Source organism: Rhizobium sp. FG113 (genome assembly GCF_057809895.1).
Map to the genome: position 1 here is coordinate 56582 of NZ_JBMDKV010000004.1, position 223043 is coordinate 279624.

The 223043-nt window shown below is 60.9% G+C and carries 236 protein-coding genes, 6 tRNA genes and 1 pseudogene (2 of these 243 running past the window's edge); 117 read left to right on the forward strand and 126 right to left on the reverse strand.

Annotation, left to right across the window (positions count from 1 at the left end; all coding sequences use genetic code 11):
• A protein-coding gene (gene argC, locus ACODTZ_RS13210; RefSeq protein WP_489026276.1) for an N-acetyl-gamma-glutamyl-phosphate reductase crosses the window boundary here: on the forward strand, positions 1–339 show its 3' portion. 594 nt of this gene lie to the left of the window's left edge; the window shows 339 of its 933 coding nt (coding positions 595–933); the start codon falls outside the window, past its left edge; it ends in the stop codon at positions 337–339.
• A 16-nt stretch (positions 340–355) separates the two neighbouring features.
• Positions 356–1147: a sulfite exporter TauE/SafE family protein gene (locus ACODTZ_RS13215; RefSeq protein WP_489026277.1), complete on the forward strand. Its 792-nt coding sequence runs from the start codon at positions 356–358 to the stop codon at positions 1145–1147.
• On the opposite strand, the gene ACODTZ_RS13220 is transcribed toward ACODTZ_RS13215, so the two are convergent.
• The gene (locus ACODTZ_RS13220; protein WP_489026279.1) at positions 1136–1555 is read right to left on the reverse strand and encodes a DoxX family protein; all 420 of its coding nucleotides are present in this window, start codon (positions 1553–1555) and stop codon (positions 1136–1138) included. The genes ACODTZ_RS13215 and ACODTZ_RS13220 overlap by 12 nt on opposite strands.
• Positions 1556–2047: 492 nt before the next feature.
• Here ACODTZ_RS13220 and dapA (ACODTZ_RS13225) point away from each other — a divergent pair, with 492 nt between their 5' ends.
• From dapA (ACODTZ_RS13225) to ACODTZ_RS13235, 3 genes are all read left to right on the forward strand, one after another.
• Positions 2048–2953: a 4-hydroxy-tetrahydrodipicolinate synthase gene (gene dapA / locus ACODTZ_RS13225; RefSeq protein ID WP_489026281.1), complete on the forward strand. Its 906-nt coding sequence runs from the start codon at positions 2048–2050 to the stop codon at positions 2951–2953.
• A 51-nt stretch (positions 2954–3004) separates the two neighbouring features.
• A complete protein-coding gene (locus tag ACODTZ_RS13230) occupies positions 3005–3265 on the forward strand; it encodes a hypothetical protein (RefSeq protein WP_113238541.1) in 261 nt (86 codons plus the stop codon).
• A 115-nt stretch (positions 3266–3380) separates the two neighbouring features.
• Complete coding sequence (locus ACODTZ_RS13235) at positions 3381–3689, forward strand: DUF1883 domain-containing protein (RefSeq protein ID WP_209189836.1); 309 nt, start codon at positions 3381–3383, stop codon at positions 3687–3689.
• Here ACODTZ_RS13235 and ACODTZ_RS13240 read toward each other — a convergent pair whose 3' ends face one another.
• Together ACODTZ_RS13240 and ACODTZ_RS13245 are read right to left on the reverse strand one after the other, a co-directional pair.
• Entirely contained in the window at positions 3690–5006 is a 1317-nt protein-coding gene (locus ACODTZ_RS13240) for a replication-associated recombination protein A (RefSeq protein WP_489026283.1), read from the reverse strand.
• Positions 5003–6421 carry a DegQ family serine endoprotease gene (locus ACODTZ_RS13245; protein WP_489026285.1) on the reverse strand — a complete coding sequence of 473 codons (1419 nt, stop codon included), beginning with the start codon at positions 6419–6421 and terminating at the stop codon, positions 5003–5005. The genes ACODTZ_RS13240 and ACODTZ_RS13245 overlap by 4 nt, the downstream gene beginning before the upstream one ends.
• A gap of 139 nt (positions 6422–6560) precedes the next feature.
• Here ACODTZ_RS13245 and ACODTZ_RS13250 point away from each other — a divergent pair, with 139 nt between their 5' ends.
• Together ACODTZ_RS13250 and ACODTZ_RS13255 are read left to right on the forward strand one after the other, a co-directional pair.
• Entirely contained in the window at positions 6561–6941 is a 381-nt protein-coding gene (locus ACODTZ_RS13250; protein WP_489026287.1) for a YkvA family protein, read from the forward strand.
• A 19-nt stretch (positions 6942–6960) separates the two neighbouring features.
• A complete protein-coding gene (locus tag ACODTZ_RS13255) occupies positions 6961–7314 on the forward strand; it encodes a lysozyme inhibitor LprI family protein (RefSeq protein ID WP_489026289.1) in 354 nt (117 codons plus the stop codon).
• 107 nt (positions 7315–7421) lie between these two features.
• Here ACODTZ_RS13255 and ACODTZ_RS13260 read toward each other — a convergent pair whose 3' ends face one another.
• Together ACODTZ_RS13260 and ilvD are read right to left on the reverse strand one after the other, a co-directional pair.
• Positions 7422–7997: a hypothetical protein gene (locus ACODTZ_RS13260; protein ID WP_489026291.1), complete on the reverse strand. Its 576-nt coding sequence runs from the start codon at positions 7995–7997 to the stop codon at positions 7422–7424.
• Positions 7998–8081: 84 nt separating this feature from the next.
• Complete coding sequence (gene ilvD / locus ACODTZ_RS13265; RefSeq protein ID WP_489026293.1) at positions 8082–9920, reverse strand: dihydroxy-acid dehydratase; 1839 nt, start codon at positions 9918–9920, stop codon at positions 8082–8084.
• Between the two features lie 331 nt (positions 9921–10251).
• Between ilvD and msrP the strand changes: the two genes are divergently transcribed.
• The 3 genes from msrP to ACODTZ_RS13280 are packed head-to-tail and all read left to right on the forward strand — an operon-like array spanning position 10252 to position 12239.
• Entirely contained in the window at positions 10252–11199 is a 948-nt protein-coding gene (msrP, locus tag ACODTZ_RS13270) for a protein-methionine-sulfoxide reductase catalytic subunit MsrP (protein ID WP_489026295.1), read from the forward strand.
• Positions 11199–11861 carry a protein-methionine-sulfoxide reductase heme-binding subunit MsrQ gene (gene msrQ / locus ACODTZ_RS13275; protein ID WP_489026297.1) on the forward strand — a complete coding sequence of 221 codons (663 nt, stop codon included), beginning with the start codon at positions 11199–11201 and terminating at the stop codon, positions 11859–11861. The genes msrP and msrQ overlap by 1 nt, the downstream gene beginning before the upstream one ends.
• Positions 11862–11900: 39 nt before the next feature.
• Positions 11901–12239: a hypothetical protein gene (locus ACODTZ_RS13280; RefSeq protein WP_489026298.1), complete on the forward strand. Its 339-nt coding sequence runs from the start codon at positions 11901–11903 to the stop codon at positions 12237–12239.
• Positions 12240–12312: 73 nt separating this feature from the next.
• Here ACODTZ_RS13280 and rplQ read toward each other — a convergent pair whose 3' ends face one another.
• The 31 genes from rplQ to rpsL all read right to left on the reverse strand — a co-directional run bounded on the left by rplQ (position 12313) and on the right by rpsL (position 31534).
• Entirely contained in the window at positions 12313–12738 is a 426-nt protein-coding gene (gene rplQ, locus ACODTZ_RS13285; RefSeq protein WP_018900257.1) for a 50S ribosomal protein L17, read from the reverse strand.
• A gap of 45 nt (positions 12739–12783) precedes the next feature.
• On the reverse strand, positions 12784–13794 hold the full coding sequence (locus ACODTZ_RS13290) for a DNA-directed RNA polymerase subunit alpha (protein WP_007787729.1): 1011 nt from the start codon (positions 13792–13794) through the stop codon (positions 12784–12786).
• A 100-nt stretch (positions 13795–13894) separates the two neighbouring features.
• Positions 13895–14284, reverse strand: coding sequence for a 30S ribosomal protein S11 (gene rpsK / locus ACODTZ_RS13295; RefSeq protein WP_003547577.1), 390 nt, complete (start codon positions 14282–14284; stop codon positions 13895–13897).
• Positions 14285–14418: 134 nt separating this feature from the next.
• Entirely contained in the window at positions 14419–14787 is a 369-nt protein-coding gene (rpsM, locus tag ACODTZ_RS13300) for a 30S ribosomal protein S13 (RefSeq protein ID WP_018900258.1), read from the reverse strand.
• 225 nt (positions 14788–15012) lie between these two features.
• The gene (locus tag ACODTZ_RS13305; protein WP_489026300.1) at positions 15013–15663 is read right to left on the reverse strand and encodes an adenylate kinase; all 651 of its coding nucleotides are present in this window, start codon (positions 15661–15663) and stop codon (positions 15013–15015) included.
• Positions 15660–17000, reverse strand: a complete 1341-nt coding sequence (secY, locus tag ACODTZ_RS13310; protein WP_018900260.1) for a preprotein translocase subunit SecY — start codon at positions 16998–17000, stop codon at positions 15660–15662. The genes ACODTZ_RS13305 and secY overlap by 4 nt, the downstream gene beginning before the upstream one ends.
• Positions 17001–17239: 239 nt before the next feature.
• A complete protein-coding gene (gene rplO, locus ACODTZ_RS13315; RefSeq protein ID WP_489026302.1) occupies positions 17240–17713 on the reverse strand; it encodes a 50S ribosomal protein L15 in 474 nt (157 codons plus the stop codon).
• Between the two features lie 16 nt (positions 17714–17729).
• Complete coding sequence (gene rpmD / locus ACODTZ_RS13320) at positions 17730–17939, reverse strand: 50S ribosomal protein L30 (protein ID WP_016553562.1); 210 nt, start codon at positions 17937–17939, stop codon at positions 17730–17732.
• A gap of 13 nt (positions 17940–17952) precedes the next feature.
• On the reverse strand, positions 17953–18522 hold the full coding sequence (gene rpsE / locus ACODTZ_RS13325) for a 30S ribosomal protein S5 (protein ID WP_018900261.1): 570 nt from the start codon (positions 18520–18522) through the stop codon (positions 17953–17955).
• A gap of 130 nt (positions 18523–18652) precedes the next feature.
• A complete protein-coding gene (rplR, locus tag ACODTZ_RS13330; RefSeq protein ID WP_018900262.1) occupies positions 18653–19015 on the reverse strand; it encodes a 50S ribosomal protein L18 in 363 nt (120 codons plus the stop codon).
• 12 nt (positions 19016–19027) lie between these two features.
• Complete coding sequence (gene rplF, locus ACODTZ_RS13335; protein WP_018900263.1) at positions 19028–19561, reverse strand: 50S ribosomal protein L6; 534 nt, start codon at positions 19559–19561, stop codon at positions 19028–19030.
• Between the two features lie 42 nt (positions 19562–19603).
• Positions 19604–20002, reverse strand: a complete 399-nt coding sequence (gene rpsH, locus ACODTZ_RS13340) for a 30S ribosomal protein S8 (RefSeq protein WP_018900264.1) — start codon at positions 20000–20002, stop codon at positions 19604–19606.
• Positions 20003–20014: 12 nt separating this feature from the next.
• Positions 20015–20320 carry a 30S ribosomal protein S14 gene (gene rpsN, locus ACODTZ_RS13345; RefSeq protein ID WP_018900265.1) on the reverse strand — a complete coding sequence of 102 codons (306 nt, stop codon included), beginning with the start codon at positions 20318–20320 and terminating at the stop codon, positions 20015–20017.
• A 32-nt stretch (positions 20321–20352) separates the two neighbouring features.
• Positions 20353–20910 carry a 50S ribosomal protein L5 gene (gene rplE, locus ACODTZ_RS13350; RefSeq protein ID WP_018900266.1) on the reverse strand — a complete coding sequence of 186 codons (558 nt, stop codon included), beginning with the start codon at positions 20908–20910 and terminating at the stop codon, positions 20353–20355.
• A complete protein-coding gene (rplX, locus tag ACODTZ_RS13355; protein WP_018900267.1) occupies positions 20910–21212 on the reverse strand; it encodes a 50S ribosomal protein L24 in 303 nt (100 codons plus the stop codon). The genes rplE and rplX overlap by 1 nt, the downstream gene beginning before the upstream one ends.
• 12 nt (positions 21213–21224) lie before the next feature.
• The gene (rplN, locus tag ACODTZ_RS13360) at positions 21225–21593 is read right to left on the reverse strand and encodes a 50S ribosomal protein L14 (RefSeq protein WP_018900268.1); all 369 of its coding nucleotides are present in this window, start codon (positions 21591–21593) and stop codon (positions 21225–21227) included.
• Between the two features lie 262 nt (positions 21594–21855).
• Positions 21856–22095 (reverse strand): 30S ribosomal protein S17, encoded by a 240-nt coding sequence (gene rpsQ / locus ACODTZ_RS13365; RefSeq protein ID WP_018900269.1) that lies wholly within the window; start codon positions 22093–22095, stop codon positions 21856–21858.
• 4 nt (positions 22096–22099) lie between these two features.
• On the reverse strand, positions 22100–22300 hold the full coding sequence (gene rpmC, locus ACODTZ_RS13370; protein WP_016553554.1) for a 50S ribosomal protein L29: 201 nt from the start codon (positions 22298–22300) through the stop codon (positions 22100–22102).
• 12 nt (positions 22301–22312) lie between these two features.
• Positions 22313–22726, reverse strand: coding sequence for a 50S ribosomal protein L16 (gene rplP, locus ACODTZ_RS13375; RefSeq protein ID WP_003573792.1), 414 nt, complete (start codon positions 22724–22726; stop codon positions 22313–22315).
• Positions 22727–22762: 36 nt separating this feature from the next.
• Complete coding sequence (rpsC, locus tag ACODTZ_RS13380; protein ID WP_018900270.1) at positions 22763–23482, reverse strand: 30S ribosomal protein S3; 720 nt, start codon at positions 23480–23482, stop codon at positions 22763–22765.
• Positions 23482–23874: a 50S ribosomal protein L22 gene (gene rplV / locus ACODTZ_RS13385; protein ID WP_018900271.1), complete on the reverse strand. Its 393-nt coding sequence runs from the start codon at positions 23872–23874 to the stop codon at positions 23482–23484. Before rplV ends, rpsC begins: the two co-directional genes overlap by 1 nt.
• A 2-nt stretch (positions 23875–23876) precedes the next feature.
• Positions 23877–24155, reverse strand: coding sequence for a 30S ribosomal protein S19 (gene rpsS, locus ACODTZ_RS13390; protein ID WP_018900272.1), 279 nt, complete (start codon positions 24153–24155; stop codon positions 23877–23879).
• A 15-nt stretch (positions 24156–24170) separates the two neighbouring features.
• Positions 24171–25007, reverse strand: a complete 837-nt coding sequence (gene rplB, locus ACODTZ_RS13395) for a 50S ribosomal protein L2 (RefSeq protein WP_018900273.1) — start codon at positions 25005–25007, stop codon at positions 24171–24173.
• A gap of 11 nt (positions 25008–25018) precedes the next feature.
• The gene (locus ACODTZ_RS13400) at positions 25019–25312 is read right to left on the reverse strand and encodes a 50S ribosomal protein L23 (RefSeq protein ID WP_018900274.1); all 294 of its coding nucleotides are present in this window, start codon (positions 25310–25312) and stop codon (positions 25019–25021) included.
• A complete protein-coding gene (gene rplD / locus ACODTZ_RS13405; protein WP_018900275.1) occupies positions 25309–25929 on the reverse strand; it encodes a 50S ribosomal protein L4 in 621 nt (206 codons plus the stop codon). The genes ACODTZ_RS13400 and rplD overlap by 4 nt, the downstream gene beginning before the upstream one ends.
• Before the next feature lie 13 nt (positions 25930–25942).
• Entirely contained in the window at positions 25943–26584 is a 642-nt protein-coding gene (gene rplC, locus ACODTZ_RS13410; protein ID WP_047509915.1) for a 50S ribosomal protein L3, read from the reverse strand.
• A gap of 34 nt (positions 26585–26618) precedes the next feature.
• Entirely contained in the window at positions 26619–26927 is a 309-nt protein-coding gene (gene rpsJ, locus ACODTZ_RS13415) for a 30S ribosomal protein S10 (RefSeq protein ID WP_003547547.1), read from the reverse strand.
• Positions 26928–27240: 313 nt separating this feature from the next.
• Entirely contained in the window at positions 27241–28416 is a 1176-nt protein-coding gene (gene tuf / locus ACODTZ_RS13420; RefSeq protein ID WP_111561256.1) for an elongation factor Tu, read from the reverse strand.
• Between the two features lie 67 nt (positions 28417–28483).
• Positions 28484–30583: an elongation factor G gene (gene fusA / locus ACODTZ_RS13425; RefSeq protein ID WP_112945139.1), complete on the reverse strand. Its 2100-nt coding sequence runs from the start codon at positions 30581–30583 to the stop codon at positions 28484–28486.
• A 30-nt stretch (positions 30584–30613) separates the two neighbouring features.
• Entirely contained in the window at positions 30614–31084 is a 471-nt protein-coding gene (gene rpsG / locus ACODTZ_RS13430; RefSeq protein WP_018902682.1) for a 30S ribosomal protein S7, read from the reverse strand.
• A 78-nt stretch (positions 31085–31162) separates the two neighbouring features.
• Positions 31163–31534 (reverse strand): 30S ribosomal protein S12, encoded by a 372-nt coding sequence (rpsL, locus tag ACODTZ_RS13435; protein WP_018902683.1) that lies wholly within the window; start codon positions 31532–31534, stop codon positions 31163–31165.
• 484 nt (positions 31535–32018) lie between these two features.
• Here rpsL and ACODTZ_RS13440 point away from each other — a divergent pair, with 484 nt between their 5' ends.
• Both ACODTZ_RS13440 and ACODTZ_RS13445 read left to right on the forward strand, forming a co-directional pair.
• Complete coding sequence (locus ACODTZ_RS13440) at positions 32019–32312, forward strand: hypothetical protein (protein ID WP_018902684.1); 294 nt, start codon at positions 32019–32021, stop codon at positions 32310–32312.
• A 9-nt stretch (positions 32313–32321) separates the two neighbouring features.
• Complete coding sequence (locus tag ACODTZ_RS13445; protein ID WP_489026597.1) at positions 32322–32753, forward strand: NUDIX hydrolase; 432 nt, start codon at positions 32322–32324, stop codon at positions 32751–32753.
• Between the two features lie 111 nt (positions 32754–32864).
• On the opposite strand, the gene rpoC is transcribed toward ACODTZ_RS13445, so the two are convergent.
• The 13 genes from rpoC to tuf (ACODTZ_RS13510) all read right to left on the reverse strand — a co-directional run bounded on the left by rpoC (position 32865) and on the right by tuf (ACODTZ_RS13510) (position 48278).
• Complete coding sequence (gene rpoC / locus ACODTZ_RS13450) at positions 32865–37076, reverse strand: DNA-directed RNA polymerase subunit beta' (protein WP_413390887.1); 4212 nt, start codon at positions 37074–37076, stop codon at positions 32865–32867.
• A gap of 189 nt (positions 37077–37265) precedes the next feature.
• The gene (gene rpoB / locus ACODTZ_RS13455; protein ID WP_018902687.1) at positions 37266–41402 is read right to left on the reverse strand and encodes a DNA-directed RNA polymerase subunit beta; all 4137 of its coding nucleotides are present in this window, start codon (positions 41400–41402) and stop codon (positions 37266–37268) included.
• A gap of 258 nt (positions 41403–41660) precedes the next feature.
• Positions 41661–42038: a 50S ribosomal protein L7/L12 gene (gene rplL / locus ACODTZ_RS13460; protein WP_018902688.1), complete on the reverse strand. Its 378-nt coding sequence runs from the start codon at positions 42036–42038 to the stop codon at positions 41661–41663.
• 58 nt (positions 42039–42096) lie between these two features.
• The gene (rplJ, locus tag ACODTZ_RS13465; protein ID WP_018902689.1) at positions 42097–42615 is read right to left on the reverse strand and encodes a 50S ribosomal protein L10; all 519 of its coding nucleotides are present in this window, start codon (positions 42613–42615) and stop codon (positions 42097–42099) included.
• Between the two features lie 326 nt (positions 42616–42941).
• On the reverse strand, positions 42942–43634 hold the full coding sequence (gene rplA / locus ACODTZ_RS13470; protein ID WP_018902690.1) for a 50S ribosomal protein L1: 693 nt from the start codon (positions 43632–43634) through the stop codon (positions 42942–42944).
• Between the two features lie 4 nt (positions 43635–43638).
• On the reverse strand, positions 43639–44070 hold the full coding sequence (gene rplK / locus ACODTZ_RS13475; protein WP_018902691.1) for a 50S ribosomal protein L11: 432 nt from the start codon (positions 44068–44070) through the stop codon (positions 43639–43641).
• Between the two features lie 171 nt (positions 44071–44241).
• The gene (gene nusG / locus ACODTZ_RS13480; RefSeq protein WP_018902692.1) at positions 44242–44772 is read right to left on the reverse strand and encodes a transcription termination/antitermination protein NusG; all 531 of its coding nucleotides are present in this window, start codon (positions 44770–44772) and stop codon (positions 44242–44244) included.
• A gap of 17 nt (positions 44773–44789) precedes the next feature.
• A complete protein-coding gene (gene secE, locus ACODTZ_RS13485) occupies positions 44790–44990 on the reverse strand; it encodes a preprotein translocase subunit SecE (RefSeq protein ID WP_026283763.1) in 201 nt (66 codons plus the stop codon).
• 187 nt (positions 44991–45177) lie between these two features.
• Positions 45178–45253, reverse strand: a tRNA-Trp gene (locus tag ACODTZ_RS13490).
• 139 nt (positions 45254–45392) lie between these two features.
• Positions 45393–46286, reverse strand: coding sequence for an NAD-dependent epimerase/dehydratase family protein (locus ACODTZ_RS13495; RefSeq protein WP_489026315.1), 894 nt, complete (start codon positions 46284–46286; stop codon positions 45393–45395).
• Positions 46287–46373: 87 nt separating this feature from the next.
• A complete protein-coding gene (locus tag ACODTZ_RS13500) occupies positions 46374–46688 on the reverse strand; it encodes a HigA family addiction module antitoxin (protein WP_489026316.1) in 315 nt (104 codons plus the stop codon).
• Between the two features lie 8 nt (positions 46689–46696).
• On the reverse strand, positions 46697–46978 hold the full coding sequence (locus ACODTZ_RS13505) for a type II toxin-antitoxin system RelE/ParE family toxin (RefSeq protein WP_018902698.1): 282 nt from the start codon (positions 46976–46978) through the stop codon (positions 46697–46699).
• Positions 46979–47102: 124 nt separating this feature from the next.
• Complete coding sequence (gene tuf, locus ACODTZ_RS13510; RefSeq protein ID WP_111561256.1) at positions 47103–48278, reverse strand: elongation factor Tu; 1176 nt, start codon at positions 48276–48278, stop codon at positions 47103–47105.
• Positions 48279–48625: 347 nt separating this feature from the next.
• On the opposite strand from tuf (ACODTZ_RS13510), the gene ACODTZ_RS13515 reads away from it, so the two are divergent.
• From ACODTZ_RS13515 to ACODTZ_RS13525, 3 genes are all read left to right on the forward strand, one after another.
• A complete protein-coding gene (locus ACODTZ_RS13515) occupies positions 48626–51586 on the forward strand; it encodes a DEAD/DEAH box helicase (RefSeq protein ID WP_489026318.1) in 2961 nt (986 codons plus the stop codon).
• Positions 51570–52085: a phospholipase D-like domain-containing protein gene (locus ACODTZ_RS13520; protein WP_489026319.1), complete on the forward strand. Its 516-nt coding sequence runs from the start codon at positions 51570–51572 to the stop codon at positions 52083–52085. Before ACODTZ_RS13515 ends, ACODTZ_RS13520 begins: the two co-directional genes overlap by 17 nt.
• Before the next feature lie 105 nt (positions 52086–52190).
• Positions 52191–52700: a hypothetical protein gene (locus tag ACODTZ_RS13525; protein WP_018898652.1), complete on the forward strand. Its 510-nt coding sequence runs from the start codon at positions 52191–52193 to the stop codon at positions 52698–52700.
• 85 nt (positions 52701–52785) lie between these two features.
• On the opposite strand, the gene ACODTZ_RS13530 is transcribed toward ACODTZ_RS13525, so the two are convergent.
• Both ACODTZ_RS13530 and ACODTZ_RS13535 read right to left on the reverse strand, forming a co-directional pair.
• Positions 52786–52859: transfer RNA gene (locus ACODTZ_RS13530), tRNA-Gly, on the reverse strand.
• A 26-nt stretch (positions 52860–52885) separates the two neighbouring features.
• A tRNA-Tyr gene (locus tag ACODTZ_RS13535) sits at positions 52886–52970 on the reverse strand.
• 204 nt (positions 52971–53174) lie between these two features.
• On the opposite strand from ACODTZ_RS13535, the gene rlmB reads away from it, so the two are divergent.
• The 7 genes from rlmB to ACODTZ_RS13570 all read left to right on the forward strand — a co-directional run bounded on the left by rlmB (position 53175) and on the right by ACODTZ_RS13570 (position 56689).
• Entirely contained in the window at positions 53175–54065 is an 891-nt protein-coding gene (rlmB, locus tag ACODTZ_RS13540) for a 23S rRNA (guanosine(2251)-2'-O)-methyltransferase RlmB (protein WP_113008528.1), read from the forward strand.
• A gap of 122 nt (positions 54066–54187) precedes the next feature.
• Complete coding sequence (locus tag ACODTZ_RS13545; protein WP_165936948.1) at positions 54188–54358, forward strand: hypothetical protein; 171 nt, start codon at positions 54188–54190, stop codon at positions 54356–54358.
• A 68-nt stretch (positions 54359–54426) separates the two neighbouring features.
• Positions 54427–54564, forward strand: coding sequence for a hypothetical protein (locus ACODTZ_RS13550; RefSeq protein ID WP_181459189.1), 138 nt, complete (start codon positions 54427–54429; stop codon positions 54562–54564).
• A gap of 92 nt (positions 54565–54656) precedes the next feature.
• A tRNA-Thr gene (locus tag ACODTZ_RS13555) sits at positions 54657–54732 on the forward strand.
• 151 nt (positions 54733–54883) lie between these two features.
• Positions 54884–55171 (forward strand): hypothetical protein, encoded by a 288-nt coding sequence (locus ACODTZ_RS13560; protein WP_018898656.1) that lies wholly within the window; start codon positions 54884–54886, stop codon positions 55169–55171.
• A gap of 212 nt (positions 55172–55383) precedes the next feature.
• Complete coding sequence (locus ACODTZ_RS13565; protein WP_112941261.1) at positions 55384–56157, forward strand: NAD kinase; 774 nt, start codon at positions 55384–55386, stop codon at positions 56155–56157.
• Between the two features lie 4 nt (positions 56158–56161).
• Positions 56162–56689 (forward strand): hypothetical protein, encoded by a 528-nt coding sequence (locus ACODTZ_RS13570; RefSeq protein WP_489026322.1) that lies wholly within the window; start codon positions 56162–56164, stop codon positions 56687–56689.
• Between the two features lie 85 nt (positions 56690–56774).
• On the opposite strand, the gene prfB is transcribed toward ACODTZ_RS13570, so the two are convergent.
• The 3 genes from prfB to ACODTZ_RS13585 form a co-directional block, all read right to left on the reverse strand.
• Positions 56775–57906, reverse strand: a protein-coding gene (gene prfB, locus ACODTZ_RS13575) for a peptide chain release factor 2 (protein WP_111561177.1) whose coding sequence is annotated in 2 segments (ribosomal slippage) — positions 56775–57836 and positions 57838–57906 — 1131 coding nt in all. Because the reading frame shifts where the segments join, the coding sequence is not laid out codon by codon here.
• A gap of 100 nt (positions 57907–58006) precedes the next feature.
• Complete coding sequence (locus ACODTZ_RS13580; protein ID WP_489026324.1) at positions 58007–60454, reverse strand: penicillin-binding protein 1A; 2448 nt, start codon at positions 60452–60454, stop codon at positions 58007–58009.
• Between the two features lie 243 nt (positions 60455–60697).
• On the reverse strand, positions 60698–61879 hold the full coding sequence (locus ACODTZ_RS13585) for an N-acetylmuramoyl-L-alanine amidase (RefSeq protein WP_489026599.1): 1182 nt from the start codon (positions 61877–61879) through the stop codon (positions 60698–60700).
• 711 nt (positions 61880–62590) lie between these two features.
• On the opposite strand from ACODTZ_RS13585, the gene ACODTZ_RS13590 reads away from it, so the two are divergent.
• The gene (locus ACODTZ_RS13590; RefSeq protein ID WP_489026326.1) at positions 62591–65488 is read left to right on the forward strand and encodes an Rne/Rng family ribonuclease; all 2898 of its coding nucleotides are present in this window, start codon (positions 62591–62593) and stop codon (positions 65486–65488) included.
• A 456-nt stretch (positions 65489–65944) separates the two neighbouring features.
• On the opposite strand, the gene ACODTZ_RS13595 is transcribed toward ACODTZ_RS13590, so the two are convergent.
• Positions 65945–67048, reverse strand: a complete 1104-nt coding sequence (locus tag ACODTZ_RS13595; protein ID WP_489026327.1) for a COX15/CtaA family protein — start codon at positions 67046–67048, stop codon at positions 65945–65947.
• Positions 67049–67168: 120 nt separating this feature from the next.
• On the opposite strand from ACODTZ_RS13595, the gene ACODTZ_RS13600 reads away from it, so the two are divergent.
• The gene (locus ACODTZ_RS13600; protein ID WP_018898664.1) at positions 67169–67378 is read left to right on the forward strand and encodes a DUF2842 domain-containing protein; all 210 of its coding nucleotides are present in this window, start codon (positions 67169–67171) and stop codon (positions 67376–67378) included.
• A gap of 117 nt (positions 67379–67495) precedes the next feature.
• Positions 67496–68746, forward strand: a complete 1251-nt coding sequence (locus ACODTZ_RS13605) for a GNAT family N-acetyltransferase (RefSeq protein ID WP_489026329.1) — start codon at positions 67496–67498, stop codon at positions 68744–68746.
• On the opposite strand, the gene ACODTZ_RS13610 is transcribed toward ACODTZ_RS13605, so the two are convergent.
• Positions 68747–70909, reverse strand: a complete 2163-nt coding sequence (locus ACODTZ_RS13610) for a GumC family protein (protein WP_489026331.1) — start codon at positions 70907–70909, stop codon at positions 68747–68749. It lies immediately after the preceding gene.
• Positions 70910–71098: 189 nt separating this feature from the next.
• Between ACODTZ_RS13610 and ACODTZ_RS13615 the strand changes: the two genes are divergently transcribed.
• From ACODTZ_RS13615 to ACODTZ_RS13645, 7 genes and pseudogenes are all read left to right on the forward strand, one after another.
• Positions 71099–71674 (forward strand): polysaccharide biosynthesis/export family protein, encoded by a 576-nt coding sequence (locus ACODTZ_RS13615; RefSeq protein ID WP_489026332.1) that lies wholly within the window; start codon positions 71099–71101, stop codon positions 71672–71674.
• 6 nt (positions 71675–71680) lie between these two features.
• The gene (locus tag ACODTZ_RS13620) at positions 71681–72850 is read left to right on the forward strand and encodes a glycosyltransferase family 4 protein (protein ID WP_047513156.1); all 1170 of its coding nucleotides are present in this window, start codon (positions 71681–71683) and stop codon (positions 72848–72850) included.
• 57 nt (positions 72851–72907) lie between these two features.
• A pseudogene (locus tag ACODTZ_RS13625) lies at positions 72908–73136 on the forward strand (undecaprenyl-phosphate glucose phosphotransferase); the annotation flags it as partial.
• A gap of 41 nt (positions 73137–73177) precedes the next feature.
• A complete protein-coding gene (locus ACODTZ_RS13630) occupies positions 73178–74464 on the forward strand; it encodes an undecaprenyl-phosphate glucose phosphotransferase (RefSeq protein WP_489026601.1) in 1287 nt (428 codons plus the stop codon).
• A complete protein-coding gene (locus ACODTZ_RS13635; protein ID WP_489026333.1) occupies positions 74461–75705 on the forward strand; it encodes an O-antigen ligase family protein in 1245 nt (414 codons plus the stop codon). Before ACODTZ_RS13630 ends, ACODTZ_RS13635 begins: the two co-directional genes overlap by 4 nt.
• 38 nt (positions 75706–75743) lie before the next feature.
• Positions 75744–76037, forward strand: a complete 294-nt coding sequence (locus ACODTZ_RS13640) for a helix-turn-helix domain-containing protein (RefSeq protein WP_047513165.1) — start codon at positions 75744–75746, stop codon at positions 76035–76037.
• A 66-nt stretch (positions 76038–76103) separates the two neighbouring features.
• Positions 76104–76253: a hypothetical protein gene (locus tag ACODTZ_RS13645; RefSeq protein ID WP_018898672.1), complete on the forward strand. Its 150-nt coding sequence runs from the start codon at positions 76104–76106 to the stop codon at positions 76251–76253.
• Positions 76254–76286: 33 nt separating this feature from the next.
• Here the strand turns inward: ACODTZ_RS13645 and ACODTZ_RS13650 are convergent, their stop codons facing one another.
• Both ACODTZ_RS13650 and ACODTZ_RS13655 read right to left on the reverse strand, forming a co-directional pair.
• Positions 76287–76460: a hypothetical protein gene (locus ACODTZ_RS13650; protein WP_313760326.1), complete on the reverse strand. Its 174-nt coding sequence runs from the start codon at positions 76458–76460 to the stop codon at positions 76287–76289.
• Between the two features lie 291 nt (positions 76461–76751).
• Positions 76752–76828, reverse strand: a tRNA-Pro gene (locus ACODTZ_RS13655).
• Between the two features lie 232 nt (positions 76829–77060).
• Here ACODTZ_RS13655 and ACODTZ_RS13660 point away from each other — a divergent pair.
• Positions 77061–77210: a hypothetical protein gene (locus ACODTZ_RS13660; protein ID WP_018898674.1), complete on the forward strand. Its 150-nt coding sequence runs from the start codon at positions 77061–77063 to the stop codon at positions 77208–77210.
• A 3-nt stretch (positions 77211–77213) separates the two neighbouring features.
• Here ACODTZ_RS13660 and ACODTZ_RS13665 read toward each other — a convergent pair whose 3' ends face one another.
• The 7 genes from ACODTZ_RS13665 to ACODTZ_RS13695 form a co-directional block, all read right to left on the reverse strand.
• A complete protein-coding gene (locus ACODTZ_RS13665; RefSeq protein WP_489026603.1) occupies positions 77214–77852 on the reverse strand; it encodes an HAD family hydrolase in 639 nt (212 codons plus the stop codon).
• 71 nt (positions 77853–77923) lie between these two features.
• Positions 77924–78457: a MerR family transcriptional regulator gene (locus ACODTZ_RS13670; protein WP_047513173.1), complete on the reverse strand. Its 534-nt coding sequence runs from the start codon at positions 78455–78457 to the stop codon at positions 77924–77926.
• 230 nt (positions 78458–78687) lie between these two features.
• Entirely contained in the window at positions 78688–79026 is a 339-nt protein-coding gene (locus ACODTZ_RS13675) for an integration host factor subunit alpha (RefSeq protein ID WP_018898677.1), read from the reverse strand.
• A 109-nt stretch (positions 79027–79135) separates the two neighbouring features.
• On the reverse strand, positions 79136–80107 hold the full coding sequence (locus ACODTZ_RS13680; RefSeq protein WP_489026336.1) for a beta-ketoacyl-ACP synthase III: 972 nt from the start codon (positions 80105–80107) through the stop codon (positions 79136–79138).
• Between the two features lie 19 nt (positions 80108–80126).
• Positions 80127–81173, reverse strand: a complete 1047-nt coding sequence (gene plsX, locus ACODTZ_RS13685) for a phosphate acyltransferase PlsX (RefSeq protein ID WP_047513181.1) — start codon at positions 81171–81173, stop codon at positions 80127–80129.
• A gap of 103 nt (positions 81174–81276) precedes the next feature.
• Entirely contained in the window at positions 81277–81831 is a 555-nt protein-coding gene (locus ACODTZ_RS13690; RefSeq protein WP_111561167.1) for a YceD family protein, read from the reverse strand.
• Between the two features lie 10 nt (positions 81832–81841).
• Positions 81842–82432, reverse strand: coding sequence for a ubiquinol-cytochrome C chaperone family protein (locus tag ACODTZ_RS13695; RefSeq protein WP_489026338.1), 591 nt, complete (start codon positions 82430–82432; stop codon positions 81842–81844).
• A 187-nt stretch (positions 82433–82619) separates the two neighbouring features.
• Between ACODTZ_RS13695 and ACODTZ_RS13700 the strand changes: the two genes are divergently transcribed.
• A complete protein-coding gene (locus tag ACODTZ_RS13700) occupies positions 82620–83150 on the forward strand; it encodes an outer membrane protein assembly factor BamE (protein ID WP_111561165.1) in 531 nt (176 codons plus the stop codon).
• A gap of 77 nt (positions 83151–83227) precedes the next feature.
• Here the strand turns inward: ACODTZ_RS13700 and ACODTZ_RS13705 are convergent, their stop codons facing one another.
• From ACODTZ_RS13705 to ribH, 3 genes are all read right to left on the reverse strand, one after another.
• Positions 83228–85366, reverse strand: coding sequence for a sodium-translocating pyrophosphatase (locus ACODTZ_RS13705; RefSeq protein WP_489026339.1), 2139 nt, complete (start codon positions 85364–85366; stop codon positions 83228–83230).
• Between the two features lie 215 nt (positions 85367–85581).
• Positions 85582–86064 carry a transcription antitermination factor NusB gene (nusB, locus tag ACODTZ_RS13710; RefSeq protein ID WP_018898684.1) on the reverse strand — a complete coding sequence of 161 codons (483 nt, stop codon included), beginning with the start codon at positions 86062–86064 and terminating at the stop codon, positions 85582–85584.
• A 3-nt stretch (positions 86065–86067) separates the two neighbouring features.
• On the reverse strand, positions 86068–86523 hold the full coding sequence (ribH, locus tag ACODTZ_RS13715) for a 6,7-dimethyl-8-ribityllumazine synthase (RefSeq protein ID WP_018898685.1): 456 nt from the start codon (positions 86521–86523) through the stop codon (positions 86068–86070).
• Between the two features lie 230 nt (positions 86524–86753).
• On the opposite strand from ribH, the gene ACODTZ_RS13720 reads away from it, so the two are divergent.
• Together ACODTZ_RS13720 and ACODTZ_RS13725 are read left to right on the forward strand one after the other, a co-directional pair.
• Entirely contained in the window at positions 86754–87257 is a 504-nt protein-coding gene (locus ACODTZ_RS13720; RefSeq protein WP_489026341.1) for a cupin domain-containing protein, read from the forward strand.
• A gap of 17 nt (positions 87258–87274) precedes the next feature.
• The gene (locus ACODTZ_RS13725) at positions 87275–87811 is read left to right on the forward strand and encodes a GNAT family N-acetyltransferase (protein WP_489026343.1); all 537 of its coding nucleotides are present in this window, start codon (positions 87275–87277) and stop codon (positions 87809–87811) included.
• Here ACODTZ_RS13725 and ACODTZ_RS13730 read toward each other — a convergent pair.
• The 7 genes from ACODTZ_RS13730 to ACODTZ_RS13760 all read right to left on the reverse strand — a co-directional run bounded on the left by ACODTZ_RS13730 (position 87774) and on the right by ACODTZ_RS13760 (position 94481).
• On the reverse strand, positions 87774–88394 hold the full coding sequence (locus ACODTZ_RS13730) for a riboflavin synthase (RefSeq protein WP_111561161.1): 621 nt from the start codon (positions 88392–88394) through the stop codon (positions 87774–87776). The genes ACODTZ_RS13725 and ACODTZ_RS13730 overlap by 38 nt on opposite strands.
• On the reverse strand, positions 88394–89692 hold the full coding sequence (gene ribD, locus ACODTZ_RS13735) for a bifunctional diaminohydroxyphosphoribosylaminopyrimidine deaminase/5-amino-6-(5-phosphoribosylamino)uracil reductase RibD (RefSeq protein WP_489026345.1): 1299 nt from the start codon (positions 89690–89692) through the stop codon (positions 88394–88396). The genes ACODTZ_RS13730 and ribD overlap by 1 nt, the downstream gene beginning before the upstream one ends.
• Positions 89693–89695: 3 nt before the next feature.
• Complete coding sequence (nrdR, locus tag ACODTZ_RS13740) at positions 89696–90172, reverse strand: transcriptional regulator NrdR (RefSeq protein WP_047513200.1); 477 nt, start codon at positions 90170–90172, stop codon at positions 89696–89698.
• Between the two features lie 9 nt (positions 90173–90181).
• Positions 90182–91480, reverse strand: coding sequence for a serine hydroxymethyltransferase (gene glyA / locus ACODTZ_RS13745; protein ID WP_489026347.1), 1299 nt, complete (start codon positions 91478–91480; stop codon positions 90182–90184).
• Positions 91481–91634: 154 nt separating this feature from the next.
• Positions 91635–92939: a L,D-transpeptidase family protein gene (locus ACODTZ_RS13750; protein ID WP_112973538.1), complete on the reverse strand. Its 1305-nt coding sequence runs from the start codon at positions 92937–92939 to the stop codon at positions 91635–91637.
• A gap of 458 nt (positions 92940–93397) precedes the next feature.
• Complete coding sequence (ldtR, locus tag ACODTZ_RS13755; RefSeq protein WP_018898693.1) at positions 93398–93913, reverse strand: transcriptional regulator LdtR; 516 nt, start codon at positions 93911–93913, stop codon at positions 93398–93400.
• A 130-nt stretch (positions 93914–94043) separates the two neighbouring features.
• On the reverse strand, positions 94044–94481 hold the full coding sequence (locus ACODTZ_RS13760) for a DUF6163 family protein (RefSeq protein WP_018898694.1): 438 nt from the start codon (positions 94479–94481) through the stop codon (positions 94044–94046).
• Between the two features lie 148 nt (positions 94482–94629).
• On the opposite strand from ACODTZ_RS13760, the gene hemB reads away from it, so the two are divergent.
• The 4 genes from hemB to ACODTZ_RS13780 all read left to right on the forward strand — a co-directional run bounded on the left by hemB (position 94630) and on the right by ACODTZ_RS13780 (position 98023).
• Complete coding sequence (hemB, locus tag ACODTZ_RS13765) at positions 94630–95643, forward strand: porphobilinogen synthase (RefSeq protein WP_489026349.1); 1014 nt, start codon at positions 94630–94632, stop codon at positions 95641–95643.
• Between the two features lie 77 nt (positions 95644–95720).
• Complete coding sequence (locus ACODTZ_RS13770; protein WP_112941282.1) at positions 95721–96179, forward strand: RDD family protein; 459 nt, start codon at positions 95721–95723, stop codon at positions 96177–96179.
• A gap of 176 nt (positions 96180–96355) precedes the next feature.
• Positions 96356–97132 carry an arginyltransferase gene (locus ACODTZ_RS13775; RefSeq protein ID WP_111561156.1) on the forward strand — a complete coding sequence of 259 codons (777 nt, stop codon included), beginning with the start codon at positions 96356–96358 and terminating at the stop codon, positions 97130–97132.
• Positions 97133–98023 carry a DMT family transporter gene (locus ACODTZ_RS13780; RefSeq protein ID WP_489026352.1) on the forward strand — a complete coding sequence of 297 codons (891 nt, stop codon included), beginning with the start codon at positions 97133–97135 and terminating at the stop codon, positions 98021–98023. It abuts the gene before it with no gap.
• Here the strand turns inward: ACODTZ_RS13780 and ACODTZ_RS13785 are convergent.
• Both ACODTZ_RS13785 and parC read right to left on the reverse strand, forming a co-directional pair.
• Positions 97959–98471, reverse strand: a complete 513-nt coding sequence (locus ACODTZ_RS13785) for an SRPBCC family protein (protein WP_047513216.1) — start codon at positions 98469–98471, stop codon at positions 97959–97961. The genes ACODTZ_RS13780 and ACODTZ_RS13785 overlap by 65 nt on opposite strands.
• A gap of 167 nt (positions 98472–98638) precedes the next feature.
• On the reverse strand, positions 98639–100897 hold the full coding sequence (gene parC, locus ACODTZ_RS13790) for a DNA topoisomerase IV subunit A (protein ID WP_489026353.1): 2259 nt from the start codon (positions 100895–100897) through the stop codon (positions 98639–98641).
• Positions 100898–101121: 224 nt separating this feature from the next.
• Here parC and ACODTZ_RS13795 point away from each other — a divergent pair, with 224 nt between their 5' ends.
• A complete protein-coding gene (locus ACODTZ_RS13795) occupies positions 101122–102309 on the forward strand; it encodes a hypothetical protein (RefSeq protein ID WP_489026355.1) in 1188 nt (395 codons plus the stop codon).
• A 133-nt stretch (positions 102310–102442) separates the two neighbouring features.
• On the opposite strand, the gene aspS is transcribed toward ACODTZ_RS13795, so the two are convergent.
• Positions 102443–104233, reverse strand: coding sequence for an aspartate--tRNA ligase (gene aspS / locus ACODTZ_RS13800; RefSeq protein ID WP_047513643.1), 1791 nt, complete (start codon positions 104231–104233; stop codon positions 102443–102445).
• A 268-nt stretch (positions 104234–104501) separates the two neighbouring features.
• On the opposite strand from aspS, the gene ACODTZ_RS13805 reads away from it, so the two are divergent.
• The 4 genes from ACODTZ_RS13805 to ACODTZ_RS13820 all read left to right on the forward strand — a co-directional run bounded on the left by ACODTZ_RS13805 (position 104502) and on the right by ACODTZ_RS13820 (position 109759).
• A complete protein-coding gene (locus tag ACODTZ_RS13805; RefSeq protein ID WP_489026357.1) occupies positions 104502–105893 on the forward strand; it encodes a multicopper oxidase family protein in 1392 nt (463 codons plus the stop codon).
• A gap of 83 nt (positions 105894–105976) precedes the next feature.
• Positions 105977–107122 (forward strand): ribonuclease D, encoded by a 1146-nt coding sequence (rnd, locus tag ACODTZ_RS13810; protein ID WP_489026358.1) that lies wholly within the window; start codon positions 105977–105979, stop codon positions 107120–107122.
• A gap of 162 nt (positions 107123–107284) precedes the next feature.
• Positions 107285–108355: an adenylate/guanylate cyclase domain-containing protein gene (locus ACODTZ_RS13815; RefSeq protein WP_489026360.1), complete on the forward strand. Its 1071-nt coding sequence runs from the start codon at positions 107285–107287 to the stop codon at positions 108353–108355.
• Positions 108356–108400: 45 nt separating this feature from the next.
• Positions 108401–109759: an esterase-like activity of phytase family protein gene (locus tag ACODTZ_RS13820; RefSeq protein ID WP_489026362.1), complete on the forward strand. Its 1359-nt coding sequence runs from the start codon at positions 108401–108403 to the stop codon at positions 109757–109759.
• Between the two features lie 79 nt (positions 109760–109838).
• Here the strand turns inward: ACODTZ_RS13820 and ppx are convergent, their stop codons facing one another.
• The 4 genes from ppx to ACODTZ_RS13840 all read right to left on the reverse strand — a co-directional run bounded on the left by ppx (position 109839) and on the right by ACODTZ_RS13840 (position 115477).
• On the reverse strand, positions 109839–111362 hold the full coding sequence (gene ppx, locus ACODTZ_RS13825) for an exopolyphosphatase (RefSeq protein WP_111561149.1): 1524 nt from the start codon (positions 111360–111362) through the stop codon (positions 109839–109841).
• Positions 111363–111374: 12 nt separating this feature from the next.
• A complete protein-coding gene (locus tag ACODTZ_RS13830) occupies positions 111375–113579 on the reverse strand; it encodes an RNA degradosome polyphosphate kinase (protein ID WP_047513236.1) in 2205 nt (734 codons plus the stop codon).
• A 66-nt stretch (positions 113580–113645) separates the two neighbouring features.
• The gene (gene hdaA, locus ACODTZ_RS13835) at positions 113646–114359 is read right to left on the reverse strand and encodes a DnaA regulatory inactivator HdaA (RefSeq protein ID WP_489026364.1); all 714 of its coding nucleotides are present in this window, start codon (positions 114357–114359) and stop codon (positions 113646–113648) included.
• Positions 114356–115477, reverse strand: coding sequence for an AI-2E family transporter (locus tag ACODTZ_RS13840; RefSeq protein ID WP_112941290.1), 1122 nt, complete (start codon positions 115475–115477; stop codon positions 114356–114358). Before ACODTZ_RS13840 ends, hdaA begins: the two co-directional genes overlap by 4 nt.
• 245 nt (positions 115478–115722) lie before the next feature.
• On the opposite strand from ACODTZ_RS13840, the gene purM reads away from it, so the two are divergent.
• From purM to ACODTZ_RS13855, 3 genes are read left to right on the forward strand one after another with little or no spacing between them, the layout of a single operon-like run.
• Positions 115723–116796: a phosphoribosylformylglycinamidine cyclo-ligase gene (gene purM, locus ACODTZ_RS13845; protein WP_047513244.1), complete on the forward strand. Its 1074-nt coding sequence runs from the start codon at positions 115723–115725 to the stop codon at positions 116794–116796.
• Positions 116793–117452 carry a phosphoribosylglycinamide formyltransferase gene (purN, locus tag ACODTZ_RS13850; RefSeq protein WP_489026366.1) on the forward strand — a complete coding sequence of 220 codons (660 nt, stop codon included), beginning with the start codon at positions 116793–116795 and terminating at the stop codon, positions 117450–117452. The genes purM and purN overlap by 4 nt, the downstream gene beginning before the upstream one ends.
• A gap of 53 nt (positions 117453–117505) precedes the next feature.
• Positions 117506–117742, forward strand: a complete 237-nt coding sequence (locus ACODTZ_RS13855) for a type II toxin-antitoxin system Phd/YefM family antitoxin (RefSeq protein WP_489026368.1) — start codon at positions 117506–117508, stop codon at positions 117740–117742.
• Between the two features lie 117 nt (positions 117743–117859).
• Here ACODTZ_RS13855 and ACODTZ_RS13860 read toward each other — a convergent pair whose 3' ends face one another.
• From ACODTZ_RS13860 to ACODTZ_RS13870, 3 genes are all read right to left on the reverse strand, one after another.
• On the reverse strand, positions 117860–119023 hold the full coding sequence (locus ACODTZ_RS13860) for an alpha-D-ribose 1-methylphosphonate 5-triphosphate diphosphatase (RefSeq protein WP_489026370.1): 1164 nt from the start codon (positions 119021–119023) through the stop codon (positions 117860–117862).
• Between the two features lie 76 nt (positions 119024–119099).
• Complete coding sequence (locus tag ACODTZ_RS13865; RefSeq protein WP_489026372.1) at positions 119100–119699, reverse strand: NUDIX domain-containing protein; 600 nt, start codon at positions 119697–119699, stop codon at positions 119100–119102.
• On the reverse strand, positions 119696–121900 hold the full coding sequence (locus tag ACODTZ_RS13870) for a molybdopterin-containing oxidoreductase family protein (protein ID WP_489026374.1): 2205 nt from the start codon (positions 121898–121900) through the stop codon (positions 119696–119698). The genes ACODTZ_RS13865 and ACODTZ_RS13870 overlap by 4 nt, the downstream gene beginning before the upstream one ends.
• 16 nt (positions 121901–121916) lie before the next feature.
• Here ACODTZ_RS13870 and ACODTZ_RS13875 point away from each other — a divergent pair, with 16 nt between their 5' ends.
• Both ACODTZ_RS13875 and ACODTZ_RS13880 read left to right on the forward strand, forming a co-directional pair.
• Positions 121917–122789, forward strand: a complete 873-nt coding sequence (locus ACODTZ_RS13875; RefSeq protein WP_489026376.1) for a 23S rRNA (adenine(2030)-N(6))-methyltransferase RlmJ — start codon at positions 121917–121919, stop codon at positions 122787–122789.
• A gap of 73 nt (positions 122790–122862) precedes the next feature.
• The gene (locus ACODTZ_RS13880; protein WP_018898719.1) at positions 122863–123459 is read left to right on the forward strand and encodes a glutathione S-transferase family protein; all 597 of its coding nucleotides are present in this window, start codon (positions 122863–122865) and stop codon (positions 123457–123459) included.
• Here the strand turns inward: ACODTZ_RS13880 and ACODTZ_RS13885 are convergent.
• Complete coding sequence (locus ACODTZ_RS13885) at positions 123450–124355, reverse strand: LysR family transcriptional regulator (protein WP_489026378.1); 906 nt, start codon at positions 124353–124355, stop codon at positions 123450–123452. The genes ACODTZ_RS13880 and ACODTZ_RS13885 overlap by 10 nt on opposite strands.
• 107 nt (positions 124356–124462) lie before the next feature.
• Here ACODTZ_RS13885 and ACODTZ_RS13890 point away from each other — a divergent pair, with 107 nt between their 5' ends.
• Entirely contained in the window at positions 124463–125302 is an 840-nt protein-coding gene (locus ACODTZ_RS13890) for an oxidoreductase (protein ID WP_489026380.1), read from the forward strand.
• Positions 125303–125377: 75 nt separating this feature from the next.
• On the opposite strand, the gene ACODTZ_RS13895 is transcribed toward ACODTZ_RS13890, so the two are convergent.
• Positions 125378–126010, reverse strand: a complete 633-nt coding sequence (locus tag ACODTZ_RS13895) for an outer membrane protein (protein WP_026283045.1) — start codon at positions 126008–126010, stop codon at positions 125378–125380.
• A gap of 363 nt (positions 126011–126373) precedes the next feature.
• Between ACODTZ_RS13895 and ACODTZ_RS13900 the strand changes: the two genes are divergently transcribed.
• From ACODTZ_RS13900 to ACODTZ_RS13920, 5 genes are all read left to right on the forward strand, one after another.
• Positions 126374–127141, forward strand: coding sequence for an SDR family oxidoreductase (locus ACODTZ_RS13900; RefSeq protein WP_489026382.1), 768 nt, complete (start codon positions 126374–126376; stop codon positions 127139–127141).
• Positions 127138–129189, forward strand: a complete 2052-nt coding sequence (gene uvrC / locus ACODTZ_RS13905) for an excinuclease ABC subunit UvrC (RefSeq protein ID WP_489026384.1) — start codon at positions 127138–127140, stop codon at positions 129187–129189. The genes ACODTZ_RS13900 and uvrC overlap by 4 nt, the downstream gene beginning before the upstream one ends.
• A 110-nt stretch (positions 129190–129299) precedes the next feature.
• Positions 129300–129890, forward strand: a complete 591-nt coding sequence (gene pgsA / locus ACODTZ_RS13910) for a CDP-diacylglycerol--glycerol-3-phosphate 3-phosphatidyltransferase (RefSeq protein ID WP_018898724.1) — start codon at positions 129300–129302, stop codon at positions 129888–129890.
• Positions 129887–130141, forward strand: a complete 255-nt coding sequence (gene moaD / locus ACODTZ_RS13915; RefSeq protein WP_489026386.1) for a molybdopterin converting factor subunit 1 — start codon at positions 129887–129889, stop codon at positions 130139–130141. Before pgsA ends, moaD begins: the two co-directional genes overlap by 4 nt.
• Positions 130142–130378: 237 nt before the next feature.
• A complete protein-coding gene (locus ACODTZ_RS13920; protein ID WP_489026388.1) occupies positions 130379–130840 on the forward strand; it encodes a molybdenum cofactor biosynthesis protein MoaE in 462 nt (153 codons plus the stop codon).
• Here ACODTZ_RS13920 and ACODTZ_RS13925 read toward each other — a convergent pair whose 3' ends face one another.
• Positions 130841–131737, reverse strand: a complete 897-nt coding sequence (locus ACODTZ_RS13925; protein ID WP_489026390.1) for a branched-chain amino acid ABC transporter permease — start codon at positions 131735–131737, stop codon at positions 130841–130843.
• 64 nt (positions 131738–131801) lie between these two features.
• Between ACODTZ_RS13925 and ACODTZ_RS13930 the strand changes: the two genes are divergently transcribed.
• Both ACODTZ_RS13930 and ACODTZ_RS13935 read left to right on the forward strand, forming a co-directional pair.
• Positions 131802–132353, forward strand: a complete 552-nt coding sequence (locus tag ACODTZ_RS13930; protein ID WP_489026392.1) for a CGNR zinc finger domain-containing protein — start codon at positions 131802–131804, stop codon at positions 132351–132353.
• A complete protein-coding gene (locus ACODTZ_RS13935) occupies positions 132350–132853 on the forward strand; it encodes a hypothetical protein (protein WP_489026394.1) in 504 nt (167 codons plus the stop codon). The genes ACODTZ_RS13930 and ACODTZ_RS13935 overlap by 4 nt, the downstream gene beginning before the upstream one ends.
• 71 nt (positions 132854–132924) lie before the next feature.
• Here the strand turns inward: ACODTZ_RS13935 and ndk are convergent, their stop codons facing one another.
• Positions 132925–133347, reverse strand: coding sequence for a nucleoside-diphosphate kinase (gene ndk / locus ACODTZ_RS13940; RefSeq protein WP_018898730.1), 423 nt, complete (start codon positions 133345–133347; stop codon positions 132925–132927).
• A gap of 203 nt (positions 133348–133550) precedes the next feature.
• Between ndk and ACODTZ_RS13945 the strand changes: the two genes are divergently transcribed.
• From ACODTZ_RS13945 to ACODTZ_RS13970, 6 genes are all read left to right on the forward strand, one after another.
• On the forward strand, positions 133551–134066 hold the full coding sequence (locus tag ACODTZ_RS13945; RefSeq protein WP_489026396.1) for a DinB family protein: 516 nt from the start codon (positions 133551–133553) through the stop codon (positions 134064–134066).
• 141 nt (positions 134067–134207) lie between these two features.
• Positions 134208–135257 carry a GGDEF domain-containing protein gene (locus ACODTZ_RS13950; RefSeq protein WP_181459185.1) on the forward strand — a complete coding sequence of 350 codons (1050 nt, stop codon included), beginning with the start codon at positions 134208–134210 and terminating at the stop codon, positions 135255–135257.
• A 53-nt stretch (positions 135258–135310) separates the two neighbouring features.
• On the forward strand, positions 135311–137194 hold the full coding sequence (abc-f, locus tag ACODTZ_RS13955; RefSeq protein ID WP_018898733.1) for a ribosomal protection-like ABC-F family protein: 1884 nt from the start codon (positions 135311–135313) through the stop codon (positions 137192–137194).
• 129 nt (positions 137195–137323) lie between these two features.
• Positions 137324–138163 carry a polysaccharide deacetylase family protein gene (locus ACODTZ_RS13960; protein ID WP_489026398.1) on the forward strand — a complete coding sequence of 280 codons (840 nt, stop codon included), beginning with the start codon at positions 137324–137326 and terminating at the stop codon, positions 138161–138163.
• Positions 138164–138282: 119 nt separating this feature from the next.
• A complete protein-coding gene (locus ACODTZ_RS13965; protein WP_111561130.1) occupies positions 138283–139209 on the forward strand; it encodes a Gfo/Idh/MocA family protein in 927 nt (308 codons plus the stop codon).
• 60 nt (positions 139210–139269) lie between these two features.
• Positions 139270–139815, forward strand: coding sequence for a GrpB family protein (locus ACODTZ_RS13970; RefSeq protein WP_489026400.1), 546 nt, complete (start codon positions 139270–139272; stop codon positions 139813–139815).
• A gap of 36 nt (positions 139816–139851) precedes the next feature.
• Here the strand turns inward: ACODTZ_RS13970 and ACODTZ_RS13975 are convergent, their stop codons facing one another.
• Positions 139852–140301 (reverse strand): DNA polymerase III subunit chi, encoded by a 450-nt coding sequence (locus tag ACODTZ_RS13975; protein WP_489026402.1) that lies wholly within the window; start codon positions 140299–140301, stop codon positions 139852–139854.
• Positions 140298–141797, reverse strand: a complete 1500-nt coding sequence (locus ACODTZ_RS13980) for a leucyl aminopeptidase (protein ID WP_489026404.1) — start codon at positions 141795–141797, stop codon at positions 140298–140300. Before ACODTZ_RS13980 ends, ACODTZ_RS13975 begins: the two co-directional genes overlap by 4 nt.
• Before the next feature lie 153 nt (positions 141798–141950).
• Between ACODTZ_RS13980 and ACODTZ_RS13985 the strand changes: the two genes are divergently transcribed.
• From ACODTZ_RS13985 to pstB, 11 genes are all read left to right on the forward strand, one after another.
• Complete coding sequence (locus ACODTZ_RS13985) at positions 141951–142745, forward strand: phosphatase PAP2 family protein (protein WP_489026605.1); 795 nt, start codon at positions 141951–141953, stop codon at positions 142743–142745.
• A gap of 97 nt (positions 142746–142842) precedes the next feature.
• Positions 142843–144009, forward strand: a complete 1167-nt coding sequence (locus ACODTZ_RS13990) for an LptF/LptG family permease (protein WP_489026406.1) — start codon at positions 142843–142845, stop codon at positions 144007–144009.
• Complete coding sequence (gene lptG, locus ACODTZ_RS13995) at positions 144006–145094, forward strand: LPS export ABC transporter permease LptG (RefSeq protein WP_489026408.1); 1089 nt, start codon at positions 144006–144008, stop codon at positions 145092–145094. Before ACODTZ_RS13990 ends, lptG begins: the two co-directional genes overlap by 4 nt.
• Complete coding sequence (locus ACODTZ_RS14000; RefSeq protein ID WP_489026410.1) at positions 145094–147439, forward strand: LPS-assembly protein LptD; 2346 nt, start codon at positions 145094–145096, stop codon at positions 147437–147439. Before lptG ends, ACODTZ_RS14000 begins: the two co-directional genes overlap by 1 nt.
• A 184-nt stretch (positions 147440–147623) precedes the next feature.
• Entirely contained in the window at positions 147624–148574 is a 951-nt protein-coding gene (locus ACODTZ_RS14005; RefSeq protein WP_112941318.1) for a SurA N-terminal domain-containing protein, read from the forward strand.
• Between the two features lie 5 nt (positions 148575–148579).
• Positions 148580–149605, forward strand: a complete 1026-nt coding sequence (gene pdxA / locus ACODTZ_RS14010; RefSeq protein ID WP_489026607.1) for a 4-hydroxythreonine-4-phosphate dehydrogenase PdxA — start codon at positions 148580–148582, stop codon at positions 149603–149605.
• Positions 149605–150432: a 16S rRNA (adenine(1518)-N(6)/adenine(1519)-N(6))-dimethyltransferase RsmA gene (gene rsmA, locus ACODTZ_RS14015; RefSeq protein WP_489026412.1), complete on the forward strand. Its 828-nt coding sequence runs from the start codon at positions 149605–149607 to the stop codon at positions 150430–150432. The genes pdxA and rsmA overlap by 1 nt, the downstream gene beginning before the upstream one ends.
• 302 nt (positions 150433–150734) lie before the next feature.
• Entirely contained in the window at positions 150735–151757 is a 1023-nt protein-coding gene (gene pstS / locus ACODTZ_RS14020) for a phosphate ABC transporter substrate-binding protein PstS (RefSeq protein WP_489026414.1), read from the forward strand.
• A gap of 84 nt (positions 151758–151841) precedes the next feature.
• Positions 151842–152819, forward strand: coding sequence for a phosphate ABC transporter permease subunit PstC (gene pstC / locus ACODTZ_RS14025; protein WP_489026416.1), 978 nt, complete (start codon positions 151842–151844; stop codon positions 152817–152819).
• A gap of 2 nt (positions 152820–152821) precedes the next feature.
• Positions 152822–153670, forward strand: coding sequence for a phosphate ABC transporter permease PstA (gene pstA / locus ACODTZ_RS14030; RefSeq protein WP_209233115.1), 849 nt, complete (start codon positions 152822–152824; stop codon positions 153668–153670).
• A gap of 47 nt (positions 153671–153717) precedes the next feature.
• The gene (gene pstB, locus ACODTZ_RS14035) at positions 153718–154476 is read left to right on the forward strand and encodes a phosphate ABC transporter ATP-binding protein PstB (RefSeq protein WP_489026609.1); all 759 of its coding nucleotides are present in this window, start codon (positions 153718–153720) and stop codon (positions 154474–154476) included.
• A 45-nt stretch (positions 154477–154521) separates the two neighbouring features.
• On the opposite strand, the gene gmk is transcribed toward pstB, so the two are convergent.
• From gmk to fabD, 7 genes are all read right to left on the reverse strand, one after another.
• The gene (gene gmk / locus ACODTZ_RS14040; RefSeq protein WP_111561115.1) at positions 154522–155187 is read right to left on the reverse strand and encodes a guanylate kinase; all 666 of its coding nucleotides are present in this window, start codon (positions 155185–155187) and stop codon (positions 154522–154524) included.
• Between the two features lie 3 nt (positions 155188–155190).
• The gene (locus tag ACODTZ_RS14045) at positions 155191–156078 is read right to left on the reverse strand and encodes a YicC/YloC family endoribonuclease (RefSeq protein ID WP_113236581.1); all 888 of its coding nucleotides are present in this window, start codon (positions 156076–156078) and stop codon (positions 155191–155193) included.
• Between the two features lie 17 nt (positions 156079–156095).
• On the reverse strand, positions 156096–157331 hold the full coding sequence (gene mltG, locus ACODTZ_RS14050) for an endolytic transglycosylase MltG (RefSeq protein ID WP_047513340.1): 1236 nt from the start codon (positions 157329–157331) through the stop codon (positions 156096–156098).
• Positions 157332–157448: 117 nt separating this feature from the next.
• The gene (gene fabF / locus ACODTZ_RS14055; protein WP_112941326.1) at positions 157449–158711 is read right to left on the reverse strand and encodes a beta-ketoacyl-ACP synthase II; all 1263 of its coding nucleotides are present in this window, start codon (positions 158709–158711) and stop codon (positions 157449–157451) included.
• A gap of 93 nt (positions 158712–158804) precedes the next feature.
• On the reverse strand, positions 158805–159041 hold the full coding sequence (locus tag ACODTZ_RS14060) for an acyl carrier protein (RefSeq protein WP_003502080.1): 237 nt from the start codon (positions 159039–159041) through the stop codon (positions 158805–158807).
• A gap of 291 nt (positions 159042–159332) precedes the next feature.
• On the reverse strand, positions 159333–160070 hold the full coding sequence (gene fabG / locus ACODTZ_RS14065; protein WP_489026420.1) for a 3-oxoacyl-[acyl-carrier-protein] reductase: 738 nt from the start codon (positions 160068–160070) through the stop codon (positions 159333–159335).
• Between the two features lie 29 nt (positions 160071–160099).
• Positions 160100–161044, reverse strand: a complete 945-nt coding sequence (gene fabD / locus ACODTZ_RS14070) for an ACP S-malonyltransferase (protein ID WP_489026421.1) — start codon at positions 161042–161044, stop codon at positions 160100–160102.
• Between the two features lie 207 nt (positions 161045–161251).
• Between fabD and ACODTZ_RS14075 the strand changes: the two genes are divergently transcribed.
• Positions 161252–162295 (forward strand): aldo/keto reductase, encoded by a 1044-nt coding sequence (locus tag ACODTZ_RS14075; protein WP_489026423.1) that lies wholly within the window; start codon positions 161252–161254, stop codon positions 162293–162295.
• 45 nt (positions 162296–162340) lie between these two features.
• On the opposite strand, the gene ACODTZ_RS14080 is transcribed toward ACODTZ_RS14075, so the two are convergent.
• The gene (locus tag ACODTZ_RS14080) at positions 162341–162610 is read right to left on the reverse strand and encodes a hypothetical protein (RefSeq protein ID WP_489026425.1); all 270 of its coding nucleotides are present in this window, start codon (positions 162608–162610) and stop codon (positions 162341–162343) included.
• A 357-nt stretch (positions 162611–162967) separates the two neighbouring features.
• Here ACODTZ_RS14080 and rpsF point away from each other — a divergent pair, with 357 nt between their 5' ends.
• From rpsF to rplI, 4 genes are all read left to right on the forward strand, one after another.
• A complete protein-coding gene (rpsF, locus tag ACODTZ_RS14085; RefSeq protein ID WP_018898759.1) occupies positions 162968–163426 on the forward strand; it encodes a 30S ribosomal protein S6 in 459 nt (152 codons plus the stop codon).
• A gap of 12 nt (positions 163427–163438) precedes the next feature.
• Entirely contained in the window at positions 163439–163687 is a 249-nt protein-coding gene (gene rpsR / locus ACODTZ_RS14090) for a 30S ribosomal protein S18 (protein ID WP_007531286.1), read from the forward strand.
• A 156-nt stretch (positions 163688–163843) separates the two neighbouring features.
• A complete protein-coding gene (locus tag ACODTZ_RS14095) occupies positions 163844–164830 on the forward strand; it encodes a YybS family protein (protein ID WP_112941330.1) in 987 nt (328 codons plus the stop codon).
• Positions 164831–164851: 21 nt separating this feature from the next.
• The gene (gene rplI / locus ACODTZ_RS14100; protein ID WP_489026428.1) at positions 164852–165427 is read left to right on the forward strand and encodes a 50S ribosomal protein L9; all 576 of its coding nucleotides are present in this window, start codon (positions 164852–164854) and stop codon (positions 165425–165427) included.
• A 77-nt stretch (positions 165428–165504) separates the two neighbouring features.
• Here rplI and ACODTZ_RS14105 read toward each other — a convergent pair whose 3' ends face one another.
• Genes ACODTZ_RS14105 through ACODTZ_RS14115 form a run of 3 tightly spaced genes read right to left on the reverse strand, consistent with a single transcriptional unit; the run spans position 165505 to position 168715 of the window.
• On the reverse strand, positions 165505–166569 hold the full coding sequence (locus tag ACODTZ_RS14105; RefSeq protein ID WP_489026430.1) for an HlyD family secretion protein: 1065 nt from the start codon (positions 166567–166569) through the stop codon (positions 165505–165507).
• A gap of 15 nt (positions 166570–166584) precedes the next feature.
• The gene (locus ACODTZ_RS14110) at positions 166585–168261 is read right to left on the reverse strand and encodes an MFS transporter (protein WP_489026432.1); all 1677 of its coding nucleotides are present in this window, start codon (positions 168259–168261) and stop codon (positions 166585–166587) included.
• A 10-nt stretch (positions 168262–168271) separates the two neighbouring features.
• Positions 168272–168715: a MarR family winged helix-turn-helix transcriptional regulator gene (locus ACODTZ_RS14115; RefSeq protein ID WP_047513361.1), complete on the reverse strand. Its 444-nt coding sequence runs from the start codon at positions 168713–168715 to the stop codon at positions 168272–168274.
• A 329-nt stretch (positions 168716–169044) separates the two neighbouring features.
• On the opposite strand from ACODTZ_RS14115, the gene ACODTZ_RS14120 reads away from it, so the two are divergent.
• The 10 genes from ACODTZ_RS14120 to ACODTZ_RS14165 all read left to right on the forward strand — a co-directional run bounded on the left by ACODTZ_RS14120 (position 169045) and on the right by ACODTZ_RS14165 (position 177710).
• On the forward strand, positions 169045–170538 hold the full coding sequence (locus tag ACODTZ_RS14120) for a replicative DNA helicase (protein ID WP_018898765.1): 1494 nt from the start codon (positions 169045–169047) through the stop codon (positions 170536–170538).
• Between the two features lie 14 nt (positions 170539–170552).
• Positions 170553–170879, forward strand: a complete 327-nt coding sequence (locus tag ACODTZ_RS14125; RefSeq protein ID WP_489026435.1) for a toxin-antitoxin system TumE family protein — start codon at positions 170553–170555, stop codon at positions 170877–170879.
• Positions 170876–171238, forward strand: coding sequence for an HVO_A0114 family putative DNA-binding protein (locus ACODTZ_RS14130; RefSeq protein ID WP_489026437.1), 363 nt, complete (start codon positions 170876–170878; stop codon positions 171236–171238). Before ACODTZ_RS14125 ends, ACODTZ_RS14130 begins: the two co-directional genes overlap by 4 nt.
• An 83-nt stretch (positions 171239–171321) precedes the next feature.
• Positions 171322–172491: an alanine racemase gene (gene alr / locus ACODTZ_RS14135; RefSeq protein ID WP_489026439.1), complete on the forward strand. Its 1170-nt coding sequence runs from the start codon at positions 171322–171324 to the stop codon at positions 172489–172491.
• 73 nt (positions 172492–172564) lie between these two features.
• A complete protein-coding gene (locus ACODTZ_RS14140; protein WP_489026441.1) occupies positions 172565–172879 on the forward strand; it encodes a type II toxin-antitoxin system ParD family antitoxin in 315 nt (104 codons plus the stop codon).
• The gene (locus ACODTZ_RS14145; RefSeq protein ID WP_489026443.1) at positions 172872–173132 is read left to right on the forward strand and encodes a type II toxin-antitoxin system RelE/ParE family toxin; all 261 of its coding nucleotides are present in this window, start codon (positions 172872–172874) and stop codon (positions 173130–173132) included. Before ACODTZ_RS14140 ends, ACODTZ_RS14145 begins: the two co-directional genes overlap by 8 nt.
• 9 nt (positions 173133–173141) lie before the next feature.
• On the forward strand, positions 173142–174545 hold the full coding sequence (radA, locus tag ACODTZ_RS14150; protein ID WP_018898771.1) for a DNA repair protein RadA: 1404 nt from the start codon (positions 173142–173144) through the stop codon (positions 174543–174545).
• Positions 174546–174638: 93 nt separating this feature from the next.
• Positions 174639–175262 (forward strand): CvpA family protein, encoded by a 624-nt coding sequence (locus ACODTZ_RS14155; RefSeq protein WP_047513382.1) that lies wholly within the window; start codon positions 174639–174641, stop codon positions 175260–175262.
• A gap of 146 nt (positions 175263–175408) precedes the next feature.
• A complete protein-coding gene (gene purF / locus ACODTZ_RS14160; protein ID WP_111561102.1) occupies positions 175409–176899 on the forward strand; it encodes an amidophosphoribosyltransferase in 1491 nt (496 codons plus the stop codon).
• A gap of 70 nt (positions 176900–176969) precedes the next feature.
• A complete protein-coding gene (locus tag ACODTZ_RS14165; protein WP_209233101.1) occupies positions 176970–177710 on the forward strand; it encodes an SDR family NAD(P)-dependent oxidoreductase in 741 nt (246 codons plus the stop codon).
• A gap of 10 nt (positions 177711–177720) precedes the next feature.
• Here ACODTZ_RS14165 and ACODTZ_RS14170 read toward each other — a convergent pair whose 3' ends face one another.
• Entirely contained in the window at positions 177721–178392 is a 672-nt protein-coding gene (locus ACODTZ_RS14170) for a glycoside hydrolase family 25 protein (protein ID WP_489026610.1), read from the reverse strand.
• A gap of 432 nt (positions 178393–178824) precedes the next feature.
• Between ACODTZ_RS14170 and cysS the strand changes: the two genes are divergently transcribed.
• From cysS to cimA, 7 genes are all read left to right on the forward strand, one after another.
• Positions 178825–180231 (forward strand): cysteine--tRNA ligase, encoded by a 1407-nt coding sequence (cysS, locus tag ACODTZ_RS14175; protein WP_413393493.1) that lies wholly within the window; start codon positions 178825–178827, stop codon positions 180229–180231.
• Between the two features lie 434 nt (positions 180232–180665).
• On the forward strand, positions 180666–181034 hold the full coding sequence (locus ACODTZ_RS14180) for an endonuclease domain-containing protein (RefSeq protein ID WP_489026447.1): 369 nt from the start codon (positions 180666–180668) through the stop codon (positions 181032–181034).
• Positions 181031–181510, forward strand: coding sequence for a GFA family protein (locus ACODTZ_RS14185; RefSeq protein WP_489026449.1), 480 nt, complete (start codon positions 181031–181033; stop codon positions 181508–181510). The genes ACODTZ_RS14180 and ACODTZ_RS14185 overlap by 4 nt, the downstream gene beginning before the upstream one ends.
• Positions 181511–181524: 14 nt before the next feature.
• A complete protein-coding gene (locus tag ACODTZ_RS14190; protein ID WP_489026612.1) occupies positions 181525–181995 on the forward strand; it encodes a GFA family protein in 471 nt (156 codons plus the stop codon).
• Positions 181992–182468 carry a GFA family protein gene (locus ACODTZ_RS14195; protein ID WP_489026451.1) on the forward strand — a complete coding sequence of 159 codons (477 nt, stop codon included), beginning with the start codon at positions 181992–181994 and terminating at the stop codon, positions 182466–182468. Before ACODTZ_RS14190 ends, ACODTZ_RS14195 begins: the two co-directional genes overlap by 4 nt.
• Positions 182465–183421 carry a prolyl aminopeptidase gene (pip, locus tag ACODTZ_RS14200; protein ID WP_489026453.1) on the forward strand — a complete coding sequence of 319 codons (957 nt, stop codon included), beginning with the start codon at positions 182465–182467 and terminating at the stop codon, positions 183419–183421. The genes ACODTZ_RS14195 and pip overlap by 4 nt, the downstream gene beginning before the upstream one ends.
• Positions 183422–183619: 198 nt before the next feature.
• Positions 183620–185233 (forward strand): citramalate synthase, encoded by a 1614-nt coding sequence (gene cimA / locus ACODTZ_RS14205; RefSeq protein ID WP_489026455.1) that lies wholly within the window; start codon positions 183620–183622, stop codon positions 185231–185233.
• A gap of 6 nt (positions 185234–185239) precedes the next feature.
• Here the strand turns inward: cimA and ACODTZ_RS14210 are convergent, their stop codons facing one another.
• Positions 185240–186115, reverse strand: a complete 876-nt coding sequence (locus ACODTZ_RS14210) for a protein-L-isoaspartate O-methyltransferase family protein (protein ID WP_489026457.1) — start codon at positions 186113–186115, stop codon at positions 185240–185242.
• A gap of 114 nt (positions 186116–186229) precedes the next feature.
• Between ACODTZ_RS14210 and rarD the strand changes: the two genes are divergently transcribed.
• Positions 186230–187144 (forward strand): EamA family transporter RarD, encoded by a 915-nt coding sequence (gene rarD / locus ACODTZ_RS14215; protein ID WP_112437445.1) that lies wholly within the window; start codon positions 186230–186232, stop codon positions 187142–187144.
• Between the two features lie 11 nt (positions 187145–187155).
• On the opposite strand, the gene ACODTZ_RS14220 is transcribed toward rarD, so the two are convergent.
• Positions 187156–187779, reverse strand: a complete 624-nt coding sequence (locus ACODTZ_RS14220; protein ID WP_026283057.1) for an LOG family protein — start codon at positions 187777–187779, stop codon at positions 187156–187158.
• A 155-nt stretch (positions 187780–187934) separates the two neighbouring features.
• On the opposite strand from ACODTZ_RS14220, the gene ACODTZ_RS14225 reads away from it, so the two are divergent.
• From ACODTZ_RS14225 to ACODTZ_RS14245, 5 genes are all read left to right on the forward strand, one after another.
• The gene (locus ACODTZ_RS14225) at positions 187935–189917 is read left to right on the forward strand and encodes an Ig-like domain-containing protein (RefSeq protein ID WP_489026459.1); all 1983 of its coding nucleotides are present in this window, start codon (positions 187935–187937) and stop codon (positions 189915–189917) included.
• A gap of 211 nt (positions 189918–190128) precedes the next feature.
• On the forward strand, positions 190129–192006 hold the full coding sequence (locus ACODTZ_RS14230; protein WP_111561090.1) for an ABCB family ABC transporter ATP-binding protein/permease: 1878 nt from the start codon (positions 190129–190131) through the stop codon (positions 192004–192006).
• Between the two features lie 41 nt (positions 192007–192047).
• Positions 192048–192824 (forward strand): phosphatidylserine decarboxylase, encoded by a 777-nt coding sequence (locus tag ACODTZ_RS14235; protein ID WP_489026613.1) that lies wholly within the window; start codon positions 192048–192050, stop codon positions 192822–192824.
• Positions 192825–192844: 20 nt separating this feature from the next.
• A complete protein-coding gene (gene pssA / locus ACODTZ_RS14240; protein WP_209189737.1) occupies positions 192845–193693 on the forward strand; it encodes a CDP-diacylglycerol--serine O-phosphatidyltransferase in 849 nt (282 codons plus the stop codon).
• Positions 193694–193852: 159 nt separating this feature from the next.
• On the forward strand, positions 193853–193990 hold the full coding sequence (locus ACODTZ_RS14245) for a hypothetical protein (RefSeq protein ID WP_018898789.1): 138 nt from the start codon (positions 193853–193855) through the stop codon (positions 193988–193990).
• On the opposite strand, the gene ACODTZ_RS14250 is transcribed toward ACODTZ_RS14245, so the two are convergent.
• From ACODTZ_RS14250 to ACODTZ_RS14260, 3 genes are all read right to left on the reverse strand, one after another.
• Positions 193991–194611: a LysE/ArgO family amino acid transporter gene (locus ACODTZ_RS14250; RefSeq protein ID WP_047513429.1), complete on the reverse strand. Its 621-nt coding sequence runs from the start codon at positions 194609–194611 to the stop codon at positions 193991–193993.
• Between the two features lie 37 nt (positions 194612–194648).
• Positions 194649–195413, reverse strand: a complete 765-nt coding sequence (locus ACODTZ_RS14255) for an SOS response-associated peptidase (protein WP_489026463.1) — start codon at positions 195411–195413, stop codon at positions 194649–194651.
• Positions 195414–195477: 64 nt separating this feature from the next.
• Positions 195478–195798, reverse strand: coding sequence for a YnfA family protein (locus ACODTZ_RS14260; RefSeq protein ID WP_489026465.1), 321 nt, complete (start codon positions 195796–195798; stop codon positions 195478–195480).
• Positions 195799–195893: 95 nt separating this feature from the next.
• Between ACODTZ_RS14260 and ACODTZ_RS14265 the strand changes: the two genes are divergently transcribed.
• The 8 genes from ACODTZ_RS14265 to ACODTZ_RS14300 all read left to right on the forward strand — a co-directional run bounded on the left by ACODTZ_RS14265 (position 195894) and on the right by ACODTZ_RS14300 (position 200833).
• On the forward strand, positions 195894–196313 hold the full coding sequence (locus ACODTZ_RS14265) for an NUDIX hydrolase (protein WP_489026467.1): 420 nt from the start codon (positions 195894–195896) through the stop codon (positions 196311–196313).
• A 73-nt stretch (positions 196314–196386) separates the two neighbouring features.
• On the forward strand, positions 196387–196818 hold the full coding sequence (locus ACODTZ_RS14270) for a TIGR02301 family protein (RefSeq protein WP_047513656.1): 432 nt from the start codon (positions 196387–196389) through the stop codon (positions 196816–196818).
• Between the two features lie 100 nt (positions 196819–196918).
• Entirely contained in the window at positions 196919–197176 is a 258-nt protein-coding gene (locus ACODTZ_RS14275) for a hypothetical protein (RefSeq protein ID WP_018898795.1), read from the forward strand.
• A 13-nt stretch (positions 197177–197189) separates the two neighbouring features.
• Positions 197190–197927, forward strand: coding sequence for a hypothetical protein (locus ACODTZ_RS14280; protein WP_113237355.1), 738 nt, complete (start codon positions 197190–197192; stop codon positions 197925–197927).
• Between the two features lie 60 nt (positions 197928–197987).
• Complete coding sequence (gene ygfZ / locus ACODTZ_RS14285; RefSeq protein ID WP_489026469.1) at positions 197988–198824, forward strand: CAF17-like 4Fe-4S cluster assembly/insertion protein YgfZ; 837 nt, start codon at positions 197988–197990, stop codon at positions 198822–198824.
• The gene (locus ACODTZ_RS14290; protein WP_489026471.1) at positions 198776–199423 is read left to right on the forward strand and encodes a YfbR-like 5'-deoxynucleotidase; all 648 of its coding nucleotides are present in this window, start codon (positions 198776–198778) and stop codon (positions 199421–199423) included. Before ygfZ ends, ACODTZ_RS14290 begins: the two co-directional genes overlap by 49 nt.
• Positions 199420–199941, forward strand: coding sequence for a tyrosine phosphatase family protein (locus ACODTZ_RS14295; RefSeq protein ID WP_489026473.1), 522 nt, complete (start codon positions 199420–199422; stop codon positions 199939–199941). Before ACODTZ_RS14290 ends, ACODTZ_RS14295 begins: the two co-directional genes overlap by 4 nt.
• An 82-nt stretch (positions 199942–200023) precedes the next feature.
• The gene (locus tag ACODTZ_RS14300) at positions 200024–200833 is read left to right on the forward strand and encodes a mechanosensitive ion channel family protein (protein ID WP_112941358.1); all 810 of its coding nucleotides are present in this window, start codon (positions 200024–200026) and stop codon (positions 200831–200833) included.
• Positions 200834–200887: 54 nt separating this feature from the next.
• Here ACODTZ_RS14300 and ACODTZ_RS14305 read toward each other — a convergent pair whose 3' ends face one another.
• Together ACODTZ_RS14305 and ACODTZ_RS14310 are read right to left on the reverse strand one after the other, a co-directional pair.
• Positions 200888–201403: a superoxide dismutase family protein gene (locus tag ACODTZ_RS14305; RefSeq protein ID WP_489026475.1), complete on the reverse strand. Its 516-nt coding sequence runs from the start codon at positions 201401–201403 to the stop codon at positions 200888–200890.
• 125 nt (positions 201404–201528) lie between these two features.
• Entirely contained in the window at positions 201529–201840 is a 312-nt protein-coding gene (locus ACODTZ_RS14310; RefSeq protein ID WP_489026477.1) for a hypothetical protein, read from the reverse strand.
• 441 nt (positions 201841–202281) lie between these two features.
• On the opposite strand from ACODTZ_RS14310, the gene ACODTZ_RS14315 reads away from it, so the two are divergent.
• From ACODTZ_RS14315 to ACODTZ_RS14325, 3 genes are all read left to right on the forward strand, one after another.
• Positions 202282–204156 carry a putative bifunctional diguanylate cyclase/phosphodiesterase gene (locus ACODTZ_RS14315; protein WP_489026479.1) on the forward strand — a complete coding sequence of 625 codons (1875 nt, stop codon included), beginning with the start codon at positions 202282–202284 and terminating at the stop codon, positions 204154–204156.
• Positions 204157–204221: 65 nt separating this feature from the next.
• Complete coding sequence (locus tag ACODTZ_RS14320; protein WP_489026481.1) at positions 204222–204866, forward strand: HD domain-containing protein; 645 nt, start codon at positions 204222–204224, stop codon at positions 204864–204866.
• Between the two features lie 10 nt (positions 204867–204876).
• Positions 204877–205731: an MOSC domain-containing protein gene (locus ACODTZ_RS14325; RefSeq protein ID WP_489026483.1), complete on the forward strand. Its 855-nt coding sequence runs from the start codon at positions 204877–204879 to the stop codon at positions 205729–205731.
• A 7-nt stretch (positions 205732–205738) separates the two neighbouring features.
• Here ACODTZ_RS14325 and recO read toward each other — a convergent pair whose 3' ends face one another.
• From recO to rpoZ, 11 genes are all read right to left on the reverse strand, one after another.
• Positions 205739–206479, reverse strand: a complete 741-nt coding sequence (gene recO, locus ACODTZ_RS14330) for a DNA repair protein RecO (RefSeq protein ID WP_112941364.1) — start codon at positions 206477–206479, stop codon at positions 205739–205741.
• A gap of 65 nt (positions 206480–206544) precedes the next feature.
• Positions 206545–206907 (reverse strand): response regulator, encoded by a 363-nt coding sequence (locus ACODTZ_RS14335; RefSeq protein WP_489026485.1) that lies wholly within the window; start codon positions 206905–206907, stop codon positions 206545–206547.
• Between the two features lie 231 nt (positions 206908–207138).
• Positions 207139–207891 (reverse strand): Crp/Fnr family transcriptional regulator, encoded by a 753-nt coding sequence (locus tag ACODTZ_RS14340; protein ID WP_489026487.1) that lies wholly within the window; start codon positions 207889–207891, stop codon positions 207139–207141.
• 137 nt (positions 207892–208028) lie between these two features.
• Positions 208029–208970: a GTPase Era gene (gene era, locus ACODTZ_RS14345; RefSeq protein WP_018898809.1), complete on the reverse strand. Its 942-nt coding sequence runs from the start codon at positions 208968–208970 to the stop codon at positions 208029–208031.
• An 8-nt stretch (positions 208971–208978) separates the two neighbouring features.
• Complete coding sequence (rnc, locus tag ACODTZ_RS14350; protein ID WP_111561073.1) at positions 208979–209698, reverse strand: ribonuclease III; 720 nt, start codon at positions 209696–209698, stop codon at positions 208979–208981.
• Positions 209695–210438 (reverse strand): signal peptidase I, encoded by a 744-nt coding sequence (gene lepB / locus ACODTZ_RS14355; RefSeq protein WP_047513477.1) that lies wholly within the window; start codon positions 210436–210438, stop codon positions 209695–209697. The genes rnc and lepB overlap by 4 nt, the downstream gene beginning before the upstream one ends.
• Before the next feature lie 128 nt (positions 210439–210566).
• Positions 210567–210971: a holo-ACP synthase gene (gene acpS / locus ACODTZ_RS14360; protein WP_047513480.1), complete on the reverse strand. Its 405-nt coding sequence runs from the start codon at positions 210969–210971 to the stop codon at positions 210567–210569.
• Positions 210968–211558 carry a DUF2062 domain-containing protein gene (locus tag ACODTZ_RS14365; RefSeq protein WP_026283062.1) on the reverse strand — a complete coding sequence of 197 codons (591 nt, stop codon included), beginning with the start codon at positions 211556–211558 and terminating at the stop codon, positions 210968–210970. The genes acpS and ACODTZ_RS14365 overlap by 4 nt, the downstream gene beginning before the upstream one ends.
• 136 nt (positions 211559–211694) lie before the next feature.
• On the reverse strand, positions 211695–211844 hold the full coding sequence (locus ACODTZ_RS14370; RefSeq protein WP_018898814.1) for a DUF3563 family protein: 150 nt from the start codon (positions 211842–211844) through the stop codon (positions 211695–211697).
• A 181-nt stretch (positions 211845–212025) separates the two neighbouring features.
• Positions 212026–214272, reverse strand: a complete 2247-nt coding sequence (locus tag ACODTZ_RS14375) for a RelA/SpoT family protein (RefSeq protein ID WP_018898815.1) — start codon at positions 214270–214272, stop codon at positions 212026–212028.
• Between the two features lie 100 nt (positions 214273–214372).
• Positions 214373–214771, reverse strand: a complete 399-nt coding sequence (gene rpoZ, locus ACODTZ_RS14380) for a DNA-directed RNA polymerase subunit omega (RefSeq protein ID WP_018898816.1) — start codon at positions 214769–214771, stop codon at positions 214373–214375.
• A gap of 281 nt (positions 214772–215052) precedes the next feature.
• Between rpoZ and ACODTZ_RS14385 the strand changes: the two genes are divergently transcribed.
• Positions 215053–215634 (forward strand): LabA-like NYN domain-containing protein, encoded by a 582-nt coding sequence (locus ACODTZ_RS14385; protein ID WP_047513486.1) that lies wholly within the window; start codon positions 215053–215055, stop codon positions 215632–215634.
• A gap of 69 nt (positions 215635–215703) precedes the next feature.
• On the opposite strand, the gene smpB is transcribed toward ACODTZ_RS14385, so the two are convergent.
• Together smpB and dapA (ACODTZ_RS14395) are read right to left on the reverse strand one after the other, a co-directional pair.
• Positions 215704–216183, reverse strand: a complete 480-nt coding sequence (gene smpB / locus ACODTZ_RS14390; RefSeq protein WP_018898818.1) for an SsrA-binding protein SmpB — start codon at positions 216181–216183, stop codon at positions 215704–215706.
• A 112-nt stretch (positions 216184–216295) separates the two neighbouring features.
• Entirely contained in the window at positions 216296–217180 is an 885-nt protein-coding gene (dapA, locus tag ACODTZ_RS14395) for a 4-hydroxy-tetrahydrodipicolinate synthase (protein WP_489026491.1), read from the reverse strand.
• Between the two features lie 216 nt (positions 217181–217396).
• On the opposite strand from dapA (ACODTZ_RS14395), the gene ACODTZ_RS14400 reads away from it, so the two are divergent.
• Both ACODTZ_RS14400 and ACODTZ_RS14405 read left to right on the forward strand, forming a co-directional pair.
• Positions 217397–219472: a lytic transglycosylase domain-containing protein gene (locus ACODTZ_RS14400; protein WP_489026493.1), complete on the forward strand. Its 2076-nt coding sequence runs from the start codon at positions 217397–217399 to the stop codon at positions 219470–219472.
• 62 nt (positions 219473–219534) lie between these two features.
• Positions 219535–220428 carry an alpha/beta fold hydrolase gene (locus tag ACODTZ_RS14405; RefSeq protein ID WP_489026495.1) on the forward strand — a complete coding sequence of 298 codons (894 nt, stop codon included), beginning with the start codon at positions 219535–219537 and terminating at the stop codon, positions 220426–220428.
• A gap of 119 nt (positions 220429–220547) precedes the next feature.
• Here the strand turns inward: ACODTZ_RS14405 and ACODTZ_RS14410 are convergent, their stop codons facing one another.
• From ACODTZ_RS14410 to ACODTZ_RS14420, 3 genes are all read right to left on the reverse strand, one after another.
• Positions 220548–221594 (reverse strand): porin, encoded by a 1047-nt coding sequence (locus ACODTZ_RS14410; RefSeq protein WP_489026496.1) that lies wholly within the window; start codon positions 221592–221594, stop codon positions 220548–220550.
• Between the two features lie 628 nt (positions 221595–222222).
• Positions 222223–222312, reverse strand: a tRNA-Ser gene (locus ACODTZ_RS14415).
• Positions 222313–222394: 82 nt separating this feature from the next.
• A protein-coding gene (locus ACODTZ_RS14420) for an NAD(P)/FAD-dependent oxidoreductase (protein WP_489026497.1) crosses the window boundary here: on the reverse strand, positions 222395–223043 show its 3' portion. 569 nt of this gene lie beyond the right edge of the window; 649 of the gene's 1218 nt are visible here — the last part of the coding sequence; its start codon lies beyond the right edge, outside the window; its stop codon occupies positions 222395–222397.

The window sequence follows — 223043 nt, forward strand, 5'->3', positions numbered from 1 at the left end:
ATCTTCGCGCCATCGGTCGGCAAGTTCGCGCAGGGCATGATCGTCCAGGTTCCGCTGCATCTCGACATGCTGGCCGCTGGCACGACGCTGGAAAGCATTCACGCGGCGCTGACCGCCCATTATGCCGGCCAGGATATCGTCACGGTCGTGCCGCTCGCCGACAGCAGCAAGATGGCACGCGTCGATGCCGTCGAGCTCGCCGGCAAGGACACGATGAAGCTGTTCGTCTTCGGCACGCCGGGTGGTTCGCAGGTCAATCTCGTCGCCCTGCTCGACAATCTCGGCAAGGGCGCCTCGGGTGCCGCCGTGCAGAACATGGACCTGATGCTGGCCTCCTGAGCGAGGCCGGGGTTCCATGTCGTTTTCCGGTAGCATGGCCGATATCGGTGCGTGGCTTTCCGCCGCGCTGCCGGATCATGGGCTGTATACGCTGATCGCCATCGCCTGCATTGCCGGGATGGCTCGCGGCTTTTCCGGCTTCGGCGCGGCGCTGATCTTCATTCCGCTTGGCGGCGCCATCATCGGGCCGAAGCTGATTTCGCCGGTGCTGCTGGTCATCGACGGGCTGGCGACGCTGGGGATGATCCCGCCTGCTTGGAAGCGGGCGAACCGGCGCGAGGTGTTCACCATGGCCGCCGGTGCGATGCTCGGCGTTCCCGCTGGAACCGCGGTGCTGACGCTGATGGACCCGCTGCTTCTGCGCTGGTCGATCACCGTCATCGCGCTGCTGCTGCTTGCGCTGCTGGTCTCCGGCTGGCGCTATCATGGCGAGCCGCATTCCTATCTGAGTGCTGCGGTCGGGCTGGTGGCGGGATTGTTCAGCGGTGCTGCCCAACTCGGCGGGCCGCCCGTTGTTGCCTACTGGCTGGGCGGCAAGACGGAGTTCACCAAGGTCCGCTCCAACATCATCATCTATTTCGCGATCTCCACCTGCTTCAGCGTCGCCAGCTATTATGCCGGCGGGCTGTTCATCGATACCGTCTTCGCGCTGACACTGGTCATCCTGCCGAGCTATACGATCGGCCTGTTTCTCGGCTCCAAGCTTTTTGGCTTCGCCAAGGAAAGCACCTTCCGGATCATCTGCTACGGGCTGATCGGCGCCTCGGCCTTCCTCGGCATGCCGGCTCTCGACGGCCTACTGCGCTAGGGCAGACGGCGGGCGGGCTTGGCCGGCCTTGACGACCAGCGCCTCACCTGGGCCGTGGACCGCCGCGAAGAGCAGACCAGCCAGGAAGGTGAAGTGATCGATGAAGAAGCCGAACTCCGCCTGATTGCCGGCCCAGCGCCCGGGTCCGTGGAATGCCACGGCAAGGAAAATCACATAGATCCCCGCCAGCAGGGCTGCGGGTGAAAAGAAGATGCCGGTCAGGAAGGCAAGCGCCAGCCCCAGTTCGAAGAAGGCCGCGACCCAGGCGAGAAAGAGCGGGAACGGAAAGCCCGCGGCAGCGATGTAGCCGGCCGTGGCCGTGATATCCATGAACTTGAAGCTCAACGCCATGATGAACACGCCGGCGAAGATCAGTCTTGCGATCAGAATTGCGATTGTCCTACCCATATCTCTCTCCCTGTGCCGATAGCGGCCTGATACGTGAACGCTCCGCAGCGCGATTGCGCCACCTTATGATGCAAGGACGAACGGCATGACGCGCTCCCGACATGCCCTTGCACAATCTCTTCCCGCGCCTTGCCATTCTGATTCAAGTGCTTCGCAAGTCGAGTCCGAAACGCGCCGCAAGTCCATGATTTCGGATTCGATTTAGCGATCGCTGTCCGCCGCCAGCCAACGCCACCTTTATGAGATTTCTATTTCCCATCGAAGACCCGCGAATGGATTTCATACGCCGCGCGGCGTTAGCCTTTGGTCGAAATTCAGAGGTAGACGTCATGCGAGACTTCCTATTTCCCCACCCTTCAACCGACCGGCCCCGACAGCCGATGGTCAAGCGACAGATGCGCGAGAAGCGCACGGCGCACCTGCTGATCATCTTCGGCCTCGTGCTGGCCGCCGTCGAGATCTGCGTCATCTGGGGCAGTATCTGACACGGCCATGCGGATCGACACGCGACTACGACTGGGAACGGTGATCACGGCGCTGGTCACGCCATTCAGGAACGACCGGCTCGACCTTGCGATGCTCGAGCGGCTGGCGGAGCGGCAGATCAATTCCGGCATCGACGGACTGGCCGTCTGCACCGTCACCGGCGAAGGGCCGACATTGTCGCCCACCGAGCGAGCGGCCGTCATCCGCACCTGCGTCAGGGTCGCCGCCGGGCGGGTGCCCATCATCGCCGCGACCGGTACCAATGCCACATCGACCACGATCGCGCTGACGCTGGAGGCGGGAAAGCTCGGCGCCGACGCAGCGCTCGTCACGGTGCCCTATTATTCGAAACCGGGGCTGAAGGGTATCGTCCACCATTTCGAACAGGTGGCGGCGGCGAGCGATCTGCCGGTCATCATCGATGACAACCCCTCGCGTTGCGCCAGCAGCCTGGCGCCGGAAAGCCTCAAGGCGTTGGCGCCTATCGAGAGCATCCTCGGCGTCGTCCATTCGAGCGGTGCGGCGACCCGGCTCTCGCCGCGTCTGCGCCGACGCTTCGTCTCCCTGTCATCCGACGACGGCAGCGCACTTTCGTTTCTCGCTTGCGGCGGCGATGGCATGCTGTCGTCTGGTGCAAATGTCGAGCCGCGCCTGTTTGCTTCGCTTCATCGCTCAGCGAAAGCGGGCAACGTGGCGGCGGCCATGGCGCTGCAGGACCGTCTGCAACCGCTCATAAGGGCGCTTGCGGAAGATGGCTCGCCGGCTCCCGTCAAATACGCGTTGCATGTGCTGCTTGGCACTCTCCCTGATGTCCGCCTGCCTATGGTCGGACTCGATGCCGCCGAGAAGGCTGCGGTTTTCGCCGCGCTGACGGGGCTTGCCGAGAGCCGTCGCCAAGCGCGCGCGGTCTGAGCCTGACAATTCCAATCACAGCCTCGATCATCCAACCTGAAAGGAAAGATCATGCCCTCCTCCAACGCGCGCGCCCTCGCCGCGACCATCCAGCCTAACCCACTGCCGCGCTTCACCATCGGCCGGAGCAAGGGCGGCGGATGGGTGGTTCAGGATCGCGAGGGGCGCGTCGGCGGTCTGTTTATCAGCGAGAGCGCCGCGTTGCACTTCGCCTCCGACGAGTGCGATCACGATGCCACGCAGATCGCAATCATCCGCACCCGCACGCTGCTGCCGTTCAATCGGCCCGATAGCCGCGGACATGTGCACTGACGGGACATGGTCCACCTCCGCGGGAGCGCGCAACGGCGTTCCCGCAGGCGTTGGCGAACGCTTCCTTAACCGCCGTTTCGTATCATCTGCCCCTACCCCACGCCGAGCAGACACGATGTCGAACAAGCCGAATTTCCGCTTCACTCATTATGATCTCAAGGAGCAGCGCGCCGGAACGGTGATCGAGGTGACCTTGAACGCGGTCGCCAATGTTCGACTGATGACATCGCCGAACTACCAGCGCTTTACCGAAGTGCTCGACTTCAAATATGTAGGCGGCGTTGCGCGCAAATCTCCGATCCGGGTGCCGATCCCCGACAGCGGCCACTGGCATCTCGTGGTCGACATGGAAGGCCATCACGGCCTTGCGGAATCATCCGTCAAGATCATCACCGCTCCATCCGGCCAGAAGCGGGCGTCTTGATCAGCGCGGATTGCGCTCTTTCCTGAGTTTCGACCACCATTCAAGCCGCTTGCGGATGTCGCGCTCGAAGCCGCGCTCGGGCGGATCGTAGAAGGTCTGGCGACCCATCTTCTCCGGGAAATAATCCTGGCCGGAAAAGGCATCCGGCTCGTCGTGGTCGTAGCGATAGCCTTCATTGTAGCCCTCATCCTTCATCAGCTTGGTCGGCGCGTTCAGGATGTGCTTGGGCGGCAGCAGCGAGCCGTTCTGCTTGGCGGCCACGGTGGCGGCCTTGAAGGCGGTGTAGACGGCGTTGGATTTCGGCGCGGTGGCGAGATAGACGCAGGCCTGCGCCAGCGCCAGCTCACCCTCCGGCGAGCCGAGATAGTCGTAGGCGTCCTTGGCGGCGTTGCAGATGACAAGCGCCTGGGGATCGGCAAGGCCGATATCCTCAACCGCCATGCGCACCAGCCGGCGGCCGAGATAGAGCGGGTCCTCTCCGGCATCGAACATGCGCGCTAGATAATAGAGCGCTGCATCGGGATCGGAGCCGCGCACGGACTTGTGCAGGGCTGAGATCAGATTGTAGTGACCGTCCTGGGCCTTGTCGTAGACGGGCGCGCGGCGCTGGACGATCTTGGTCAGTCCCTCGGTATCGAAGATTTCGTCGCGGCGGGCGGCGCGCCAGACTTCCTCGGCGAGCGTCAGCACGGCGCGGCCATCGCCATCAGCCATGCGCAACAGGCTGACGCGGGCTTCCGGCGTGAGCGGCAACTCCCTGCCCTCGATCGCCTCAGCGCGGTTCAGAAGCTCGGCCAGGCTCTGATCGTCATGCGACTTGAAGGTCAGCACGCGGGCGCGCGACAAAAGAGCGGCGTTGAGCTCGAAGGACGGGTTCTCGGTGGTGGCGCCGACGAGGATGACGGTGCCGTCTTCCATCACGGGCAGGAAGCTATCCTGCTGGGCGCGGTTGAAGCGATGGATCTCATCGACGAAGAGCAGCGTCTGGCGCCCGTCCATGCGGCGCAGGCGGGCGGCCTCGAAGACTTTCTTGAGATCGGCGACGCCTGAGAAGATCGCCGAAATCTGTTCGAAGGCAAGACCCGCCTCGCCCGACAGCAGGCGCGCGACGGTGGTCTTGCCGGTTCCGGGTGGTCCCCAGAAGATCATCGATCCCAACGAGCCGCTTTCGATCATCCGCCTCAGAACACCGTCCTCGCCGGTCAGGTGATCCTGACCAGTGACGTCGGCGATGGTCTGCGGGCGAAGCCGATCCGCGAGCGGCCGCCTGTTAGCGACCTCCGGCGGAATGCGCGGCGCGAAGAGATCATTGCTCATCGGAAGAACTGCCGGATGCGCTGACCGTTGCGCTCAATCTCGACGCGCCAGAAGCTCGGGTTCTGCGCAGCCAGCGTGGCCAGATCCTTGGTGGTCTTCACATCGGCGCTGTTGACGGAGACGATGATGTCCTTCGGCTCGAAGCCGAGTTGCTGGGCAACGGAGCCATCCTTCACTTCCGAAACGACGACACCGGTGCTCTCGCTTGCCATGCGCAGCTCATCGGCCACGCGCGGCGACAGGTTTTCGACGACGGTGCCTGTGAACGGCGAGCGGCCGCCGATCGTGCGCTGGTCGCGCGGCGTCGTCTCGGGCGCTTGGCCGAGCGTCATCTTCACGTGCTCTTCCTTGCCGTTGTCGATGATGGCGAGATCGACAGGCTTGCCGAGACCGGCCGTGGTCAGGCGGTAATACAGTGCGTCGGGATGCTCCACCGAGATGCCATCGACGGCGGTGATAACTTCACCCGCCTTCAGGCCGGCCTTCGCGGCCGGGCCGCCTTCCGTGACCTTGACGACGATGGCGCCGCGCGCTTTCTCGAGGCCGAGTGCATCGGCAACGTCGGAGGTGACCGCATCGAAGGTCGCGCCCACATAAGGACGCTCGAAGGTCTTCACGCCCGCGTCGGCGGAAGCGACGAAGACTTTCACGAGATTGGCGGGGATGGCGAAGCCGATGCCGTTGGAGCCGCCGCCGCGCGAGAAGATGGCTGTGTTGATACCAATCAGCTCGCCCTTCATGTTCATCAGCGCGCCGCCGGAATTGCCGGGGTTGATCGATGCGTCGGTCTGGATGAAGAAGCCGAACTCATCCTTGACGACCTGGTTACGCGCCAGCGCCGAGACGATGCCCGACGTGACGGTCTGGCCGACACCGAACGGGTTACCGATGGCAAGTACGAGATCGCCGACTTCAACAGCGTCGGAATTGCCGATCGGAAGCGCCGGGAATGTCGCCTTGGTATCGACCTTGAGCACGGCGAGATCCAGGCGATCGTCCTTCAGAATGACCTTGCAGGGAAACTCGCGACCATCCGAGAGCGCGATCTTGATTTCGTCGGCGCCTTCGATGACGTGGTTGTTGGTCACGATCGTGCCGTTCGCCTCGACGATGACGCCGGAGCCGAGCGAGGACTGCTTCTGCGTGCGGTTCGGCATCTGCTGGCCGAAGAATTGCTCGAAGAAGGGATCGCCGGCAAACGGCGACTGGCGGCGGACGGTCTTTTCGGCGTAAACGTTCACCACCGCACCCGCCGTCTGCTTGACGAGCGGCGCGAAGGACAGCTGCATCTCCATCTGGCTCTGCGGCACGGTCTTGCCCGTCTCGCTATTTGCCGTTTGGGCATGAGCATTGATCGGCAGTGCAAGCACCAGAGCAAGCAGCGGCAGAGAGGCGCGCTTCAACAGGTCGTGCATAATAATCCCTTCTTGAAATCGTCTTGAGAGAACGTTGTAGTGCCGGACGCTAGAAAGGAAAGAGGGCGGAAGCATGGAAGAACAGGACGGGTGAACCGATGCGCGACAGACTTACCAAACTGAATCAGGAACGACAGGCATGCAACTGATATCAAAGGCCAAACTCTGGGCAAAGTCACTGAAGCGTGACGTCGTAGCCCTGTGGCTCGCCGCACGCGACACGCGCGTGCCCTGGTACGCCAAGGCGGCCGCGGGAGGAGTTGCCGCCTACGCGTTGTCGCCAATCGACCTGATCCCCGATTTCATCCCCGTGCTTGGTTATCTCGACGATCTCCTCATCGTGCCCTTGGGCATCATGCTCGCCGTGAGGCTCATTCCTTCCGATGTCATGGCGGAGCTGCGTGCCGACGCCGCCGCGCGTCTGGAGCGGCCCACAAGTCGCGCCGGGCTGATCGTCATCCTTGCCATCTGGCTTTGCTGCATCATCTTCGTCGGCATGGCATTCTTGAGAGCCAGCTAGACCAGACAGGAACCACTGCATGACGCGATATCGCCAGCCCCTTCTCTTCACCGCCGCCGCGCTGCTGCTTTCATCCGGCGGGATTAGCCACGCGGCGAGCTTCGATTGCGAGGCAAAGGAGCTGAAGCCGGACGAGAAGGCGATCTGCGACAACCGCGCGCTCAACGACGCCGACGTCAAGATGGTGACCACCTTCGACCTGTTGTCCGGCCTGCTTGCCATGGGCTCGCGCGGCACGATGCAGGACGAGCAGACGGCGTGGCTGAAGAAGCGCCAGGAGTGCACCGCCGACGTTGCCTGCATCCAGGCCGCCTATGACGAGCGGCTGAAGCAGCTGGCAGAAACCTACAAAAACATAAACCGGCCGCTTTGAGGCGACCGGTTTAATAGAGCGACTGACTTCTACCCCCGCAAGATTTGGACACCCAAATCTTGCGGGGGCAGCGTGATGATCGGCTCCCAAAGTAGGTTTACTGTTTTTTACGATGGCCAACGCGATTTCATCGCAGCAAGAATCTCGTCGAGAACCTGCGCCGCCTCGGCCTCATACTCGTCAATCATCTGCTTTAGATCGAAGGTGGGATGTGTCCTCTCCCTACTTTGTGCGTCGTACATTTCGTATTTAATGGAATTGTATGTGCCGAATCTGCGACTCATGAATGTTCGCTTCGGAGCTGGCAAACCAAACTTTAGCTTCGCAGGATGGCCTGCTAAGAGGTGCCTTTTGTCGCGGAGACGGCTCCAGGCGGACGCTTTGGTCGGTGAAGGATAGGCGTTGCCAACAACGGCAACGTGAAGTTCAGCGATCGCGTCCTGCTGAATTTGGATCGCTTGCATCACTCCCCAGAATTCGATGTAAGCGAACATTGCATCTGATGAGAATCCACGAGCCATGTGCGTATGCACCGCCTCAGCGGTGTCTTGTATCAGATACATGGCGGTATAGTAGGCGCCGTACGCATTCGCGTTTTCTGGCTTAAAGAAATACTGCGGTCCAGCCGATGAACTGTGAAACCGATTGTGGATATCGGTTCTGCCGGCCTGGAGTCTATTCACGCCGGCATCCTCCGGAAGTTGGCGAACTCGCTATCGAGTCCGCCATTTTCTGCCAAAACGTCAAGCCATCAGCTTCAAACAGTCTCAGCGATCGCCGAGATCGCGAACGGCGCCGCGGTCGGCGCTGGTTGCGAAGGCGGCGTAGGCCTTTAGCGCGGTCGTGACGTTGCGCTTGCGCTTTTCGGCCGGCTGCCAGCCCTTGGCATCCTGTTCGGCGCGGCGGGTTGCCAGTTCCTTGTCGTCGACGCGCAGGCTGATCGTGCGGTTCGGGATGTCGATATCGATCATGTCGCCTTCGCGCACGAGGCCGATGGTGCCGCCATTGGCCGCTTCCGGAGAGGCATGGCCGATCGACAGGCCCGAGGTGCCGCCGGAGAAGCGGCCGTCGGTGATCAGCGCGCAGGCCTTTCCGAGGCCCTTCGACTTCAGGTAGCTCGTCGGATAGAGCATTTCCTGCATGCCCGGGCCGCCCTTCGGGCCTTCGTAGCGGATGACCACCACGTCGCCGGCGACGACTTCGTTGGACAAGATCGCCTTCACCGCTGCATCCTGGCTTTCATAGACCTTGGCCGGGCCGGAGAACTTCAGGATCGATTCGTCGACACCCGCCGTCTTCACGATGCAGCCGTCGAGCGCCAGGTTGCCCTTCAGGACGGCCAGACCGCCATCCTTGGAGAACGGATGCTGGGCATCGCGGATGACGCCGGTTTCGCGGTCGAGGTCGAGTTCTTCCCAACGCGAGCTCTGGCTGAAGGCGACCTGTGTCGGAACACCGCCGGGAGCGGCGCTGAAGAGATCGAAGGCGGCCTTGTTGTCGGTGACGGCCACATCCCACTGCGCCAGCGCTTCACGCATGGTCGGAGAGTGGACCGTCGGAAGATCGACGTTCAAGAGGCCGGCACGGTCGAGTTCGCCGAGAATGGCCATGATGCCGCCAGCGCGGTGAACGTCTTCCATGTGAACGTCGGCCTTGGCGGGCGCGACCTTCGACAGGCAGGGAACGCGACGCGACAGGCGATCGATATCGTCCATGGTGAAGTCGATCTCGCCCTCGTGGGCTGCCGCCAGGATGTGCAGGACGGTATTGGTCGAGCCGCCCATGGCAATGTCGAGCGCCATGGCATTTTCGAACGCGCCCTTGCTGGCGATCGTGCGCGGCAGAGCGGTCAGATCGTCCTGTTCGTAATAACGACGGGCAAGCTCGACGACGCGACGACCAGCTTCAAGGAAGAGTTCCTTGCGGTCGGAATGGGTTGCGAGTGTCGAGCCGTTTCCGGGTAATGACAGGCCTAGGGCTTCCGTCAGACAGTTCATCGAGTTTGCCGTGAACATGCCGGAGCAGGAACCGCAAGTCGGGCAAGCGGAGCGCTCGATGACGGCGACGTCTTCATCGCTGATCTTGTCGTCGGCGGCTGCGACCATGGCATCGACGAGGTCGAGCGCGACCTTCTTGCCGTTCAGCACCACCTTGCCGGCTTCCATCGGGCCGCCGGAGACGAAGACCGTGGGAATGTTGAGGCGCAGCGAGGCCATCAGCATGCCGGGGGTGATCTTGTCGCAGTTGGAGATGCAGACCATGGCGTCGGCGCAGTGGGCGTTGACCATGTATTCGACGCTGTCGGCGATCAGTTCGCGCGAAGGCAGCGAATAGAGCATGCCGTCATGGCCCATCGCGATACCGTCGTCGACAGCGATCGTGTTGAACTCCTTGGCGACACCGCCGGCCGCTTCGATCTCGCGCGCAACGAGCTGCCCGAGGTCCTTCAGGTGGACGTGACCCGGCACGAACTGGGTGAAGGAGTTGACCACCGCGATAATCGGCTTGCCGAAATCCGAATCCTTCATGCCCGTGGCGCGCCAAAGGCCGCGCGCACCCGCCATGTTGCGGCCGTGGGTCGTGGTTCTCGAACGATAAGCTGGCATTGGTGTTTCCTCACAACATCGGAAGTCTTGCGCGATACCGGGCGGATCTTGACGACACGCTCCTACTATCGCTGCTTTTTGGAATTGTCCTAATCCAAAGAGTATATGCTGTCACTACCGGGAAAGGCAAAAGCGGTACTCCTCGGTACGCCTCAGGCGCCCATCGACCATATACGTGGGCAGAACGCTGTTTGTTACAGGCGGAACCTATGTTTTCGCTACACGATAAGTTGGCTTCCCGGCCGGCCGCTTCAAGGCGTAAACAGTGATCCGAAACGAACCTGAATGCGTTGAAGGTTCAATGCCGAGCTAGGTTGCTCAGGAGGATACCATGCCCGTCTATCGTCCACCCAGGATCGCCTCTTCGGAGATCACGCCGCGCCAGACCTATCTCGATCGCCGCCAGTTTCTTGGGGCCGCCGCCATCGGCGCCGTCGGCCTATTGGGTGCCGGCACGGCCAGTGCGGCCGCGCTCTCGGCGGTCGACAGCAAGTACAAGGTCGACGAGAAGCTGACGCCGATCAAGGATGTGACCACCTACAATAACTTCTACGAGTTCGGCCTCGACAAGGGTGATCCCGCGGCGCTGTCCGGCGATTTCAAGCCCATGCCTTGGACGATCAAGGTCGACGGCATGGTCAACAAGCCGGGCACCTTCGATCTCGACGCGCTGATGAAGGAATTCCCGATCGAGAGCCGCACCTATCGCATGCGGTGCGTCGAGGCCTGGTCGATGGTGATTCCTTGGGATGGCTTTCCGCTGGCCTCGCTGCTCAGCAAGGTCGAGCCGCTCGGGAGCGCCAAGTATGTCGCCTTCGAGACCGTCGTGCGCCCGGAAGAGATGCCGGGGCAGAAGGGGATCTTCCAATCGCTTGACTGGCCCTATGTGGAAGGTTTGCGGCTCGACGAGGCCAACCACCCGCTGACGCTGCTTGCCGTCGGGCTTTATGGCGAGACGCTGCCCAACCAGAACGGCGCGCCGATCCGGCTGGTCGTTCCCTGGAAATATGGCTTCAAGGGCATCAAGTCGATCGTGCGGATCACGCTGACGGACAAGGAGCCCAAGAACACCTGGCAGGTCACCAATTCGCAGGAGTACGGCTTCTATGCCAACGTCAATCCAGCCGTCGATCATCCGCGCTGGAGCCAGGCGACCGAGCGGCGGATCGGCGAGAGCGGCTTCTTCGGCGCCAGCCGCCATCCGACGCTGCCGTTCAACGGCTATGGCGATGAGGTGGCGAGCCTCTATGCGGGCATGGACCTGAAGGCGAACTTCTGATGGCAACGCTCTCGTTCAGCCTGCCGAAGCGATGGCATTCGGCCTCCGTCTGGCTGCTCTACGTCGTCGGACTGCTGCCGGCCGCCTGGACCTTCTATCTCGGCGCCACCGACCAGCTGGGCGCCGATCCGGTCAAGACGTTCGAGCTGTTCCTCGGGCTGTGGGCCATCCGCTTCCTGGTGCTGACGCTCGCCGTCTCCCCTGCCCGCGATCTGCTCGGCTGGAACTATCTGCGCTATCGCCGCGCGCTGGGACTTCTCGCTTTTTACTACGTGGCCATGCACTTCGCCGTCTACATGCTGCTCGATCAGGCGCTCGACGTGTCTGCTGTCCTCGACGATGTGATGAAGCGGCCCTTCATCATGTTCGGCATGGCTGGCCTTGTGCTGCTCGTGCCGCTGGCTGTCACTTCCAACAACCTGTCGATCCGAAAGCTCGGATCGAAGTGGATCTGGCTGCACAAGCTGATCTACATCATCGCAGCCTGTGGCGCGGTGCACTTCGCGCTGTCGACGAAGCTTCTGGATCTCGAGCAGTATATCTATGTCGGCCTGATTATCCTGATGATCCTCTACCGGTCATGGCGACCGATCGCGCGGAGCAGGAAGCGTAGCCGAAACGGGCAAGGCGGCAGAACGCGTCCTGCCCAAGCTGCAGGCTGAGCTCTTGTTAGAAACCGTGAGGGCTGACAGACTGCCCGCATGGAAGCCGCGTCGCCACTATACATCTACCGTGACCCACATTTCGCCCCGGCAGGGGACACAGTCGTTGCCGCAGCGCCGCTTGACGTCGTCGTAGACGCCTACGGCGGCGGCGGGCTCGTTGGTGAGGCTGGCCTAAGCGCGGTCTTTGGCAGCGCGATCGTCCTCAAGGACGACATCACCGGGGCCCGTTTTCTCGGAGTATGGGGAAAGCGCAATGCCGCGCGTTTCAAGGCGGCGCTAGAGGCGCAGGGTGATGTTGAGGTCATAGACGGCGCACCAGCGGCGCGGCTTCAGCATTTCAGCAAGACTGGCGAGCGGCCGAAGCGCACCCGGTGACAAATCAATACCACAAACGAAAACAGCCGGGCTTTTCAGCCCGGCTGTTCTGCTTCCGGCGAACCGGAAAATATTAAGCGGCTTCAGCAGCAGCTGCTTCGGCTTCAACGCGAGCCTTGTCGGCTGCGCCCTTGGCGAAGGTGTCGCGGTCAACGAATTCGATGACCGCGAGAGCGGCGTTGTCGCCCTGGCGGAAGCCAGCCTTCATGATACGCAGGTAACCGCCGTTGCGGGTTGCGTAGCGCGAAGCGATCGTGTCGAAGAGCTTCGAAACGACAGCGGCGTCGCGGATCTGCGAGATCGCCTGACGACGAGCGTGCAGGTCGCCGCGCTTGCCGAGGGTTACGAGCTTTTCAACGATCGGACGGATTTCCTTTGCCTTCGGCAGGGTGGTCACGATCTGCTCATGGGTGATGAGCGAAGCCGCCATGTTGGCAAACATTGCCTTGCGGTGGCTAGCGGTTCTATTCAGCTTGCGGCCGGCTTTACCGTGGCGCATTGCTATTCTCCTTCACATGCAGGCATCTCGCCCGCCGTTTGATGGTTAGTATTGGTCTTCGTAACGCTTGGCGAGATCTTCGATGTTCTCAGGCGGCCATGCCGGCACTTCCATGCCGAGGTGCAGGCCCATGGAAGCGAGAACTTCCTTGATTTCGTTCAGCGACTTGCGACCAAAATTCGGCGTGCGGAGCATTTCTGCTTCGGTCTTCTGAATGAGGTCGCCGATGTAGACGATGTTGTCGTTCTTCAGGCAGTTTGCCGAGCGAACAGACAGTTCGAGTTCGTCCACCTTCTTGAGGAGCGCCGGGTTGAAAGCGAGTTCGGTGACTGCTTCTTCTTCGGTTTCCTTCTGCGGCTCGTCGAAGTTGACGAACACGCCAAGCTGATCCTGCAGGATGCGAGCCGCGAAAGCGACGGCATCTTCGCCGGAGATCGAACCATCGGTTTCGATGGTCATGTTCAGCTTGTCGTAGTCGAGAACCTGTCCTTCGCGGGTATTTTCAACCTTGTAGGACACCTTCTTGACCGGCGAATAAAGGCTGTCGACCGGGATGAGACCGATCGGAGCATCTTCCGCACGATTACGGTCGGCCGGAACGTAGCCCTTGCCGTTGTTGACGGTGAATTCCATACGGATTTCGGCGCCCTCGTCGAGCGTGCAGATCACATGCTCGGGGTTGAGGATTTCGATATCGCCGACCGTCTGGATGTCGCCAGCCGTTACAACGCCCGGACCCTGCTTACGCACGACCATGCGCTTTGCGTCGTCGCCATCCATCTTGATGGCGATTTCCTTGATGTTCAGGACGATGTCGGTGACATCTTCACGAACGCCAGGGATCGACGAGAATTCATGCAGCACGCCATCGATCTGCACGGCCGTCACTGCGGCACCGCGCAGCGAGGACAGCAGAACGCGGCGAAGCGCGTTGCCGAGGGTGAGGCCGAAACCGCGCTCCAGCGGCTCTGCTACGAGCGTCGCCTTGGTGCGCGAGCTCGAAGAGAACTCGACCTTGTTCGGCTTGATCAATTCCTGCCAGTTTTTCTGAATCATATTTTTGCCTTCCGTTCGTTGCCACCATCCAATCGTGACAACCGAGCTTGAGAAGCATCGGGAGCGAGGATCCGCTCACCAATGTTGTGAATGGCGATGATCAGACGCGACGCTTCTTGCGCGGGCGGCAACCATTGTGCGGGATCGGGGTCACGTCGCGGATGGACGTGATCATGAAACCAGCAGCCTGGAGGGCGCGCAGAGCGGATTCACGACCCGAACCCGGACCGCAAACTTCAACTTCCAGCGACTTCATGCCGTGTTCCTGAGCCTTCTTGGCGCAGTCTTCAGCAGCGATCTGAGCAGCGAACGGGGTCGACTTGCGCGAGCCCTTGAAGCCCTTGGCGCCAGCAGACGACCAGGCAATGGCGTTGCCCTGTGCGTCGGTGATCGTGATCATCGTGTTGTTGAAGGTCGAGTTGACGTGAGCGACGCCCGACGAAATGTTTTTACGTTCGCGACGGCGAACGCGTACGGCTTCCTTGGCCATTTTAATCCCTTTCTTGGATCTCTGCACCGCCGTAATACCAGCGGCTACACCGGAACGAGACCTTGCGGCCCTGCCCCAAACTCAAAAGAGGCCGGCGCAGACCGCCAGCCCCCTCACCTCCGGTTTCCCGGAAATTACTTCTTCTTACCAGCGATCGCCTTTGCCGGGCCCTTGCGGGTACGAGCATTGGTGTGCGTGCGCTGACCGCGGACCGGAAGGCCACGGCGATGACGCAGGCCGCGGTAGCAGCCGAGGTCCATCAGACGCTTGATGTTCATCGACGTCTCGCGACGCAGGTCACCTTCGACCTGGTAATCGCGGTCGATGGTTTCGCGGATCTGCAGGACTTCAGCGTCGGTGAGCTGATTCACGCGACGATCAGCAGGAATACCGACCTTCTCGATGATTTCCTGTGCGAATTTCGGACCGATCCCGTGAATGTACGTCAGCGCGATTACAACGCGCTTTGCGGTCGGGATGTTGACGCCAGCGATACGTGCCACGCCTATTCTCCTTGCGTTCCAGTTGCCATCCGGCAAGTGGTGTCTCGTTACACGGCCCTGAAAGGCCGCAATTACAATTCAGGTTCTCAACAAGTCAAAACGATCGAACCCGGAATTCCTATCGGAAGTCCGCGCCGATCGCATCAGATATCGCGAGTTGGCGCGGTGTTTAACGGAATCAGTGCTGAAAAGCAACCGCTCCCGCCAAGTTTTATTTCCAAAGCCTTACAGCTTCGAAAGTATGCCCTCGATCTCGCCGGTGACGTGATCGATGTCTGCCATGCCATCCACCGACTGCAACTTGCCCTTGGCATAGTAGTAGCCGATCAGCGGCGATGTTTCCTTGTAGTAAGCGCCGAGACGCGTCACGACGGTTTCGCGGTTGTCATCTGGACGACGCTTGAAGTGAGTCGAACCACAGCGGTCGCAGACCCCTTCCACCTTCGGCTTGACATTGGTGTCGTGATAGCCGGCACCACAATTCGCGCAGGTGTAGCGGCCCGAAACGCGGTCCGCCAGAATCTTGTCGTCCACCTGGATCTCGACGACCTTCGACAGTTCGAGACCCTTGCCCTTGAGCATGGCTTCCGTTGCATCGGCCTGAACCAGCGTACGCGGGAAACCATCGAGGATGAAGCCATTCTCGCAATCGGGCTGGTCGATACGCTCCGACACGATTGCGATGACGATGTCGTCAGAGACCAGCTTGCCAGCATCCATGACGGCCTTGGCGCGCTTGCCAACTTCGGTACTGGCCTGAACGGCGGCGCGAAGCATGTCACCCGTGGAAAGTTGCGGAATGCCGTACTTTTCCACGATCCGCTGAGCTTGAGTCCCCTTACCCGCGCCCGGCGGCCCCAAAAGTATAAGTCTCATCGACCCCTCTTTCCTCCACGCAACTTCGATTTCTTGATCAGGCCTTCGTACTGCTGCGCGATCAGGTGACCCTGAATCTGCGCGACCGTATCAAGAGTTACGCTAACGACAATCAAAAGCGAAGTGCCACCAAGGGATAATGGAATCCCTGTCTGCGACACGAGGATTTCTGGAAGAATGCAGACGAATACGAGGTAGATCGCGCCGATGACCGTGATGCGGGTCAGCACGTAATCGATGTACTCGGCGGTGCGCTCACCGGGACGGATGCCCGGGATGAAGCCGCCGTGCTTCTTCAGATTGTCGGCCGTGTCCTTCGGATTGAAGACGATGGCCGTATAGAAGAAGGCAAAGAAGGCGATCAGCAGACCGTAGAGGAGCATGTAGAGCGGCTGGCCATGGCCAAGAGCCGCGACGATGGAGGTCACCCAAGTCGGCATGTTGGTGGTGCTGGCGAAGCCCGCAATCGTTGCCGGCAGGAGCAGCAGCGAGGACGAAAAGATCGCCGGGATAACGCCCGAGGTGTTGAGCTTCAGCGGCAGGTGCGAGGTATCGCCCTGGAACATGCGGTTGCCCACCTGGCGCTTCGGATACTGGATCAGAAGGCGGCGCTGGGCGCGTTCAACGAAGACGATGATCGCGATGACGGCGATCGCAACGACGATGACCAGCAGGATAAGGCTCGTCGACAGCGCGCCTGTGCGGCCGAGTTCGAGCGTACCGGCGAGAGCCGAAGGCAGGCCAGCTGCGATGCCGGCGAAGATGATGAGCGAGATGCCGTTACCGATACCGCGCGAGGTGATCTGCTCGCCGAGCCACATCAGGAACATCGTGCCGCCGAGCAGCGTGATGACGGTGGAGACGCGGAAGAAGATGCCCGGATCGACAACGAGCCCCTGCCCGCTCTCAAGACCAATGGCAATGCCATAAGCCTGCAGCGTGCCGAGAAGGACCGTGCCGTAGCGGGTGTACTGGTTGATGATCTTGCGACCCTGCTCGCCTTCCTTCTTCAGGTTTTCGAGCGCAGGCACGACCGAGGTCATCAGCTGCACGATAATCGAAGCGGAAATGTAGGGCATGATGCCGAGCGCGAAGATCGCCATGCGCTGTACGGCGCCACCCGAGAACATGTTGAAGAGGCCGAGAATGCCGCCTGCCTGACCCTGGAAGGCCTGTGCATAGGCCTGCGGGTTGAGGCCGGGAAGCGGAATGTGCGTTCCCAACCGATAGACGAGGAGAGCTGCCAGTGTAAACCACAGGCGCTTCTTGAGATCCTCGGCTTTGGCGAAGGTCGAGAAATTGAGGTTGGAAGCCAACTGTTCCGCTGCAGACGCCATGCGTATCTCCGCGCTACCGGTTTCGGGCTCTGACCAAGCGAAAGGCAGAACGCCGGATCGGCATTTCTGAATTATTCAAAAGCGGGCTTCGGACGGATTGCGGGCGCAACCTATGCCTCACCCTGTTGTTCGTCTAACCTGTCTTGACGCACGTGCATCCGACCGGTTTTTGTGAGGCTCACATATGGGAGCAAAACCGCCCGGTGTGAAGCACCCCGGGCGGTTTATCATAGATTAAATTATTCTGCAGCTGCGGCAGAAAGAAGCGTGACGGAACCGCCAGCCTTTTCGATCTTTTCGACTGCCGGCTTGGAAGCGCTAGCAACTTCGAACTTGACCTTTGCCTTCAGCTCGCCGTCGGCGAGAACGCGAACGCCGTCCTTGACGCGACGGATAACGCCGGCAGCCTTGAGAGCTGCTGCATCAACCGTGGACTTGGCGTCGAGCTTGCCAGCGTCGATAGCAGCCTGAACACGCTCCAGGGACACGACAACGAAGTCGGCCTTGAAGATGTTGTTGAAGCCGCGCTTCGGCAGGCGACGGTAGATTGGCATCTGACCGCCTTCGAAGCCGTTGATGGCTACGCCCGAACGGGACTTCTGACCCTTGACACCGCGACCACCGGTCTTGCCGGAGCCCGAACCGATACCGCGGCCGAGGCGCTTGCGGCTATGGGTCGAACCTTCGTTGTCTTTGATTTCATTGAGTTTCATAGCGAATACTCCCTGCTTACTTCTCGTCGACGATGCGAACGAGATGCTGGACAGCACGGATCATGCCACGAACGGAAGGGGTATCTTCCAGCGTGCGACGACGGTGCATCTTGTTCAGCCCGAGACCGATCAGCGTGCGCTGCTGGACATCCGGACGGCGAATCGGGCTGCCGATCTGCTCGACGGTAACCGTCTTTGCTTCGGTCTTCTTTGTAGCCTTGGCCATGGATCAGCTCCTCTTATTCTTCAGAAGCGTTACCGGAAGCGGCACGGCGAGCCTGGAGCGTTGCATACTTGATGCCGCGCTGTGCTGCGATGTCCTTCGGGTGAACCTGGTGCTTCAGAGCGTCGAAGGTAGCGCGAACCATGTTGTATGGGTTCGAGGAACCGGTCGACTTGGCGACGACGTCGTGAACGCCGAGCGTTTCGAAAACAGCGCGCATCGGACCACCGGCGATGATACCGGTACCGACCTTGGCCGAACGAAGCAGAACCTTGCCGGCGCCGTGGCGGCCGTGAACGTCGTGATGCAGCGTACGGCCGTCACGCAGCGGTACGAAGATCAGTTCGCGCTTGGCAGCTTCAGTTGCCTTGCGGATTGCTTCCGGCACTTCACGTGCCTTGCCGTGACCAAAGCCAACGCGGCCCTTCTGGTCACCGACGACGACGAGGGCTGCGAAACCGAAACGACGGCCGCCCTTGACGACCTTGGCGACGCGGTTGATCGCGACCAGCTTGTCGACGAATTCGCTATCGCGCTCTTCGCGGTTCTGGCGATCGTCGCGCGAACCTTTTCTTTCCTGTGCCATTGTCCTTTTCCTTTTTCTTTTGCGGGTGGAACGGCAGACAACACGAGGACCGCAGCAGCCTCCCCTATCGAGGAGCGTTTGCGGTCCGGTTAAAATCCGGCCGGAGCTTAGAGCTTCGGCCGGAAATTCATTAGAAGGTCAGACCGCCTTCGCGGGCTGCATCTGCTAGGGCCTTGATACGGCCGTGATAGATGAAGGCGCCACGGTCGAATACGACTTCCTTGACACCAGCCTTGGAGGCGCGCTCGGCGACGAGCTTGCCAACGGCGGCAGCTGCCGCGGTGTCAGCACCGGTCTTCAGAGAACCGCGCAGGTCCTTATCGAGCGTCGAGGCAGCCGCGAGGGTCTTGCCGGCAACATCGTCGATAACCTGAACGTAGATGTTCTTCGAGGAGCGATGAACCGACAGGCGCGGACGGCCATTGGCCACCGACTTGAGATGACGGCGCACGCGGTTGGCACGACGTGCAAGTGCTTCTTTCCTGCTAGCCATTTCGCGTGATCCTTACTTCTTCTTGCCTTCTTTGCGAACGATACGTTCGCCGGCATACTTGACGCCCTTGCCCTTGTAAGGCTCAGGACCGCGGTATTCGCGGATTTCAGCGGCAACCTGGCCGACCTGCTGCTTATTGATGCCAGTGACAACAATTTCAGTAGGCTTCGGCACAGCGATCGTGATGCCGACCGGCGGCTCATAAACCACGTCGTGGCTGAAACCGAGAGCGAGCTGCAGGTTCTTACCCTGAAGCGACGCGCGGTAACCGACGCCGTTGATTTCGAGCTTGCGCTCGTAGCCGTCCTTAACACCCGTGAAGATGTTCTCGATCATCGTGCGGGACATGCCCCACTTCGAACGAGCATCCTTCGACTGCGTGAGCGGCGTCACGACAACCGCATTGTTTTCGAGCTTAACGCCGACTTCGTCGTTTGCGACGAAGAACAGCTCGCCCTTCGGGCCCTTTGCAGTAACCTTCTGGCCTTCGACCGTAGCCGTAATCCCAGCAGGAATCTGAACGGGCTTCTTACCGATACGAGACATTTTTATATCCTGTCTGTTCGCTATGGAGATCGATGCTCGGTATTAGAATACCGAGCAAAGAACCTCGCCACCAACGTTCTGTTCGCGAGCCTGGTGATCAGCCATCACACCCTTCGGAGTCGAAAGGATGGTGATGCCGAGACCGTTCGCGACCTGCGGAATGGACTTGACCGAGACATAAACCCGGCGGCCCGGCTTGGACACACGGCCGATCTCACGGATCACCGATGCGCCTTCGTAGTACTTCAGCTCGATGTTGATTTCAGACTTGCCATTGCCGAAATCGACAAGAGCGTAGCCACGGATGTAGCCTTCAGCCTGGAGAACATCGAGAACACGTGCACGGAGCTTCGAAGCAGGCGTCGAGACCGACGACTTGCGGCGGGAAGCGCCGTTACGGATGCGGGTGAGCATATCGCCCAACGGATCAGTCATTGTCATCTAACCTGCTCCTTACCAGCTGGACTTGACGATGCCCGGCACCTTGCCGAGATTGCCGAGTTCACGCAGCGCGATACGCGACATGCGCAGTTTGCGGTAGTATGCGCGCGGACGGCCCGATACTTCACAACGGTTGCGAATACGGGTCTTCGATCCATCGCGCGGCAGGGATGCCAGCTTGATCGAGGCCTTGAACCGGTCTTCGATCGGAAGAGCCTGGTTCATGATGATCGCCTTCAACTCGGCGCGCTTAGCGGCCTGGTTGGCGACCGTAATACGGCGGCGCTTGTTCTTTTCAACTGCGCTGGTCTTCGCCATGTGTGGTTCCTTTTCTACGCTCGTCGTTACGGTTACTGACGGAACGGGAAGTTGAACTCTGTGAGCAGAGCCCGTGCTTCGTCGTCCTTGGTGGCCGTCGTGCAAACGATGATGTCCATGCCCCACATCTGATCAACCTTATCGTAGTTGATCTCAGGGAACACAATGTGCTCCTTGATGCCCATGGCGAAGTTGCCACGGCCGTCAAAGCTCTTCGGGTTCAGGCCGCGGAAGTCGCGAACGCGCGGAAGCGCGATGTTCACGAGACGGTCCAGGAACTCGTACATGCGAGCGCCGCGCAGGGTAACCTTTGCGCCGATCGGCATATCTTCGCGGACCTTGAAGCCAGCGATGGAGTTGCGTGCACGGGTGATGACCGGCTTCTGACCAGCGATAGCGGCCAGGTCAGCTGCAGCAACAGTCGGCTTCTTCGAATCAGCCGTTGCTTCACCAACACCCATGTTGATTACGATCTTGTCGAGCTTCGGAATCATCATCTCGTTGGCGTAGGAGAACTTCTCCTGCATCGCCGCACGGATGCGCTCGACATATTCCTTCTTGAGCCGCGGCTCGTACTTTGCCTGAGCCATCAGATCACCTCACCGGAACGCTTGGCCACACGGACCTTCTTGCCGTCAACAACCTTGAAACCAACGCGGGTCGGCTTGCCGTCCTTGTCGATGATCGAGACGTTGGACAAGTGAACCGAGGCTTCCTTGCTGATGATGCCGGCTTCCTGGGTCTGCGTCTGGCGCTGGTGGCGCTTCACGACGTTGACGCCACGGACTACGGCGCGATCTTCCTTGGGCAGAACCTGAAGGACTTCGCCAGTGCGGCCCTTGTCCTTGCCTGCGAGCATGACGACCGTGTCGCCCTTACGAATCTTTTGCATCGTTCGTGCTCCTTACAGAACTTCTGGAGCGAGCGAGATGATCTTCATGTGGTTCTTGGCGCGAAGTTCGCGCGGAACCGGTCCGAAGATACGGGTGCCGATCGGCTCTTTCTTGTTGTCGATGAGGACTGCTGCATTGGTGTCGAAGCGGATGATGGAACCATCTACGCGACGGATTTCCTTGGCGGTGCGAACGACAACCGCCTTCATCACGTCACCCTTCTTCACGCGGCCGCGCGGAATAGCTTCCTTGATCGAAACGACGATAACGTCGCCGATCGAGGCATACTTGCGCTTAGAACCGCCCAGCACCTTGATGCACATGACACGACGTGCGCCGGAATTATCCGCCACGTCGAGGTTTGTTTGCATCTGAATCATATCAGGTCGCCTTCTTGTGTTTACCGGAATGGTTGGGCTGTCGCCCCCTACCCCGGCATATGAAAATTGTCAGCCGGCCGCTTGCCACGAGAGCAGGCGAAAACACGGCAATAGCTTGACTAGCGCGGGATCGATCGTGCCAGGGTGGTTTCCCAAACGGGACCTTCCGTGCGCTCAAAGCAAAAGAACGCTCGACGAACGAGCGTTCTGACGCTGCTTCATACAGAAATTTCCGCGAGACGCAAGGCCTCGCGAGAAATTCTTACTTTGCCTGGCCGGAAATGACCGTCCAGCACTTGTCCTTGGAGATCGGCGCGCATTCCTCGATGGATACGGTATCGCCAATCTTGTACTGATTGTTTTCGTCGTGGGCCTTGTACTTCTTGGAACGACGAACGGTCTTCTGCATCAGCGGATGAGCGAAACGACGCTCAACGCGGACAACTACAGTCTTCTCGTTCTTGTCGCCAACGACGACGCCCTGCAGGATGCGCTTCGGCATATTCTTAGGCCTTTGCTTCTGCCGCCTTCTGGCGGGCAATGGTTTTCACGCGGGCGATGTCCTTGCGAACTTCGTTGACGCGGGAGGACTTTTCGAGCTGACCGGTGGCCTTCTGGAAGCGCAGGTTGAACTGCTCCTTCTTCAGGTCGGCGAGCTTGTCCTTGAGCTGATCGGCCGTCAGGCCGCGAACTTCTTCGGCTTTCATGTGCCTTGCTCCTTACTCTGCAATGCGCTGTACGAAGCGCGTCTTGACCGAGAGCTTGGCAGAGCCGAGGCGAAGCGCTTCGCGAGCGATTTCTTCGCTGACGCCGTCGATCTCGAACATCATGCGGCCTGGCTTGACCTTGCATGCCCAATATTCAACAGAGCCCTTACCCTTACCCATACGGACTTCGGTCGGCTTTGCGGTTACCGGAACATCCGGGAACACGCGGATCCATACACGGCCAGCACGTTTCATGTAGCGCGTGATCGCGCGGCGGGCCGCTTCGATCTCGCGTGCATTTACGCGGTTTGGCTCCTGAGCCTTAAGGCCGAATTCACCGAAGGCGAGGTCGGAACCACCCTTGGCGACGCCCTTGATGCGGCCCTTAAATTGCTTGCGGTACTTGGTACGCTTTGGCTGCAACATTTTCTTATTCTCCGAACTTATCTGCCACCAACGCTATTAAGCGTTGTCGCGGCGACGATCGCGGTCACGGCTAGCCGGACCCTGAGCATCACCCTCGAGTGCGCGGCGCTCGGAGGCCATCGGATCGTGCTCAAGGATTTCGCCCTTGAAGATCCAAACCTTGATGCCGCAGATACCGAAAGCGGTTTCCGCTTCGGCTGTGCCGTAGTCGATGTCAGCGCGCAGCGTATGCAGCGGCACGCGACCTTCGCGGTACCATTCCGTACGAGCGATTTCAGCACCGCCGAGACGGCCCGCGCAGGTGATCTTGATGCCTTCGGCGCCAAGACGCATTGCGGACTGAACGGCGCGCTTCATGGCGCGACGGAAAGCAACACGACGTTCGAGCTGCTGAGCGATCGACTGAGCGACCAGAACAGCGTCGACTTCCGGCTTGCGAACTTCAACGATGTTGAGGTGCGTTTCGGAGTTCGTCATGTCCGACAGCTTCTTGCGGAGCTTGTCGATGTCTGCGCCCTTCTTGCCGATGATCAGGCCCGGACGAGCCGAGTGGATCGTGACGCGGCACTTCTTGTGCGGACGCTCGATAACCACCTTGGAGATACCAGCCTGCTTCAGTTCGCTCATGACGAACTTGCGCATCTTCAGGTCTTCGTGCAGCAGCTGACCGTATTCGGCATTGTCCGCGAACCAGCGGCTATCCCAGGTACGGTTGATGCCAAGACGGAAACCAATTGGATTGATTTTCTGACCCATTATGCGGCCTCCTCGGTGGCGGCTTCAACTTCGCGAACAACGATCGTGAGGTGCGCAAAGGGCTTTTCGATGCGCGATGCACGACCACGGCCACGAGCGTGGAAACGCTTCATGACGATCGACTTGCCGACGTAAGCTTCCGCTACGACCAGCGAGTCAACGTCGAGATCATGGTTGTTCTCGGCGTTTGCGATCGCAGATTCGAGCGTCTTCTTGACGGCGCCTGCGATGCGCTTGCGGGAGAATTCCAGCTCAGCGAGTGCGCGCTCGACCTTCTTGCCGCGGATAGCCGCGGCAACCAGGTTGAGCTTCTGTGGGCTGACGCGGAGCGTGCGGGCGACTGCTTGCGCCTCGTTGTCCTTCAGCCGGCGTTCGGCTTTTGCCTTGCCCATCGTTACTTCCTCTTTGCCTTCTTGTCCGCACCGTGACCGTAGTAGGTCCGGGTCGGAGAGAATTCACCGAATTTGTGACCGACCATGTCTTCATTGACGTTGACCGGAATATGCTTGCTGCCGTTGTAGACGCCGAAGGTGAGACCGACGAACTGGGGCAGGATCGTGGAGCGACGGCTCCAGATCTTGATTACTTCTGCACGTCCGCCTTCACGAACCTTCTCAGCCTTCTTGAGAAGATAGCCGTCAACGAACGGACCTTTCCATACTGAACGAGCCATTGGAGACTTCCTCTCTTACTTCTTACGCTGATGACGCGAGCGCATGATCATCTTGTCGGTCGACTTGTTCGACCGGGTGCGCTTGCCCTTGGTCGGCTTACCCCAAGGGGTAACCGGATGACGACCACCAGAAGTGCGGCCTTCACCACCACCGTGCGGGTGGTCGACAGGGTTCATGACAACACCGCGGTTATGCGGACGCTTGCCGCGCCATACGGTACGACCGGCCTTGCCGTCGTTGATGTTGGCGTGGTCAGGGTTCGAAACCGCACCGATCGAAGCAAGGCAGGAGCCCGGCACGAGGCGCTGTTCGCCAGAGTTCAGACGAAGGATCGCGAGACCCGCGTCGCGGCCTACGAGCTGTGCGTAGGAACCAGCGGAGCGAGCGATCTGACCGCCCTTGCCCGGCTTCATTTCCACGTTGTGGATGATGGAGCCAACCGGGATGTACTGCAGGGGCATGGTGTTGCCCGGCTTTACGTCCACAGCCTTTTCAGAGGCGATGACCTTGTCGCCGGCAGCAAGGCGCTGCGGAGCGATGATGTAGGCCTGTTCGCCGTCGGCGTAGGAGATGAGCGCGATGAACGCGGTACGGTTCGGGTCGTATTCGATACGCTCTACCGTGCCTTCAACTTCGAACTTGCGACGCTTGAAGTCGATCAGACGATACGTACGCTTGTGACCGCCGCCGATGAAGCGAGCCGTGATGCGACCGAGGTTGTTACGACCGCCGCTCTTGGTCAGACCCTGCGTCAGCGCCTTGACCGGCTTGCCCTTGTAGAGCGAAGAGCGGTCGACGATGACCAGCTGACGCTGGCTCGGGGTCGTAGGATTGAATGTTTTCAATGCCATGTTTTTATTCCTCAGAGACCGGTGGAGACGTCGATCGTCTGGCCTTCAGCCAAAGTCACGATTGCCTTCTTCACGTCCTTCTGCTTGCCGACAAAACCGCGGAAACGACGGGTCTTGCCCTTGCGGAGCAGAGTGTTGACGGCCGTGACCTTGACGCCGAAGAGCGCCTCGACTGCAGCCTTGATTTCCGGCTTCGACGCCGTCTTAGCGACGTTGAAAACAACCTGGTTGTTTTCCGATACCAGAGTGGACTTTTCGGTGATCGACGGCGAGACGATCACATCATAGTGGCGAAGATCGGTCACTTGAAACGCTCCTCTAGAGCTTCAACGGCAGCCTTGGAAAGCACGAGCTTGCCACGGCGCACGATGTCATAAACGTTGATGCCCTGGATCGGCAGAACATCGATGTTCGGGATGTTCTTGGCTGCGAGCTTGAAGTTGCCATCAAGTTCGGCGCCGCCGATGAAGAGAGCGTTGGTCAGGCCGAGCGTTGCAAAGGTCGAAGCCAGTGCCTTGGTCTTTGCTTCAGCAGCAACCAGGTTGTCGATGATGATGACATCATCGGACTTCAGCTTTGCCGACAGAGCCAGACGCAGGCCGAGAGCGCGAACCTTCTTCGGAAGGTCGTGTTCGTGGCTGCGAGCAACCGGGCCGTGAGCCTTACCACCGCCGCGGAACTGCGGAGCACGAGCCGAATGGTGACGAGCGCGGCCCGTACCCTTCTGCTTGTACATCTTGGCGCCGGTGCGCCATACGTCGGCGCGGCCCTTAGCCTGGTGAGTGCCCTGCTGCTTCTTGGCAAGCTGCCAGCGGATTACGCGGGCGAGAATGTCTTCGCGGGGCTCGAGACCGAAAATCGCGTCAGAAAGAGAAACCTTCCCTGCGTCTTTTCCCTCGAGGGTCTTGACGTTGAATTCCATTGGTCTGGCTCCCTTACTTCGCGGCCGACTTGACGGCGTCGCGCACGATGATCCAGGCACCCTTGGAACCGGGTACTGCACCCTTGATCAGGATCAGACCACGATCTTCGTCGGTCGAAACCACTTCAAGGTTCTGAGTCGTTACGCGCGTCTGGCCCATGTGACCAGCCATCTTCTTGTTCTTGAAAACCTTGCCCGGGTCCTGGCGCGAGCCGGTCGAACCGTGCGAGCGGTGCGAAACCGACACACCGTGCGTGGCGCGCAGACCGCCGAAGCCGTGACGCTTCATGGCGCCGGCAAAGCCCTTACCAATCGTCGTGCCGGTGACATCGACGAGCTGACCGGTGGCGAAGTGGCCAGCCTTGAGCTCGGTGCCGACGTCAAGCAGGTTGTCTTCCGTGACACGGAATTCAGCGAGCTTGGCCTTCGGCTCGACGTTGGCAATAGCGAAATTGCCGCGCATCGCCTTGGACGTGTTCTTGACCTTCGCCGTACCAGCACCGAGCTGAACTGCGGCGTAGCCGTTCTTTTCTACTGTGCGCTGGGCTACGACCTGGCAGCCTTCCATACGCAATACTGTTACCGGAACATGTTCGCCGGCGTCGTTATAGACGCGGGTCATGCCGATCTTCTGTGCAATCACACCTGAACGCATCGGTTCAATCCTTCCAACTCAGCTCGAGCTAGGCTCAGAGCTTGATCTCAACATCGACACCAGCGGCGAGATCGAGCTTCATCAGCGCGTCTACCGTCTGCGGTGTCGGGTCAACGATGTCGAGGAGGCGCTTATGCGTGCGCATCTCGAACTGCTCGCGGCTCTTCTTGTCGATGTGTGGGGACCGGTTTACCGTAAACTTCTCGATGCGAGTCGGAAGCGGAACGGGGCCCCGGACGCTTGCGCCGGTGCGCTTCGCCGTCGACACGATCTCGCGCGTCGAAGCGTCGAGAATGCGGTGATCGAACGCCTTCAGGCGAATGCGGATATTTTGGCCGTTCATTCGACGTTATCCTTGTGTTTGTTACTTACGCGCCCTTGTTCAAGGCACGGGTTGTTTTCTTCCCTAAAGGCGGACCACCGGTTTCAAAGATCGAGAGGGACGTCGGAAACCGGCATCCCTATCCAGTCTTCAGGCCTTTCGGCCACCTTTATGTTAGCTTCAGTCTGCCGCCTCGAAAAAACGAAGCAGCGCGCAAACAGCGCTTGCGCGCCATGTGCCGTATTTCTTTGTAATAAGCAAGCGGCTAAAGCCACTTGCTTCATAATAATGTCATCGAAGCGGCCGTCTCTTTCGAGACGGCCGATCTCAATGATTACTCGATGATCGAGGCAACGATGCCTGCGCCGACGGTACGGCCGCCTTCGCGGATAGCGAAGCGCAGCTTTTCTTCCATCGCGATCGGAACGATCAGCTCAACAGCAACGGTGACGTTGTCGCCAGGCATAACCATTTCCGTGCCTTCCGGCAGAGAAACGATGCCGGTCACATCCGTCGTGCGGAAGTAGAACTGCGGACGGTAGTTGGTGAAGAACGGCGTATGACGGCCGCCTTCTTCCTTCGTCAGGATGTAGGCTTCAGCCATGAACTTCTTGTGCGGCTTGACAGAGCCCGGCTTGCACAGGATCTGACCACGCTCAACACCGTCACGGTTAACACCGCGAACCAGCGCGCCGATGTTGTCGCCAGCCTGGCCCTGATCGAGCAGCTTGCGGAACATTTCAACGCCGGTAACCGTCGTCTTCGAGGTGGCGCGGATGCCGACGATTTCGACTTCTTCACCAACCTTGACGATGCCGCGCTCGACGCGACCGGTCACAACCGTACCACGACCCGAGATCGAGAACACGTCTTCGATCGGCATCAGGAACGGCTGGTCGATCGGACGCTCAGGCGTCGGGATGTAGGCGTCGACAGCGGCCATCAGTTCGCGAACGGCGTCTTCGCCGATCTTCTTGTCCGAATCGTTGAGAGCGGCCAGAGCCGAACCCTTGACGACAGGAACGTCGTCGCCCGGGAAGTCGTAGGACGACAGAAGTTCGCGAACTTCCATCTCGACGAGCTCGAGCAGTTCCGCGTCGTCGACCTGGTCGACCTTGTTGAGGAACACGACCAGAGCCGGAACGCCAACCTGACGAGCAAGCAGGATGTGCTCGCGGGTCTGCGGCATCGGGCCGTCAGCAGCCGAGCAAACCAGGATCGCGCCGTCCATCTGTGCGGCACCGGTGATCATGTTCTTGACGTAGTCGGCGTGGCCGGGGCAATCAACGTGGGCATAGTGACGGTTGGCCGTCTCGTACTCGACGTGGGCCGTCGAGATGGTGATGCCGCGTGCCTTTTCTTCCGGAGCAGCGTCGATCTGGTCGTACGCCTTGAACTCGCCGAAATACTTGGTGATCGCTGCCGTCAGAGACGTCTTGCCGTGGTCAACGTGGCCGATCGTGCCGATGTTAACGTGCGGCTTGTTGCGCTCAAATTTGCTCTTTGCCATTTAGGCTCTCCATTCTTGCAAGTCCGCGAGGGACTTAATTCTTGTTATCGGTCAATTGGTATTCCGGTCACTTCTGACCGGAATACTTTGCCTGGATCTCGGTTGCGACGTTCGACGGGACCGGCGAGTAGTGATCGAAGGTCATCGTGTACTGTGCGCGGCCCTGCGACATGGAGCGCAGGTTGTCGACGTACTTGAACATGTTCGCCAGCGGAACGTTGGCGTTGATGACGATCGCGATGCCGCGCTGTTCCTGACCCTGGATCTGACCACGGCGGGAGTTCAGGTCACCGATGACGTCGCCGACGTAATCTTCCGGCGTTACGACTTCGACCTTCATCATCGGCTCGAGGAGCTGAGCGCCGGCCTTCTTGGCTGCTTCACGGAAGCAAGCACGCGAAGCGATTTCGAACGCCAAGACGGACGAGTCAACGTCGTGGAAGGCACCGTCAACGAGCGTCGCCTTGACGCCGAGCATTGGGAAGCCAGCCAGCGGACCGGAAGACAGAACGCTTTCGATACCCTTCTGAACGCCCGGGATGTATTCCTTCGGAACAGCACCGCCGACGATCTTGGATTCGAACTTGAAGTCGTCGCCTTCTGGGTTCGGTTCGAAGATGATCTTGACGCGCGCGAACTGACCGGTACCACCGGACTGCTTCTTGTGCGTGTAGTCTTCTTCGTGCTGACGCGTGATGGTTTCGCGGTAGGCAACCTGCGGAGCACCGACGGTTGCTTCAACCTTGAATTCGCGACGCATACGGTCAACGAGAATGTCGAGGTGAAGTTCGCCCATGCCGGCGATGATCGTCTGACCGGATTCCTGGTCAGTCTTCACGCGGAAGGACGGGTCTTCAGCAGCCAGACGGTTGAGCGCGAGGCCCATCTTTTCCTGGTCGCCCTTGGTCTTCGGCTCGATCGCGATCTGAATGACCGGCTCGGGGAATTCCATGCGCTCGAGGATAACCGGCTTCAGCGGATCGCAGAGCGTATCGCCAGTGGTGGTTTCCTTGAGACCGGCGAGAGCAACGATGTCGCCTGCGAAGGCTTCTTCGATGTCTTCACGCGAGTTCGAGTGCATCTGCAGCATGCGGCCGACGCGCTCGCGCTTGTCCTTGACCGTGTTCATGACCGACGCGCCCTTTTCGAGCTTGCCGGAGTAGATGCGAGCGAAGGTCAGCGACCCGACGAAGGGGTCGTTCATGATCTTGAACGCGAGCATGGAAAGCGGCTCGGCGTCGTCAGCATGACGTTCGATTTCGGCTTCGGTCTTGAAGTCGATGCCCTTGATCGCCGGAATGTCGAGCGGCGACGGCAGGTAGTCGACAACGGCGTCGAGCAGCGGCTGAACGCCCTTGTTCTTGAAGGCGGTGCCGCAGAACATCGGGTGGAACTTGACGTCGATCGTGCCGCGACGAACGAGCGCGCGGATCTGGTCGTTGTCGGGCATGGTGCCTTCGAGGTAGGCTTCCATCGCGGCTTCGTCGATCTCGACAACGGTCTCGATCAGCTTTTCGCGATATTCAGCAGCCTTTTCCTTCAGGTCATCAGGGATTTCGACGACGTCCCACTGAGCGCCGAGCGATTCGTCGCGCCAGATGAGTGCGTTCATCTCGATCAGGTCGACAACGCCCTTGAAGTCGGACTCTGCGCCGATCGGGAGCTGCATGACGACTGCGGTGGCGCCGAGACGGGTCTTGATCATTTCTACCGAGCGGTAGAAGTCAGCACCGGTCTTGTCCATCTTGTTGCAGAAGATCATACGCGGAACGTTGTACTTCTCAGCCTGACGCCAGACGGTTTCTGTCTGCGGCTCTACGCCTGCGTTGGCATCGAGAAGGGCAACAGCACCGTCGAGAACGCGCAGCGAACGTTCGACTTCGATGGTGAAGTCGACGTGGCCGGGAGTGTCGATGATGTTGAAGCGACGCATCTTGCCGTCGCGACCCTTCCAGAAGGTCGTGGTCGCAGCGGACGTGATCGTGATGCCACGCTCCTGCTCCTGCTCCATCCAGTCCATCGTGGCGGCGCCATCGTGCACTTCGCCGATCTTGTGCGACTTGCCGGTGTAGTAAAGGATACGCTCGGTCGTCGTCGTCTTGCCGGCGTCGATGTGCGCCATGATACCGAAATTACGGTAGTCTTCGATTTTATATTCGCGAGCCATAATGGACTGCCTTTCGGGAACCGTTCGGGATTACCAGCGATAATGCGAGAACGCACGGTTGGCATCAGCCATCTTGTGCGTGTCTTCGCGCTTCTTGACGGCGCTACCACGGTTGTTGGATGCATCGAGAAGTTCGCCGGAAAGGCGATCGACCATCGTCGTCTCATTGCGCTTGCGAGCGGCAGTGATCAGCCAGCGAATTGCGAGGGCCTGGCGACGCTCAGGGCGAACATCGACCGGAACCTGGTACGTAGCACCACCAACGCGGCGCGAACGGACTTCTACGTGCGGAGCAATGTTGTCGAGGGCGGCGTGGAAAACAACCAGCGGCTCCTGCTTCGACTTGTTCTGCACGGAGTCAAATGCGCCGTAAACAATGCTTTCAGCGACGGACTTCTTGCCGTCAAGCATGATTGCATTCATGAACTTGGTGACGATGAGATCGCCGAACTTGGGGTCCGGGTTGATCTCGCGCTTTTCTGCTCTGTGACGTCTGGACATACTTCTCGTCTCTTAACCGTTAAGGCGCTTTATCACGCGGAGGACCTCACGCAGCGCCGAATTTACAAAAAGTCCGAATTACTTCGGACGCTTCGCACCGTACTTGGAGCGGCGCTGCTTGCGGTTCTTGACACCCTGGGTATCGAGAACGCCGCGGATGATGTGGTAACGAACACCTGGCAAGTCCTTCACGCGGCCGCCACGGATCATGACGACAGAGTGTTCCTGCAGGTTGTGACCTTCGCCAGGAATGTAGCCGATGACTTCGAAGCCATTGGTCAGACGGATCTTGGCAACCTTACGGAGAGCCGAGTTCGGCTTCTTCGGGGTCGTGGTGTAGACGCGGGTGCAAACACCACGCTTCTGCGGGTTTTCCTGCAGAGCAGGAACCTTGTTACGCTTTACGTTTGGCTGGCGCGGCTTGCGGATCAGCTGGTTTACGGTAGGCATTCAACCATCCCTTACGTTTAAATCTCAAACCCTTGCGGGCGTAACTCACGCCGTCTCCGGCAAGATCACACGCCTGTCTCAATGCGCAAAACGTGGCCCGATCTGTTTTCGCAGATGGACCACAAAGAGCAGAGGACGCAAAAGAAATGCGTCATGCGTGCAGGCAACATATCTTCAACGTGCGTTTCGAACCTTGTTTGAGGTGATATCGAGGGCGTGTCGCCCCAGATGGCCATGCCTCACATGGGTTCCGATGGCGCGGGTACTACTGGTTTCCCGTCGTCTCGTCAAGGCTGTTAACAAATAATCTTCCCGAGAAGGCCTTGAAACGCGGCCTTTTGGCCCTCGCTTGGACCTTTTAGACAAAATCGCGTGCGGTGGCCAAGATAAACTTGGGCATTGCAGCGAAAGCGGCTAAGGAATCAGAGATTGCAGAGGCCAAGTGCCTGAAATGAGATTCAAATCTCGAATCGAAGGACAAAGAATGATTACCAGCCCGGACAACGACAACAACAACGAAGGCCCGATGGTCTTCATCATCATCGGCAAGGGTTATGAGACCGATGGCAGCGAAGGTGTCGATCTGCACATCATGCTGAAGGCGGCCGACGACGACAGCGCGGTTCGCGAGGCGCTGAACGCGTTGTCCGAGGAAGGTTTCATCGAGGCCGACCTCGACCAGATCGGCATGCTGACCGACATTCCGGAAGAAGAGCCGCACGCATCCGCCTACAAGGGCGCGGTCGAAGGCGAAGTCGCGATCATCCGCTTCAGCTGAGCCGAGATGATGGAGCCGGATGCGCTGAAAGTGCTCATCTATGCCACTTGGCGCGACCGGCTTCTCGTTTTCGATGAGCCGGACTTTCCCGACGTGCTCTGGCAGGTGCCGGGCGGAACCGTCGAGACCGGTGAAGATATCGCCGAAGCGGCGTTGCGGGAATTCTCCGAGGAAACCGGCCTGGCGCCATCAGCTCCCCTCACCCCGCTTGCCGTCCACGACTACCGGTTTGCGCTGAAGATCGGCGGTATCGCCTGGCACCGCCGGCACTATTTTCATGTCGAACTGAACGATCACCACCCGGAGACATGGCTACACCATGAGCTCACGCCATTCGGCGGCGGCGACCCGATCCAGTTTCGCTTCTTCTGGACCGATCTTGCGCAAGCGAAAGCCCGGCTGGGCTATGGCATGGAACACTGCCTGCCGATGATCGGCTGACCGCCGCGCCCTCCCCGCCCCTCACTTTTATATCCTGAAACGAAAAAACCGCCCGGATCGCTCCGGGCGGTTTTCAATTCTTGATATCCAGTCTTGCGACCCGGGCGCCGATTACTCGGCGGCCGGTGCGCTTTCGCCAGCCAGATCCTGAAGCATCGGGGTCGCGACATCGGCGCCCGTGCCCTTGCGGCGTTCTTCGAGGATCAGCTCGTCGCGCGAGGTCGCGATACGGCGGATCTGGGTCATGGTGCCACCGGTACCGGCCGGGATGAGGCGGCCGACGATGACGTTTTCCTTCAGACCCTGCAGGCCGTCGGTCTTGCCGGCGATCGCAGCTTCCGTCAGCACCTTCGTCGTTTCCTGGAAGGACGCGGCGGAGATGAAGGACGGCGTCTGCAGCGATGCCTTGGTGATACCGAGCAGAACCGGCTCGCCATAGGCAGGCTTCTTGCCCTGTTCGATCAGGCTGTCGTTGACGTCTTCGAGCTCGATACGGTCGACGTTGTCGCCGACGATATAGGTCGAGTCGCCTGCATCGGTGATTTCCACCTTCTGCAGCATCTGACGGACAATCACTTCGATGTGCTTGTCGTTGATGACAACGCCCTGCAGACGATAGACTTCCTGGATTTCGTTGACCAGGTACGAAGCCAGAGCTTCGACGCCCTTGATCGCCAGGATGTCGTGCGGCGCGGGGTTACCGTCGAGGATGTAGTCACCCTTTTCGATATAGTCACCTTCCATCAGATGGAACGGCTTGCCCTTCGGGATCAGGTACTCGACCGGCTCGACACCGTCTTCCGCCGGCTCGATGATGACGCGACGCTTGTTCTTGTAGTCGCGGCCGAGGCGGATCGTACCATCGATCTCAGCGATGATGGCGTGGTCCTTCGGACGACGAGCTTCGAACAGTTCGGCAACACGCGGCAGACCACCGGTGATGTCCTTGGTCTTGGCGCTTTCCAGCGGCGAACGTGCAAGCACGTCACCCTGGGAAACCTTCTGACCAGGCTCGACCGACAGGATCGCGTCAACCGACAGCTGGAAGCGGGCATCAGCACCGCGCGGCAGCTTCATGACGTTGCCGCTGGCATCCATGATGACGATCGACGGCTTGAGGTCAGAACCGCGCGGGGTCGAACGCCAGTCGATAACCTGACGCTTGGTGATACCCGTGGATTCGTCGGTCGCTTCGAGAACGGAGAGACCATCGACGACGTCTTCGAACTGAACGGTACCCGAGACTTCCGTCATCATCGGACGGGTGTACGGATCCCACTCGGCCAGACGCTGGCCGCGCTTGACCTTGTCGCCGTCATCGACGTGCAGCTTCGAACCGTAAGCGACGCGCTGCGAAGAGCGCTCGACGCCACGCTCGTCGAGAATGGTGACCGCCATGTTGCGGCCCATGGCGACGAGGACGTTCTCCGAGTTGCGCAGAACGTTGCGGTTCTTGATCTGGATCGTACCTTCATACGATGCTTCCAGGAACGACTGGTCGACCACGTTTGCCGTGCCACCAAGGTGGAACGTACGCATGGTGAGCTGCGTGCCCGGCTCGCCGATCGACTGAGCGGCGATGACGCCGACCGCTTCACCCATGTTTACAGGGGTACCGCGGGCAAGGTCACGACCGTAGCAGACCGAGCAGACGCCCGTCTGGACTTCGCAGGTCAGTGCGGAGCGGATACGGATCGACTGGATACCAGCCTTTTCGATCTCGATGACATCGGGCTCGAGGATCATCTTGCCGGCGTCGACGAGACGCTCGCCGGTAACCGGATGATCGATATCGTCAAGAGCCGTACGGCCGAGGATACGAACGCCGAGCGAAGCAACGACCTGACCGGCATCGACGATGGCGGTCATGGTGAGGCCCTTGTCGGTGCCGCAATCCACGAGGTTGACGATGCAATCCTGCGCGACGTCGACGAGACGACGGGTCAGGTAACCCGAGTTTGCCGTCTTCAGAGCGGTGTCTGCGAGACCCTTACGGGCACCGTGGGTCGAGTTGAAGTACTCGTTAACGGTCAGACCTTCCTTGAAGTTCGACGTGATCGGGGTCTCGATGATTTCACCCGACGGCTTGGCCATCAGGCCGCGCATGCCGCCCAGCTGGCGCATCTGGTTCGGAGAACCACGGGCACCCGAGTGCGACATCATGTAGATGGCGTTCATCTGCTTCTGACGACCCGTTTCCGGATCGAACTCGACGGCCTTAATGCGGGCCATCATGTCCTCGGCGACCTTTTCGGTTGCCTTGCCCCAAGCGTCAACGACCTTGTTGTACTTCTCGCCCTGAGTGATCAGGCCGTCGTTGTACTGCTGCTCGTATTCCTTGACCAGGTTTTCGGTGTCGCCGACGATCTTCGCCTTCGAGTCCGGGATAACCATGTCGTCCTTGCCGAACGAAATGCCGGCGCGGCAGGCGTGGGTGAAGCCGAGCTGCATGATGCGGTCGCAGAAAATGACCGTGTCCTTCTGGCCGCAATGACGGTAGACCGTGTCGATCATCTTGGAGATGTTCTTCTTGGTCATTTCCTGGTTGCAGATGTCGAAGGTCACCTTGCCGTTCTTCGGCAGAAGTTCGCCGATGAGCAGACGGCCAGGGGTCGTTTCATAGATCTTCGAGTAGGGCTTGCCATCCTCGTCGATCGACTTGAAGCGGCCGCGGATCTTCGAGTGCAGCGTCACGACCTTGTTTTCAAGCGCGTGATGCAGTTCGCCCAGATCGGAGAAGGCCATGCCTTCGCCCGGCTCGTTCTGGTTCATGATCGCGAGGTAGTACAGGCCGAGAACCATGTCCTGGGACGGAACGATGATCGGTGCACCGTTTGCAGGGTGCAGGATGTTGTTCGTCGACATCATCAGGACGCGGGCTTCGAGCTGGGCTTCGAGCGACAGCGGCACGTGAACGGCCATCTGGTCGCCGTCGAAGTCGGCGTTGAAGGCCGTGCAGACGAGCGGGTGCAGCTGGATGGCCTTGCCTTCGACCAGGATCGGTTCGAAGGCCTGGATGCCCAGGCGGTGCAGCGTCGGTGCGCGGTTCAGGAGAACCGGATGCTCGCGGATAACCTCGTCGAGGATATCCCAGACTTCCGGCTTTTCCTTTTCAACCAACTTCTTGGCCTGCTTGACGGTCGAGGAATAACCCTTGGCGTCGAGGCGGGCGTAGATGAACGGCTTGAACAGTTCGAGCGCCATCTTCTTCGGCAGGCCGCACTGGTGCAGCTTCAGTTCCGGACCGGTCACGATGACCGAACGGCCGGAATAGTCGACGCGCTTGCCGAGCAGGTTCTGACGGAAGCGGCCCTGCTTGCCCTTGAGCATGTCGGACAGCGACTTCAGCGGACGCTTGTTGGCGCCGGTGATGACGCGGCCACGGCGGCCGTTGTCGAACAGCGCGTCCACAGATTCCTGCAGCATGCGCTTTTCGTTGCGGATGATGATGCCCGGAGCGCGCAGTTCGATCAGGCGCTTCAGACGGTTGTTACGGTTGATGACGCGGCGGTACAGGTCGTTCAGGTCGGACGTCGCGAAACGGCCGCCATCGAGCGGAACCAGCGGGCGCAGGTCCGGCGGGATAACCGGGACGACCTTCATGATCATCCATTCCGGACGGTTGCCCGACTCCATGAAGTTCTCGACGATCTTCAGGCGCTTCATCAGCTTCTTCTGCTTGAGATCCGACGTGGTGTCGGCCAGATCCGAGCGCAGGTCGCCCGCGATCTTCTCAAGGTTCATCGATGCCAGCATTTCGAAGATGGCTTCAGCGCCGATCATGGCGGTGAACTGATCTTCGCCGTACTCATCGACAGCAAGCATGTATTCTTCTTCCGTCAGGAGCTGGTGCTCCTTGAGCGCGGTGAGGCCCGGCTCAGTGACGATGTAATGTTCGAAGTAGAGAACGCGCTCCACATCCTTCAGCGTCATGTCGAGCAACGTCGAGATGCGCGAAGGGAGCGACTTCAGGAACCAGATGTGGGCAACGGGAGCGGCGAGCTCGATGTGGCCCATGCGCTCACGGCGAACGCGCGACAGCGTAACTTCGACGCCGCACTTTTCGCAGATGATGCCCTTGTACTTCATGCGCTTGTACTTGCCGCACAAGCATTCGTAGTCCTTGATCGGTCCGAAGATGCGGGCGCAGAACAGACCATCGCGTTCAGGCTTGAACGTACGATAGTTGATCGTTTCCGGCTTCTTGATCTCACCATAAGACCAGGAGAGAATCTTCTCCGGAGACGCAATCGAGATCCGGATGGAATCGAAATTCTGCGCAGGCACCTGCGGATTGAAAAGATTCATGACCTCTTGGTTCATGCCTGTCTCCTTCATGGGCTGAAAGCCCTCAAACTGCGATGATCAGCGGCAAATCCCGGGCGCCGCACCATCGCGAAAAAACGACAATAACCGCAGAATGCGGCGAAATCGTCCCTTCCCGGCCAACACGTTACGGGGCCAGAGCTGGGACGGTGCGCGCTGCATAACAGCGCGCACCCTATCAGGTGGTTACTCGGCGGCGTCCGGCAACTGGCCGGTCTGCTGCTCGTCAACCTTCGAGTTCTCGAGCTCGACGGAAAGACCCAGAGAGCGCATTTCCTTGACGAGAACGTTGAAGCTTTCGGGAATACCCGCTTCGAACGTATCGTCGCCACGGACGATGGCTTCGTAGACCTTGGTACGGCCGGCGACGTCGTCGGACTTGACCGTGAGCATTTCCTGCAGCGTGTAAGCCGCACCGTATGCTTCCAGAGCCCAGACTTCCATTTCCCCGAAGCGCTGACCGCCGAACTGCGCCTTACCACCCAGCGGCTGCTGGGTAACGAGCGAGTAAGGACCGATCGAACGAGCGTGGATCTTGTCGTCAACCAAGTGGTTGAGCTTGATCATGTACATGTAGCCGACGGTGACCTTGCGGTCGAAGGGCTCGCCCGTGCGGCCGTCGTACAGAACCGACTGACCACTTTCGTGCAGACCTGCCTTCTTCAACATCGAGGCAACGTCAGGCTCATGCGCACCGTCGAAGACCGGCGTTGCGATGGAGACACCACGGCGGGACTGCTCGGCCAGCTTGACCAGCGCGTCGTCATCGAAGTGGGCGACTTCATCCTTGGCCTGCGAAGCGTAGACATCCGTCAGCTCCGTCTTCAGGTCGGTGATGTCCATCGTCTTGCGGTATTCGTCGAGCAGCTCGCCGATCTTCTTACCCATGCCGGCGCAAGCCCAGGCAAGGTGGGTTTCGAGGATCTGGCCGACGTTCATGCGCGAAGGCACGCCCAGCGGGTTCAAGCAGATGTCGACATGCGTGCCGTCTTCGAGGAACGGCATGTCTTCGACAGGCACGATACGCGAGACAACGCCCTTGTTACCGTGACGGCCGGCCATCTTGTCGCCCGGCTGGATCTTGCGCTTCACAGCGACGAAGACCTTGACCATCTTCATGACGCCAGGAGGCATTTCGTCGCCGCGCTGGACCTTCTCGACCTTGTCCATGAAGCGCTGTTCAAGGCGCGACTTGGATTCGTCGTACTGGCCACGCAGAGCTTCGAGCTCGGACTGAACCTTCTCGTCTTCGACGGCGAACATCCACCACTGCGAGCGGGGATATTCGGAGACGACGGCGTTGGCGAGCTCGGTGCCCTTCTTGAAGCCCTTCGGGCCTGCGATGGCAACCTGGCCACGCAGCATGTCGATCAGACGGCCGTAGACGTTACGGTCGAGGATCGCCTGCTCGTCGTCGCGGTCCTTTGCAAGACGCTCGATCTCTTCGCGCTCGATGGCCATCGCGCGCTCGTCCTTTTCAACGCCGTGGCGGTTGAAAACGCGAACTTCGACGATCGTGCCGTAGGTGCCCGGAGGCATGCGCATGGAGGTGTCGCGAACGTCGGACGCCTTTTCACCGAAGATGGCGCGCAGAAGCTTTTCTTCCGGCGTCATCGGGCTTTCGCCCTTCGGCGTGATCTTGCCGACGAGGATGTCGCCCGGCTGAACTTCAGCACCGATGTAGACGATACCGGCTTCGTCGAGGTTCTTCAGCGCTTCTTCCGAAACGTTCGGAATGTCGCGCGTGATTTCTTCCGGACCAAGCTTGGTGTCGCGGGCCATCACTTCGAATTCTTCGATGTGGATGGAGGTGAACACGTCGTCAGCGACGATGCGTTCCGACATCAGGATCGAGTCTTCGTAGTTGTAACCATTCCACGGCATGAACGCGACGAGCGCGTTGCGGCCGAGTGCCAGGTCGCCCAGGTCCGTCGACGGGCCGTCGGCGAGAATGTCGCCGCGGTTGATGACGTCACCGACGGTGACCAGCGGACGCTGGTTGACGCAGGTGTTCTGGTTCGAACGCTGGAACTTCTGCAGACGGTAGATATCAACACCGGACTTGCCGGCATCGAGGTCTTCCGTCGCGCGGATAACGATACGCGTCGCGTCAACCTGGTCGACCACACCGCCACGGCGAGCGCCGATGGCAGCGCCGGAGTCGCGAGCAACGATCGGCTCCATGCCGGTGCCGACGAACGGAGCTTCAGCGCGCAGCAGAGGCACGGCCTGACGCTGCATGTTCGAGCCCATGAGAGCGCGGTTGGCGTCGTCGTTTTCCAGGAACGGGATGAGAGCGGCTGCGACCGAAACGACCTGCTTCGGCGAAACGTCCATCAGGTTCATGCTATCGCGCGGAGCAAGCATAACTTCGCCGGCGTGACGGCAAACAACGAATTCGTCAACGAACGAACCATCGGAACCGAGTTCGGCGTTGGCCTGAGCGACGTAGTACTTCGCCTCTTCCATTGCGGAGAGGTAAAGAACGTCGTTCGTGACCTTGCCGTCAACGATGCGGCGGTACGGCGATTCAATGAAGCCGTACTTGTTGACGCGTGCGAAGGTAGCCAGCGAGTTGATCAGACCGATGTTCGGACCTTCCGGCGTTTCGATCGGGCAAATACGGCCGTAGTGGGTCGGGTGAACGTCGCGGACTTCGAAGCCTGCGCGCTCGCGGGTCAGACCACCCGGGCCAAGAGCCGAGAGACGACGCTTGTGGGTGATTTCCGAAAGCGGGTTCACCTGGTCCATGAACTGCGACAGCTGCGAGGAGCCGAAGAATTCGCGGACGGCAGCTGCTGCCGGCTTGGCGTTGATCAGGTCCTGCGGCATGACCGTGTCGATTTCGATCGAGGACATGCGTTCCTTGATCGCGCGCTCCATGCGGAGCAGGCCGAGACGGTACTGGTTTTCCATCAGTTCGCCGACGGAGCGAACACGACGGTTGCCGAGGTTGTCGATGTCGTCGATCTCGCCCTTGCCGTCACGCAGTTCGACCAGCATCTTGACCACGGCCAGGATGTCGTCCTTGCGCAGGACACGGACGGTGTCTTCGACTTCGAGGTCGAGACGCATGTTCATCTTGACGCGACCAACGGCCGACAGGTCGTAGCGCTCGGCGTCGAAGAACAGCGAGTTGAACATCGCTTCGGCCGATTCCATGGTCGGCGGTTCACCCGGACGCATGACGCGGTAGATGTCGAACAGAGCGTCCTGACGGTTCTCGTTCTTGTCGGCGTTCAGCGTGTTGCGGATGTAGGCGCCGACATTGATGTGGTCGATGCCGAGAACCGGGATCTCTTCGAAGCCATGCGACAGGATGACGGCGAGCGACTTCTCGTCGATTTCGTCGCCTGCCTCGAGGTAGATTTCACCCGTGGAGTAGTTGACGATGTCTTCAGCGAGGAAGTTGCCGTACAGGTCTTCGTCGGTCGCCTGCAGAGCCTTGAGGCCCTTCTCGGACAGCTGACGGAGCAGACGCGGGGTCAGCTTTTTGCCGCCTTCGACGACGACTTCGCCGGTGTCGGCGTCGATCATGTCGCTGATCGTCTTCGCACCCTTGAGGGTCTCAGGCGTAAACGGAATGCGCCAGCCCTTGCCGTCACGAACATAGTCGGACTTGGTATAGAAGGTCGACAGGATTTCTTCGCCGTCCATGCCGAGCGCCATCAGCAGCGACGTTACCGGCAGCTTGCGGCGACGGTCGATACGGGCGTAGACGATGTCCTTGGCGTCGAATTCGATATCGAGCCAGGAACCGCGATACGGGATGACGCGAGCGGCGAACAGCAGCTTGCCGGACGAGTGGCTCTTGCCCTTGTCGTGGTCGAAGAACACGCCCGGCGAACGGTGCATCTGAGACACGATAACGCGCTCGGTGCCGTTCACGATGAACGTACCGTTGTTTGTCATGAGCGGCATGTCGCCCATGTAAACCGACTGTTCCTTGATGTCCTTGATCGACTTCGCGCCCGTATCTTCATCGATATCGAACACGATCAGACGGAGAGTAACCTTCAGCGGCGCGGCGTAGGTCAGGTCGCGCTGGCGGCATTCATCGACGTCGAACTTCGGCGGCTCGAACTCGTAGGACACGAACTCCAGCATGGAAGCGCCGGAGAAATCCGTGATCGGGAATACGGACTTGAAAACCGACTGAAGGCCCTCGTCAGGGCGACCGCCCTTGGGCTCTTCAACCATCAAAAATTGGTCATAGGACGCCTTCTGAACCTCGATGAGGTTCGGCATTTCCGTGACTTCTGGGATCTTACCGAAAAACTTGCGTACGCGCCTACGACCATTGAACGAAAGGGTCTGAGCCATCGTCGCTCCTTCAAAATTGCATCCGGGCCTGCAACGGACGGGAACCGATGGCCAGTCGACCCCGTCAAGCAATGTGCGCTTCAAACTCGTCTCACTTCCCGAAATCACGAGGCCGGATTGCCTGCGCGTCTCGGTTCGAGACCATCCTCTTGAAGAACCCATTACCCAAAAGCCGTTTTCACGCGGCTTTTGGGTAATTCGTTCCGGGAAACGGCAAATGGGAGGCCGGAAATCCAGCCTCCCAGATGCAGTTCAAGATTACTTAACGTCGACCTTAGCGCCGGCGTCTTCAAGCTTCTTCTTGATGTCGGCAGCTTCAGCCTTGGAAACAGCTTCCTTGACAGCCTTCGGAGCGGCTTCAACGAGGTCCTTAGCTTCCTTCAGGCCGAGGCCCGTGATAGCGCGAACTTCCTTGATGACGTTGATCTTGTTAGCGCCGGCGTCAGCCAGGATAACGTCGAACTCGGTCTTTTCTTCTTCAGCAGCAGCCGGAGCAGCGCCACCGCCAGCAGCAGCAACTGCTACCGGAGCAGCAGCGGAAACGCCCCACTTTTCTTCGAGAAGCTTGGACAGTTCTGCAGCTTCCAGAACGGTCAGCGAGGAGAGGTCGTCTACGATCTTTGCGAGATCAGCCATTGTATCAATTCCTTATGTTCGGTTCGAACCGGTTGTTTATAAACAGCAAAAAACCGCCTTATGCGGCTTCGTCCTTCTTGGCGTAAGCCGAGAACACGCGAGCAAGCTGGCTTGCCGGTGCCTGAACAACGCCTGCGATGCGGGTAGCCGGAGTCTGGATCATGCCCAGCAGCTTCGCGCGCAGTTCGTCCAACGAAGGCAGGGTCGCGAGCGACTTGACTGCTTCTGCGTTGAGCGTCGTTGTCCCCATGGCGCCGCCCAAAACAACGATCTTATCGTTGGTCTTGGCGAAATCCACGACGACTTTCGGAGCGGTGATCGGGTCATTGCTGTACGCAATGAGCGTCTGACCGTTGAAGAGACCAGAGATCCCTTCCGCTTCCGTACCCTGAAGGGCGATTTTGGCCAGGCGGTTCTTCGCGACTTTGACGGTACCGCCAGCTGCGCGCATCTTGGAACGGAAGTCGTTCATCTGCGCGACTGTAGCACCAGCATAGTGGGCCACGACAACCGAGCCCGAAGCCTTGAAGACTTCGTTCAGTTCCGTGACGAATTCGCGTTTTTCCGCTCTTTCCACTGCCTATCTCCAGTAGATGAGACCGTGACCGGCCCCATCGGGTTGCCTTTGCCTCCTGAGATCACGAATGATCCCAAGCGACGCTTGAGGATCCTGTCCCCTCGCGCTCCGCGCCAGAAAGGCTAAGAGGCACAAGGCATCCAAGGTTCGAACCAAATCGATGAAGCGAAGCTTCAAAAATTCGGGCCTTACCCGTCTCATGCAGGCCAAGTGATTAAGGGAAAACCACCTGCAATCTCGGACAGGATTCCGGATTTCTCCGGAATATCCCGGCCCCTTGCGAGGCCGGAATCTGATGAGCCGGACTGACGCCCAGCGAAACTTTATTAAGCGGCCGTGACCGAAGCGACTTCGATCTTGACGCCCGGGCCCATGGTCGAAGAGATCGCTACGCGCTTGACGTAGTTACCCTTTGCGCCAGCCGGCTTTGCCTTGATGACGGCGTCAGCGAAAGCCTTGATGTTTTCTTCAAGAGCCTTGGCGTCGAACGAAGCCTTGCCGATGCCGGCGTGGACGATACCAGCCTTTTCGACGCGGAACTCGACAGCGCCGCCCTTGGAAGCCTTGACGGCGCCAGCGACGTCCATGGTGACGGTGCCAACCTTCGGGTTCGGCATCATGCCACGCGGGCCGAGAACCTTACCGAGGCGACCGACGAGCGGCATCATGTCCGGGGTCGCGATGCAGCGATCGAAGTCGATCTTGCCGCCCTGAACGATCTCGACGAGATCTTCAGCGCCGACAACGTCAGCACCAGCAGCCTTGGCTTCGTCAGCCTTGGCGCCACGTGCGAAGACGGCGACGCGAACGTCACGGCCCGTGCCGTTCGGCAGGTTGACAACGCCGCGGACCATCTGGTCAGCGTGGCGCGGGTCAACACCGAGGTTCATCGATACTTCGACGGTTTCGTCGAACTTGGCGACAGCCCGTTCCTTGACCATGCTGATAGCGAGGTCGAGAGCGTAGAGCTTCGTGGGATCAACACCTTCGTTGATCTTCTTGGTGCGCTTGCCTGCCATGGTCTTATCCTACCACTTCCAGGCCCATGGCGCGGGCAGAGCCCTCAATCATCGCCATTGCACCTTCGATATCAGCTGCGTTCAGGTCCTTCATCTTGGCTTCAGCGATCGTCTTGATCTGAGCCTTGGTGAGCTTGCCTGCGGTGGCGCCCTTACCAGGCGTCTTGGAACCGGACGTGATCTTCGCTTCCTTCTTCAGCCAGTAGCTGACCGGAGGCTGCTTCATGACGAAGGTGAAGGACTTGTCCTGGTAGTAGGTGATGACGACCGGGATCGGCATACCCTTTTCCATTTCCTGCGTAGCGGCGTTGAACGCCTTGCAGAATTCCATGATGTTAATGCCACGCTGACCAAGCGCCGGGCCGATTGGCGGGGACGGGTTAGCCGATCCTGCCTTGACCTGAAGCTTGAGCTGGCCTGCAACTTTCTTAGCCATAACTCTCTGCCTTTCACTGACGGCCGGTTGCCCGACCAATAATGCCGGATCGCTCCGGCGGCTGCGGTTGCGTGGTTCGGATTTTAGGACCCGGCTAAGGTGCCCTCACCTTCCACGCGCTTTGCGGCTTTCGCCGCGGGGACATAAGCCGTTGCCGGCTTACATCCGAGCTCAGACCTTCTCGACCTGAGCGTATTCCAGTTCAACCGGCGTCGCGCGACCGAAGATCGACACTTCCACCTTCAGGCGCGAACGCTCTTCGTCCACATCCTGAACCGTGCCGTTGAACGATGCGAACGGACCGTCGGAAACGCGGACCTGCTCGCCGATCTCGAAGCTGACCGAAGACTTCGGACGCTCGACACCTTCCTGAACCTGACCGAGAATACGATCGGCTTCGGAGTCAGGGATCGGCACGGGCCGATTGTCGGAGCCCAGGAAGCCGGTCACCTTCGGCGTGTTCTTGATCAGGTGGTAGGCTTCATCGGTCAGGTTGGCGCGAACCATCACATAACCGGGGAAGAACTTGCGCTCGCTATCGACCTTGCGGCCGCGACGCACTTCAACCACCTTTTCAGTCGGGACGAGAATCTTCTCGAAGAGATGCTCAAGACCCTTCTGACGAGCCTTGTTCTCGATGTCTTCCGCGACCTTCTTTTCAAAATTCGAATACGCGTGGACGATATACCAACGTGCCGCCATCTTATATCTCCGCCCGATCAGTTGCCGATATTGAGCACGAAGCCCAGCAACCAGCCGATCAACTGGTCCGCGGCAAAAAAGAACAGCGCGGCAAAGACAACCATCACAAGTACCATGATCGTCGAGATCATCGTTTCACGGCGCGACGGCCAAGTAACTTTCAACGTTTCCGTGCGAACCTGCTGCAGAAACGTAAGCGGATTTGATTTGGATGCCATCGACTGCCCACGCAATTACGGCGCGTAAAGCTGATCAGATCAGCCCCACGCACCGCGTGTCTGTTGAACCCCTACATAAACACCGATTCCCCATTAGACAAGAGGGGAACCAAAGTTTAACGAAATTAGCCATGTACAAGCCTCTTGCGAAATGCTGCAGGTTGTCCGCGCTGTTCGTTCAAGGAAATGGCAGGGGCAGAGGGGCTCGAACCCACGGCCTGCGGTTTTGGAGACCGCCGCTCTACCAACTGAGCTATACCCCTTTACGCTTCCCGATCAGCCTGTTGGCGAAAGCCGCGACGCATTGTCGAGAAGCATGGCGCACCCTTTAAGACGCCGAGAGGCGATTGGCAAGTGCGTTTTTCACTTTTTCCCATTCCTCGCGTGCGGACCGAAACGCGTTCACAGCTTCACGTATCGGCGCCAGTCGTGCTCCTCGCGAAAGCCCAGCACTTCCCTGATCTTGTGGTTCGACAACAACCCCTCGAATTCGCCGATCTCGCGGGTGAAGCTGACGTTCGGATAGTAGCGCGCGGCGAGCTCCCGTGTGGGCGTATTGGCAGAGACGGTATCGTTGGCGGCGTTGAACACCTGGAAGCCGAGTCCGTCTTTCTCGATGCATAGATGGCAGATCTGGCCGAGATCGCGCGCGTCGATATAGCTCCAGGCGATCCGCTTGCGCATTTCGGGATTGGCGAAATAGGTCGGGAAATTCTCGTATTCGTGCGGCTCGATGACATTGCCGATTCGCAGCGCATAGATATCGGCGCCGGAGCGCTCGGCAAACGCTCGCGCCGTCTTCTCGTTCAATACCTTCGACAGCCCATACGAATCCATCGGGTTGACGTCGTAGTCCTCATCCAGCGGGAACTGATGGAAATCCCGATGCCCTTCGGCAAAGCAGGCGCCGTAGGTGGTTTCGCTGGAGGCAACGATGATCTTGCGCACACCGAGCTTCACCGCCGCCTCGATGACATTATAGGTGCCCATCGTGTTGATGCGGAAGGTTTCGTTGTCGGGTTTGATCAGGATGCGCGGGATGGCGGCGAAGTGCACCACGGCATCATAGGGTAGAACACCCCTGCCCGCTTCGAGATCCGGAAAGTCGCGGTGCATCGAGAGCGCATTATAGACCTGGCCGCTATCGGTGATGTCGACGATCAGATTGGTGACACCAGGACTGTCGAGCGGCACGAGATCGATATTGTGAACCTCGTAGCCGGCATTGACCAACCACGGCACGGCATGACGCCCCGCCTTGCCGGAGCCGCCCGTAAACAAAATGCGCTTCTTCATGAAATGTCCTCCCATTCCTCACCATGGAAGGCATAGATAAAGTGTCGCACCGGCAACGCAAGGCCACGCTGCCCGATGCCGGTTCGGCTACGCCGCGTCGAGTTCCGGGATGGCCGCCAACGCAGTCTCAATAGCCGCGCTCTGAACCTTGATCTCGTAAGCGACCTGCAGGTTCATCCAAAACTCAGGCGTGGTGTTAAAGAACTTGGCAAGGCGCAGCGCCGTGTCGGTCGTGATGCCCACCTTCTCGGCGACGATCCGCTCTATCCGTGTTCTCGGAATGCCCAGCTTCTTGGCCAATGAATAAGGCTTCAAATCAAGCGGCGCGAGATAGAGTTCTCGCAGGACTTCTCCCGGGTGGATGGCTGGCAGCTTGTTTGTGCTCATGATCAGAAACTCCATGCCTGCAATCAATGATAATCGGTGATTTCGACCTGTTCGGGGCCGGCATCCGTCCAGACGAAGCAAATCCGCCATTGCTTGTTGATGCGGATCGAATGCTGGCCATTCCGGTCGCCGGACAATCTCTCCAGCCGATTGCCGGGCGGTGAGCGGAGATCGCCTATGCTGGCTGCAGCATCCAAGACCGTTAAGAGCAACTGCGCGCGCCGCACCAACTCTGAAGGGAATCCCTTCCGCACCGAGCCGTCGGCCACCGACTGCGTGAGCTTATCCTTGAACGACCTGATCAAGCGTGCCTCCGATGCAGACGTATCATACGATGATACGTCTGCGGTGACAAGACCTCGATCGGCCAAAAGAAAAGGCCCCGCTGTTTCCAGCGAGGCCTTTTCTAACTCAAAGCAATCCTAAGGATTACTCGATGATCGAGGCAACGATGCCAGCGCCGACGGTACGGCCGCCTTCGCGGATAGCGAAGCGCAGCTTTTCTTCCATCGCGATCGGAACGATCAGTTCAACAGCAACCGTGACGTTGTCGCCAGGCATAACCATTTCCGTGCCTTCCGGCAGCGAAACGATACCGGTCACGTCCGTCGTCCGGAAGTAGAACTGCGGACGGTAGTTCGTGAAGAACGGCGTATGACGGCCGCCTTCTTCCTTCGTCAGGATGTAGGCTTCAGCCATGAACTTCTTGTGCGGCTTGACAGAGCCCGGCTTGCACAGGATCTGACCACGCTCAACGCCGTCACGGTTAACACCGCGAACCAGAGCACCGATGTTGTCGCCAGCCTGGCCCTGATCGAGCAGCTTGCGGAACATTTCAACGCCGGTAACCGTCGTCTTCGAGGTAGCGCGGATGCCGACGATTTCGACTTCTTCACCAACCTTGACGATGCCGCGCTCGACGCGACCGGTCACAACCGTACCACGGCCCGAGATCGAGAACACGTCTTCGATCGGCATCAGGAACGGCTGGTCGATCGGACGCTCAGGCGTCGGGATGTAGGCGTCGACAGCGGCCATCAGTTCGCGAACGGCGTCTTCGCCGATCTTCTTGTCCGAATCGTTGAGAGCGGCAAGAGCCGAACCCTTGACGACAGGAACGTCGTCGCCCGGGAAGTCGTAGGACGACAGAAGTTCGCGAACTTCCATCTCGACGAGTTCGAGCAGTTCCGCGTCGTCGACCTGGTCGACCTTGTTGAGGAACACGACCAGAGCCGGAACGCCAACCTGACGAGCAAGCAGGATGTGCTCGCGGGTCTGCGGCATCGGGCCGTCAGCAGCCGAGCAAACCAGGATCGCGCCGTCCATCTGTGCGGCACCGGTGATCATGTTCTTGACGTAGTCGGCGTGGCCGGGGCAATCAACGTGGGCATAGTGACGGTTGGCCGTCTCGTACTCGACGTGTGCCGTCGAGATGGTGATGCCGCGTGCCTTTTCTTCCGGAGCAGCGTCGATCTGGTCGTACGCCTTGAACTCGCCGAAGTACTTCGTGATCGCTGCCGTCAGAGACGTCTTGCCGTGGTCAACGTGGCCGATCGTGCCGATGTTAACGTGCGGCTTGTTGCGCTCAAACTTACTCTTTGCCATTTGAATGCTTCCTGTGAACGAAATGGATGACCCCGGCGAACCGGTTTAGTGCCGCCGTTTAAGGCTTTCGGCGGAATTGCGCAAGACTTAATTGCGGACGCTATTCCGCGCTGCCGCCGCATATGGGAACGAAGCATTCGATCGGCAACCTCCGTTGCGGCAGATGGCACAGCTACATCGTCGGCGGCAGAATACAAGCGCATGAATTTGCAATGGAAGTTCGCATTAGAGAACCTGCGGACACCCAGCGTGCGGCGGGGTGGAGATACATTTCGTTAATGCGCGCCTGAGTAGTATCCGATCGGCGGCGACTGATGAAGCCGATTGATTAACCGGATGAATTGGTCATGACCCTCTCCCTATCTGCCTTGCTCAACTATTGGCGCGCAGCGCTCCTCGATAGCAACCGGCATATTGATCCCGACTCGCTGTCACTTCACCCGCTCGCCTTTGGCAATTTGAGAAACGGTCAACTTGAACGTCGACTAACCGCAACCTTGTGGGCGGAGGCCGAAACGGGCCTCTCTCGTCGAGAACGCGAGCGCATGAGCGCCATAAATCTGATCGTCGCGTTTCAGCTTCTGCAGCCCGAATATCGTCACTCGGCAATCTCCGCGACCATGGATCGGATGCGAGTACCGATGTGGCTCTGCCTTCAGGTGACACGGGAGGGCAAATTGCTCGTCAGCGGCAATCCCGGCGATCAGGTCATTGTCGATCGCGCAGTCCTCGCACCCGCTTCCGGGGTGCAGACGTTTTCGCAGATCACCGAAGTGGATGACTACAGCGGAAGCAATCCGCCGCCCGCAGACGGTTCCGACTGGCCTACATTTTGGCGCTACGCCGACCAAATGTTCACCAGCCTGTTCGGAGAGGCTGCTGACCGGTTCGCACCCAAACATCATGTCAATCTAGGTGCCTATATTGCCTGCGGCACGCGCCCCGCCGACGCAAGCAAGGCAATTCGCAAGGTGTACGACACCTTGATCGACCAAGATGATGTTCCAGCACCGCTTCTGCAGCGCCTCATCAATCCGCAAGAAGCCAAGGATGTGACTGGAATAGCCGAGAATGCGGCTCTGAAGGGTCGTCATCTCGGACAGATGAGCGGCGACTTTCCACTCAATCGAAGCCAACGCCAATCCCTGAATGCCGTGACGGCAGTGGCCGACGGCGAGATCGTCGCGGTCAACGGGCCACCCGGGACCGGCAAGACGACATTCATTCAAAGCGTGGTCGCGTCGCTATGGGTTGAACGCGCATTGATAGAAGGCGGAGAACCACCGGTTATTCTGGCGAGCTCCACGAACAACAAAGCCATAACCAATATCCTCGACACCTTTGCGCGCGCATCATTACCGACGCAGCACCCGCTTTCAGCCTCTCCACTGATCGAGCGCTGGCTGCCCGAAGTTACGCAATACGGATTGTATCTTCCCTCGAAACGAGAGGTCGAGAAAGGCATAAGACCGGAGCACGCCGCCGCGTGGTGCCATCAGTATGGCCAGCCATGGGGCGGCCTGCCAGGCAGCATGGAGAACGACAGCTACCTTCAAGGCGCGAAGGACTTTTGGATCAGTCGTTTTCGAGACTGGGCGGGGCAAGACGCGACCGACCTCAAGGAAGCGACCGAAACACTGCGGGAACTGCTGCAGTTGAAAGCCTCTGCCATGAAGGCGGCTCTTACCCTCAAGGACACGACCGCGCTTTTATTCGACGGTCGCTTTCCAACCGCCTCGGACATCGCGCGTCTGCGCGCAGTGATCGACCAGGACGAGAGCCGATCGCAAACACTGCGCGAATGCGCTCGTACTGCTCTTGAACTTTCCCACGGATCGCTGCTCGAAGCCATCTTCTCGTGGGTACCCGCGGTCAAACGACGCCTCTGGTCACGCGTGCATTCCTACCTGGATGCTCAGAACCTGGCCGATCCCGCCTGGACGTGGAAGACCTTCCTCGGATCGGCGACACTTCGGGCTTGGCTGGATGACCTCATCGCCAAGCATGAGCGCGCGCTTGATCGGAAAAAAGAGGCGGTAGCAAACTGGAGCAACTGGCTACACGCTTTGCAACCAATTCTGGCTGAGGACGTCCAGAAGGAGATCGCGGCGAAACCCGACATTCTGGATGAGCGACTGGACACCTTGGTTCGCCCCGAACTCTTCCATCTCGCGGCGCGGTATTGGGAAGGCCGCTGGCTGATCGAGGTTGATGCGGCAGCGCGCGGCAAGGACAAGACGTTCACTGGCCGCGATCGTGACGCGTGCGAACGCCGGTGGCGGCGCTTCGCGAAGCTGACGCCTTGCATGGTATCGACAGCCTATACTGCCCCTCGCTTGTTTGATTACTACAAGGGCTCCACGGAACTGCTGGCCGATTTCATCGATCTGTTGATCGTCGACGAAGCCGGCCAGGTCCCGCCCCAAGTCGGCGGCGCGCTCTTTGCGCTGGCGCGTAAAGCACTGATCGTCGGAGATACGCAACAGCTGGAACCTGTATGGGGCATCGACACCGGCACCGATCTCGCCAATCTGGATCATTTCCAGATGGCCGACCAACTGAAGCTGCTTCAAGTCAATGGGATGATGGCATCCGAGGGATCGGTAATGGCGATGGCTCAGGCCGCGACGGCGTTTGCCATGCCACCGCATCGCGGATTGTTTCTCGAGGAGCACTGGCGGTGCCGCGCGCCTGTCATCGCCTATAGCAACGAACTGGCCTACGGCGGCGCCCTCAAGCCAATGCGCCCGGATAGTGGGCACCCGTTGCCGCCCTTGGGGTATGCCCATGTACCGGGTCGCGCAGTTCGCACGGGAACAAGCTGGACGAATGTCGAGGAAGCGGCAGTGATGGCAAAATGGCTGGGTCGCCGAAAGCGGCAACTCATCGAGCATCATGGCGCCAGAACGTTGGGCGAGATCGTGGCAATCGTCACGCCTTTCCGAGCGCAGATCGGGGTGCTGAACGCCGCACTGCAAAATGCGGGGCTAGACGGAGAAAACATAACCGTAGGCACCGTTCATACGTTGCAGGGCGCGGAGAAAGCCATCGTGATGTTTTCGTCAGTCAATACCCTCAGGGCAATCCACCGGGCTGTTTGTCGACCGGGGTGTATCCATGCTCAACGTGGCGGTATCGCGTGCACGGGAGAGCTTTCTAGTCTTCGGCGACATTGGCTTGTTTCGACCGGAGCAACCGTCACTGCCGTCGGGACTGCTCGGAGTCTACCTTTTCTCGAAGCCGGAAAACGAAATCACCGACATCGACCCAATCAGCCGGATCGCCCTGGAGGTGCCGTCGGATGTTGAGAGAATCAGCAGCCTCGAAGGGCATCGGGAAACACTGCGTAGATCCATCGAGGACGCAAGTGAGCGATTGCTGATCGTATCCCCTTATCTCACAGGGAACGCCATCGAGGCCGACGGCCTCGCTCCGCTGCTCAACCAGCGGCGCAACGATCTCAAGGTCGTCATCGCCTACGATCAATTTCTGAACACGGGACGGGATCGCCGCCTGCAGCCAGGTGCGGCTTCGGCTATCCAAACTCTGACGGCCGCCGGCGTTGAACTTTGGCCGCTCAACGGAGCCCATAATAAAACGCTCGCCGTGGATCAAAGCTGGATCGCGGAAGGGTCGTTCAACTGGCTGTCCGCTCTTCGCGACCGCGAGAGCGACTACCAGCGCCATGAAGTGTCACTCATCTACCGCGGAGTGGATGCCGCAACGTATGTGGACAAGGCTTGGCAGGAGATCGAAGCTCTAAGGCTTGATCCTAAGCGGGGCCGAGCGTTCGGCGGAATTGCGTAAAGCGGCACGTGCTCGCTTTCACCATAAACCGTCACAACCGATTGATGCTGTGATATTACTTGCCTTGCCGGAACCACGCCGGCGATCGCCCGGGGAGAGCACGGCATGGAACCGAAGGACATCGCGAAACGATCGGCCGGCAATTTTCTGATCTTTGCCGGCTGCGCATTCATATTGTGGATATTGGCGGCCGCGATCGACTGGATCGCGCAGGTGGTGCGGCTCTCGACGCCCGAGCGGCTGCCGGCGCTGGCAGCCTCCATCGTCAGCTCGTCGACGCTGCAGGCGATCGTCGCCATTTGGCTGCTGACGGCGGCTGTCGCCATCGCGTTTCCGAGAGTTCTCAGGCCGCTGTCGACCACGACGACGCTGATGTTCGATGTCGGCTACGGCATCCTCGGCGCGCTGACAGGATTCGGCATTGCGATCGGGCTCTTCGGCGGTGGCTGGTCGATCCTGTTGCGCGCACTCATCTATAGCGCCGTCATTGCTATCGGTTATGTCGCCGTGCGCAAATGGCTGTCGCGGGACGAATTCACGATGGATGGACGCACACGCTGGATGGCGGCCGGCATCATCGCGCTCGCCTCCCCCTTCGTCCTGCTGTGGGGCTGAGATCAGGAGCGGCGCTTCAGTGCGATAGGGAAACGTAAACAAGCGCTTGCGCGCTGTGGATAATGCCAGGCTTCGTTTTGAAAAGTGGAGCGGGTAGCGGGAATCGAACCCGCGTATTCAGCTTGGAAGGCTGCTGCTCTACCATTGAGCTATACCCGCGGGGTTTGGTCCGATCCGAGGACGAATGGTGGAGAGAGTTGGATTTGAACCAACGTAGGCTGAGCCAACGGATTTACAGTCCGTCCCCTTTAACCACTCGGGCATCTCTCCAGTTTTTCGTCCGGATCGTTAGACCAAGTCTGCTAGACTTTCGAAGCGTTGCCGCCCTCGGTCTGCGCCGCGTATATGACGGGCCCGATTGCCTATGTCAACACGATGACGATGGAAAATATGCGAAAAATGTCATCGGCGATGGAAAGCCCCTGTGGACAAAGAAATCCTATGCGGAAAGAAATGCCACCGCTATAAAGCGGCATGAGCAAAGACAACAAAACCGGGGGCACGCCCTCCGACGAAAAATCCGCCAAGGATACGCACTACGCTAACCTGCGTCGTGCGCATCGCGACAACAAGCGCGAACGCGGCGAAATTCCAACTCCCGGCTTCCAGAAGCGCAAACGTGGCGGCGATGACTGGAAGCCGCCGGCGCTGGCGCCAGACCAGGTCCATCTCTATGGTCTGCACACGGTGCGCGCCGCGCTCGAGAATAAAGAGCGCAAGAAGATAAAGCTGTCGGTGACCCCGAACGCGCTTGCGCGCCTTGAGATCGATGTCGAGAAACTCGGCATACCGTACGAGATGGTTTCGCCGCAGGATCTCGACAAGGTGCTTGGTCCAGACGCCATCCACCAGGGCGTGATGCTGGAAACGCGTCCCCTGCCCGTGCGCCGCCTCGAAGCGCTGAAAGACAGCCCACTGATCCTGGTGCTCGACCAGGTGACCGATCCGCACAATGTCGGCGCCATCATGCGCTCGGCCGTCGCCTTCAATGCCGGCGCGCTGATCACGACGCAGCGCCACAGCCCGACCGAATCGGGCGTGCTCGCCAAATCCGCCTCCGGCGCACTGGAACTCATCCCTTATATACAGATCACCAATCTCGCCGATGCGCTCGGCGAACTGCACAAGCTCGGCTTCGTCACCATCGGCCTTGATTCGGAAGGCCCGGCTCCGCTCGAGGGTACCTTCTCCGGCGACAAGGTCGCGCTGGTGCTTGGCGCCGAGGGCAAGGGATTGCGCCAGAAGACGCGCGAGACGGTGAATGCGCTGGCGCGGCTCGATATGCCCGGCGAGATCAAATCGCTTAACGTGTCCAACGCAGCCGCGATCGCGCTCTACGCGGCGCGCATTCATCTGAAGGGCTGACCGACTCACGAACGGGCCACCATGCCGAAAGATGCCGCTGCTGATGCTCGACCGCCTCGGTTTTGACGTCAGCAGCGGTTATCATCCAGCAATGCTCCGACCAACAAGGAGAAGCATCCGACATGGCAGTTCGTCCCCTCATCATCGGCATTCTCTTCATCGGCATCCTCGTCGCCATCATTCTCAGCATCGGCTGGATCGACAAGACCCAACCCGTGCATCAGCCCGATCCTCTCGCCCCGGCAGCCCCAGGCGCCAATCCCACCACGACAGCGCCGCCGCCAGCGCAATAGCCGCGACGCCCGCTCCGGAACCCAATTGCCTTATTTGCGTTTCTTCCTCGTTCAAAAGGAGAAATCGCGTGCGAATAATGATCGCTGTCATCGCTCTCATGGTTGTTTCGGTTCTCAGCATCGCTGCCATGCCGTCTTCCGGCGACGGCATGGGCGAGAATGGCGGCCACCTGCAATCGACCGTTCGGCAGACCACTCCAAACTAGCCTGCGTACGGCCTGTTGAAATCACTAAGCGAAATCAAATCGTGGCCGATTTTTCTTTACAGAGCAGCAAAATCTGCTAATTGGCGGGCGTTGCCCTTGTAGCTCAGTTGGTAGAGCACCTGATTTGTAATCAGGGGGTCGCGGGTTCGAACCCTGCCGGGGGCACCACAATTCTTCGAAGGAATCGATTGTTGCCACACCGACGGGCCTCGGTAAACGAGATGCTCGCGTTGCAACATTTGGTTCCTATTGCCCTTGGTTTCCCAGGGTTCCCCTGCATTCACGGCTGATCCGTGCAACATGCCAAGAGGTTATTGAAATGGCTGAACTCACCCCGGCGCAGATCGCGGGACTTAAACTCGCCCGTGATGGCGATCTCTATCCGCAGGCGGCCGGCAAGTGGACGCATGAGAACGCAACCGTGACCTATGCGAAAACGGACCGCTGGAAAGAGCGCCCGCAGAAGATCAAGACGGTCACCGCAAAGACGCTTGTGGATCTCTGCGAGCATGGCTTCCTGGAGCGCCGTAATCTCACCGACGATGGAACCACCGATACCTATGGCATCACTATGGGCGGAAAGATCTGGCTGCTTCAGAACAAGTAGGGCGCTGTCGCCGAGCCGACGGGCCACGGACGCGAGTCGACCAAGGTCCGTTCGAAGCCGATCACAAACAGGGGGCGCCATGAAATTGGCGCCCTTCTGCCTTCTCCTCACCTATGCAGAGAGTAGTCCCGGCGAACAGCTGCGACCTTAAAATGCCTTGTCGTGCCAGCCCATTATCATTTAGCTAGGCGGACTTTATCAAAGGGCATTGCATGAGCGTATCCTTTCAGACCCTCTGTTTTCTGGCTTCCCCTACCGCTGAGGCGCTGGCGGCGCGCGATGAACTGATTCGCCTTTACGGCGATGTGCCCGCCAAGGATGCCGATGTGATCGTGGCGCTCGGCGGCGACGGCTTCATGCTGCAGACGCTGCACAGCACGATGAACTCCGGCAGGCTCGTCTATGGGATGAACCGGGGCTCCGTTGGCTTTCTCATGAACGAGTACCGCACCGACGCGTTGCGCGAGCGGATCAATGCCGCCGTCGAGAACACGTTTCGGCCACTCAGGATGACGACCACGAATGCGGATGGGACGAGCGATACCGCGCTTGCCATCAACGAGGTCTCACTCTTTCGCCAATCCTATCAGGCCGCCAAGCTCAGAGTCGAAGTGGATGGCGTCGTTCGGCTTGAGGAACTGATCTGCGACGGCCTGATGGTGGCGACGCCGGCGGGTTCGACGGCATATAACCTCTCGGCGCACGGTCCGATCCTGCCGCTCGACGCACCGCTGCTCGCGATGACGCCGGTGAGCGCGTTCCGTCCCCGCCGCTGGCGCGGCGCGTTGTTGCCGAACAAGGTGACGGTGGACATTCATATTCTCGAATCGGAAAAGCGGCCAGTGAATGCGGTTGCCGATAACTCCGAGGTCAAATCGGTGCTGCATGTGCGCATTGCGCAATCCGAGCACATGACGGCGCGCATCCTCTCCGACCCCGACCGCTCCTGGTCCGACCGTATTCTATCCGAGCAATTCGAGGATTGAGGCGATGAAGCGTTTCGGACTGACAGCCTGCGCGCTGCTGATCGCCGCAGTTCCGCTTGCCACGCGTGCGTCGGATTCCACGGATCCTGTATTGCCTGCGAGCATCACATTCGCGACGAGCACGGGCTACTGGGCGGACGACGGCAATGCGCCGGCGGTGACGCGCCCGCCGGTTGCCACTACCCCGAACGCGCCAGCGACGGCGACGCCCGCCGCACCAAGCCAACCTCGCCACGGCTATTACAAACTATTTGCGGTTCGCCAGGCCGATCGCACCGCCAAGATCTATCTGCAGCAGATCGCGCAGACCGAGACCGGGCCCGAAATCATCTCAACGGTCGAGGTTCAGGAGCTGAACGACCTCAATCCCTATGTGACGGATATCCGCCCTGAAAATTCGACCGGCCGACTGAACGAGCCTGGGCTGTTCGCCATGGTCTATCTGAAGACCGATCCGGATGGCGATGCCGATAGCTGGACCGTCATCATCGACGAGTTCGGCGATATCAGCGTCGAGAAGTCGGGACATTAAAGCCCGTAGCGCTTCGAAAGACCCACAGCCAGAATCAGAAAAGGCCCCGGATGGGGCCTTTTCGATATCATCTTGACCAGATCGATCAGTCGACGTCGTCGACCACGGCATCCGCCTTGCCGCTGATGCGGTGGGCGAGCGCTGCTTCCATGAACTCGTCGAGCTCTCCATCCAGCACGTCGTCGGGCGCGGTGCTGGTAACGCCGGTGCGCAGGTCCTTGACCATCTGGTAGGGCTGCAGGACGTAGGAACGGATCTGGTGGCCCCAGCCGATATCGGACTTGGAGGCCGCTTCGGCGTTGGCCGCGTCTTCGCGCTTCTTCAGTTCCGCTTCGTAGAGACGCGCGCGCAGCATGTCCCACGCCTTGGCGCGGTTCTTGTGCTGCGAGCGTTCCTGCTGGCACTGAACCACGATGCCCGAGGGCATGTGGGTGATGCGGACGGCGGAGTCGGTCGTGTTGACGTGCTGACCACCGGCGCCCGAGGAGCGATAGGTGTCGATGCGGCAGTCGCTTTCGTTGATGTCGATCTGGATCGAGTCGTCGACGACCGGGTAGACCCAGATGGACGAGAACGAGGTGTGGCGGCGCGCGTTGCTATCATAAGGCGAAATGCGGACCAGGCGGTGAACACCCGATTCGGTCTTCAGCCAGCCATAGGCGTTGTGGCCCTTGACGAGCAGCGTCGCGGACTTAATGCCGGCTTCTTCGCCGTCGTGCACTTCGAGCAGTTCAACCTTGAACTTCGAGCGTTCGGCCCAGCGGGTATACATGCGCAAAAGCATGTTCGCCCAGTCCTGGCTTTCCGTGCCGCCGGCGCCGGAGTGAACTTCGAGATAGGTGTCGTTGCTGTCGGCTTCACCGGACAACATCGCTTCGACCTGCTGGCGCGCGGCTTCGGCCTTGAGTGCCTTCAGCGCGTCTTCGGCTTCCTTGACGATGGCTTCGTCGCCCTCGTCCTCGCCCATCTCGATGAGCTCGATGTTGTCTTTGATCTGCTGTTCGAAGCGGCGTACGCCGCTGATGCCGTCATCGAGCTGCTGGCGCTCGCGCATCAGCTTCTGCGCTTCGGTGGCATCGTTCCAGAGGTTCGGGTCCTCTGCCTTGTTGTTCAACCAGTCCAGTCGTCTTATCGCCTGGTCCCAGTCAAAGATGCCTCCTCAGCAGGGTGATAGCCTGCTTGGTTTCATCGACTACGTTCTGGATTTCCGCTCGCATTGTCCCGCTTCTTTGCGTTGTCTTCAAAAGTCGTCCGTCAAATAGTTGTGGCGGCCGCGGATGTAAAGAGCCGCAGCCGCCACGCTATAAGTCGAAAATGTCAGTAGAGACCGCCGGCGCCGGATTGAACCGCCTGGTTGGCCTGCGGCGAGGTCTTCAGGATTTCCTCCGGTGCCATGGTGTTGTCCATGCCAATGACGGAGTAGCTGTCGGCCGGGCCGGTGCCGGGCTTGAAGGCCTCGATGATGGTGTTCGGGTCGCCCTGCGTCGCGGCCATGCCGGTCTTGCGGTCGATCGGGATCAGGTTCATGCCGGCAGGGATCACGAACTTCGATACCGGCGTGTCCTTGACGGCGTTCTGCATGAACGCGTTGAAAACGGGTGCGGAAAGCGCACTGCCGGTACCGCCACGGCCGAGCGTGGTCGGCGAATCGAAGCCAATATAAAGACCAGCAACCAGATCAGGCGTGAAGCCGACGAACCAGGCGTCCTTTTCATCGTTGGTCGTGCCGGTCTTGCCGGCGACGTCGCGCTCGCCGAGCTGGACCTTGCCGGCAGCCGTACCGCGCTGGATAACGCCCTGCATCATCGAGGTGATCTGGTAGGAGGTCATCGGGTCGAGAACGGTTTCGCGGTTGTCCACCACGTTCGGCTCTTCCTGGTTCTGCCAGTCGCTGGCGTTGCAGGCTTCGCAGACGCGCTCCTCATGCTTGAAGATGGTCTTGCCGTAGCGGTCCTGGATCCGGTCGATCAAGGTTGGCTTGATCTGCTTGCCGCCGTTGGCGATGACCGAATAGGCCGAAACCATGCGCATCACGGTCGTTTCGCCGGAGCCGAGCGACATGGCCAAAACTGGAAGCATCTTGTCGTAGATGCCGAAGCGGTTGGCATATTCGGCAACAACGTTCATGCCGAGATCATTGGCCAGACGAACCGTCATGCGGTTGCGCGAATGCTCGATGGCGAAGCGCAGCGTGTTGGCGCCACCGCCCTCACCTTCGTAGTTGTCGGGCGCCCAGACCTGGCCGTTGCCGACCTGGATTTCGAGCGGATCGTCGCTGACGACCGAGGCCGGCGTGTAGCCATTGTCCATCGCGGCTGCGTAAACGAAAGGCTTGAAGGACGAACCAGGCTGGCGCATCGCCTGCGTCGCGCGGTTGAATTCCGACTGGGCATAGGAGAAGCCGCCGACCATGGCCAGCACGCGGCCGGTCTTCGGGTCCATCGCGACGAAACCACCACCGACCTTGGGCGGCTGGCGTAGACGGTAGGACGTGGAGCTGTCGCCGCCAAGGCGTTCGACGAAGACGACGTCGCCCGGCTGCAGAACGCCCTGCGGCGACTTGGAGGTCTTGCCGCCGGTGGCCGAACGGAAGGCCCACTGCATGTTCTTGGCTTCAATAGTGCCGCGCTGGCGGTCAGAGCCGATCTTGCCCGCGCCATCCTTCTGCGGCTGCAGGCCGATGTCGACGCTGTCGCTGGCAACAGCAAGCACGACGGCGAGATCCCATTCCGGAACGTCGGAGAGAGACGGGATATCGGCGAGCGCCTTGCCCCAGTCCGACGTCGTGTCGATCTGCTTGATCGGGCCGTGGAAACCACGACGTTCGTCATAGTTGATCAGGCCGTCCTGCAGCGCCTTTCGCGCGAAGACCTGCAATTGCGGGTCGAACGAGGTGCGAACCGAGAGGCCACCCTCGTAGAGCATCTTCTCGCCGTACTGGTCGATCAGCTGGCGGCGGACGGCTTCGGCGAAGTAGCCGGATGCGAAGAGCGACGGACCGCTGGTGCGGCCGGTAACGCCGAGCGGCTGCTTCTTGGCTTCAGCGCCATCCGACTGGCTGACATAGCCATTCTCGACCATGCGGTCGATAACCCAGTTGCGGCGGGTGACCGCGGCTTCCGGATGACGGAACGGATGATAGTTCGCCGGGCCCTTCGGCAGCGAGGCCAGATAGGCGGCATCAGCGATGGTCAGTTCGTTGACCGACTTGTTGAAATAGGTGAGTGCGGCGCTGGCGATACCGTAGGAGTTCAGGCCGAAGAAGATCTCATTTAGATAGAGCTCGAGGATCTTGTCCTTGCTGTAGGCCTGCTCGATGCGGAAGGAGAGAATGGCTTCCTTGGCCTTACGCTCCATGGTCTGTTCGCTCGACAGCAGGAAGTTCTTGGCGACCTGCTGCGTGATCGTGGAACCACCCTGCGTCGGGCCGCCGGTCAGATAAGCGACCACGGCGCGGCCGAAGCCGGTGACGTCGATACCAGGGTGCTGGTAGAAATTCTTGTCTTCGGCGGAGAGGAACGCGGCCTTGACGCGATCGGGAACGGCCTGGATCGGCAGGAACAGGCGACGCTCCTTGGCGTACTCGGCCATCAGCGCACCGTTGCCGGCATGCACGCGCGTCGTCACCGGCGGCTCGTAGCTGCTCAGCACCGCGTAATCAGGAAGATCCTTCGTCACCGTCGCCAAATAAACGGCAACGGCCGCCGCTACGCCCAGGAACAGGACGCAAGCCGCTCCGAAGAAATATCCAAGAAGTCTGATCATATCTAAGCTACCGGTATCTCAATTGTCGATCGGCGCGCGCATAACAATCGCATGAACCGCGGCACTTTGCACGCTGCGCGAATTACTCCATGCCGGATGCGGCCACAAGCCAATTCCGTTTTGCACACGGAAACATAGCCGTGAGTAATGGCCTGAATGTGAGGAAAGTAGGGCTTTTGCCTGCAATTCCACACGCATACATGTTTACCCACGCAAGTGTCACATCTGAGCAACGGCCGCCTGTCAGCCGCCATTGGCGACCATGGATGCGTGGTAATGCTTCACAGCTTCCGTCAACAGGTCGCCCATCTTCGCGCGCCAGGTGTCGTCGAGCAGCAACTTCTCGTCTTCCTTGTTCGAGAGGAAGCCGAGTTCCAGCAGGATGGAGGGAACATCGGGGGCCTGCAGAACGCGGAAGCCGGCGTGGCGGTGCGGGTTGTTGATGGTCCCGACCTGATCCTTGAAGGAGGCCAGCACACTCTCAGCCATCGAGATCGAAAACGCCTGCGTCTCGCGGCGCGTCAGATCGAGCAGGATGTCGGCCACTTCGGGCGGCTCGGTAGCAGCCGCTTTGCCGGCGATCTGGTCGGACAGGTTTTCACGATCGGCGAGATCGGCGGCGAGCTTGTCGGATGCCTTGTCGGAGATGGTGTAGACGGTGGCGCCGCGAATATCCTTCTGGCGCAGCGTATCGGCATGCATGGAGACGAAGAGTGCGGCGTGGTTCTGCCGCGCGATCTGCACGCGTTCGGACAGCGACAGGAACGAATCATCCTTGCGGGTCAGGAAGGCCTTGATGCCGGGCTCACGGTTGAGCCGATCCGCGAGCGTCTTGGCGAATGCCAGCGTGACATCCTTCTCCTGGGTCTTCGTGTCGACGCCGATCGCGCCGGTATCGATGCCGCCGTGACCGGCATCGACGGCGACGATGAAGTCGCCGGGCTCAGCCTTTTCGGGCGCGGGTATGGCGCTGGTTGTCTGCGCGGCCTCGGGCTCGTTCCAGGATTGAGCCTTCACCAATTCGGCAAACGTCGCCTTGTCGGTCATCTCGGCTTCGAGAACCAGGCGCTGGCCCTTGCCGTTTTCATCGGCCTGAACCCTCGCCATGCCGATGCGAACGGGCTTTGTCGCCGTCAACACGATACGGGCGCTGTCGCCATCCATCGTGCCGTAGCGGATATCCTTGAAAAGCCCCCTCGCCTCGAGATCCTTGGCGGGGAAACCGAAAGCGGTCGCCGGAAGATCGACGACGACCCGTTCCGGATTGGCTATGTAGTGGATGGAGAAGCTCGGGGGACGATCGAAATCGATGACGATGCGGGTCCTGGCGTCGTCGCCGACGATGCGCGCGCCATAGGCCAGCAGGCGCTCGTCGCCGGCCGCGGTCGCCACCGAATGACCGACCAACGGAACGGCCACGGCCATCACCGCGGCAACCAGCCAAGCCCTGAAGTTTTTCGTCCGCAAGCCGGATTTCACCGTTGCGCGCCGCGTCTCGCTATACAACCGACTGTCATGCCCCAATTGTCATCAATGCCGGATCCCGCGATACACGCGATTGCGACCGAGAACAATTGTCACTGTCGCCGCGCCGGAATCACCTCGTCCACCGCTATTTTTTATGATGCTGCAAATCCATCAATATTATGGCACATTTGGCTTTTCCCTTGCTATTGTGACGGAGAAAACATACAAGCAATTTTAGGGTAGAAGCACTGACGGGATAGAGTCGCCGACAAGGCAGCCAACCGCAAAGGACCTGGCGCCACAACCGGCAATCGTCCGCCGTCTTACATGCTTCCACTCGACAATGGATCCTGATTTTTCCGGAGTATGCGGAAACTTCATCGGTGGATTGCCACCAACCGCTCTTTAAAGAGAGAGCAAACTCATCGGGCCTGAATAAGGTCTTTGTTTTGTCGATCTCGCTTGGTCTTTTATGGTGTCGCAGCAGGTTTTATCTAAAGTCTACAGACCCCGGGAAAAGAGTTTCCCCGCTGCTGTCTGGCTGCTGCCTTCCACACCGAACCAATCGCGACTTTCACTATCCGGCGCTGCTATGACGGTCCGCACTCCCCTTGTCTTATCGACTGCGGAGACTGACGACGCTCGACCGCGCCGAGGAGCTCAGCTTACATGGCAGACAAAATGCTTATCGACGCGTCTCACGAGGAAGAGACGCGCGTCGTTGTCGTTCGCGGAAACCGCATAGAAGAATTTGACTTCGAGTCGGAACACAAGAAGCAAATTCGCGGCAACATCTACCTCGCAAAGGTAACGAGGGTCGAGCCTTCGCTGCAGGCTGCTTTCGTCGATTACGGCGGCAACCGGCACGGCTTCCTGGCCTTCGCCGAAATCCATCCCGATTATTACCAGATCCCACTTGCCGACCGTCAGGCCCTGTTGCGCGCCGAAGCCGAAGAGCATCGCCGCGACGACGATGTCGAGCATGTTGATACGGCACGGATCGACCCCGCGACCCAGGACCAACCCGATGTCGGCATCGTTGCCAAGGACGAACCTGAAGCCCCGGTCGAAGCCGCTGTAGAGGTCGTAGAGACCGTCGAAGCTGCAGAGGTTGTCGAAGCCGTCGAGGAAGCGCCTGCAAAGAAGGCAGCCAAGCCCCGCCGGAGCCGTAAGAAAGTCGTTCCCGCCGCTGACGAAGCGACGGTTGAAGCCGATGCTGCGGCATCGTCCGACGACGAAGGTTCCACCGGCGGCGAGATGGCCGCCATGGTCGAGACCGACACGATTTCCGAAGACGTCGATGCGCGCCGCCGCGGTGACGACGAGGACGACGACGATCATGATCACGAAGAAGAAGTGATCGAGAACGTCGGCGCCGAAGACGCCATGGAAGAGGTTCCCGATCGCGTGCAGCGCAAGCCGCGCAAGCAGTACCGCATCCAGGAAGTCATCAAGCGTCGCCAGATCCTGCTCGTTCAGGTCGCCAAGGAAGAACGTGGCAACAAGGGCGCTGCTCTGACCACCTATCTGTCGCTTGCAGGCCGCTACTCGGTCCTGATGCCGAACACCGCACGTGGTGGTGGCATCTCCCGCAAGATCACCAGCCCTCAGGACCGCAAGCGCCTGAAGGAAATTGCCAAGATGCTCGAAGTGCCGCAGGGCATGGGCGTCATCCTGCGCACCGCCGGCGCGAACCGCACCAAGGTCGAGGTCAAGCGCGACTTCGAATACCTGATGCGTCTTTGGGAAAACGTCCGTACGCTGACGCTCGCATCGACCGCGCCTTGCCTCGTCTACGAGGAAGGCTCGCTCATCAAGCGTTCGATCCGCGACCTCTACAACAAGGATATCGGCGAGATCATCGTCTCCGGCGAAGAAGGCTATCGTGAAGCGAAAGACTTCATGAAGATGCTGATGCCGAGCCACGCCAAGGTGGTCCAGCCTTACCGCGACATTCACCCGATCTACTCGCGCTCCGGCATCGAAGCCCAGCTCGACCGGATGCTGCAGCCGCAGGTGACGCTGAAGTCGGGTGGCTACCTGATCATCAACCAGACCGAAGCGCTGGTTTCGATCGACGTCAACTCCGGTCGTTCGACCCGCGAGCACTCGATCGAAGACACGGCACTGCAGACCAACCTCGAGGCCGCCGACGAAGTCGCTCGTCAGCTGCGCCTGCGCGACTTGGCCGGCCTTGTCGTCATCGACTTCATCGACATGGAAGAAAAGCGCAACAATCGCGCTGTCGAGAAGAAGCTGAAGGATTGCCTGAAAAACGATCGCGCCCGCATCCAGGTCGGCCGCATCTCGCACTTCGGCCTGCTCGAAATGTCGCGCCAGCGCATTCGTGCATCGGTTCTCGAATCGACGACCCAGGTCTGCTCGCATTGCGGCGGCACCGGTCACGTTCGCTCGCAGTCTTCCGTTGCCCTGCACGTGCTGCGCGGTATCGAAGAATATCTGCTCAAGAACACGACCCACGACATCACGGTTCGCACGACGCCGGAGATCGCTCTTTATATCCTCAACCACAAGCGTCAGACGATCGTTGACTATGAAGCCCGCTTCGGTGTTTCGATCATCATCGATGCCGATGGCGCCGTTGGCGCTCAGCATTTCGCGATCGATCGCGGCGAAGCCGTCGAGAACCCGGTCAAGATCGAAACCCTCTTCAACTTCGCGGCTATCCCGGAAGATGACGACGATGACGTCGTGATCGAGATCGACGAGGAAGAAGACGAAGAGCTGGAAGAAAAGCAGGCGTCGGAACGCCCAGTTGCCGCTGCCCGTGCAGAGGGCGAAGGTGACGGACGCAAGCGCAAGCGTCGCCGTCGTCGTCGCGGCCGCAACGGCAATGGCGAGCAGCAGGCATCCGACGAGAACGGCGCCGAACAGGCTGGCGACGAGGATGGTGGTGACGAGGAAGGCGACGACGCCGAAACCACGTCCGCTGCCGGCTCCGAAGAACGCGCCGAAGGCGATGACGCACAGCGCCGCAAGCGCCGCCGTCGCGGCAAGCGCGGCGGTCGCCGCAACCGCGAGGAAGGTGCCGAAGGCGCTGAGGGCGACGATGTTGCCGAAGTTGATGGCGATGTTGCCGCAAGCGCGGAAGCAGGCGAGACCACGGACGAAGCCGCAGTCGCAACCGAAGACAGCGCACCGGTAGATGTTGTCGTCGAAGCCGCCGCAGCGGAGGCTGTCGAAGCCTCCTCGGCCATGGCCGCCGTCGAAGCCGGCGCCACAGTAACGGAAGACGTGAAGCCGAAGCGCGCTCGCCGCAGCCGTAAGGCCTCGCCGGTCGAAGAGCCTGTCGTGGAAGCAGAAGTGGCACCTGCCGCTGAAGCAGCACCGGTTGCCGAAGCAGCCCCGGCCACCGAGCCGGAAGTCGCCGAGGCATCCGCTGATCTGGCAGCGCCCGCTGAAGAAGAAGCAAAGCCCGTTCGGGCCAATCGCGGCGCAAACGTTGCCTCCTCCGAACCGACCGTCAAGTCTTCCACCACGGAAGCGGCTGATGGCGACGGCAAGCCGAAGAAGGCCGGCTGGTGGCAGCGCCGCGGTTTTTTCTGAGACTGATTTTCGGACGTAAATGATTGAAATTCGGCTGTGGCGACGCAGCCGGATTTTTTCGTTCAGGGGTTATGTGTCGTTCGATCTTGGACGCATCGGTTGCCCGGTGGCGGAGACTGGATGTCAGTCTTGCCGCCACGGTAAACAGGGTGCGCTATATCAAGCCTCCAGATGCTTGAACGCTTTCCACATGCGGCGGCGTCTCATCCCTACCCTGCCAGCAACCATCGCTTACGCTAGCTTGGCCATGCACACCGACGCCGCCGGCTGTCATGAGCGCGAAATTGGTTCCAGCCAGAAGAAGCTGCAACGGTTTAGCGATAGGCAGACAAGCAAACAGCGAGATCGGCTTCCGGCCAGATCTCGCTGAGGCAAACTTGATGATTGCTGTAAGGCGCGTCAGCCGCGCAAGGCTGGCCGCGACCCGCACATCAGCGCTGCAGGTCGTGGCCCCAATCAGTCGCGTTCGGAAATAACCGTCGCGTGCGGGTATTCGCCGTAGAAGCCGCGCCAGTTGGCGATCGCGAAGCCGAAGACGACGAGCGCGCCGCCCTGGTGCAGCAGGCCCCAGTGGAGCGGGACTTCGAGCAGCAAGGTGGCGATGCCGATCGAGGCCTGGACGGTGACAAGGGCGAACATGACGACGGCGCGGCGTGCGTGGGTCGTTGCCGGTGCTGCGCGCAGCAGCATGATCATGTTGATCAGTGTCACGGCAAACAGCGTATAGGCGCCGACGCGGTGGATGAACTGCACCGTCTTAGGATTTTCAAAGAAGTTGATCCAGGCGGGCTGCTGGATCAGGAGATCGGAAGGCACGATGGCGCCGTCCATCAGCGGCCATGTGTTATAGGTGAAGCCCGCATCGAGACCGGCGACCAGCGCGCCGAGATAAATCTGGAACAATGTCAGCGCAGCAATCACGCCGGCCCAGACACGCGCGCTTTTGGTCGGCGCCGTGTCTTCGGAATGCGGCGAGAGCGCGCGCATGATCCACATACAGGATGCGAAGATTAGACAGGCGGTGATCAGGTGTGTCGCCAGGCGGTACTGGCTGACATCGGTGCGCGCGGTCAGTCCCGACGAGACCATCCACCAGCCGATGGCGCCCTGGAAGCCACCGAGCGCCAGAATGCCGACGAGAGGCCAGCGCAGGCGCCGCTCGATCCTGCCGGTTGCCCAGAAATAGAGGAGCGGCAGCGCGAAGATCACGCCGATACCGCGGGCAATCAGGCGGTGCGCCCATTCCCACCAGAAGATGCCCTTGAACTCATCGACGGTCATGTCGCTGTTGATCTGCTGAAACTCGGGAATGCGCTGGTAGAGCTTGAACTCCTCTTCCCATTCCGTCGCGTTCAGCGGCGGGATAACGCCGTGGATCGGCTTCCACTCGGTGATCGACAGGCCGGAATTGGTCAGTCGCGTCGCGCCGCCAACGATCACCAGACAGAACAGCGCGAGAAGGACGATGCCGAGCCAAATTCGTATGGCCTTGCGGTTATCATCCTGCTTGCGCACCTGGCGCAGAATTTCCTGTTCAGTCGTGAGATCAGCGACGGCCATGGACGGACTCCTTCGTTCCGACAGTTGATTTGCCTTAGCCACTGATGCAAAACAAGTCCGAACATTTGCGGCATGCCGTCGCGGTGGCCTGCCTGCACATCCCATACCGGAATTCACCAGATGCCTGTCCGCCTTCGCAAGTTCATCGGCACCATCCTCATCGTCGTCCTCGTTCTGGTCTATGCGCTGGTTGCGAATACGATCGCGGTTGCGACGCTCGGCAATGCGCCATGGTGGGGCCACCTGCTCTATTTCTCGCTGACGGGACTGCTCTGGGTGTTGCCGGCGATGGTCATCATCAAATGGATGGCCGGCCCGAAGCAGCAATAGGCATTAATCACGGACTAACCGTGATTGACGGAAAAGCCGGCGGCTTGGCGCGCGTAAAGGAAATGGATGCGCTGCCGCGCTATTTTCCCGGGCAGTATCTTTTCCCGGAGAACGCCCGTGCAAACGCAGAAGCTTCCATTGGAATCCGCGCCGCGTGACATCGCCGCCGACGCAGATGCCGGATTGGCGAAGCTCAGGGAGATCAATGCGCGGCTCTCCTTCGATGCGATCGACATCGACATCGACATCGTCGATTCCATCGAGGCTATGGAGCCGGAATGGCGGTCACTCGAGCGCGACAATCTGAACTCCCTGCACCAGGGCTATGACTGGTGCGCATCCTGGATGAAGGCCTACGGCAATCCGGCCGCCATCATCCGTGGCCGGTCGGGGACGCGAACCGTCTTCATCCTTCCCGTCGAGATCGTCCGCTCGCGCGGCGTGCGTGTCGCGAAGTTCATCGGCGCCGACCATAGCAATATCAATACGGGACTGTTCGCCACAGATTTCGCGGATGCCTTCGAGGCACTCGATGCGCATGACCTTGCCGCGCGTATCTCGGGTGCGCTCAAGGGGAAAGCCGATCTGCTGCTGCTGCAGAACATTCCCCTGACATGGCGCGGTCGTCGCAATCCGCTGGCGCTGCTGCCGATGGTGCAGAACCAGAACCACGCCTACCAGTTGCCGCTGTTCGACACGATGGAAGCGACGCTGAAGCAATTGAACGCCAAGAGCCGGCGGAAGAAGTTCCGGGTGCAGTCCAAGCGGCTGGAGGAGCTCGGCGGCTTCGATTATGTCCATGGTACGGATGCCAAGAGCCAGCACGCGCTTCTCGACCAGTTCTTCCTGCTGAAGAGCGAACGCTTCAAGGCGATGGGACTGCCCGATGTCTTCGCCGATGCCGAGACGAAGGCCTTCCTGCACGGCGCGATCGATATCCGCGACGCCAAGAACGAACTGTCAGGGCTCGAAATGCATGCGATCCAGCTGAAAGGCGAGCATGCCGGACACGTGGCGGCGGTCGCCGGCATCTCGCGCAAGGGTGATCATGTGATCTGCCAGTTCAGCGCGATCGACGAGAGCATCGGCGCCGAGGCCAGCCCGGGCGAGTTTCTGTTCTGGCAGATGATATCGGGCCTGCACGGCAAGGGCGTCAGCATGTTCGATTTCGGCCTGGGGGACCAGGGCTACAAGCGCTCCTGGGCGCCTGTCGAGACGGATCATTATGACGTGGTCCTGCCCCTCACCGCTCGCGGCATGGTCGCCGGCGCGGCGCACCGGCTCGTCACCCGCGCCAAGGCGTACGTCAAATCGCAGCAGCGGCTCTATCGCGCCGCCCAGCGCCTGCGCCGGTTCGCCGGCGTCTGATCAGGCCGCCTGCTGGGCGACCGTCGCATTGCCATCCGTATTGCCGCCGGACATCAGCACGACGCGCTCGTAGCCCGCCTCTTCGAAGCTGGTCATGGCGGCCACGAACTCTTCCTCGACGATCTCGGGCATGGAGAGGATGATCTCGACCGTTTTGCTCTGCGTGAGCTTGGAGACGCCGGCCACATCGGCAGCGCCGGATTCGACCAGCACCAAGTCATAGGCCGAAGAGAGAGCATCGAGCAGCAGCGAGAGGCGATCGGCCCCGCGCATGGCGCGACGCATGTCGCTGGTGCCCTGCGGGATGAAGTGGGCGTCGGAGAGGTAGTCACCATGGATGGTGTCGCCAAAGGCTGCCTCGCCGCACAGAAGGTCGGTGACCCCAGGCAGCGAGCGGCCCTGCGCCATCAGTTCCGTCGGGTGTCCGGAGCCCGTCATGTCGACGAGCACGACGCGCGAGCCTGCGGACGCCAGCGTGCGCGTCAGGGCTACAGTCGCGGCCGAACCATTGTCACCAGTCGGTGAAATGGCGATCGCCAGCGGCGCGCGGCTGCCGATGAGGTAATGCGCGACGGACGCGATGGAGAACTCGTTCTCCTCCTCCGGCTGTTCCGGGACGAGTTCTTCGGCGACCTCGTCTTGCTGTTCTTCGTGCACTTCCTGCTGGACAGCAAGCATGCTCGACGCGGGTGTGCGGGCCGGCGGTACAGCGACGACAACTTCGACCGTTTCCCGTTCGATGCGTTCTTCGACCTCGGCGTTCGACGTCGGGCGCAGCGCGCGGCCACTGAAAAGCTCGGCCAGCATGATCGCGATCGAGGTCATGATGAAGGTCGCAAGTGCTGCGACGACAACGATTGGGACGACCTTGGGGAAATAGGGATCGACCGGCTGAACGGCGGTCGAGACGATGCGGGCGTCAGCCGGGCTGGAATTCTTGTCGGCGCGCGATGCGGCCTCGCGGAAGCGAGACAGATAAGTTTCGAGCAGCTGGCGCTGGGCGGCTGCCTCGCGCTCAAGCGCGTTCAAGCCGACCTCATCCTCGCCGGCCTGGGCGCTGTTGGCCTTGACCTTGTTGGACTGCTGCTCAAGCTCCTGCTCGCGAAGCGTCGCAACCTTTGCCTCGTTTTCGATGCTCGCCAGGATCTTCTGCGTCTCCTGACGGATCTGCGCCTTGATGTCGGCGAGCTGAGCGCGGAGGCTCTTCAGCCGCGGGTGGTTGTTGAGGAGCGAGGTTTGGAGGTCCGAGATCTGCGACTGCAGGCCGGATTCCGTTCCCTTTAGCCGCTGGATCGACTGAGACGACATGATGTCCTGCAGCGTATCGGATGCTTCGCCCGACGCCAGCGCATTGCGCACGGACTGCGCCCGCGCCTCGGCATTCGCCCTCTCGCCGCGGACACGCGTCAATTCGGCGGAAACATCGTTCAGCTGTTGCGTCTGGAAATTGCCGCCGCCATTGGTCGGCAGCAGGCCATGAGCGGCGCGGTATTCGGCAACCTTTTGCTCGGCGTCGCTGACCTTGGTGCGGAGGTTCTCGATTTCCGGCTCCAGCCAACGCGTGGCTTCCGAGTTGGAATCAAGCTTGGCGCCGCTTTGCTTGGCGAGATAGGCGGCCGCCATGGCATTCGGGATCGTTGCGGCGAGCGCCGGATCCTTGGAGGTGAAGGTGATGCCGATGACGCGGGAACCGGGGACCTGATAGACCTGCAGGCGCTCGACGAAGGCGTCGATGACGCGCTCTTCCGGCGGGTTCGCAAGCGGGCTCTTCTTCAAATGCAGCGCGATCAGAATGTCGCCGAGCGCGGAGCTATTAGCGGCCGCATCGAACTCGGGGAGATCATAGAGCTTCTGGTTGCTGATGACCTGCTTGATGAGATCGGCCGATTGCAGGAGCTGCACCTGGCTGGAGATATTCAGTTCGTCGAGGAGCTGGCCCGCATTCGCATCCGTTGCCTGCGCGGTGGCGAAGGCCGGTGCGCGTGGCTCGATCAGGATGCGGGTCTCGCTGCGATACTTCGGCGAGATCATCTTGGCGCCGGCAAGGGCTACCCCTGCCCCGAGCAAGGTGATCGCCACGACCTTGAGCCGACGGGCCCAGACGCCGCGAACCAGCTGGGCAAGATCGATATCGACATCCTGATTACCCGTCACGCCGGACATGCTCGTACTCCAAGAACAAAGGTGCCGCGAGGGTAAATGACTATAGTAACTCAAGGGTTAATGCTTATGGGCGCGGGGTTGACTGCCTGCCGCAACCCAAGAAAGAGCGAATTTGACGGCGGTCTTTACCGCTCATTAACCCTAACGGATCGATAACGGGGCAAGAGTTTCGTTTCCTGTGAGAAGCAGATGCCCGTCGCACAGCCCAAGTTTCTGATGGCCTTGAGCCTCGCCGCCGTGACAGCAGTCTTGGGCGGCTGCAACAGCTATCAGCCCGCGCCGCGCGCATTCAACCAGGCAACGATCCAGCCCTATTCACTGGATAGCGGCGACAGGCTCCGCATTACCGTATTCGATCAGCCGAGCATGACGAACACCTACACGATCGACCAAGCCGGCTACATCGCTTTCCCGCTCGTCGGCCAGGTGCCGGCGCGTGGCCGGACGCTGCAGCAGCTCTCCGGCCAGATCGCGCAGAAGCTGAAGCAGGGCTACCTCCGCGACCCCGACGTCACCATCGATGTCGATCGCTATCGTTCCATCTTCATCATGGGCGAAGTCGGCCAGCCCGGGCAATATGCCTATGTTCCCGGCATGACCGCGCAGAACGCGATCGCCGTTGCCGGCGGCTTCACGCCGCGCGCCAACCAGAGCGCCGTCGACGTGACCAGAAAGATCAACGGCCAGGTGATGACCGGACGCGTCAACATCTCGTCCGCCATCATTGCCGGCGACACGCTCTATGTCCGCGAACGGCTGTTCTGATCATAGATGAGCGAACAGCGGCCCCTTCGCATCATTCACTGCTTCAGGTCCCCGGTCGGCGGCATCTTCCGCCACGTGCGCGATCTGGTGATTGAGCACAGCAAGGCCGGCCATGAAGTAGGCATTCTTTGCGACAGCTCGACTGGTGGAGAGCACGAGGACGCGCTGTTCGATGACATCAGGCCCTATCTAGCGCTGGGGCTGACGCGCGTGCCGATCCGGCGCTCGATCAGTCCTTCGGACATCGGCGTGCTTTGGGACGCCTACAAGAAGATCAAAAGTTTGCGGCCGGATGTGCTGCACGGACACGGCGCCAAAGGCGGCGTGCTCGCGCGACTAGCCGGCTCAGCCCTGCGGGTGAACAGGTATTGCGTAGCCCGCCTCTACACTGCCCATGGCGGAAGCCTGCATTATTCCCGCTCGTCGCTCTTGGGGCAATTCGTGCTTCGCATGGAGCGGCTGCAGGAATATTTGACGGACGCCCTGGTGTTTATCTGCGAATACGAGCGCGACACCTACACCAAGCGGGTCGGCCGCCCCCGGACGCAGACGCGGCTGATCTATAACGGTATCAGCGAGCGGGACTTCGAGCTCGTCCCGACCCGGTCCGATGCCGTACACTTCATCTATGTTGGCATGCTGCGGGACCTTAAGGGTCCCGACCTTTTTGTGGACGCGTTTGCGAAGACCGAGCGCCTGATCGGCCGGCCGCTGTCGGCGCTGATGATCGGCGATGGGCCGGATCGGGATCGCTACCGCGAGATGATGGTCGAGCGCGGCCTCGGCAAGCGGATCGGCATGCTGCCCGCGATGCGCGTGCAGCAGGCATTCGCGATGTCTCAGAACCTCGTTGTTCCGTCGCGAGCCGAAGCCATGCCCTATATCGTGCTCGAGGGGCTTGGCGCCGGCAAGACGATCATCGCAACCCGCGTCGGCGGCATTCCGGAAGCGCTCGGCAAGGATAGCGAGGCGCTCGTCGCCCCTGACAATGCCGACGACCTCGCCCGGGTGATGGCGGACGCCATTCGCGTTCCCGAATGGCATGAGAAAACCATGCCGCCGATCGATCAGGTGCGGTCGGTCTTTTCGGCCACGGTCATGGCCAAGGATGTGTTGAAACTCTATCGCGAACTGCTTGAGCGCCGGGCCGCAAAGACAAGTAAAGCCACTTCGTAAAACGTTTCTTAGGGGCTTTCTGCTATTGCCGACTGGTGAAACAGCGGCGGTAGCCTCATGAACAAGGCAGAGAACAACGATCAATTTGATCTGGAAACCCTGCGCAAGCAAGTTTCCGACGTCAATCGACGCAGCGGCGGCGGCACTGAGAAAACCACCTCGGAGCCGCTCAACGACTACGCGCGTCAGATCGCCGAGCAGTTCAGCGATGGCACACGCACGCCCGCGATCATGATCGGCCAGTTCCGCCTGATTGAATTCCTCTCGCAATTCGGCATCGGCCTCCTCTCCTTCCTGCTGTGGATGGATACCGAGGAGACGATCTCCATGCGCGCTGTCGCGTCTATATGCGTCGGCGCCGCGCTGGTGCTCGCCCTACAGACGGCCGACTGCTACACGATCCCGGCACTGCGCGCCCGCACGCGCCCGCTGCCGAAGGTGCTCCTGACATGGACGCTGGTCTTTGGCGCCATGGTCGCCATTGTCGCGATCGTCAGTCCTGTCGATGCGGCGCAGCTGCGGTCCTATATCTCATGGTTCATCCTCGGCGGCGTCTTCCTGCTCGCATCGCGCTTCCTGCTCGCCTACGGCATCCGCAACTGGGCACGCAACGGCATCATGGAGCGCCGCGCGGTGCTCGTCGGTGGCGGCCAGCCGGCCAAGGACTTCATTCGCCTGCTCGAACAGCAGCCCGACAACGACATCCGCATCTGCGGGATCTTCGATGACCGCGGCGACAAGCGGTCGCCGGCGATGGTTGCGGGCTATCCGAAGCTCGGGACCATCGGCGAGCTCGTCGAGTTCGCGCGCCTGACGCGCATCGACATGCTGATCATCGCTCTGCCGCTCAGCGCCGAGGCACGTATCCTGCAACTGTTGAAGAAGCTGTGGGTGCTGCCTGTCGATATCCGTCTCGCCGCCCACTCCAACCGCCTGCGCTTCCGTCCGCGCGCCTATTCGCATGTCGGCTCGGTGCCGATGCTCGATATCTTCAATAAGCCCATTCGCGATTGGGATTCGGTGGCCAAGCGCTGCTTCGACATCTTCTTCGCCGTGCTTGCGCTTCTCGTGCTCTGGCCGATCATGCTGGGAACGGCCATTGCCATCAAGGCGACGTCTCAGGGACCGGTCTTCTTCATGCAGAAGCGGCATGGCTTCAACAACGAGGTCATCAACGTCTTCAAGTTCCGCTCGATGTTTACAAACATGAGCGATCCGACCGGAAAGGCGGCGGTGACCAAGGGCGACCCGCGCGTCACCCCCGTCGGCCGCTTCATCCGCAAGACGTCGATCGACGAACTGCCGCAGCTGTTTAACGTGCTTCTCGGCAATCTGTCGCTCGTAGGCCCCCGTCCGCATGCCGTCCTTGCACAGGCCCGCGACCGCGCATTCGGCGATGTCGTCGAAGGGTATTTCGCGCGCCACCGCGTCAAGCCCGGCGTCACCGGCTGGGCGCAGATCAACGGCTGGCGCGGCGAAGTCGACAATGACGACAAGATCAAGTTCCGTACGGCCTACGATCTCTATTACATCGAGAACTGGTCGCTCTGGTTCGACCTGAAGATCCTGTTCCTCACGCCGTTTCGCCTGTTCAACACGGAGAACGCCTATTGAGCGCGATCGAGGCGACATATCCACGCGTCGCCCATCCACAGCGGGCAACACTGCGGCTGATCGGCTCGGCGGCCGTGACCATCGGCGTGTTCCTGTCGGGTTTCGTCATCAGCGAGCCCGCCCCGTATGAACTCTGGATGGCCTGTTTGGTCGGGCTGTGGTTCATCCTGGGGCTCCGGATCTCGCGCTATACCGTTCCGCTTCTGGCGCTGCTGATCACTTTCAACGTCGGCGGCATGCTGTCGCTGACGCAGATGAAGGACCTTGCCGATGGTCCGATGTATGTGGCGGTCTCGACCTTCCTCGCACTGACGGCCGTCTTCTACGCCGCGATCATCGAGGACAGCCATCGCCGGCTGCCGCTCATCTTTAACGCCTGGACATTTGCGGCCGTCATTACCTCGATGCTCGGCATTCTCGGCTACTTCCACGCATTTCCCGGCTCCGAGGTCTTCACGCTCTACGACCGCGCCAAAGGTGCATTTCAGGACCCGAACGTGTTCGGACCTTTCCTCGTGCCCCCTTCCCTCTATCTCGTGCACGGCATCCTGACGGGAAATCTGCGGGCTGCGCCGATCAAGGCGGCGGCGCTTCTGATCCTTGCGCTCGGCGTCTTCCTGTCATTCTCGCGCGCGGCGTGGGGTTTGTTTCTGCTCACCATCATCCTCCTGATCTTCGTGATGCTGCTGAAAGAACGCAGCGGCGCCTTCCGGCTGCGCATTCTCGTTCTGTCGCTGGCCGCGATCCTGATGATGGTGGCGTCGCTTGTCATCGCCTTGCAGTTTCCACAGGTCAGCGATCTCTTCTCGACGCGCGCGCAGCTCGTGCAGCAATATGACGGCGAGCACCTTGGGCGCTTCGATCGCCACCGGATCGGCTTCACGATGATGATGGAGCGACCGCTCGGGATCGGACCTATGGTGTTCGGCACCATCTTCCCCGAGGACGAGCACAATATCTGGCTGAAATCGCTGACGACCTATGGCTGGCTCGGTTTCGTCAGCTATGTCGGCATGCTCTTCTGGACCTTCTATCTCGGCTTCAAGAACCTGCTGAAGAACCGCCCCTGGCAGCCCTATCTGATGATCGCCTGGATCGGTGTGCTCGGCCACGCCGCGATTGGCAACGTCATCGACATCGACCACTGGCGCCATGTCTATCTGCTCTTCGGCGTCGTATGGGGCTGCGCTGCGCTCGAGGCGAGGCATATGCGCGATCCAAACGCTCGCGACCGCTACTGAGCCCTTGCGAACCGCCACCGGCGCGCTAGTCTTTCCTTATGATCACAGCCATGCAGATACGCGCCGCCCGCGCCATGATGGGCATCTCCATAGAGCAACTGGCAACCGCATCCGGCCTGCCCGTCGCAACCCTCGAAACTCTTGAGCGCGACGAGACGCAAGGCGAGCCGCAGGCGCTGCTGGCGGTCAAGCAGGCGCTCGAGACGGGCGGCGTGCTGTTCATTGCCAGCGGCAATCATGACGAGGGCGGACCGGGCGTTCGGCTGAAGGCACGCACCGGCAGCGACGAGGGTATCCGTCCGGAAAACCTGAACTCGGCAAACGACGACTGAGCGCTGGAACCAAAATCGAGGTTTCGCGTTATTCCCGCGCATTATCAAAATGTTGGGGGATGTTTCTTGAGAAACTCGAACGGTCTTTATGTAGTCATCGGCGCCCTGATTGTCGTCGTCGCCGGGCTTGGCGCCTATATCTATCACGAACAGACAAAGCCTAAGGGTGTCGAGATGAGCATCGGCCAAAACGGCGTGTCCATCGAACAGAAATGACGTTTTCAGATGACTGGCGCGACGTGATCGCGCTCAGTTCTTGAAGCTGGCGGCGCGCTCGCAATGCAGCGCGCCGTCGGTGATGACGCCAGCTGCGACCTTCATCAGATGTGCTTCCGCGAGTTCCATCAGCAAGAGCGCGACATCATGCTCTGACCAACCGGATCGAACAGCATTATCGACCATCTTCGACAGTGATTCGGACATTTTATCTCGAAGATATTCGCTGCCAGCGACATCAATCATGAAAAACCTCATGTATCTCTCGTATATCTATGCCACATATTGGAGCGATATTCGAGATCACCAGCGGTTTACCAGCATATTTATTAGCAATTACATCTCGCGTTGATTTAATACTGAATATTGGCGTCAAATATTATTGACAACTGCCGAATCAGCTAGCGCTGCACGCGATGACATGCAGCCAAATCCAGTTATTCATCAGAGTTTTGATTGTGATCTCGGCTCCTGGGGGCTGCCGAAAATCTAAGTAAATGGTCGGGGCGACAGGACTTGAACCTGCGACCCCTTGACCCCCAGTCAAGTGCGCTACCGGGCTGCGCTACGCCCCGACCTGCCTTTACGGCCTGATCCTGTTAGTCTTTTGGGATTCTCGGCGCAAGCGAAAAATCGACATCGTTCAGAAATTCACCGGTTCTTTTCGCCATATCCCGGACGACCAAGCTCTCCGCCACCGTAAGGCGCTTGCCCTGCCGCGATCATCTGACTATTGGGACGTCAGATTGCTCAGGGAGACATAGCATGGAAATCGAGATCCCCTGCCCGAAGTGCAGGAATACCAGAATGAAGTTCGAACGCCCGCAGCCGCTGGATAGCGACATGCTGACGTGCTTCACCTGCGGCCACGAGCTCGGAACGCTCGGTTCCGTCAAGGCGAAGATGATGGCGGCATTCGAGCGGATGCAGAAGCAAGGCCTGCCGCGCAAGCAGTAAGCGCTAGCCGCGCGTAAAGCCGATACGCCCGTCTTCGGCGATCGTAACACTGCAACCGAGATAATCGGCAATCGACATATGCGGGGTATCAAAAGGCGTGGCGTGGGTCTGTGTCACAACAACCACATCCGCGCCCGCCGCCTCGCCCGCGAGAATGCCGGCGACTGCGTCCTCGAACACGAGGCACCTGGCCGGATCGACGCCGAGACGTTCGGCGCCAAGACGATAGCCCTCAGGGCTTGGCTTTCCGGATGAAACCTCTTCACCCGTTACAATCACTTTCGGCATCGGGATGCCGGCTGCGGCCATTCGGAGCTTGAAAAGCTCTGTCGGCGCTGACGTGACGATCGCCCAGCGCTCGGGCGGCAGGCTGTTCAGGAATTTCACCGCGCCCGGGATCTCGATGATCCCGTTTACGTCCTCAAGCTCTTCCTCAAGCAACAATTTTGCTTCGTGCTCGGGATCGACACCCGGCAGTGCCAGATTGCGGATCACGTCGCTGGCGCGAACGCCGTGGATGGTCTTCAGGAAAACCTCGGGCTCAAACCCATGCTTCAACGCCCAGCCGGTCCAGACGCGCTCGACGACGGCGATGGAGTTGAGCAGCGTTCCGTCCATGTCGAAGAGGAAGGCGTCATACATTTTTGTGGGAAGCGGCACGCGAAGCTCCTGGCTGGCAATATGAGATCATCTCGGGCGGCTTGACGTCGGTCTTAGCGGACCTGGTCGAGAAGGCGCTTGCATTCCAGGAGATCATAGAGCGCCTCCTGCAACAGCGCGCGATCTTCCTTGCCGACGCTCGACTTGCCGAGCGACACCTCGGCCGCCTCGTCGTCGCCACCGCCGAAGTTGAAGAAGCGGCGGGACGCCGGCGCCTTGGCGCGTCCGACCAACTGATCTTCCTCGGACATGCCGACCCTGGGCTCGCCGGCTTCGCTTTCGCTCTGGCCTGTCAGCGCCTGGACGCTTGCGAGATCGCCATGGCCGATGGCGATGACGAACTTGTTGCCGTTGGTCTTCAGGAGCTTCTGCACACCCTTGATGGTGTAGCCGTGATCATAGAGCAGATGGCGGATGCCCTTCAGCAGGTCCACATCTTCCGGCCGGTAATATCGCCTGCCACCGCCGCGTTTCATCGGCTTGATCTGCGGGAAGCGGGTCTCCCAGAAGCGCAGCACGTGCTGCGGAAGATCGAGGTCATCCGCTACTTCGCTGATGGTGCGAAAAGCATCCGGGCTCTTATCCAAGGTTCTCACTCCCTACGCGATTTTCAGCACGCGATCTTCAGCGCGTCGCGCTTACCGTTTATCGGCAAGGCGAAGGGGCTCGCACCTGATATGTCCGAGCCGCGACTCATCATATTTCAACGGTTTGCTTGCGTTAATTCAAGTCACGTCTCGAATTCGCACAGAAAACGTTGCGGAAAATTCACGGGAAGCGTCGATCAGCCTCGTCGGGCGACGAGATCGGAAAGCGATCAGGCAGCCGGATTGGCCGGCTTGGTCTTGACCTTGCGCAGGGTGTGCGCCTTCAGGATGCGGGTCTTCAAGACGTTCGACGCCTTGAAGGTCATCACGCGGCGCGGAGAAATCGGCACTTCTTCGCCGGTCTTCGGGTTGCGGCCGATGCGCTCGTTCTTGTCGCGCACCTGGAAGGTCGCGAAGGAGGAAAGCTTGACCGTTTCACCACGAACGATGGCGTTGCAGATCTCGTCGATAACAGTCTCCACGAGCTCCGCCGATTCCGTTCGGGACAGACCGACTTTACGAAAAACGGATTCCGCCAAGTCTGCGCGCGTGACTGTTTTGCCGGTCATCTTTTTCCCTGCCCATCGGTTTTGTTTTGTGAGGACGAGCGAAGAGTATTTGTCTTGCGCCTTACGGTCAAGCCCTTGTTCGTTGTCAGCTTTTTGGGTTTTTAGCCTGTTACCAGCGCAGCAGGACGGCACCCCAGGTGAAGCCGCCGCCCATCGCCTCAAGCATGACGAGATCGCCCTTCTTGATACGTCCGTCACCGGCTGCAACCGCGAGCGCGAGCGGGATCGAAGCCGCCGACGTGTTGCCGTGCAGGTCGACGGTGACGACAACCTTTTCGGGCGCGATGTTGAGCTTCTTGGCGGAGCCATCGATGATGCGACGATTTGCCTGATGCGGCACCAGCCAGTCGAGATCGTCGGAGGTGGTGCCGGTGCTGTCGAAGGCCGCCTGGATGACGTCGGTGATCATGCCAACCGCATATTTGAAGACTTCGCGGCCTTCCATGCGCAGCTTGCCGACGGTGCCCGTGGTCGACGGTCCACCATCGACGAAGAGCTTTTCCTTGTGCGAGCCGTCGGAACGCAGATGCGCGGTCAGAACGCCACGGTCCGCAGTGGTCCCCTCGCCTTCGGCTGCCTCGAGCACGATCGCGCCCGCTCCATCGCCGAAGAGCACGCAGGTCGTGCGGTCGTTCCAGTCGAGAATGCGCGAGAAGGTTTCGGCGCCGATGACGAGCACGCGCTTGGCAAGGCCGCCACGGATATAGGCGTCGGCGGTGGTGACCGCGTAGACGAAACCGGTGCAGACTGCTTGCACGTCGAAGGCAAAGCCGTGGCTCATGCCGAGACGGTTCTGGATGCTGACGGCGGTCGCCGGGAAGGTGTTGTCCGGCGTCGACGTCGCGCAGATGATCATGTCGATGTCATCGGGCGTCATGCCGGCCTTTTCGAGCGCCGCCAGAGCCGCCGCCGCGCCAAGCGAGGACGTCGTCTCATCTTCTCCGGCGAGATAACGCTGGCGAATGCCCGTGCGCTGGACAATCCATTCGTCGGAGGTGTCCACGACATCTTCCATGTCGCGATTGGTCATAGCGCGTTTCGGAAGCGCGGATCCGAAACCGCGAACCACTGAACGGATCATATTCTTCAAATCCCGTCGCTCATGCCGCTTCCGGCCCGATTGGGGGCAGCCGCTTGGCATGATACTTTTGCAAATCGTTTTCTATTTTCTGATTGAGGCCATTCTTGGCCATGTCGTAGCCGACCTCGATCGCAGATGCGATCCCTTCGGCATTGGCGCCGCCGTGGCTCTTGATGACCACGCCGTTGAGGCCGAGAAACACGCCGCCATTGACCTTGCTCGGGTCCATCTTCTCGCGCAACATGTCGAACGCGCTCTTGGCGAAGATATAGCCGATCTTGGCAAGCAGGGTGCGCGACATCGCGGCTTTGAGATATTCGCCGATCTGGCGAGCGGTGCCTTCAGCCGCCTTCAGCGCGATGTTGCCGGCGAAGCCTTCGGTGACCACGACATCGACGGTTCCCTTGCCGATGTCATTGCCCTCGACGAAGCCGAAATAATCGAGCGAGTCGATATTGGCCTCGCGCAGCAGGCGTCCGGCTTCCTTCACCTCTTCCTGGCCCTTGATCTCTTCCACACCCACATTGAGCAGGCCGATCGTCGGACGGTCGATTTCGAACAGCGCGCGCGCCATGGCGCCGCCCATGAGCGCGAAATCCATCAGTTGCTGGCTATCGGCGCCGATCGTCGCGCCGACATCGAGCACGATGCTCTCGCCGCGCATGGTCGGCCAGATCGCCGCGATCGCCGGGCGCTCGATATTGGCCATCGTGCGCAGACAGAACTTGGCCATCGCCATCAGCGCGCCGGTGTTGCCGGCGGAAACCGCGACATCGGCGTCCTTGGTCTTCACAGCCTCGAGCGAACGCCACATGGAAGAGACATAGCGGCCGCGGCGCAATGCCTGGCTCGGCTTCTCGTCCATGCGCACGGCAAGTTCGCAATCGTGGAGAACGGATTTCTCCTTCAGCTTCGGAAACTGGGCGAGAATAGGCTCGCACTGTTCCTTCAAGCCATACATCACGAACGAAATGTCCGGATGCCGTTCCAATGCCTTTGCGGCACCGGGGATGACTACCTGGGGACCAAAGTCGCCACCCATGAGGTCGAGAGAAATTCTGATCACGCGTCCCTGATCCTTTTTTTTCGTCCCAGGAGGGCGAAATTTTGGCCAAAATACCGGTTTTACCGTCGCTGACAACTGAATTATGTCAAACCGCGAGCGGCTTTCAGTCCTTTTTCCAGTCTTTCAGAACAGCAAAGGCGGAAGGCTTCTTATCGTTTTCTCCGGTGTCTTCTATGTGACCATCGAAGGCAACGCCCTCTTTGCGGGGGTACGGATCGATCGCCATGGCGGCGAACTCGGTGGCGACTTCGCCGGCATCGATCGTGTCACCGACAAAGCTTTCCGGCAGGTCGGGACCATCGGGATCCAGCATCATTTCGCCGGTATCGTTGGCCGGACGACGCGCAAGCTTGGAGTTTTCGGGCACGAAGATCTGCTCGAAAGGCTCATCGATCTTCGACGGCACCGGCTCCAGCGTGACGACACAGCTCTGGACGATGCTCGCCCGCACCCTGCCCTTCACGCGGATGCCATCCTTTTTCCATCGCGCGATCTGCAGATCGGCGCGGAAATCATCGACGGAGATCACGTCCCAGGTTTCGGCGAGCGCCCGCAACTCGTCCTTGTCGGCCTCCAGATGGACGTCGACCGGGTTGGCCGAGACGTTGCCGACCTTGACCAAATAGGAGAAAGGCGTGTCTTCGTTTGAATTCTTCATCATTGTCTCCTCACGCGACGGCGGGCAGCGTTGCCGAGCCGGTCGCGATCGTGTCTTCGGACTGTGCCGACAAGTGTCTTTCAGCGGAAAACATCCAATCGGCAAGCGCGCGCATATCGACCGGATCTGTTTCCTTCGGATGAATGTTGCGGCCAAGCGCCACGGCGAGAGCCTCGGCGTCTCCAGCGTCCATCGCCTTGGAATAGGCTTCGAGCCGGCCGTAGAACATGCCGGCGAGTTTCTTCATGCGCTTCGGCACGGTGTTGTCGCCGATGCCGAGTTCGCGGATCGAATAATCGATATCCTGGAAGAATGCATCCACGATTTCCTGCGCGATTTCCTGGCCACTCGTCTCGGATGCACGCGTGCGGCGAAAAAACAGGATCATGACGGCCGACAGCATTTCGAAGCGACCCATGACCGTATCCGGCACGCCGAGTCTCTCGTAAAGCGCGGGCATGCGGGCGGCCGATGTCAGCGCCTCATATTGCCGGTCGACGATCGCCTGGTTGTTGTTTTTCTTGCCGAAGAGCCCGAATATCATTGTTTTTTCCGGAAAGGCCTCGTTCTTGGCGCCAACCTGCGTCCGGCCTTGTTGCATGATTTCGAAAGCTGGTTTACCGAAGCATGCGCGAATTGCAATGGCGAAGGTGGCCACTTTCGGGACAGCGCTTCGACGATGGCCACTCGGCAGATGGCTCACGTCCGACCCCGGAAAGGCCACAATGGTTTTGCATCAGCGTAACATTGCATGGCCGATGGCTGGTATCGATACGTTAAGGGAGTAGATGTCGTTGAAGAAACGGTATTTCAAGTCTGACAAGAAATTCCTCAGCAATGCCGCCATTGCCATCATGATCGCCTCCGCCGGATTGACCGGCTGCCAAACGGGTACGGTTCTCAACGGCGGTTACGTCGCCGACGAGCAGTCGCTCAACCTGGTTCCCGAGGGTTCGAGCCGCGAGCAGGTTCTGCTGTCGCTGGGCACGCCTTCGACGACCGCCACCTTTGATGGCGAAGTCTTCTATTACATCTCGCAGCGCCGCGAGCGCTCCATGGCGTTCCAGAAGCTGAAGGTCGTGGACCAGAGCGTTCTGGCCATCTACTTCGACAAGGACGGCGTAGTAGTCCGCCGCGCCAACTACACGCTCAAGGACGGCAAGCCGTTCGACACCATCACGCGCGTTACGCCGACTGGTGGTAAGGATCTCACCTTCCTGCAGCAGCTGCTTTCCGGCGGCAGCGCCGCGAACATGGCCAAGGGCCTGTTCGGCGCCGGCGATCGTCCTTCGCCGCAGAACCCGGCCAGCTTGCGCTAAGCGTCAAGTCATTCGCCCACACAAAACCCGCCGGATCGCTCCGGCGGGTTTTTCATTGGTTACAGGTTTAAGATCGATCAGCCCGCCAGGATGGCAAGCAGCAGCAGTGCCACGATATTGGTGATCTTGATCGCCGGATTGACGGCGGGGCCGGCTGTGTCCTTGTAGGGGTCGCCGACTGTGTCACCGGTTACGGATGCCTTATGGGCTTCCGAACCCTTCATGTGGCGCGTGCCGTCCTTGTCGACGAAGCCGTCTTCGAAGGACTTCTTGGCGTTGTCCCATGCGCCGCCGCCCGAGGTCATCGAGATCGCGACGAACAGACCGTTGATGATGACGCCCAGCAGCGATGCGCCAAGGGCCGCAAATGCCGATGCCTTGGAGCCCGAGATCAACAGCACGCCGAAATAGACGACGATGGGCGCGAGCACAGGCAGAAGCGACGGAATGATCATTTCGCGAATGGCGGCCTTGGTCAGAAGATCGACCGCCTTGCCGTAATCCGGCTTCTCGGTGCCCTGCATGATGCCGGGCTTTTCGCGAAATTGCTTGCGCACTTCCTCGACGATCGATCCAGCCGCACGTCCCACCGCCGTCATGGCGATGCCGCCGAAGAGATAGGGTATGAGGCCGCCGAAGAGCAGTCCGGCGACGACATAGGGATTGGAGAGATCAAAGGAGATCGCGCCGATGTTGGCGAAGTACGGGTACTGATCACCATGCGCGGCGAAATATTGCAGGTCGTTCGAATAGGCCGCGAAGAGCACGAGGGCGCCGAGACCGGCGGAGCCGATCGCGTAGCCCTTGGTGACGGCCTTGGTGGTGTTGCCCACCGCATCGAGCGCATCCGTGGACTTGCGCACTTCAGGTGGCAGATGCGCCATTTCGGCGATGCCGCCCGCGTTGTCGGTAACCGGACCGAAGGCGTCGAGCGCCACGATCATGCCGGCAAGGCCGAGCATGGCGGTGACGGCGATGCCGGTGCCGAACAGACCACCCAGCTGGAAGGTAGCCAGGATGCCGCCGACGATGACGATCGCCGGTAGTGCCGTCGATTCCAACGATACGGCGAGCCCCTGGATGACGTTGGTGCCATGTCCCGTCACCGATGCCTGGGCGATCGAATTGACCGGGCGCTTGTTGGTGCCGGTGTAGTATTCGGTGATGACGACGATCAGCGCGGTGACGATGAGGCCGACGATACCGCAGATGAAGAGGTTCATGCCGGTGATGTCATGACCGGCGACCGTGCCGATCGGACCCCAGCCGACTGTCAGCGACGTTGCAGCACCAAGACCCAGGATCGACAGCAGGCCGGTGACGATGAGCCCCTTGTAGAGGGCGCCCATGATTGAGCCATTGCTGCCGAGCTTCACAAAGAAGGTACCGATGATCGAGGTGATGATGCAGGCGCCGCAAATCGCCAACGGGTAGATCATCGCCGACGCGAGAATGGGCGTGCCGCCGAAGAAGATGGCGGCTAGAACCATCGTCGCGACGACAGAGACGGCGTAGGTTTCGAAGAGGTCGGCCGCCATGCCGGCGCAATCGCCGACATTGTCGCCAACGTTGTCGGCGATGGTCGCGGGGTTGCGTGGATCATCTTCCGGGATACCGGCCTCGACCTTGCCGACGAGATCGCCGCCGACATCGGCGCCCTTGGTGAAGATACCGCCGCCGAGACGGGCGAAGATCGAGATCAGCGATGCGCCGAAGCCGAGCGCGACCAGGGAATCGATGACTTCACGCGAGGCGGGATCGTGGCCGAGCACGCCGGTGAGGATCAGATAGTAGATGGAGACGCCAAGCAGCGCCAGGCCGGCGACCAGCATGCCGGTAATGGCGCCCGATTTGAAGGCGATGCCAAGCCCGGCGGCCAGGCTATGCGAGGCAGCCTGCGCGGTGCGCACATTGGCGCGAACCGAAACGTGCATGCCGATGAAGCCCGCGGCGCCCGAAAGCACGGCACCAACCAGAAAGCCGATCGCGGCCGTGGCGGAGAGCAGCAGCCAGGCGGCGATGAAGACGACGACGCCGACAATGGCGATTGCCGTATACTGGCGCGTCAGATAGGCCTGCGCGCCTTCGCGAATATATCCTGCAATTTCCTGCATGCGGGCGTTCCCCTGATCGGCTGATAGCACCGACCGGATTGCCCAGATGGCATAGACCACCGAAAGCAAACCGCACGCTATTACGCATAAAAGAATCGTCATTTCGCTCTTTCCTCCAAAAGAGCCGGAGCTCACTCCCTCTCCGGCTGCGAACACGCCGTCCTCATTTCCTCCCACAGAAATGCTGCAACGCCGAGTGGAGATTGCGGGGAGGAAAACGGGACGTCAAGCCCGCAAGGGCTGAAAACCCTTACGGAGCAATGGGAAAGAGGAGATTGGCCGATTGGAGGAAGAAGCCGATTCTTGCGCGCGAAACGCTACTTTTTCTGATCGCCGCGAACTTGCTTGGCGATGCGGTCGAGAACAGCGTTGACGAGCTTGGGCTCATCATCGCTGAAGAACGCCTGGGCGATCTCGACATATTCGGTGACGATGACCGCGACCGGTACGTCCTTGCGGTCGAGCAGTTCGAAAACGCCGGCACGAAGGATGGCTCGAACGGTGCTGTCGAGACGCGACAACGCCCAATCGTCCTGCAACGCCGAGGCAACCAGCGGATCGAGGCGCTTCTGTTCGCGCACGACGCCGGAGACGATCGAACGGAACCAGGACGGGTCAGCCTTCAGGTAGGTTTCGCCATCCAGTTCCTGGCCGAGACGATGGGCTTCGTATTCGGCGACGATTTCCAGAACGCCGGTGCCGCCGATATCCATCTGATAGAGCGCCTGAACGGCGGCGAGACGCGCGGCGCCACGCTGGTTCGCTGCCTTGACCGGACGCTCTACGTTTTCGTTGCTCATGCCTTATGCACCCAGCTTTTTCTTCAGCTCGATCATGGTGAGAGCTGCGCGAGCGGCAAAGCCACCCTTGTCCTTATCCGAACGACGTACGCGCGACCAAGCCTGCTCGTCGTTTTCGACCGTCAGGATACCATTGCCGATGGCAATGGATTCACTGACGGACAGGTCCATCAGAGCGCGCGAGGATTCGTTCGACACGATATCGAAGTGGTAGGTCTCGCCGCGGATGACCATGCCGAGCGCGACGTAGCCGTCGTAGTTCGTGCCGTCATTATCCGCTCCATCGAGAGCCATTGCAATCGCAGCCGGAATTTCCAGCGCGCCAGGAACGGTGACGACGTCATAGGTCGCACCGGCTTCCGTCAATGCGAAGGTTGCGCCTTCCAGGAGAGCATCAGCCATGTCGTCGTAGAAACGTGCTTCAACGATCAAGATATGAGGAGCGGTTTCTCGCGCCATGGGTCACCTTCATTTCCTAGAGGACTTGCCGTTCGACAGGCGGCGGTCAAAACATGCCTTCGGCAGAATGGCAAGCAAATTCGGCTCATGGCTGCGGTGCAAAATCGCGAATCGTCCCGGCGAACGCCGAGGTGCTGGTTAGCCACCGGAGCGAAAACGCTGGGTCCTGATCGATAACGGGTTGATTTCCCGCGCAAACTCATAGTTCCCTCAGGCAAAGGGAGACGAGAATGACCGATCAGCAAACACCCGTTGTCAACGTGGATGCGCTCAGCCTGGAGCGCTGGAGGCAGGGAGAGCTTTACCAGAGCGCGGATACATCCTTCGGCGCGATGCTCGGGCTGAAAGGGCTCGGCGTCAGCTATAACGAGGTACCCGCGGGCAAGTCGGGCTGTCCCTTTCACAACCATCATGCCGAGGACGAGATGTTTTTCGTGATCGAGGGGACCGGCGAGTATCGCTTCGGAACGGAGCGCTATCCGATCCGCAAGGGCGATGTGCTTGGCGCGCCGGCGGGCGGGCCGGAGACGGCGCACCAGATCATCAACACCGGCGAGACCCCGCTGATCTATCTCGGCATTTCGACAAAGGCTGCGACCGATATCGTCGAATACCCGGACTCGGGGAAGTTTCTTGCGAAGACGCGCTGCGAGGGATCGCCCGATCGGTCGTTTCGCGTGATGGGCCGGGCCGGCGACGATCTCGACTACTGGGATGGCGAGCCGGGAGCCTGACGAGGAAAGCGATCGCAATGACCGAGATACCGACGATCGAGACCGGGCGGCTGATCCTGCGGCCGCACGCGCTTGAGGATTTCGAGGCTTATCATGCGCTCTGGAGCAACGATGCGGTCGTGCGCTTCATCAGCGGGGTGGCATCGACGCGGGAGCAGAGTTGGGGGCGCATGCTGCGCGTCGCCGGCATGTGGCACCATATGGGCTTCGGCTTCCTCGCCATCGAAGAAAAAGAGAGCGGGAAGTTCGTAGGCGAAGCCGGCTTTCTGGAGATGAAGCGGGACATGCAGCCCGTCAGCACCGAGGGGACGCTGGAAACGGGCTGGGCGTTGATGCCGGAGGCTCAAGGCAAAGGCTACGCGACGGAAGCGCTGCGGGCATTGATCGGCTGGGCGGAGGTGCACTTTCCGTCACGGCCGATGAGCTGCATCATCGATCCCGACAATGCCGCCTCGCTGCGCCTTGCCGAAAAGCTCGGCTTTGGCGATGCGAGGCGCACGAACTACAATGGCGAGGTTATTCTGCTTTCGCGACCGGGAACTCGGCCAACCTAGCGGCGTAACGCGCCATTGTGTCGACCTCGAAATTGACGAAATCGCCAGCCTGGCGCTTGCCCCAGGTCGTGACCTCGAGCGTGTGGCGAATAAGCAGAACGTCGAAGTCGGTGCCATCGACGGCATTGACCGTCAGCGATGTGCCGTCGAGCGCGATCGAGCCCTTGGGGGCGACGAACTTCGCCAGATGCTCCGGCGCGCGGATGCGGAAACGGGTGGCATCGCCCTCTTCGGTGACGGAGAGGATCTCGGCCTTGCCGTCGACATGGCCGGAGACGATGTGGCCGCCCAGCTCGTCGCCAATCTTCAGCGAACGCTCGAGATTGACGGGGCTGCCCTCTTTCCAGGTGCCGATCGTCGTCAGGCGCAGCGCTTCTTCCCAGGCTTCGACCTCGAACCAGCGGCCGTTGCTGCCCTCTTCGGGCAGGCCGGTGACCGTCAGGCAGATGCCGGAATGCGAGATCGAGGCGCCCATGTCGATGGTCGCCGGATCATAGCTGGTCGCCACGCGAAGCTTGATGCCTTCCTTGAGAGGCGAAACGGATTCGATCGTGCCGACGTCGGTGACAATGCCTGTAAACATCAAACTTCTCTTTCGTATTCGTCCAGGCTGTCGTCGCCAACTCTGCGCGTGCCCACATGTTTGAAATCGGATGGGATATCGGTTTTGCGGACCGGCGTTTCAATACCGCCTTGCCCAATCGTGCCCGGCCCCTGGTAGAGCAGGATGCGGTCGACATAGCCGGCCTCGAGGAAAAGCCGCGCCGTCTTGGCGCCGCCTTCGACCAGCAGCGAGGAAATGCCGCGGGAGGCGAGTGCCGGGAGAAGCTGTTCCGGGTGGTAGGGGTGGCAGTAGACGACCTCGACGCCAGCGGATTCGAGGGCTTGGCGGCGGGCTTCGAGTTGGGCGGTATTCTCGTTGGCGTTGGTGGGTGTGTTCCCCCCCTCTGCCCTGCCGGGCATCTCCCCCACAAGTGGGGAGATTGGCTGGGGACGGCCACTCGTTCCACCTTCAACGTTTTGGACAGACGCTGGCAACGAGTCGATCTCCCCCCTTGTGGGGGAGATGTCCGGCAGGACAGAGGGGGGTAACTCTTGCTCCCCCGTCTCGGACCCGGAAACCTCCTCACGCCCCACCACAATGACCGGCACCTGCCGAGCCGTCCGCACCAGCTTCGACGTCAGCGGCAGCTCCAGCAAGGGATCCAGCACGATCCGCACCGGCGAGCGCCCCTCAAGCCCCGGGATACGAACCGTCAGTTCCGGATCATCGGCAACGGCGGTCCCGATACCAACGAGGATCGCATCCGTCTCGGCGCGCAGTTGCTGCACCTCGGCGCGCGCCGCGGGACCGGTAATGGCGATCTGCCCCTCGCCCATGCGGCCGATCATGCCGTCTTGAGAAACGGCAAGCTTCAGAATCACATAGGGACGGTTCTTCGTCTGGCGGGTGAGATAGGCGGCGAGCGAGTGGCGGCCCTCTTCTTCCAACAACCCGGTCTCGACCGTGATGCCGGCGTCTCGAAGCATGGCGATGCCCCTGCCCGACACGCGCTCATCGGGATCGGTGACGCTGATGACGACGCGGGACACGCCGGATGCGATCAGCGCATCGGCACAGGGCGGCGTCTTGCCGTGGTGGGAGCATGGCTCGAGCGTGACATAGGCGGTGGCGCCGCGGGCCAGTTCACCGGCCTCGGCCAGCGCCTGCGGTTCGGCATGTGGACGGCCGCCGACAGCGGTCGTGCCACGGCCGACGATCTCGCCGTCGCGCACGACGACGCAACCAACGGAGGGGTTTGTGGATGTCTGGCCGAGATGGAGGAGACCCAGGCGGATCGCCTCCTGCATGAATTGCGCGTCGTCTGGCGAAGCGCTCATCGCTCAGCTATCCAAGGGATCGCGAGCGATCTTGGCGTTGATCTCCGAGATCACCTTCTCGAAATCCTCGGCGTGGCTGAAATCGCGGTAGACCGAAGCGTAGCGCACGAAGCCGACGTCATCGAGGCTCTTCAGCGCTTCGAGAACCTGCAAGCCGATCTGCTCGGAGCTGATCTCGACCTCGCCGGAGCTTTCCAGGCGTCGGACGATGCCCGAGACCGCGCGCTCTATGCGGTCGCGGTCGACGGGGCGCTTGCGCAGTGCGATCTCAAAGGAACGCACCAGCTTGTCGCGATCAAAAGGCACCTTGCGGCCGGTCTTCTTCGAGACCATGAGCTCGCGCAGCTGCACGCGCTCGAAGGTCGTGAAACGACCGCCGCAATCAGGACAGATACGCCTGCGGCGGATGGACGTATTGTCCTCCGCCGGGCGTGAATCCTTGACCTGTGTGTCTTCCGATCCGCAGAATGGGCAGCGCATGCGCTATCCTTAGCCGATGTAGTCGTACATTGGGAAGCGGCCGGTGAGGTTCATCACCTTGTCGCGTACGGCTGCTTCAACGCCGGCATTGCCTTCGTCGGAGTTGGCCGCCTTCAGGCCATCGAGAACCTCGACGATGAGATTGCCGATTTCCTTGAATTCCGCTTCCTTGAAGCCGCGCGTCGTGCCGGCAGGCGCGCCGAGGCGAACGCCGGAGGTGACGAAGGGCTTTTCTGGGTCGAACGGAATACCGTTCTTGTTGCAGGTGATGTAGGCGCGGCCGAGCGCTGCTTCGGCGCGCTTGCCCGTTGCGTTCTTCTTGCGAAGGTCGACCAGCATCAGGTGGTTGTCGGTGCCGCCGGAGACAACGTCGAGGCCACCTGAGATCAGCGTTTCCGACAGCGCCTTGGCGTTCTTGACGATCTGGGCCGCGTAGTCCTTGAACTCAGGCTGCAGCGCTTCGCCGAAGGCAACGGCCTTGGCGGCGATGATGTGCATGAGCGGACCACCCTGGAGACCCGGGAAGACGGCCGAGTTGAACTTCTTGGCCAGATCTTCGTCGTTGGTCAGGATGACACCACCGCGCGGGCCGCGCAGCGACTTGTGGGTCGTGGTGGTCGCAACGTGGCAGTGCGGGAACGGCGACGGATGCTGGCCACCGGCAACGAGACCGGCGATGTGAGCCATGTCGACCATCAGATAGGCGCCGACTTCATCAGCAATCTCGCGGAAGCGCTTCCAGTCCCAGATGCGGGAGTAAGCGGTGCCGCCGGCGATGATGAGCTTCGGCTTGTGGGTGCGTGCCTTCTCGGCGACGTCATCCATGTCGAGCAGGTTATCGCCTTCGCGAACGCCGTAGGAGACAACGTTGAACCACTTGCCGGACATGTTGACCGGCGAACCGTGCGTCAGGTGACCGCCAGAGTTGAGGTCGAGGCCCATGAAGGTGTCGCCCGGCTGCAGCAGCGCGAGGAAGACAGCCTGGTTCATCTGCGAACCGGAGTTCGGCTGAACGTTGGCGAAGTTGACGCCGAAGAGCTTCTTGGCGCGTTCGATCGCAAGTTCTTCCGCGATATCGACAAACTGGCAGCCACCGTAGTAGCGCTTGCCCGGATATCCCTCGGCGTACTTGTTGGTCATGATGGAGCCCTGGGCTTCCAGAACCGCGCGGGAAACGATGTTTTCCGAGGCGATCAACTCGATCTCATGACGCTGGCGACCGAGTTCCTTTTGGATCGAACCGAAGATTTCCGGATCGGTATCGGCAAGCGAGCGATTGAAGAAGGTCTGGGTAGAAGCATTGGTCATCGGCGGGCTCCTTAACTGGAATGCGCTAGGCTATTAGCGCCCTGCCCCGCCAAGGGCAATACGGAGAGCGACATTTGCTGGGCAATCTACGCGCAACAAAAAACCGCGCCATAAAAGACGCGGTTTTTTATAACTCTGAGGCAGCTTGCGGCTCTTACTGAACCGGCTGCTCCATGCCCGCGGTCGTGTCGAGCGCGAGTTCGGCATTGCCGTCCATCTGGTAGATATCGTCGCGGAACTGCACGATACCGTCAGGCATGCCCCAGGCGGAGATGTAGACGAAGTAAACAGGCACTTCCTCGGCCAGCTTGATCGGCGTGTTGACGCGGGTGGTGATCACCTGCTCCATCTGCTGGCGGGACCATGGAGGCGTGTCGCGCAGCAGCCAGGTGGTCAGGTCGCGAACGTTCTGGACGCGGACGCAGCCGGAGGATTCGAAGCGCATGAGCTTGTTGAACAGGCCCTGCTGCGGCGTGTCGTGCATGTACTCGCCGTTCTTGTTGTAGAAGTTGATTTTCGTCGAGGCCATGGCGTTGATCTTGCCCGGGTCCTGACGGAACATCAGGTTCGGCGCCTTTTCGGCGTTCCAGTCGATCGTCTCCGGGGCGACCTCCGTACCCTTGCCGTCGATCAGACGAATGTTGTTCTTCGTCAGATAAGTCGGGTCCTTGCGCATCAGCGGCACGATGTCCTTTTCGACGATCGAGCGCGGCGCGGTCCAGTAAGGATTGAGGATGACCTCGTAGATCTTCGAGTTGACCAAGTGTGTCGGGCGGCTCAGACGGCCGACCACCGCGTTGTGGCGCGTCACGACACTACCGTCCTCGATGCCCTCAACGTAAGCGGCCGGGATGTTGACCATCACGTGGCGACGGCCGAGCTCCTCCGGGAAGGTCTGCAGGCGGATCAGGTTGGTGTTCAGCTGCTGCAGGCGCACGTCGGCCGGGATGTTCATCGCCTTCAGCGTGAATTCACCGAGCACGCCGTCGGCCGGGAGGCCGTGACGCGCCTGGAAGCGCTTGACCGCGCCATCGACGTAGGAATCGAAGGACGAGGACATGCCCGCTTCCTGCGGCAGGTCGCCGGTGACGAAGAGGCGCTGGCGCAGTGCCTGGACGGACTGATCGGTGACGCCGATCTGCAGGCGCTGCTGGCCCGGATTGACCTGCGGCCAACCGCCTGCGGATGCGATCTGCTGATACTGGGCAATCGCCTGCTGAATGCTGGGGACGGACTGCGGTCCGAGGATCGGGGTGTTCGACACCACGGCGGTTGCCGTACGGGACGCTGCCTTCGCATCGAACTGGTCATCCCAGTCACCGCGCTCCGGTGCATTGATGAGCGAATCGATCGCCGATTGCGCCAGTGCCGGCGCCGCTACCGAGCTTGCGCCAACGGCTGCGGCCGAAGCAAGAAATGCCCGCCGAGAGAGAGCTTCAGTACCTGTTTTTTTAGACATGCATCCCAACCACAATAATGCCGCCGCTTGAGAGACCGGTGGCTTTGCCCTTCGTCACCGCGATAACGCAGTCACTACCCATCCGTTGCCACGGCGCACCTCAAATTCTCGCTGCCGGCGATCACATGATCGCGAGCAGGAAAGGCGAGGTTCTCAAAACCCCGGATTCGAAAAGCGCCGATTGCCGTATATTTCCGCTGCCATGCTAATATGGCCAATTCGTGTCTCCGCCGAAAAGTGCAACTTTCGATAGCGATCGAAGCGAAGAATGAACCAAACCATTGCAAGGATTCTGCCGGCTAATAGCGGCTAAAAGGCGGCTTGAATACAGGGGTTTAAGGCTCGAAGCGCGGTTGGCCGGCCATGCGTTGCAAAGATGCCACGTCGGCGCAAACGGCAAAGCCGGACGCGCAGGGAAACGCATCCGGCTTTCTTTGACCTTGGAGGGGTCTTGTTGCTTAGAGACGATACATGATCGAGTCGTTCCAGAAGCGGTCGAGACGGGTCAGCAGCTTGTTCATCTGCGCGAACTCGTCGGTGCCGATGCCGCCGACCTTGTCGATCGATGCCGTGTGGCGCTCATAGAGCTTGGCAACCGTTTCGGCGATTTCCTGGCCGGTTTCCGTCAGGCTGATGCGGACCGAGCGACGGTCGATGCGCGAGCGCTGGTGGTTGATGAAGCCGAGGTCGACGAGCTTCTTGACGTTGTAGGAAACGTTGGAGCCCAGGTAGTAACCGCGAGAGCGAAGTTCGCCGGCGGTCAGTTCCGAGTTGCCGATGTTGAAGAGGAGGAGAGCCTGGATGGCGTTGACGTCGCTGCGACCCTGACGGTCGAATTCGTCCTTGATGACATCCAGAAGACGACGGTGAAGACGTTCAACAAGATGAAGGGATTCCATGTAAAGATCGCGGATACCCAGGTCCTGCTGTTCACGGAAGTTCGATACCGCCTGCGGCTTGATTTTCGTATTCATGATGACTGCCTCACTGTTTTGTTTGGCGGTGTTGGTTGTCTTCCCGCCTTGAGACAGACCCTATCGAATACAGATAAAATTCTACTTAAACTGCAGGCTTAACAGTGCCTTACCAAAACGCGCTGTTGTATCAGGGTAAATCAACGCTTACCTGCTGCCGGCGCCGGCGCTTCTCCTGCCAGAGCAAAAAGCGGAAAACAGCGTAGATAATGGCCACTGCCGCATGCAGGAGAATGATGAGTTTGTTGGCTCCGAAAATCTCCGGAAGAAAGCCATACATTATGATCTGGCCACCGGCCGCGAGCACCCAGATGACGGGTCCCCAGGAGACAGCCAGCCAGAGCCCGAGGGCAGCCACGGGAAACAGAACCGCAAGGCTGGTGCTCGCCACCTTCCACGGCAGGCTCAGAAGATCGAAGCGTCCCGCACCGATCAGCGAGTAGCCGACAAGCATCGCCCAATACTGCAATCCGAACCAGAAACACGAGATCGCGATCAGGCGCAGGAACAGGACAAAGAGAACGCCGGTGAGCGTGCTTTTCGGTATGGTCGGAGAATCAGCGTTCATGGGTCAGACAATAGGAGTGCTGCGGCGTCTTCGCCAGCGGTTGATCGCAAGCTGTTGATTGGTTGCGGCCATTCGCCCGGTTTGGATTTGTCGGATGGCATGATAGTGAGCGCAGTAACAATTGGAACTGCCAAGAGCTGGAACGATCATGCAGGACAAGACACACCTCGTCGATGAAATCACGGGCCACCGCCGGATGCGGCGCAACCGCAAGGCCGACTGGACGCGCCGGATGGTGCAGGAGAACCGGCTGACGGTCGACGATCTGATCTGGCCGGTCTTCGTGGTTCCGGGCTCCGGCATCATCGAGCCGATTCCCGCCATGCCGGGTGTCAACCGCATGAGCGTCGACAAGCTGGTGGAAGCCACCAAGGAAGCGGCCGATCTCGGCATTCCTGCTATCGCGACCTTTCCGAATATCGAGATGTCGCTGCGCGACGAGACCGGCTCCAACAGCCTGGAAGCGAACAACCTGATCAACCAGGCAACGGCCGCCATCAAGAAGGCCGTGCCGAATATCGGCGTCATAACCGACGTGGCGCTCGATCCGTTTACCAGCCACGGCCACGACGGCATCCTGCGCGGCAACGAGATCGTCAATGACGAGACGGTCGAGCAGGTGGCACGCGCGGCCGTGATGCAGGCCGACGCCGGCTCCGACATCATCTCGCCGTCCGAAATGATGGACGGCCGCATCGGCGCCATCCGCCGGGCGCTCGACGCCGCGGGACACCAGGATGTCGGGATCATGAGCTATGCGACGAAGTTCGCCTCCGCCTTCTATGGTCCCTACCGCGAGGCGATCTCGACCGGCGGACTGCTGAAGGGTGACAAGAAGAGCTACTATATCGACCCCGCCAATGGCACGGAAGCGATCCGCGACGCCGCACTCGACGTCGAGGAAGGTGCCGACATGCTGATGGTCAAGCCCGGCCTGCCCTATATCGACATCTGCTGGCGGATGAAGGAAGCATTCGGCCTTCCGACCTTCGCCTATCAGGTGTCCGGCGAATATTCGCAGATCAAGGCGGCGGCGATGAACGGCTGGATCGACGGCGAAAAGGCGATGCTCGAGACGCTGCTTGCCTTCAAGCGGGCGGGCTGCGACGGCATCCTCACCTATTTCTCCATCGAGGTCGCCAAGATTCTCGCCAAACGCTGATCGCTTCGCGCTAATATTGCATTCGGGGAGAGCGTCACCATATCAGCGGTAGCCACTCTCGAAAGGAGACCGTAACGATGTCGCTCAACCCGAACCCGCTCTATGCCGCACCTGACGATTGGCGCGCCTATAGCGGCACGCTGAGCCGGCGCGTTTTTGCGTTCATCCTCGACTATGTGATCGTCCTGCTGCTCTGCATTCCGGCGGCGGTCATCCTGTTCTTCCTGTCGATCGTCACGCTCGGCCTCGGCTTCTTTCTCTATCCGGCGCTGTTCGTGATCGTCGCGGGCCTCTATTTCGGCTTCACGGTCGGCGGCTCGAGCCAGGCATCGCTTGGCATGCGGGCGATGGGGATTGCGATCGTGCGCGTCGACGGGCGGGAGATGGATTTCCTGACGGCGATCGTTCACCTGGCGCTGTTCTGGATCCTGAACTCGGTTCTGACCCCGCTGATTCTGCTGGTCGGCCTGTTCACCGAACGCAGCCGCCTGCTGCACGATTTTCTCGTCGGCACGGTGACGGTCAGAACCGCCTGAGATTGATCAAGTCTCTGAAATAAGCGGATTTCCCCTCTTTTTGAGGGGAAATTTTTGGCCAATATCCGAAAGTATAATCAGTCACAAAGCGCGGCGCACTGCCGCGCTGTTGACGTTTTCTTTTCTTAAGTCATGCTGTCATTTCAGCATGCAACCTAAGGACATCTCAGCAGCAGATGAATACGCAGACCACGCCATCTCCGCAGTTTTATCTGACGGCTCCGGCTGCCTGCCCTTACCTTGCGCATGAGATGGAACGAAAGGTTTTTACGCATCTCGTCGGACCGCGCGCTGCCGAGATGAATGACATCCTGACGCAAGGCGGATTTCGCCGCTCGCAGAACATAGCCTACCGCCCGGCCTGCGAGGCGTGCCGGGCCTGCGTCTCGGTCCGCATCCTCGCCGACGAGTTCGAGCCGACCAAGTCGATGAAGCGGGTGCTCGCCACCAATTCCGATATCATCTCGACTGAATTTCCGGCGCAGCCATCGAGCGAGCAATATTCGCTGTTTCGCCGCTATCTCGACTATCGCCACCAGCAGGGCGGCATGTCCGACATGACGGTGCTCGATTATGCGATCATGGTCGAGGACACTCACGTCAACACCAAGATCATCGAGTATCGCCGGCGTGTGGAAGGATCAGGGCTGGAAACGCGGCCAAGTGGCGAGCTGATCGCGGCGGCCTTGACCGACACGATGAGCGACGGGCTCTCGATGGTCTACTCCTACTTCAATCCCGATCTCGACAAGCGCTCGCTCGGCACCTTCATGATCCTCGATCACATCAGACGGACAAAGGCGCTCGGCCTGCCGCATGTCTATCTCGGCTACTGGGTTCAAGGCTCACGGAAAATGGACTACAAGACCCGCTACCAGCCGCAGGAACACCTGACCGCGCGCGGCTGGGAGCGCTTCGATCCCACATCCCTTCCCGAAGGTAGCCAGCCCTAAATGCCCCTCCCTATCCTTTCCGATCATCGGAAGGGCCTGCTGCTGACGGCGATCGGCGGCCTTGCGCTCTCCATGGACATTCCGCTCGTGCGTCTCGCCCATGGCGACATGTGGTCGATTGTCGGCATGCGCAGCATCACAACGGTTGCCGTGACTTTGCTGATCCTTTGCGCGATGCGGTGGATTAAGGGAAGCTGGCCGGCGATGGTGCCCGGCAAGCCGGGCCTGCTCGCCGGATTTCTCTACGGGCTATCGACTATAACATTCCTGCTTGCGGTGTTTAACACGACCACCGCTAACGTGGTCTTCATCGTCGCCTTCAATCCGATGTTCGGCGCGCTGCTGTCATGGCTGTTCCTGAAGGAGCGCCCATCAGTATCGACGCTCGTGACGATGGCGGTGATGATTGTCGGCGTCGGCATGATCGTCGGCGATGGACTGGCCGGCGGCCACAGCTTCGGCGATGCGATGGCGCTCTTGACGGCGCTGGTGCTTGCAGGCGCGATTACCGTGGGGCGCGCGTCGCGTCGCGCCATGGGCTTCGTGCCGTTGCTTGGTGCGGCCCTTCCCGCCGCGCTTGGCCTCGCCAACACCCTGCCAGCAGGTCTCGTGATCGAGCATCCCGCCTGGATCATCTTCAACGGTGCGGTGCTGATGCCGGTGTCGTTCTGGTGCCTTGCCAGCGGCCCGCGCTATCTGTCGGCACCGGAGGTCGGCATGTTCTACCTGCTTGAAACCATTCTGGCGCCGATCTGGATCTGGCTGATTTTCGCGGAAACGCCGCCGGTCATGACGCTGATCGGCGGCTCCATCCTCGTCACCGCGATTATGGCGCACTCGCTTTGGATGGTTCGGAAACAGCCTGCGACGCAACAAGCTCCGGCAGCTTGACCGTGTGAGCCGCATCGAGCTCGCGCTCCAGCCCGTTCAGCACGTGTGTCCAGCCCCGATGGGTCTGCTCTTCAAAAGCCGACCATTCCGCGCACATTTCATGCGACAGCGTCAGGCGCGTGCCCTCCCCCAGCGGCTCGATTTCGACGCGGATGCGATCGGCGTTGTGATCGTGTTCGGCGACCGAAAACGAGAACACCATCAGGCGCGGCCTTCGCATTTCGAGAAACACGCCGTAATGAACGGCGTCACCGGTCGGCCGTCTGTCGATGACGAGAAAATGGCCGCCGACGCGCGGCTCGATATCGGCGCGGATGACCCGGCCGTCATCGGTGGCGAAGAGGAAGCGTTTGGCGATTTCGGGGTTGAGCCAGGCGTCGTAAACCTCGCAGGGCGAGGCATTGTAGGTGTGGCCGACTGAAAGCGTAATGGTCTTGCAGGCACTCATCAACATTCCTCCGTGATCGGACCTCCATGATCGGACATGCCGCCTTCCACGAAGACGCCACATACGATCATTCCGTCCGCCTTCGGAATGATGTTTGTCCATGTTGTGATTACAGGACAGAATTAGAGGAAATACCCCGCTCGCCAAGAGCGGGGCGCTGATATATTTCAGCCTGCGAACTTGCCGCTGCGGGGGAAGCCCTTGGGAACGGTGCGGCCGGCGGAAGCGCGGTCGGCGAGCCATTCGGCGAGCTCGTCCTTGTTCTTGCTGAACGTACGGCCGGCGCTGTCTTCCCAAATGAGGCCGTCCGCGATCGCGAAGCACCGAACATCCGAAATGCCGCCATCCTTGTAGCGCTGCAGGCGAACGCCCTTGCCGCGCGACATTTCCGGAACCTGATCCAGCGGGAAGACGAGAAGCTTGCGGTTTTCGCCGACGACAGCGACGTGGTCGCCGGAGACGGGCACGAGCAGCTTGGTTTCGTCGGGCATCGAGACGTTCATGATCTGCTTGCCCTTACGGGTATTGGCCACCATGTCGGTCTCGGCGACGACGAAGCCGTTGCCGGCTGTCGAGACGATCATCTGCTTGCGCTGCGGATCGTGGACGAAGGCCGTCAGCACGTCCTGGTCGTTGTCCATGTCGATCATGATGCGCAACGGTTCGCCATGGCCGCGGCCACCCGGCAGCTTATCGCCGCCGAGCGTGAAAGCCTTGCCGCCGGTGGTGATGACAAGAATCTTGTCCGTCGTCTGCGCCGGGAATGCGATCCTCAGCGCATCGCCTTCCTTAAAGGTCAGCGTCGTAGTGTCGGAGATGTGCCCCTTCAGCGCGCGGATCCAGCCCTTTTCGGAAACGACGACGGTGATCGGCTCTTTCTCGATCATCGCCTGCTGGATCGCCTGCTCGTCGGCATCAGGCGCTTCGGCGAACTGGGTGCGGCGGCGGCCAAGCTCGGTCGCCTTGGCGAACTTCTTCTTCACCTCGCCGATTTCCCAGGCAACGGTCTGCCACTGCTTGTCCTCGGAGGCGAGCAGCGCTTCGATCTCGGCCTTTTCCTTGCTCAGAGCGTCGAACTCGGTGCGGATCTCGAATTCTTCCAGCTTGCGCAATGAGCGCAGGCGCATGTTGAGGATGGCTTCGACCTGGATTTCGGTCAGCGACCAGCGCGCGACCATCACGGGCTTGGGCTCATCCTCCTCGCGGATGATGCGGATCACCTCGTCGATGTTGAGATAAGCGATCAGCAGGCCGCCCAGGACTTCCAGGCGACGCTCGATGGCGGCAAGGCGGAAGCGAGAGCGGCGCTGAAGCACATCGCGACGATGGTCCAGCCATTCCTTCAGGACCTCGTTCAGGGCCATGACGCGCGGAATGCGGCCCATGGAAAGAACGTTCATGTTCAGCGGGAAACGGCTTTCGAGTTCCGTCAGCTTGAACATGGATTCCATGAGGATGGTCGGGTCGACGGTGCGGTTCTTCGGCACCAGCACGACGCGGACATCTTCAGCCGACTCGTCGCGGATGTCTTCGAGCAGCGGCAGCTTGCGGGCGATCAAGAGCTCGGCGATCTTCTCGATCAGGCGCGACTTCTGCACCTGGAACGGAATTTCCGTGATGATGATCTGATAACCGCCGCGGCCGAGATCCTCGGTCTCCCACTTGGCGCGCGTGCGGAAACCGCCGCGGCCGGTCTTGTAGGCGTCGATGATCGTCTGGCGGTCGTCGATGATGATGCCGCCGGTCGGGAAATCCGGACCCGGAATGAACTGCTCCACCAGCGTCTCGACCGTCGCATCCGGATGCTTGATCAGATGCAGCGCCGCGTCGCACAGTTCATGCGCGTTGTGCGACGGGATCGAGGTCGCCATGCCGACGGCGATGCCCGACGAGCCGTTGGCGAGAAGGTTCGGGAAGGCGCCGGGGAGAACCGTCGGTTCCTGGTCTTCCTCGTTGTAGGTCAGGCGGAAATCGACGGCGTCCTGGTCGACACCCTCGAGCAACAGCCCGGCGACATCGGTCATGCGGGCTTCGGTGTATCGATAGGCGGCTGCACTGTCGCCATCGATGTTGCCGAAGTTCCCCTGCCCGTCGACGACGGGATAACGCTGCGAGAAATCCTGGGCGAGACGGACCAGCGCATCGTAGACCGACTGGTCGCCGTGCGGGTGGAATTTACCGATGACGTCACCGACGATACGGGCACATTTCTTGAAGGCCGAGTTCGGGCGGATACCCATCTCGCTCATCGCGTGGATGATGCGGCGATGAACCGGCTTCAGGCCGTCGCGAACGTCGGGCAGCGCGCGATGCATGATGGTCGACAACGCGTAGGCGAGATAACGCTCTTCGAGCGCCGCCTTCAGGTCGATCGGAAGAATGCTGTCATCGTCTCCGCCCGACGGCGGCAAAATCTCTTGTCCCATACCTTCTGACTAACCGAGATGGTTGATGTGAGCAAGGAATCCGGGCATTGCGGCTGTGGATGAAGTCTCCGAACAGAAAGAAAACAACCGCTAAAACCTTTCTGCCCGAATTTGGACTTTGTTTGCTTATCCCTTCAACATAATTTTAGAAAACACGAAATATAAACCGGCACAAATCCATCGTAGATTATGGCCAACCGCCCACCTGGATCTGAGGAACACCCATGACATTTTACCGGACGACACGGCTCATGCTTTCGGGCGTGGCATTCCTTTCTCTCGCCGGCTCCGCTTTCGCGCTCGATGGCCAGGACCTGCTGACGAAGATCAATGCCGCCTACACGCTGCAGGGCGGCACGCTCGCGGCCGATGGCGTCGATGTCGACGGCAAGACCGTCACGCTGAAGAACGCCAGCTTCAAGCCGAACAACGGCAGTGCTCTGCCGATCGGCGAAATCACGCTTTCGGGCGTCGAGGAAGACGAGGACGGCGGCTACTACATCGAGGAAGCAGCATTCCCCGACATCAACACCACCAATGACGGCGCGACGCTGACTGTGACCGAGCTGACGCTCGGCGGCATCTCCATACCTGCCGATGCCAAGGGCGAAGGCCTCTCCTCCATGCTGCTCTACGAGAGCGCCCACAGCGGCCCGCTGAAGGTCGTCAAGGATGGCGCCGAGGTGTTCTCGCTCGGCGGCAGCGATGTGAACCTGACGCTGCGAGAAGACGAGTCCGGCTTCGATTTCGACGGCGCCTTCAAGAGCCTCAAGGCTGACTTGAGCAAGGCGGCCGATCCGCAGAGCAAGGAAGCGATCGAGAAGCTGGCGCTGCAGCAGGTCAATGGCGACATCACCATGAAGGGCGCCTGGGACCTGGCACCGGGCACGATCGACGTGTCCGAGTTCGCCTTCGACTTCAGCAATGTCGGCAAGCTCAACCTCGCCTTCAAGGTCAACGGCTATACGCTCGCCTTCGTGAAGTCGCTGCAGGAAGCCGCCCAGCAGGCGGAAGCCAACCAGAACAAGGATCAGGCACAGCAGGCCTTCGGCCTTGCCATGCTTGGCCTGTTGCAGCAGCTGTCGTTCGAAAGCGCCCAGATCCGCTTCGACGACGCCTCGATCACCAAGCGTGCGCTTGATTACGCCGGCAGCCAGCAGGGCATGTCGGGCAAGCAGATGGCGGACTCGCTGAAAGCGATGGCGCCGATCATGCTGGCGCAGTTGAACATCCCCGAGCTGCAGAACGCCCTATCGGCCGCCGTCAACACCTTCCTCGACGACCCGAAGAGCCTGACGGTCAACGCCGCGCCGGCCAAGCCCGTGCCGTTCCCGATGATCATGGGTGCCGCCATGGGAGCCCCGAACACGCTGCCGCAGGTGCTCGGCGTGAAGGTTTCGGCGAACGATTGATCGCCTCGACATGAATGATAGAGGCCCGGCGCGCATTGTTCGCCGGGCCTTTTTTGTTGCCCGCGAATGATCGGGGCCAGAAACGAAAAAAGCCCGACTTGCGCCGGGCTTTTCTTATTCAAGCGATGTTCGCTCAGTCCTTCTTGACCGGCGGCATGACGCGCAGCGACAGTTCCATCAGCTGCTTCGGGGTTGCCGGCGACGGGGCATTCATCAGGAGGTCCTGCGCCTGCTGGTTCATCGGGAACAGCGTGATTTCGCGCAGGTTCTTGGCGCCGAGCAACAGCATCACGACGCGGTCGATACCGAAGGCGCAGCCGCCGTGCGGAGGCGCGCCGTACTGGAAGGCGCGGTACATGCCGCCGAAGCGCTCTTCGACATCCGTCTGGCTGAGGCCGACAAGTTCGAAGGCTTTGACCATGGCTTCCGGCGACTGGTTACGGATAGAGCCCGAGGCGATTTCGAAGCCATTGCAAACGGCGTCGTACTGGTAGGCCTTGAGCGACAGCGGATCCTGGGTCTGCAGCGCTTCCAGACCACCCTGCGGCATCGAGAAGGGGTTGTGGGCGAAGTCGATCTTCTTGTCTTCCTCGCTCCATTCGTAGAACGGGAAGTCGATGATCCAGCACAGTTCGAAACGGTCGCGATCGACCAGGTTCAGGTCTTCACCCGCCTTGGTGCGTGCTTCGCCCGCGAACTTGTAGAACTTCGCCGGTTCGCCAGCGACGAAGAAGGCGGCGTCGCCTGCTTCAAGGCCGAGCTGGACGCGGAGCGCTTCGGTGCGTTCTTCGCCGATGTTCTTGGCGAGCGGACCGGAGCCGCCGACCTTGCCGTCTTCTTCCTTCCAGAAGATGTAGCCGAGGCCCGGCTGGCCAAGGGACTGGGCCCAGGCGTTCATGCGGTCGCAGAACGCGCGGCTGCCGCCGGTCTTGGCCGGGATCGCCCAGACTTCGACCTTCGGGTTCGACGCGATCATGCCGGCGAAGACCTTGAAGCCGGAGCCTGCGAAGTGCTCGGTGACGGCCTGCATCTCGATCGGGTTACGCAGGTCGGGCTTGTCGGAGCCGTATTTGCGGATCGCGACGTCGTAAGGAATACGCGGCCATTCCTTGGTGACCGGCTTGCCTTCGGCGAACTGCTCGAAGACGGAGGTCATGATCGGGGCCATCGTGTCCCAGACGTCTTCCTGGGTGACGAAGCTCATTTCCAGGTCGAGCTGGTAGAATTCGCCCGGCAGGCGGTCGGCGCGCGGGTCTTCATCGCGGAAGCACGGCGCGATCTGGAAGTAGCGGTCGAAACCGGCCACCATCAGGAGCTGCTTGTACTGCTGCGGCGCCTGCGGCAGGGCGAAGAACTGTCCGGGGTGGATACGCGACGGCACGAGGAAGTCGCGCGCGCCTTCCGGCGAGGAGGCCGTCAGGATCGGGGTCGTATATTCGCCGAAGCCGGCCGACGTCATGCGGTTGCGGATGTCGGAGATGATCTGGCTGCGCTTGACGATGTTCTTGTGCAGCGTCTCGCGGCGCAGGTCGAGGAAGCGGTACTTGAGGCGGATGTCCTCAGGGTAATCAGGCTCGCCGAAGACCGGCAGCGGCAGTTCCTTGGCTTCGGAGAGCACTTCGATCTCCTGGGCGTAGAGTTCGATCTCGCCGGTCGCCATGTTCTTATTGACGGTGTCTTCCGAGCGCGCCTTGACGACGCCGTCGATGCGGATGACCCACTCGCCGCGAACGGTCTCGGCGATCTTGAAGGCCGGGCTATCCGGGTCGGCGACAACCTGGGTCATGCCGTAATGGTCGCGAAGGTCGATGAAGAGAACGCCGCCATGGTCACGAACGCGGTGGACCCAGCCGGAAATCCGGACATTGGCGCCGACATCCGACTTGCGGAGGGCTGCACATGTGTGGCTGCGGTAACGATGCATCATCTCAATTTCCAGTATTTGGCTTGAAGACGGCAGCAGGGGCTTCAAAAGCTCTCTCGCGCCGACAAGAAAATCGGGCGGAAAAGCGCATGGACGGCCTGATTTGTCAAGACTTGGCACGGCTCACGCGTGCTTTGCGCGCGGTTTTCGACGCGGTTGCAACCTTATCATATGCCAAGCTCTGCGGCAGTTTGGTTGCGCGAGGCATATTGCTGAAGGTCGCGGTCAACTTTAAAGAGGATGTATCATCCTTCTCCGGAGTCCCGCCATGCCTCTCCTCACCCGCCGCAACCTCCTGAAGGCTTCCGCCGTCGCCGGCGCCTACGGGGTCGGCATCGGCATCGCCGGCAAGTTCGGCATGGCGGAGGCGGCACCCGAGCCGCAAGTGCTGAAAGCGCTGAAGACGCAGGCAACGCTGACCGACGCCGGCGTGACCAAGAACATCATGACTTGGGGCGATACGGGAATGCCGCCGGTGCTCCGGATGACCAAGGGCAAGCCCTATGCGGCGCGGCTGACCAACACGCTCGACGAACCCACCACCATTCATTGGCATGGCCTGCGCATCCCGAACAAGATGGACGGCGTGCCGTTCATGACGCAGCCCTATGTCTATACCGGCGACAGTTTCGACTACGCCTTCACGCCGCCCGATGCCGGCACCTTCTGGTATCATCCGCACTGCAACACGCTGGCGCAGATGGGTCAGGGCATGACCGGCGTCATCGTGGTCGAGGACGCGGCCGACCCGACATTCGATTCCGAAGTTGTGCTGAACCTGCGCGACTGGCGCCTTGGCGGCGACGGCCAGTTCATTGCGGCGTTCCGGCCCCGCGACGCGGCGAAGACCGGCACCTACGGCACGGTGCGTACCGCCAACTGGCACCAGGAGCCGCAATATGACGCGCCGGCCGGCGGCCTGGTCCGCCTGCGCATCGCCGTCACCGATGTCACGCGCATCTTCTCGCTGAAGATGGAGGGAGCGGAGGCGACCGTGATCGCGATCGACGGCAATCCGGTGCCGAAACGCTTCCCGCTCGACCTGCTGTTGATCGGCCCGGGCCAGCGGCTCGATCTTGCCGTTCGCATGCCAGATTCCGAAGGCGCGGTTGCGACGCTGGAGGACATTCGCGGGACGACGCCGAAAACGATCGCCAAGCTGCGTTCGGTGGGCACCTCGCTGAAGCGCAATGTCGGCGACCTCGCAGCACTCGCGGAGAACCCCGTCGCCAAGGCCGACCTGTCTTCGGCGGAGAAAATCTCGGTGGTCCTTAGCGCCACGGCCGAGAATGCGCCGGTCGACAGCATCTGCGGGACGCTGGGCTACAGCTTCTGGGCGATCAACAAGGTGCCGTGGCCGGGCGACACGAGTGACCCGACTGCGCCGCTTTCGGAACTGAAGCTCGGCAAAAGCTATATCCTGCAGCTGGAGAACGTGACGCCCCATACGCATCCGATCCATCTGCACGGGATGAGCTTCACGGTGCTCTCATCGTCCACGCGGGATGTGATGCCGCTCGTCACCGACACCTATCTGGTGCAGCCGGACGAGAAGGTGCAGCTTGCCTTCGTCGCCGACAATCTCGGCGATTGGCTGTTGCATTGCCACATCATCGAACATCAGAAGACCGGCATGACGAGTTATGTCAGGGTTGTTTGACCACTCTTTGCCGGTAGCGGTTGACATATTGGGCCGAAAGGAGAAGGAAGGTTCAACTATGTCTATCCTGCGAATGAATTGAGATGATTGAAACAACCGCCGATTTGGAGGCGGCCTGCATCGAGCTGGCCAAGTCAGAATTCATTACTATCGACACCGAGTTTCTGCGAGAGACGACGTTCTGGCCGGAGCTTTGCTTGATCCAGATGGCGAGCCCGACGACGGAAGTGCTTGTCGATCCGCTGGCCAAGGGTCTCGACATGAAACCCTTCTTCGAGCTGATGGCCAATTCCAGCGTGCTGAAGGTGTTCCACGCCGCGCGCCAGGATATCGAAATCATCTACAATCGGGGCGGCCTCATTCCGCATCCGATCTTCGACACGCAGGTCGCGGCGATGGTCTGCGGCTTCGGCGATTCTGTCTCCTACGACCAGCTGGTCAGCCGGACCAAGGGCGTGCAGATCGACAAGTCGTCGCGCTTCACCGACTGGAGCCGCCGTCCGCTTTCCGAAAAGCAGCTCGACTATGCGCTGGCCGACGTGACGCATCTGCGCGACGTCTACCTCTATCTCAAGGCAGAGTTGGAACGCGAAGGCCGCTCCTTGTGGCTCTCCGAGGAGATGGATGTGCTTGAGGCGAAAGAGACCTACGACATTCATCCCGACGATGCCTGGCAGCGCCTGAAGATGCGCCTGCGCAAGCCGCAGGAGCTTGCCGTGCTGAAATACGTGGCCGCGTGGCGCGAGCGTGAAGCACGCAGCCGCAACGTGCCGCGTTCGCGCGTCATCAAGGACGACGCGATCTATGAGATCGCCCAGCAGCAGCCGAAGGATGCCGAAGCGCTCGGTCGCCTGCGCACCATCCCGAAGGGTTGGGAACGGTCGTCTGCCGGTGCCGCCGTGGTCGAGGCGGTGAATACCGCGCTGGCGCTACCGAAGGCCGAGATGCCGCATGCGCCCAGACAGACCCAGGCGCCGGAGGGAGCCGCGGCCGCAGCCGAGCTCTTGAAGGTTCTGTTGAAGCTGATCTCGGAAAAGCACGGCGTCGCGCCCAAGGTGATCGCCAATAGCGAGGATCTGGACAAGATCGCTGCCGAGGGTGAGAACGCCGATGTGGGCGCGCTGCGCGGCTGGCGCCGAGAGCTGTTCGGAGATCCGGCCCTGCAGCTGATCAAGGGCGACGTCGCGTTGCGCTTCGTCGGCAAGAAGGTCGAGACGGTCGCTCTGTAAGTCGCGACGCAAATTTTGCGTCGCCTCGATTCAGGCCATAACTGCGCCCAATCATTCAGCTAAATCTTTTCGGGAGGGACTTCCAATCCCCTTCCGAAAGGGCTTACGCGCGCCTACATTGCTTGAGACGCACGCTGGCCAAGGCTGAACGAAAAGACCCTTATGAGAGAAGTATCTCCAGTCCAGAACTGGCTTCTGATCATGCTCGTCATGGCGGGAAGCGGCGTGCTCTACAGCGTCATGTTCTTCCAGGACAGCCGCCCGCTCATCGGCGCTGTGTTCGCACTGTGCATGGGCATGCCGATCATTGCCTTCGAGCGAAAGGTGATCTTTCGCGAACTGCGTAACCGGGTCGAGGCGCTGCCGACGCTGACGTTCTTCCTCGCGGAGCTTTTCATCTACGAAGTGCTGATGAGCATCGGCTTTGCGGCCGCCGGCCTTTCGCTATGGGGAACCGGCATTGTCATTCCCCATTCCTGGGTCGACATGGTGGTGCTGCCGTTCAACGCCTTTCTTTACGCGCTGGCTGTCTGCTCGCTGATGATCTTCGTTCTCAGAGTTCGCGAGTTGCTGGGGCGCGAGGTGTTCACCAGCATGCTCATCAGCCGCTACCGCAAGCCGGTCAGCGAAGAGCGGGTGTTTCTCTTCATCGACCTCGTCGATTCGACGACCTTCGCGGAGAAGCATGGCGATCTGCGCGCGCAGCAGATGCTGAGCTCGCTGTTTGCCGCCTTCGCCGAGCCCGTGCGCAAATACAAGGGAACGATCGTCGATTATGTCGGCGATGCCGCCATCATTACCTGGCCGCTGGACCGCGGCGTCAAATTCGCACGGTGCGTCAACTGCATCTTCGATATCATCAACGCGATCGAGGCGGATGCCGAGAGCTGGCTGACCACCTATGGGCAGGTGCCGAGGCTGCGCGCGGCGCTCCATGGCGGCAGCATCATCACCGCGGAAATCGGCGTCGACCATCACAAGATCACGTATTTCGGCGATACGATCAACACCGCGTCGCGGCTTGAATCGCTCTGCAAGACGCTGAACCGCTCGGTGCTGATCTCGACCGACCTCGCCCAGCGGATCCAGCTGCCGGCCAAGGTTGTGGCGGAGGATCTCGGCCAGCACGCCGTCAAGGGACGCGGACAGAGCCTCGGCGTGATCTCGCTCGTCAAGGCGGACGACCGCATAGCGTCACCAAAGCTTCACGCGGGTGTCAAAGCGCCGACATGAGAGGCCTGCTAATCGAACCCCGCATTCCATCACATGGGGGTTTCGATGAAAAATGCTCTTCTTGCTTCTGTTTCATTTGTTCTTTTGATCGCCGGTTCGGCCATGGCCGACCAGCAGCAATTTCCCGCAAAGCTCGCCGGCCAGGCTATTCTGCCGGCGAACACCATGGTGCCGGCTCCCGCCGATGCACCCGAATTCCTCAAGCACTCCGGCAAGTTCACGACGCCGGATCGCAAGCGCACCGAGGCGCTCGGCACCGTTCCGGGCAAGGACGGCGCCCGCGTGACCGACCTCAAGCTTCCCTTCGACGGACAGCCGATTCAGGGCTTCTCCGGCATCAAGACCATGGAAGACGGCACGTTCTGGACGTTGTCCGACAACGGCTTCGGCTCGAAGGCCAACTCCAGCGACGCCATGCTTTTCCTGCATCAGGTGAAGTTCGATTGGGCCACCGGCAAGGTCGAGGTCGTCAAGAACCTGTTCCTGTCCGATCCCGACAAGAAGGCGCCCTTCCCGATCGTGCTTGAAGGTGCCGAGAAGCGCTACCTCACAGGTGCCGATTTCGACATCGAATCCATCCAGCCCGTCGCCGACGGTTTCTGGATTGGCGAGGAGTTCGGTCCCTACATCCTGAAGTTCGACACCGAGGGCAAGCTGACCGACGTGATCTCGACCGTCGTCAACGGCAAGCCGGTGCTGTCGCCCGACCACCCGACGCTGTCGGTTCCGGCAAACCCAGTCGCCAAGATGCCCGCCTTCAACGTGAAGCGCTCCGGCGGCTTCGAAGGCCTTGCCATGTCGAAGGACGGCAGCAAGCTCTACGGCCTGCTCGAAGGCCCGCTCTTCCAGGACGACGCCAAGGTCGAGACGGTCGATGGCCGCACGGGCCTGCGCATCGTTGAGTTCGACACGGCTGCCAAGAACTGGACCGGCCGCAGCTGGCTCTATCCGCTGGAAGAAAAGGGCATCGCGATCGGCGACTTCAACATGCTCGACGACAGCACCGCGCTGGTGATCGAGCGCGACAACGGCGCCGGCAGCAAGGACAAGGCTTGCGCCGATCCCAAGCAGCCGAAGGCGGATTGCTTCGAGGCTCCCGCCGAGCTGAAGCGCATCTACAAGATCGAGTTCAACGACGCCAATGCAAACGGTGCCGTTCGCAAGATCGGCTATATCGACCTTCTCGACATCAAGGATCCGGACAACAAGAAAAAGGCCGGCACCAAGGATGGCGTCTACGACATGCCGTTCGTGACGATCGAGAATGTCGACCGCGTCGATGCCACCCATATCGTGGTCGGCAACGACAACAACCTGCCCTTCTCGGCCGGCCGCGCCGTCGACAAGGCTGACGACAACGAGTTCAGCCTGCTCGAAGTCGGCGAACTGCTGAACGCCAAGTAAGCAGCGATCGAAATCAAGACGGCCCCCGTTCGAAAGAGCGGGGGCCGTTTTGTTTGGATGGAATTGAACGGCGGCAGCGCTATTCGAAGCGGAAGGCCAGGCGCTTGTTGGTGAGCTTTGCAAGCTGCTGCAGGCGGCCATCGAGACGTTCGCCGGCGAAATCGCGATACTCCGAGGGCACGACGAATTCGAGATCGAGATCGGGATCGTTGGACTTGCGGAAGGTCAGGTTGCGGACGATGCCGGGCATCGAGGCCGAGAACAGGTAGACGACGCGCAGCATGCCGCCCAAGAGCTTGGCACGCTCGACATATTGCGGCGTCGCGATTGTTGCCAGCGGGCTGGTCGCGCCGTCGTCGTGCAGGCCTTCGAAGCGATAGTAATTGGCAAGCGCGATGAAGGCGCGGCCGGGATGGCTGATGCCGACGAAGGATGTGTGGGCGATGATGTTCAACGCCTGCAGGCCGCGATAATCGGGATGAGCGCGCCAACTGATATCGGCGAGCAGGCAGGCGGCCTGGCGATAGCGGGCTTCTTCCGGCGTCTCCAGGATATCGAAGAACGGCATCATCCGCCCGGTCCATTCCGACAGCTCGCGGGCATGTTCCGGCGAGCGGGCACGCAAGATCGCCAGTTCGCGAGCCGCTTCCAGCAGCGGATCGGCGCGGCGTTCGCTTTCGGAGAGAAGCGAGTAGAGATAGCCCTCGCGCACGCCCTGCCCTGAGAAGGAGATCACCGAGGGCTTCATGACGCTCAGCACCTCCTTCATCGCAATGGCGCCGAACGGCAGCAATGCGCGGCGATACTTCGAGACCGCCATCCAGGCGGGATCCTTGGAATCCCTTGCTGCATCGACCTGATCGAGAAACAGCATCATCTGCTCGAGCGAGATTTCGTAGCCCTGCATCATGTGCAGCGGATAGTTGGTCATCTCCATGTGCAGCTTGGCGATGTTTCGCCAAGTGCCGCCCACAGCGTAGAACGTCCGCCCCTCGCCCTTGGCCAGAAGCTTGGAGATGGTCTTCACATGCTTGCGGGCGAAGGTGCGGGCCTTTTCCATCGAGCCGCCGGCATATTCCGACAGGCGCAGGCCGCCGAGCGGCAGCGTCACGCCCTGCCCGAGTTCCTTGCCCTTGATGTCGATCAGCTCCAGAGAGCCACCGCCCAGGTCACCGGCGATACCGTCAGGCGTGTAGAAGCCGCTGACAATGCCGAGCGCGGAGAACTTGGCTTCTTCCTCGCCGGAGAGAACGCGCACCTTGCGCTGCAGGATGGTTTCGGCGCGATGGATGAAATCGGGACCATTCGAGGCCTCGCGGGCCGCGGCCGTCGCCAGCACGTACATGGTGGCCGCGCGCGCCTGATCGGACAGCGCCTTGAAGCGATGCAGAGCGGAAAGCGCACGTTCGACGCTGGCCTCGTCCATCTTGCCTGTGAGCGCTATGCCCTTACCGAGACCGCAGAGAACCTTTTCGTTGAAAAGGATCGTGGGCGATCTCGACAAGCCTTCATAGATGACCACACGGATCGAGTTCGACCCGATATCGACAACGGAGACCGGGGCAATCCCTGGAAGGCGCCCCTGGGCTTCTGATTCAACCATGCAGGTCCAGTTTTATCGTTTCGTGCGGCCGGAAAGAAGGCCGGCAATCAGCTTTGGCGCACTGGATTTCAACGCTTCACCACGGCCCGAAAGGCTGGGATTGGTCATGAAATACTGTTGCGCGTTGAACGGCTCCTCGCCCTTGCGCACCTCCATGCGCCTTGACGTCCCGTCGGCCAATATCTCGTAGCTTTGTTGATTGTCAATGAGGTTGCCCAGCATGATCTGTGACAAAACCTGCTCGTGCACGGTCGGATTGATCAGCGGAACCAGCGTTTCGACGCGGCGATCCAGATTTCTCGGCATCATGTCGGCGGAGCCGATATAGACCAGCGCCTTGTCCGACGGCAGGCCGTGGCCGTTGCCGAAGCAGAAGATGCGGCTGTGCTCGAGGAAGCGGCCGACGATCGACTTGACGCGGATGTTTTCCGACAGGCCGGGGACCTGCGGGCGCAGGCAGCAGATGCCACGGATGACGAGATCGATCTCGACGCCGGCGTGGCTCGCCGTATAGAGCGCATCGATGATTTCGGGATCGACGAGCGAGTTCATCTTCATCCAGATGGCCGCCGGCGCGCCGTTCTTGGCGTGCTTGATCTCTTCGTTGATGTGGCGAAGGATGCGCGAGCGCAGTGTATAGGGCGAAACGGCGAGCTTCATGCTCTCCTCCGGCTCGCCATAGCCGGTGATGAAGTTGAAGATATTGGCCATGTCGTGCGCAATGACAGGATTGCAGGTGAAGAACGACAGGTCGGTATAAATCTTCGCGGTAATCGGGTGATAATTGCCGGTGCCGAGATGGCAGTAGCTGCGCAGCTTGCCCTCTTCGCGGCGAACGACGAGCGACATCTTGGAGTGGGTCTTCAATTCGATGAAGCCGAAGACGACCTGCACGCCGGCGCGTTCGAGGTCGCGTGCCCAGCGGATGTTGGCTTCTTCGTCAAAACGTGCCTTGAGCTCGACAAGCGCCGTCACCGACTTGCCGGACTCGGCCGCATCAATCAGCGCGCGGACGATCGGGCTGTCGTTGGAGGTTCGGTAGAGCGTCTGCTTTATCGCCAGGACGTCAGGATCACGCGCAGCCTGGAGCAGAAACTGGACCACCACGTCGAAGGACTCGTAGGGGTGGTGAACCACCATGTCCTTTTCGCGGATGGCGGCGAAGCAATCGCCGGCGTGTTCGCGGACGCGTTCGGGAAATCGCGCGTTGTAAGATGGGAACCGGAGATCGTCGCGCGGCGCCTTGGTGATCTCGGACAGAGTGTTCAGCGCCAGCAGACCCGGTAGAACGGCAACGCGGTTATCGGGCACGTTGGTCGCTTGGACCACGAACTGGCGGAGCGAGGCCGGCATTTCGGAATCGGTTTCGAGGCGGATCACCGACCCGCGGCGGCGGCGCTTCAGCGCGGTTTCGAAGAAGCGGACGAGATCTTCGGCTTCTTCTTCAACTTCGATATCGCTGTCGCGGATGATGCGGAACGTACCGGAACCCTGCACCTCATAGCCAGGGTAGAGCCTGTAGATGAAGATATTGGCGACGTCCTCAAGCGTGATGTAACGGATCGTGTTGCCGTCATCTGGCAGGCGCACGAAACGATCGAGCGCCGGCGGCAGGCGCAGCAGCGCCGTCATCGGCTCGCGGCCATTCTTGCTGACCAGCTGCAGGCCGATCGAGAAGCCGAGATTGGGAATGAAGGGGAACGGATGCGCCGGGTCGATCGAGAGCGGCGTCAGCACCGGGAAGATCGCCTGCTCGAATTCGGTCGCGAGCCAGTTGCGATCGCTCTCGCTGAGCGCGCCAGGGCGGACGATAAGGATGTCTTCCTTGGCGAGATACTGCTGCAGCACAGCGAGCGAGGCCTGCTGCTCCATCTGCAGATTGTCGATCTCCTGCAGGATGGATTCGAGCTGCTCGGCGGGCGTCTTGCCGTCGGGGGTGCGCACCACGATGTTCTGGCGAACCTGGCCTTCGAGACCGGCAACGCGGACCATGAAGAATTCGTCGAGGTTCGCAGCCGAGATCGACAGGAAGCGAACGCGCTCGAGCAGTGGATGCTCGGTGTTCAACGTCTCCTCGAGAACGCGGCGATTGAACTGCAGCCAGGAAAATTCGCGGTTGATGAAGCGCTCGGGGCTGGAGAGCAGTTCTTCAAGCGGAGGAACGTTCGCCTTGGTTTCGGGAGCCGTTTCCTGGTTTCCCGCGACTGCACTGTCCATCGTTCGATCGTCCCCTCATGATTGCGCCAAGCCGAATATATCAGTTTCACGACGGAACTGTGACAGTCAATCAGCCGGATCGGAATTGCCCAATTCATTCAACACTTCAGCGGCGAGCGCGCGCGTGATCTTGGTGCCTCTCGATAGCGCCAACCGGTCCAGCCGCTCGACGATCGTCTGCGCGGCGTTTAGCGAGCGCTCCATCCTGACGACAATATAGAGCACCAGTTTGTCATCTATATAAAGCTGGCGATCGGCAAACAGCTTGACGATGACCTGCGACAGCAGTTCCTCGTCCGGCTCGCCGATCTCGACGACGGTCGCGGCCTTCAGGCGAGAGCGCAGGTCGGCCAGCTCGACCGGCCAGGACATTGGCCAGAGGCGGCTGGTCATCAGCAGGCTGTGGCCGTTTTCGCGCACGCTGTTGATGACGTGAAACAGTTCGGTGTCGTCGAAGCCGAGGCGATCGACATCCTCGAAGAGCACCGGGCCGTTAGCCGCATCGACGGCGGCGTTGGCGCCGACCTTCGGGTGGATGAGTGTGGCGCCGCTGTGATCCTTCCAGATGTTGGCGAGGTGCGACTTGCCCGATCCGACCGGGCCGGCGAGGATGACGACCGGCGACGGCCAGTTCGGCCAGGCATCGACGATCTCGACAGCCGCCGCCAGCCGCTCGGAGATCAGGAGATCGTCACGACCAGTCGCGGCAGCATGAGAAAAGGCCAAGGGAAGCTGCTCCACGGGCTTGCGCCTTGAGTCAGCGTTTTTCACGTCAGTCATTTCGGGCCAGCTTTTGTCTTCCGTACCGGGGTGGCCTTCGCCTCGCCTGCATACAGATCACTCTCAAGATATCGTGAAAGCGCAAAGCGAACAAGGACGCCGACGGCAGCGGCGGCCGGCACCGCGACCAAAAGGCCGACGAAGCCGAAGAGCGCGCCGAAGGCAAAGAGCGCGAACATCAGCCAGACCGGATGCAGGCCAACGCTGTGACCGACGAGCTTCGGCTGCAGGATATTGCCTTCCATGAACTGGCCGCTGAAGAAGACCGCGAGAACCGCGCCGACCCAGATATAGTCAGGCCAGAACTGCACGAGCGCCACGCCGACCGCGGCAATCAGGCCAACGGTGGAGCCGACATAGGGGATGAAGCTGATCATGCCGGCGAAGAGGCCGATCAGCAGGCCGAAGTTCAGCCCGACCAACGACAGGCCGACCGCATACCAGATGCCGAGGATCAGGCAGAGCGACCCCTGCCCGCGAATGAAGCCGGCGATCGCCTGGTCGATCTCGCGCATGATCTGGTGGACGTTGGCGACATAATCGCGGGGAACGTACTTGTCGATATTGGCGACCATGCGGTCCCAATCGAGCAGCATGTAGAAGGCGACCACTGGTGTCACGACCATCAGCGAGATCACGTTGACGACAGCAAGGCCGGAGCTCCAGACCTGGCTGAACAGCCCGGTGAGCAGGCCGAAGCCCTGAGACAGGATTTCGGAAAAATTGTTCTTGATGGTGCCGAGCTGGTTCTTGATCCAATCCGGCAGCATCGAGTTCTGCTGCTTGGCGATGAAGGTCTGCAGCTGGTCGATATAACCCGGCAGGCGGCCGGCGAAATCGGCGAACTGGCTGGCAAGGATCGGGATCAGGATCATCAGCGCCAGGACGATCAGGATGACGAAGGCGATCAGGATGACGATGGTCGCCATCAGGCGGCTGAGGCCGAGCCTCTCCAGCCGGTCGGCCACCGGATCGAGGAAATAGGCGATCGCCATGCCCGCCAGGAACGGCAGCAGGATGGAGCTGAACACCAAAAGGAAGGCGATGAAGGCGGCGAGCACGAACAGCCAGAAGATAACCTGGCGCTTCAGACCGGCGCCGCTAACCTGGTGTGGCATCATGTTCTCCGCTGATCGAACGTCGGTATTTGCCGCATCGCAGCGATACGGCCTGCGAGCCACATAGGATGCACCCGCGAGAATGGTCAACCCCAGCGTCCAATTTCCCAGAAGCTACGTTCAAAAGAGCGGGAAATTGGGGCTTTTGCCACGCAACGCCTTGCATAAAGCCCCCTGTCATGCAATTGCGACCCGCATGTGACGCGGGGATATTTCCCGCCCGACGACAGCCATCGGAGAGCAGTATGAGCCAGTCCGGAAAAAACGGTCTCACCTATAGCGATGCAGGCGTGGATATCGACGCTGGCAACCTTCTCGTCGAAAAGATCAAGCCCGCCGTACGCTCGACCCGCCGCCCCGGCGCGGATGGCGAAATCGGCGGCTTCGGCGGCCTGTTCGACCTCAAGGCCGCTGGCTTCACCGATCCGGTTCTGGTCGCCGCCAATGACGGCGTCGGTACCAAGCTGAAGATCGCGATCGACGCCGATTATCACGACACCGTCGGCATCGACCTCGTGGCCATGTGCGTCAACGATCTCGTGGTCCAGGGCGCCGAGCCGCTGTTCTTCCTCGACTACTTCGCGACCGGCAAGCTCGATCCCGACCAGGGTGCGGCGATCGTCGAAGGCATTGCCGCCGGCTGCCGCGACGCGGGCTGTGCGCTGATCGGCGGCGAGACCGCCGAGATGCCTGGCATGTATTCCTCCGGCGATTACGATCTGGCCGGCTTTGCCGTGGGTGCTGCCGAGCGCGGCAAGCTGCTGCCGTCGGGCGATATCGGCGAAGGCGACGTCATCCTCGGCCTCGCCTCCTCTGGCGTTCACTCCAACGGCTTCTCGCTGGTGCGCAAGATCGTCGGCCTTTCGGGCCTCGCCTGGGACGCGCCGGCACCGTTCGCAGATGGCAAGACGCTTGGTGAAGCGCTGCTGACCCCGACCCGCATCTATGTGAAGCAGCTCTTGAGCGTCATCCGCGAGACCGGCGCAATCAAGGCGCTGGCGCACATCACCGGCGGCGGCTTCCCCGAGAATATCCCGCGCGTGCTGCCTAAGCACCTCGCCGCCGAGATCGATCTTGCCGCCGTCAAGGTTCCGGCCGTGTTTTCCTGGCTGTCGAAGACCGGCGGCGTCGAAGCGAACGAGATGCTGCGCACCTTCAACTGCGGCATCGGCATGATCGCCGTCGTCTCCGCCGAGAATGCCGACACCGTCATCTCGGCGCTGGAAGCGCAGGGCGAAAGCGTCGTGCGGCTCGGCCGGATGATCGCCCGCGCTGAAGGCGCTCACGGCACGCTCTACAAGGGCACGCTCGCCATATGACGTCTCCGCGCAAACGCGTCGTCGTCTTCATCTCCGGCGGCGGCTCCAACATGATGGCGCTGGTCGCCGCCGCGAAGGCACCGGAGTTCCCGGCCGAGATCGTCGGCGTGATTTCCGACAAGCCGGATGCGGGCGGGCTTGCCAAGGCGGCCGCCGAGGGCATCGCGACCTTCGTCTTTCCGCGCAAGGACTACGCCAGCAAGGAAGCGCATGAGGAAGCGATCTTCGCCGCTCTCGACGCGCTGTCGCCTGACATCCTCTGCCTCGCGGGCTATATGCGCCTGCTGAGCGGCACGTTCATCCAGCGCTACGAGGGGAAGATGATCAACATCCACCCTTCCCTGCTGCCGCTCTTCCCCGGCCTGCACACGCACCAGCGCGCCATCGACGCCGGCATGCGGATCGCCGGCTGCACGGTGCATTTCGTCACCGAGGGCATGGATGAAGGCCCCGTCATCGGCCAGGCTGCCGTGCCTGTTCTCTCCGACGACACCGCCGACACACTGGCGGCGCGCGTGCTCACCGTCGAGCACAAGATTTATCCGCAAGCGCTTAGGCTGTTCGCCGAGGGCAAAGTGCGGATGGAAGGTGGCAAGGCTCTTAGGACTGCCGATGCGTCCGGCAATGCGGCAACCGGTGCCGTGATCTCCGCCTGATTGACCGGCGAAGTGATGCGGATCATCATGTGCGTGGCCCACGGAGCGACGCCATGACTGTTACCGTCAACATCGATGAAGCAAGCCTTCCCGAACTCCTTGCCAAGGTGGAAGCCGGCGAGGAGGTCGTCATCCTGCGCGATGGATTACCGGTGGCGAAGATGGCCCCTGTCGTGGCGGATCACGAGAAGCGCATGCAAGTGGTCGAGGCAATCCTTGCCTTTCGCAAAACCATGCCAAGCATCACACAGGAAGAAATTGCGGAATGGAAGGCGACGGGCCGGCGATGACGCGGCTTACCTATCATTGGCAATTCAAACAAGACGGCCGCTCGCCACTTTGACAAGCAACTGATCGACGCAGCAGCACGTGAAAACGTGCCGCTGCTGACTTGATCCGATCGACGCTTAAGCCGCAATCGCGCGCGGCTGATGCAGCGTGCCGTCGCTGTAGACGAAGCGGCCGCCGCGGAAGGTGGCGCGGATGCGGTGGATGTCGCCGGCTTCCACGACAACCAGATCGGCACGCTGGCCGATGGCGATTTCGCCGCGGTCGGTGAGGCCGGCCGAGCGGGCTGCGTTCTTCGTTGCCATGGCGACAGCGGTCGGCAGGTTCGTGGCCTCGGCGATCTTGAAGATGCCGGGAACGAAGGCGGCCGGGTGATAGTCGGCGGCGATGACGGAGAGGACGCCGGCGCGGGCGGCATCGAGCGCGCTCAGATTGCCCGACATGGACTGGCCACGGAGCGCGTTCGGCGCGCCCATCAGCGTCCAGAGACCACGGCGACGTGCCTCTTCGGCTGCCGGCAGCGTTACCGGGAATTCGCTGATCGTGACGCCCATCGCATGCATCTCAGCCACCTTCTCGGCGCTGTCGTCGTCATGCGAGGCGAGCGACAGCTTGTGGCGCAGCGACAGGTCGACGATGTGGCGAAGCCTGGTCTCGATCTCGGGATTGTCGCGCATGGCGATGCGCTTGGCGACCATCTCGGCGGCCATTTCCTCGGAGATGGCCCGGCGTTCGGCCATGCTCAGAATATAGCTCTGGATGTCGTTATACTGGCCCTGCCCCGGTGTGTGATCGGTCAGCGACACCATGTCGACATGGCCGGCATCCAGCAGCTTTTCGAGCGCAGGCGCCGCGCCGACATTGGTGATCTCATAGCGCGCGTGAACGCGGTGATCGATCAGGAGGCTGTCCTTGAAGCGGCTGACGCCCTCGATGACGGCGCAGGTGGTTTCCAGCGAACGGACATGGCCGTAGACGCTTTCGGTCGCGAAGGAGACGGCGGCGTAGGCGGTCGTCACGCCATGGGCGGCGAGCTTCTTGTCGAGTTCGTGGATGGAGAAGCCGATCGGCATCATCGCGTTTGGGCGCGGCGCTATCTCGCGCTCGATCATGTCGCCGTGGAGATCGATGAAACCAGGCATCAGCAGTCGGCCTCCGCCATCAATCGCGGCGTTAGCGACCGTCTCAGGGCGGATCTCGGCGATAACGCCATCCTCGATGCGAACCGAGCCGTTGTTCACGACCTCATCTGGCAGAACGATCGTGAAATTGCTGAGCCACATCGGCTTTCTCCTCATATCAGGCAATTATGACAAGCCGGAGCAGATAGCCCCGATTCATGACATGCGAATGAATGCCTTAGGGCTTATTCAAGGCAGCCCTATTCAGCGCCGCCCATTGCAGCAGAATGATCGTCTTGAAGTCGATGATCTCGCCGGTGGCGATCATCTTCATCGCTTCTTCCAGCGGGATTTCGACGACCTCGATGTCCTCATGCTCCTCAGCCAACCCGCCGCCTTCGGAGACGCGGTCTTCGGTATCGATTGAGGCCGCGAAGAAGTGGACGAGCTCGGCGTTGGCGCCGGGCGAGCTATAGGCCTTGAACAAGAAGCGGACATCGCGGACGCGGAAGCCGGTTTCCTCGATGGCTTCGCGGCGGATGGCGGCTTCTGGCTCGTCGCCGTCGAGGAGGCCCGCCGGCGTCTCCAGCATCCAGGCCGGCTCGCCATGGAGATAGACGGGCAGACGGAACTGGCGGACGAGAACGACGGTATCGCGCTTGGGGTCATGCAGCAGGATCGTGGCGGCGGGAGTGCGGTGGTAGATCTCGCGATGGATGCGGTGCGTTTCGCCGTCGGAGTTGGTGTAATCGACCTCGTAGGTGCTGAGCCGCGTCCAGCCATCCGAGAGCGTCCTTTCCTGGATGATCTCGGCCTTCGCCTTTTCAAATTTCGTCATGCCGCATCCTTGCGAAGCCAAACCTTGTTGTCGTGGACGGCCGCGCCGCCATAGGGCGCGACAGGGTCGGCGCCGGTCAAAACGTTGATGCCCTCTCCATCCACATGCGCCTTGTTCGGCCACAGGCCCTCGGCGATCAGTACGCCCGGCTTGACCTCTGTCGTCAGCTTGGCGTGCAGGCGGATTTCGCCTCTCGTATTGCCGACCTGAACGAGGTCGCCGTGGGCGATGTCTTGGGCTTCCGCATCGGCAGGATTGATCATCAGTTCCGGTCGTCCTTCCTTCTGCCGCGAGGTCTTGGTCTCGGCGAAGCTGGAGTTCAGGAAGTTACGGGCGGGAGACGTCGCGAGGCGGAACGGGTGCTCGGCATCGGCGACTTCGATGACGTCGACCTGATCCGGGAATTGCGGCAACTCCGGATAGGGGCCGAGCAGGCCGACAGCCTCCGGCGGGCGGTTCGGCGCCGGCTGGTTGCGCCAGTCTGGGCGGAAGTGGAAGCGGCCGTCGGGATGGGCGAAGCCGTTGATGAAATGCGCGTCGTCGAATTCCGGCTGGCGGTCGAACCATTTGTGCTCGAGGAAATGGTCGTAGCCGGGGAGTTCGCTCGATGTGAGAACGCGATCGATCATTTCGCGCGCCGTGAAGCCGAAGCCTGGACGATCGGCGACGCCGAGGCGCTTGGCCAGTTCCTCGATGACGAAGAGATTGGTGCGCACCGTTTCCGGCGGCTCGACGAGCTTGGGGCCAAGCAGGATGTGGTTCTGGCCGCCGGCGCGGTAGATGTCGTCATGCTCGACGAACATGGTGGCGGGGATGACGATATCGGCCATCTCGGCGGTATCGGTCATGAACTGCTCGTGGACGGCGACGAAGAGATCATCGCGGGCGAAACCGCGCTTCACCAGCCGCTGCTCGGGCGCGATGTTAACAGGGTTGGTGTTCTGGATCAGCATGGCGGTGACTGGGCCGCGATGGCGCAGCGCCACGGCGTCACCCGTCAAAGCGCGGCCGATCTGCGACTGGTCGATCATGCGGATGTCGGCATCCTTCATCGACTTGCCAGTCAGTTCCGCGTTGTTCATGCGGAAGATGTCGCTGTTCGAATGGAAGGCGCCGCCGCCCTCATATTGCCAGGAGCCGAGAACGGTTGCGACCGAGGCCGCCGCATGCATGGCGACCGCGCCGTTGCGCTGGCGGGTGAAGCCGTAGCCGAGACGGAAGAAGGTCTTCTTCGTCGTGCCGACGAGCTTGCCGAAAGCTTCGATCTCGTCGACCGAAAGGCCGGTGATGGCGGCGGCCCATTCCGGCGTCTTCGTTTTCAGATGCGCTTCGAGGCCGGCGGGATCGTCTGCATATTTCGCCATGTAGGCCCGGTCGGCATAGCCGTCGCGGAAGGCGATGTGCATGGTGGCGCAGGCGAGTGCCGCATCGGTGCCCGGCTTGAGGATAAGCGCCAAATCGGCCTGCTTCATCGTCGGGCTGTCGTAGATATCGATGACCACGATCTTGGCGCCGCGTTCCTTGCGCGCCTTGATCGCGTGGGTCATGACGTTGACCTGCGTGGCGACCGCGTTGGTGCCCCAGATGACCACGCAATCGGTGCGCGCCATTTCGCGTGGGTCCGGGCCTCTCAAGACCCCTGTCGCCATGGTGAAGCCGGTCCAGGCCGGGTTTGTGCAGATCGACGAGAAGAAGCCGGAATAGCGCTTGGCGTGGCGCAGGCGGTCGATGCTGTCTCGCTGCACCCAGCCCATGGTGCCGGCATAGTAATAGGGCCAGATCGCCTCGCTGCCGTCCTTCGCCTCAGCCTTCACGAAGGCTTCGGCGATTTCATCCAGCGCGGCGTCCCAGGATATCTGCTGCCACTCTCCCGCCCCCTTGGCGCCCTTGCGGCGTAGCGGGTGCATCAAACGATCGGGGTGATAGAGGCGTTCGGCGTAGCGCGCGACCTTGGCGCAGATGACGCCCGAGGTGTAGCTGTGGTCGTTTGCCCCGCGCACGCGGCCGATCCTGCCATCGTCGGTGACCTCCACTTCCAGCGCGCAGGTGGAGGGACAGTCGTGCGGACAGGCGGTGTGGCCGATCCGGACGGAGGACTTCGGGGATTTGGCTTCGATGGGGGTCGCAATGTTCATGGAGTTTCTATATTCCAACCGGAAACCGGCCAAAAGCCGGAAACGACGTCCCCCACGCGAATTCATGTAGGCATCAGCGAAAATGAACTACCGCCACATCTACCATGCGGGCAACTTTGCCGATGTCCTGAAGCACGCGATTCTCGCGCGTCTCGTCCGCTACATGCAGAAGAAGGATGCGGGCTTCCGCGTGCTCGACACGCATGCCGGCATCGGGCTCTACGATCTCTCCTCGGAAGAGGCGCAAAAAACAGGTGAATGGCGCGACGGGATCGGCAAGATCATGGAAGCCGAGCTTTCGCCGCAGGTGGCCGAATTGCTGGAACCCTACCTGACCGCGATCCGCGAACTCAATCCAGATGGCGGCATGCGCTACTATCCCGGATCGCCGAAGCTTTCGCGCATGCTTTTCAGGCCGCAGGACCGGTTATCGGCGATGGAGTTGCATCCCGAGGATTACCAGCGGCTGCATCGCCTGTTCGAGGGCGATCACCATGCCCGCATCACCGAGCTCGACGGCTGGCTGTCGCTCGGTGCGCATCTGCCGCCGAAAGAGAAGCGCGGCATCGTGCTCGTCGATCCGCCCTTCGAGGAAGGCGGGGAGTATGAGCGGCTGGTCGATGGCCTCGCCAAGGCCTATCGCCGCTTTCCCGGCGGCACCTACTGCCTGTGGTATCCAATCAAGAAGGGCGCGCCGATCAAGGAATTCCACGAGGCGCTGCAGGCACTCGATATTCCGAAGACACTCTGCGCCGAGCTCACCGTGCGCAGCGACCGCGGGATGGTGACCGGACTGACCGGCTCGGGGCTGATCATCGTCAACCCGCCTTATACGCTGAAGGACGAGCTGCACCAGCTGCTGCCGGCGCTGAAAGATCATATGGCGCAGGACCGCTACGCCTCGCACCGGGCGTTCTGGCTGCGCGGTGAAAACAAGGCCGTGAAAGAGGATTGACCGACTCTTTGCGGCGCGAAATAGTCCGGCCACATTGCAAGTCCGTTGCCAGGCATTTTGAAAGAGACCGATGATGAAGATCCTTTGCGCGCCCGCCTCCCCCTATTCCAGCAAGGTCCGGATGGCCGCCCGCTATCTCGAGCTTGATGCGACCGAAATCCGCGTCGACACCAATGCTGGCCCGGCGATCCTCGTCGATAACAATCCTCTCGGAAAGATCCCGACCGTGCTGACGGATGACGGCGTTTCGGTCTTCGACAGCGTCGCGATCATGCATTATTTCGGGCGACTGAAGGGCAAGCAGCTCTATCCGTCGAAGAACGGCAAGCGCACGGAAGCAGAGGTGCTGGAAGCCCTTTGCGACGGCATCTGCGACTGCCTGCTCGCCATCGTCTACGAGCGCCGCTTCCGCGACGAGGAGAAGATCCATCAGCCCTGGATCGACCGGCAGTGGAAGAAGGTCGTGAGCGGCCTCAATCACCTGAGCGTTCACCTGCCGAAGATCGGCAAGAAGCTGCATGGCGGCCACTTCGCGCTGGCGGCAACGCTGGGTTATCTCGATCTGCGTTTCCATGGCCAGTGGGAGGCCGAGCACTCCGAGCTGATCGGCTGGCTCAGGACCTTCGAGAAGAAGTTCCCTGCCTATGCCGAGCTCAAGCCTCAGGGCTGAGCGCGATCGCGCTCCGCTTTCACGAAATCGATGAAGGCGCGCAAAGCCGTCGGCAGCTGCCGGCGGCTCGGATAATAGAGGAAGAAGCCCGGATAATAGGGGCACCAATCGTCGAGAACCCGCACCAATTTGCCAGTCTCGATCTCGTCACGCACCTGATCCTCGAACAGATAGCCGAGCCCGTCGCCCTGCAGCACGGCGTCGCGCATGATGTCCTGGTCGCCTAGCGTCAGCGGGCCCCGCACCTCGATCTCCACTTCGATACCGCCGCGCTCGAACTCCCAATGATAGAAGGCGCCGCCGGCAAAGCGGAACCGGACGCAGACGTGGTCTTTCAGATCATGCGGCGTCTGCGGCCTGCCCCTGCCCTCGAAGTAACCCGGCGTACCGACGACGGCGAAGCTGTGGCGCGGACCGATCGGGATCGCGATCATATCCGCCGCAATGCTCTCGCCGAAGCGTATGCCGGCATCGAAGCCTGACGAAACCATATCGATCAGCGCATCGTCGATGACGATATCGACCTCGACGGATGGATGAGCTTTCAGGAAACGCGAGACGATCGGCAGCAGCACGAGCTTGGCGGCGGCGCGGGGTGTGTTGATGCGCAGCTTGCCGTAGGGCTGACCGCGGAAGGTGTCGAGATCATCCAGTGCGGCGTCGATATCCAGGAAGGCCGGGCGAATGCGATCGAAAAGCCGCTCGCCTGCCTCCGTCAGCGCCACGCCACGAGTGGTTCGGTTGACGAGGCGGACTTCCAGCCGCTCCTCGATCGCTCTCAGCGCGTGGCTCAGCGCCGAGGGCGTAACGGCGAGCTCGACGGCGGCCTTGCGAAAGCTTCGGTGACTGGCGATGGCGAGAAAAATGGCGAGATCGGTCGAGCGCACACGCTTCATTGATGAGTATTTCTCACTAGCTCATGGAGTATAAGGTAAATTCTCTCAGCTATGCCCATAGGCTAGTTTCGGGGTGTCAGCAAATCACAACCCGAAAGGAAAACGTCATGCGTGTTTGGTTCATCACTGGTGCGTCGCGCGGCTTCGGCGCCCTTATCACCGAGGAAGCTCTCAATGCCGGCGATGCCGTCGTCGCCACGGCGCGCAATCCGAAAGGTCTGCAGGAAAAATTCCAGAATCATTCGAATCTGTTGACGGTCGCGCTTGATGTGACGGATGAACCCTCGGCGCACGCCGCCGCCGAGCAGGCCATAAAGCGCTTCGGCCGGATCGATATCCTGCTCAACAATGCCGGCTTCGGCCTGCTCGGTGCCGTCGAAGAGGCGACCAACGACGAGATCGAGAAGCTCTACGCGGCCAATGTCTTCGGCCTGCTGAAGGTGACGCGCGCCGTGCTGCCGCATATGCGCCGCCAGCGTTCCGGCCATATCCTCAACATCTCGTCGATCGGCGGCTATGTCTCACATGCCGGCTGGGGCGTCTATTGCTCGACCAAGTTCGCGGTCGAAGGACTGACGGAAGCGCTTGCCGCCGAGGTCGCGCCGCTCGGCATCAAGGCGACGGTCGTCGAGCCCGGCTTCTTCCGCACCGACTTCCTCGACGAAACCTCGCTGTCGGTCAGCCGAAGCTCGATCGCCGACTACGCCGAGACACCTGTGGGAGCGATGCGCGATTTTGCCGTCAGCCATAACCACCAGCAGCCAGGCGACCCTGCCCGCTTCGCCAAGGCGATGATCACGCTGGCGCATTCCGACAATCCGCCGCTGCGCATGCCCTTCGGCAGCGACACGGTGGCTGCGATCGAGAAGAAGAACGCAAGCGTTGCCGAGGAACTGGCCGCATGGCGGGAACTCGCGGTGTCGACGGACTTCCCCAAGGGAGAATGACGGCCCGACCAAACGAAACGCAACAAAAAAGCCGGAGCGATGCCCCGGCTTTTTTTCATTTACCTGATCGGCTGATCAGAACTTCATGCCGATACCGACCTTGACGCTGTGCTCGTCATAGCCGCGCGAGATGTTCGCGCCGCCGACGTTGAAGTCGTTCTTCTGGTAGTCGGTGTAGCGGTATTCGATACGAGCCGTGATGTTGTTGGTCACCATGGCTTCGGCACCGGCGCCGACCGTGTAACCCAGCGCGCTGTCGCTGTCAGAACCAGCGGCGTTGCTGAACTTGTTCTTGGTGGCGGCCAGACCAGCCGTACCATAGAGCAGGAAGGGGTTCAGGTCGTAACCGATACGGCCGCGGATCGAGCCGTTGACTTCGTTCTTGGCAGTGCCGCCGTCGACAGCGCCGTCAGCGCCGGAGTAGCCGATGTCACCTTCGACACCGTATACGATCTGGCCCTGCTGCCAGTTGTAGCCGCTGTAGATCTGACCGCCGAAAGCGCGCGCGTTGTAGTCGTGAGCGAAGCCGCCCATGTTGTAGGTGCCGGCGCCACCCAGGTAGAAGCCCTGCCAGTTGCCGGTCGGGGCAACATCGTTCTGGGCAACCGGAGCTTCCGGGATCTGATCGACGGCATCGGCCGCGTAAGCAGCGGAAAAGCCACCAAGGGCAACGGTCGAAACCAACAGGCTAGCAATAAACGTACGCATACTCATCTCCTTATCGAACCCGCGCCCTTCATCAACTGTGTTAACGTGAAGCATTCGCGAGCAATTACGCATGTCCCTTTCGGATCGAGAGGGAAATTGATGCGCAAATGAGGATTTGGAAGAGCCAAAATGTGATTTGATTGTGGCTTAGGGGTGGCTGAAATTCGATGTTGCTTTATCGCAACAAACACTTCATTAACCCTAACCAAGCGTTAAATCATGAATACTTATTTTATCGAATTATATTCTTAAATAATACGCACAATATCCAAGTTCTGTGCGCAATCAAGACGCCTATTTATAAGATCTGATCGGCCGCCTATATAAGCACCGCAGAGATTTGCGGGATGAAGAGGCAGGATTTTGAGCGAGACAAGACTTCGAACAGCGTTGGTGACAGGGTCGGCCAAGAGAATAGGCCGTGCGATAGTCGAAGATCTTGCAGCGAGCGGCTTCTCGGTTGCGATCCACGCGAATGGTTCCATCGCCGAGGCGGAAAATTTTGCGGCGGAATTGCGGCAAGAGGGCAAAAACGCGATTGCGCTTCACGCCGATTTGAAGGACGTCGAGGACACCAACGGACTGATAAAAAAGGCGTTTGAGGCGCTTGGACCGCTCGATTTGCTCGTCAACAACGCCTCGGCCTTCCACAATGATTCGGCGCACCAATTTGACGCTGCGGCCTGGGACGATCATTTCGCGCTCCACGTGCGCGCGCCGTCCATATTGTCTGCCGCATTTGCCGAACAGCTGCCGAAAAGCGTTCCAGGGCTGATCGTCAACATCATCGACCAGCGGGTCTGGGCGCTCAATCCGGGCTTCTATTCCTATACATTGTCCAAGGCGGCGCTCTGGACGGCGACGCAGACGATGGCGCAGAGCTTCGCGCCACGCATTCGCGTCAACGCGCTCGGCCCGGGGCCGACGGTTCGAAGTGCGCGGCAGAGCGAAGAGGACTTCCAGCAGCAGGTCGACGGCCTTATCATGAAGGCGGGGCCGGGATTCGGCGAATTCGGACGGACGATCCGCTTCCTCTATGATACGCCCTCCATCACCGGCCAAATGATTGCCCTCGACGGCGGCCAGCATCTTGCCTGGCAGACGCCCGATGTGGCGGAGATTACGGAATGAATTCAAGGAAGCTGCCGGATGGCGGCGTTCTTTACGACGAAAATGACGAGACCGACGACGATATCGAGGTGGAAAGCGAAAGCTCTGCCTCGCCCGTTGGCGCGCCGGTTGCTTCTGCCATCGACTGGAACGAAGGCGGCAGCAACGAAACGGGACTTGTCGGCGCCGACCTGATCGCGGAATTCGTCAAGCGGCTGCCGAACAGCCCCGGCGTCTACCGCATGTTCAATGAGGCCGGCGACGTTCTCTATGTCGGCAAGGCGCGCAGCCTGAAGAAGCGCGTGAGCAACTATGCGCTCGGCCGCGTGCACTCCAACCGCATCGCCCAGATGGTGCGGCAGACCGCGCATATGGAGTTCGTGACGACGAGGACCGAGATCGAGGCGCTTCTCCTGGAAGCGAATCTGATCAAGCGGTTGCGGCCGCGCTTTAACGTGCTTTTGCGCGACGACAAGTCGTTTCCCTATATCCTGATATCGGGCGACCACCGCGCTCCCGCCATCCTGAAACATCGTGGCGCGCGCGCCCGCAAGGGCGATTATTTCGGCCCCTTTGCTTCGGCGGGCGCCGTCGGCCGCACGATCAACTCGCTGCAGCGTGCCTTCCTGATCCGCACCTGCACGGACAGCGTGTTCGAGACGCGTACGCGCCCCTGTCTGCTCTATCAGATCAAGCGCTGTTCGGCGCCCTGCACGCATGAGATCAGCGATGCAGGGTATGGCGAACTGGTGCAGGAGGCCAAGGACTTCCTTTCGGGCAAGAGCCAGAAGGTGAAGGCGCATATGGCCGAGGCGATGAACCAGGCGGCCGAGGATCTCGATTTCGAGCAGGCCGCCGTCTATCGCGACCGCCTCGCCTCGCTGTCGCACGTGTCCAGCCACCAGGGCATCAACCCCGCCGGCGTCGAGGAAGCCGATGTCTTCGCGATCTATCACGAAGGCGGGATTTCCTGCATCCAGGTGTTCTTCTTCCGCACCGGGCAGAACTGGGGCAACCGCGCCTATTTCCCGAAGGCCGACCCGCAGCTGACAGGCGCTGAAGTGCTGAGCGCCTTCCTGGCGCAGTTCTACGACGACAAGCCGGTGCCGAAGCAGATCCTACTTTCGGAAACGGTTGACGAGATGGAGCTGCTGGCCGCAGCCTTCGCCGAAAAGGCAGGCCACAAGATTTCGGTGCTGGTGCCGCAGCGTGGCGAAAAGCGCGATCTGGTTGATCACGTCATGGGCAATGCCCGCGAGGCGCATGGGCGCAAGCTTGCGGAGACCGCGTCGCAATCGCGGCTGCTCGAAGGCTTCAAGGATACGTTCAAGCTCTCCTACGTGCCGCAGCGCGTCGAAATCTACGACAACTCGCATATCATGGGCACGAACGCCGTCGGCGGCATGGTGGTGGCGGGACCTGAGGGTTTCGTGAAGAACCAGTATCGCAAGTTCAACATCAAATCGACCGACATCACGCCCGGCGACGACTTCGGCATGATGCGCGAGGTGATGACGCGGCGGTTCACGCGGCTGCTCAAGGAAGAAGGTATCCCCGACAGGAGCCAGCCGGTAGCTCCAGCGGATGCCGCCGACATGCCCTTCCCTGCCTGGCCCGACGTGATCCTGATCGACGGCGGCCAGGGGCAGATGACGGCAGTGCGGGCGATCCTGGAAGAACTGGGGATCACCGATAGCGTCACCGCCATCGGCGTCGCCAAGGGTGTCGACCGCGATGCCGGGCGCGAGCGCTTCTTCCTGCCCGGCGGCGAGAGCTTCACGCTGCCGCCGCGCGATCCGGTGCTCTACTTCACCCAGCGCATGCGCGACGAGGCGCACCGCTTCGCCATCGGCTCGCACCGGGCACGGCGCAAGAAGGAGATGGTCAAAAACCCGCTCGACGAGATCGGTGGAATCGGCCCATCACGCAAACGTGCCTTGCTCCAGCATTTCGGAACGGCGAAGGCGGTTTCGCGGGCGGCACTGTCGGATCTGATGGCTGTCGAAGGGATTTCGGAGACGGTCGCCAAGCAGGTTTACAATCATTTTCACGACGACGCCGCGAAATAGGTGGCGTCGGTCGCAAATTCCACGCAAAGGCAGCGAAAAAACAGAAAGAATGTTGACGCTTTGCGGTCAAAGCCGTCATCTACGGACGTATCAAATCAGAGACAGATTTCATGGCATCGCGCGCATACAATATCCCCAACCTGCTGACCTACGGCCGCATTCTCGCGGTTCCGCTCATCGTCCTGTGCTTCTTCGTGGAAGGAAAACTGTCGATCAGCAATACGGCCCGCTGGGTTGCGCTGTGGATCTTCGTCATCGCGTCGATCACCGACTTTCTTGACGGCTACCTCGCCCGTATCTGGAACCAGACGTCGAATATCGGCCGCATGCTCGACCCGATCGCAGACAAGCTGCTGGTCGCCTCGATCCTTCTGCTTGTAGCCGCGGACCAGACCATTGCCGGCTGGTCGATCTGGGCTGCCATCACCATCCTTTGCCGCGAGATCCTGGTCTCGGGCCTGCGCGAATATCTGGCGGCGCTGAAGGTCAGCGTACCGGTGACGCGCATCGCCAAGTGGAAAACCACAGTGCAGCTGGTGGCGATCGCCTTCCTGCTCGCGGGTCCCGCCGGCGACGAGATTTTCCCCTATACCACGATGACCGGCATCGGGCTGCTCTGGCTCGCCGCCATCCTGACGATCTATACCGGCTACGATTACTTCCGCGCCGGCATCAAGCACATCGTGGAAAACGACGAATGACCAAGCTCATCTATTTCGCCTGGGTGCGCGAGCGGATTGGCAAGGCCGAGGAAGACATCGCTCTGCCCGCTTCCGTCGTCACCGTCACCGATCTTCTCGATCACCTGAAGACGCTTGGCGAGGAATACGAGACCGCCTTGCAGTTTCCCGACGTGATCCGCGTCGCGCTCGATCAGGAGCATGTCGAGCACGACGAGCCGATCGGCGGTGCGCGGGAGATCGGTATTTTTCCGCCGATGACGGGCGGCTAAATTCATGACTGCCGTGCCAGTCAGCCCCCCTCTGCCCTGCCGGGCATCTCCCCCACAGGTGGGGAGATCACAAGCTGCTTGCTCCTCCCGTCGCTCTATCCGTCCGTTTCGCAGAAGCGTTCTTTGTATGCACGATCGGGCGAGCCCAGCCGATCTCCCCACTTGTGGGGGAGATGCCCGGCAGGGCAGAGGGGGGCCGACGCGGCACGCCCTGTCTGCGAAGCGAGGCACCTTCTTATGAGCCCTACCCCCACCATCCGCGTCCAGCGCGAGGATTTCGACCTGCAGGCCGAAGTCGATCTGTTGAGCAAGGGAAAGCCGGGTATCGGCGCCGTGGTCACCTTCTCCGGCCTGTGCCGCGATGAAGGCGGGACGCTGGATGCGCTTGAACTGGAGCACTATCCAGGGATGGCCGAGGCGGAGATGATGCGGATCGCCGAGATGGCGATCGAGCGCTTCAAGCTCAACGGCCTGACGGCCATTCATCGCTACGGAAAGATCGCGGCGGGCGAGAACATCGTTCTTGTCATTGCGGCCGCGCCGCACCGCCAGGCCGCCTTCGACGGCGCGAACTTCGTGATGGACTTCCTCAAGACGTCGGCGCCTTTCTGGAAGAAGGAGCATGGCAAGGACGGTGTCGCGCGGGAATGGGTCGAGGCCAAGGGCCACGACGATGCCGCGCGCGACAAATGGAAGTGATCACGGGATTACCCGTTCACGCCGACTGAGCACCAGCAGAAGCACAAGCAGCGAAAAGACCACGAAGTCTCGCCAGAGGAACGGACCGTAGGCGGTCCATAGCGTCTCGACCAGACCGAGACCTGCCGCGCCGCCCGCCGATTTCAGCGGATCCGAATAGCCGCCGACGGCAGCCACCATCAGGACCTTCAGCCCGAACATCAGCCCGGCGCCGAAATCCATCGTGCCGTAATAGGCGGTCGAGAGGATGCCGCACAGCGTCGCCATCAAGACCGCGGCGGCGTAGGCCGTGAGGAAGACGCTGGTGGCGCTGACGCCGCAGAGTTCGGCGGCTTTCGGGTCATCGGTGACGGCGCGCCAAGCGCGGCCCCAGGAACTTCGTTTTAGGATAACGGCGCCGATCGCCACGAAACCGCACATCAGTACCGTGTTTATCAGTTGCATCTCGGTCAACACCACCTCGAAGCCGGCATTCTGCCAGAAGACGACATGGCCGTTCAGAAACGGCGACAGCCAGAGGCTGCGGGTGTCAGATGCCAGGCGCGCGGTCTCCATCAGGACGATGGTGACGCCGAGCGCGGCGACGATGACCGTGTTCGAGGACTGGCGCACCAGCGGAAGCATGACCGAGCGGCCGATCCACACCCCCGCCCCCATCGCATAAACCAGCGAGGCCGCCGCACCGAGTGCGAGGGCCGCGGGCAGGACCAGCCATAGCTTGTTGTAGCCGAAATCGGTGAAGAGCAGCAGGATCTGGCCGGAAAAGGCGAAGAGCGCGCCATAGGTGATGTCGGGGCGCTTGGTGACGCCGAAAGCGACCGCATAGCCGAAGGCCAGCGCGGCATAAAGGGCCGCCAGCGGCACCGCATTCGCCAGTTGCTGCAAGAGATAGGCCATCGACATATCCTATTTCGCTGAAATCATAACTGGCAAAATTGCTTTTACCAGTTATATTTTCCCAATGACCTTTTCGTGGACCCCTCACCGCTTCTCCGGCGGCGCACTCGCATTCGATGTCGCCAACAGCGTCGTGCTGCGGCACGACGAGGCGCGCCGCATCGATCGCTTTGCCGTCGATGCGCAACTGCATGCATTCCCTCAGGCGGCTGCTAATTTCTGTGCCGAGCGGGCGATCTTCGGGGACGTCACGCCGGTTTCGCCTGATGGTGAGCCTGCTTTCATTGCTCTGCGCGAGGCAACCGATCGCTATTTTCGCGACCGCGTGCTTGCCGGTGGTAGTGACCAGTTGTTGGCGGAGTTGCTGGACGCGGTAGCGGTCGTGCTGCGTAGCAACTCCGGTGCCGCCGGCATCGATCGCGCCACGGCACATTCGGTGCTGAGGCTGATCGCCTCGCCGGAGCCGGAGCGGATGAAGATCTGCGGCAATTGCGGCTGGCTTTTTCTCGATCGCAGCAAGAACCGGAGCCGGACATGGTGCGACATGGCGGTCTGCGGCAACCGCGCCAAGGCGATCAAGCACTATCGGCGACGGAAAGAGGAGAACGGGCGATGAAAGCGTTCGGAGCGGCCGTGATGTCGGCGATGCTGCTGCTTGCCAGCTGCCAGCGCGAGAGCGACACGCTGGTCCAGGTCACCGGCCATAACTTCGTGTTCAATTATCGCGTCGCGATCGCGACCTATCTGGTGACGCTCAGCAAGAAGGCGCCGCTGCCAGACGGCGCGATGGCGATCGCCGAGTTCGAGAACCCCGCCGGCGGAGCGCCGCTTGTGATCAACGAGAAGATCTTTCCGGCGTGGGAGAAGATCAGCCTGCAAAGCCCGCCTATCCATTGCGTGAAAAAGGACAGGCCCTACGCCGTCAGCATCCGGTTGGTCGATGTCGGCGGAAAGGAACTGCAGAGCCTGAAGACGACGGTCACATCCGATGTCGATCAGTCGATCATGCCGGGCAAGCCGCTGGTGGTCGGGCCGCTCTACACCAAGAACCCAGAGGTCTTCAAAGCGGATGGGACCGTCGATTACGACAGCGCCGACACTTGCCCCAAGACGTGAAAAAGCCCGGCGCGGTGGCCGGGCTTTCCGAGTCATTTCAAAAGGTTCAGCCCTGGGGCTGAGCTTTTGATTCAGCCGACGATTTCGGTTTCTGCGAACCAGTAGGCGATTTCCTGAACAGCGGTCTCAGGAGCGTCCGAACCGTGAACCGAGTTTTCGCCGATCGACAGCGCGAACTGCTTGCGGATCGTGCCTTCGTCAGCGTTGGCAGGGTTGGTGGCGCCCATGATTTCGCGGTTCTTCAGGATGGCGTTCTCGCCTTCCAGGACCTGAACGATGGTCGGGCCGGAGGTCATGCCTTCAACCAGTTCGCCGAAGAAGGGGCGTTCCTTGTGAACGGCGTAGAAGCCTTCAGCTTCGCGCTTGGACATCCATACGCGCTTGGAGGCGATGATGCGCAGGCCGTTGTCTTCGAATACCTTGGTGATGGCGCCGGTAAGGTTGCGCTTCGTTGCGTCCGGCTTGATCATCGAGAAGGTGCGTTCAATCGCCATTGTAATAATCCTCATTCATCGGGGAAAAGTGGGCGGTGTTTACCCGTCCGATAGGCTGAAAACAAGGGGGCTGCGCGAATTTCACGCGTCCGTCACAGAGCGGGACAGTTTGGCGCGAGGCGATGACGTAATTTCATGAAGCCATCAGCGCCATTGCTGGCGAAGCCGCATAGGATAGAACGGATCAGGAGATGGAGGGCAAGATGCAGAAGCAATATGCGATGTTTGCGGATTACAACCGCTGGGCTAACGGGAAGGTCTATGCGGCAGCCTCGGAACTGACGGATGCCGAATACCGCGAAAACCGCGGTGCCTTCTTCGGCTCGCTCAACGCAACGCTCAACCACATCCTGTCGGCCGATCGTATCTGGATGAAGCGCTTCACCGGATCGGGCGACGCACCGACGACGCTCGACAGCATCCTCTATGACGATCTCGATGGCTTGCGCGCAGCGCGTGAGCGGGAGGACAGCAGGATCAGTGACTGGGTCGATACGCTTGATGCCGAGGCGCTCGCGGGTACCTTCACCTACACCCCTGTCACTCGCCCCGGCGCGATCACCCAGCCGCTGTGGCCGGCGCTGTCGCATCTGTTCAACCACCAGACGCATCATCGCGGCCAGTGCCACATGACGCTGACCTCGCTCGGCAAGCCCAGCCTGTCGCTCGATCTCAGCTATTTCCTGCACAGCGATGGCAAGCGCTGGCTGAGCGCATGACAGAAACGCGGCATTAACCGCGTTGGCGAAATCCCGGAAACGGATTTACTCGGAAAAGGTGCAAATTCAGCGCATCTTAAATAGTCCGGTGCATAGGGGAGAGAACGAGGCCGGACAGGGCCAACGAGCGAGGAGTGCAACATGGCAAGTGCAGCATCGAGCCCGCAGGCGCAACGCGAGACATCCCGTCCGGCACCGGTCACGGATATTCAGCGGATCAGCCAGCACATGACGCGCCTTGGCGTTTCCGGTCTGCCGCGCAATTACGAGCTGTTTCATGAGGCGATCGTCGGCCAGAACGCCGCGCTTGCCCAGGATATCGCCTCGCTTGGCGCAGCGCCGCGCCAGCCATCGCTCGATGAACTCGGCCTCAAATATCGCCTCGTCAGCCATTGCGGACTGGTCGGAGAGACCTCGCAGGCCGAGATGAGCAAGATGATGCGCGATGCCGTCGAGCGCCTGACATCAGGCGTAAAGCAGAAACAGAGTTTCATGCGCGCGGCGGAAACCGCGCTGAAATCGATCACCGGCAGCCCGGACCAGAGCCTCTCCTCCTTCATGAGCGAGATGGAGTTCCTGTCGACCTCTCTGGCCGGCCTCCTGACCGCCGAGACCGATCTTGAGACCAAGCTGCGCCACGACGTCGATCGGATGGAGGCGCTTGAGCGCGGCGTTGCGGCTGCTCAAACCGCGTCTTCGACCGACCGGCTCACCGGCCTTCCCAATCGCACCGCGCTCAACAAGACCGTGCTCGATCTTTATGAACGCGAGGAAGGCTCCGCCGGAAGCGCGCTGATCATGATGGATATCGACGACTTCAAGGCGCTGAACAGCCGCTACGGCACGCAGACCGGCAGCCGTCTCTTGAAGAAGCTCGCCGACCTGTTCCGCAAGTCGATCAAGAAGCACGACTTCGTGGCCCGCACTGATGGCGACGAATTCACCTTCCTGTTCGCCAATGTCGGCATGCAGGAGGCGATGGCTATCGCCGAACGTCTGCGCAACTCCGTGGAAGAGAACGTGGTCTTCGCGACCTCGGACGCCGGACAGAACGCCAAGCTGACGGTGTCGCTCGGCGTTGCCCTGAGTGCCGACGCGGCGACGGCCTCGCAGCTGCAGGCCAATGCTCGCATCGCGCTGCATGCCGCGCAATCGAACCGGCGCCTGCCGGTACAGGCCTTCGGGCGCTGAGAGGCCACTTCAAGCTCTTGCGCTGATCGCGGCTTTCGGCCAAAACGCCGGGCATGATCACGATTAGCGATATCTCCGCCCGCATTGCCGGCCGCCTGCTCCTCGACCATGCCAGCGTCTCGCTGCCCGCGGGCACGAAGGCGGGCCTCGTCGGACGCAACGGCGCCGGCAAGTCCACCCTCTTTCGCATCATCACCGGCGATCTCGGGGCTGAAACGGGCTCGATCACCATCCCCAAAAATGCGCGGATCGGCCAGGTCGCCCAGGAGGCGCCGGGCACGGAAGATTCGCTGATCGAAATCGTGCTCTCCGCCGACAAGGAACGCGCCGCCCTGATGGCGGAGGCGGAGACGGCCAGCGATCCGCACCGTATCGCCGAAATCCAGATGCGCCTGGTGGATATCGACGCGCATTCGGCCGAAGCGCGCGCCGCCAGCATCCTGTCCGGCCTCGGCTTCAGCCAGGAGGCGCAGGCGCGGCCGGCATCGTCATTCTCCGGCGGCTGGCGCATGCGCGTGGCGCTGGCCTCCGTGCTCTTTACCGAGCCCGATCTGCTCCTGCTCGACGAGCCGACCAACTATCTCGATCTCGAAGGCACGCTCTGGCTCGAGGATTACGTTCGCCGCTATCCGCACACGGTGCTGATCATCAGCCACGATCGCGACCTCCTCAACAATGCCGTCAACTCGATCGTGCATCTCGACCAGAAGAAGCTGACCTTCTATCGCGGCGGCTATGACCAGTTCGAGCGGCAGAAGGCCGAAGCCGACGAGTTGCAGACCAAGGCGAAGGCGAAGAACGACGCGGCGCGCAAGCATCTGCAGAGCTTCATCGATCGCTTCAAGGCGAAAGCCTCCAAGGCCCGTCAGGCGCAGAGCCGTGTCAAGGCGCTGGAGCGCATGGGCACGGTGGCCTCCGTCATCGAGGATCACGTACAGCCGATCACCTTCCCCGAGCCGGAGAAGCAACCCGCCTCCCCGATCGTCGCCATCTCGGGCGGTGCCGTGGGCTACGAGCCGGGCAAGCCAATCCTCAAGGGGCTCAACCTTCGCATCGACAATGATGACCGCATCGCGCTTCTCGGCTCGAACGGCAACGGCAAGTCAACCTTCGCGAAGTTCATCTCCGGCAGGCTTTCGGCCGAAAGCGGCGAAGTGAAGCTGGCGCCGAGCCTGAAGATCGGCTTCTTCGCGCAGCACCAGCTCGACGACCTGATCCCCGACCAATCGCCGGTCGAGCATGTCCGCCGGCTGATGCCGGAAGCGCCGGAGGCCAAGGTGCGGGCCCGCGTCGCGCAGATGGGGCTGGCGACGGAAAAGATGTCGACGGCCGCCAAGGATCTGTCCGGTGGCGAAAAGGCGCGCCTGCTGATGGGGCTTGCCGCCTTCCATGCGCCTAACCTGCTCATTCTCGACGAACCGACCAACCACCTCGACATCGACAGCCGCCGCGCGCTGATCGAGGCGCTGAACGACTATGACGGCGCCGTCATCCTGATCTCGCACGATCGCTACCTGATCGAGGCGACCGTCGACCGGCTGTGGCTGGTCAACAATGGCACGGTCACCACCTTCGAAGGCGACATGGACGAGTATCGCGACCTGATCGTCGCCTCCGGCAAAAAAAAAGACGAAAAGCCGCAAGTGACTGAGGAGACCGCGACCAAGGCGGACCAGCGCAAGCTCAATGCCGACCGGCGCGCCTCGCTCGCCCCTCTCAAGAAAAAGATCAACGAAATCGAATCGTTGACGGGGAAGCTGGAGAAACTGATTCAGGGGCTTGATGCGGAACTTGCGGATCCGGTGCTTTACGAGAAGGCGCCGGCGAAGGCCGCGGAGAAGGCAAAGCAGCGCGGCGAAGCGGCCGCCAAGCTGGCCGCGGCCGAAGAGCAATGGCTGGAGCTTTCGTCCGAATACGAAGAGGCTATGGCCGGATAGCCACAGTCGTTACACGAGCGTTTCAAAATTAACATTTGTTAGCGCGCGAACGGTCGAAAGAAACCGATCGTTAACCATAATCATCAAGGTTGTCTCAACATTCATTACTGATTTGTTGAGACACTCTTCATGCATCGCTTCGCTTTTTACTCCGGCCTTCTTCTGTGCGCCGCCGCCCTCGCCGGCTGCCAGACAACAAAGCAGCCCGCGCCCGACAAGACGATCAAGACCTCGTCGATCGTGGCGCCTGAAGGCAAGCAGGACACCATCAGCGGCGATGCGGCCGAGCAGCCACGTGCACGTGGGTTTGGCAAGCAGCATCACCTCGCCGGCCGCATCATGACCGTCTCGTCGATCCACGATATCCGGCTGCAGGACAAGGAAGTCATTCTCAGCTTCGACGACGGCCCGATCCCCGGCCGCACCGACCGTGTTCTGGCGACGCTTGACGAGTTCGGCGTCAAGGGCGCATTCATGATGGTCGGCGAGATGGCGGCGCTGCACCCCGAACTCGCCCGCAAGGTTGCGATGGATGGCAATGCGATTGGCAGCCACACCTACAAGCACGACAGCCTCGCGGCCCTTACCTTCGACATGGCGATGGCGGAAGTCATGCGCGGCGAAGCGGCGGTGACGAAGGCCACGGGTGTCGACGTCAACTTCTTCCGCTTCCCCTATCTCGCCGACAGCCGCAAGCTGCGCTCCGCGATCGCCATGCGGGACATGGTCGTGATGGACGTGGATGTGGACAGCAAGGACTATTTCAACACGACGCCCGCCGCCGTCACCAAGCGGACGCTCGACCTTCTCCACAAGCGCGGACGCGGCATCATCCTGATGCACGACATCCACAATCGCACGGCGACCATGCTGCCCACCCTGCTCACCAGGCTGGAGGCCGAAGGCTACAAGGTGGTGACGCTGAAGTTCAAGAAGCCGGTCGCGCCAACTGTTATGGCGTCGCTGTAATCCAACAGCGGAATTCGAGGTTCGCAGCAGACGCCGGCGCTTGCCCGCCGGCGTCTTTCTGTTAAAACAGGCGCCCAATAATCATACTTTTGAGCGAAACACCGAAGCGAGCCAACAGCATGTCACCCATCAACCTCGCCATCGTCGGCGTCGGCAAGATCGTCCGCGACCAGCACCTTCCCTCCATCGCCAAGAACCCGGATTTCAACCTGATCGCCACGGCAAGCCGTCACGGCACGGTCGATGGCGTCCAGAGCTTCACCGCGATCGACGCGATGCTCGACGCCGTGCCAGAGATCGACGCGGTGTCGCTGTGCATGCCGCCGCAGTACCGCTATGAGGCCGCGCACAAGGCGCTCTCGGCCGGCAAGCACGTGTTCCTCGAAAAGCCTCCGGGCGCGACGCTGAGCGAAGTGGCCGATCTCGAGGCGCTTGCCGCCTCCAAGGGTGTATCGCTGTTTGCCAGCTGGCATTCGCGCTATGCGGCGGCGGTAGAGGCTGCCAAGTCCTTCCTCGCATCCACGACGATCGACAGCGTTCACGTCGTCTGGAAAGAAGACGTGCGCCAGTGGCATCCGAATCAGGATTGGATCTGGCAGGCCGGCGGCCTCGGCGTGTTCGATCCCGGCATCAACGCTCTGTCGATCGTCACGCACATCCTGCCGAAAGCGATCTTCCTGACGAGCGCTACGCTGGAGTTCCCCGAGAACCGCGACGCGCCGATCGCAGCTGACCTGCACTTCAAGAACGCCGACAACGTCCCCGCGCATGTCGAATTCGACTGGCGCCAGACCGGCAAGCAGAGCTGGGATATCTTCGCCGAGACGGCAGCCGGCAAGATGGTTCTGGCCGAGGGCGGCTCGAAGCTGTCGATCAACGGTGAGCTGAAGTTCGAGGCGCCGGAAGAGGAATATCCTTCGCTCTATCGTCGCTTCGCGGAAATCGTCAAAGCCGGCAAGTCCGACGTCGACCTCGCGCCGCTGCGCCACGTCGCCGACGCCTTCATGCTCGGCCGCCGCAAGTTCGTCGAAGCGTTCCACGATTGATTCGAAATTGCCGAACCTCGTGATACAGTAAGGTCATCTTGGGTATCTCAGAGGTTCGGCATGCGCGACGATGACGCTTTCGGTCTAGGCTTGAAAAACCTGACGGTATCGCTCTCCGACGCAAACGCCTTATGGCACGAGGCCTATGAAGAAGAGGCCGAGGCGATCCGCCAGGTGCTCGGCGACACCGTCATCGACATCCAGCATGTCGGCAGCACCTCAATTCCCGCCATCAAGGCCAAGCCGATCATCGATATCATGGTCGGCATTCGCTACTTCGCCGACGGCCCAGCCTGCGTCGGCGCGATGGAGAGCATCGGCTACGACTACGCCGGCACCGATCTCGTTCCCGACGACCACATCTTCGGGCGCGGCATCAAGGGCGAGACGCGGACGCATCTCGTGCATGTCGTGGAATATCGCGGCGAGAACTGGAACCGCATGCTGGCGTTTCGCGATGCGCTGCGCGCCGACCCCGATCTCGCCCGCGCCTATGAGCAGCTGAAAATCGACCTCGCCGGCACGCATGCGGCAAGTCGGGCGGGGTACACGCGCGCCAAGCACGATTTCATCGAGAAGGTGGTCAAGGATGCAGGGATCGCCTGATCCCGCCAGCGTCTGCCCCGGCTAGATCTGTCGGGGCTAGGCCTTCTTTTCCCAGCGCCCCTCGGGCGTCTGCTGCCAATATGTGAGGCTGTGTCCCTCACCTTTCAGCTTCTTCCACTGCGCGCGTGCGCCTTCGAGCTGTTCCTGGTCATAGCCATCGAACATGAAGACGACCCGCTCATAGGGATCGAGCGGCGGCGGCTCGGCGCCGGCCACGATGAACCGGACTGTCGCGCCATTGGTGTTGTCATCGGCGACGGTCAAAAGTACCGGCTGATTGCCGGCGAGTTCGCCCTCATCCGTGCCGTGCGGCAGGAAGCTGTCTTCGCGAAAGGTCCAGAGATGCGCATCGAGCGCATCCCTGTGAGTCGCTTCCTTCATCTGAACCGCGACGCGCCAGCCGCGCTCGACGCTTTTGTCGAGCAACGGCGGAAGCGCGTCTTCCAGCTTGGATTCGGTCAGATGGTAGAACAGGACCTCGGTCATGATTCGTAGTTGGCGCGCACCAGCTGATCGAGCAGCCGGACGCCATAGCCCGAACCCCACGACTGGTTGATCTCGTCGAGCGGCGAGCCCATGGCCGTGCCGGCGATATCGAGATGCGCCCAGGGCGTCTCGCCGACGAAGCGGCCGATGAAGTGGGCAGCCGTGATCGAGCCGGCGTGGCGACCGCCGGTGTTCTTCATGTCGGCGAACTTGCTGTCGATCATCTTGTCGTATTCCTTGCCCAACGGCATGCGCCAGAGACGCTCGTGGGTCTCGGTTCCGGCCGCGATCAACTGCTCCGACAGCTTGTCGTCATTGGAAAAGAGGCCGGCCTGGATGTTGCCCAGCGCCACGAGAATCGCGCCTGTCAGCGTCGCGAGATCGATCATGAACTTGGGCTTGAAGCGATCGTTACAATACCAGACGGCGTCGCAGAGAACGAGGCGGCCTTCGGCATCGGTGTTGATGACCTCGATGGTCTGGCCGGACATTGAGGTGACGATATCGCCGGGACGCTGCGCGTTACCATCGGGCATGTTCTCGACCAGGCCGATGATGCCGACGACGTTCGCCTTGGCCTTGCGGGCGGCCAGCACGTGCATGAGGCCGGTGACGGCGGCGGCACCGCCCATGTCACCCTTCATGTCTTCCATGCCACCAGCCGGCTTGATGGAGATACCGCCGGTATCGAAGACGACGCCCTTGCCGATGAAGGCGAGCGGCGCATCGCCGTTCTTGCCGCCCTTCCACTGCATGACGGCCAGGCGTGGCGGGCGCACGGAACCCTGAGCGACGCCGAGAAGCGCGCCCATGCCGAGCTTGCTCATTTCCTTTTCCGTCAGGATCTCGACCTCGACGCCGAGCTTCTCGAGTTCCTTTGCCTTGGCGGCGAATTCGACCGGGCCGAGCACGTTAGCCGGCTCGTTGACGAGGTCTCGCGCCAGATTGACGCCATCGGCGACCGCCTGCGAGACCTCGAAGGCCATGGCGGCATCAGATGCCTTTTCGGTTACGATGCGGACCTTGATCGGCGCGCTGCCGTCCTTGGCGTTGTTCTCGTCGTCCGACTTCTTGGTCTTGTAGGTATCGAAGCCATAGGCACGTAGCATCATGCCGAGCGCGAAATCGGCGGCCTGCGTGGCGGTGACATCCACGCCGGGCGCGTCCACAAAGACAGTCACATCCGTCGTGTTCTTGATCTTCGCGGCGGCAGCGCCACCAGCCTTCAGCCAATCGAACGAAACCAGAGCGTCCGCCTTGCCGAGACCGATGACGAAGATGCGCTCGGCCTTCGATCCCTCAGGCGCCACGATATCGAGTGCGCCGGCGAGCTTGGCGGAAAACGCGGCGATCTTGGCGGCCTTGGCCACCACGCCCGATGGGTCGGCGACACTTGCGCCGGCAGCGAGATCCTGCCCCTTGGCCTGCAACAGAATGGCGTATCCACCGGCAATTTCGGCAGATTTTTCAAACGAGATATCGAATTTGGCTGACATGTCTTCTCCAGTGGGATCGTTTTAAATCCTCTTGCCCGATCATTCAGGTTTTCACCACTGAAGACAAGTCTTTGTCGCGGCCATCACGTTCAGGATCGCGGGAGTTGCGTCAACAAAGCGTCATGGATGACGACTATTCATCCGCACAAGTTGATGCGGCGAGGATCGGTCTTGAACTCCATATTGAAGGCTTTCAGGCCGATTGCCATACGCGAGGCGGGCTATAGCTTTGCCGAGATTTTCAAGCTCCTTCTCATCACATGGTTTGCGCTGCTTGTCGTCTTCAATCTGTTTCCACAGATCGACCAAGAAATCTCGGCGCATTTCTTCACCCGTGAAGCCTGCAATGTCGGCGTCTCGCTCCGCGAGGTCTGTGGGCACTTTCCCTACCGCCAGGAATTCACGCTGCAAATCCTGCGCACGCTTTTCCTGCGCCTTCCCTACATCGCCGCGTTTGTGCTGCTGTGGAAGCTCATTGATTGCTATGGTCATTTCGGCGCCACCTTCGACGCCGAGCGCGCGCGCAAGCTGAAGATCGCCCTTGGTTCGCTGATCGCCGGCCCGATCGTTCTCGTCAACTTCATCCTGAAGGACCATTGGGGGCGCCCTCGTCCATTTTCCACAACCGATTTTGGCGGCGCGCTCGACTTCGTTCCGGCGGGATCGACGGCGGGCAAGTGCCTGTCCAACTGTTCTTTCGTGTCAGGCGAAGCGGCCGGCGCAGGCTGGTTGCTCTGCCTGCTCTTCATCATGCCGCGCGCGTCGCGACGCGCGCTCTTCCTGCCATTGGCCACGATTTCGTTACTGGCACCGGCATTGCGTCTGGCCTTCGGTGCACACTATCTGTCCGACGTCATTCTTGGATGGTTGTCATCCTTCGTTGTTTTTGCCGGCATCCTGGCGCTGACCGATTCGCCACAGCGGGAAAAAAAACTGAAAATTGAATGAATTTTCGACGGTAGCTTGTCGCAAAAGCAAACCAAAAAGCGTAGATGGTTTTCGCTGCGTGGCGGCAAGAATTCGCGAAGAGCGTTCAAGGGCGTGCATGAAACTGCTTGAAACATACATATTGCGGCGCGTGGGCCAGATGTTTCTCGTCGCCCTATTGCCCGTGCTCGCGATCATCTGGACGACGCAGGTGCTTCAGCGCATCAATCTGGTGACGGATAGCGGCCAGTCGGTCGGCTCGTTCGCCAAGCTCGCCACGCTTATCCTGCCTTCGATCATCCCTGTCGTGCTGCCCTTCGCGCTGGTCATCGGCGTTACCCAGACGCTGACGACGATGAACAACGATTCGGAGCTTGCCGTTATCGATGCCGCCGGCGCGCGCCGCAGCATCATCTGGCGCCCGATCATCATCCTCGCGGCCATCATCAGCGCCTTCTCGTTCCTGGTCGACAATGTCGTCGAACCGAAGGCAAAGACTGGCGCAAGGCAAATGATTGCAGCGGCTTACGCCGATCTGCTCTCAACCGTGATTGAAGAGAAGAACTTCCGCCAGATCGATACCGGCCTCTATGTGCAGATCTCCGAGCGCCTCGCCGGACGCGTGCTCAAGGGCCTGTTCGTCGTGGACGAGCGCGACCCCGCCTTCCAGCTGATCTACTATGCTCGCGAAGGCGCTGTGGACGAAAAGGGCACGTCACTGATCATGCATGATGGCGAGGTGCACCGGAAAACCACGACCGGCGACGTGTCCATCATCCGCTTCGATTCCTATTCGTTCGACCTGTCCGACCTCACGCAGAACCGTGGCCAGTCGACGCTGCGCGCGTCCGACCGCGAACTGCCGTTCCTGCTCAATCCCGATCCTACGGACAAGGACTACATCGCCAAACCCGGCAGCTACGTTGCGGAGCTTCACAGGCGCTTGACCGACTGGATGCTTCCGCTCGTCTTTTCGCTGATTTCTCTAGCGATTGCCGGCGATGCGCGCTCGCATCGCGAGGCACGGCTGCACCCGATGGTATCGGCACTGGTGCTCGCGTTTGCGGTTCGATGGGCGACGTTCTACGCCGCCAACCAGATCGAAACGAAACCGATATTCATCGGCATCCTCTACGCGCTGCCGATCGGAATCAGCGCGTTGGCGATTGTCTCGCTGGTTTCGCACAAACGAATCTCGCTGCTTGGCTTCATCGGCAACTGGATCGCCATCGGCTGGCGCAAGCTGCAGCAGCGCCTCCCCCGGTCGGCCGGAGGTGACGTATGATTTTCGGTACGCTCGGACGCTATTTCTTCCGCCGCTACGCGACGACGGCGATGTGGTTCTTCCTCGGTGTCATCGGCATCGTCTACCTCGTCGATTTCAGTGAAACCGCTAGCCGCATGTCCGGCCTGCCCGGCTATACAGTCACGGGCGGATTGCTGATGACCGCAGTGCGCCTGCCGCTCATTCTGCAGCAGACGGTTCCCTTCATCGCACTTTTCGTCGGCATGACCGTACTGATCGGCCTCAATCGCAAGTACGAATTGGTCGTGACGCGCGCGGCCGGTATTTCGGCCTGGCAATTCATGTCGCCTTTCATCGCCGGCGCATTTCTGCTCGGCGTCGGCGTGATGACGATCCTCAATCCGCTTGCGGCATGGGGACAGCGGCAGGCAGCCAGCGTCGAGAGCAACTGGCGCGGTGACGCCGGAGCCTCGAAGGGTGGCCCGCAGGTGCCGTGGATTCGCCAGATCAGCGGTCAGGACGATGTCATCATCGGTGCGCGAAGCGTTCTTGAGGATGGAACGATGCTTGTCGACGCAGTGCTCGTGCACTTCGATTCGAGCAATCACATCATCCTCAGACAGGACGCGACGTCCGCAAAATTGGAAGATGGTTACTGGCTTCTTAAGAACGTTATCGAGCGTCGCCCCGGCGAGATCGCTCAGCGTAAGGATGAGGTACAGGTCCGTACCAATTTGAAACGGGACTTCGTCGAACAGAGGCTTACCGCCCCTGAAACCATTGCGTTTTTTGATCTCTCGAACCGAATCAACATTGCCAAATCCTTCGGGATTCCGACCAAGGCTCTAGAGACCCAATTCCACTCTTTGTTGTCCCAACCACTGTTGCTCGTGGCGATGACTCTCATTGCTGCAACAGTGTCCCTAAAATTTAGCCGGTTCAACCAATCGAGGTCCGTGATTCTGGGTGGCATCCTGGCAGGCTTCGTGCTTTATGTGGTCACCGTGCTTGTGAAAGCATTCGGAAGCAGTGGGGTTGTCCCGCCTTTCGTGGCGACGTGGATTCCGGTCATCGTCGCCTTGGCTTTGGGTGCAACAATTCTGCTTCATCAGGAGGATGGCTAGTGGCGGCAGGCAACCGCAAAAGTGTTCGTAAGCAGTTGGTTGCCCTGTTCGCAGGCGTAGCCCTGTGCAGCTATACCGGCAACGTGCCCGTTGCCATTGCGCAAGACGCTTTGCAAAACATGAAGCCCAATGTCTCGAAGGAAGCCAAGATGCTTCTTTCGGCCAATGAGCTCGTCTATAACAAAGATGCCGAGGTCGTTTCGGCCGTAGGTGGCGTGCAGATCAATTACGCCGGCTACAAGATGGTCTCGCAGCGAGTCGAGTACAATCAGAAGACCGGCCGGATGATGGCGCTCGGCAATGTCGAGCTCGTCAGCCCAGACGGCACGCGCATGTATTCCGACAAGCTCGACGTCACCGATGACTTCGCCAACGGCTTCATCAATTCGCTTCGAATCGAGACACCCGACAACACGCGCATCGTCGCCGAAACCGGCGAGCGGGTCGGCGGCACGGAGATGATTCTCAACAAGGGCGTCTACACAGCCTGTCTGCCCTGCGCGGAGAAGCCCGAGAAACCGCCATTCTGGCAGGTGAAGGCCGAACGGGTAATTCAGAACGGCGAGAAGCACACGATTCGTCTCGAGCACGCGCGCATGGAGCTGCTCGGCCATCCGATCGCCTATGTTCCTTGGCTCGTCGTTCCCGACAACACCGTCAAGCGCAAGTCCGGCTTCCTGTTCCCGAGCTTCGTCAGCGCGCAGAATCTCGGCTTCGGCCTATCTGTCCCCTACTATTACGTGATCTCGCCCAGCATGGACGCGACGGTGACGGGTACGGGATACACGACGCAGGGCTTCCTGGCCGACGCCGAATTCCGCCAGCGTTTCGAGAACGGCACGCACACTCTGCGCGTGGCCGGTATCAGCCAGATGAATTCCAGCACCTTCACTGAAGGAACCAGCGACGCGCAGAACGATGCTCGCGGCATGATCGCCTCGAAGGGCGCCTTCCAGATCAATCCGCGCTGGTCTTTCGGCTGGGATGTAATGGTGCAGAGCGACAATAACTTCTCGCGCACCTACAAGCTCAAGGGCTACGACAACTCGACGCAGACCAACCAGATCTACCTGACCGGTCTCGGTAAGCGGAACTACTTCGACCTGCGCTCCTTCTATTTCGACGTGCAGGACGCCGATCCTTCGAACACCGCCGAGAAGAAGCAGGCGATCGTCTATCCGGTGATGGACTATCACTACGTGGCGCCGCAGCCGCTTGCCGGCGGCGAAGTCTCGGCCGACGTGAACTTCACCAATATCTCGCGCGGGCACGACGATTTCTACGATGTCGCCGGCTTCGATCGATACCGTGGCCTTAGCGGCCAGACGTCGCGCCTGACTGGCGAACTGACGTGGAAGCGTACATTCGTGACGCCCGCCGGCGTTCTGATCACGCCGCTGCTTTCGGCTCGCGGCGACGCGCTGGCGCTCAACATGGACGACCCGGTCGGTTATGGCGGCAACTACGACACGAGCGATGCCGCAACGCGTGGCATGGTGACGGCCGGCCTGGAAGTTCGCTATCCGATCCTCGCCACCACCGACAACAGCACGCATGTGTTCGAGCCGATCATGCAGATCTATGCGCGCCCGAACGAATCGCTGGCCGGCAGGCTTCCGAACGAAGACGCGCAGAGCCTCGTCTTCGATGCGACCAATCTGTTCGAACGCGACAAGTTCTCCGGTTACGACCGTATTGAAGGCGGCACACGCGCTAACGTTGGCTTCCAGTACACCGGCACCTTCGACAACGGCTACAAGCTGCACGGCATCTTCGGCCAGTCCTTCCAGCTGGGCGGACAGAACTCGTTCGACACCGACGATCTCGTCAATGTCGGAGCCGATTCCGGCCTTGAAACCACGCGGTCCGACTATGTCGGTCTCGGCGGTATCGAGACGCCGCAGGGCTTTGCATTCGCCGCTTCGTACCGCCTCGACGAAAAGAGCTTCGAGCTTCGCCGCGGCGACCTGACGGCCGGCTTCGAGACGGACGCGTTCCAGAGCCAGCTTCTCTACACGCACGTCTCCGCGCAGCCGGAATATGGCTACGACACGGATAACGACGAACTCCAGACGCGCGCTCGGGTCAAGTTCAAGGACTACTGGTCGATCTTCGGCGGTATCGCCTACGATCTGAACAACAACACGTTCACGCGCCAGACCATCGGCCTCACATACGAGGACGAGTGCACGATCTTTACCATCGCCTACTCCGACAAGCGCGACACCAGCGACCAGTCGGCAAGCGATTGGACGATCGGCGCGAGGCTGACATTCCGTACGCTTGGCGACATCAATGTCGGTGATGCCAGCGAGCTCGGATACGGTAACATCTACAACAACTGATCGATTTTGTAGCACGGCGAAAGAAAGGGGCCTTTCTTTCGCCGTAACGCTATGCAGGACATTGTGGCCATTGGATATATGCGGCATATGCTGCTGCGTCTCGAAGGCAGCAACGCTGACGTTATCTCGGTAAGATAGGCGCGCCGCGACGCGAAAGCGCGGCGTCAATGGGAAGGGTCGACAGATGATTGGCGCGAAGAACACCGTAAGAACGATGATCGCAGGCTTGGCGTTCGCCACTGTCGCTGGCTTGGCACTGCCGAAGGCCAACATGGCCTATGCCGCGAGCGAAGTCCGAGTGGTCGTCAACGGGACGGCTCTCACCAGCGGTGACGTGGCCAAGCGCCAGGCCTTCCTGCGCCTGCAGCATCAAAAGGCGGATGCCAAGGCTGCTGAAGACCAGCTTATCGAGCAGACGTTGAAGGAACAGGAAATCTCCCGCGTCCGCATGTCGGTGTCCAAGGACGACGTTGATGCTTCCTTCGCGCGCTTTGCCACCGGCAACAAGCTGACGACAGCGCAGATGACGCAGATCCTCAACCAGGCAGGCGTCGGCGTCGATCACTTCAAGGCGTTCATCGCCGTACAGATGAGCTGGCCGCGCCTCGTCAACGCACGCTATGGCAACAGCAACAAGATGTCGAACGCCGACCTCGTTGCCCGCATGATGGAAAACAACAAGCAGAAGCCGGAGACCACCGAGTATATCCTGCAGCAGATGATCTTCGTCGTGCCCGCCAGCAAGAAGGGTATCGTCGGCAAGCGCAAGAGCGAAGCGGAAGCCTCGCGCTCGAAGTATCCGGGTTGCGAACAGGCGAAGGTTTTCGCCGCCACGATGCGTGACGTTTCCGTTCGCGACCTCGGCCGCATGCTGGCGCCGGAACTGCCGCCTGAGTGGAAGCCGCTGGTCGAACAGGCCAAGGGCAACACCACGGCAACGCGCGTGACCGAAAAGGGCGTCGAATATCTCGCAATCTGCAGCCAGCGCCAGGTCTCTGACGATCAGGCAGCCGAAATGGTCTTCCGTGAAGAAGATCTGAACAAGGCCAAGGACAAGAACGCGCCGCCGGAAAACGCCAACGCGACCAAGTATCTCGACGAACTGCGCAAAAAAGCGCAGATCGTTCGCCGCTGATGTCGATGACGCTCGCGTTTTCCCGTCCGCTTGCACTGAGCCAGGGCGATCCCGCCGGGATCGGCCCTGACGTCACATTGATGGCCTGGCTGCGCCGCCGCGAGCTTGGCCTGCCGCCTTTTATTTTCATCGGTGATCCTGACGTCCTTGCCACCCGCGCGCGGATGCTGGATCTGACTGTCGCGATCCGCGAGACCGATTGCGCTAGCGCAATCGACGTCTTCGCCGATGCCGTTCCCGTTCTGCCGATCCCCGCAGGAATTGAAGTCATCGCCGGCGAAGCGCATGTCGCGACGGCCCGAGGGACGATTGCAGCGATCGAGCAGGCTGTGTCGCTGACGATCAGCGGCGAAGCACTCGGCGTCGTCACTAACCCGATCGCCAAGTCCGTTCTCTATGAGAGCGGTTTCCGTTTTCCCGGACATACCGAGTTTCTGGCCGAGCTTGCGAAACGCGTGACCGGCACGCCCGTGACACCCGTCATGATGCTCGCCGGACCGAAGCTTCGCACGATCCCCGTCACGATCCACATCCCGATCAAGGATGTGTCGCAGGCGCTGACAGCGGAGTTGATCGTCGAGACCTGCCGGATCGCGCATGCCGATCTCGTCCAGCGTTTTGGCATCACCAATCCACGCCTTGCCGTCGCGGGCCTCAATCCGCATGCCGGCGAAGATGGCGCCATCGGCAAGGAAGACGCCAGTGTGATCCACCCCGCGATCCAGTTCCTTCGCGCAGAAGGCATCGATGCGATCGGCCCCCTGCCCGCCGACACCATGTTCCATGACGAGGCACGCGCGCGCTACGACGTGGCGGTCTGCATGTATCACGACCAGGCTCTGATCCCGGCCAAGGCGCTCGGATTCGACGATGCCGTCAACGTGACGCTCGGCCTGCCCTTCATCCGCACATCGCCCGACCATGGCACCGCCTTCGGCATCGCCGGCAAGGGGCTGGCGCGCGAGAGCAGCCTGGTTGCCGCACTGAAGCTCGCCGGACACCTCGGTCGCGTTTCCAAGAGCAATTCCTGATGGCCGCACTGGACGGATTGCCGCCGCTGAGCGACGTGATCAGGCGGCATGGCCTGGATGCGCGCAAGGCGCTCGGCCAGAACTTCATCCTCGACCTCAACCTCACGCAGAAGGTGGCGCGCAACGCGGGCCCGCTCGAAGACGCGACGGTGTTTGAGGTCGGTCCCGGTCCCGGCGGCTTGACGCGAGCGATCCTTGCACTCGGCGCCAAGAAGGTCATCGCCGTCGAGCGCGATCCGCGTTGTCTGCCGGCGCTTGCCGAAGTATCGGCGCATTATCCCGGCCGGCTTGAGGTGATCGAAGGCGACGCTTTGACCACCGACTTCGAGGCGCTGGCGCCTGAGGGACCGGTGAAGATCATCGCCAACCTTCCCTATAATGTCGGGACCCAGCTCCTGGTGAACTGGTTGCTGCCGAAGCAATGGCCGCCGTTCTGGCAGTCGCTGACGCTGATGTTCCAGAAGGAAGTGGGCTTGCGTATCGTCGCCGACGAGGAAGACGATCACTATGGACGGCTGGGCGTGCTTTGCGGCTGGCGTACGAACGCTCACATGGCGTTCGACATCCCGCCGCAGGCCTTCACACCTCCGCCGAAAGTAACCTCGACGGTGGTGCATCTGAAGCCGAACGAGAACCCGATCCCCTGCTCTGTCGCCAATCTCGAAAAAGTGACCCAGGCAGCATTTGGCCAGCGCCGCAAGATGCTGCGCCAGAGCCTGAAGCCGATCGGCGGCGAGAAGCTACTCGAAAAGGCTGGCATCGATCCGCAGAGACGCGCGGAGACGCTTTCCGTCGAAGAGTTCTGCCGCCTGGCAAACAGCCTCTAAGCCCTCCACGCTCACCGAGATCAATGTTAGCTTGCGCGAAGGCAGCGGCCTTTTATGCTTGTTAAACACTACGAATCCAGTCGTCTTGACTTGGGAAAACCAAGTATTTCCGCGACCGAAAACCAACTTTTTCTCAACGATGCGCTTTAACATCGTGTGAATGCGGTTTGCCTCATCGACTGTCATGAAACTGTTGTCTCTGGGGAATAGCCCGTTCCCGGCGAGACTCGTTGCGCAAGCAAACAAGTAGCCCCCTATTGATCTCGCCGTCATCTTTTCAGCTTTCAGGAAAGCGAACCCTTATGCGTACCAACAGATTTTTGACGACCTGTTTCGGCATCGGCCTCGCGGCCGTCATGGCCGCCTCCGCTTCCGCCGCCGATATCACCGGCGCCGGCTCCACCTTCGTTTACCCGGTTCTTTCCAAGTGGTCGGCTGACTACAACAAGAAGACCGGCGACAAGCTGAACTATCAGTCGATCGGTTCTGGCGGCGGTATCGCCCAGATCAAGGCCGCGACGGTCGATTTCGGCGCCTCCGACAAGCCGCTCGAATCCAAGGAACTGACGGATGGCGGCTTCGGCCAGTTTCCGCTGGTTGTTGGCGGCATCGTTCCCGTCATCAACGTCAAGGGCATCAAGTCGGGCGAGCTGAAGCTCACCGGCAAGGTTCTGGCTGACATCTACCTCGGCAACGTCACCAAGTGGAACGACAAGGCCATCGCCGACCTGAACCCGGGCGTTAAGCTGCCGGATTCGCAGATCGCCGTCGTTCACCGCTCGGACGGTTCGGGCACCAGCTTCAACTGGACCAACTACTTCTCGAAGGTCAATGCTGACTGGAAGTCCAAGGTTGGTGAAGGCACCGCCGTCAACTGGCCTGTCGGCATCGGCGGCAAGGGCAACGAAGGTGTTGCTGCCTACGTAACGCGCGTGAAGGACTCGATCGGTTACGTCGAATACGCCTATGCGCTGCAGAACAAGCTGCCCTACGTCCTCATCGAAAACGCTGCCGGCAAGTATCCGAAGCCGAACGCCGAGAGCTTCGGCGCTGCCGCAGCCAGCGCCGAATGGGATAAGGCTCAGGACTTCAACCTGATCATGACCAACGCTCCTGGCGACAAGGCCTGGCCGGTCACGGCTACGACCTGGGCAATCATGTACAAGCAGGCCAAGGACGAAGCTCGCTCCAAGGCTGCCTTCGAGTTCTTCAAGTGGGCGCTCGAGAACGGCCAGAAGCAGGCTTCCTCGCTCGACTACGTTCCGCTTCCCGATAGCCTCGTGAAGCAGATCGAAGCCTACTGGACCGCCCAGTTCAAGGGTTGATCCCCACACTGTCGAAACGGCCGGAGAGCTCTGCTTTCCGGCCGGCTTAACTTTGATTGCCCCTCAAAGATTAGAGAACAGACAATGAGCCAAGTTTTGGCATCGCAGCGCGCCGAGAGTGTCGGCGTGAAGCGTCGCCATGGCGTGACCGGCGACATGGTATTTTCCGCGATCGTGCTGTGCTGCGGCATGTTCGTGCTGATCGCGCTTCTGGCGGCGACCTTCTCCATGGGTTGGGGCGGCCTGCTTGCCTTCCGCACCTTCGGCCTGGAATTCCTCTACGGCACCGAATGGGACCCCGTCGCCCAGAAATTCGCCGGCCTCGTGCCGATCTACGGAACGCTGGTCACCTCGGCGCTCGCGATGATCATCGGCGTCCCCATCAGCCTCGGCATAGCGGTGTTCGTCACCGAAGTGGCGCCACGCTGGGCGCGCGGACCGATCGGCGGCGCCATCGAATTGCTCGCCGGCATTCCGAGCATCATCTACGGCATGTGGGGCCTCTTCACCTTCGCGCCCTTCATGGCCGATTATATCCAGCCCGTTCTGATCGACTGGCTCGGTCCGCTGCCGGTTATTGGCGCGCTGTTTTCGGGCGCTCCCATGGGGATCGGCATGCTGACGTCGGGCATCGTGCTCGCCATCATGATCATCCCCTATATCGCTTCGGTCATGCGCGACGTCTTTCTCGTCGTCCCGGCACAGCTGAAAGAATCGGCCTACGCGCTCGGCTCGACCAAATGGGAGGTCGTGCGCGATATCGTCATCCCGCATACCCGCACCGCCGTCGTCGGCGGCATCTTCCTCGGCCTCGGCCGCGCGCTCGGCGAGACCATGGCCGTCACTTTCGTGCTCGGGAATACGCATAATATCGCGATCTCGCTGATGGAACCCGGCAACTCGATCGCTGCGGCCATCGCCAACGAGTTCACCGAGGCCGATACGGATCTCTATCTGTCGTCGCTGATCGGCCTCGGCTTCATCCTCTTCGTGGTCACCTTCATCGTGCTGGCCGCCGCCAAGCTGATGCTGCTCCGGATCGCCAGGCAGAAGGGAGAATAATCATGACGACATCCAACTCCCTTTATCGCTACCGGCAGATCAAGAGCGCCATCGCCTTGTCTCTCGCGACGGTCGCCACGGTGATCGGCCTCATCTTCCTCGTCTGGATCCTGTGGACGACGTTGATCAACGGCATCACGGCGCTCAGCCCTCGCCTGCTGACCGAAATGACGCCACCACCCGGCGAAGACGGCGGTCTGGCCAATGCCTTCATGGGCAGCCTTCTGATCGTTCTCATGGCCGTTGTTCTCGGCACGCCGATCGGCATCCTGGCCGGCACCTATCTTTCGGAATACAGCCGCGGCAAGAAGATCGGCGATCTCGTTCGTTTCGTGAACGACATCCTGCTCAGCGCGCCGTCGATCATCATCGGCCTTTTCATCTACGAACTGGTGGTGCGGCAGACCGGGCGCTTCTCCGGCTATGCCGGCGGTATCGCGCTTGGCTTCATCTTCCTGCCGGTCGTGGTACGCACCACCGACGAGATGCTGCGGCTGGTGCCCGACGTCATGCGCGAGGCCGCACTTTCGCTCGGCATCCCGCGCTGGAAGGTGACGGTGCATGTACTCTATCGCGCCGCGTCCGCCGGTATCCTGACCGGCGTGCTGCTTGCTGTCGCCCGTATCTCCGGCGAGACCGCGCCGCTTCTCTTCACCGCACTCAACAACCAGTACTGGAGCACGGATATGTCCGGGCCGATGGCCAACATTCCGGTCGTCATCTTCCAGTACGCGATGAGCCCCTATGACGAGTGGCATACGCTCGCCTGGGCCGGCGCCTTTGTCATGACCGCCATCGTGCTGTTGCTCAGTGTCGGATCACGAATCATCCTGAGCAGACGGGGGAAATAATGCTGCAATCTTCCAGCGCACTCGACACCGGCAGGACCGCGAATACCATGAAGACCAACAAGATCACGCTCGAAAACGTCAACTTCTTCTACGGGAAGACGCAGGCGATCCGCGATGTCAGCATCAGCTTTCCGGAGCGGCAGGTCTCGGCCCTGATCGGCCCGTCTGGCTGCGGCAAGTCCACGCTGCTGCGCATCCTCAACCGCATCTACGCGCTCTATCCGGGCATGCGGGCAACGGGTACCGTGAAGCTCGATGGCGACAACATTCTCGACCCCCGCTATCCGATGAACGAACTGCGCGCCCGCGTCGGCATGGTGTTCCAGAAGCCGGTCCCCTTCCCCATGTCGATCTACGACAACGTCGCCTACGGCATCCGCCATCATGAGCGGCTGTCGAAGACGGAGATGGACGGGCGCGTGGAAGAGGCCCTGCGGCAGGCGGCGCTTTGGGACGAGGTGAAGGACAAGCTCAAGCAGAGCGGTCTCGGCCTCTCCGGCGGTCAGCAGCAGCGTCTGTGCATCGCGCGCGGCGTGGCGTTGCGGCCAGAGGTTCTACTGCTCGACGAGCCGACATCGGCGTTGGACCCGATCTCGACCGCCAAGGTCGAGGAACTGATCGCGCAGTTGAAGGCGAACTTCACGATCGTGATCGTCACCCACAACATGCAGCAGGCGGGCCGTATCTCGGACAACACCGCCTTCATGTATCTGGGCGAGCTTGTCGAGCATGGCCCGACATCGCAGATATTCGAGGCGCCGAAGAACAAGCGGACCGAAGACTACATCACCGGTCGCTACGGCTGATCATCGTCTAGGAATGACGCCGGCGCGAAGGCGCCGGCGGATTGATCAGAGCACCGGCGTCTCTTCGATCAGGCCGGTCACGAAGTCGAACATGCCATGGCGGCGATCGCGGCGCAGGCGTTCGGCGCGGACGATCGACTGCACGGCCTCGAAGGCAGTGTTCAGGTCATCGTTGACGATGACATAATCATATTCGCGCCAGTGGGCGATCTCGGCACGGGAATTGGCGAGACGCGTGGCGATTACCTCTTCGGAGTCTTCGGCGCGGCGGTGCAGGCGCGACTGGAGTTCGGTCATGGTCGGCGGCAGCACGAAGATCGATACGATATCGGCCTTCATCTTTTCCTGCAGCTGCAAGGCACCCTGCCAATCGATGTCGAACAGCATGTCGCGGCCATCGGCCATGGCGGCCTCCACCGGCTCGCGCGGCGTGCCGTAGAAATTGCCATGCACTTCCGCCCATTCGAGCAGCTCGCCGCTGTCGCGCATGCGCTCGAATTGCGGGATGGTGATGAAATGATAGTGCGTGCCGGCAATCTCGCTCGGGCGACGCTGGCGCGTCGTCACGCTGACCGAGATTTCAAGGCTGCGATCGCGCTCCAGGAGGTTGCGCGCGATGGTCGACTTGCCGGCGCCGGAGGGCGAAGACAGGACAAGCATCAGCCCGCGACGGGGGATCACGGTGGGGGTGCTCGACGGGGTCGGGCTCATGGCTCACTCCAAATTCTGAACTTGCTCGCGGAACTGGTCGATGACCACTTTCAACTCAATACCGGCTGCTGTCACGGCAGCCGCATTGGACTTCGAGCATATTGTATTCGATTCCCGGTTAAATTCCTGTGCAAGGAAATCGAGCTTGCGTCCGATCGGGCCGCCCTTGGCGAGCAGGTCGCGCGCGGCGGCGACATGCGCCTTCAGCCGGTCGATCTCTTCGCGCAGATCAGCCTTGGTCGCCAGGATCGCCGCCTCGGCGTGGAGCCTATCCTGATCGAACTTGCCGGATGCATCCATCAGCATCGCCACCTGGGCCGCAAGCCGTGCCGCGATCTCGCGCGGCGAGCGCGATGGGTCGCTTTCCACGACCCCCGTCAGACGCTCGATGATCGCCACCTGGTCGAGGAGCACGCGGGACAGAGCCGCCCCCTCCTGCTCGCGCATATGCCGGAGATCGGTCAGCGCCAGCGACAGACCATTCATGATCTCGGCATCGCGCGCGGCGATGGCTTCCGGGCTATCCTCGGTCTCGCGGAAATCGACGATGCCACGGATGCCGAGAAGCGTATCGAGCTTCAGCGGCGCCGGATCGATAATTCCCGCCAGCTGATCGCGCAACGACAGAACGGCGGCAAGCGCCTCTTGGTTGAGAACGGTTTCGACGCGGCTCTCGGGCGACGAGACGGATAGCGACACCTGCATATTGCCGCGGCTGAACTGCTCGCCGGCAAGCCGCTTGACGTCGTTTTCCAGCCGCTCGAGGCCCGGCGGCAGGCGCAGGCGGATATCCAGGCCCTTGCCGTTTACCGAGCGCAGTTCCCAGGCCCAGCGCCAGCGATCGGTCGTGCCTTCGCGCCGCGCAAAACCCGTCATGGACTGCAAAGCCATGGAAGCCTCCGATAATGTCAGTTTCTCTTTTTCTTCGGAGCCGGAGCAGGCGCTGCCGGCGCATCGGCGGGCGTTGCCGCATCGGGCTGCCCGTCGACCGCGATATTCGGATCGGCGCCCTTGTCTGCTTCCAGCTTGCGCCAGCGCCGGACATTGGCGTTGTGGTCCTCAAGCGTGGCGGCGAAGACATGCCCCCCCGTGCCGTCGGCCACGAAGTAGAGGTCCTGCGTCTTCCACGGATTGGCGACAGCTTCCAGCGCATCGCGGCCGGGATTGGCGATCGGCGTCGGCGGCAACCCCTTGATCACGTAGGTGTTGAAAGGCGTCTCTTTCTTCAGGTCCGACTGGTAGATCGGCCGGTCGGCCGGCTTGCCGTCGCCGCCGAACAATCCATAGATAATCGTCGGGTCCGACTGCAGGCGCATGCCCTTGCCGAGACGATTAAGGAAAACCGAGGCCACATGGGCGCGCTCGTCTGGAACGCCGGTTTCCTTTTCGACGATGGAAGCGAGAACGATCATCTCGTCCTTCGACTTGAAGGGCAGCGAGGGATCGCGCTTGTCCCAGATCTGGTCCACGAGCTTCTGCTGGGCAGCGGCCATCTGCTCGATGATCTCGGCGCGCTTGGTGCCGCGCGAGAACTTGTAGGTATCGGGGCGCAGGCTGCCCTCCGCTGGCAGGACGGTCGGCAGGTCACCTTCCAGTACCTGGTCCTCGTTCATGCGGTTGAACATCTGGCGGACGCTGAGGCCCTCGGGGAAGGAGATCGAATAGAGGATGGACTTGCCGGATTTCAGCAGTTCCATGATCTCGTTCATCGAGGCATGCGCCTTGATTTCATACTCACCGGCCTTGAGGCTTTCGCCATCGTTCAGATGGGTGGCGGTGAGATAGCGGAAGACGCGGCCATCGGAGATGATGTTGTTACGCTCGAGATTGAACGCGATCTCGGTGATCCCTGCGCCGTTGCGCACGATGAAATTGGTGTTGGCCTCCAGCGGACCGGGGCTCTGGTAGGTGGAAATCGCATAGTAGAAGACGACGACGGCGGCGGCGCAGCCGAGCACCACCAACGTCATCAGGAAGTTCAGGAAAATGACGACCTGGCTTCTGGCCTTCTTGGAGCGCTTCGGCGGCTCCGGCACGCGCTCCGGGCGCAGCGCTTCGGTTGGCGATTTCGGAATGATCGGGCCACTCTGCGACTGCTGGCCCTGCTGGCCGGTCGTGTCGTTGCTCTGGTTCGTATCGCTCACCGGCAATCCTCTAAATTTGGCCCCAAAAGCTGCTTCTTGCGAAGCAATGCGGCGAAATGCGGGTGGGCAGCCATCGGATCGGACTGCCCTGCCCGTTGCGGACGTCGTGGGTCAGTCTCAGGCGACGTAGCGGCGCAGCACCAGCGATGCGTTTGTACCGCCGAATCCGAAGGAATTCGACAGCGCCACGTTCACTTCCCGTTGACGCGCCTTGTGCGGGACGAGATCGATCTTCGTCTCGCGCTCGGGGTTGTCGAGATTGAGCGTCGGCGGCACGACGTTGTCGCGGATCGACAGCGTCGCGAAGATCGCCTCGATGGCGCCGGCAGCACCCAGAAGATGGCCGGTAGCGGACTTGGTCGAGGACATGGAGATCTTCGACGCGGCATCGCCAACCAAGCGCTCGACGGCGCCGAGCTCGATCGTGTCGGCCATGGTCGATGTGCCGTGCGCATTGATATAGTCGATGTCGGCGGGCGTCAGGCCAGCGCGCTTCAGCGCCATCGCCATGCAGCGGCCGGCGCCCTCGCCGTCTTCCGACGGCGCGGTGATGTGGTAGGCGTCGCCCGACAGGCCGTAGCCGACGACTTCAGCGTAAATCCGTGCGCCGCGCGCCAGGGCATGTTCGAGCTCTTCGAGAACGACTATGCCGGCGCCCTCGCCCATGACGAAGCCGTCACGGTCCTTGTCGTAGGGGCGCGAGGCCTTGGTGGGGTCGTCGTTGTGCTGCGTGGACAGCGCCTTGCAGGCCGCGAAACCGGCGAGCGAGATGCGGCTGACCGGCGATTCGGTGCCGCCGGCGACCATGACATCGGCATCGCCGAAAGCGATCAGACGGGCAGCATCGCCAATGGCGTGCGCGCCGGTCGAGCAGGCGGTGACGACGGAGTGGTTCGGTCCGCGCAGCTTGTGACGGATCGAGACCTGGCCGGATACGAGGTTGATCAGACGGCCTGGAATGAAGAAAGGAGAAATGCGGCGCGGGCCCTTGTCACGCAGCGTGTAGCCTGCCTCGACGATGCCTTCGATGCCGCCAATGCCGGAGCCGATGAGGACGCCGGTGGCAATCTGGTCTTCGTCGCTCTCGGGATGCCAGTTGGCATCGTTGAGCGCCATGTCGGCCGCGGCCATGCCATAGATGATGAAGGGATCGACCTTGCGCTGTTCCTTGGGCTCCATCCAATCATCCTGATTGAAGGTGCCGCCGGTGCCATCGCCGACGGGAATACGGCATGCGATCTTGGCCGGAAGGTCATCGACTTCGAACTCGGTCACGAGGCGTGCGCCGTTTTCACCCGCCAGCAGGCGAGCCCAGGTCACTTCCGTGCCGCATCCCAAGGGAGACACCATGCCAGTGCCCGTAATAACCACCCGTCTCATCGACTGCATTCCCCCGCCTTTTGTGTTCTATGGAGACCATGCCAGAAATAAAAAGGGCGGACTCCGGGTCCGCCCTTTCTAAAGTGCTCAGGATTAAGCCTGGGCCTTTTCGATAAACTTAACGGCGTCGCCGACCGTCAGGATCGAGTCCGCAGCGTCGTCAGGAATTTCAACGCCGAATTCTTCTTCGAACGCCATGACCAGTTCGACGGTGTCGAGCGAGTCAGCACCCAGATCGTCGATGAAGCTTGCGCCTTCGACAACCTTGTCGGCGTCGACGCCAAGATGATCAATAACAATTTTCTTTACGCGTTCTGCGATATCGCTCATGTCGGTTTCCTCGACCTTATAATCCTGATCAGAGAGCCTTTATGGCACCCTACCCTGTTTCAGCCTGCGGCGCCCTAAAGCCACCTTCGGCAAACTCGTTGTACCCGGCTACCAGAGATGTCCCAGGCTTGCTTGGAAAGCCCGCCGGTCCGTCTTCTTTCTCGGGAGACTGTTCACAGTCATGGCCCGATTAACACGGTTTATGTCTGCCGCAAAGCCAGAAAATCAACCCCATAGGGTTGGTGAACAGGCTATTGCGGGGAAAAACGGCCCGAAAGCCAGTTTTCCGTTTCAGATCATGGCCATGCCGCCATTTACATGCAAAGTCTGGCCCGTCATGTAGGCCGCTTCCGACGAAGCCAGGTAAGCAACAGCGGAGGCCACTTCGGCACCGGTGCCCATGCGCTTCATCGGGATCGCGCCCATGATCGCGTCCTTCTGCTTGTCGTTCAGCTTGCCCGTCATCGCGCTTTCGATGAAGCCCGGGGCCACGCAGTTGACCGTCACGTTGCGGGTCGCGATCTCCTGGGCAAGCGACTTGGTGAAGCCGATCATGCCGGCCTTGGAGGCGCAGTAGTTTGCCTGGCCCGGATTGCCGGTGACGCCGACGATCGAGGTGATGTTGATGATGCGGCCGTAGCGGCGGCGCATCATCGGATGCGTCAGCTCGCGGGTCAGGCGGAACATCGAGGTCAGGTTGACTTCGATGACGCTGTCCCAGTCCTCGTCCGACATGCGCACGAAGAGGCCATCCTTGGTGATGCCGGCGTTGTTGACGAGGATGTCGACGCCGTCGAGTTCGGCTTCGGCCTTGACGCCGAGCGCCTTGACTTCGTCCCGATCGGCAAGGTTCGCCGGGAAGATCTTGACGCGGTCGCCGAGTTCATTGGCCAGCGCCTTGAGCTTTTCAACGCGGGTGCCGTGCAGGCCGACGATAGCGCCCTGCTTGTGCAGGATGCGGGCGATTTCTTCGCCGATGCCGCCAGAGGCACCAGTTACCAGAGCCTTGCGGCCGGAGAGATCGAGCATGGAAGAATTCCTTGTAATCGTTAAATCAATCAGGCCAGAAGAGCGGCAACGGCCGCGTCGATATCAGCCGGTGTGTTGACCGAGACGCCGGTCACGTTCTTGTCGATGCGGCGCGCGAGGCCGGTCAGGACCTTGCCGGCGCCGAGTTCGTAAAGCGTGGTGACGCCGTTTGCCGCGAACCATTCAACCGTTTCGCGCCAGCGAACCTGGCCGGTGACCTGTTCGACCAGCAGCTTGGCAATTTCGTCAGCGTCGGTGACGGGCGCGGCGCGCACGTTGGCGATGACGGGCACGACCGGGTTCGACTTCGCGACACCTGCCAGCGCTTCGCGCATCGCGTCAGCCGCCGGCGCCATCAGCGCGGAATGGAAGGGTGCTGAGACCGGCAGCAGGATGGCGCGCTTGGCGCCCTTTTCAGTCGCGATGGCAGCGGCCTTTTCGACCGGCGCCTTCTCGCCCGAAATCACGATCTGGCCGCCGCCATTGTCGTTGGCGATCTGGCAGGCGCCGAGAGCCGAGGCTTGCTCGCAGACGGCGATCACGTCGGCATGTTCGAGGCCGATGATCGCAGCCATGGCGCCGACGCCAACGGGGACGGCAGCCTGCATCGCGTTGCCGCGAATGCGCAGGAGGCGCGCGGTGTCGGCAATCGAGAACATGCCGGCGGCACAGAGAGCGGAGTATTCGCCGAGCGAGTGGCCGGCGACGTAGGAGACCTTGGCCTTGAGATCGACGCCCTTGGCTTCGAGCACGCGGATGACGGCCATCGACACGGCCATCAGCGCCGGCTGCGCATTGGCGGTCAACGTCAGCGTCTCTTCCGGACCGTTGAACATGGTCTCGGACAGCTTCTCGCCGAGAGCGTCGTCGACCTCTGCAAAAACGGCGCGCGCCTCGGCGAAATTCTCGGCAAGATCCTTGCCCATGCCGACGGCCTGACTGCCCTGGCCAGGGAACGTGAAAGCGATGGTCATCCTATGTCCTTTTTATATGGACCCGCGGTCATTTCGCCTCCAATTGACATTCTTTCCCCGAGAGTCAAGTGCCGGGGGCCTGCGTTCCAAGGCTTTCGCGACTGCAACAAAGCCGCAGATTTGCTCTTGCGCTTGCTCAATTCCGGCCTAAATTCGCGCCGTCCTTCAAAGACCTCATTCTTTTAAGATCACGATTAAGGCTCCCGAATGAAACACAAGAAACTTGGTCGCACCGATATCTCGGTGTCCGAAATCTGCTTGGGCACGATGACCTGGGGTTCGCAGAACTCCGAAGCCGAAGCGCACGGCCAGATGGACTATGCGTTCGAAAAGGGCGTCAACTTCTTCGACACCGCCGAACTCTATCCGACCACGCCGCTTTCCCCGGAAACGCAGGGCCTGACCGAAGACTACATTGGCACCTGGCTCGAAAAGACCGGAAAGCGCAAGGATGTCGTGCTCGCCACCAAGGTCGCCGGCCCCGGGCGCGCCTATATTCGCGGCGGCGAAGGCGCTGATGCCAAGAATATCCGCCTGGCAATCGAAGCCAGCCTGAAGCGGCTGAAGACCGACTATATCGATCTCTACCAGATCCATTGGCCGGTTCGCGGTCACTTCCACTTCCGTCAGAACTGGCACTACGACCCCTTCAAGCAGGACCGCGCCAAGGCTGTCGCCAACATCACCGATATTCTCGAGACGGTGGGCGCACTGGTGAAGGAAGGCAAGATCCGCGCGATCGGCCTTTCCAACGAGACGACCTGGGGCACGCAGAAGTATCTCACGATCGCCGAGCAGCTTGGCCTGCCGCGCGTCGTCAGCATCCAGAACGAGTACAACCTGCTCTATCGCCACTACGATCTCGACATGGCGGAAATGTCGCACCATGAAGATGTGGGCCTGCTGGCCTACTCGCCGCTCGCCGGCGGCATCCTGAGTGGCAAATACATCGGCGGCGGCAAGCCCGAGGGATCGCGCGGCTCGATCAACGGCGACATCGGCGGACGCCTGCAGCCGCTGCAGGAAGCGCCGACCAAGGCTTACGTGGAGATCGCCAAGCGCCACGGGCTTGATCCTTCCGCCATGGCCATCGCATTCTGCCTGACGCGCCGCTTCATGACCTCGGCGATCATCGGCGCGACGACCATGGCGCAGCTGACGACCGATATCGACGCGGCCGGCATCAAGCTGTCGAGCGAGGTACTGGCAGAGATCGAGAAGGTGCATCGGGAATATCCGATGCCGATCTGAGGCTAGAGTGTACCGGGCGCCTTGCTTTCAAGGCGCCCGGCTTCATCACGCTATTACAGCACCGGCAGCGGTCGGTTGGCCACGCTGCAGAAAACTGATTGACGGGGCGAAGAAATATGCGCCACCCATCAGCTTGACGGCGGTCTTGAAGTCAAACGGTGCAGTCGACGCTGTCCTGGCATCCGTCCAAGTTATGTCTCCGGGACCGTTCGGCTGCTGGCCGATGACAGGGTCGACGCCGGTGTTGGGTATCTGGAAGTCCGTGTTGTTCGCCCATGCGCTCTGGGTGAACTCGAAAACGTATCGCGGTTGCATTTGGTTGTATTGTATATTTTATACACGCAATACGTTATACACCCACTGATGGAAACGACAACACAGGCACACCAAAATAGCGTCCGCGCGCAGCTTGCGGCTCCCGCCCCTTGCGTTCTCCTGAAAAATCCGTATAAGCCGCCCTGTTCGCAAAACCCGGTCTTCTGGCTGGTGGCTGAACGGAGGGCCGGTTTCCCACGGGAAATCGTTCGGAACGGAAGCGTTCCAGCCTCCCGTGTCTCCGCTCTCGACCGTCTCGGAACGCTTTTCTTGCCTGGGTCTACCCAATCAGGAGCAGTCGTTGAGGCTTAGCCGCCGAATATCGGGTTGAATAAACGCAAGAAAGGCAAAGCTGTCATGGCTCTTTATGAACATGTATTCCTTGCCCGACAGGATATTTCCGCTCAGCAGGTAGAAGCCCTCGTAGAACAGTACAAGGGCGTACTCGAAGCTAACGGCGGTAAGGTCGGGCGCGTAGAAAACTGGGGCCTCAAGTCCCTGACCTACCGCATCAAGAAGAACCGCAAGGCTCACTACGTTCTCGTCGACATCGACGCCCCGGCTGCTGCCGTGCAGGAAATGGAACGTCAGATGCGCATCAGCGAAGACGTCCTTCGCTACATGACCATCGCTGTTGAAGCTCACGAAGAAGGCCCGTCTGCCATGATGCAGAAGCGCGACCGCGACGACCGCGGCCCGCGTGATGGCGCCGACCGTGGCCCGCGTCGCGAATTCGGCGATCGTCCGCCGCGTCGTGATGGCGACTTCCAGCGTGGCCCGCGTCCTGATCGCGCCCCGCGCGAAGACCGTGCATAAGGAGAACTGAGAATGTCTGAATCTTCCTCCGCACCGGTACGTCGTCCGTTCCACCGTCGTCGCAAGACTTGCCCGTTCTCCGGCGCAAACGCTCCGCGCATCGACTACAAGGACGTTCGCCTCCTGCAGCGCTACATTTCCGAGCGCGGCAAGATCGTTCCTTCCCGTATCACGGCTGTTTCGCAGAAGAAGCAGCGCGAACTCGCTCAGGCGATCAAGCGCGCTCGTTTCCTCGGCCTGCTGCCGTACGTCGTCGCTTAATCAGCTGACGAGACCAAATCGAGGGAAGGCAGCAATGCCTTCCCTTCTCCCTTTCGCGATGGGCGCGGATCGGAACCCTTAAAACCCATGTTGAGGCCTTTCTGAAACTGATTCAGAAAACGCCCTCTAACTGCTTGATGAAGCAGGACAGCGACCGTGAAACCACTGAATGCAAAAATGCTGGGCGTTGGAGCCCTCGCCGGGTTCGTCGCCGCACTTCTGGTGCTGGGCGCTGGCCGGCAGCCGTCGTCTTTCAGTGCTGTTCTCTACGCGGCTTCCGCGCTTCCCATTCTTCTTGTCGGCCTCGGCTGGGGCAACATGGCGGCGATCTCGGCCGTCGTTACCGCCGCCGTCCTCGGCGCGATCGCCATCTCGCCGTCCTTCGCGCTGATGATGACGCTGGTCACGCTTCTGCCGGCAGGCTGGATCAGCCATCTCGCCAATCTCGCGCGCCCCGCTTCCGAACTCGGCGGCCCCGATCATCTGATGGCGTGGTATCCGCTGTCGGATATCCTGCTGCATCTTTGCGGCCTCGTGACGTTCGCCGTCATCGTCGTCGGCGTGATGATTGGCTATGGCCCCGAACTGATCGACCGTCTGGTCGACGTGCTCTTCACCTCGGTGGCGCAGCAGCAGTCCGATTTCGCGCCAGACGCGGCCGTGATCGCGCAGACCAAGTCGCTCGTTCTCCTGCTCCTGCCGGCCATTCAGGGCGGCATGTGGGTGGTGATGCTGTTTGCCGCCTATTACATCGCGACGCGCATCGTTGCTGCATCCGGCGGCGGTCTTCGTCCGCGCGAGGATATCCCCTCCTCGCTCCGGATGAACCGCAACACGATCTTCATCTTCCTTCTCGGGCTTGCCGCAACCTTTCTGGGCGGCATCCCGGCGATGGTCGGAGCAACCGTCGTCGGCACGTTCGGTGCCGGCTTCCTTCTCTCCGGTTTCGCCGCGCTGCATTTTCGCACGCGCGGCAAGGAATGGCGCCTGCCGGCGCTTATCCTCTGCTACCTGGCATCTCTCATGTTGATGCTGCCAGCCTTTTTCATCCTCGTTCTGGGGCTCAGCGATACCCGCAAGGCGATCGCGCTCACCCCGAACAAGGATGCTGATGCCCCCAAACAGACAGATTCGAAACTCTAGGAACACGAAAGGAAAACTGACATGGACGTCATTCTTCTCGAACGCATCTCCAAGCTCGGCCAGATGGGCGAAGTGGTAAAGGTCAAGGACGGCTTTGCCCGTAACTACCTGCTGCCGCTCGGCAAGGCTCTGCGCGCCAACGACGCCAACAAGAAGCGCTTCGAATCCGAGCGCGCAACGCTCGAAGCCCGCAACCTCGAGCGCAAGTCGGAAGCACAGACCGTTGCCGACGCTCTCGAAGGCAAGTCCTTCATCGTCGTTCGTTCGGCTGGCGAAACCGGCCAGATGTACGGCTCGGTCGCTGCTCGCGACGTCGTTGAAATCCTGGCTGCCGAAGGCTTCAACATCGGCCGCAACCAGGTTCACCTGAACACCCCGATCAAGACGATCGGTCTGCACCAGGTTGAACTGCAGCTGCATGCTGAAGTCGAAATCAAGATCGAGCTCAACGTTGCTCGTTCGGCTGACGAAGCTGAGCGCCAGGCCAAGGGCGAAACCCTGACGTCGATTGACGCCATCTACGGCGTCGACGAAGACGCTCTGCGTCCGGAAGACTTCTTCGATCCGGAAGCCGACGGCAACGCCGAAGACGAATAAGGTTCGGGAGAGCAATCTCCAGAATGCGAAAGCCGGGCCTCGCGCCCGGCTTTTTGCTGTCCGCTATTCAATGGAAATTAGTTCGCCGCCGTCTTCTGCTCGGGTTCCGCGCTCTTGTCGACGCTGACGACAACCGAGAGGCCCGGCCCGAGGTTCTTGGCGGCCGGCTGGTCGGGATCGATACTGATGCGAACGCCGACACGCTGGGCGATCTTGACGAAATTGCCGGTGGCGTTGTCGGCCTTGATCACCGCGAATTCGGAGCCTGCTGCGGGCGAGAAGCGCTCGATGCGGCCGGTGAGCCGCTGACGACCCAAGGCATCGACCACGATCGAGACAGGCTGACCGACCTGCATGCCCTCAAGCTGCGTCTCCTTGAAATTGGCGACGACCCAGACCTCTTCCGGCACCACTGCCATCAATTGCGTGCCTACCGCCACGTACTGGCCGAGGCGAACGCCGATCTCCCCGAGATGGCCGTCGCGTGGCGCGAGGATCGACGTGTTCTGGAGATCGATCTCAGCCAGATGCACCGTCGCTTCCGCGCTTGCCACGTTGGCCTCCAACAGGGAGCGATTGACGATGATGGTCGCCAGGTTCTGCTTCGACACTTCAAGCGCCGACTCCGCCTGGTTCAACGCGGCCTTCGCTTCCTCGAGCGTCGCCTGCGCCTGCTCGGATTCGCTTGCCGAGGCAATGCCCCTGTCGTTGAGGTTGCTGATGCGATCCCAGGCAAGCTGCGCGCGCTTCAGCGAGGCATTGGCGCTATCGATCTGCGCCTGGCTGGAGGCGATGGTCGCTTTCGCCGACAGCTCCGACTGGCGGGAGTTCTCAAGCGATGCCTTCTGCCCCTCAAGCGCCGAGCGGGCCTGGGCCAGCTTCTGCGCGTAGATGCGGTCGTCGATCTTGGCCAGCACGTCTCCCTGCTTGACCTGCTGGTAGTCCTTCACCGGAACATCGACGATGTAACCATTCACCTGCGGGCTCATGATCGTCACGTAGCCCCTGATATAGGCGTTGTCGGTGGTCTCGACCGACGTCACGAAGGGCGGCAGCCGCCAGGCGTAAAGCACGAGCAGGATGCCCGCGATACCGGCGATAATGGCGATGAGGCTGGCAGGCGACCGGAAGAATTTCGACATGCGGTGAACTCGTGATCAGGATTGAACGGCTGCGGAAGCATTCGGCTCGGCGGTCCGGCGCTCGGAGAGGCGCAGCCATGCCTGATGAAGAAGCATGACCAGGAGACCGAGAAGAGACGCCACGCAAATTGCGAGGAAGGTGTCGTTATAGGCAAGCGTATAGGCTTCGCGCGTGACCTGCTGCGACAGCAATGCCAGCCCTTCGGCGTTGAGCAATGTCTGGTCGGTGATGACCTTGCCGTATCCCGCGGAAAGCTGCGAGACGCGCTGGGCCACCAGCGGATCCTGGAGCAGGATATGCTCGACCAGCACGTTCGAGTGGAACTTCTCGCGGATGGTGACGAAGGTTCCGAGCATTGCCGAGCCGAAGAGCGAGCCGATACTCTGGGTGAAAAGAAAGATCGCCAGGAAATTGACGATGAAGGGATAGCCACGGGCCATGGCCGCCTTGAAGCCGCTCGCCATCACCGGCGGCAGGAACATCGCCGCTCCTGCCGAGACCAAGGCCTGGCTGAGATACATTTGCTCCGGCCGTGTCAGGCTCGTGGACTGGCTGTCGAGATAGGCGCCTGCCGCGATGAGCACCAGCGATATCAAATGCGCGGTGCTGACGTAGCGCGTCGTCATCAACAGCGTGCAAAACAATCCGCCGAGCACCGAGGCGACCAGAACGATAGCGTAGAGCTTGGTCGTCTGATCGTTGAGCAGGCCAAGCTGCTGGTAGAAGTTCGCGGCCGTCGACGATTGCTCAGAGGAGACGAAGCGGAACATCAGAAGCACGCCCGCCATCCTGAGATTGGAGCCAGAGAGCACCCAGCGGATATCCAGCATCGGATTTTCGCGCGGCAGCTCAATCGCCACCACGAGCGCCAGACAACCAGCGGCGACAGCAAGAAGAACACCGATCCACGGCGCTTCGAACCACCAGTAGAGACGCCCCAGCGTGAGAACGACCGCGAGGCAGCCGAAACCGACGGCAAGCAGGAGATAACTCAGGAAATCCAGGCGCTGGATGACGACCGCGCGCGGCGGCGAGGTCAATGGCATGGTGTAGATGATAGCGAAAACCAGCAGCGCCAGTCCCATCTCCAGCGTATAGAGCGCGTGGTAACCGCCGAGATCAAGCAGAGGCGGCGAGATGATGCGTGCGATCGGGGCGGCGAATAGCGTACACATCAGCGCCAGGCTGATGCCTGTCGTAAGCTTGCGCTCCGGCGGGAAGAGCTCGAGCATGTAGAGAAAGCCGAGCGTGGAGATCGGCGCCGCAGCAATGCCACTCAGCGCCCTGACGACGATCGCGGAGTGTAGGTCGGTCACCAGCAGGTTCAGCACCGCGGCGAAGACGAAGCAGACGATGCTGAACTCGGCGAAACGCCTCAGGCCATATTGCGTGCGGATCTTGAAGAGCGCGATCGACAGGCTGGCATATGGCGCCATATAGGCCGCCGACAGCCAGGAGACCTCGGCGGCCGTCGCCGAAAACGATCCCTGGAGCTGATAGATATTGGCATTCACAAGGTTCATGCCGAGACCCTGCGTAACGAAGAGCAGGACCGACGCGGCCATGTAGAAAGGCTTCTTCCAGCCGGCCATCGGAACCACGGGCGGCGGCGCAGGCTGCGGCACTGGTGATGCCGCCTCGTCCGCGGCCTTTGGCGCAACATTGTCGCTGGACGCCTGGACGAGGCTCATTGCTATTTCCTCACACTCCGCGAATGCCCTGCAAATTCGCCTGCATGGCCCGTATCGTATCCAAGGTAGTCCTCAGATCGCGTTCGGGAATACCTGATATCACCTGGGCACGCACGCTTACGGCGATGTCGTCGATCTCGCCGGCGACGACCTTGCCTGTCTCGGTGATGTAGATCTCCTTGGCGCGACGGTCGGAGCCGGCGACGCGGCGCTCGACGAAGCCCTGCCCTTCCATCGCGTCCAGAATACGGACCAATGTCGGCGTTTCCAGTTCCAGCCGGTCGGCAAGCTCCCGCTGGTTGATGCCGTCCTTCTTGTTCAGCGTGAAAAACACCCGCGCCCGCGGCAGCGTCATGTTCCGTTCCCGGACGATCTTGTCGAAAACCGCTCTAAGCTTCCGGTTGAAAGCCGCCAAATCTTCAATCAACTCTCGTCCGAGAGGCGCATTTGTCATATTTATCAGTCCATTTAATTAGTGTGCTTATTATATCTTTTACGCCTACAGTCATTTCCCGCGTTTTTCAAGCGGTGATGACGAGAGTCTCGATGCACACTCCCCTATCAACGCCTAAAATACCACGAACGCGTTGATTCGCGTGAGTCGCTTTGTACCGTGTCCGGAAGGCTACACCGCCGGTATTTTCGCGTAATGGCAAGATGCGCTGTGGAGAAGTCGAACAACGTGCCAAAGCCAAAGCGTTTTGGCCGCACGCCATGTTCAGCACTTGATTTTGCCGTTGGTGAATTGCAAACCCGAAGCTGAATAAGACAGAACGGATCAAGATGAACGACGCCGCCCGAAAGATCGCCGCTGTTGCCCAGCCGGAGCAGCACTACCGCGAAGCACCCAACAACATCGAGGCCGAGCAGGCACTTCTCGGCGCGATCCTGATGAACAACGACGCCTATTACCGGGTGTCGGACTTCCTCAAGCCGCCGCATCTCTACGAGCCGCTGCACCGCAAGATCTTCGAGGTTGCGGGCGACATCATCCGCATGGGCAAGATTGCCAATCCGGTGACGATCAAGACCTTCCTGAAGGCCGACGAGAAGGTCGGCGACATGACGGTCTCCGAATATCTCGCCCGCCTGGCGCGCGAAGCCGTCACCATCATCAATGCCGAGGACTATGGCCGCGCGATCTACGATCTGGCGCTGCGCCGGGCGCTGATCACCATCGGTGAGGACGTCGTCAACATCGCATACGACGCGCCGCTCGACATGCCGCCGCAGGCGCAGATCGAAGACACCGAGCGCCGCCTGTTCGAACTTGCCGAAAACGGCCGCTATGACGGTGGCTTCCAGGCGTTCAACGACGCGGTGGCGCTGGCGATCGACATGGCTGCTGTCGCCAAGGAGCGCGATGGCGGTCTTTCCGGTATCTCGACCGGCATCATGTCGCTCGACGGCAAGATGGGTGGTCTGCAGCGGTCCGACTTGATCGTGCTTGCCGGACGCCCGGGCATGGGAAAGACCTCGCTTGCGACCAACATCGCCTACAACATCGCCGCCGCCTATGAAGGCGAAGTGCAGTCCGACGGCAGCATGAAGGCGAAACAGGGCGGCGTCGTCGGCTTCTACTCACTCGAAATGTCGTCCGAACAGCTGGCCACCCGTATCATCTCCGAGCAGACGGAAGTCTCCTCGTCGAAGATCCGCCGCGGCGACATCAACGATGCCGACTTCGAAAAGCTCGTCGCCTGCTCGATGATGATGCAGAAGGTGCCGCTCTATATCGACCAGACCGGTGGTATCTCAATCGCCCAGCTATCCGCCCGCGCGCGCCGCCTGAAGCGCCAGCGCGGCCTCGATTGCCTGGTAGTGGACTACATCCAGCTGATGACGGGCGCCGGCAAGGGCGACAACCGCGTGCAGGAAATCACCCAGATCACGACCGGCCTCAAGGCGCTCGGCAAGGAACTGAACGTGCCGATCATCGCGCTGTCGCAGCTGTCGCGTCAGGTCGAAAGCCGCGAGGACAAGCGCCCGCAGCTCTCCGACCTTCGTGAATCGGGCTCGATCGAGCAGGACGCCGACGTTGTGCTCTTCGTGTTCCGCGAGGAATACTACGTCAAGAACCTCGAGCCGCGCGACATCCACGATCCGAAATATCCGGAGTGGGAAGCGCTGTTCGACAAGGTGAAGGGCACCGCCGACGTCATCATCGCCAAGCAGCGCCACGGACCGACCGGCACCGTCAAGCTCGCCTTCCAGTCCGAGTTCACCCGCTTCGCCGATCTGGCCGAGCCGAGCTTTACGCATTACGAAGAGCAGTAAGGCCTGAGCCGAATTTGACACCGCGCCCTCGCGTTGGCATTATCGCCAACATGAGGGCGCAACTGCTTTATCGCTCGAAATCCGTGTTGTCGGACGGCGCAATCCAGGAGTTGGTCGTCTGGAAAGTGACGCGGTCCGTGCCGGGTAGCACTCATGGCTACAAGTACAGCCTCTTCTATGGCGATCCCGGACAACGCGTCGTCGGGTATGACAACGAGCGAGGCAAGGGCGACCACAAGCACCTCGATGGCCATGAAGAGGCATATGTGTTCTCGACCGTCGAAAAACTTCTCGAAGATTTTCGCAGAGACGTCGACATCAGAAGGAGCCGGCGCAGATGACCACCGCAACGATCCGAATTCAAAGAGACGATGACGCCGCGATCGGCAACGCGATCGATGGGTTCGCCAAAGCCTGGAACAGCGGCGAAGCGCAACCTCACCTTTTCACCTTCTCATCGCCCGAACAGCTCTTCTCGGTGCTCACGCCCAAACGCTGGACATTGATCGAGCGCCTGCAAGCGATTGGCCCTTCGACCTATCGCGGCTTGGCCACCGCTCTGTCCCGCGACGTCAAGCGAGTGCACGAGGATGCCACCGCGCTGATCGAATGGGGACTGATCGAGGTCAACGAAGAAGGTCGTATCCATGTGCCCTATGAGGTGATCCATGCCGATTTCGATCTTCGCAGCGTTGCGTGAGCAAAGCGCCGTCTCTTCCTTGTAATCATCCGACCCTTACAATGCGCGGAGACCTCCCTCCGCCTCCACTGCAGATGTGAAACATGACCGATTTTCCAGACGACTACGAAGAAGAAGACCGTTTTGCCTCCGCGGGTTTGCGCCTGACGGTAGATCTGGCCGCGCTGACCGACAACTGGCGTGACATGGCGCGGCGTTCCGGTAAGGCGCGCACCGCAGCCGTGGTCAAGGCCGATGCTTACGGTACCGGGATGGAGGACGCCGGAGAGGCACTTTATCTGGCCGGTGCGCGGGATTTCTTCGTGGCGACGGTCGATGAAGGCGTGACGCTCAGGCTCTATGCGCCCGATGCCCGTATCTTCGTGCTTGCAGGCATCTGGCCGGGGACCGAGCGGCGCTTTTTCGAGAACGATCTCGTGCCGGTCATATCGTCGGAGGAGCAGCTTGCCTTCTGGATGGCGGTGCTGGCCGAGTATGGCGACTATCCTTGCGCGCTGCATGTCGACACCGGCTTCAACCGGCTGGGTCTCGACATGAACGAGGCGATCGCGCTCGCCGATGACGTGTCGCGTCCGGCGAGTTTCGCGCCCGTGCTGGTCATGAGCCACCTTGCCTGCGGCGACGATCCGAGCTCGGCGATGAACCGGCAACAGCTTGAATCATTCCGCAAGGTTAGCGCCGCCTATGAAGGTATCGATTCAAGCCTTTCGGCCTCCGCCGGCATCTTCCTCGGCAACGATTATCACTTCGACCTGACGCGCCCGGGGATCGCGCTTTATGGCGGCGCGGCGGTCAACGGGATGGCCAATCCGATGCGACCGGTGGTCACGGCGGAGGCGCGCGTCATTCAGGTGCGTGATGCCAAGGCCGGCCAAGGCGTCGGCTATGGCCGCGCACTGGAACTTACCCGCGACAGCCGGCTCGCCATCGTCTCCGCCGGCTACGCCGACGGCTATCTGCGCAGCCAGTCCGGCGGCGGCGTACCGTTGCGGCAGGTGGCGCCAGAGGGCGGCCACGGCTTCATCGCCGGACGCAGGGTCCCCATTGCTGGGCGGGTGACCATGGATATGACGATCTTCGACATCACCGATCTGCCCGAGAACGCGGTGAACGCCGGCGATTATGTCGAGCTCTTCGGGAAGAACATCTCGGTCGACGACGTCGCGCGCGCGGCGGGCACGATCGGCTACGAGGTGCTGACGAGCATGGGGTTGCGCCACGAGCGGCGGTATCTGAGCGAGGACGACGGCTAGGGCTTGGAATCCCTGCCTGCGCCTCTTGGAAGCCGGAAATCTTCGTGCTAAAAGAGAACAAAAGGAGATCGAAATGACCGAGATCCATCTCAGCGAGCAAGACCTCACCTTCATCGAGGAGCAGATAACAGACGGACGATACCGAAACGCCGAAGACGTTATTTCGGCAGGGCTGAGACTGCTTGGCAGCGAAGAAGGCGAGATACCGGAACTGCGCCATCTGATCCAACAGGGCATCGATGACATCGATGCCGGACGCGCCATCACATTCGAAAGCGCCGAAGATCTGACAAAGCACATTCTCATGATGGCAGAGGAACGGAAGAATGCGGCCGCGTCAGCTGAAAATGTCGTTCGAGGCGCTGAACGATCTTCTCGGCATGTATGATCATATTGCAGCCTTCGATGGGCTTGCTGCGCGCCGTTTTCTCGATGACATCAACGGCAAGATCGAATGGATAGCTAAGCTCGGCATAGCCGGAAGTCCGCGCGAGTTCATTCCCGGGTTGCGGGCTTTCTCTTATCGCAATCGCTGTATCTATTTCTTCATTGATGATGAGAGGCTTTCCGTACTGCATGGACGGCAGAAGATCGAGCCCTCACATTTCCTGCGTTTTTATCAGACAGAACAAGAAGACTGATCCTTCCACATGGCAAAAGCAAGAACACAATTCATCTGCCAGGGCTGCGGCACCATCCACAGCCGGTGGGCCGGCAAATGCGAGGGTTGCGGCGCGTGGAACACCATCGTCGAGGAAGACCCGATGGGCGGGATCGGCGGTGGGCCGGCGAAGACGCCAAAGAAAGGCCGCCCCGTGGCGCTGACCGCGCTGTCCGGCGAGATCGAGGAAGCGCCGCGCATCCATACCGGCATATCCGAGCTCGACCGGGCGCTGGGCGGCGGTTTCGTGCGCGGCTCGGCGGTGCTGATCGGCGGCGATCCCGGCATCGGCAAGTCGACGCTGCTCATGCAGGGGGCGGCGGCGCTTTCGAGGCGCGGGCACAGGATCATCTATGTCTCGGGCGAAGAGGCCGTGGCGCAGGTGCGGCTCAGGGCACAGCGGCTCGGGGCAGCGGATACGGATGTGCTGCTCGCTGCCGAGACCAATGTCGAGGATATCCTGGCGACGCTGGCCGAAGGCAAGCGGCCCGACCTCGTCATCATCGATTCCATCCAGACACTGTGGAGCGATCTCGCCGAGTCCGCGCCCGGCACGGTGACGCAGGTGCGCACCGGCGTGCAGGCGATGATCAAGTTCGCCAAGCAGACGGGTGCCGCCATGGTGCTCGTCGGCCACGTCACCAAGGACGGGCAGATCGCCGGTCCGCGCGTGGTCGAGCACATGGTCGATGCGGTTCTCTATTTCGAGGGCGACCGCGGTCACCACTACCGCATCCTGCGTACCGTCAAGAACCGCTTCGGGCCGACCGACGAGATCGGCGTGTTCGAGATGTCGGACAAGGGTCTGCGCGAGGTGGCGAACCCGTCCGAACTCTTCCTTGGCGAGCGCAACGAGAAATCGCCTGGAGCTGCCGTCTTTGCCGGCATCGAGGGCACGCGGCCGATCCTCGTCGAAGTGCAGGCGCTGGTGGCGCCGACATCGCTGGGTACGCCGCGACGCGCGATCGTCGGGTGGGATTCGGCGCGGCTGTCGATGATCTTAGCCGTGCTCGAGGCCCATTGCGGGGTGAAGCTCGGGCAGCACGACGTCTATCTCAACATCGCGGGTGGCTACCGGATTTCAGAGCCGGCAGCCGATGTGGCGGTCGCGTCCGCATTGGTTTCGTCGCTTGCCGGTATTGCCCTTCCGGCCGATTGTGTCTATTTCGGCGAAGTCAGCCTGTCGGGCGCCGTCCGGCCGGTTGCGCACACGAACCAGCGCCTCAAAGAAGCCGAGAAGCTCGGATTTTCTGCAGCGCTGCTTCCATCAGGGTCCGCCGAACTGCCGAAGGGCACGGGTGGGCGCTGGAGCGAGATCGAAAGCCTGCCGGATCTGGTCGCCCGGATCGCCGGCTCGAAGGGCGCTTTGAGACGTGTGGAAGAAGAGGTTTGATCCTTTCATCGCCGCAACAGGTGATGATATAGGATGCACGCAATGAGGCGCGACTGAGCTGCGAATTGGCGGCCGTCCTGGAGTTGGATTTATATGCCCATTACGATTTTCGACGGTATTGTCATCGGCGTCGTGCTTTTTTCCGCCGTGCTCGCCATGGTGCGCGGCTTCTCCCGCGAAGTGCTCTCGATCGCAAGCTGGGGCGGCTCGGCTGCCGCAGCCTACTATTTCTACCCTTATCTCGTGCCCTACGCCAAGAAGTACACCGACGATGACCGCATCGCGCTCGTCGGCTCGGCCGCGGTCGTGTTTCTGGTCGCGCTGATCGTGATTTCCTTCATCACCATGAAGATCGCCGATTTCATCATCGACAGCCGCATCGGCGCGCTCGACCGTACTTTGGGCTTCCTGTTTGGCGCGGCAAGAGGCATACTTCTGCTCGTCGTCGCCACCGCCTTCTGGAACTGGCTGGTCGCCGATCATGGCGCGGCCTGGGTCAACAATGCCAAGTCGAAGCCATTTCTGGATTCGATGGTCGTGAAGATGCAGTCGGTTCTGCCTGCAGAATTCGCGCAGGTACTCCGCGCAAGCGCAGAGAAGATGTTACAGCCGCAGGGCGGCAATGCGGAAGGCGACAATGCGCCGGCTTCCGATCAGGCGCCGGCCGAAGATGCCGCCCCCGCTCCTGCCAATGGTGCACAGCAGCCGTCTAATTGACGCAGTGTTCAACAGCTTGACCCAGCCTATGGCAGTTGCCATTTGAGGGGGACGCGACTAAAGGTCCGGCCGGGCACACGCTCCGCCGGGCTTACGCCGTTTTCGGAAGTGCCATTCCATTCTTGTGAGAGCAAAGGCCCGCATCAATGAACCAGTCCCATTCCTCCACGCTCAACGACGAACTCGACGGCGATACGCTGCATGAGGAATGCGGTGTCTTCGGCGTTCTCGGTCATCCCGATGGCGCAACGCTGACAGCGCTCGGGCTGCATGCCCTGCAGCATCGTGGACAGGAGGCGGCCGGTATCGTCACTTTCGACGGCAAGCAGTTCCATACCGAAAAGCGCATGGGCCTCGTCGGCGACCACTACACCGACCCGGCAACGCTGGCGAAGCTTCCGGGCTTCATTTCAATCGGCCACACGCGCTACTCCACGACAGGCGAAGTGGCGCTTCGCAACGTGCAGCCGCTGTTCGCCGAACTCGAAGTCGGCGGCATCGCCGTTGCCCATAACGGCAACTTCACCAACGGCCTGACGATGCGGCGCATGCTGATTGCCGATGGCGCCATCTTCCAGGCGACGTCGGACACCGAAGTGGTGCTGCACCTGATCGCCCGCTCCAAGCAGACCTCCTCCTCCGACCGCTTCATCGACGCCATCCGCCAGATGGAAGGCGGCTACTCGATGCTGGCGATGACCCGCACCAAGCTGATCGCCGCGCGCGACCCGATCGGCATCCGTCCCCTCGTGATGGGCGAACTCGACGGCAAGCCGATCTTCTGTTCCGAGACCTGTGCGCTCGACATCATCGGCGCGAAGTACATTCGCGACGTCGAGAACGGCGAAGTCATCATCTGTGAAATCCAGCCTGATGGCTCGATCACCATCGACAGCCGCAAGGCCGACCAGCCGAAGCCGGAACGCCTCTGCCTGTTCGAATATGTCTACTTCGCCCGTCCCGATTCCGTCGTCGGCGGCCGCAGCGTCTACACGGCGCGCAAGAACATGGGCATCAACCTCGCCAAGGAAGCTCCCGTCGAGGCCGACGTCGTCGTGCCGGTGCCCGATGGCGGCACCCCGGCAGCGCTCGGCTTTGCCCAGGCGAGCGGCATTCCGTTTGAATACGGCATCATCCGCAACCATTATGTCGGCCGCACCTTCATCGAGCCGACGCAGCAGATTCGCGCATTCGGCGTGAAGCTGAAGCATTCCGCCAACCGCGCGATGATCGAAGGCAAGCGCGTCGTGCTCGTCGACGATTCGATCGTTCGCGGCACGACCTCGCTGAAGATCGTGCAGATGATCCGCGATGCCGGCGCCAAGGAAGTGCATATCCGCGTCGCCAGCCCGATGATCTACTTCCCCGATTTCTACGGCATCGATACGCCCGATGCGGACAAGCTGCTCGCCAACCAGTATTCGAGCCTGCAGGCGATGTGCGACTATATCGGCGCCGACTCGCTTGAGTTCCTGTCGATCGATGGCCTCTACCGCGCCGTCGGCGGCGAGAACCGCGATGCCGCCAATCCGCAGTTCACCGACCACTACTTCACCGGTGACTACCCAACCCGCCTGCTCGACAACGACAGCACCAGCAATGTCCGCAAGCTCGCCGTCATGGCCAGCAACGGCTGATCTCGACTGACCTTTCGACCGAGGGGCCGACCGCGCCCCTCGCCTCCCGGCGCATACGGATAAGGCTACAATGAGCGTCAATCTCACCGGCAAGGTCGCACTCGTTACCGGCGCATCGCGCGGGATCGGCTATTTCACCGCACTCGAATTGGCCAAGGCCGGCGCCCATGTCGTCGCCTGCGCCCGCACGGTCGGCGGCCTCGAGGATCTCGATGACGCGATCAAGGCCGTCGGCGGCTCGGCGACGCTCGTTCCCTTCGACCTTGCCGACATGAACGCCATCGACGCGCTCGGCGCCTCGATCTTCGAACGCTGGGGCAAGCTCGACATTCTCGTCGCCAATGCCGGCGTGTTGGGCGTGATCTCGCCGATCGGCCATATCGAGGCGAAGGTGTTCGAGAAGGTGATGACGATCAACGTCACGGCGACATGGCGGCTGATCCGCTCGGTCGATCCGCTGCTGACGCGCTCCGAAGGCGGACGCGCCGTTATCCTCTCTTCCGCCGCCGCCCATCGCTGCCGCCCGTTCTGGGGCGCCTATTCGGCTTCCAAGGCTGCGGTCGAGGCCTTGGCGCGCACCTGGGCTGGCGAAACGCAGAGCACGCCTCTTCGCGTCACCAGCGTCGATCCGGGCGCCACGCGCACCGCGATGCGCGCGCAGGCCGTGCCGGGCGAAGATCCGGAAACGCTGCCGCACCCGTCCGAGGTCGCCAAGGCGATGATGCCGCTTCTCGCTCCCGACTACACCGAAACAGGCAAGCTGTTCATCGTGCGCGAAAACAAGCTCGTCGGCTACCAGATGCCTGGCTAAGCCGTTTCGGCTACCGCGACGCTTGCGCTGCTGTCTGGAAGAGGTCCGACAGTTCGGGCTCGTCCGGGCATAGCGCGTTGAGATCGACAGGACCCTGGATGCCGGCAACGCCGCCGGTATCGGCGAACTGCCAGATCGACCATATCGAGCAATCTCCCACCCACGGCTCCTCAGCGATGCTTCGCAGCCAGAGATGATGCGCTGGAAACATCTCCTCGTGCCCCTTCAGATATTGATCGAAGAAGGGCTGATCGAGATAGAAGATCGGCTTGCCGGGATAGGCCCCGTTCAGATCCGCGAAGAAAGCCTGGAGCTCGGTGCTCAGCTCCTCGCGTGTCGGCACCTTGCCGCAATTGCCGGTGAATTCGAGATCGATGGCAATTGGCAGCGTTCCCGGTTCTGAGGGCACCGTCGCCAGCACATTCTGCGCCTGATCGCGGCCGGGGCGGCAGAAGGTGAAGAAGTGGTAGGCGCCCCTGACGATGCCTGCATCCTTCGCCGCCTGCCAGTTCTCGGCAAAGCGGGTGTCGCGGTGGTCCCCGCCTTCCGTCGCCTTCATGATGGCGAAACGGACATTCGGCTGCGCCGCCACCGCCCTCCAGTCAATTGCGCCTTGATGATGGCTGATGTCGATGCCCTGGATCGGATAATCGGTGAGCGAGGGAGGAGAGAAAGGGGCCATGGCGCGATCGTATTCCAGATAGGCGACTGAGGCCACAGCCAGAAGGATGGCGGCGAGCAATGCCTGGTTTATTCGCTTCAATGGTGGCTCCGCTTTGCCCATCGTTGCTGCCTGATATAGGGCGAGCTTGAGCGATGTCTGGACCGCCCGGCCCTTCGCTTGCGCTCCGGGCGTTCGACGCTGCAATCGATTCGCTGGATCGATTGCTCGCGCTCAGCCCGACCGCGTCTCACCCCCCTTGACCAACGCCCGAAGCCGGGCCATAAAACCCGCCATGAAGACGGTTACCTGCATTATCTGCCGGAAGATTATTCGCTAGCGCGCTCGCTGGCCTGGCCGTTTTCGTCTCCCAATAAGCCAAGATGACAAACGCCCCGGCCCGCCGGCGGCGATACGTTGTTTTTCGGATTATGGCATTTTGGGAGAATAGACATGGACGGCCAGTCGGGATCGAAGACGCCGGAACTCAAGCTGTACAACACGCTGACGCGCGAACGGACGGTCTTTCAGCCGATCGACGCCGACAATGTGCGCATGTATGTCTGCGGCCCGACCGTCTATGACTTCGCCCATATCGGCAACGCCCGCCCCGTCATCGTCTTCGACGTTCTCTTCCGGCTGCTGAAGCACGTCTATGGCGACGACCACGTCACCTATGCGCGCAACATCACCGACGTCGACGACAAGATCAACGCGCGGGCGCTGCGCGATCATCCGAGCCTCTCGCTCAACGACGCGATCCATGCCGTGACCGAGAAGACGGCGCGGCAGTTCCACGAGGACGTGGCGGCACTCGGCTGCCTTGAGCCATCGGTGGAGCCGCGCGCGACCGACAATATCGCCCAGATGATCGAGATCATCGGGCGACTGATTGCGCGTGGTCATGCCTATGAGGCCGAGGGCGAGGTGTTGTTCGACACCAAGTCGATGGCTGATTACGGGCAGCTTTCCAAGCGGCCGCTCGACGAACAGCAGGCGGGCGCCCGCATCGCCGTCGACGCGCACAAGAAGAACCCCGGCGACTTCGTTCTCTGGAAGGCCTCCAGCGACAGCGAACCCGGCTGGGAAAGCCCATGGGGCCGTGGACGTCCGGGCTGGCACATCGAGTGCTCGGCAATGAGCCAGCGCTATCTCGGCGACGTCTTCGATATCCATGGCGGCGGGCTCGACCTGATCTTCCCGCACCATGAAAATGAGATCGCCCAGTCGCGCTGCGCGCATGGCACCGAGGTGATGGCGAATGTGTGGATGCACAACGGCTTCGTGCAGGTCGAAGGCCGCAAGATGTCGAAGTCGGAAGGCAATTTCATCACCATCAACGAGTTGCTGGCGACGGAGAAGTTCGGCGGTCGCAAGTGGCCGGGCGCTGTGCTGCGTCTCGCGATGCTGATGACGCATTACCGCGAGCCGATCGATTTTTCGGTCAAGCGGCTGGAAGAGGCTGAACGACTGCTGGCAAAGTGGCCGGCGGCGGACGCCGGCGACGCCGCTCCGTCTGAGGCGGTCCTCGGCGCGCTCCGCGACGATCTCAACACGGTGGCTGCCGTGCAGGCGCTGCATGCGCTGGCCCAGGAAGCCAACGCCGACAAATCGCTGCTGCCGACCTACGCCGCCAGTGCCGCCCTGCTGGGGCTTCTGCCCGAGATGGCGGAGATCGACGAGGCGGTGGCGATCGAGATCGACCGGCGCGTGAAGGCGCGGTTGGAACTGCTGAAGGCCAAGAACTTCGCCGAGGCCGACAAGATCCGCGACACGCTGCTGGCCGAGGGCGTGCAGCTGAAGGACGGCAAGGACGCGGCGACCGGCGAGCGGGTGACGACGTGGGAGGTGAAGCGGTAGCCATGGTCAGCGCTGCGGCTCGCGATACCCGCCTCTGCCCTGCCGGGCATCTCCCCCACAGGGGGGGAGATCGGCTGGGCGTGGCCGCATCGCCCAGCCATCAACGTTTCGAACTCATGCAACGTTGCTTAGGGCAGCGTCATCGCTACTATCCAATCTCCCCCCTTGTGGGGGAGATGTCCGACAGGACAGAGGGGGGTAACACGCCCGCTGCGCTGACGAAGGAGCATGTGACGCCCGCTGCTTCAGTCATCTCCAATGCAAGCGGAGATCGGCTGGGCGTGAAGACATCGCCCAACGATCGACGCATCGAATCCATGCAACGTTGCGTTGGGCAGCGTCATCGCTACTATCCAATCTCCCCCCTTGTGGGGGAGATGTCCGGCAGGACAGAGGGGGGTAACACGCCCGCTGCGCTAACGAAGGAGCATGCCATGACCCATGCCCCCGTTCCCCCGCAGCGCCGCGCCAACGCCAAGCGCATGCGCAAGGCGCTCACAGACGCCGAACTCAAACTCTGGAACGAACTACGGGCCCACAGGCTGATGGGCCTCGGCTTTCGCAGACAGGTTCCCGTCGCCGGCTTCATCGTCGATTTCGCCTGCCCTCAGCATCGGCTTATCGTCGAGATCGATGGCTCGCAGCACGCGCGCGAACCGAACGCTGTCTATGACGAAGCAAGGACGCGTCGCCTGGAGGCCGATCACTGGACAGTCCTGCGCTTCTGGAACGACGACGTGCTGCACAACATCGACAATGTCTGCCTGCATATCCTCACGATCATAGGAAGGCACAGCTCATGACCTCAACCTACACCGGCGGCTGCCAGTGCGGCGCGATCCGTTTCCGGGTCCGGGGGACGCTCAAGGACTCCTCGATCTGTCATTGCCGCATGTGCCAGAAGGCCTTCGGCGCCTATTATGCGCCGCTGGTGTCGGTGCGTGGCGCCGAGCTTGAATGGACGCGGGGCGAGCGGAAGCGGTTTCAGTCGTCCAACGTCGTCGAGCGCGGCTTCTGCGCCGATTGCGGTACGCCGCTGACCTATGAGGCGCCGGATGGGATCGCGATTGCAGCCGGCGCCTTCGACGATCCCTCGGCGCTGCCACCGGTGATCCAGTTCGGCACCGAGCGCAAGATCGAGTTCGTCGACCACCTGCACGAACTGCCGGCCCGCGTGACCGAAGACGATGCCGAGGCAGCACCCTTCGTGCTCGATCTCGTTTCCTACCAGCATCCCGACCACGACACCGCAACCTGGCCCGAGGAAAAGCGTCCGTGACGACAACAGCGGCGATGAGTGGGGGATGCCAGTGCGGCGCGGTTCGTTATCGCGCGGCGGGCGAACTCGGCTATCCGCATCTGTGCCATTGCCGCATGTGCCAGAAGGCCTCCGGCAACTACTTCATGCCGCTGGCGGCAGCGAGGCGATCCGAGTTTGCGCTGACGCGCGGGGAGCCGGCGTGGTTTCAATCCTCAGATCTCGTGCGGCGCGGCTTTTGCGCGGCATGCGGGACGCCGCTGTTCTACGACGCGCCGGAGGCCGATACCATCAATCTCGTTCTCGGCACGCTCGACGATCCGCAGGCAGTCAAGCCGGTGGCGCAATCGAATACCGGGCTCAAGATGCGCTGGTTTCACGACCTCGACAATCTGCCGATCGAACCCGACGAAGAGACGCCCGATCGCGAGAATGCGATTGCCGCGAGCAATCATCAACATCCCGACCACGACACGGCCGAATGGCCATCTGGAGCATCATCATGAGCGAACCCATCCGAACCGGCGGATGCCAATGCGGCGCAGTGCGTTTTCGTATCTCGGGCAAGCTCGGGCGACCGTCCATCTGCCATTGCCGCATGTGCCAGAAGCAGTTCGGCGGGTTCTTCTCGGCGCTGGTGACGGCGCCGGAAGAGGGCATGGAGTGGACGCGCGGTGCGCCGAGCTATTTCCAGTCGTCCATCAACATCGAGCGCGGCTTCTGCAAGGATTGCGGCACGCCGATGATCTACCGGCATCCGGGCGGGCTCGAGCTTGCGATCGGCACTTTCGACGATCGCAACGATCTCGCGCCGCAGATCCAGGTGAATTACGAGGCACGCATCCCCTGGGTCGAGACCATCTTCGACCAGCCGGTTCATACCGACCCGGATTTCTACGCGCGGCAGGAGGCGATCATCTCCTTCCAGCATCCCGATCACGATACCAATATCTGGCCAGCCCAAGGCGTGAAAATATGACCGAAGTTCTGAGAACGCTCTATCCCGAAATCGAACCCTATGCATCGGGCCACCTCGATGCCGGCGACGGGCATGTGATCTATTGGGAACGCTCGGGCACGCCGGGCGCCAAGCCGGCAGTCTTCCTGCACGGCGGCCCCGGCGGCGGCATCGCGCCGAGCCATCGCCGGCTGTTCGATCCCGCGCTCTACGACGTGACGCTATTCGACCAGCGCGGCTGCGGCCGCTCGACGCCGCATGCCGATCTCACCGCCAACACCACTTGGCACCTCGTTGCCGACATAGAGCGGCTGCGCGAGATGGCCGGCACCGACAAGTGGCAGGTGTTCGGCGGTTCCTGGGGATCGACGCTGGCACTCGCCTATGCCGAGAAATATCCCGAGCGCGTGTCGGAGCTGATCGTGCGCGGGATCTATACGCTGACGAAGGCCGAGCTCGACTGGTACTATCAGTTCGGCGTCTCCGAGATGTTTCCCGACAAATGGGAGCGCTTCATCGCGCCGATCCCTGAGAACGAGCGGCACGAGATGATGCATGCCTATCACCGCCGTCTGACGCATGAGGACAAGGCGGTGCGGCTGGAAGCCGCCAAGGCCTGGAGCATCTGGGAAGGCGAGACGATCACGCTGATGCCGGAGCCTTCGACCAGCGGCAAGTTCGAGGACGCCGAATTCGCCTATGCCTTCGCGCGCATCGAGAACCACTTCTTCGTCAATGCCGGCTGGATGGAGGAAGGTCAGCTTCTGCGCGACGCGCACAAGCTGAAGGACATTCCCGGTCTCATCGTTCACGGGCGCTACGACATGCCCTGCCCGGCCAAATATGCCTGGGCGCTGCACAAGGCCTGGCCGAAGGCGGATTTCCACCTGATCGAGGGTGCGGGGCATGCCTATTCGGAGCCGGGGATCCTCGACAGGCTGATTCGGGCGACGGATATGTTTGCGGGGAAGTAAGGTTCTCCGGAGCAAATGAGCTGACGCCGGTGGGTGTACGCCCCCCTCTGCCCTGCCGGGCATCTCCCCCACAGGTGGGGAGATTGGCTGGGCGCACCCGCTCGCCACAAATCGATCTCCCCCCTTGTGGGGGAGATGTCCGGCAGGACAGAGGGGGGTGCCCCACATGAAAGCATTCAAGGCCTGGGAGGCTTCGCGATGAAAGACCGTATCTATCTCTTCGACACCACGCTGCGCGACGGACAGCAGACGCCGGGCATCGATTTTTCCGTCGAGGACAAGATCGCCATCGCCACCATGCTGGACGAGTTCGGGCTGGATTACATCGAGGGCGGCTATCCGGGTGCGAACCCGACGGATACGGCTTTCTTCAACGAAAAACGCACCCGCAACGCCTCCTTCGTCGCCTTCGGCATGACCAAACGCGCCGGCGTTTCGGCTTCCAACGATCCGGGGTTGACCAGCCTGCTGCAGGCCAAGAGCGATGCGGTCTGTCTGGTCGCCAAGAGCTGGGACTATCACGTCAAGGTCGCGCTCGGCTGTTCCAACGAGGAGAACCTCGAGAGCATCTCCGAAAGCGTAAAAGCCGTGGTCGCGGCCGGCAAAGAGGCGATGGTCGATTGCGAGCATTTCTTCGATGGCTACAAGGCCAATCCTGAGTATGCGCTCGCCTGCGCGAGGGCTGCCCATGATGCCGGCGCGCGGTGGGTCGTGCTCTGCGACACCAATGGCGGCACGCAGCCGCCCGAGGTCCGTGAGATCGTCGAAGCGGTGATCGCGTCCGGCGTTCCCGGGCACTGTCTTGGCATCCATGCGCACAATGATACCGGCCAGGCGGTCGCCAACTCGCTCGCCGCCGTCGAGGCCGGCGTGCGGCAGATCCAGGGCACGCTCAATGGCATCGGCGAGCGCTGCGGCAACGCCAATCTGGTGACGCTGATCCCGACGCTGGCGCTGAAAGAAACCTACTCTTCGCGCTTCACGACCGCCATCGACCCCGAGCGTCTCCTCAACCTGACGCGGCTGTCGCATGCTTTCGACGAACTCCTGAACCGCTCGCCCGATCACCAGATGCCCTATGTCGGCGCCTCCGCCTTCGCGACCAAGGCCGGCATTCATGCCTCGGCGCTTTTGAAGGACCCGCGCACCTACGAGCATGTGACGCCCGAGAGCGTCGGCAACTTCCGCAAGGTCATGGTGTCGGACCAGGGCGGCAAGGCGAACTTCATCAACGCGCTGAAGCGGCGCGGCATCGAGGTGGGCAAGGACGATCCGAAGCTCGACCGGCTGATCTCGCTGGTCAAGGAGCGCGAAGCCTCCGGCTATGCCTATGAAGGTGCGGATGCCAGCTTCGAGTTGCTCGCCCGCCGCACGCTCGGCACGATCCCGGAATTCTTCTCGGTCGAGGGCTTCAGGGTGATGGTCGAGCGGCGTTTCGATTCGCACGGCAAGGTGAAAATCGTTTCCGAGGCCGTCGTGAAGCTCGGCGTCGATGGCCAGACCATCATGTCGGTGGCTGAGGGCGATGGCCCGGTCAACGCGCTCGACCTGGCGCTGCGCAAAGATTTCGGCAAGTACCAGCACGAGATCGACGACCTGGTTCTGGCCGACTTCAAGGTGCGTATCCTCAATGGCGGCACGGAAGCGATCACCCGGGTTCTGATCGAATCCACCGATAGCGATGGCGTGCGCTGGTGGACGGTCGGCGTGTCGGAGAACATCATCGACGCGTCGTTCCAGGCACTGATGGATTCCGTCATCTACAAGCTGATGAAGAACCGGCAGCTGGCGGGCAAGATCGCCGCCGAATAGAAACGCTCAATGGAGCGCAGCCATGACGAGGCCCCAGCGCTCCTGCGAGTACCACTCCTGCTCCGTCTTGGCCGCATTCCAGCGCAGCGCGTGAATGCGGTTGAGCCCGCCGGCGTGGAAGGCGCGATCAAGCGCGGCGTAGGTGGAGACATCGCCCGAGATCCCCTCGCCCCATACGAAATTGACCGGCTGCAGGAAGCGGGCGCTCAATTCATGTTCCTCTCTGCTGATGAGGAAGAAGGCGGCCTGCGCGGTGACGCCTAGCAGCCGTCCTTCAGCGCCCATGGCGGGCGTGCCAAGCGGAAAGAGCAGGCGCCCGCCGTCCGCGAGCTTGTCGATCCACGGTTCGGCCGGGTGGTGTAGAGCGAAATTCACGTAGATGGCATCCGCCGGCTCGCGGGGCCATTCGAGACCGTTTCCGTTGATGACCTCAACATTTGCGTATCGCTCGAGATTGCGCCTGGCGTGCCCGGCCAGTTCCGCGTCGAACTCGACGGCCACAACACGGCCGGTCTCGCCGACGATTTCGGCGATGATGGCGGTGTAATAGCCGCTGCCGGCGCCGATGTGGCAGACGGTCTCGCCCTTGCGCAGCGCCAGCCGGTGCAAGGCGCCCGCATGCAGGCTGGGGCTGCCATTGTTGACCTGGCGATCGGCCTGGAGCGCGAAGAGCAGGTCCTGATAGAGAACGACCGGATCGGTTGAGGGCACGTCCACGTAGCGCTTCCAGTCCCGCATTTTCCACGGCGGCGGCCCCAGGAAATCCTCGCGCGGCACAGTGGCGAACGCGTTCAGCAATTCATCATCTTCATCGACACCGGCTTTGGCCAGCATTTGCAGGGCGTAAGCACGGCGGCAGATTTTCAGCTCGGCTTCATCCACGGTCTAATCCTGATAATTCAGCAATAGCGAATATCGCTTCAATGAAATGAATTGGCCTATTCACGGCCTTTGCGCTAATCGGGTGCCAATCATAAGAACCAATGGAAACACCCAATGTCCGCCGATGCAAGCATTCCCCTCGTGAAAAACGAGGACAGTCCGCGTGGCTTCGCCTTCGCGCTAACGGCCTATCTGCTCTGGGGCTTCCTGCCGATCTACATGAAGGCGGTCGCGCATATTTCGCCGGCCGAGGTGATCGCGCATCGCATCCTCTGGTCGCTGCCGCTGGCCGGCATCGTGCTCATCGTGCTCGGCCGCACGCAGGACATCCGCATCGCGCTGCGCTCTCCGCGCATGCTCGCCATGGCCGCACTCACGGCATCGCTGATCACGGTCAACTGGGGGACCTATGTCTGGGCGATCGGCGCCGGGCATTCGCTCGATGCCGCGCTCGGCTATTTCATCAATCCGCTCTTCAGCATCTTCCTCGGCGCAGTGGTGCTGAAAGAAAAGCTGCGGCCGGCGCAGATCGGCGCGATCGTGCTGGCTGGCCTCGCCGTCGTCGTGCTCGCAGTCGATAGCGGCGGCGTTCCGTGGGTTTCGCTGACGCTGACGATCTCCTGGGGCCTCTACGCGCTGTTTCGCAAGACCCTGCCGCTCGGACCGAACCAGGGATTCTTCCTTGAGGTGCTCATCCTCAGCGTCCCGGCCTTCTTCTACATTCTCTACCTGGAGCTCGGCAGCGGCACGGGCCATCTCTATCGCACGGGCTGGGCGGATACCGCGCTTCTGCTCGGCTGCGGCGTGGTGACGGCGGTACCGTTGATGATCTACGCCAACGGCGCCAAGCTCCTGAAGCTGTCGACGATAGGCATCATGCAGTATATCGCGCCGACGATGATCTTCCTGATCGCCGTCTTCATTTTCAAGGAGCCGCTCGGCACCGCGCGCATGATTGCCTTCCCGCTGATCTGGGCGGGACTTTTCCTCTATACGTGGTCGATGCTGAGAGGCAGTCGGGGGCGATAAGCCCCCGCACATTACAGTTTCGAGATAACGGCTTCCTCGCCGTCGCGATCGCTCGCGACTTCGGCGGCCTGCGCCATGATCGCCGGGATGATCTCTTCGATAGAGTCGATGACCAGCGGCTGCACCCGGTGGGCGGTGTGGATGAAGCCCTCGTCCGTCATGTGGCGCAGGAGCTCCATCATCGGGTCCCAGAAGCCGTTGATGTTGGCGAAGATCATCGGCTTTTCGTGACGGCCGAGCTGCGCCCAGGTCATGATCTCGATGATTTCCTCCAGCGTGCCGATACCGCCGGGAAGCGCCACGAAGGCATCCGAGCGCTCGAACATCGTGTGTTTGCGCGCATGCATGTCAGGCGTTACAATCAACTCGTTGAGCTGGCCGAGGGAGTGGCGGGTCGCCTCCATGTCGATCAGGAATTCGGGAATGATGCCGGTCACCTGACCGCCGTTCGAGAGCGTACCGCTCGCAACCGCCCCCATAATTCCCTTGGTGCCGCCGCCATAGATCAGGCGCAGGCCGTAATCGGCGATCTCCTTGCCCAGCGCGCGGCCGGCGGCCATGTGGCTTGGGTCGCTGCCGGGGCGCGAACCGCAATAGACACAGATGGAGCGAATGGAATGAGATTGATCTGTCATGGGAGCAAACAACTATTCTCTCTGGGTCCAGTCAAGAAAAATGACGGAAAACATACATCTTACATTTGCCCGGCTACTTTGACTGCTTGTGCAAAGCAACGGGAATCGCTAGCAATTTCAGGAAGTCTGGCAAGATTGCCGCTTGGGGAGACCTGATGATGAAAAACCGTGCCGGCTTGCTGGCCCTTGCAGTGCTTGTAATCGCAATTCTGTTGATGGTCTTTGTCGTCATGCCGCGTATCGGCGGCGATGCCGGCAAGGTTGGTGACGCAATCAATCAGGCAAGCTCCGAGGTCAAGAAAACCGTAACCGAATCCGCCAAGACCTCGCGTCCGTCGGCGCCCGACGATGCCGCGACCGCGCAGAAGCTCGGCGGCCTGACGACGGCAGCCGGACAGGCACTTGGCGAATTTAAGGCGCTGTTTGCCGACGGCAAGGGTCCGACCGACGACGTTTTCGCAAGCGCCAAGACGAAGACGATCGGAGCGCTTCAGGCACTCGCCGATTTCGCGACGCCCGAGGGCACCAACCCGATCACTACGGCCGCGATCGACAAGGCCAAGGCCGGAGCCGCCAAGGCGCTCTCCATTATCCAGGCACTGCCCGAAAACATCGCCGACGCAGCCGCCGCAATTGCGCGCGCCGAAGCGGCCCTTACGGGCGCGCCGGAGCCTGCGGCACCTCAGACGCAGGACAACGCCGCACCGGTTGTCGAGGGTCCCAAGCTGCCGACTTTCGATGTGTTGCGCGTCGAGCCCGACGGCTCCACGGTCATCGCCGGTTCTGCCGAGCCGAACAGCAAGCTTGAAATCCTCGATGGCGACAAGGTGCTGATGGGTACGGATGTCGGCGACAATGGCGATTTCGTCGCGGTTCTCGACAATCCGCTTGCCGCCGGCGACCACCAGCTGCAGCTGCGCGCGACGGCCAAAGATGGCAAGGTCACGACCTCGGAAGAGATCGCCACGATCTCGATCCCGAAGGACGGCAATGCATCGCAGCTGCTCGCCATGGTTTCCAAGCCGGGCGCCGCCAGCCGCATCATCACCGCTCCCGGTGTAACGCCTCCGGCAGCAGCCAACAACGCCGCCCCGACCGACCAGGCATCGGCAGCGCCGCAGGCGCAGGCTCCCGCAACATCGGACACGGCAACCGCGCCGGCAGCAGTAGCCGCACCGGCTGACGTCCGTGTCAATGCCGTCGAAATCGAAGGCGACAAGATCTTCGTCGCCGGCACCGCGAAGCCTCAAGCCAATGTGTTCGGCTATGCCGACGACAAGCTGATCGGCAAGGCCAAGGCCGGCGCGGATGGCCACTTCGTCATCGACGGCGTGATGCCGCTTGCCGTCGGCGACCACAAGATCCGCGTCGACGTCGTCGATGCGGCCGGCAAGGTGCTGGTTCGAGCGTCCGTCAACTTCAACCGCCCTGAAGGCAACCAGGTCACGGTGGCAGCGCAGTCCGGCACGCCCACGGGCAACGCAGCGACGCCGATGATCTCGCTCGACGAAGGCGCGCTCGGCAAGCTGAAGAACGATGCGGCCAAGGCATTCGCGCTTCTGAGCGGCTTGTTCAGCGACGGCAAGGTGCCCGGCAATGAGCAGCTCGCAGCCGCGCGCTCGGCCAACGAGTTCGCGCTGAAATCGATCGTCGATTTCCGTGCCGCCGCCGATGCGACCACCGACTTCAAGGAGCGTGTCACGACCGCTTCGATGAAGGCAAGCGACGCACTTAAGCTGCTGCAATCGCTGCCGCGCGATGCCAGCTCGGTCGGCGCCGCACTCGCCAAGCTCGGCCAGATGGTGGCTGATCTGACGGCACCGCCGGCTGCACCCGCGGCACCGGCTGCCCCTGCAAACGAGGTTGCGAGCGGCGACGCCGGTCCCGCGACCATCGAGCAGGCGCCGCTGCAGGAGAGCAAGGAAACCGTGATCATCCGCCGTGGCGATACGCTGTGGCAGATCTCGCGCCGCATCTATGGCGCGGGCGTGCGCTACACGACGATCTACGTCGCCAACGAGGACAAGATCGTCAATCCCGATCGCATTCTGCCGGGCCAGGTCTTCGGCCTTCCGAAGGACGCCCTGCCGAACGCCGAAGAGATGCACCGCAAGCGCCTTTCAGGCGAGCATCTCTAGGACAGACAGGATTACTGAAGATTACCAGGGGCCGGCGTCGATATGACTGCCGGCCTCTCTTTTCCTTTGATCTTCTTATGTTGTATTGCTCCGCCCGCAACCCTATTTGGCGTTGACGGCGATCATGTCAGGCGGCGGCCCCTACGCTCGCCCTTCCCCTCTTTGCCGACAACACGACACTTCCAGGGCCTGACGCGGGCCGGAGACATGCATGGCAAACGGCAAGACAGTTTCAGACTCCAATCTGTTGCGGACCCTTTTCAACCTCTGGCCCTACATGTGGCCGACGGGGCGCGGCGATCTGAAGATGCGGGTCGTCTGGGCATCGGTCTATCTGCTCATATCGAAGTTCGTGCTGCTGCTCGTCCCGTATTTCTTCAAATGGTCGACGGATGCGCTGAACGGCAAGTCTGATCTCGCGGGCAAGGTGCCGGATCTTCTTGTTGGCGCCATCGCGCTCGTCATCGCCTATAACCTCACCCGGCTGATCCAGCTCGGCCTGAACCAGCTGCGCGACGCGTTGTTTGCCAGCGTCGGCCAATATGCGGTGCGCCAGCTTGCCTACAAGACCTTCGTGCATATGCACGAGCTGTCGCTGCGCTTTCATCTGGAGCGCAAGACGGGCGGCCTGTCGCGCATCATCGAGCGCGGTACGAAGGGCATCGAGACGATCGTGCGCTTCACGATCCTGAACTCCGTGCCGACGCTGATCGAGTTCCTGCTCACCGCGATCATCTTCTGGTGGGGCTACGGCTTCTCCTACCTCGCGGTCACGGCCTTCACCGTCTGGGCCTATATCTGGTTCACCATCCGCGCCAGCGACTGGCGCATCTCCATCCGCAAGACGATGAACGACAGCGATACGGACGCCAACACCAAGGCGATCGATTCGCTCCTGAACTTCGAAACGGTCAAATATTTCGGCAATGAGGACATGGAGGCCAAGCGCTTCGATTCTTCGATGGCGCGCTACGAGAAGGCTGCGACCAGCGTCTGGACCTCGCTTGGCTGGCTCAACTTCGGCCAGGGCGTGATCTTCGGCCTCGGCACGACCGTCATGCTCATCCTCTCGGCGCTGGCCGTGCAGCGCGGCGAGCAGACCGTCGGCGACTTCGTCTTCGTCAACGCGATGCTGCTGCAGCTCTCGGTGCCGCTCAACTTCATCGGTTTCGTCTACCGCGAAATCCGCCAGGGCCTCACCGATATCGAGCAGATGTTCGACCTGCTCGAAGTGCAGGCTGAGGTAAAGGACGCCCCCGATGCCAAGCCGCTCAACATCGAGCAGGGCGCCATCTCGTTCAAGGACGTGCATTTCGCCTACGACCCGGCGCGCCCGATCCTGAAGGGGATTTCGTTCGACGTGCCGGCCGGGAAAACGGTGGCGATCGTCGGGCCATCAGGGGCCGGCAAGTCGACCATGTCGCGGCTGCTCTATCGCTTCTATGACATCCAGAGCGGCTCGATTACGGTCGATGGCCAGGATGTGCGTGGCGTCACGCAGAAGAGCCTGCGCACAGCGATCGGCATGGTGCCGCAGGATACCGTGCTCTTCAACGATACGGTTGCCTACAACATCCGCTACGGCCGGCCGTCGGCAACTGAAGCGGAGGTCAAGACCGCGGCCGAGATCGCGCAGATCGCCCACTTCATCGACCTACTGCCGGAAGGTTTCAACACCATGGTCGGCGAGCGCGGATTGAAGCTCTCGGGCGGCGAGAAGCAGCGCGTGGCGATTGCCCGCACGATCCTGAAGGCCCCGCCGATCCTCATCCTCGACGAGGCGACATCGGCGCTCGACACGACGACGGAACGCGAGATCCAGACCGCGCTCGACGTTGTCTCCAAGAACCGCACGACGCTTGTCATCGCCCACCGCCTTTCGACCGTGATCGGCGCCGACGAGATCATCGTCTTGAAGGCTGGCGAGATTGCAGAGCGCGGCACGCATGCGGAGCTGTTGCTGAAGAACGGCCTCTACGCCTCGATGTGGAGCCGCCAGCGCGAGGCAACGCAGGCCGAGGAGCATCTGAAGCAGGTGCGCGAGAACGACGATCTCGGCGTGGTCAACCGGCTGGCGCCCGCCACCTGAGCCGGCAGACGCTTGCCGTTCATCAGCAAGCTTAGATGTGCATGAGAGGGCATCGGCATTGCCCCCAGGAGTGTTTCCCTGTAACCAGCGGAGACGAAAACGCTAGGAGAGCGGCATACATGAGCTTGTTCAATACGGTACGCAACACGATCGTTCCGGTGCACAAGGAAGGTTATCCCTTCATCGCGGCCTTCTTCGTGGCCTCCCTCATTCTCGGCTGGATCTTCAAGCCGCTGTTCTGGATCGGCCTGATCCTGACGCTGTGGTGCGCCTATTTCTTCCGTGATCCGGAGCGCATGACGCCGCAGGACGACGATCTGGTGATCTCGCCCGCGGACGGCAAGGTGTCCTCCGTGCAGATGGTTGTACCACCTGCGGAACTGGGCCTCGGCTCGGTGCCGATGCTGCGCATCTCCGTGTTCATGAACGTCTTCAACTGCCATGTGAACCGCGCCCCGATGCGCGGCCGGATCGTCAGCGTCAATTACCGCTCGGGAAGCTTCGTCAACGCCGAACTCGACAAGGCCAGCGAAGACAATGAGCGCAACGGCCTCGTCATCGAGACCGCCCATGGCCAGATCGGCGTCGTGCAGATCGCCGGCCTCGTGGCGCGCCGCATTCTCTGCTGGGCCAATGCCAACGAGCCGCTGGATGCCGGCGAGCGCTTCGGCCTGATCCGCTTCGGCTCGCGCCTCGACGTCTTTCTTCCCGAGGGTGCCCAGCCGCGCGTCACGCTCGGCCAGACAGCGATCGCGGGTGAAACGGTGCTGGCCGAATTCGGCTCCGCCAAGGGCCCCGTCGTCAGCCGCCGCGCCTGAGAACCACTAGGAGCGCGATCATGGAAACGCCCTTCCCGCCTTTCGAACCCAATGGTCCGCCCGATGATTCGGGACGCGGGCCACGGCTTCGCGAGATTCCGTTGCGGCTGGTCGTTCCCAACCTGATCACTATCCTCGCGATCTGCGCCGGCCTGACCGGTATTCGACTTGCCTTCGAAAACCGCTACGAGCTTGCCGTCGGCATGGTTCTGGTCGCTGCCTTCCTCGATGGAATCGACGGTCGCGTCGCGCGGCTGATGAAGGCGACGTCGAAGTTCGGCGCGCAGATGGATTCGCTGGCCGATATCGTCAACTTCGGTGTCGCGCCGGCGCTGGTCGTCTATGTCTTCGCGCTGGATCAGGCGCGTTCGCTCGGCTGGATCGCGGCTCTCATCTATGCCATCGCTGCCGGCCTGCGCCTGGCGCGCTTCAATGTGATGTCGGAGCGCGAGAACAAGGCGAGCTGGCAGTCGGAATATTTCGTCGGCGTGCCGGCGCCGGCTGGCGCCATGCTGGTGCTTCTGCCCGTCTATCTCGGCTTCCTCGGGATGACCACGGACAAGACCTTCGGCTATCTCTCGGCCGCCTACACCGTGCTCATCGCCTTCCTGCTGATCAGCCGCCTGCCGGTCTGGTCCGGCAAATCGGAAGGCACCAAGCTTCGGCGTGATCTGGTGCTGCCGATGATGCTTGGCGTGGTGCTTTATGTCGCCATGCTGTCGAGCTTCACCTGGGAAGTCATGTCGCTGACCGCCGTGGTCTACCTCTGCACGCTGCCGTTCGGCGCGCGCAAATGGAAGCGTAAATACGGGACGCTGACGATCGAAGAGCCGGGTATCGGCGAAGACGATATCGGCCGTCACATCTGAGTTTCTCCAGACAATCCTAATCTATCCTGTCCCGCTCAAGCCTCGCGAATTATGGTTTGGCGACACAAATCATGATGTGTCTTGCCTCCATTTTGTCGCTATTTCGGGCAAAAGAGCAATAAATATAAGAGTCTAGGGACAGAAGTTAAGGAGAGTAACGTGACCCCGAAGAAGACGAATGTGGAACAGCCTGCAAAGACCGATCTCAGCGCGCACTACCGCCCGCTCGGCCTGAAGGCCGTTCTGGCTGCGGCGCTGATGCTGAAGAAGCCGGCACTCGCCAAGAAGATCGCCTGATCACGACGTCAGGACACGGGCGCCGAGGCTGATGGCCAGAAGCGCCATGACGATGCCGATGAGCACGTCGAGAACCCGCCATGCGGCGGGTTTGGCAAAGACCGGTTGCAGCAGACGCGCACCGTAGCCCAGACCGAAAAACCAGATGAATGACGCAGCCGCGGCCCCGAGGCCGTAAGCCAGGCGATCCGCGCCGTGATAGGCGGCCGACAGGCTGCCGAGCAGCACGACCGTGTCGAGATAGACGTGCGGGTTGAGGAAGGTGAAAGCCAGGCACGTGGCCACAGCCGCCTTCAGCCCCAGTGGCTCCGGCGTTCCCGCCTCGATCGCGCCGGGGTGAAGCGCGCGCCGGAATGCCATGAACGAGTAAGTGCCGAGAAACAACATGCCGCCGAGGCTGACGGCGGTAATCAGCGTCGGCGATTGCGAGACGAGCGTGCCGAGACCGGCGACGCCCGCGGCAATCAACAGGGCATCCGACAGCGCGCAGATCAGGCACAGGATGAAGACATGCGAGCGCAGCAGCCCCTGCCGCAGGATGAAGGCATTCTGGGCGCCGATGGCGATGATGAGGGAAGCGCCGAGGAAGAGGCCGGAGAGCGCGGCCGAAATGGAGAACATGTGATTTTCCGGATGTGACTGCGGTGGGAATACAGAATCAGAAGAAGCTGAGCTGGCCGTCATCCGGCTTTTTCTTGTCAGCGGGCGGCAGCGGCTTTTCCAGCGGCACCGGCGCCTGCAGGTCCTCCCCCATATTGGCCACCTTGTTGACCTTGTCGGAGACCGGTATCGCCTCGAAGAAATCCTCCTCGACCGGCCGCATGAGATCGGCCACCTCGCGCGGCTCCTGCGTCTTGCAATCCAGCCAGCGGGTGAAGTCCTCGGGCTTGATGACGACAGGCATGCGGTCGTGGATCGGGGAGATCGCGGCGTTGGCTGATGTGGTGAGGATCGCGCCGGTATCCACTTCCGAACCATCGGCCGAGGACCATGTTTCCATCAGCCCGGCAAAAGCGACCACGCCGCCGTGGCGCGGCTTGATCCAATAAGCCTGCGATTTCTCGCCACTCTGCTTCGAAGGGCGGTGCCATTCGTAGAAGCCGGAGGCGGGAATGAGCACGCGGCGATGGCGCATGGCGGCGCGGAACGATGCCTTGCCGATCGCCGTTTCCGAGCGGGCGTTGATGAGAAGTGGAAACGCCTTGGGGTCTTTCACCCAGCCGGGCGTGAAGCCCCAGCGAACGAGAAGCGCGCGTCGGTCCGGGAGGTTGCTTCCCCTCTCCTGTCCCTCACCCGAGACGACCACCAGAATCGGCTGAGTCGGCGCGATGTTGAAGCGCGCGGGAAAGTCTTCAAGGTCGAGGATACCCAGCACTTCCTTCAGCTCCTCAGGGGATATGGTCAGGGCGTAGCGTCCACACATGCCAATCTATTTGCACCCTGCCCTTGCAGGGTCAAGGGACCGGCCAAGGTATGGTCACGTCGGTTCAGCCTCTTGGCGCGAAGAGGATGATCGCAGTGCCCGCGAGGCAGACAACAGCGCCGCTGATGTCCCATCTGTCAGGCACGCGGTGTTCGACAAGCCAGAGCCAGATCAGCGACGCCACGATGTAGATGCCGCCATAGGCCGCGAAGGTGCGGCCCGCCGCTTCGCTCGGCACCAGCGTCAGGAGCCATGCGAACAGGGCTAGCGACACCATGCCCGGCGCCAGCCACCAGATCGGTTTTGCCATGCGCAGCCACGCCCAGAAAGCGAAGCAACCGGCAATCTCAAAGAGGGCCGCGGCGGCGTAGATGATATAAGTCACGGCACGATGCCTTCGAATCGCTTGGATCAGATAGTTTTCCTAATTGAGATAGGCACGCGACGGCGATCACCGGCAAGCAACAAACGGCATTTCTGATGACTTCCAATCCGACAGCTGCATCTTCCGCGATTCTCGAGCGCGACGGGCGGTTCCTGCTGGTGCTCCGGCGCAATCCGCCATCGGCGGACATGTACGCCTTTCCGGGCGGCAGGGCGGAGCCTGGGGAAACGCCTGACCAGACCGCATTGCGCGAGTTCGAGGAGGAGACAGGTATCCGTGCCCGCAACCCCGAGATCTTCGCCACCTATGATCTGAAGCAGCATGGCACGGACGGACGCCTGACCAGCCACTTCTTCCTCTCCGTTTTCCGTGTCGAGGCCGATGCCGATTCGGTTGCCGTGGCCGCCGACGATGCGGTGGCGCTCGGCTGGTTCACGGTGGATGAGATTCGCCGCCTGCCGACGCCGCAAAGTGTGCTTGAGTGCGCCGAACGGCTGGCAGCAGCCCGGACATGAGGAAGGGGAATAAGCAAGGGGAAAGGTAACCCCGCACCTTGTCCCCGTCACCTTCCGGGTGTCCAATACGCACATGATTCCCCTTCGCCGCGTTTTGTTGTGTGTTGTTCTTGGCGTCTCCACCGCGATACCGACATTTGTCTCGGCGCAGGGGCCGACAGCGGTTGCGCCCGATGAACAGGTTGCGCCGAAGGATGTCACCGTTCCCTATGACGACAAGCTTGGCCGGTTGGCCGAGGTGCTCGGGTCGGTGCATTATCTGAGAACGCTCTGCAAGGCTCAGAACGGCGAGGAATGGCGGGTGCGCATGCAGCAACTGCTTGATTCTGAAGCGAAAGATGAGCCCGCACGGAAAGAGAAACTGACGGCGGCCTTCAATCGCGGATACCGCGCCTTTGCCTCCGTTTATACCGATTGCACACCGGCAGCGATCATGGCAGAAGAACGCTACCGTAACGAAGGCGCAACACTCGCCACGGAAATTACGTCACGCTTTGGAAATTAACGATAAATTAACCTCTTTTTACAGGGGGACGTGTCGTTTTGGGAAAAGGCTGATAGTGTTGTTAACCAGACAGTAAGGCATGCAGTTCGAGGAAAAGCTAATGGAACCGAGCCTCAACGACATCGACGACATGATCGTCCACGAAAAGATGCAGGCGGCGCTGGAGTACCATAACGAAGCCTGGGCCGACGGCATGGCCGACGGTATCGAACCCGAGATCATCGCCGACACGGCGATCATTCACGCGCTTCGCGAAACCATTCGCCTGCACGGCGAAAAGAACGCGGAAGCCTTGCTGGAATCGTTGCGAGAACGCATGCTGGCCGGTGAGTTTTCTCCGACCCGCACCCTGCAATAACACAGAGAGTTCCATGCGCACCGATATGAACAATGCTTCGCGGCCCGCGATCGCGCCGCTTTTGCTTGCAATCAGCCTCGGTGCCAGCAGCCTGATGAGCGCCCCATCGGCGTTTGCGCTGTCGGAGCTGCAGAAGACCCCCACCGCTTCCGACGGCACATCCACCGACAAGCCACCGAGCGCACCCGACGCATCGTCAGGCGTGCCCGCGCCTGGCCCTGTGATCAGCAAGCCCGCAGGCCAGAGCCCGGATACGACGCCTGGCGCGCAGGACAGCTCCAAGCCGGTCGAGGTTCTCTACGACATCAGCAAGGTGCCGGAACCCGTTCGCCACATGCGCGAGCAGATCGTCGAAGCCGCCGCCTCCGGCGATCTCGAGCGGCTGCGTCCGCTGTTCGGCACCGGTGCGACACAGACGCAGGTCAGCGTCGGCGAGGCAACCGACGATCCGATCGGCGCGCTCAAGGATCTCTCCGGCGACCCCGATGGCGACGAGATCCTGGCGATCATTCTCGACATCATCTCGACGGGCTTCGTCCATGTCGGCCAGGGCACCGCCGATGAGATGTATGTCTGGCCTTACTTCGCTGAGAAAGACCTGAAGAAGCTGACGCCGCCCGAGCGTGTCGAGCTCTTGCGCATCGTCACCGCCGGCGATCTTGCCGACATGCAGGAATTCGGCGGCTACAATTTCTATCGCCTCGGCATCACCGCCGACGGCAAATGGAAGTTCTTCACCGCCGGCGACTGATGCTTGCGATCCCCGCTCCGACGACATACTTCTGAGCGATAACAACGCGACAGGTGCGCCATGCCAGCCGTATTTCTAAAAGACCGCGCGCTCATCCGGGTGAGCGGCGCCGAGGCACAGTCCTTTCTGCAGAACCTGATTACCACCGACATCGTGTCGCTGGATGCAGCCGAGGCGCGACCCGGTGCCTTGCTGACGCCACAGGGCAAGATCCTGTTCGATTTCATGATCTGGCGCCATGGCGACGACTTCATCATCGAGACCGACGAAAGCCAGCGCGAGGCGCTGACGAAGCGGCTGACGATGTACAAGCTGCGCGCCGCGGTGGCGCTTTCTGCTGAAGGCAATGGCGTGACCGTCTCGTGGGATGACGCTTCGACCGAAGGCTTCAGGGACAGCCGATTCGCCAAGGCGGGCATCAACGTTTTCCGTCGTCCGGGCGAGCATGGCAGTGACGATGTCGCGCGTTACGACGCGCTGCGCGCCACCCATGGCGTTGCCGTATCCGGCTCTGACTACGCGCTTCAGGACGCCTTTCCACATGACGTGCTGATGGACCTGAATGGCGGGCTATCGTTCAAGAAAGGCTGCTATGTCGGCCAGGAAGTGGTGTCGCGCATGCAGCACCGGGGAACGGCGCGTCGTCGCGTCGTGACCGTGAGCAGCACAGGGCCGCTCCCCGCCTCCGGCACCGAAATTACCGCCAACGGCAAGCCTGTTGGTACGCTTGGCTCGGCCTTGGGACATAGCGGGCTAGCTATCGTCCGAATCGATCGCGCCGGTGAGGCGATGTCGGCGGGCACGCAGCTGCTTGCCGGCGACGTCACTGTGACTGTCGCCCTCCCTGCATGGTCGGCCCTCGTCTTTCCGGCTGCGTCCGACGAGGCCAGCGCTTGACGACGAAGGCTCCCCGCGCCTGGCAGCGCATGCTTTCGGGGCGCAGGCTCGATCTGCTCGACCCCTCGCCTCTCGATGTCGAGGTGAGCGACATTGCCCACGGGCTGGCGCGCGTTGCCCGCTGGAACGGGCAGACATCGGGCGATCACGCCTTTTCGGTCGCGCAGCACAGTCTCGTGGTCGAGGACATCTTTCGGCGGCTGAACGAGACGACACCGGACCAGTGCCTGATGGCGCTGCTTCACGATGCGCCCGAATATGTGATCGGCGACATGATCTCGCCTTTCAAATCCGTGGTCGGCGGCGGCTACAAGACCGTCGAGAAGCGGCTTGAAGCGGCGATCCACCTGCGGTTCGGTCTGCCGCCGCATGCGTCCCGCGAGCTCAAGGACAACATCAAGAAGGCCGATACGATCGCTGCCTATTTCGAGGCCTCGCAACTGGCCGGCTTCAGCGCCAGCGAGGCGCAGAAGCTTTTCGGCCAGCCGCGGGGGATCACCAAGGAGATGCTCTTGTTGACGCCGCTGCCGGCGGTCGAGGCGCAGCGGCTGTTCTGCGAGCGCTTCGCTGTTATCGACGGCCTGCGGGGCAAGCCATGACAGCGATTGTCGTGACCCCGCTTGCGCGCATCGCCGAAATGGCCGTGCGGCACCGCGCCCGCGAGATGATCAGCCTGATGGCGAAGGAGCAGACCTTCCATCGCCCGGCGGTCATCCAGGCACACCGGCATCTGCTGCTCCACATGAACGACATCGCCTTCAAGGGCACGGGCAATCTCGTGGCGCCCGATGAAACGCATGTCCGCGAGATTATCGACTTTGCCGCTGAGTGGGATCAGACGGCGCCGCTCATCGTTCACTGCTGGATGGGCGTATCGCGCTCGCCAGCTGCGGCCGTGATCGCGGCCTTGTCGCTGAGGCCGGACCAGAGTGAGGAGGCGTTGGCGCAGCGTCTGCGTACGGCCTCTCCCTATGCGACGCCGAACATGCGGATCATCGAGATCGGCGATCAACTGCTTGGCCGCGATGGGCGGCTGGTCAAGGCGATCAAGGCGATCGGCCGTGGCGCCGATGCCGATGGAAACGCGCCGTTCGTGCTCGCGCTTGACGAAGCGTGACTGACTTAAACGGTTGACGCGCCTGCCTTCTGTCCCATCTACGCAGGTCAACCGATAATCATTTCAGATATTTGGCGAGATCATGGAACAACAGGCAACCGACGTAATCGTGGCAACCCGAACGGCTCTGAGCCAGGCGAGCGCGCTTGCGGTCCAATATTCATTCTCCATCCTCGGCGCGCTCATCCTGCTGGTGCTTGGCTGGTTGATGGCGAGCTTCGTCAGCCGCTGGGCGTTCGAGGGGATTTCGCGGGTTCGCGGCATCGACGAGACGCTGGCGCGTTTCTTCACCAATGTCCTACACTACGCGCTGCTGATTCTGGTGTTTATCACCGTGCTCGGGCAATTCGGCGTGCAGACGGCCTCGATCATCGCGGCTCTTGGTGCTGCAGGCTTGGCCATCGGCCTCGCACTGCAGGGTACGCTGCAGAACATCGCTGCGGGCATCATGCTTTTGATCCTGCGGCCGTTCCGGGTGGGCGAGTATATCGCGACGGGCAGCGTCGCCGGCACAGTGCGTGAGATCGGGCTGTTCGCGACCGAATTCCGCACCGCCGACGGGCTCTATCTGCTGGCGCCGAATTCGACGCTCTGGAACACGCCGATCACCAATTACAGCCGCGAGAAGACGCGCAAGAACGATCTCACCATCAATGTGCGCGCCGGCGACGATGTCGATCTGGCGATGAAGACGTTGACGGATATCGCAACGGCCGACTCGCGGGTGGAGAAGTCGCCACAGCCGAAGACCTATATCGATGCGGTGACGTCGGACAAGATCACGCTGACGCTGCGCTATTGGGCGAAGACCGGCGAATGGGACGATGCGCGCCGCGAGATTCTCGGCCGGGTGAAGGCGAGCTTCGACGAAAAGGGGCTGCCTATCCTTTAAAAGGCGGCCGCCAGGCTGGCGGCCACCCCTATCTCTGCCACGGCAGGGTGAATGCTACTTGATGACGGCGCATGCGAGCCTAGCGCCGGCATCACCAGCCGGCTGGCTGCGATAGTCATCCGAGTTTTCGTGAATCATCAGGGCGCGGCCGCGGATGCCGTTTTCCTTGCCGTCGAGCGTCACCATGCCATCGAAGACCTGCGCTCTCAGCACACCGTCCTGCCCGACATACTGGTTCGGCATATCGCCGGCATGCGGACCCTTGGCGGCGAGCAGACCGTGCTCGGCCTTGGTCGGGTTGAAGTGCTTGCCGGCAGATTCGTGATGGCTGGCGGCATCGCATTTGCCGGTTTCGTGGACGTGGAAGGCGACCCACTTGTTAGCCGGAAGGCCGGACACTTCAAGCTCGATCAAGACGCCACCAGCAGCCGCGGCCGTCAATGTGGCGCGGCCATCATCCTTGCCGTCGGCGCCGACGAAATTGGCCTGCGCGGTCTGCTTGTCCTGCGCGACAGCAACGGTCGAAAAGGCCGCGACGGTCGCGAATGCTAGAGATAGAAGCCGTTTCATGCTGTTTCCCTCCTGTGAGCCCTCATTCAGAAACGCGTGCGGCGTGCCGGTGTTCCAGCATAGAGCGCAAAGAAAAAGCCGACCAACCGGCCGGCTTCTTCTTTGATCAATTCATGAGCGAGCAATCAGGACGCGATGTCGAGATCATACTGGCCATAGGTGTTCCGATAGAGAACATTGGCCGAGTTTGCCTGGCTTTCATAAGTGGAACTCAAAGCACCGGACTGGCGCGCGCCCATCATGAATGCGAGGACGCCGTTCGACAGCTTGGGTGCTTCCTGGGTGCTCTGGGACTGGCTTGCAACGGACAGGATTCCCGGCTTCTCATCAGCCGCACGCTCACTACGGCTCAACACGCCGTCACTGTTGGAATCCAATCTCGAAAGAGTGCCGAGATACGCGTAGGACGTATCAACTGCAGACGAAATACGGTTCATACAAACCTCCGTTCACCGCATTACCGATGATGTTTGTACGCAATACGAATAGGGAAAAATCAGAACTAAGCCGGTGGATAAACTGATTTGCGAGGCCGGTCAATAAGTTGTTAATGCCGTATTAACCATGATTGACAAATTCTGACACTCTGATCGCGGCTAGAGTAGCCCGATCCTCCGGTCACTCCACCTGAGCGACGCATGGATAAATATAGCGGGAACCATATATCTTTTTGTGAAACAACCAAATATTAATGCGACTAGGAGATTATGCCGGCCAAATTTAGAGCATAAAAACAATCTTAGATTGCATATTTATTTTGCTTCAAACGCTTCAGGAATGCCTTCGCATGTTGCCCATGCCATACGGGATCCGAACCGCCGGACAATCAACCCGCCGCTCCAACATGCTGGTAGGCACCGGAGAGGAGAGCAGCGGCTATGGAAGCTGAAGCGCTGTTCAGGCGCCAGTGTGCCGCGTCCCTCAATGAAGACGGCACCACCGACGGACAACGACTCGTGAGACTCGTTATCGACACCTACCGCGAGCAAGCCGGCAGCATCCGCAGCCTCGAGCGCCAAGCCAACCTGACCCTTGAAGAAAACGAGGCGCTGCAAGTCCTCCTCAACCAGGCAAACCGAAGCCTGACTGAGCAAAGCCAGCTTCTTGAGATCGTCCTCAATCACCTGCCGCTCGGCCTGTGTATTTTCGATTCGGAACAACGGCTCATCGTCTCGAACATTCGCTTCCAGCAACTGTTCGGGCTGGAGGCGGACGACACGCGGGCGGGAACATCGATCAGCTCGCTGATTGCCAAGATTGACGGCCTGGAAAAGCCGGAGGTGAGAGCCGCCACCCGCGAGGGCCGTGCCGACGGCGGACGCATACGCCGCCGCGAATGGGAGATGAATGACGGCCGCATCATTCAAAGCGTCGTTACCGTGCTTCCCGATGGCAGCAACATCTCCATTCATGCCGACATCACCGATGACCGAAAGGCGGCAGAGCGCATTGCGTTTCTGGCGCACCACGACCCCCTCACCGGCCTGCCCAACCGCATCCGGTTCCGTGAACAGCTGGATATGGCGCTTGGCGCGCGCAAGCCGGACGATCAGATCGCGCTTATCCACCTCAACCTCGACCGCTTCAAGTCCGTCAACAACACGCTTGGCGTTTCGGCGGGCGACAAGATCCTGCGGCAGGTTGCCGATCGTTTGCGCGCCCTTGCCGGCAAGAGTAACATTCTCGCGCGCCTGGGATCCGATGAGTTCGCCATTCTGCAATGCGGGCGAGAGCAGCCGTGGAATGTCATGGCGCTTGCCGATCAGATCAGGCGCGAACTCTCCGAACCTTTCTTCCGCGGAGAAAAGGCGGTGGAGCTCAGCGTTTCCATGGGCATAGCCGTCTGCCCCAAGGACGGCACGGAGACCGAACTGCTTCTGAAGCATGCCGGCGTGGCGCTTTCGCACGCAAAGAGCGGCGGCAGACGCGGCGAGCGCTTCTTCAGCTCGGAGATGGAAGCGCAGCTCGAAGCGCGCCACGCCCTTGAGGCGGATCTGCGCAGGGCGGTTCACAACGAAGAATTCGAGCTTCACTATCAACCGCTCTATGACATGGCCGAACGTCGTATCTGCGGTTTCGAAGCCCTGCTCCGCTGGAGCCACCCGACCCGTGGCCGGATCGCGCCGATGGAGTTCATTCCGTTGGCCGAAGAAGTTGGGCTTATCGTCGATATCGGACGATGGGTGCTCAAGCGCGCTTGCACCGACGCTGCCACCTGGCCCGCCGATATCAAGGTCGCCGTCAACGTCTCGGCCATCCAGTTTATCTCCAGTGATCTGGAGGAGGATGTCTCGGCCGCGCTTGCGGCATCCGAGCTTGCGCCGGAGCGTCTGGAAATCGAGATCACCGAGAGCGTCCTTATGGAGAACCGCGACGAGGCGCTGCCGATCCTGCATGCGCTTCGCCAGCGCGGCATCCGTATCTCCATGGACGATTTCGGCACCGGCTACTCGTCGCTCAGCTATCTGAGCAGCTTCCCCTTCGACAAGATCAAGATCGACAAATCCTTCGTCAACGATATCGTCGACAACAAGGAAGCCTTCGCGATCATGCGCGCCATCATTCTGCTCGGCAACGCGCTCGGCATGCGGGTTACCGTGGAAGGCGTGGAGACGGCGCAGCAGCACGACCTGCTGGCGCAGGAAGCCTGCGACGAGATACAGGGCTATCATATCAGTTCGCCCCGCCCAGCCTTTGACGTGCCGCAGTTGCTCGCGGGGTCGCAACGCAGTGGCAAAGCCCAGGCGGTGTGAGCCGCATTGCGACTCGTCACCGCCCGCTCTAAGAGAGGCGATCTCCGTCTACTCCTGGTGCGCACATGAAAGAGGCTCAGGCCTTCCGTCCCTACGAAACGCTCGCTGAAGCGCTCATCCCGCATTCGCACGAGGGCGACGACGGGTCGCATGATCTCGCGCATATCCTGCGGGTGTTCAAAAACGCCATGCGCATCCAGGTGAGCGAAGGCGGAAACGGCCGCATTCTTGCCGCCGCGGTCCTGCTGCATGATTGCGTGGCCGTCGAGAAGAGTTCACCGCTCAGAGCCCAGGCATCCGCGCTTGCGGCGGACAAAGCCTCTGGGGTGCTGGCCGGGCTTGGATGGTCGAAGGAGGACATCGCCGCCGTCGCCCATGCGATCCTGACGCACAGCTTCTCGGCCAACATCGCGCCCGAGACACTGGAAGCGAAGATCTTGCAGGATGCAGACCGGCTGGATGCGATCGGCATGGTCGGCGCGGGGCGTTGCTTTTACATCGGCGGGCGCATGGCGTCGTCGCTTTACGACCCGCTCGACCCGGCTGGAAACGATCGACCGCTTGACGACCGGCGCTATGTCATCGACCATTTCCAGACGAAACTGTTCAAGCTGGCCGATGGTTTCAAGACGACGGCTGGCCGGGCGCTCGCGGCGGAACGCGACAAGAGGCTGCGGGATTTTCTCGACGCCTTCATGGACGAAATCTAGGAGGACTTACATGCGCGTCAGCGATCTCTTCATCTATCCGCTCAAGAGCGCGCGCGGCATCGCGCTTCAAAGCACCGAGATCGATGCCTTCGGCCTGCCCGGAGACCGGCGCGCGATGCTGATCAATCCGGATGGGAGCTTCATTACCCAGCGCGGAATGACGGATCTGGCGCGGCTCGACGTTCGACAGGAAGCCACGGGCTTTCATCTCGGCATGAACGGTGAGACCCTGTTCGTCCCCCTGCCCGATGGCATCAAGCGCATCGATGTCTCGATCTGGAAATCGATCGTCAATGCGGCTGTTGCCGACGACCACTCCAACCAGGTTCTCTCCCGCTGGTTCGGTCGCGAGCTCAAGTTCGTGTTCTTCGACGACGACGCCAATCGCATCGCGAGCCCGGAATGGGCGGGCGACGACACGCCGGTGACGTTTGCTGACGGCTACCAGATCCTGGTGACCACGACAGGGTCGCTGAAGGCGCTCAACGCCGATATCGAGGCGCATGGAGAAGGCAGCGTCGGCATGGAGCGGTTCCGGCCGAACATCGTCATCGACACGGACGAAGCCTGGCCGGAGGATCGTTGGGCGGCCATCGAGATCGGCGGCATCCGCTTCGATCTGGTGAAGCCGTGCGCGCGTTGCATCATGACCACGCAGGACCAGCAGACAGGCTCGCGCGAGGTCGCCAACCCGATGCCGGCGATGGGCCGCATCCGCATGTCGGCAGACCGCCGTGTCCCCGGTCCGCTGTTCGGCTGGAACGTCACGCCGCGAGCAGCGGGCGCGATTGCGATCGGCGATACGGTGAAGGTGCTCGACGAACGGCCGGATGGATGGGCGTTCAAGGTGCGCAAGCGCGCCTGAATTTAGGCTAAGCAGCGGCGGGCTTCAGCGCCTTGAGCGCGGCCTGCACGAAGCCTTCGCGGGCCGTCGACGGTTCAAGGCCGCGCGGCTCGTAGACATGGCGGTGCAGGAAGAAGGCCGTCAGGCGAAATGCCTCGGACAGGCTGTCGAAATCGGCGGCCTGCCGCTTTTCCACGGATAGAAACGCCGGCAAGGCAAACATCCTGTCGGCCCAGGGCGCGCCGGCGTCGCGACTGACCGCGCGACCCGACTTTGGGGAGACGTAGGCCAGATCGGCGCGGGTGCCGGTGGCTGCGCATTCGTTGAGATCGAGCCCAAAACCGAGATCGTTGAGCACGGCGAGCTCGAAACGAACGAATAGCTCGCCCGCATCGGCTGGATTGTCGAGATTGTCGAGAATGACTTCCAAGGCCTCGAAGAGATGCGGATGCGGATCGCGCTCCGGCAGAAGCCTGAGCAAGGCGCCCATGGCCTGCACGCCGTAGACCGCGGTCGCCGTTTCCATCAGCCGGGCGGCGCGCAGCGTGAGAGGCTCGATCTTGAACTCTCCCATATGCTCATCGAGACGCGCGCGCCAGGTGACCTCAACCTCATTGCCGGGCTGCAGCACCGGCTGCATGGCGCGCGAACGCCCGGATCGCACCATGCCCAAGTGACGGCCACGATCCGGCGTCATCACCTCGGTGATGACGCTTGTCTCGCCATGGCGCCGAACGCCAAGAATGATTGCACGACCTTGCCACTGCATTAGAAATCGACCTTCACACCACGCGCTATCCTAACGCATGGCGCGAGCCCTGTCATGAAAGCCGATCAGGCCTCGGAGGGGAAAAGCCGGCGCAGGAAGTCCCGCATCGCGTCTTCGTCGAACGGTTTGACGAGGAGCGGCCTGTTTTGCAGGTCTTCGGGGAAATCCAGCGTGTCGGAGTAGCCGCTGACGAAGCCGAAGGGGATTTCGGCGGCGACCAGCCGGCGGGCGAAATCGAAGCTCATGACCTCGCCGAGATTGACGTCAAGCAGGGCGAAATCATAGTTGTCGGCCTGGATCGCCTCATTGGCCTGCTCGACGCTATTGCAAATATCGATGGTCTCGACACCGACGGCACGCAGAATGTCTTCCGCCTCCATCGCGATGATCAAGCTATCCTCGAGAACCAGAACACGTCTCGCGACCATGATCAGAAAGCCCTCTTCCGGGCGCCGCTCTCGACGCACCATGTATCCCAAAATCGCATCTCTACCCCTGACAACCCACGGCCTCAGCCGAGAATTTCACGCCGCCTATGCTTGATAGCCGCTTTTTCAGTCCCGGTCGATATTAGCGAATCTCGACACAAGAATGGCTCGTGCTGGACATTAGGGTCCGGCCCTGGAATTTGCATTTAAAAAAGACATAGATAGAACCGCTTAAAGGAAGGGGCGCACTCTCTCGTCGAGCCCATCCCAGGCAGCAATTTTGGCGAGCGTTTCGCCATCCAGCACCTCGCAGGCGCGTTCCTGCCAGCGAATGAAATTGCGCGAAGCGAGCTTTTTCAAGGTCTTGTTGGTGTGCACGATCGAGAGGCCGAGCGTGTCGGCGATGTGCTGCTGGGTGATCGGGATCGCGCTGTGGCCGTTGAAGAGATTGAGCTGCTTGCCGCGCTGATAGAGGAAGGCGATCAGGTAGGCGGCGCGCTCCAGCGCCGTTCGACGGCCAATGCTCAGGAGGTGCTCGTCGAGTATCCGCTCTTCCTGCGCCGCCATCCAGGTGATGTCGAAGGCGAGCGACGGATGCTTGTTGTAGAGCGTCATCAGCTTGTCGCGCTCGAAGACGCAGAGCGAAACCGGCGACAGTGCCTCGATCGAATGCTGCATCTCGCCCATGATGGTGCCCTGGAGGCCGATCAGATCGCCGGGCATGATGTAGTTCAGGATCTGTCGCCTGCCGTCTTCGAGCGTCTTGTAGCGGAAGCCCCAGCCGGTCAGCACGGTGAACAGGTGCGCGCTATGAGCGCCTTCAACGAGGATCGTGGCGCCTGCATCGGCCGCCAGTTCACCCTTCTTGAACTTTGAAATGAAGCCCAGCTCGTCGCCGGTGAACTCGCGGAAATGCGGCAGCGGCCGCAAGGGACACTGTTCGCAGGGTGTCTTGAACGAATGCGTCGGCCGTGATGTCGCCATGCGTGTCCCATAATCCAGAAAAAGCGGCGCCCCGAAATCGAGACGCCGCCTTTAAAGAACTCATCACTTGCAGCTTTGTTCCATCGACCCTTGGATTTTTCCAAGGAAACGAGGGACTTGCGGGGTCGTCGCGCCGCTTACTGGCGCGGGAATTCCAGGCCCATTTCGCGGAAGCGCTCGGGATCGTCGCCCCAGTTCTCGCGCACCTTCACGAAGAGGAAGAGGTGGACGGTCTGCTCGAGGATTTCAGACAGTTCCTTGCGCGATGCGGTGGAGATCGCCTTGATCGCTTCGCCATTCTTGCCGAGAGCGATCTTCTTCTGGCTGTCGCGCTCGACGTAGATCACCTGTTCGATACGAACGGATCCGTCCTTGCGCTCTTCCCACTTTTCCGTCTCGACGTGCGAGGCATAGGGAAGCTCCTGATGAAGGCGCAAAAAGAGCTTCTCGCGGGTGATTTCGGCGGCCAGCTGGCGCATCGGCAGATCAGAGATCTGGTCTTCCGGATAATACCACGGTCCCTCGGGAAGCGTCTTGGCGAGGTAGTCCATGACGTCGTCACAGCCCGAGCCGTTTTCGGCCGAGATCATGAAGGTCTGGTCGAAAGCGACGTATTCGTTGGCGGCCGAGGCCAGCGCCAGCAGGTCCTCGCGCTTGACGCGGTCGATCTTGTTGAGAGCGAGGATCTTGCGCTGCGGCACGTCCTTCAGGCTCTCAAGGATCTTCTCGGCATCGCCGCGCAGGCCACGCTCGCTGTCGATCAGGAGCATGATGATATCGGCATCCTTGGCGCCGCCCCAGGCGGAGGTGACCATGGCGCGATCGAGCCGACGACGCGGCTTGAAGATGCCAGGCGTGTCCATGAAGACGATCTGGGCGTTGTCATGGGTGGCGATGCCGCGGATGACGGCGCGCGTCGTCTGCACCTTGTGGCTGACGATCGAGACCTTGGCGCCAACCAGGCGGTTCAGCAAGGTCGACTTGCCGGCATTGGTCGGCCCGATCAAGGCGACGAAGCCGGAATGCGTCGGGCCAGCGGGTTCAGCGGCGCTATCCGCGATGTCGTGTTCTTCGGTCATTGTTCCCGTCAATTTCCGGCAGACGATTTCTGCCAAATGCCTTCGCGTTCGAGCATCTTCGTTGCGGCCACCTGCTCGGCGGCACGCTTGGAGCGCTCGACGCCCGTTTCCGGCTTCACGCCGGCGACTTCGACCGTCACCGTGAAGCGCGGATCATGATCCGGTCCGGTGCGTTCTTCAACCCGGTAGTTTGGCGTCACGCCGAATTTGGCATGCGACCATTCCTGCAGTTCCGTCTTGGCGTCGCGCCTCGCGCCATCGGCGCGCACCGCCCGCTTTTCCCAATACTTCAGGATGAAGTGGCGCGCGACCTCAAGGCCGGCGTCGAGATAGATCGCGGCGATCAGGCTTTCGACGACGTCGGCGCGGACATTCATCATGCGCTTGCCGGTGAGCTTCTTCACGTCGGCACCGGTGCGGATGTAGAGATGCAGGCCAAGCTCGTCGGCCACTTCGGCGCAGGTGTCGGCGCTGACCAACTGGTTCAGGCGGACAGACAGCTCGCCTTCGGTTGCCGTGCCGAAAGTCCTGAAAAGCATCTCGGCGACACACAGGCCAAGGACCCGGTCGCCAAGAAACTCAAGACGTTCGTAGTTCGCGCCCTTCTGGGTGCGGGCGCTTGCATGCGTCAGTGCACGATCGAGGCGCTCCTTCTCGGCAAAGACATGGCCGATCAGCGCCTCGAGCTTTGTTCGGTCAGCCGCCGAAAGCGTCGGCGACTTGGTCATTCAACGCCCTTGAACAGTCGATCCCAACGCATGTTGGAAGGCCACTTCCAGATTTCGCGGAAGGAGGTGTCGTTGCCGAGCGAGAAGAAGATGACGCTGGCGCGGCCAACCAGGTTTTCGGCAGGTACGAAACCGACGTCGAAGCGGCTGTCGAGCGAGTTGTCGCGGTTGTCGCCCATCATGAAGTAGTGACCTTCGGGAACGATGAACTCGCGAGTGTTGTCGCCGCGCGATACCGGAGACTGGTCGAGCGTGTCGTAGGTCACGCCGTTATCGAGCGTTTCGCGGAATACCGGAACGTCCTGGCCCGGATCCTGCGCGTAATCGGAATTGAACGTACCATCCGGCACCTTCGGAACAGCCTTGCCGTTCACGTAAAGCACGCCATCCGTCACCTGGATGTGGTCGCCGGGGAGACCGACGAGGCGCTTGATGTAATCGACCTCAGGGTTCGGTGGGAAGCGGAAGACGACGACGTCGCCGCGCTTCGGCTCGCTTGCGAAGATGCGGCCGCTGAACAGGTTCGGCGAGAACGGCAGCGAGTATTTCGAATAGCCGTAAGCGAACTTGTTGACGAAGATATAGTCGCCGACGAGAAGCGTCGGCATCATCGAGCCCGAGGGAATGGTGAATGGCTGGAACAGAACCGTGCGGATGACCATCGCCAAGACCAGTGCCTGGACGATGACCTTGATGTTCTCCCAGAGGGCGTTCGGCTTGGCTTGAACTTTTTCGGACACGCAGTTCTATTCCTTCAGAGCGCCAAAACGGCGCAAGTCTTTAATCGGTTCTGTGTAGCGGCTTCGGCTGATTGCGGCAATGCCACGAACATTAAAAGCGGGACATGTAACAGTCTGTTGCTCTGCAGTCAGTCGCTCAGCGGCAGGGCCTCGATGATGACGAAGGCCTGGGCCAAGGGATAATCATCTGTAATTGTCAAATGGATGGCGGCGCGGTGCCCTGAGGGCAACATCTTCTGCAAAATCTCGCCGGCGCCGCCTGTCAGTTTCATCGTCGGCTTGCCGCTCGGGAGATTGACGACGCCCATGTCTTTCCAGAAGACACCCTGGGCGATACCCGTACCCAAAGCCTTGGAGCAGGCCTCCTTGGCGGCGAAGCGCTTGGCGTAGGAGGCGGCGCGGTTGGCGCGGCGGTCGGATTTCTGCTGTTCGATCTCGGTAAAGCAGCGATTGGTAAAGCGCTCGCCAAATCGCTCCAGCGACTTCTCCACGCGCCTGATATCGATGAGATCGCTGCCGATACCGATAATCATACTGTTTCCTCGAGCGAAACGGGCTCAGCGACGCGCAGTCGGGCGCGCTCGAGCAGGCGGGCGCGGCGGCGCCCCTGGAAGCCCCTCACCGTGTAGAATGTCGCGAAGTAGATGGCCACGGCGGTGACGGCTGCCGGCGGCAGCGAACCGATCAGCATCGGCTCCAGCACCGGGCGCCAGAGCTCGCTGAAGTGCAGCTCGTGAAAGAGTGCGGGAAGATCGACAGCGTTGCCCTGCATCGTGTCCTTGCGGCTCAGGAGCAGGTGCCCGATTTCCCAGGTCGTTCCCCAGATGAAGGGATAGGTCAGCGGATTGCCGAAGGCCGCGCAGCCGAGAGCGGCGGCCACCATATTCCCTGACAACAGATAGGTGATGACGAAGGCCATGATGAAATGGACGCCGATGAACGGGGTCCAGGACACGAAGATCCCGGCCGCGACGCCAACGGCCACCGCATGTGGCGATGCCCTCAGGCGAAGCACGCGCATCACGAGATAGCGCGGGGGCCTCAAGAATCCCTTTCGCGGCCAAAGCAGCTCACGCAGCTTTTCACGAAATCCAGCGGGTTTCCGACGACGAAATAACATGGCGCGTATGTAGTGCATGCCGCACAGGCCTGACAAGAGCGCCAGACCTCCTCAGTCGCTATTTGATGTGCGCCGACTGAGTATCTACCGGGGCGTAACTCAAACGCCCCTTCCCACTTGCAAATCCGATAACCGATTAACGGCTACGGAACAGACCACGGTCAACCTGACGCTGGCGGTATTCGAGATCGATACGGTCGAACGAGCCGTTCAGGTATGCGGTTTCGCGTTCTTCAGCGCTCGGAGCGCGCAGGGCACGAGCGAACTTCTTGATCGGTGTAAACATTTGGATGCCTCTTTCTTTCGGTCACTTGTTGATGACCAGAAGATAGGCGGGCGGGCGCCTTTTTACCAACGCTCTAATACTCAGTCAGCCATGCGCCAAACGCATATCTAGCCCCTCATCTGCGACAATTTGACCATAAAACGATCACATATTGTGCAAACTGGGTGCAGTTGCGCCCGCTTTACTCGTAAAGCCGGCGCACAGTCGCAACACAATCCAGCTCATTCAGCTGTGCAAGCAATTGATTCAACTGGCGAAGATCCCAAACTTCCACATCAAGCGCCATCTCCGTGAAGTCGGTGGCGACGCGAACCGTGTTGAAGACACGGATGTTGACGTCGACATCGGCGACGGTGCGGGCAAGCTTGGCGAGCGTACCGGGCTCGTTCAGCGCATTGACCAGAATGCGGGCCATGAAGCGCGACTTGTTGGCCTCGTCCAGATCCCAGCGCACATCAATCCAGCGATCGGGTTGCTCGTCGAAGCGCTGCAGCACCGGCGACTGGATCGGGTAGATCGTGATGCCCTTGGCGTTTTCGGTCGTGTTGGTGATACCGACGATGCGATCGCCGGGGACGGCGCCCGTCGGGGCGAACTGCACGTCGATATTGCTCGAGATGCCACGGATCGGCACGGCCTCGGCATCGCCCAAGGCTTCAAGACCGTTCGGCGCATGCTCGGTTGCCTTGCCCTTATCCGGAATCTTGAAGATCATGCCGGTGGCACTGCGGACGTTGAACCAGCCATCGTCACCCGAGGGCTTCGAGGTGATGCGCTCTTCCTGGTGATCGGGGTAGACGGCGCGCAGCACGTCGAGCGACGACATCTCGCCGCGGCCGACCGAGGCAATCGCGTCCTCGACATCCTTCTGGCCGAGACGGTGCAGCGCCGGCTTCATCGCCTCGCGGGAGAAGACCTTGCCGGCGCGATCGAAGGTGCGCTCGAGAATGCGGTGACCGAGGCCGGCATATTGCTTGCGGATGGCCATGCGGGTGGCGCGGCGAATGGCGGCGCGGGCCTTGCCTGTCACGACGATCTCTTCCCAGGCCGCCGGCGGCACCTGCACGCCGGAGCGGATGATCTCGACCTCGTCGCCATTCGCAAGGCGGGTGACGAGCGGCATGATGCGGCCGTTGATCTTGGCGCCAACCGTGGTGTCGCCGATATTCGTGTGGACGGCGTAGGCGAAGTCGATCGGGGTCGCGCCGCGCGGAAGCGCAATCAGCTTGCCCTTCGGCGTGAAGCAGAAGACCTGGTCCTGGAAGAGTTCGAGCTTGGTGTGCTCCAGAAACTCTTCCGGGCTATCACCTTCGGCCAGCGCCTCGATCGTGTGGCGGAGCCAGGAATAGGCGTTGGATTCGCGCGAGAGGATGTCGCCATCCGCATTGGTGGCACCGTCCTTGTAGAGCGTATGGGCGGCGATACCGAACTCGGCGATCTCGTGCATCCGCTTGGTGCGGATCTGCAGTTCGATGCGCTGGCTAGACGGGCCGACGATGGTGGTGTGCAGCGAACGATAATCGTTCTGCTTCGGCGTAGAGATATAATCCTTGAAGCGGCCGGGGACGACGCGCCAGCGGGTGTGAACGATGCCGAGGCCGCGATAGCAGGACGGAATATCGTCGACGATGATGCGGAAGCCGTAGACATCCGACAGCTGCTCGAAGGAGAGCGACTTCGACTGCATCTTGCGGAAAACGGAGTAAGGCTTCTTCTGGCGACCCTTGACGTAGGCATTGGTCAGGCCGTTGGCGACGAGCAGGTCGCGCAGCTCGGTCTCGATCTTCTTGACCAGGCCTTCGTTGCGCCGCGACAGCTCCTCGAGCCGCTTGGTGACGGTATCATAGGCCTCGGGATTGATGTGGCGGAAGGACAGGTCCTCCAGCTCCTCGCGCATATCCTGCATACCCATGCGGCCGGCAAGCGGCGCGTAGATATCCATCGTCTCTTCGGAAATGCGGGCGCGCTTTTCCGGCGACATATGGTCGAGGGTGCGCATGTTGTGCAGGCGGTCGGCCAGCTTGACCAGCAGGACGCGCACGTCGTCGGAGATGGCAAGCAGCAGCTTGCGCAGGTTTTCGGCCTGCTTGGCCTTCTTGGTGACGAGATCGAGCTTCTTGATCTTCGTCAGGCCCTCGACGAGGCGGCCGATGTCTTCGCCGAAGAGTTCATCGATCTCGGCGCGGGTCGCAGTCGTGTCTTCGATGGTGTCATGCAGCAGCGCAACGGCAATCGTCGACTCATCGAGATGCATATCTGTGAGGATGGCGGCGACTTCGAGCGGGTGGGAGATATAGGGATCGCCGCTAGCCCGCTTCTGCTGCCCATGCTTCTGCATGGCATAGACATAGGCTTTGTTGAGCAGGGCTTCGTTGGCGTCGGGCTTGTATTTCTGAACCCGCTCCACGAGCTCGTACTGCCGCATCATGCCGAAACCACTCCATCACAAAAGAAAAGCGCGCCAATCACAGATTGGCGCACGTGATACTCAATCATATGCCGAAGCAATAATGGCGCAAGATTGACGATTAGTAATCGTCGCTCTTTTCCGGCGGCACGAGGCCTTCGATACCGGCCAGAAGCTCTTCTTCCGACATCTGGTCGAAGGTGATCGTCTCCGGAGCGTCTTCCTGCTCTTCGCCATCGGCAGCAGCCGCGGTGGTGATGAGGCTTGCCGGATCGGGCTCGGGCTCGTCGACTTCGACGTGCTTCTGCAGCGAATGGATCAGGTCTTCCTTCAGGTCGTCGGGAGACAGCATCTCGTCGGCGATCTCGCGAAGGGCGACGACCGGGTTCTTGTCGTTGTCGCGATCGATGGTGATCGAGGCGCCCTGGGAAATCAGCCGGGCACGGTGGCTGGCAAGCAGAACCAGCTCGAAGCGGTTCTCAACTTTGTCAATGCAATCTTCTACTGTGACACGGGCCATTGCCTGTCCTTTACGGTCGGGATCTCGGGATTAGCACGGCGATACAATTAAAAGCAGGCGAATTCAAGTTTTTAGTGAAGGAGCCGTTCGAGCCTGTGGGAACTTTCTAATTTTAGAGGTTTCCACTAAAAGTTGCTTGGAATATGCCGAATCCTGCCCTAAATCTGACTTATATGAATAGTTCATAAAGTAAGAATTGTTCTGAATTTTTCAGATAACCCATTGTTTTCGTGGGCTATCTGCAGCCGCATATTAGATTACTCAAAGTGGATTGGTACGCGATGTTCGACCCGCGAGAAAAAATTGCACTTTTCATTGATGGCGCCAATCTCTACGCGGCGTCCAAGAGTCTGGGCTTTGATATCGACTACAGAAAACTTCTGAAAGCCTTCCAGAAGCGCGGATATCTGCTGCGCGCCTATTATTACACGGCCCTGATCGAGGACCAGGAATACTCCTCGATCCGCCCGCTGATCGACTGGCTGGATTACAACGGCTACAAGGTCGTGACCAAGCCGGCCAAGGAATTCACCGACTCCATGGGCCGCCGCAAGATCAAGGGCAACATGGATATCGAGCTCGCAATCGATGCCATGGAGCAATCCGAAACCGTCGATCACCTTGTGATCTTCTCCGGCGACGGCGATTTCACGACGCTGGTCGAGGCGCTGCAGCGCAAGGGCCGGAAGGTCTCGATCATCTCGACGATGGCGACCCAGCCGCCGATGATCGCCGACGATCTGCGCCGTCAGGCGGATCACTTCATCGACCTCTTGTCCCTGAAGAGCGAAATCGGCCGCGACCCGTCCGAGCGCCCTGCCCGTCCGGTCGAGCCTGCTGCATCCACCGACTTCGAAAGCTGAGGCGAGCAACCAATGCTCAAAAAGAAAACCGCGGCAATTGCCGCGGTTTTGATTCAGGCCGCCATCTAATCAGCCATTGTCCTTGAGAAGCCGGCTCTTCTGCCGGTTCCAATCGCGCTCTTTTTCAGACTCGCGCTTGTCGTGCAGCTTCTTGCCCTTGGCGAGCGCCAGCTCCATCTTCGCGCGGCCGCGATCGTTGAAATAGATCTTCAACGGGATGAGCGTCATGCCTTCGCGATTGATGCCGGCGCGCAGACGGTTGATCTCGCGGCCCGACAGCAACAGCTTGCGGCGGCGGCGCGGCTCGTGGTTGAAGCGGTTGGCCTGCAAATATTCCGGCAGATAGGAATTGATCAGCCAGATCTCGCCACCCTCGTCCGACGCATAGGATTCGGCGATATTGGCCTTGCCCTCGCGCAGCGACTTAACCTCGGTGCCCATCAGCACCAGGCCAGCCTCGTAGGTATCGACGATCTCGTAGTTGTAGCGCGCCTTGCGGTTTTCGGCGACGATCTTCTTGACGACGCGCTGGCTGCCTTTGGGGGCCATGACAAATTCCAATTTCTCGGGGGCGCGATATCCGCGCCCGCACTTCTCGGCTTTATGTAGAGGCGCGGCCCATCTTTGTGAAGGCCGCGCGTTTTATCGGTTCAGCAGGCTATCAGTTCAGAAGGCCGGCATGGCGCAGCGCTGCATCGAGTGCCGCTTCCGTGCTTGCCTCCAGCGAGGAGACGAGCGGCGAGCGAACCGTGCGGTTCATGCCGCGGATCTTCGACAGGCCGTACTTGGCGCCACAGAGACCCGGCTCCAGGAAGATCGCCTTGTGCAGTGGCATCAGGCGATCCTGGTATTCGAGCGCCTTTGCAAACTCACCAGCCAGCGTCGCGGCCTGGAACTCGGCACAGAGGCGCGGGGCAACATTGGCCGTGACCGAAATGCAGCCGACGCCGCCATGGGCGTTGAAGCCGAGCGCGGTTGCGTCTTCGCCGGAGAGCTGGCGGAAATCCTTGCCGCAAGTGATGCGCTGCTCGGAGACGCGCTCGATCTTGCCGGTGGCATCCTTGACGCCGACGATATTGCCGTACGCCCTCGCAAGCGCGCCCATGGTTTCCGGCGACATGTCGATGACCGAACGGCCCGGAATGTTGTAGATGTAGATCGGCAGCTTGATGGCTTCCGCGATCGCCGCGAAATGGGCGTAAAGGCCCTTCTGCGTCGGCTTGTTGTAATAAGGCGTGACGACCAGGACAGCATCGGCACCAGCCTTTTCGGCGTGCTGAGCGAGTTCGACGGCTTCGCGAGTGTTGTTGGAGCCAGCGCCAGCCATGACGGGAACGCGCTTGGCGGCGGCCTCGATACAGAGTTCGACCACACGTTTGTGTTCGGCATGCGACAGGGTCGGGGATTCGCCGGTCGTTCCGACTGGAACGAGACCGCTGCTGCCTTCCTTGATCTGCCAGTCGACATGGGCGGCGAAGGCCGCTTCATCGACAAGGCCAGCATCGGTGAAAGGCGTGACGAGTGCGGGAATGGATCCCTGGAACATGCAGAACTCCTTACGACCGCAATCCATGCTTCGGCCGCATTCCTTGAATACGAAGGAGCGCACCATAGTGCGCCAAAAAGGGTCCGACAAGCGTACAGAGCTTCGTTGCAACAAATTCCGATCGCAAATGTGAATGAAATTGAAGGGCTTCGGTAAGGTTTCGTTAATATGCGTCCCAGCAAATGTATGGACGCGTTTCCATTGCGAGTATCCCTGATGAAGAGAGCTGTTCTGATCCTGTCCGCGCTCGGCCTGACGGCCGCCGCATGGGGCACATTTGCCGGGCAGCTCCCGGGCGAAGACGCGCCCGTTCCCGACGTTCGTCCGATCGGTTACATGCCGCAGACCTCGCTGCCGGAATCGATGACAACAGGCGCGATCCCGCGTAGCCAGGCAATCGCCCCCGTCAACAGCGACCTGAAGACCGGCCTCGACGCGCTCTCCGCCAAGGACCCGATGCAGGCAATCTCGATCCGCGACGGCATGGCGCAGGGCACGCTCGACCGACACATCCTGACCTGGGCGATCGCCGTCTCCGGACAAAAGGGCGTACCCTCGGTCGAGATCGCCACCGCTGCCCAGGAATTGAAGGGCTGGCCTGGGCTGGCAAAGCTCAGGATATACTCCGAACGTGCGCTCTATGACGAAAACCCCTCGCCTTCAGCGGTTCTCGCGGCCTTCGGCGAAACCGCTCCGGAAACGACGTCAGGCGCGATGATCCTGTCGCGTGCGCTTGTCGCCACCGGCAAGCAGCAGCAAGCGGCGAAATATATGCGCAAGGTCTGGCGCGGCGAGACGCTGGACAAGGCGACAGAAGACAAGATCCTGGCGGAATTCGGGGGCTTGCTCACCGTTGCAGACCACAAGGCGCGCATGGAATATCTCATGTATCGCAACCGCACGGCGCAGGCCAAGCGTTTCGGCGATCTCGGGCAGGCGCAATCGCTCTACAAGGCGTGGGAAGCCGTCGCCAATAAGGCGCCGAACGCGGGCGCGCTTCTTGTCGGCGTCGATGGCAAATGGAACGGCGATCCCGGCTATCTCTTCGCGCGCATCGAATATCTGCGCAAGCAGGAGAAGTATCCCGAGGCCGCCAAGCTTCTGCAGCAGATGCCGCGCGACCGCGACGAACTCGTCAATGCGGGTGAATGGTGGAACGAGCAGCGGATCGTCAGCCGTGGGCTGGTCGATCAGGGACAGTTCAAGCTCGCCTATGGCATCGTTTCGAAATACGCGGCAACGACGCCGACCGATATTGTCGAGGCCGAATTCCATGCCGGCTGGTATGCGCTGCGCGGGCTGCAGGACCCGACGACGGCGCAGACGCATTTCCGCAAGATCCTCGACTTCTCGAACGGCCCGATTTCCGTGTCGCGCGCCTACTACTGGATGGGACGCTCGGCAGAAGCGGGTGGTGCCGGCAAGGCCGCCGAGTTCTACGCCAAGGCTGCGAGCTATCCGACCACCTTCTACGGCCAGCTTGCCGGCGAGAAGCTTGGGCGCAAGACGATCAATGTCAGCTACCCCTCGCCCAGCCCGGCCGACCGGCAGCGCTATCAGGCGCGCGAGGCTGTGCAGGCTATCGCCCGCCTCGACGCAGCCGGCCATGGCTGGCGCGCGAACGCACTTTATCTTGCGCTCGGCGAGCAAATGCAGAGCCCGGGCGAACTCGCCATCCTCTCCGCGCAGGCCGAGCGCTCCGGCGACCATCATTTGTCGCTGCAGATCGGCAAGAGCGCCTATGCGCGCGGCGTTGATGTCGCGGCGCTGGCCTTCCCGATCGGCGTCATTCCCGGCACCGCCAACATCTCGGGCTCAGGCAAGGCACTCGCTTATGCCATCGCCCGGCAGGAGAGCGCCTTCAATCCGACGGCTGTCTCCATCGCCGATGCGCGCGGCCTGCTGCAGATCCTGCCCGGAACGGCCAAGGCCGTCGCCAAGCGCCACAACATCGCCTATTCCAAGGATAAGCTGACAGCCGATGCCGGCTACAATGCCACGCTCGGCGCGCATTATCTCGGCGAGCAGATCGACGCCTTCGGCGGCTCCTACATCATGACCTTCATCGCCTACAATGCCGGGCCGAAGCGTGTTCCGGAATGGATCGGTCGCTATGGCGATCCGCGCGGCAAATCGATCGATGCCGTCGTCGACTGGATCGAACGCATCCCCTTCCCGGAGACACGCAACTATGTGCAGCGGGTGATGGAGAATTACGAGGTCTACAAGGCCCGCCTCGGCCAGCCGGCCAGCATCCAGCAGGACCTGATCGGCGGACGTAACGCGTCCTAAAGCGCCGTTTGCCTGGCGGTGCAGCGCAGGTTAGTCTCTCTTCGTCAAGGCGGGGAGAGACGATGGACGATACCGACAGCCAAGCCTTTAAGGACCGGACTTTCATATCCAGCGATGGCCTGACGCTGCATCTGCGGGACTATGATCCAGGTCTCGCGGCGGCCGAAGGTCAGCTGCCGGTGATCTGCCTTCCTGGGCTAACCCGGAATTCGCGCGATTTCCACGCGCTGGCGCTGATCCTGTCGCGGGATCCGGTTGCTCCAAGACGGGTGATTGCTCTTGACTACCGAGGCCGCGGCCTCTCCGCCTGGGACGAGAACAAGTCCAACTACAATCTCGCCGTCGAAGCACGCGATGTCATCGAAGCCTGCATATATCTGAACATCGGCCGCGCCGCCTTCATCGGCACATCACGCGGCGGCCTGATCCTGCACCTGCTTGCGGGAATGAACCCTGATCTGGTGGCCGCGGTGGTTCTTAATGATATCGGCCCGGCCATCGAGGCTGGTGGATTGATGAAGATCCGCGACGATCTCAACGCCGCACGGCTTCCGAGCGATATGGAAGAGGCGGCCGCGCTGCTGAAGCTGCGGCATAGCGCCGAATTCCCTGCCCTGTCGGATAGCGACTGGGCGGAGATGGCGACGGCAATCTTTCGCGACATCGATGGTCAGTTGGTACCCGATGTCGATCCCGCGATTGCCAGGCAGCTGTTGTCCATCGATTTCACCAAGCCGGTGCCGGATCTCTGGGCGCAATATGAGCGTTTTGCACGCCTGCCTCTGACGGTGGTTCGCGGGGAGAATTCGGCGTTGCTTTCCGAGAACACGCTAACAGCGATGGCTGATAGCCATTCCAATCTCAGGATCGTTAGAGTTCCCGGCCAAGGCCACCCGCCTTTGCTGCATTCAGAGCCGGCACTCCAGGGCATCCGGACTTTTCTGACGGCGACGTAGCGCTCCGATCCGGACCTTCAGACGACAAGCTTTCCAGGGCAACTTGCACACCGCCAAGAATGCAAAAAGCCCGGTTCTTGCGAACCGGGCTTTCCTGATTAGACCAAAGTCAGATCAGATTAGAATGCACGCTGCAGACGGAAGTAACCGGTCCAAGCGTCGTCGTCGTTCGTTGCAGAAGCATGATCCTGCCACTGTACCGAAGCCTTGGCGTAGAAGTTTTCTACGATCTGGTAGTCGAGCGTTACGCCAGCCTTCCAGATGTCCTGGTCGGAGAAGTCGGTGACCGTAGCTGCGCCAGAACCGTTCTTGACGTTGTCGAAGTACTGAACAGCAGGGGTAATCTTGAACTTGTCGGTCGCCTGAATTGCGTATTCAGCAGCAACAGTCCATTCAGACTCTTCGAAGTAGGCGTTCGGGCCAGAAGCCCAAGCAGCTGCGAGGCCGAGGGTGCCCGGACCAACTGCAACGGTAGCCATACCACGAATTGCACCTTCTTCGGTGTCCGTGTCGTAGCCGCCGATCAGCTGGTAGCTGAATGCGCCAGCCTTGCCACCGATGCCAGCAGCGATACCAACGTCGTTGTTGGATTCACCGAGAGCCGAGTGGATGTTGCCTTCCAGCTCGTCAACCGAGATACCTGCGTAGAAGTCGCCGCTTTCGTACTGATAACGGATCGAGTTGTGCAGTGTGTCGTTCGAAGCGAGCGAGTCGGTTTCGCCAGAGAGGCCGTCGTCCCACCAGCTGTAGAACAGACCAGCGCGGAAGCCAGCGATGTCGATGTAAGCCGAGTCGAGGTACGAGCGCTGCGAAGAAGCGTTGTCAGCATCCGTCTGGAGAACGATAACGCCGGTCAGCGGGCCGTACTCGGTGTCGCTCTTTGCGGTGAACTGAACGTTACCACGGGTGAACGAATCCCAGTCAGAGCTGCCGTTAACGCCAGTGGCTTCATTACGGCCAGCGTTAACCTGGAAACGGATGTAACCTTCGATCTTCAGGCAGGTTTCCGTGCCCGGGATGTAGAAGTAGCCGGTGCCGTATGCGTCGCAAACGCGAACGTATTCTACTGCTTCCGGTTCAGCTGCAACAATCGCGTCAGCAGCCTGAGCGCCGGATACAACTGCCAGGGCAGCTGCGGAGCCGAGAAGTAGGCTCTTGATGTTCATATTGACCTCCAATTCAAAGTTTCAATCGGATCCGGGTTTTCGCCGTTTTGGCAGCGTTCCCTGCCCCGTCACCGTGTTTCAAGAAGTCGGACGATCAACCGCCCTCGCTTCCGAAGTTGAAAATACAAGACCCGGCCTGTCACGCAATCACCAACTTGTTCGATTGGGGGATTTACGACAGCCTTCCGTATGCGCTGTTGCTGAAAGGTCACAAATACGACATGCGGCCATTCCGTTTGTTTATACTTCGTTAAGAAAGCCCTGGTTTTGCGGGGGTTTAGTGCCAACCGACGCCACGGCGAAACCCGGCGATGTGCCACATTGGTACCGTTTTCCAGCCGGATTCGGCGGGATAGCCAAGGATTTTAGCAGGTGAATGAATAAGCGGCGTGACAGATCGGCAGAGACGCCTATGCGGAATCGCTTGCGGAGGGTTCGATGATTCTCGAAGCGATTCTGTGCGGCGCTGTCATCGTCGCGTCATGGAGATGACGACAAGGTCCGCCGCGCGCAGAGATGCGCGCGCACGACCACCTATGTTCGACGCATAATCACTGAAGTGTCTGTTTGAAAAATTCGCTCAGCTCGGGAGCGGTACCCATGCGTCCGGGTCGGACATTTGGGATGATGGCGGAGAAGATGGGATTCGAACCCACGATACCCTCTCGGGTATACTCCCTTAGCAGGGGAGCGCCTTCGACCACTCGGCCACCTCTCCGGTCGAGAGCCTGATAGAGTCATTCGCTGGGGGACGCAAGCGCTTTTTCGGCTTTGCCCCTGAAGAAAAAGCCGGCTTATTTCTAAGCCAGCAATTGCTTCAGATCGGCAGACCCATCGGCGAGGATGGACTTGTCGGGATTTATGCCGAGTTCCAACATCTTCTTGCCGCTGACATAAGCCTTAGCATCATTGATCGCATCAACGGCGATGAACTTACCTGACTTGAAGTACCAGATCGAATGCGCGCCTTCGCGGGCGCCCGGGCGGAGCAGCGTTTCGTCGTAGCCGAGATTGAATCCGGCGATCTGCAGCTTCACGTCATATTGATCGGACCAGAACCAGGGTTTTGGCTCATAGGGCGCATTGCCGCCGGCGATGATAGCGGCAGCCGCGTCGGCCTGGTCGACGGCGTTCTGCACCGATTCGAGGCGGATGCGCCCGCCTTGCCAGGGAAGTGCCGCGCAATCGCCGGCCGCGAAGATCGATGGGTCGGAGGTGCGGGCAAATTCATCGACGACGATGCCGTTCGCGACTTCGAGGCCGGATTCCTTGGCGAGCTGGTCGTTCGGCGTCACGCCGATGCCGACGATGGCGAAATCGATATCGATGATCGAGCCATCGGAGAGCTCAGCGCCGACAAGCTTGCCGTCGCGGCCGATCAGATGCTTGAGGCCAGTCTTTTCGCGAATCTGCACGTCATGCTCTTCATGTATGACGCGCATGATATCC

Bases quoted from the DNA above. Each gene is read 5' to 3' on its own strand.
- ACODTZ_RS13215 (WP_489026277.1), top strand. From the start codon at position 356: ATGTCGTTTTCCGGTAGCATGGCCGATATCGGTGCGTGGCTTTCCGCC.
- ACODTZ_RS13220 (WP_489026279.1), bottom strand. From the start codon at position 1,555: ATGGGTAGGACAATCGCAATTCTGATCGCAAGACTGATCTTCGCCGGC.
- dapA (WP_489026281.1), top strand. From the start codon at position 2,048: ATGCGGATCGACACGCGACTACGACTGGGAACGGTGATCACGGCGCTG.
- ACODTZ_RS13230 (WP_113238541.1), top strand. From the start codon at position 3,005: ATGCCCTCCTCCAACGCGCGCGCCCTCGCCGCGACCATCCAGCCTAAC.
- ACODTZ_RS13235 (WP_209189836.1), top strand. From the start codon at position 3,381: ATGTCGAACAAGCCGAATTTCCGCTTCACTCATTATGATCTCAAGGAG.
- ACODTZ_RS13240 (WP_489026283.1), bottom strand. From the start codon at position 5,006: ATGAGCAATGATCTCTTCGCGCCGCGCATTCCGCCGGAGGTCGCTAAC.
- ACODTZ_RS13245 (WP_489026285.1), bottom strand. From the start codon at position 6,421: ATGCACGACCTGTTGAAGCGCGCCTCTCTGCCGCTGCTTGCTCTGGTG.
- ACODTZ_RS13250 (WP_489026287.1), top strand. From the start codon at position 6,561: ATGCAACTGATATCAAAGGCCAAACTCTGGGCAAAGTCACTGAAGCGT.
- ACODTZ_RS13255 (WP_489026289.1), top strand. From the start codon at position 6,961: ATGACGCGATATCGCCAGCCCCTTCTCTTCACCGCCGCCGCGCTGCTG.
- ilvD (WP_489026293.1), bottom strand. From the start codon at position 9,920: ATGCCAGCTTATCGTTCGAGAACCACGACCCACGGCCGCAACATGGCG.
- msrP (WP_489026295.1), top strand. From the start codon at position 10,252: ATGCCCGTCTATCGTCCACCCAGGATCGCCTCTTCGGAGATCACGCCG.
- msrQ (WP_489026297.1), top strand. From the start codon at position 11,199: ATGGCAACGCTCTCGTTCAGCCTGCCGAAGCGATGGCATTCGGCCTCC.
- ACODTZ_RS13280 (WP_489026298.1), top strand. From the start codon at position 11,901: ATGGAAGCCGCGTCGCCACTATACATCTACCGTGACCCACATTTCGCC.
- rplQ (WP_018900257.1), bottom strand. From the start codon at position 12,738: ATGCGCCACGGTAAAGCCGGCCGCAAGCTGAATAGAACCGCTAGCCAC.
- ACODTZ_RS13290 (WP_007787729.1), bottom strand. From the start codon at position 13,794: ATGATTCAGAAAAACTGGCAGGAATTGATCAAGCCGAACAAGGTCGAG.
- rpsK (WP_003547577.1), bottom strand. From the start codon at position 14,284: ATGGCCAAGGAAGCCGTACGCGTTCGCCGTCGCGAACGTAAAAACATT.
- ACODTZ_RS13305 (WP_489026300.1), bottom strand. From the start codon at position 15,663: ATGAGACTTATACTTTTGGGGCCGCCGGGCGCGGGTAAGGGGACTCAA.
- secY (WP_018900260.1), bottom strand. From the start codon at position 17,000: ATGGCGTCTGCAGCGGAACAGTTGGCTTCCAACCTCAATTTCTCGACC.
- rplO (WP_489026302.1), bottom strand. From the start codon at position 17,713: ATGAAACTCAATGAAATCAAAGACAACGAAGGTTCGACCCATAGCCGC.
- rpmD (WP_016553562.1), bottom strand. From the start codon at position 17,939: ATGGCCAAGGCTACAAAGAAGACCGAAGCAAAGACGGTTACCGTCGAG.
- rpsE (WP_018900261.1), bottom strand. From the start codon at position 18,522: ATGGCACAGGAAAGAAAAGGTTCGCGCGACGATCGCCAGAACCGCGAA.
- rplR (WP_018900262.1), bottom strand. From the start codon at position 19,015: ATGGCTAGCAGGAAAGAAGCACTTGCACGTCGTGCCAACCGCGTGCGC.
- rplF (WP_018900263.1), bottom strand. From the start codon at position 19,561: ATGTCTCGTATCGGTAAGAAGCCCGTTCAGATTCCTGCTGGGATTACG.
- rpsH (WP_018900264.1), bottom strand. From the start codon at position 20,002: ATGACAATGACTGATCCGTTGGGCGATATGCTCACCCGCATCCGTAAC.
- rpsN (WP_018900265.1), bottom strand. From the start codon at position 20,320: ATGGCGAAGACCAGCGCAGTTGAAAAGAACAAGCGCCGCCGTATTACG.
- rplE (WP_018900266.1), bottom strand. From the start codon at position 20,910: ATGGCTCAGGCAAAGTACGAGCCGCGGCTCAAGAAGGAATATGTCGAG.
- rplX (WP_018900267.1), bottom strand. From the start codon at position 21,212: ATGCAAAAGATTCGTAAGGGCGACACGGTCGTCATGCTCGCAGGCAAG.
- rplN (WP_018900268.1), bottom strand. From the start codon at position 21,593: ATGATTCAGATGCAAACAAACCTCGACGTGGCGGATAATTCCGGCGCA.
- rpsQ (WP_018900269.1), bottom strand. From the start codon at position 22,095: ATGCCGAAGCGCATCCTGCAGGGCGTCGTCGTTGGCGACAAGAACGAG.
- rpmC (WP_016553554.1), bottom strand. From the start codon at position 22,300: ATGAAAGCCGAAGAAGTTCGCGGCCTGACGGCCGATCAGCTCAAGGAC.
- rplP (WP_003573792.1), bottom strand. From the start codon at position 22,726: ATGTTGCAGCCAAAGCGTACCAAGTACCGCAAGCAATTTAAGGGCCGC.
- rpsC (WP_018900270.1), bottom strand. From the start codon at position 23,482: ATGGGTCAGAAAATCAATCCAATTGGTTTCCGTCTTGGCATCAACCGT.
- rplV (WP_018900271.1), bottom strand. From the start codon at position 23,874: ATGGGCAAGGCAAAAGCCGAACGCCGGCTGAAGGACAACGAGGCGCAA.
- rpsS (WP_018900272.1), bottom strand. From the start codon at position 24,155: ATGGCTCGTTCAGTATGGAAAGGTCCGTTCGTTGACGGCTATCTTCTC.
- rplB (WP_018900273.1), bottom strand. From the start codon at position 25,007: ATGGCATTGAAAACATTCAATCCTACGACCCCGAGCCAGCGTCAGCTG.
- rplD (WP_018900275.1), bottom strand. From the start codon at position 25,929: ATGGAATTCAACGTCAAGACCCTCGAGGGAAAAGACGCAGGGAAGGTT.
- rplC (WP_047509915.1), bottom strand. From the start codon at position 26,584: ATGCGTTCAGGTGTGATTGCACAGAAGATCGGCATGACCCGCGTCTAT.
- rpsJ (WP_003547547.1), bottom strand. From the start codon at position 26,927: ATGAACGGCCAAAATATCCGCATTCGCCTGAAGGCGTTCGATCACCGC.
- tuf (WP_111561256.1), bottom strand. From the start codon at position 28,416: ATGGCAAAGAGCAAATTTGAGCGCAACAAGCCGCACGTTAACATCGGC.
- fusA (WP_112945139.1), bottom strand. From the start codon at position 30,583: ATGGCTCGCGAATATAAAATCGAAGACTACCGTAATTTCGGTATCATG.
- rpsG (WP_018902682.1), bottom strand. From the start codon at position 31,084: ATGTCCAGACGTCACAGAGCAGAAAAGCGCGAGATCAACCCGGACCCC.
- rpsL (WP_018902683.1), bottom strand. From the start codon at position 31,534: ATGCCTACCGTAAACCAGCTGATCCGCAAGCCGCGCCAGCCAAACGTA.
- ACODTZ_RS13440 (WP_018902684.1), top strand. From the start codon at position 32,019: ATGATTACCAGCCCGGACAACGACAACAACAACGAAGGCCCGATGGTC.
- ACODTZ_RS13445 (WP_489026597.1), top strand. From the start codon at position 32,322: ATGGAGCCGGATGCGCTGAAAGTGCTCATCTATGCCACTTGGCGCGAC.
- rpoC (WP_413390887.1), bottom strand. From the start codon at position 37,076: ATGAACCAAGAGGTCATGAATCTTTTCAATCCGCAGGTGCCTGCGCAG.
- rpoB (WP_018902687.1), bottom strand. From the start codon at position 41,402: ATGGCTCAGACCCTTTCGTTCAATGGTCGTAGGCGCGTACGCAAGTTT.
- rplL (WP_018902688.1), bottom strand. From the start codon at position 42,038: ATGGCTGATCTCGCAAAGATCGTAGACGACCTCTCCTCGCTGACCGTT.
- rplA (WP_018902690.1), bottom strand. From the start codon at position 43,634: ATGGCAGGCAAGCGCACCAAGAAGATCAACGAAGGTGTTGATCCCACG.
- rplK (WP_018902691.1), bottom strand. From the start codon at position 44,070: ATGGCTAAGAAAGTTGCAGGCCAGCTCAAGCTTCAGGTCAAGGCAGGA.
- nusG (WP_018902692.1), bottom strand. From the start codon at position 44,772: ATGGCGGCACGTTGGTATATCGTCCACGCGTATTCGAATTTTGAAAAG.
- secE (WP_026283763.1), bottom strand. From the start codon at position 44,990: ATGGCATCCAAATCAAATCCGCTTACGTTTCTGCAGCAGGTTCGCACG.
- ACODTZ_RS13495 (WP_489026315.1), bottom strand. From the start codon at position 46,286: ATGAAGAAGCGCATTTTGTTTACGGGCGGCTCCGGCAAGGCGGGGCGT.
- ACODTZ_RS13500 (WP_489026316.1), bottom strand. From the start codon at position 46,688: ATGGAGTTTCTGATCATGAGCACAAACAAGCTGCCAGCCATCCACCCG.
- tuf (WP_111561256.1), bottom strand. From the start codon at position 48,278: ATGGCAAAGAGTAAGTTTGAGCGCAACAAGCCGCACGTTAACATCGGC.
- ACODTZ_RS13515 (WP_489026318.1), top strand. From the start codon at position 48,626: ATGACCCTCTCCCTATCTGCCTTGCTCAACTATTGGCGCGCAGCGCTC.
- ACODTZ_RS13525 (WP_018898652.1), top strand. From the start codon at position 52,191: ATGGAACCGAAGGACATCGCGAAACGATCGGCCGGCAATTTTCTGATC.
- rlmB (WP_113008528.1), top strand. From the start codon at position 53,175: ATGAGCAAAGACAACAAAACCGGGGGCACGCCCTCCGACGAAAAATCC.
- ACODTZ_RS13545 (WP_165936948.1), top strand. From the start codon at position 54,188: ATGGCAGTTCGTCCCCTCATCATCGGCATTCTCTTCATCGGCATCCTC.
- ACODTZ_RS13560 (WP_018898656.1), top strand. From the start codon at position 54,884: ATGGCTGAACTCACCCCGGCGCAGATCGCGGGACTTAAACTCGCCCGT.
- ACODTZ_RS13565 (WP_112941261.1), top strand. From the start codon at position 55,384: ATGAGCGTATCCTTTCAGACCCTCTGTTTTCTGGCTTCCCCTACCGCT.
- ACODTZ_RS13570 (WP_489026322.1), top strand. From the start codon at position 56,162: ATGAAGCGTTTCGGACTGACAGCCTGCGCGCTGCTGATCGCCGCAGTT.
- ACODTZ_RS13580 (WP_489026324.1), bottom strand. From the start codon at position 60,454: ATGATCAGACTTCTTGGATATTTCTTCGGAGCGGCTTGCGTCCTGTTC.
- ACODTZ_RS13585 (WP_489026599.1), bottom strand. From the start codon at position 61,879: ATGGCCGTGGCCGTTCCGTTGGTCGGTCATTCGGTGGCGACCGCGGCC.
- ACODTZ_RS13590 (WP_489026326.1), top strand. From the start codon at position 62,591: ATGGCAGACAAAATGCTTATCGACGCGTCTCACGAGGAAGAGACGCGC.
- ACODTZ_RS13595 (WP_489026327.1), bottom strand. From the start codon at position 67,048: ATGGCCGTCGCTGATCTCACGACTGAACAGGAAATTCTGCGCCAGGTG.
- ACODTZ_RS13600 (WP_018898664.1), top strand. From the start codon at position 67,169: ATGCCTGTCCGCCTTCGCAAGTTCATCGGCACCATCCTCATCGTCGTC.
- ACODTZ_RS13610 (WP_489026331.1), bottom strand. From the start codon at position 70,909: ATGTCCGGCGTGACGGGTAATCAGGATGTCGATATCGATCTTGCCCAG.
- ACODTZ_RS13615 (WP_489026332.1), top strand. From the start codon at position 71,099: ATGCCCGTCGCACAGCCCAAGTTTCTGATGGCCTTGAGCCTCGCCGCC.
- ACODTZ_RS13620 (WP_047513156.1), top strand. From the start codon at position 71,681: ATGAGCGAACAGCGGCCCCTTCGCATCATTCACTGCTTCAGGTCCCCG.
- ACODTZ_RS13630 (WP_489026601.1), top strand. From the start codon at position 73,178: ATGCGCGCTGTCGCGTCTATATGCGTCGGCGCCGCGCTGGTGCTCGCC.
- ACODTZ_RS13640 (WP_047513165.1), top strand. From the start codon at position 75,744: ATGATCACAGCCATGCAGATACGCGCCGCCCGCGCCATGATGGGCATC.
- ACODTZ_RS13650 (WP_313760326.1), bottom strand. From the start codon at position 76,460: ATGTCCGAATCACTGTCGAAGATGGTCGATAATGCTGTTCGATCCGGT.
- ACODTZ_RS13660 (WP_018898674.1), top strand. From the start codon at position 77,061: ATGAAGTTCGAACGCCCGCAGCCGCTGGATAGCGACATGCTGACGTGC.
- ACODTZ_RS13665 (WP_489026603.1), bottom strand. From the start codon at position 77,852: ATGTATGACGCCTTCCTCTTCGACATGGACGGAACGCTGCTCAACTCC.
- ACODTZ_RS13675 (WP_018898677.1), bottom strand. From the start codon at position 79,026: ATGACCGGCAAAACAGTCACGCGCGCAGACTTGGCGGAATCCGTTTTT.
- ACODTZ_RS13680 (WP_489026336.1), bottom strand. From the start codon at position 80,107: ATGATCCGTTCAGTGGTTCGCGGTTTCGGATCCGCGCTTCCGAAACGC.
- ACODTZ_RS13690 (WP_111561167.1), bottom strand. From the start codon at position 81,831: ATGAAGAATTCAAACGAAGACACGCCTTTCTCCTATTTGGTCAAGGTC.
- ACODTZ_RS13695 (WP_489026338.1), bottom strand. From the start codon at position 82,432: ATGCAACAAGGCCGGACGCAGGTTGGCGCCAAGAACGAGGCCTTTCCG.
- ACODTZ_RS13700 (WP_111561165.1), top strand. From the start codon at position 82,620: ATGTCGTTGAAGAAACGGTATTTCAAGTCTGACAAGAAATTCCTCAGC.
- ACODTZ_RS13705 (WP_489026339.1), bottom strand. From the start codon at position 85,366: ATGACGATTCTTTTATGCGTAATAGCGTGCGGTTTGCTTTCGGTGGTC.
- nusB (WP_018898684.1), bottom strand. From the start codon at position 86,064: ATGAGCAACGAAAACGTAGAGCGTCCGGTCAAGGCAGCGAACCAGCGT.
- ribH (WP_018898685.1), bottom strand. From the start codon at position 86,523: ATGGCGCGAGAAACCGCTCCTCATATCTTGATCGTTGAAGCACGTTTC.
- ACODTZ_RS13720 (WP_489026341.1), top strand. From the start codon at position 86,754: ATGACCGATCAGCAAACACCCGTTGTCAACGTGGATGCGCTCAGCCTG.
- ACODTZ_RS13725 (WP_489026343.1), top strand. From the start codon at position 87,275: ATGACCGAGATACCGACGATCGAGACCGGGCGGCTGATCCTGCGGCCG.
- ACODTZ_RS13730 (WP_111561161.1), bottom strand. From the start codon at position 88,394: ATGTTTACAGGCATTGTCACCGACGTCGGCACGATCGAATCCGTTTCG.
- ribD (WP_489026345.1), bottom strand. From the start codon at position 89,692: ATGAGCGCTTCGCCAGACGACGCGCAATTCATGCAGGAGGCGATCCGC.
- nrdR (WP_047513200.1), bottom strand. From the start codon at position 90,172: ATGCGCTGCCCATTCTGCGGATCGGAAGACACACAGGTCAAGGATTCA.
- glyA (WP_489026347.1), bottom strand. From the start codon at position 91,480: ATGACCAATGCTTCTACCCAGACCTTCTTCAATCGCTCGCTTGCCGAT.
- ACODTZ_RS13750 (WP_112973538.1), bottom strand. From the start codon at position 92,939: ATGTCTAAAAAAACAGGTACTGAAGCTCTCTCTCGGCGGGCATTTCTT.
- ldtR (WP_018898693.1), bottom strand. From the start codon at position 93,913: ATGAATACGAAAATCAAGCCGCAGGCGGTATCGAACTTCCGTGAACAG.
- ACODTZ_RS13760 (WP_018898694.1), bottom strand. From the start codon at position 94,481: ATGAACGCTGATTCTCCGACCATACCGAAAAGCACGCTCACCGGCGTT.
- hemB (WP_489026349.1), top strand. From the start codon at position 94,630: ATGCAGGACAAGACACACCTCGTCGATGAAATCACGGGCCACCGCCGG.
- ACODTZ_RS13770 (WP_112941282.1), top strand. From the start codon at position 95,721: ATGTCGCTCAACCCGAACCCGCTCTATGCCGCACCTGACGATTGGCGC.
- ACODTZ_RS13775 (WP_111561156.1), top strand. From the start codon at position 96,356: ATGAATACGCAGACCACGCCATCTCCGCAGTTTTATCTGACGGCTCCG.
- ACODTZ_RS13780 (WP_489026352.1), top strand. From the start codon at position 97,133: ATGCCCCTCCCTATCCTTTCCGATCATCGGAAGGGCCTGCTGCTGACG.
- ACODTZ_RS13785 (WP_047513216.1), bottom strand. From the start codon at position 98,471: ATGAGTGCCTGCAAGACCATTACGCTTTCAGTCGGCCACACCTACAAT.
- parC (WP_489026353.1), bottom strand. From the start codon at position 100,897: ATGGGACAAGAGATTTTGCCGCCGTCGGGCGGAGACGATGACAGCATT.
- ACODTZ_RS13795 (WP_489026355.1), top strand. From the start codon at position 101,122: ATGACATTTTACCGGACGACACGGCTCATGCTTTCGGGCGTGGCATTC.
- aspS (WP_047513643.1), bottom strand. From the start codon at position 104,233: ATGCATCGTTACCGCAGCCACACATGTGCAGCCCTCCGCAAGTCGGAT.
- ACODTZ_RS13805 (WP_489026357.1), top strand. From the start codon at position 104,502: ATGCCTCTCCTCACCCGCCGCAACCTCCTGAAGGCTTCCGCCGTCGCC.
- rnd (WP_489026358.1), top strand. From the start codon at position 105,977: ATGATTGAAACAACCGCCGATTTGGAGGCGGCCTGCATCGAGCTGGCC.
- ACODTZ_RS13815 (WP_489026360.1), top strand. From the start codon at position 107,285: ATGAGAGAAGTATCTCCAGTCCAGAACTGGCTTCTGATCATGCTCGTC.
- ACODTZ_RS13820 (WP_489026362.1), top strand. From the start codon at position 108,401: ATGAAAAATGCTCTTCTTGCTTCTGTTTCATTTGTTCTTTTGATCGCC.
- ppx (WP_111561149.1), bottom strand. From the start codon at position 111,362: ATGGTTGAATCAGAAGCCCAGGGGCGCCTTCCAGGGATTGCCCCGGTC.
- ACODTZ_RS13830 (WP_047513236.1), bottom strand. From the start codon at position 113,579: ATGGACAGTGCAGTCGCGGGAAACCAGGAAACGGCTCCCGAAACCAAG.
- hdaA (WP_489026364.1), bottom strand. From the start codon at position 114,359: ATGACTGACGTGAAAAACGCTGACTCAAGGCGCAAGCCCGTGGAGCAG.
- ACODTZ_RS13840 (WP_112941290.1), bottom strand. From the start codon at position 115,477: ATGCCACACCAGGTTAGCGGCGCCGGTCTGAAGCGCCAGGTTATCTTC.
- purM (WP_047513244.1), top strand. From the start codon at position 115,723: ATGAGCCAGTCCGGAAAAAACGGTCTCACCTATAGCGATGCAGGCGTG.
- purN (WP_489026366.1), top strand. From the start codon at position 116,793: ATGACGTCTCCGCGCAAACGCGTCGTCGTCTTCATCTCCGGCGGCGGC.
- ACODTZ_RS13855 (WP_489026368.1), top strand. From the start codon at position 117,506: ATGACTGTTACCGTCAACATCGATGAAGCAAGCCTTCCCGAACTCCTT.
- ACODTZ_RS13860 (WP_489026370.1), bottom strand. From the start codon at position 119,023: ATGTGGCTCAGCAATTTCACGATCGTTCTGCCAGATGAGGTCGTGAAC.
- ACODTZ_RS13865 (WP_489026372.1), bottom strand. From the start codon at position 119,699: ATGACGAAATTTGAAAAGGCGAAGGCCGAGATCATCCAGGAAAGGACG.
- ACODTZ_RS13870 (WP_489026374.1), bottom strand. From the start codon at position 121,900: ATGAATTCGCGTGGGGGACGTCGTTTCCGGCTTTTGGCCGGTTTCCGG.
- ACODTZ_RS13875 (WP_489026376.1), top strand. From the start codon at position 121,917: ATGAACTACCGCCACATCTACCATGCGGGCAACTTTGCCGATGTCCTG.
- ACODTZ_RS13880 (WP_018898719.1), top strand. From the start codon at position 122,863: ATGAAGATCCTTTGCGCGCCCGCCTCCCCCTATTCCAGCAAGGTCCGG.
- ACODTZ_RS13885 (WP_489026378.1), bottom strand. From the start codon at position 124,355: ATGAAGCGTGTGCGCTCGACCGATCTCGCCATTTTTCTCGCCATCGCC.
- ACODTZ_RS13890 (WP_489026380.1), top strand. From the start codon at position 124,463: ATGCGTGTTTGGTTCATCACTGGTGCGTCGCGCGGCTTCGGCGCCCTT.
- ACODTZ_RS13895 (WP_026283045.1), bottom strand. From the start codon at position 126,010: ATGCGTACGTTTATTGCTAGCCTGTTGGTTTCGACCGTTGCCCTTGGT.
- uvrC (WP_489026384.1), top strand. From the start codon at position 127,138: ATGAATTCAAGGAAGCTGCCGGATGGCGGCGTTCTTTACGACGAAAAT.
- pgsA (WP_018898724.1), top strand. From the start codon at position 129,300: ATGGCATCGCGCGCATACAATATCCCCAACCTGCTGACCTACGGCCGC.
- moaD (WP_489026386.1), top strand. From the start codon at position 129,887: ATGACCAAGCTCATCTATTTCGCCTGGGTGCGCGAGCGGATTGGCAAG.
- ACODTZ_RS13920 (WP_489026388.1), top strand. From the start codon at position 130,379: ATGAGCCCTACCCCCACCATCCGCGTCCAGCGCGAGGATTTCGACCTG.
- ACODTZ_RS13925 (WP_489026390.1), bottom strand. From the start codon at position 131,737: ATGGCCTATCTCTTGCAGCAACTGGCGAATGCGGTGCCGCTGGCGGCC.
- ACODTZ_RS13930 (WP_489026392.1), top strand. From the start codon at position 131,802: ATGACCTTTTCGTGGACCCCTCACCGCTTCTCCGGCGGCGCACTCGCA.
- ACODTZ_RS13935 (WP_489026394.1), top strand. From the start codon at position 132,350: ATGAAAGCGTTCGGAGCGGCCGTGATGTCGGCGATGCTGCTGCTTGCC.
- ndk (WP_018898730.1), bottom strand. From the start codon at position 133,347: ATGGCGATTGAACGCACCTTCTCGATGATCAAGCCGGACGCAACGAAG.
- ACODTZ_RS13945 (WP_489026396.1), top strand. From the start codon at position 133,551: ATGCAGAAGCAATATGCGATGTTTGCGGATTACAACCGCTGGGCTAAC.
- ACODTZ_RS13950 (WP_181459185.1), top strand. From the start codon at position 134,208: ATGGCAAGTGCAGCATCGAGCCCGCAGGCGCAACGCGAGACATCCCGT.
- abc-f (WP_018898733.1), top strand. From the start codon at position 135,311: ATGATCACGATTAGCGATATCTCCGCCCGCATTGCCGGCCGCCTGCTC.
- ACODTZ_RS13960 (WP_489026398.1), top strand. From the start codon at position 137,324: ATGCATCGCTTCGCTTTTTACTCCGGCCTTCTTCTGTGCGCCGCCGCC.
- ACODTZ_RS13965 (WP_111561130.1), top strand. From the start codon at position 138,283: ATGTCACCCATCAACCTCGCCATCGTCGGCGTCGGCAAGATCGTCCGC.
- ACODTZ_RS13970 (WP_489026400.1), top strand. From the start codon at position 139,270: ATGCGCGACGATGACGCTTTCGGTCTAGGCTTGAAAAACCTGACGGTA.
- ACODTZ_RS13975 (WP_489026402.1), bottom strand. From the start codon at position 140,301: ATGACCGAGGTCCTGTTCTACCATCTGACCGAATCCAAGCTGGAAGAC.
- ACODTZ_RS13980 (WP_489026404.1), bottom strand. From the start codon at position 141,797: ATGTCAGCCAAATTCGATATCTCGTTTGAAAAATCTGCCGAAATTGCC.
- ACODTZ_RS13985 (WP_489026605.1), top strand. From the start codon at position 141,951: ATGCGGCGAGGATCGGTCTTGAACTCCATATTGAAGGCTTTCAGGCCG.
- ACODTZ_RS13990 (WP_489026406.1), top strand. From the start codon at position 142,843: ATGAAACTGCTTGAAACATACATATTGCGGCGCGTGGGCCAGATGTTT.
- lptG (WP_489026408.1), top strand. From the start codon at position 144,006: ATGATTTTCGGTACGCTCGGACGCTATTTCTTCCGCCGCTACGCGACG.
- ACODTZ_RS14005 (WP_112941318.1), top strand. From the start codon at position 147,624: ATGATTGGCGCGAAGAACACCGTAAGAACGATGATCGCAGGCTTGGCG.
- pdxA (WP_489026607.1), top strand. From the start codon at position 148,580: ATGACGCTCGCGTTTTCCCGTCCGCTTGCACTGAGCCAGGGCGATCCC.
- rsmA (WP_489026412.1), top strand. From the start codon at position 149,605: ATGGCCGCACTGGACGGATTGCCGCCGCTGAGCGACGTGATCAGGCGG.
- pstS (WP_489026414.1), top strand. From the start codon at position 150,735: ATGCGTACCAACAGATTTTTGACGACCTGTTTCGGCATCGGCCTCGCG.
- pstC (WP_489026416.1), top strand. From the start codon at position 151,842: ATGAGCCAAGTTTTGGCATCGCAGCGCGCCGAGAGTGTCGGCGTGAAG.
- pstA (WP_209233115.1), top strand. From the start codon at position 152,822: ATGACGACATCCAACTCCCTTTATCGCTACCGGCAGATCAAGAGCGCC.
- pstB (WP_489026609.1), top strand. From the start codon at position 153,718: ATGAAGACCAACAAGATCACGCTCGAAAACGTCAACTTCTTCTACGGG.
- gmk (WP_111561115.1), bottom strand. From the start codon at position 155,187: ATGAGCCCGACCCCGTCGAGCACCCCCACCGTGATCCCCCGTCGCGGG.
- ACODTZ_RS14045 (WP_113236581.1), bottom strand. From the start codon at position 156,078: ATGGCTTTGCAGTCCATGACGGGTTTTGCGCGGCGCGAAGGCACGACC.
- fabF (WP_112941326.1), bottom strand. From the start codon at position 158,711: ATGAGACGGGTGGTTATTACGGGCACTGGCATGGTGTCTCCCTTGGGA.
- ACODTZ_RS14060 (WP_003502080.1), bottom strand. From the start codon at position 159,041: ATGAGCGATATCGCAGAACGCGTAAAGAAAATTGTTATTGATCATCTT.
- fabG (WP_489026420.1), bottom strand. From the start codon at position 160,070: ATGCTCGATCTCTCCGGCCGCAAGGCTCTGGTAACTGGTGCCTCTGGC.
- fabD (WP_489026421.1), bottom strand. From the start codon at position 161,044: ATGACCATCGCTTTCACGTTCCCTGGCCAGGGCAGTCAGGCCGTCGGC.
- ACODTZ_RS14075 (WP_489026423.1), top strand. From the start codon at position 161,252: ATGAAACACAAGAAACTTGGTCGCACCGATATCTCGGTGTCCGAAATC.
- ACODTZ_RS14080 (WP_489026425.1), bottom strand. From the start codon at position 162,610: ATGCAACCGCGATACGTTTTCGAGTTCACCCAGAGCGCATGGGCGAAC.
- rpsF (WP_018898759.1), top strand. From the start codon at position 162,968: ATGGCTCTTTATGAACATGTATTCCTTGCCCGACAGGATATTTCCGCT.
- rpsR (WP_007531286.1), top strand. From the start codon at position 163,439: ATGTCTGAATCTTCCTCCGCACCGGTACGTCGTCCGTTCCACCGTCGT.
- rplI (WP_489026428.1), top strand. From the start codon at position 164,852: ATGGACGTCATTCTTCTCGAACGCATCTCCAAGCTCGGCCAGATGGGC.
- ACODTZ_RS14105 (WP_489026430.1), bottom strand. From the start codon at position 166,569: ATGTCGAAATTCTTCCGGTCGCCTGCCAGCCTCATCGCCATTATCGCC.
- ACODTZ_RS14110 (WP_489026432.1), bottom strand. From the start codon at position 168,261: ATGAGCCTCGTCCAGGCGTCCAGCGACAATGTTGCGCCAAAGGCCGCG.
- ACODTZ_RS14115 (WP_047513361.1), bottom strand. From the start codon at position 168,715: ATGACAAATGCGCCTCTCGGACGAGAGTTGATTGAAGATTTGGCGGCT.
- ACODTZ_RS14120 (WP_018898765.1), top strand. From the start codon at position 169,045: ATGAACGACGCCGCCCGAAAGATCGCCGCTGTTGCCCAGCCGGAGCAG.
- ACODTZ_RS14130 (WP_489026437.1), top strand. From the start codon at position 170,876: ATGACCACCGCAACGATCCGAATTCAAAGAGACGATGACGCCGCGATC.
- alr (WP_489026439.1), top strand. From the start codon at position 171,322: ATGACCGATTTTCCAGACGACTACGAAGAAGAAGACCGTTTTGCCTCC.
- ACODTZ_RS14140 (WP_489026441.1), top strand. From the start codon at position 172,565: ATGACCGAGATCCATCTCAGCGAGCAAGACCTCACCTTCATCGAGGAG.
- ACODTZ_RS14145 (WP_489026443.1), top strand. From the start codon at position 172,872: ATGTATGATCATATTGCAGCCTTCGATGGGCTTGCTGCGCGCCGTTTT.
- radA (WP_018898771.1), top strand. From the start codon at position 173,142: ATGGCAAAAGCAAGAACACAATTCATCTGCCAGGGCTGCGGCACCATC.
- ACODTZ_RS14155 (WP_047513382.1), top strand. From the start codon at position 174,639: ATGCCCATTACGATTTTCGACGGTATTGTCATCGGCGTCGTGCTTTTT.
- purF (WP_111561102.1), top strand. From the start codon at position 175,409: ATGAACCAGTCCCATTCCTCCACGCTCAACGACGAACTCGACGGCGAT.
- ACODTZ_RS14165 (WP_209233101.1), top strand. From the start codon at position 176,970: ATGAGCGTCAATCTCACCGGCAAGGTCGCACTCGTTACCGGCGCATCG.
- ACODTZ_RS14170 (WP_489026610.1), bottom strand. From the start codon at position 178,392: ATGGCCCCTTTCTCTCCTCCCTCGCTCACCGATTATCCGATCCAGGGC.
- cysS (WP_413393493.1), top strand. From the start codon at position 178,825: ATGGACGGCCAGTCGGGATCGAAGACGCCGGAACTCAAGCTGTACAAC.
- ACODTZ_RS14180 (WP_489026447.1), top strand. From the start codon at position 180,666: ATGACCCATGCCCCCGTTCCCCCGCAGCGCCGCGCCAACGCCAAGCGC.
- ACODTZ_RS14185 (WP_489026449.1), top strand. From the start codon at position 181,031: ATGACCTCAACCTACACCGGCGGCTGCCAGTGCGGCGCGATCCGTTTC.
- ACODTZ_RS14190 (WP_489026612.1), top strand. From the start codon at position 181,525: ATGAGTGGGGGATGCCAGTGCGGCGCGGTTCGTTATCGCGCGGCGGGC.
- ACODTZ_RS14195 (WP_489026451.1), top strand. From the start codon at position 181,992: ATGAGCGAACCCATCCGAACCGGCGGATGCCAATGCGGCGCAGTGCGT.
- pip (WP_489026453.1), top strand. From the start codon at position 182,465: ATGACCGAAGTTCTGAGAACGCTCTATCCCGAAATCGAACCCTATGCA.
- cimA (WP_489026455.1), top strand. From the start codon at position 183,620: ATGAAAGACCGTATCTATCTCTTCGACACCACGCTGCGCGACGGACAG.
- rarD (WP_112437445.1), top strand. From the start codon at position 186,230: ATGTCCGCCGATGCAAGCATTCCCCTCGTGAAAAACGAGGACAGTCCG.
- ACODTZ_RS14220 (WP_026283057.1), bottom strand. From the start codon at position 187,779: ATGACAGATCAATCTCATTCCATTCGCTCCATCTGTGTCTATTGCGGT.
- ACODTZ_RS14225 (WP_489026459.1), top strand. From the start codon at position 187,935: ATGATGAAAAACCGTGCCGGCTTGCTGGCCCTTGCAGTGCTTGTAATC.
- ACODTZ_RS14230 (WP_111561090.1), top strand. From the start codon at position 190,129: ATGGCAAACGGCAAGACAGTTTCAGACTCCAATCTGTTGCGGACCCTT.
- ACODTZ_RS14235 (WP_489026613.1), top strand. From the start codon at position 192,048: ATGAGAGGGCATCGGCATTGCCCCCAGGAGTGTTTCCCTGTAACCAGC.
- pssA (WP_209189737.1), top strand. From the start codon at position 192,845: ATGGAAACGCCCTTCCCGCCTTTCGAACCCAATGGTCCGCCCGATGAT.
- ACODTZ_RS14250 (WP_047513429.1), bottom strand. From the start codon at position 194,611: ATGTTCTCCATTTCGGCCGCGCTCTCCGGCCTCTTCCTCGGCGCTTCC.
- ACODTZ_RS14255 (WP_489026463.1), bottom strand. From the start codon at position 195,413: ATGTGTGGACGCTACGCCCTGACCATATCCCCTGAGGAGCTGAAGGAA.
- ACODTZ_RS14265 (WP_489026467.1), top strand. From the start codon at position 195,894: ATGACTTCCAATCCGACAGCTGCATCTTCCGCGATTCTCGAGCGCGAC.
- ACODTZ_RS14270 (WP_047513656.1), top strand. From the start codon at position 196,387: ATGATTCCCCTTCGCCGCGTTTTGTTGTGTGTTGTTCTTGGCGTCTCC.
- ACODTZ_RS14275 (WP_018898795.1), top strand. From the start codon at position 196,919: ATGGAACCGAGCCTCAACGACATCGACGACATGATCGTCCACGAAAAG.
- ACODTZ_RS14280 (WP_113237355.1), top strand. From the start codon at position 197,190: ATGCGCACCGATATGAACAATGCTTCGCGGCCCGCGATCGCGCCGCTT.
- ygfZ (WP_489026469.1), top strand. From the start codon at position 197,988: ATGCCAGCCGTATTTCTAAAAGACCGCGCGCTCATCCGGGTGAGCGGC.
- ACODTZ_RS14290 (WP_489026471.1), top strand. From the start codon at position 198,776: ATGGTCGGCCCTCGTCTTTCCGGCTGCGTCCGACGAGGCCAGCGCTTG.
- ACODTZ_RS14295 (WP_489026473.1), top strand. From the start codon at position 199,420: ATGACAGCGATTGTCGTGACCCCGCTTGCGCGCATCGCCGAAATGGCC.
- ACODTZ_RS14300 (WP_112941358.1), top strand. From the start codon at position 200,024: ATGGAACAACAGGCAACCGACGTAATCGTGGCAACCCGAACGGCTCTG.
- ACODTZ_RS14305 (WP_489026475.1), bottom strand. From the start codon at position 201,403: ATGAAACGGCTTCTATCTCTAGCATTCGCGACCGTCGCGGCCTTTTCG.
- ACODTZ_RS14310 (WP_489026477.1), bottom strand. From the start codon at position 201,840: ATGAACCGTATTTCGTCTGCAGTTGATACGTCCTACGCGTATCTCGGC.
- ACODTZ_RS14315 (WP_489026479.1), top strand. From the start codon at position 202,282: ATGGAAGCTGAAGCGCTGTTCAGGCGCCAGTGTGCCGCGTCCCTCAAT.
- ACODTZ_RS14320 (WP_489026481.1), top strand. From the start codon at position 204,222: ATGAAAGAGGCTCAGGCCTTCCGTCCCTACGAAACGCTCGCTGAAGCG.
- ACODTZ_RS14325 (WP_489026483.1), top strand. From the start codon at position 204,877: ATGCGCGTCAGCGATCTCTTCATCTATCCGCTCAAGAGCGCGCGCGGC.
- recO (WP_112941364.1), bottom strand. From the start codon at position 206,479: ATGCAGTGGCAAGGTCGTGCAATCATTCTTGGCGTTCGGCGCCATGGC.
- ACODTZ_RS14335 (WP_489026485.1), bottom strand. From the start codon at position 206,907: ATGGTCGCGAGACGTGTTCTGGTTCTCGAGGATAGCTTGATCATCGCG.
- ACODTZ_RS14340 (WP_489026487.1), bottom strand. From the start codon at position 207,891: ATGGCGACATCACGGCCGACGCATTCGTTCAAGACACCCTGCGAACAG.
- era (WP_018898809.1), bottom strand. From the start codon at position 208,970: ATGACCGAAGAACACGACATCGCGGATAGCGCCGCTGAACCCGCTGGC.
- rnc (WP_111561073.1), bottom strand. From the start codon at position 209,698: ATGACCAAGTCGCCGACGCTTTCGGCGGCTGACCGAACAAAGCTCGAG.
- acpS (WP_047513480.1), bottom strand. From the start codon at position 210,971: ATGATTATCGGTATCGGCAGCGATCTCATCGATATCAGGCGCGTGGAG.
- ACODTZ_RS14365 (WP_026283062.1), bottom strand. From the start codon at position 211,558: ATGTTATTTCGTCGTCGGAAACCCGCTGGATTTCGTGAAAAGCTGCGT.
- ACODTZ_RS14370 (WP_018898814.1), bottom strand. From the start codon at position 211,844: ATGTTTACACCGATCAAGAAGTTCGCTCGTGCCCTGCGCGCTCCGAGC.
- ACODTZ_RS14375 (WP_018898815.1), bottom strand. From the start codon at position 214,272: ATGATGCGGCAGTACGAGCTCGTGGAGCGGGTTCAGAAATACAAGCCC.
- rpoZ (WP_018898816.1), bottom strand. From the start codon at position 214,771: ATGGCCCGTGTCACAGTAGAAGATTGCATTGACAAAGTTGAGAACCGC.
- ACODTZ_RS14385 (WP_047513486.1), top strand. From the start codon at position 215,053: ATGTTCGACCCGCGAGAAAAAATTGCACTTTTCATTGATGGCGCCAAT.
- smpB (WP_018898818.1), bottom strand. From the start codon at position 216,183: ATGGCCCCCAAAGGCAGCCAGCGCGTCGTCAAGAAGATCGTCGCCGAA.
- dapA (WP_489026491.1), bottom strand. From the start codon at position 217,180: ATGTTCCAGGGATCCATTCCCGCACTCGTCACGCCTTTCACCGATGCT.
- ACODTZ_RS14400 (WP_489026493.1), top strand. From the start codon at position 217,397: ATGAAGAGAGCTGTTCTGATCCTGTCCGCGCTCGGCCTGACGGCCGCC.
- ACODTZ_RS14405 (WP_489026495.1), top strand. From the start codon at position 219,535: ATGGACGATACCGACAGCCAAGCCTTTAAGGACCGGACTTTCATATCC.
- ACODTZ_RS14410 (WP_489026496.1), bottom strand. From the start codon at position 221,594: ATGAACATCAAGAGCCTACTTCTCGGCTCCGCAGCTGCCCTGGCAGTT.